Here is a 230,686-nt window from a genome sequence, read left to right on the forward strand (position 1 = left end):
ACCATTCGCTACTTTCTGATGTCCGGCCACTATCGCAGCCAGCTGAACTACAGCGAAGAAAACCTGAAACAGGCACGTACTTCGCTTGAGCGTTTATATACCGCTCTGCGTGGCACGGATTCGAGCGTTCAACCTGCGGGTGGCGAAGCATTTGAAGCGCGCTTCCGTGAAGCGATGGATGACGATTTCAATACCCCGGAAGCGTACTCTGTACTGTTTGATATGGCTCGTGAAGTGAACCGCCTGAAAACCGAAGATTTGGCGGCAGCAAATGGCCTGGCTGCGGCGTTACGCAAGCTTTCTGGTGTGCTGGGTTTGCTTGAGCAAGAACCTGAAGCTTTCCTGCAAAGCAGTGTGCAGGCTGACGATGGTGAAGTGGCTGAAATCGAAGCGTTGATCAAACAACGTAACGATGCCCGCCAATCGAAAGACTGGGCGCTGGCGGATCAGGCTCGTGACCGTCTTAATGAGATGGGGATCGTGCTGGAAGATGGCCCGCAAGGGACGACCTGGCGCCGAAAGTAACATTTATTCAGTTAGATAAAACATAAAGCGGCTTAGGCCGCTTTTTTATCAGCTATGATATTGGTGACAAGAATGAAAATAGGCCAATTCATGGGTAGCACAAATAAAAAAGACGGTGAATCACTGAATCCACCTCTTTACTTGATCAGACCGGTCACTGATATCGTTGCTTTGAGAAAAGCGCTTTCTGGCTCTGGGATAAAGCAGTCTTTCCTTGCTGAGGACATCATTAATGCCATTGGGGAAGAAGGAAAACATCTTTATCTCTTCGAGGGAGGGGAATATACGTTTTTGCGTTCCAGTGATGGTTTAGTGATTTCGTCGGCAAGAGGCGAATTAATCTACGGTATCGCCGAGTGTATTCGTCCTCGCGGTGGCTGGTCTTTAAGAATAGAAGAACCCTGCGACTGTTGGGTTGTTCCAGCGGAAAAAGCCTTTGAAATAATTACCCAAAAGCAACTTTGGGAATCTGTCGCTAATATTTTTGCGTGGTATTTGCAGATATTTACCTCACGTGAAGAGCACCTGGTTGGCGTCCCGGCTTACGTGATGATCCGCACTAAATTGCTTGAATTACAGGCACAACCCGAAGACTTTCGCCGTGATATGAATGTAGCGGATTATATTCAGCAGCGTACGCAGCTCGCGCGCAGCACGATTATGGCAATACTCGGAGAGCTACGGCGCGGAGATTACATTGAGATTAAACGCGGCAGGCTGGTGGCAGTGAACCATTTGCCGAAAGAATATTAAAAAAAGCTCTGGCTGTAAGGCCAGAGCTTTTTGGTTTTTGCAGGTGACTTATTGTCTTATGAGTTATTTGGGGTACGAATCAGGTAATCAAATGCGCTCAGTGAAGCTTTCGCACCTTCGCCAGTGGCGATAATAATTTGTTTATAGGGCACGGTAGTGCAGTCGCCAGCAGCAAAAACACCCTTCACAGTGGTTTCACATTTCGCATCAATGATGATTTCACCCATGCGGTTGCGCTCTACGCTGCCTTCCAGCCAGTTGGTGTTTGGCAACAGACCGATTTGCACGAAAATCCCCGCCAGTTCAATCTCATGTACATTTTCGGTCAGGCGATCTTTGTACTGTAAACCAGTGACTTTGCTGCCATCGCCTTTCACTTCCAGCGTTTGCGCATTCAAAATAATGTCGACGTTTTTCAGGCTGCGGACTTTATTCTGCAACACTTGGTCGGCTTTCATTTCTGGGGCGAACTCAAGCAGCGTAACGTGTTCGACGATACCCGCCAGATCAATTGCTGCTTCAACACCAGAGTTACCACCGCCGATCACCGCCACGCGTTTGCCTTTAAACAGTGGGCCGTCGCAGTGTGGGCAGTAAGTCACGCCTTTGGTGCGATACTGTTCTTCGCCTGGCACGTTCATATTGCGCCACTTCGCTCCCGTCGCAATGATAATGCTGCGAGCGCTAAGTGTTGCGCCGGAAGCCGTTTGAATCTGGTGCAAACCGCCTGCGGTTTTAGCCGGTATTAATTTGCTGGCACTTTGCGTGTCGATAACATCCACATCGTAATCATCAACGTGGGCTTTCAGTGCGCCAGCCAGTTTCTGCCCTTCGGTTTTCGGTACCGAAATGTAGTTTTCGATATCAACGGTATCTAATACCTGGCCGCCAAAACGTTCGCCCATCAGGCCGGTGCGAATGCCTTTACGTGCCGAGTAAACCGCAGCAGCAGCACCCGCTGGGCCGCTACCGACAATTAATACATCGTAAGCTTCCCGTTTGTTCAGGGCTTCGGCTGCGCGCTTTTCGGCACCAGTATCAATTTTGCTGACAATTTCCGCGAGCGTCATCCGGCCTTGACCGAACTCTTTGCCGTTCAGGAACACCGCAGGCACACCCATCACGTTGCGCTCCTGAATTTCATTCTGGAATACGCCGCCGTCAATGGCGATATGGCTGATGCGCGGGTTTAACACGCTCATCAGGTTCAGCGCCTGCACCACGTCCGGGCAGTTGTGGCAGGAGAGCGAATAAAAAGTTTCAAAATGGAAATCGCCGTCAATTTCGCGGATTTGCTCAAGCAAATCTTGTGACTCTTTCGACGGATGTCCCCCGGTTTGTAGCAAAGCTAAAACCAGAGAAGTAAATTCGTGGCCGAGTGGAGAACCTGCAAAGCGCGGGCCTTTATCGGAACCTGGATTGGTAATCAGAAACGACGGTTTGCGTACCGGTAAATCGTTATTAATCGTGAAAGTAACTTTGTCAGATAACTCAGCAATCTCTGCCAGCAGTTCCTTTATCTCGGTTGATTTTGCGCCGTCGTCCAGCGTGGCAATCAACTCAACAGGTTTGGTTAATCTCTCAAGGTAAGCTTTGAGTTGGGTTTTCATGTTGTTGTCGAGCATGGGTAAATCTCCCTGATGGCAAAGCCTAAAGTGGCAAAGTGGCGGGTGTCGCGCTACGGCTCACCCGCCCTGCGAAAAGAAAAGTGATTAGATTTTGCCGACCAGGTCTAATGATGGAGCCAGCGTAGCTTCGCCTTCTCTCCATTTAGCCGGGCAAACTTCACCTGGGTGAGAAGCCACATACTGAGCGGCTTTCACTTTACGCAGCAGGTCAGACGCGTCACGGCCAATGCCTTCAGCAGTTACTTCGATAGCCTGAATGATGCCCTGTGGGTCAACAATAAAGGTACCGCGGTCAGCAAGGCCCTGATCTTCGCGCATGTTTTCGAAGTTACGGGTCAGTGCACCAGTTGGGTCACCAATCATCGCGTATTTGATTTTTGCGATGGTTTCAGAACTGCTGTGCCACGCTTTGTGGGTGAAATGGGTATCGGTAGAAACAGAATAAATATCTACGCCCAGTTTCTGGAACTCGTCGTAATGGTCAGCCACATCGCCCAGTTCAGTTGGGCATACAAAAGTGAAGTCAGCAGGATAGAAGAAGAAAACGCTCCAGCGGCCTTCTACGTCTTGCTCGGTAACTTCAATAAATTCACCGTTTTTAAAAGCGCTGTTTTTGAATGGTTTGATTTTTGTATTAATTAAAGACATCTGTATTTTCTCCGTTTTGCGATGGGAGAAAGGTACCGAATATTCGTGCCAGGCTCTAATGGGTAGGCTGTATCGAATTGATAAGTTTTACCTAACAACTTAAGTCACAGGCAAAAAAAACCACCCGTTGCCGGGTGGTCTCAGTTTGTTGCTTGTTGCGCGTTACAATTCCACTTTAAAAAATCATAACAGCGGCGGGATTAAATCACTGTTGCGCCAGATGGGTCAATCCACTCAATCGTTATATTAACGATGGTTCTGATAGCCACCATCTATGAATCATGCCCATCATGGTTGTCCATAATGCGTACAATTCCGAAAGCAGCACACTTTCATGTCAGAGAAATTGCAGGAGTGTGATAACACGGCTAGATTTAGCCAGCACCAGCTATGAGTACCTTTTGCGCCAGTGCGCACATTCATCTCGAGGGTTAGGCGTTGTCGGAATTGCTTTCACTTGTATTGTTTGTCACAGCCATTGCCGTGTACGCCTTTAAAGCCGGACGTAATCTCTGGTGGTTTAGCGTCATCCTGCTTATTTTGGGTTTGTATATTGTCCTGAACGTGACGTTTGTCGCCAGTAACTACTTCACCGGCGAAGGTATTAATGATGCTGTGCTGTATACCCTGACGAGCAGCATGACGGGAGCCGGGATTGGCAAATATATTCTTCCCGGTGTTGGGGTATTTGTTGCACTGGTCGCGGTGTTCGGTGGTTTGACCTGGATTCTGCGTCGCCGCAAAGGGTATCCCCATCATTTGGGTTATAGCCTGTTAGCAATCGTTTTGGCGATGGCCTCGGTCGATGCATCACCCGCGTTTCGCCAGGTGACAGAACTGGTTAAATCACAAACCCGCTCAGGTGATTCTGATTTCGATGTTTATTACAAAGTCCCGCAAGGCACAATTAATAACCCAAAGCTTAATCTCGTTTATATTTATGGCGAAAGTCTGGAACGCACTTATTTAGAACCAGAGTATTTCCCTGAGTTAGCACCGGAATTAACCGGGCTGAAGAATGGAGGAATGGATTTTAGTCATACCGTTCAATTACCTGGCACCGATTATACCATCGCCGGAATGGTTGCTTCACAATGTGGTATACCGTTATTCGCCCCATTTGAGGGGAATTCATCAGCCTCGATGTCGAGTTTCTTCCCGAAAAATATCTGTTTGGGCGATATCCTGAAAGCATCGGGTTACGAAAACTACTTTATGCAGGGCGCAGACTTACGTTTTGCAGGGAAAGATATTTTTTTACAATCCCATGGCTTCGACCATATGTACGGGGCGCAAGAACTGAAGTCGATGGTTGCTGATCCGGCTTACCGCAATAACTGGGGCTTCTACGACGATACCGTGCTGGACGAAGTGTTCGAAAAATATCTCGAGCTTTCGAAAGCGAACAAACGTTTTTCACTGTTCACTTTAACGGTCGATACGCATCACCCGGACGGCTTTATTTCGAAAACCTGCAAACGCCGCAGCTACAGCTTTGAAGGCAAAGAAAACCAGTCTTTCAGTGCCGTGGCTTGTAGCCAGGAACATATTGCTGCGCTTATAGAGAAAATAAAAGCCTCACCGTATTTTAAAAATACCGTGATCGTCGTTTCCTCTGACCATCTGGCGATGAATAATACCGCCTACAAATATCTCAATCAGCACGATAGAAATAACCTGTTCTTTATTATTCGTGGTGATCAACCACAGGCAGATGTGGTGCCGGTAAAACGCAGCACTCTGGATAACGGGGCGACGGTGCTGGATGTTCTGGGTGGCGATAATTACCTTGGCCTGGGGCGCAGTAGTTTGTCGGGGCAGTCAATTGCCGCGGTGTTTCTTAACGTGAAAGAAAAGGTGATGGAGTGGAAACCGGACGTCATCGATCTGTGGAATTTCCCGAAAACTATTACTCAATATGAGATAGACCAGCAGAAAAATACTTTTAGTTATTCTGGGGCGCATTTCAAAATGCCACTGCTGCTGCGTATTCTGGATAAGAAAATCGAGCCATTACCGGAAAGCGAATATTCTGCCCCGTTGCGCTATCAACTGGCTGATTTCAGTGAAAAAGATAAGTTCATTTGGGCCGATCGCTGTTTCAAAATGGCGCGTTTGTGGGAGCCGAAACTGGCACTTTCCACCGGCCTGTGTGTTGCTCAGGGGCAAATGGGCGGACAACCGTCGGTGCGTTTAATTGAACAGCCGCAGGAACAGCATGCGGTGGAGTTCGCAAAACAAGAGATCGACAAGGCGCGTTATAAAAACACTGTTGCGCTATTAAAACTGGATGAAAATGCCATTCGTTACCCGGCCGATAGTTTTATTTTCAACGTGCCAGGTGCTCCGCTTGAGGTGAAAGCGTATTCCGGAATTTCACGTCCGGAAGAGTGGGGGCGCTGGTCAAATGCCAATCTGGCTCCAGAAGTGAAAATTGAATATGCCGAACCGTTACCGGAGAAATTTGATCTGGTGATCACCGCTAAAGCGTTTGGTCCAAATGTTGGTCAGCCGATGCCGGTAAAAATCGGTAGCCAGCAGCAGACATTAACGCTCGGTGAAGAATTGACTACCACTACGCTGCATTTTGATAACCATGAGCGCAGTAACTTGCTGGAAATTATTCCGCCACAGCCGCAGTTATCTAATGAAGGGAATATTCTTGGCCATGAACCGCGCAAGCTGGGGATTGGGATGGGGGATATTAAGGTGGTTCCGGCGATTTAGTTGGCGAATGAAGTTGTCGGATGTCGCTAGCGCTAATCCGACTTACGGTTTTGTAGGGTGGATAAGCGCTTAGCGCCATCCACCTTTTACATCAAATATTTACAGAATTCCCTGGCCCAACATTGCATCGGCCACTTTGACGAAACCAGCAATATTGGCACCGCGCACATAATGCGTTTGCTTATCTTCGCCGCCGTAATTGACGCAGGCTTCGTGAATATCCAGCATGATGTGATGCAAACGAATATCCACTTTTTCAGACTTCCAGCTCAGGCGCGCCGCATTCTGCGCCATCTCCAGGCCTGAAGTGGCCACGCCGCCCGCATTTGCCGCTTTGCCTGGTGCGAACAACACGCCAGCTTCCAGGAACAGATTGGTGGCTTCAATGGTGGTCGGCATGTTCGCGCCTTCGGCGACGGCTATTACGCCATTGGCGATCAGCGTGCGTGCCGCTTCGGTATCCAGTTCGTTCTGCGTGGCGCAAGGCAGCGCGATGTCGACTGGTACGCTCCACGGTTGCTGGCCTTCAAGGTAAACCAGACCAAACTCTTTCGCGTAATCAGCTACGCGCCCGTCGCGGCTGGATTTGATCTCAGTTAAACGCGCCAGCTTCTCGGTTGTGAAGCCCGCTTCATCCACCACGGTGCCGTTGGAATCGGAAGCCGTCACCACGCGAGCCCCTAGCGATAACGCTTTTTCGATAGCGTATTGCGCCACGTTACCGGAACCTGAAACGGCGACGCGCTTGCCTTCAAAACCCTGGCCGTGGCGTTGTAGCATGGCATCGGTGAAGTAAATCAGGCCGTAACCGGTAGCTTCCGGGCGAATCAGACTACCGCCAAACGACAAACCCTTGCCGGTGAATACGCAAGACGTATTGTTGGAGAGCTTTTTCATCATCCCGGCCATAAAGCCCACTTCACGGCCACCCACGCCAATATCGCCTGCCGGAACGTCAGTGTCTGGCCCTAAATGGCGATACAACTCCATCATCAGTGCCTGGCAAAAACGCATAATCTCGCCTTCACTTTTGCCTTTTGGGTTAAAGTCGCTGCCGCCTTTACCCCCGCCCATTGGCAATGTCGTCAGCGCGTTTTTGAAGGTCTGCTCAAAACCTAAGAATTTCAGAATCGACAAATTCACAGAGGGGTGGAAACGCATCCCGCCTTTGAATGGCCCGATTGCGGAGCTAAATTGCACGCGCCAGGCGCGGTTAACCTGCACCTGATTTTTGTCATCCACCCAGGTCACGCGGAATTGAATGACGCGCTCAGGCTCGACTAAACGCTCCAGTAACGCGGAACGGCGATATTGCGGGTTTTGTTCGAGGAATGGCCACAGGGTGGTCATCACTTCACGTACTGCCTGCGCAAATTCAGGCTGGTGCGGATCACGTTGTTGAACAGAGGTGAGGAATGATTCGAGAGAAAGCGTGTTTTCCATAGTTCTGGAAGTCCTTTTTATAAGTCATGTTGTATTTGTGTTGTGTCTTTCGAATATAACATTCACTTATTACCGAACCGCAAGCGATTTCTCTTTATTCTCAGCCAAGCCGTATTAGCGTTATTAATTGCGTTGCGTTACCTTTCCATATTGCTTTGAATTCACAACCTTTTTTGTATGGGCCAAGTGAATGATTCAAAACCAGAATTAGCTGTTGTTCATCAATTTTACTTATGGATGCAGCCGAAAAATCAAAGTAGCGCCCGACGTGACGAAACAAGGCTTTAAATAAACTTTCTTTCGCTGAAAACACCAAGGTTAAAGCGTAATTAAAGGGAAATGGCGATGCAGCGATCGGTTCTTTCTCTGCGTTTTCAATAATGCCGTTGTATATATCCAGCGCGACATTTGGCGCAATAATTTCTTCATAGTCGATGCCTACTCCCACTCGTAAAAGTGGGTCGTCAGCCATGACTGTTGCCAGCGCGATATTACCGCTGTGCGAAATGCTGCCGCTAAACCCTGGTGGCCAGCAAGGTTCGCGATGCAAACCGATTCCGGGAACATAATCCGTCACTTCATGAAAACGCAGCGCTTCAGCGGCGGCAATTCTTCCCGCGAGATGTTCGGCCTGGCGTTTTTTTACCGCACTGGATAAACGTTGATGATGCGGCAGCCATAACAGATCGTCGGGCTGAAAGGTTGTGGCGTCAAAATCGACGCGGAAAACCCGCTGACCAGGGAAGAAGTCGAAATGGGATAGTTGATATTGCATCGCGATCGCTTAAAAACGGTGGATGTCGCTCACGCTAATCCACCTTACAACGGGTTTCTCGTAGGGCGGATAAGCGCAGGCATCATCCGCCGAATAGACAAAAACTTAGAAGTGCGTATTCAGACTCACATAATAAGTACGACCGGATTCGTTATACGTTGCGGCACCCGCACCATACATATAACCGGTCGTGCCGCCAGTCGTCTGGGCATTACCCGCACGCCAGTGACGTTCGTCAAACAGGTTATCGATGCCCGCCGTCAGACTAACGTTTTTCGTCGCATCCCAGGTTCCGCTCAGGCCCAAAATGCTATAAGGGCTCACTTCGTTGGTTTCCGTTCCTGTTGCTGGCTGACCTTTATAGTTGTACTTCTTCGGCTGTTGCTTGCCGTACCAGGTAAAGGTCGATTGCAGTGAAATGTCCTGGCGAACCTGCCAGCTTAGCGTGGAATTCAAGGTATATTCCGGAATAACAGACAGGCGCTCGCCAGTCTCTTTATTCTTGCTTTCCAGCATATAAGTGATGTTATTCGTCCAGTTCACAGAATTGGAGACCGGCACGTTTAATGCACCTTCCAGGCCTTCTACCAGTGCCTCAGCAATATTATCCCACTGGTAAATATCTGTTTTGGTTTTGCCTGATGCCGTCTGGCCGATAGGGGCATAACCCGCTTCAATTTTGTTGCGGTAGTCGTTGCGGAACCAGGTCACACCGGCAAGCCAGCCATCACGTTTGAACTCAAGACCGATCTCTTTGTTAATGCTGGTTTCCGCTTTGAGATCGTCATTGCCCATCATGTAGCAACCCACGCCGGTGCCGCTGGCGTAGCAACCCTGGCCTTTGCTGTACAGAATGTAGTTCGGGTTGGTTTGATACAGGCTTGGCGCTTTATAGGCGCGGGCGATGCCCATTTTCAACGTGAAGTCATCGCCTAAACCTTGAGACAGATTCAGTGACGGACTCCAGTTGTTGCCCACAATACTGTGGTGATCAAAACGCAGACCTGGCGTCAGCATGGTGCTGTCGGTCACTTCCATGTTGTCTTCAGCAAACAACGAGAAGATCTTTGCCTCCGAGTACGGGCTACGGTCGGTGCTGCTTGAGCCAGGGATCGGCCCGCCCATAAACGTCTGGCTGTTTGACGATAAATCTTTCATCTTCTGTTGGTTCCATTCGGTACCCAACGTCAGGTTCTGATTCACCACGAAATCAATCGGGATATTCACTTCGCTGTGCAACAGCACGTCGCTCAGGTCGATATCACTGAATTTATCGCTGGAGAAAATCCCTTCGGTACCACCGGCCAGGCCTTCCTGCATACGCGAGTTGCGCGTGTGCTCATACTGCACCCAGTTACTTGTGGTCAGGCCGCTATCCCAGCCGCCGTTCCAGGTCAGTGAGTAACTCTGGCGATACAGACGGTTAGTCTCGTTACCATAGTTATCTTTAACGATTTGGTTGGTATTGGTGTTCTGCGTATCGCCGGAATACAGGTTGCCCTGGCGGCTGTAGCCCGCTTCCAGTTCCAGTGATTGCATGGGCGCAAAGTCCCAACGCACTACACCGTTGACGTCTTTGTTGGTGACACCTTCGCGGCCTGCGGGCAGCGTATCCGCGTAAATCCCGGTACGTTCAGACTGGTGGCCCTGGTTAATGTCCCAGGCATCGGCCTGAGTTTTATCCAGATTACCGTACAGACGGAAGCTGAAATCCCCGCCCAGCGGGCCGTTCAGACTGAAGTTAGTACGTTTGGTTGAGCCTTCATCATTGTGCTCAGGCGCATTGAGATAAGTGTTCCACGAACCGTGCCACTCGCCGCTGCCTTTTTTGGTGATGATATTCACCACGCCGCCTGCTGCACCGTTACCGTAACGCGCGGCCGCAGGGCCACGAATCACTTCAATGCGTTCAACCATTTCTGGTGGCACCCAGCTTGCATCACCGCGGGTATCACGCTCGCCACGCCAGCCCAAACGAACAGAGTTACGGCTGGTGACAGGTTTGCCGTCGATCAGAATCAGGGTGTTTTCCGGGCCCATACCGCGAATATCAATCTGGCGGCCGTTACCGCGCTGGCCGCTGGTGGAGTTACCGGTGAGGTTCACGCCAGGCATGGTACGGACGATCTCGGAGATATCACGCGCGGGTGGGCGCTTCTTGAGTTCTTCAGCGGTGATGGTCGAAACCCCTGGAGCCTGCAAGTTCTGCTCGGCAGCGGTAACCACCATGGTGTCTTCGTCGGCGGGGATCGGCGTGTTGTCGTTGCTTGTCGCAGCGGTTTGAGCCGTTGCTGATGCCGCTTGCTCTGCCGCGTAAGCGGGGAGTGTGGCACCGTAGATTCCCAGATTAATCAGCATCGCGAGGGAATAGTTAATTTTTATAGTCATTATGGCGGCCTGCTTTTCCGCTGAACCCGTTGTCATTCCATTCCCAGAGGGATCGGGTGCAGCATGGATTTCACATAGTGATACCAAGATCTCCCCGCCAACCCCCATGAAATGAGGAAATTGTGCGGTCAAGTCCGGCAATTTATTGTTTTTGCACCAGGAAGCTGGTAGCTCAAAGCGCGGAAATACGCTATTGCAAATGCAAATAATTATCAATAGTATTATCAATATATTTCAGCCTTATTGATCGTTATCAATAATTTCAAATGGTTATGTTCTAGTGAGAAATATTCTGACAGGAAGTGAAGGCTGGTGGCAGCAAAGGCTGGCGCATGGGATACCTACCGTTAGCGGTGAGAAAGACGGCCAATGTACGGTGACATTCCTGTGGCGTGACCCACAAGGCAGTGAGCAAACCTCAGCGATCAAACGAGTCTGGATTTACATCACTGGCGTTACTGACCATCACCAACGCGCTCGTCCACAAACCCTTGAACGCGTGGCGGGGACGGATGTCTGGCTGTGGGAAACGCAGCTCAGCAGCACCTGGCGCGGCAGTTACTGTTTTATTCCGTCATCTTGCGAAGAGGATTTCCCGGCGGCAGCCTTCGAAGGCATCGTGCCGGAACCTATGGCGCTGCGCGAAGGGTGGCGAAAATTATTGCCATGTGCGATTGCCGACCCTCTGAATCCTGAAAGCTGGCACGGCGGACGCGGGCATCCCATGTCAGCACTTCATCTGCCCGATGCGCCACCGCAGCCCGGTTGGCAAGCACTGGAAATACCCTACCGCGAGCCGCAGTGCATCACCTGGAATAGCCCACGTCTGCACAACCAGCGCAGGGTGTGGATATTCACCACCGGCGATGAATCACCGGAGCAGCGCCCGTTGGCGATTTTGCTCGACGGGCAATTCTGGGCGGAAGGGATGCCGGTATGGTCCGCGTTGCAGGCACAAACGGACAGCGGTGAGCTGCCGCCCGCTGTTTACGTGCTGATTGATGTCATCGACGATGCGACGCGTAGCGATGAGCTGCCGTGTAATGCGCAGTTCTGGTGTGCGGTACAAGAGGAGCTTTTGCCGCAGCTTCGTGCGCAAATCCGCTGGAATGAAAACCCTGAAACCACCGTGGTGGCGGGGCAAAGCTATGGTGGGCTTTCATCGCTTTATGCCGCACTCCACTGGCCGGAACAATTTGGCTGCGTGCTTAGCCAGTCCGGTTCGTACTGGTGGCCAAAGCGCGAAACCGCGGCGCACGGCGGGCAGTTAATCCAGCAACTGGAAAGCGGCTTGCGCTGCGCAAAACCGTTACGCATCTATCTTGAAGCAGGGGTCAGAGAACCGCTCATTCATCAAGTTAATCAACGAATTTATCCCTTACTACAACAGACACAGCAGCCGATTTTCTACCGTCAGGTTGACGGTGGGCATGATGCGCTTTGCTGGCGAGGCGGGTTGCTCGACGGTCTGACCTGGCTGTGGAAAGCGTCTTTTAAACAGGAGTAAGGCATGGAATTTAGTAATCCCTTCGACTCAGTGCAGAGCCGTTTTTTCATCCTTGAAAACCGCCAGCAACAGTTCAGTTTATGGCCTGAACACTGTGCATTGCCCGGTGGCTGGCAGGTGGTTTGTGAACCGGCATCAAACGATGAGTGCAACCGTTGGCTGCTTGCCAACTGGACGCAACTGCAACCTTCATCTTTTGCAAAAACTGGGGTGATCGGTGAGTAAAAATATAATGACCTTGCCGTTAGTGGCGGCGCAGCCCGGCATCTGGATGGCGGATCAGCTTTTGCCACAGGCCAATGCGTGGAGCGTGGCCCATTACGTTGAATTAAAAGGCGAACTCAATGAAGCGCTACTGTGCAAGGCTATCGTCGCCGGAATGAAAGAGGCCGATACCCTTGGCATGCGCTTTAGCGAAGTGGATGGCGAAGCGCGCCAGTGGGTTGATCCTGACGCGTCGTTCACTCTGCCGCTGTGCCGCGATCTCCGTGAAAGCACCGACCCAGAAGCGGCGGCATTGACCATGATGCGCAACGATCTCGAACAGGATTTACGTATCAGTAGCGGCAAACCGCTTTACCATCATCAGATTTTACGAGTCAGCGAAACGCGCTGGTTCTGGTATCAACGTTTCCATCATTTAGTGGTAGATGGCTTCAGCTTCACCGCCATTACCCGCCGTATTGCCAATATTTACAGTGCCTACTGTCAGAATGTGCAACCTGAACCCAGCCCGTTTACCCCGTTTAGCGAAGTGGTGGCTGAATACGAACATTACCGAGAAAGCGACGCCTGGCAACGCGATGCGGCATTTTGGGCAAGTAAAACCAAACAGCTGCCGCCTCCCGCCACGCTTTCGGCTAAACCGCTGACAGGCCAGGGGTCCACTACGCAATTGATTCGCCAGTCGCTGCATTTTGACAGCACTGAGTTCATGGAGCTGGTGAACAGCGCTCGCTCCCATAACCTGACCGCCGCCGATATGGCGTTAGGGCTGGTGGCCTTGTGGCTCGGGCGCTTAAGCGGGCGTGCTGATTATTCGGCGGGCTTTATCTTCATGCGCCGCATGGGTTCCGCAGCGCTTTGCGCAACCGGCCCGGTGTTAAACGTGCTGCCGTTTGGCGTGCGTATCGAGCCGGACTTTACCCTTGCGGCACTCGCCGCAAATCTGGCGAAAGAGTTAAAAGGCCTGCGTCGTTACCAGCGCTACGATGCCGAGCAAATCCAGCGTGATTTAGGGCAGGTTTCCAGCGGTGAGCCGTTATATGGCCCGGTATTGAACCTGAAAATGTTTGATTACCGCCTGGATTTCAACGGCATTGACGGGGTTACGCATCAACTGGCATCAGGGCCAGTGCGAGATCTGGAAATTGCGCTGTATATCAGCGAACAGGGCGACTTCTCGCTGGAAATTCTGGCGAACGCCGAGCGTTATGATGCCGGCACATTGCAGCAACATCTCGCTCGTTTGCCGCGACTTTTGCGCCAGTTTGCGGCCAATCCCGACTTACGCTGTGTGGATGCCCAACTGCTACATGAATCCGAAATAGAACTGTTGGATGGTGTCAACGCCACGCAAACGGTAGTTCCCGCGACAACCTTAAGCCAGTTGATTGGCGAACAGGTTCTGCGCACGCCAAATGCTCCGGCGCTGGCTGATGAAAACCATCAGTTTACTTATCGTGAAATGCACCAACAGGTGCGTGCTTTGGCCAGTGAACTGATTGCCCGTGGCGTGAAACCTGGCGATGTGGTGGCGGTGGCGCTACCGCGTTCGGTCTATTTATCACTGGCGTTGCAGGCGATTGTTGAAGTGGGCGCAGCGTGGTTGCCGCTGGATACTGGTTATCCCGACGAACGCCTGCATATGATGCTGGAAGATGCGGCGCCGCGTTTGCTGCTGACCGCGCAAGAGCAGCTCCCGCGATTTAGCGTCATCAATGGTTTGCAAACCTTTAGTTATCAGGCGCTGCTGGAAACCGATAATTTACCGGAGCGGCAAGCACTTTCGCGCCCCGAACACACCGCGTATGTGATTTTCACCTCTGGTTCAACAGGCCGCCCGAAAGGGGTGATGGTTGGGCAACAGGCCATCGTTAACCGCCTGTTATGGATGCAAAATCACTATCCATTAAACGCTGAAGATGTGGTTTTGCAGAAAACCCCATGCAGTTTTGATGTATCGGTGTGGGAGTTTTTCTGGCCGTATCTGGTTGGCGCACAACTGGTGATGGCACCGCCGGAGGCGCACCGCGATCCACAAGCGCTACAGCAGCTCTTTGCCCGTTATCGCGTTACTACCACGCACTTTGTTCCCTCGATGTTGAGCGCGTTTGTTGCAGCACTTGGCGATGAAGCCGCGATTGCCAGCTGCACCACATTACGCCGCGTGTTCTGTAGTGGTGAAGCGCTGCCAACCGAACTGTGCCGCCAGTGGGAACAGCTAACTCACGCGCCGCTACACAACCTTTATGGGCCAACGGAAGCCGCTGTGGACGTGAGCTGGTATCCGGCATTTGGTGACGAACTGGCGCAGGTGTCGGGTAGCAGCGTGCCGATTGGCTGGCCGGTTTGGAACACGGGCTTGCGCATTCTGGACTCGGCAATGCGCCCGGTACCGCCGGGTATTGCAGGCGATCTTTACCTCACCGGCATTCAACTTGCGCAAGGTTACTTATCCCGCCCGGATCTCACCGCCAGCCGTTTTGTTGCCGACCCTTTTGCCGCAGGTGAGCGGATGTACCGCACCGGTGACGTCGCACGCTGGCTGGATGACGGTGCGGTGGAATATCTCGGGCGCAGCGACGATCAGCTAAAAATCCGCGGCCAGCGCATTGAGCTAGGGGATATTGACCGTGCGTTGCAGGCTTTGCCCGATGTGGCACAGGCCGTGACACACGCTTGCGTGCTCAATAAAGAAGCCGTTAGCGGCGGTGATGCTCGCCAGTTGGTCGGTTATCTGGTTTCGGCTGCTGGTCAGGCATTGCCCCTCGAGCCAATGCGTGAACAACTTAGCGCGGTCCTGCCTGCGCATATGGTGCCGGTGGCGTTAATCCAGCTGGATGAATTCCCGCTGAGCGCCAACGGTAAGCTGGACAGAAAAGCATTGCCGTTGCCTGAACTGGCGTTACGCAGCAGCGGTCGTGCGCCCGAATCGGCTCTGGAAATCACCATCGCTGGATCTTTTGCCAGCCTGCTGGGTTGTGAAATTCAGTCCGTGGATGACGACTTCTTTGCCCTCGGCGGCCATTCATTACTGGCGATGCGCCTGGCGGCTGAATTACGCCGTACCCTCGCAAGGCCGGTGACCGTCGGCCAGGTAATGGTGGCGTCCACCGTCGGCCAACTTGCGGAAACTCTGGCACAAGGGCAGGGCGAAGAAGAGGCCAGCCGCGCAGGTTTTGCTGCGGTTCTGCCGTTGCGTAAAAGCCACGGGCCGACGCTGTACTGCTTCCATCCGGCGTCGGGTTTTGCCTGGCAATTTAGTGTGTTGCAGCGTTATCTCGACCCGCGCTGGTCGATTACCGGTATTCAGTCACCGCGCCCGGATGGCCCGATGCAGCAAGCGGAAAATCTGGCACAGGTTTGCGAATCGCATCTGCAAACCCTGCGCGAACTTCAGCCGCATGGCCCGTATTACCTGATGGGATATTCGTTGGGTGGCACACTCGCGCAAGGCATTGCGGCACGGCTTGAAGCGGCAGGCGAAGCAGTGGCGTTTTTAGGCCTGCTGGATACCTGGCCGCCAGAAACACAAAACTGGGCGGAGAAGGGGGCAAACGAACTCGATCCTCTGGTACTTGAAGAGATTAACCGTGAACGCGAAGCCTTTGTTGCCGCACAAGTCGGTCAAGCTTCAGACGCCTTATTCCAGGCCATAGAAGGTAACTATGGTGATGCGGTGCGGTTGTTAACCAGCGCGCAAAGCGTGCCGTTTGGTGGGAAAGCCACGTTGTTTGTGGCCGAGCGAACGCTGCCCGAAGGAATGGAGCCGCAAAAAGCCTGGGTACCGTGGATTAGCGAGCTTGAAGTCTTCCGCCTGGACTGCGCACACGTCGATATTATTTCGCCAAAAGCCTTTGAGGAAATAGGGCCGCTGTTACAGCAGGTGTTAGCGCTGAGCTAAATAAAAGCGGCGGATGGTTTGTGCTATCCGCCGTGTCGCTTATGCCGCCCGAGTTTTACGCTCAAGCATCTCTTTGAGAGTGATGATACGGCTAATTTCTACCTGGGTACGTGGGTCGTTTTGGATTTCCCAGACATCGAGATTGGTTTGTAGATTCAGCCAAAAATCTACAGAAGTATCAAATGCTTTTGCCAGTCTGAAGGCCATATCAGTGGTGAGTTTACTGTTGTTATTGAGCAATTTGCTCACCGTATTTCGATGTACCTGAAGCATTTCGGCCAGATCGTTAATACGCAAGCCAGTCGGTTCGAGGTATTCATAAAGCAGCACGTCACCAACGGTGGTCGGTTTACGCTGTGCCTGGACCATAATTCATCCTCATTGCGTGGTTACTGGGCGAATCAGTTATGTTTTCGATAGCCATGATCATCAAGGTAAATATTGTGCGCTTTGCCGTTACGCCAGATGAAGATTAGCCGGAACTGGTTGTTCACTCTTATAGAGGAGTACTTCTCCATGATGCTGGTTCTATCTGAGTGACCGGATGGGCAGTAGAGCACACCTTGCACCCTTGCACTGTGTGAGTGTGCATCTTTGCGAGACGTTACGCAAACTTTTTAATCAGCGAGTTTTTAGCCACGCCCGAGCGGCACCACCAGCGGTGTATGCGCCACCGGATCTTCAATAATCATGCAGCGTAGGCCATAAATGGCCTCGATAAGCTCCGGTGTGACAATGTCTGCCGGTGCGCCTTCGGCAACAATTTTCCCGTCTCGCAGTGCAATTAAATGAGTTGCATAACGGCAAGCCTGGTTCAAATCGTGCAGCACGGCAGCCAGCGTGTAGCCCTGCTTTTGGTTCAGATCGCGCAGCAGTTCCAGTAAATCAATTTGATGGCTGATATCCAGCCAGGTGGTCGGTTCATCCAGCAGCAGAATGGAGGTTTCCTGCGCCAGAACCATCGCAATCCATGCGCGCTGGCGCTGGCCGCCCGATAGCGTATCCACTGGCTGCTCGGCTAAATCTTCAATGTTGGTCGCCTGCATTGCCCGCGCCACCGCCTGGCGGTCTTCTTCGCGCCAGCGGGTAAACATCGGCTGATGCGGATAACGCCCACGCGCTACCAGTTCAGCCACGCTAATATCGCCCGGTGCGCTGGAGTTTTGCGCCAGCAACCCGATGCGCCGCGCCACTTCTTTAGTGGCGAAGCGATGGATTTCATTACCGTCTAACCACACCTCGCCGTGCATCGGTTTCATCAGGCGGCTTAGCGTGCGCAGCAGCGTGGATTTCCCGCAGCCGTTGGGGCCGATAATCGCGGTAAATTTCCCGTCAGGAATGGCGACGGTCAGGCCATCTGCCACCACATGATTGCCATATCCCAGCGTCAGTTTTTCGCCATGCAGGCGTGAGGGGGAGGAAATCTGACTCATTTCTTACGGGACTCCTGAATCAACAACGCAATTAAATAGATACCGCCAAGGCTGACCGTCACCACGCCGACCGGTAACTGATACGGCATGAACAGTTGCTGGGCGCAAAGGTCGGCGGCCAGCAGCAACGTTGCACCGCATAAGGCGGATTGCAGCAAACCCCAGCGCGAGCTGCCGCTCAGGCGGCGGGCAATGTGCGGGGCGACGAGGGCGATAAACGAAATCGGCCCGGCAAGTGCGGTTGCGGCGGCAGTCAGAATCACGCCGGTTAACATCAACATCAGGCGCGAGCGCTCAACGGAAACACCCAATGCGCAGGCGCTGTCATCGCCCATTTCCAGCAGCCGCATACGGCGAACCAGTAATGCGCCCGCAATTAGCGCTAGCAACATCAACGGGGCGGCAGGGGAAATTTTCGCCCACGTCAAACCGTTGAGTGAGCCTGCATTCCACAACCCGGCGGAGAGAGCGGTTTCCAGCGAGGCGTGCAGTAACAGCCAGGTGTTAAACGCCACCAGCATGGCGCGCACGCCGATTCCAATAATGATTAAGCGGAAAGTTTCGATACCGTTACGCCAGGCCAGCAACCACACCACCAGCGCGGTGATGATGCCGCCTGCCATGGCTGCACCGGCAATCGCCGTTTGATGTTGACCAAACAGCACCATCGCCACTAATACTCCGCTCCAGGCTCCGGTGTTAAAACCCATCACATCCGGGCTGCCGAGCGGGTTGCGCATTAGCGACTGGAAAATGGCCCCGCTCACGCCCAGCGCCGCGCCAATCAGCAGCGCCATGACAACGCGTGGTAAACGCCATTCGACGACCACCAGTGAGATATTACGTGGTGCTGTACCAAGCAGCGCGTCAATCACCTGGCTGACCGAGAGCGGCAACACGCCGCTGCCCAGGCTCCATAATCCGAGCGAGATACCGAGCAACAGCAAGCACCAGCAACTGATAAACAGGCGTGGGGAGGAGCGGTTCATTGCCTGGCTCCTTTGCGGCTACGGCGCACCAGGTAAATGAGCATCGGCGCGCCAATAAACGCGCTCACCACCGAAACGCGCAGCTCGCCAGGCACCAGCATGCGGCCAATAATATCGGCGAACAGCAACAGGGCAGGGGTGGCAATCAAGGTGACGGGAAGCGACCAGCGGTGGTCGGCACCCACCAGCCAACGCGCCAGATGCGGCATCATCAGGCCAATAAAGGCAATCGGCCCCACGGCGGCGGTGGCGCTGCCACACAATAACGTTATTGCCACTAAACCCAGCAATTGGGTGCGCGCCACTTTACTGCCGAGTGCGGTTGCGGTGTCGGTGCCCATGCTCAGGCTGTTAAGCGAACGGCTGATCAGCAGCGCAATCGCACAGCCCGTCAGTACCGGCAGCACGATAATTTTCAAAGTGGTGAGGGTGCGAATATCCAGCGTTCCGGCCTGCCAGAAACGTAACTGGTCATAGACCACTGGATTTAACAGCGCGATACCGTTGCTCAAGCCTTCAAGCACCGCGCCGAGCGCCACGCCTGCCAGCGTCAAGCGCACCGGGCTGAGCTGCCCACCGCCCTGGCTTCCGGTAAACGCCACCACTAAAGCGGCAGTTAATGCACCAGCAAACGCCAGCCCGAGCAGCGCTATCGGCGACGAAAGGCTCCACACGGCGGCACCCAGCACAATGGCAAAACTCGCTCCGGCATTAACACCAAGCAGACCGGGGTCAGCAAGCGGATTGCGCGTCAGGGTTTGCATCAACGCACCGGCAAGGCCAAGTGCGCCTCCGGCAAGAATACCCGCTAGCGTGCGCGGGAGGCGTGCATCAAGCACGATAGTGCAATCCGCACTTTGGCACTGGCCGCTGAGCGCATCCATAACAACTTCTGCGGGGAGTGATTTGGCACCTAACAGCAGACTGAGCGCTGCCATTAAAAGCAGTAAAAACAACAAACTCAGCAGGATGAACCAGCGTGACATACGTTGTATATCCTTCACTTCGTAGCCTTACAAAAACCATGTAAAATTAAATGATAGTTATTATCATTATCACTCTTATTTGTTTATGCTAGCATGAGCCGCCTCGCATCTGGAAAGAAAAATTCGTTTTAAGGCCATGTAATGAACCGCAATTCTTTGTTGCTCAACCTCAGTTTGCTCAAAACTCATCCTGCTTTTCGCGCCGTCTTCCTTGCCCGTTTTATCTCGATTGTCTCGCTTGGGTTACTGGGCGTTGCCGTGCCGGTACAAATCCAGACGCTGACCGGTTCCTCCTTGCAAGTCGGGCTGGCAGTGACGTTAACCGGCAGCGCGATGTTTATCGGCCTGATGATGGGCGGCGTGCTGGCCGACCGGCACGAACGCCGCCGTTTGATTTTGCTGGCGCGATCTACCTGTGGCGTTGGCTTTATTGGCCTGACGATTAACGCCGCCTTGCCGGAACCGTCGCTGGCGGCGATTTATCTGCTTGGCGTGTGGGATGGTTTCTTTGGCGCACTTGGCGTGACCGCGTTGTTAGCCGCCACACCCGCGTTAGTCGGGCGTGAAAATTTAATGCAGGCGAGTGCGATTACCATGCTGACGGTGCGCCTCGGCTCAGTGATTTCACCGATGATTGGCGGGCTGTTGTTGGCCTCCGGCGGCGTGGTGTGGAACTACGCGCTGGCGTCTGTCGGCACTTTCGTCACTTTACTGCCGCTGTTGAGTTTACCGAAGCTGGCGCCACCGCCGCAGGTGCGTGAAAACCCGCTGCTTTCGCTGCTCAATGGGTTCCGTTTTTTGGTCGGTAACCCGATTATTGGCGGCATTGCGTTAGTTGGCGCGTTGCTGACGATGGCGAGCGCGGTGCGCGTTCTTTATCCCGCACTCGCCGGACACTGGCAAATGAGTGCGGCGCAAATCGGCCTGATGTACGCTGCCGTTCCGTTGGGTGCTGCCATTGGCGCGTTGACCAGCGGGCGTATTGCTCATCACGCACGCCCAGGCCGTATTATGCTGGCGACGGGAATTGTTTCGTTTATCTCAATTGGCGTTTTCAGCCTGATGCCGGTTTGGGGGCTTGGGCTGGCGTGTCTGGCGCTATTTGGTTATCTCAGTGCGATCAGCTCTTTGCTGCAATACACCTTAATTCAGACGCTAACACCGGACGGTATGTTAGGTCGTATTAACGGTTTGTGGACGGCGCAAAACGTCACTGGCGATGCGATTGGTGCCGCCATTTTAGGCGGCCTGACGGTAGCGATGACGCCGGTCGCTGCGGCGAGTGCGAGCGGCCTGGCATTAACACTGTGCGGCATAGTATTGGCGATGGTGTTGGTGCAGCTGCGTGGTTATCAGCAGAGCGTTCCGGCGTAGGTTTTCGTAGGGTGGATAAGCGCAAGCGTCATCCACCACATTACAAAAAATCACTTGCTACCAAACAACTGACTCATCCGCTCCAGAACCTGCGTGGCACTGTAATAATCCAGACGGAATGTTTCGGTGCCCAGCGCATAAACCTGTTTTTTCTGCACGGCGCCCAGGTGCGAAAGCAATGGGTTGGTTTCCAGCGCCGTGGCATCTTTCTCATCGCTGGCGAACAGGAACAAACTCTCACCATTCAAACCCGCAGCAAGATTCTCGCCACCCAATTGCACGATGTCGTGGCGTTTTCCCATGCTCTTGCTGGCATTCACCGCCGCAGGCAAAGACGACAAAGTAAAACCTAACTGCTGGAACAATTTCCCCTGCGCGGATTCTGCCGTCCACAGGTTTGCCGAACGTGATGCCGGGGTGTAAACCAGCGCGGTGACCGGCTGTGGCGGCAGCGTCATACGCTGTTTTGCCTCGTTGAGCTGCTTATCAAAACTGGCAATGCGTGCCGCCGCCTGGGTTTCATGCCCGGTAATCTCGCCGAGTTGCGTCAGCAATTGCTGCCAGCTTTTGTCGTCGTAATTGATAACTAACGTCGGGGCGATAGTGGAAAGCTGGTCATAAAGGGCGAGGGCGGAATCGCCTCCGGTGGCACTAATCAAAATCAAATCTGGCATTTGCGCAGCCACGGCTTCGGCGCTGGCTTCGCCAATATATAAACGCTGCACGTTGCGCGCTTTTGCGATATCACCCCACTGGCGCAGGAAACCTTGCGCATCTCCCATTCGATTGCCAGGTGTGGTGGCACCGCTTGCCACCACGGGGGCATCAATTGCCAGCAGCGAGCCGGTTAGCGTGACGCTAGTGGAAACAATGCGCAGCGGTGCTTGTGTCAGCGTATGTGTGCCATGGCTGTCGGTGATCGTTCGCGGCCAGTCGGCGGCGTGGGCGAGGCTGCTTAAGCATAGAAAGATGAATGCGGAGAATCTGATTTTCACTCAATGACATCCTGTTGAAATTTGCCTGATGGCGGTGGATGGCGCTGGCGCTTACCCACCCTACAAAACCGTTTCGCGTAGATCGGATAAGCATTAGCGCCATCCGACAAGACTGAGCAACTATTGACAGTGCTGTCTTTTCTCTTTAGGTTACGACCCCGAAAAGCAAATGATAATCATTATTACTATCTTTTGTCATGTTTTTACGGAGAGTTCATGGAAACGTTACTGGCTGAGGAACGACAAGAAAAACGGCTAACACCTTGTGCAGATAGTTTTTTCTTTATGTCGCCATATCGCAGTTTTTCAACAAGCGGCTGCTTTGCTCGCCTGGATTGCCCGGCGATTGATGGCGCAAATTCCCATGGTCACCTGCAAACTTCGTTGCGTGAAGCGTTCGAAAATGCCAAAAAACATGGCATCGAGAAGCCGGTTGTCGTCGGTGCCATTCCGTTTGATCCCCGCCAACCTTCAGCGCTGTTTATCCCTGAAAGCTGGCAGCCGTTTTCACGCGCCCAACGCCAGGATGACGCCCGCCAAACGGCTGTGGCGAAACCGCTCAACATTGCCGCGCGTAAAGCGATTCCGGAACAAGACAAATTTATGGAAATGGTGGCTCATGCCGCCGCTGCAACGGCGCAGCCGGATATCGACAAAGTGGTGCTCTCGCGCCTGATTGATATCGAAACCCAAATGCCAATTGATCTCGATGGGCTGCTCAATCGCCTGATTAGCCAAAACCCCACCAGCTACAACTTCCACGTCCCGTTGCCGGATGGCAGCTCGCTAGTGGGTGCCAGCCCGGAATTGCTGTTACGTAAATCCGGCAAGAATTTCAGCTCGCTGCCGCTGGCGGGATCGGCACGGCGCGACCGGGAAAATATCCCGCGTGATAGCGAAATTGGCACGCAGTTACTGCACTCAAAGAAAGACCGCCACGAACACGGTCTGGTGACGCAAGCGATGCGCGATGTTTTGCAGCCGCACAGCCAGACTTTGACGCTCTCTGACACGCCAGAACTGATTACCACGCCGACCTTATGGCACCTCGCCACGCCGATTTACGGCCAGGTAAAAGACCCGCAGGACAATGCGTTATCCCTCGCCTGCCTGCTGCACCCGACGCCGGCGTTGAGTGGCTTCCCACACGATGTGGCGCGCAAATTGATTGCAGAACTTGAGCCATTTGACCGCGAGCTGTTCGGCGGCATCGTCGGCTGGTGTGACGCTGAAGGCAACGGTGAGTGGGTGGTGACAATCCGCTGCGCCCGTGTCGCTGCAAACCAGGTGCGCCTGTTCGCTGGGGCGGGCATCGTGCCTGCTTCGTCGCCGGAATCGGAGTGGCGCGAAACTGGCGTCAAACTTTCCACCATGCTCCACGTATTTGGACTCAACTAAATGGCGATTCAATTCACGCGCTGGCCGGACGATTTAGCGGCCCGCTACCGCGAAAAAGGTTACTGGGCGGATTTGCCGCTGACCGATATTCTCAACCGCCACGCGCACAATGACGCAATTGCGCTGGTTGATGGCGAACGCCATTTCAGCTATCGCGAATTAGAACAAGCGGCGACGCGCCTGGCTTCAGCCCTTAAACGCCGTGGCCTGAACAACGGCGAAACTGCGTTGGTGCAGCTCGGTAATGTGTCGGAACTGTACATCACGCTATTCGCGCTGCTGAAAATTGGCGTAGCACCGGTTAACGCGCTGTTCAGCCATCAACGCACCGAGATGGAAGCCTACGCGCAGCAAATTGAGCCGGTGGTGCTGATTGCCGACCGCAAACACAATTTGTTCGTTCATGATGATTTCCTTGATGCGCTGTGCCAGCAAAACCCGTCGCTACGCATGGCTGTTTTGCTCAATGAAAGCGACCGCGAACGTTCGCTAAGTGCCTTCATCAACGAAGCGGAAGACAACTTTGTCGCTTCGCCATCGGCGGCGGACGAAGTGGCATTTTTCCAGCTTTCCGGCGGCAGCACCGGCACGCCGAAACTGATCCCGCGCACCCATAACGATTACTACTACAGCATTCGCCGCAGCGTCGAAATCTGCCGTTTTGATACCCACACGCGCTTCTTGTGCGCCATTCCGGCGGCGCATAACTACGCGCTGAGTTCACCAGGTTCGCTGGGCGTTTTTTACGGCGGCGGGCGTGTGGTGCTGGCAAACGACCCGAGCGCCACGCTCTGTTTCCCGCTGATTGAACGCCATCAAATCAACGTCACCGCACTGGTGCCGCCTGCGGTCAGTCTGTGGTTACAAGCCATTGGCGAATGGGGCAGCAATAAATCGCTTGAGTCGCTAAAGCTGTTGCAGGTCGGCGGTGCGCGTTTAAGCGAAGCGCTTGCCGCCCGCATTCCCGCTGAAATTGGCTGCCAGTTACAGCAGGTTTTCGGCATGGCCGAAGGGCTGGTGAACTACACGCGCCTTGATGATTCAGATGAACATATCTTCAAAACCCAGGGTAAGCCGATGTGCCCGGACGACGAAGTGTGGGTGGCCGATGAAAATGGCAACCCATTACCGCATGGCGAAGTGGGCCGCCTGATGACGCGCGGGCCGTACACCTTCCGGGGCTATTACCGCAGCCCGGAACACAACGCCAGCGCCTTCGATGCCAACGGTTTTTACTGCTCCGGCGACCTGATTTCGATTGCTGAAGACGGCTACATCACCGTGCAGGGGCGCGAGAAAGATCAGATCAATCGCGGTGGCGAGAAGATCGCCGCCGAGGAGATCGAAAACCTGCTGCTGCGCCATGAAGAGATCGTCCATGCCGCGCTGGTTTCGATGGAAGACAGTTTATTGGGCGAGAAAAGCTGCGCGTTTATCGTCGGCAGTCGCCTGTTCCGCGCGGTAGAAATTCGCCGTTATTTGCGTGAGTTGGGCATTGCCGACTTCAAGCTACCGGATCGCATTGAAATTGTTGAAAACCTGCCGCTGACCGCGGTGGGTAAAGTGGACAAAAAACGTTTGCGCCAGTTGATTGCTGACAGGCAACTGGTTTCCTGACTGACGGAGAATTTATGGCTATTCCAAAATTGAACGCGTACAGCTTACCGACAGCTGCCGACATCCCGGAAAACAAAGTGAACTGGGCGTTTGAACCCGAGCGTGCGGCACTGCTGATTCACGATATGCAGGAATATTTCATCGATTTCTGGGGTGATGATTGCCCAATGATCCAGCAGGTTATTGCCAATATTGCCGCGCTGCGCGCTTACTGCAAACGCCACAATATTCCGGTCTATTACACCGCGCAGCCGAATGCGCAAAGTGATGAAGACCGTGCGCTGCTTAACGACATGTGGGGGCCGGGCTTAAATAAACACCCTGAGCGCCAGAAAGTGGTGGCAGAACTCGTGCCAGACGAACACGACACGGTGCTGACCAAATGGCGTTACAGCGCGTTTATCCGCTCGCCGCTGGAACAGGCGTTAAAAGAAACCGGCCGTAACCAGCTGATTATTTGCGGTGTTTACGCGCACATTGGCTGCATGACCACGGCAACTGATGCGTTTATGCGTGACATCAAACCGTTTATGGTCGCTGATGCGCTGGCTGATTTCAGCCGCGAAGAACACATCATGGCGCTGAAATACACCGCAGGCCGTTCCGGGCGCGTGGTGATGACCCGCGATTTGCTGCCCGAATGTGCGCCGCAAAACAAACAGCAACTACGTGAAATCGTCCTGCCGTTGCTGGATGAATCCGACATCCCGGAAGATGACGAAAACCTGATTGATTACGGCCTCGACTCGGTGCGCATGATGGCGCTGGCGGCACGCTGGCGCAAAATTCACGCTGACATCGATTTCGTGATGCTGGCGAAAAACCCGAGCATCGACGCCTGGTGGGTATTGCTGTCTCGGGAAGTGGCGGCATGAACATCGATTTTAGCGGCAAAACCGTCTGGGTAACGGGTGCAGGCAAGGGCATCGGTTACCACACCGCGCGGGCGTTTAGCGAAGCTGGTGCGACGGTTATCGGCTTTGATCTGGCGTTCCCATTGGAGATTTATCCGTTTGCCACCCAAGTGTTAAACGTGGCGGATGCCGACCGGGTCGCTGCCGTTACGCAGCGAATACTCAGCGACGAGCAGCAACTGGATGTGCTGGTGAATGCGGCGGGAATTTTGCGCATGGGTGCTACGGATGCGTTAGCGCTGCAAGACTGGCAGGACACGTTTGCGGTCAACGTCGGCGGCGCGTTCAATATGTTCCGCGCCGTGATGCCACGTATGCGTGAGCAGCGTAGCGGGGCGATTGTCACCGTTGCATCCGATGCCGCGCACACGCCGCGCACCGGAATGTCGGCCTATGGCGCGTCGAAAGCGGCGCTCAAAAGCCTGGCGTTAACCGTTGGCCTGGAACTGGCACCGTTTGGCGTGCGTTGCAATGTGGTGTCGCCGGGGTCGACGGACACCGATATGCAACGCACGTTGTGGAAAACGCCAGACGCCGAACAGCAGCGTATACAGGGCTTCCCGGAACAGTTCAAACTGGGCATTCCGCTGGGCAAAATCGCCCGCCCGCAGGAAATCGCCAGCACGATTTTGTTCCTCGCTTCCACTCACGCCAGCCACATCACTTTGCAGGATATTGTGATTGATGGCGGCGCAACGCTTGGAGCCTGAATGAGTATCTGGAAACGAGATCTCACGCTTGAGGCGTTAAACAAAACCAGCGTCGGCACAATGGTTGAGCATCTCGGTATCGTTTATACGTACATGGACGAGGAAAGCCTGGAAGCGCAAATGCCGGTCGATAACCGCACCCAGCAGCCGTTTGGTTTGCTGCACGGCGGCGCGTCTGTAGTGCTGGCAGAAACCCTGGGTTCAATGGCCGGATTTCTGACAACGAGTGAAGGGCAGTGCGTGGTGGGAACGGAAATCAACGCCAGCCATCATCGCGCGGTGGCATCAGGTACGGTGCGCGGCGTGTGCAAACCGCTGCATTTAGGGAAGACTTCTCAGGTGTGGGAAATTGCCATTTTTGATGGGCGCGGCAAGCGTTGTTGTACTAGCCGTTTGACGACGGCGACGCTGGGTTAACACAAACCTAACCCTGATGGAGAGGAGACAGCACTGTTTTCTCCCTCTCCTGGGGGAGAGGGCCGGGGTGATGGCGCTCCAACAAATTCCCCGCAAAGTGATCTCCTTAACAAGCTGATGTAAAGACCTGGTCAAACATCTGTATTCTGTTGTTTTCATATTGTTAAATTCATGTGCTTGATCTAGAACAAAACGGTAATACCGTCGCCTCTGGCCCTACACATGGAAAACAAAGATGAATAATCCAGGGAAACACCTTATCTGGGGCGTGCTTGCACTAATCGGTGCCTTCGCGCTCGGCTATATCGCACTCAATCGCGGCGAACAGATAAACGCATTGTGGATTGTGGTTGCTGCAATCTGCGTTTACCTCATCGCTTATCGTTATTACGGCCTGTTTATCGCTAAACGCGTCTTAACCGTTGATGCCACTCGTATGACGCCAGCCGTGCGCCATAACGATGGGCTGGACTATGTCCCGACGGACAAAAAAGTCCTGTTCGGTCACCATTTTGCCGCGATTGCCGGTGCGGGGCCGCTTGTCGGGCCGGTGCTTGCCGCGCAAATGGGCTACTTGCCGGGCATGCTCTGGCTGCTGGCCGGTGTGGTGTTGGCTGGTGCGGTACAAGATTTTATGGTGCTGTTTGTCTCAACCCGTCGTGACGGGCGTTCGCTGGGTGAACTGGTGAAAGAAGAGATGGGCAACACCGCAGGCGTCATTGCTTTGGTCGCCTGTTTCATGATTATGGTCATCATCCTTGCGGTGCTGGCGATGATCGTGGTGAAAGCGCTGACTCACAGCCCGTGGGGAACCTACACCGTAGCGTTCACCATTCCACTGGCATTGTTTATGGGCGTCTATATTCGCTATCTGCGTCCAGGCCGTATTGGTGAAGTCTCGGTGATTGGCCTGGTGATGCTGATCTTCGCTATTATTTCCGGCGGTTGGGTGGCTGAAAGCCCAACATGGGCGCCATACTTTGACTTTACCGGCGTGCAGTTGACGTGGATGCTGGTGGGTTATGGCTTTGTCGCCGCGGTACTACCGGTTTGGCTGCTGCTGGCACCGCGTGATTACCTCTCAACCTTCCTGAAAATCGGCACCATTATTGGCCTGGCAATTGGCATTTTGATTATGCGCCCAACGCTGCAAATGCCTTCTTTGACCAAGTTTATTGATGGCACCGGCCCGGTTTGGACAGGTGACCTGTTCCCGTTCCTGTTCATCACCATTGCTTGTGGAGCAGTTTCTGGCTTCCACGCCCTGATCGCTTCTGGCACCACGCCGAAAATGCTGGCTAACGAAAACCAGGCTTGCTTCATCGGTTACGGTGGCATGTTGATGGAATCGTTTGTGGCAATCATGGCGCTGGTTGCCGCCTGTGTTATCGACCCGGGCGTGTACTTCGCGATGAACAGCCCGATGGCGGTACTGGCTCCGGCAGGAACTGTAGATGTAGTCGCTTCTGCTGCCAGCGTGGTGAGCAGTTGGGGCTTCCATATCACTCCGGACACCCTGACCAACATTGCTAATGAAGTGGGTGAGCAGAGCATTATTTCCCGCGCGGGTGGCGCACCAACGCTTGCGGTGGGAATGGCGTACATTCTGCATGGCGCGCTGGGCGGCCTGATGGATGTCTCGTTCTGGTATCACTTCGCTATTCTGTTTGAAGCTCTGTTTATTCTGACCGCGGTAGATGCCGGTACCCGTGCGGCGCGCTTTATGCTGCAAGATTTACTGGGCGTAATCTCTCCGGGTCTTAAGCGTACCGACTCGCTGCCAGCAAACTTACTGGCTACGGCACTTTGCGTGCTGGCATGGGGTTACTTCCTGCACCAGGGCGTGGTCGATCCACTCGGCGGTATCAACACCTTGTGGCCGCTGTTTGGTATTGCCAACCAGATGCTGGCAGGTATGGCGTTGATGCTGTGTGCAGTCGTACTGTTTAAGATGAAGAAGCAGAAATATGCCTGGGTGGCTTTGGTCCCAACCGCATGGCTGTTGATTTGTACGTTGACGGCAGGCTGGCAAAAAGCCTTCAGCGACAACCCGAAAGTGGGCTTCCTGGCTATCGCTAACAAGTTCCAGGCAACTCTCGACAGCGGCAAAATCCCTGCGCAATACACCGAGTCGCAGCTTTCCCAGTTGGTGTTTAACAACCGTCTGGATGCCGGGCTGACTATCTTCTTTATGGTGGTTGTGGTGGTGATTGGTCTGTTCGCGATTAAAACTGCGCGCCAGGCGCTGAAATCTGACCTTCCTACCGCAAGGGAAACGCCTTACGAGAAGATGCCAGAAGATGCTGAGCAGATTGTGGCTCAGGCGAAGAGTGCGCATTAATTTAGAACAACCCTCACCCTAACCCTCTCCCTGAGGGAGAGGGAATTAGCTTTCCCCCCTCTCCTGTGGGAGAGGGCCGGGGTGAGGGCAGTCCAATAATACAGGAGCCACTATGTTTGACACTCTCGCTAAAGCCGGAAAATACCTCGGCCAGGCCGCTAAACTGATGGTTGGCGTACCTGATTACGACAACTATGTGCAACACATCCGTCTGACTCATCCGGAACAGACGCCGATGACTTACGAAGAGTTTTTCCGCGAGCGTCAGGATGCGCGATACGGCGGCAAAGGCGGCGCTCGCTGCTGTTAATCTAAGGAATTGGACATGAATCAAGCGGTATCTGTCACTCTGTTAACGGGCTTTCTTGGTTCCGGGAAAACCACACTTCTCAACAACTTTCTCGCCCATAACGGCAACGAACCCGTCGCCATTCTGGAAAACGAATTTGGTGCGGTAAATATCGATGGAGCTTTGCTCAGAGGCGGTGAAAACGTCAACGTCGTGGAGCTCAGTAACGGTTGCGTGTGTTGCAGCGTGCGCGGAGAATTCACCGCCGCACTCAGAGAAATGCTGGCAAAACGCGCGTCGGGTCAGTTGAAATTTGAGCGGTTGATTGTTGAAACCACAGGTCTTGCTGACCCAGCTCCCATCGTGCAAACCTTCTTTGTGGATGAATATCTGCGTGACGCATTGCGTCTTGATGCGGTCGTTGCGCTGGCAGATGCAGAACATATTTCACGCCAGTTGGATGAGCATGCGGTGGCTGCCGCCCAGCTCGGTTTTGCCGACCGAATTTTGCTGACTAAAGCCGATCGTGTTGATGACGAAACCAAACAACAGGCGCTGGAGCGGATCCATCGGATCAACAATAAAGCTGATATTTTTGAAATCGTAAACGGCGAATGCCCGGCGGAAATGTGGCTCGATCTCAACGCGTTCGAACTCACGGATACCATTGAATTAGCCTCGGGATTCCGCGTGATTCACGCTGACGATGACCACCCCGTGAGCTTCAAACCGTTTCGTAAAACGGCGGCAAAAAAGTCCTGGGATGATGCCATTCAGGCTCACGTTTTTGATGCCGGGTTGTTGGATGTGAAGAAAATTGGCGCGTTTATGGAAAGTTGCATCGCGCGTTTTGGTAACGACATGCTGCGTTACAAAGGCGTACTGGCGATTGATGGCCATCCGCAACGCCTTATCGTGCAAGGGGTACATAAAGTGGTGGGCTTTGACTACGGCTCAACATGGCACCCGAGCGAATCGCGCGTCTCACGCTTAGTCATCATCGGGCGTTATTTACCGATTGAGGAGATGCGTCGGGAATTTGCTGCAACTTCGATTTAGGTATGAAACCAGAGATGTGATCTCAAACACGATTTTCAGCTCTGCCGAATAAAGCTGTTGTGTGAAACGAAGCAGTGTGGTTGTATAAATTTCGACGTTAAATCGCGTAAACACTATTCAGGACCCAAATGACTACATTCACTCGCAACACTGGCCTACTACTAACCGCGCTACCAGCCGCGGTGGTCGTCGTGCGTGTGGTGGTGGTCGTCGGCAATGCGCCGTAGGGTCTGAATCAACGCATCGATTCCAAAACCCCGCCGGCGCAAACCGGGCGGGGTTTCTTGTTTTAGTCCCCCGGCCAGAAGCGCAACGGCACGAGAAGAAGGACTGGAGCATGGCAATTTCGGAAAACCCACCGCAAGCACACCGTATTACGGGCGCACAATTAATTGTGCAAATGCTTGAGCACCATGGCATTACCACCATCAGCGGTATTCCCGGTGGCACCGTCCTGCCGCTCTATAACGCGCTCAGCCAAAGCAAAAAAATCCGCCATATTCTGGCACGCCACGAACAGGGTGCGGGCTTTATGGCGCAAGGCATGGCCCGTACACAGGGCAAAGCTGCCGTGTGTATCGCCTGTAGCGGCCCTGGTGCGACAAACCTGGTCACCGCTATTGCCGATGCGCGACTCGACTCCATCCCGTTGGTTTGTATTACCGGCCAGGTGCCAAAATCAATGATTGGCACCGACGCCTTCCAGGAGGTCGACACTTACGGCATCTCCATTCCCATCACCAAACACAACTATCTGGTTCGCGATATTAGCGAACTGCCACAGGTGATTTGCGACGCCTTCCGCATTGCTGAATCTGGCCGCCCAGGCCCGGTCTGGATTGATATTCCAAAAGACGTGCAAACCGCAGAAATTGACATCAGCGAACTGCCGCCCGTTTCTGCCCATACTCCTGCACCACAATTTGAAGCACAGCAACTTGCCGATGCCGCGGCAATGATTAACCAGGCGCAGCGCCCGGTTCTGTATCTCGGCGGTGGCGTTATCAATGCGCATGCCAACGCCCGTGCACTGGCGGAAAAAGCTAACCTGCCAACCACCATGACGCTGATGGCGCTCGGTACTATTCCGGCGAAGCATCCGTTATCGCTTGGCATGCTGGGGATGCACGGCGCTCGCAGCACCAACTACATTTTGCAGGAAGCAGATTTGCTGATTGTTTTAGGCGCACGCTTTGATGACCGCGCGATTGGTAAAACGGAAGAGTTCTGCCCGAATGCAAAAATCATTCATGTTGATATCGACCGCGCCGAGCTGGGTAAAATTAAGCAGGCACACGTGGCGATTCGCGCGGATGTCGGTGAAGTGCTGGAACAATTACTGCCAAAAATTGACGCCAAGCCGCGCCAGCAGTGGCTGCAACAAGTCGCAGGTTTGCAGCAAGAATTCCCGTTCAATATGCCTGGTGCTGATAACCCGTTGACGCCATACGGCCTGATTAACGCCGCTGCGGCTTGCGTGGATGACAACGCAGTGATTACCACCGATGTCGGCCAGCACCAAATGTGGGTAGCGCAGGCGTATCCGCTGAACCGTCCACGCCAGTGGCTGACTTCCGGTGGTTTAGGAACGATGGGATTTGGCCTGCCCGCTGCGGTAGGTGCGGCATTAGCTGAGCCAAACCGCAAAGTGCTGTGCTTTACCGGCGATGGCAGCATCATGATGAATATTCAGGAAATGGCGACCGCTGCCGATCATAATCTGGACGTGAAGATCATCCTGTTGAACAACCAGGCGCTGGGACTGGTACACCAACAACAAACGTTGTTCTATCAACAAAATGTCTTTGCGGCGACCTATTCCGGACAAACTAACTTCCTGAAAATTGCCGAAGGTTTTGGCCTGGCAACCTGTGATTTGAATGCAGCAGCAGACCCGCAAGCGGCATTGCAGGAGGCGATTTCACGCCCTGGCCCTTGCCTGATTCACGTGCGCATTGATGCCAGTGAAAAAGTATTCCCGATGGTGCCGCCAGGCGCTGCCAACATTGAGATGATTGGAGAGTAAGCCATGCAACAACTAACCGTTATTCTGGAACTTACGGTGAGCAACCATCCGGGTGTGATGTCTCACATTTGCGGCCTGTTCGCTCGCCGCGCCTTTAACGTCGAAGGTATTCTCTGTCTGCCGCTACCACACGGCGACCAGAGCCGTATCTGGCTACAAGTGGCGGATGACCAGCGTCTTGAGCAGATGATTAGCCAAATCGATAAACTTGAAGATGTGGTACAAATCAGGCGCGATGCAGACGGTGCGGGCATTTTTGGTAAGCTAACCGCACTGGTTCAATAGCATTTCAGGGTGGGTAAACGGTAAGTTTATCCACCCAATTTTGCACGATTCATCATTCTGCACTGCAACTTCGCTTCGTTATTTTCACCATTCTGGAAGCTTCTCGCAAAACAATAATCCCGTCGCAATAAAGCCAACCTGATTGCATAAATCCAGGGTAGATTGCCCACGTAAACGTTAATCGTATAAAAAGTGAGCTTGGCGAATGCGTTTCTGTGGCATATGCTATGGCATAGGTCATTAAGTGCCAGGAGTTACCATGGAACGCGTCGCGAAGCTTTTTAAAAACGGCAGAAACCAGGCGGTGAGGTTACCGGTGGAATTTGAGTTTGATACCGACAGGGTGTATATCCGCAAAGACAAGGAGGGAAACGTGATTCTTTCAAAAAATCCAGCCAAACCAGAAGGATGGGGTAACGTTTTTGCTTTAGTGAAGAAAGCAAAAGTGCCTGATAACTTCCTTGATGAGCAGGAGCGTAACCAGAGTATTGCCGACAGAGATCCCTTTGCAGGGATGGACTGACCATGTACATGCTGGATACCAACACGGTGAGCTATCTTTTCCGTCAGCATCCTAAAGTGATAGAAAAGCTGGCTCAAACGCGCCCTGTAGAAGTGTGTATTTCTAGTGTAACGGAAGCTGAGCTGTTATATGGCGTGGCTAAGCGCCAGAGTAAAAATCTGGCTGCGGCGGTGCAGGGTTTTCTGGAAACAGTATCGGTCTACGCGTGGGACAGCGAAGCGGCAAAAAGCTACGGTCAGTTACGAGCGGCGATGGAAAAGAAAGGCAAAGTATTGGGTCATCTTGACCAGTTAATTGCCGCTCACGCCCTGAGCCGAAACGCGACGGTGGTCACCAGCGATCGTGCTTTTACCATGGTCGGGCGTTTACGCGTTGAGGACTGGACGCGCTAGCTCGCTCCAGTAAGACTGCTTTGCAACTGTTGTGCAATCTGGTTCATTTGTGCCATTGGGCCGTGTCCAATCACCATAAACTGGTGGTTTGTACTCGCCCAATAAACAATATTCATGCCCAGCCGTTGCTCGTTTTTCGCCGTTATCGGTTTCCCTGAATAGCCGGTAATACACAACGCCAAGGGGCCGTGGGCGGTATCAAGCCAGGTAATTTGCGCGATGGACTGTTCATCGTAAGACAGTACGCGTGCATTTTTCAGCGTGGCATTTTGCAGGGCAAGGCTTTCTGAATTCAGCGCTAAACCGAGTTGTGTCCCCGTGGTTTTCAATTGCGCTTCCAGCGCCTGGCGTGTTGGTGTTTCAGCCAGCGTCTGTGGCGTATAAAGCGCCATATATTGCGCCACTAATTCACGCCAGTTTTCTTCAGGTTGAGATAAAAGTAACAAAGCGCGGTCGCCAATCACACCCAATGCCAGAAAACTTACCGCAGCGGCGATGAGATGACGTCGGGATACGGCAGCTGTTGCGGGAGTGAGATAAGCCTGTAAGCGAGATTGCGGTGCCGCTTCCAGCAAAGGTTCGAAAGCAGATTTAAAAGGTAAACTGCTACGCTCTAACAGCAACAGCCGTTCAGCCAGATAAGCATCATGACTGAGGCGTTCTTCCAGTTGCTGGCGCTGCGTGGCGCTGAGTTCATTGTCCAGATACGCCACCAGCAGCTCATCCGTATTGGCAGTAAGTGTCATGAACTTTCTCCTTTTAATGATGGCGAATCAGGCTGAAGCGCGCGGTCCTGAGCCAGCGTCAGCCGCGCGGTGGCAAGCCTGCTCATCACCGTTCCCACCGGGACATTGAGAATTTTCGCCGCCTCGCGATACGACAACTCTTCGACATAAACCAGAAAAACGGTGTCCCGCTGGGCTTCGGGTAAACGAGCCACGCGTTTCATCACATCGTTTGTCCAGATGGGATCATCGCAGTTCCCGCTTTCCGTGAGCATATCGATATCCACAAATCCCTGTCCGCGACGAATTTGCTGCGCCCGAACCTCATTGAGCCAAATGGAGTGCAGGATGGAAAAGAGCCAGCTATCCATCCTGCTGCCCGCCTCAAATTGTGCGGCGCGTTCAATGGCGCGCACACAGGTTGCCTGCACCAAATCATCGGCAATATCCCGCTGATGAGAAAGCACCAGGCCGTAGCGCCACAGGCGTGAAAGATATTGCGCGAGATCGCGGCGTATCGCTTCGCTACTAATTTTCACCTCCGATTAGGATTCGGGATGGCCGTCGATGGCTGCGGACAAATCGCGATACTCCTCGCAGCTGGTGCCGCACAGAGTCTTGATGGCAGCGAGCTGTTCACGAGCAAGATCCGGACGGTTTTTGATCATGTACGCTTCCCCGAGATATTCGCGAACTTTTGGATATTTCGGATCGAGGGCGACAGATTTTAAATAATAGCCGATCCCTTCATCGGTACGGCCCAGTTTGCGAGTGGCATAACCTCGATAATTGAGCGCTTCGGCGGTGTTTTGGTCTTTCAACGTATTGAGCATATCCAGCGCTTCCTGGTAGCGGCCCGCTTTTGCCAGCGCGTAGGCGTAGTCGGTGCGGGATTCGTCGCCAATCATCCCCCCTTTATCGACCATACAAGTTTTGGTTTTTGAGTCATAAATTTGCCCCTTAGGGCAGGTTGGCGGAACGGGTTCGTCGTTGTTGCCGCCCATGGCCTGAACGTAGCCGGAAAACAACATCAAACTGGTGACAACTGCGGGAACAAACTGGCGGTAAAAACGCTTCATGATAATAGCCTCGTGGTGTTCGGTATGGAGTAAACACCTGGGATCACGAATTTATTCGTTTTATCTTTCTGCGCCGCAAGGATTGTTCTGAGATGCCGGGCAAGCCCGTATTCAACTTCTATACTTGATGTTCGTGTTAATAAAATAGGAGCGATTACATGACCATTCATAAGAAAGGGCAGGCTCACTGGGAAGGTGACATTAAACGCGGCAAAGGGACTGTTTCCACCGAGAGCGGCGCGTTAAAAGAACAGCCCTATGGTTTTAATACACGTTTTGAAGGGGTTGCCGGGACCAATCCGGAAGAGTTAATCGGTGCGGCACACGCAGCCTGTTTTTCGATGGCGCTTTCGCTAATGCTTGGCGAAGAGGGCTACACGGCAGAAAGCATCGACACCACAGCGGATGTCTCGCTGGATAAAACCGACGGTGGCTTTGCCATTACCAAAATTGCGCTAACCAGTAACGTCAAAGTGCCGAATGCGGATAGCGCGGCGTTCGATAAAATTATCCAGAAAGCCAAAGCTGGTTGCCCGGTATCGCAACTGATGAAAGCTGAAATCACCCTCGACTACAAACTCAATTAATGCCCAGCAAGCGCTGCTTCCGGTGAAGCCCGGCGGCAGCGCTGCGCCTTTTATCTTCATGCTGGAAGGCATGCCGCAATGCTAAACTTTCACCCCGAATACCTCTCGCTCTCTTCCTTTCCCCTGGGCTAGCCTGCTGTGGCACGAAATAATTGTGCTCAAAATAAATACATTGACTGATGTGGTTTAAAAGCTACAATTAAGGAGTTTCAAGGATGAATATGATTAAGTACTTCAAACTGCAAAACGGCAGGGTGCCTTTTAATGAGTGGTTAAAAGTATTACGGGATCCACGGGCTAAAACGAAAATTGTTCGGCGTATTGACCAGTTAGCGCTTAACAACCCTGGCGACCATAAGCCATGCCGACATGGCGTTTGGGAAATGCGCATAGATGAAGGGCCTGGTTACAGGATTTATTATGCGTATGAAGGTAAGGATACCTATTTGCTCTTGCTCGGTGGCGATAAACGCAAACAACAAGCGGATATCGAGCAGGCTGTGACATGGTGGCAAGAACATCAGGAGTTAAAAAATGCAATTTAATGAGTTCGACCAAACAGTCATCGAAATGCTTCAGGAAGATCACGCATTTGCCGTGGAATATATGAAAGAGGCATTTGCGGGTCTGGATGAAGAAAATGGAGAAGTGCTGTTTCTGCTGGCATTACGTCGCCTCGTTGAAGCTCGAGGCGGGTTTAGCAAAATAGCAGCACAGGCAAAACTGAATCGCGAAACGCTCTACAGAACCCTTTCAGAACGTGGGAACCCAACCATCAGCACAACTAAAAAGATTATCAATGCGGCGGGTATCAGTTTTGCGGAGCTGACGAGTTGAGTGAAAATGCTCGCCATATATCACCTGGCGAGCATCAGTTTACCTAAAACCCCACCGCCATATCTTGTGGCGACAGAATGTCTTTCACGCCTTCGCGCACCAGCAAATCAGGGCTGATTTCGGCGATAGATTTTGCTCCGGTCAGCGTCATTGCAACCCGCATCTCTTTTTCAATCAGGTTGAGCAGATTGGCAACGCCTGCCTGACCGTGGGTGGCTAACGCGTACAAATAAGCGCGGCCTAGCAATACGGAGTCAGCGCCGAGCGCAATCATTCGCACCACATCCAGGCCGCTGCGAATGCCGCTATCGGCAAGAATGGCGATATCGCCTTTTACCGCATCGGCAATGGTTGGCAGGGCGCGGCAAGACGACAACACACCGTCGAGTTGGCGGCCGCCGTGGTTGGAAACCACAATCCCGTCAGCCCCGAAACGCACGGCATCTTTGGCATCTTGCGGGTCGAGAATCCCTTTGATGATCATCGGGCCATCCCAGAACTCGCGGATCCACTCCAGATCGCTCCACGAAATGGATGGATCGAAGTTATTCGCCAGCCAGCCAATGTAATCTTCAAGACCTGTTGGTTTACCAAGATAGGTGGAGATATTACCGAGATCGTGCGGGCGACCCTTCAGACCCACATCCCATGCCCACTGCGGATGCGTCACCGCTTGCCAGTAGCGGCGAAGTGCTGCGTGTTGCCCACTCATGCCGGAGTGCGCATCGCGGTAACGCGCGCCAGGTGTCGGCATATCAACGGTAAACACCAGCGTTGAACAACCCGCAGCTTTGGCACGCTCCAGAGCATTACGCATAAAGCCACGGTCTTTGAGCACATAAAGCTGGAACCACATTGGGCGGTCAATCGTCGGTGCGACTTCTTCAATTGGGCAGACGGAAACTGTGGAAAGCGTAAACGGAATACCTTTGGCGGCGGCGGCTTTTGCTGCCTGAACTTCGCCACGGCGTGCGTACATTCCGCACAATCCCACCGGAGCCAGCGCGACGGGCATCGACAGCGTTTCATTAAACAGTTTGGTTTCCAGGCTCAGAGCGGACATATTTTTCAGCACGCGCTGCTTTAACGCCACTTGCGCCAGGTCGTCAACATTACGACGCAGCGTATGTTCGGCATACGCCCCACCGTCAATGTAATGGAACAGGAATGGCGGCAGAATGCGCTTCGCAGCGGCACGATAATCAGTAGCAGCAGAAATAATCATGGATTTTCGTCCCTTATTACGTCGGTATCTTCATCGGGCAGGCGGCTGATTCGCGCCTGCCGGGCTTCGTCTTCATGCAGGGTTTTGATGGTGGTATGGACAAACCCGAGGTGAGTTTTTGCCGCTAAACGCGCGCGTTCCGGGTCACCTGCCAAAATAGCCTGCAACAGTTCGTTATGTTGTTCGGTGAGTCCCGCAAAAATAGCGGGTACGGTGTACATGCGCTGGCGGCTATGCATTACGGAGGATTGCAGCAGGTCGAAAAAACCGCGCATCGTCTGAAGTAACACAATGTTGTGCGAGGCTTCGGCAATTGCCAGATGAAAGCGCACATCGGCCTGGGCCGCCAGGTCCGGGTCATCGCTCTCTTTGAATTTTAGCGTGGCGTCAAAACAGGCAATTAACTTCTCTTTGTCGGCCGGAGTGGCGCGCATCGCGGCGTACCAGGCGGTGCTGGCTTCGATGGCATGCCGCGCTTCCAGAATGTCGTAGCGATAGTTTGGGTCGTTCTCAACTAACGTTTTGAGTGGCTGTACAATACGTTGCTCGGACCAGGCCTGAACTTCGTAACGAACAAACGTGCCGCCACCGCGGCGGCTAATTAATACACCCTCGCTAATCAGTTTTTGAATAGCTTCACGAATCGATGAGCGCGATACGCCCATTTCTGCCGCTAACTGGCGTTCGGCGGGCAACCGCATGCCCGCCTCCAGTTTACGTTCGCTAATTAATGCTTTTACGCGCTCAACCAGATGGTCAGCCAGGCGCGGTTGTGTGCTCATCAAGGGATCATCCAGGTCAGAACATAGGCCTGAAGCGTGGTGATAACGCCGACCATGCAGGTAAATATCAGGCTGTGTTTAACAGTAAAGCGGAACAGGTCAGATTCCCGACCCACCAGCCCTACAGCGGCACAGGCGATGGCGATGGACTGTGGCGAAATCATCTTTCCAGTGACGCCACCGGTAGTGTTAGCCGCTACCAGCAACAGATCGGACACGCCAATTTGTTGTGCGGTCGTCGCCTGCAATGCCGCAAACAGGGCGTTGGACGAGGTATCAGAACCGGTCAGGAATACTCCCAGCCAGCCAAGGAACGGAGAGAAGAAAGTAAATGCGTGGCCGGTATGAGCCAGTGCCAGAGCAAGCGTTGCCGAAAGGCCGGAATAGTTTGAGATAAACGCGAATGCCAACACCATGCCGATGGAGTAAATCGGCAAAGCCAGTTCTTTGAGAGTTTCACCAAAGGTTTCGATAGCGGCTTTCGGCTTCATGCGCAGGTAAACAATCGAGATAAGCGCGGCGACCAGAATCGCGGTGCCGGTTGCCGAGAACCAGTCAAACTTATAGACCGCGGCATAGGCCATGCTCTGTGCTACGACAGGCGGCATCTTCTCAACCATTTTGTCGAGGAACGGTACGGAGATGTTAAATACCCAGTCAGCCATAGCACCGCCAGGTGCGAATAACGCTTTAAACGGCGGGATACTCCAAAGCGTCACGGTAGCCGTCAGGAAGATAAATGGCATCCAGGCGCGTACCACCTGGCCTAATGTGTAGTTTTGGCGCGCCAGTGTCTGGTCGGTAACGGAGGCTCCAATATCGCCAAAGCGGAAAATGCGAACGGGCTTCCAGACGCGCAAGAACGCGGTCAAACACACCAGAGAAACCAGGGAAGAAATAATGTCAGGCAGTTCCGGGCCGAGGAAGTTCGAGCTGAGATATTGCGCGATAGCAAACGAGCCACCAGCCACCATCACCGCAGGCCATGTTTCTTTAATACCGCGCCAGCCGTCCATAATCGCCATGATCCAGAACAGCACGATAATCGTCAGGAACGGTAACTGGCGGCCAACCATTTGGCCGATTTCAAAGCTGTCGAGGCCGGTGACCTGGCCCGCAACGATAATGGGAATGCCCATCGCACCAAACGCGACCGGCGCGGTGTTCACAATCAGGCACAGACCGGCGGCGTACAGCGGGTTAAAGCCGAGGCCAACCAGTAGTGCTGCGGTAATCGCCACTGGTGCACCGAATCCGGCAGCCCCTTCAAGAAATGCGCCGAAGGAGAAGCCAACGATCAGCATTTGCAGGCGTTGGTCAGGCGTGATGGAAAGTATCGACGAGCGGATAATGTCAAACTGCCCGGTTTTCACCGAGATTTTATAGACGAATACTGCGGCGATAATAATCCACGCAATCGGCCACAATCCGTAGAAGAATCCGTAGATCACTGACGATAATGCGCGGTCAACGGGCATGCGGTAGAAAAATAGCGCAACGAGCAACGCCAGGCCCACAGTGATGGTGGCGGCGGTGTAGCCTTTCATGCGTAATTTAATGAGTGCGAAGAAGAAGAAAATAATCGGAATAGCGGCGATGAGGCTTGATAGCCATATGTTCCCTGCCGGGTCGTAGACTTGTTGCCATGCTTGCATGCAGGACTCTCCAGAACGTGATGTGCTTATTATTTTTCGCGTTATTGGTAGGACCAATTTGGCGATGTAGGGCGCGTTATGGATAAAGGTTAATCTTTTGTTAACTAATGGCAATGAGTGTGTAACTGATTTTGTCATTATGGGTAAATCAGTCACGTTTTTGGCAGGATTGGTAGGACCAATATTGTGGGGTAGGGGAGGGAGCAAAGCGGATTATCGCTCTCACACGTGGCTCCCGACCACATGACCCTGACACGGAGGCAAAATGGAGGTTTACCGCTTGCGGCGATTTATTTGCCGGGAGTCCGGGTTCTTAGGGTGGCGACGGTGGCCACCCTAAGACGTTCACCGGTTCAGTCGCGACATAAACACGCTGTCGCCTGGTGAACGGAACCTTCTCCGGCTTGGCAGGAAGCGCCCTGTGACTAAGAGACGGCCATCAGGGTGAGGGTGGTTTACGAAACCTGCAATTTCAACGAATGCCTCCACCAGCGGGCAATATCAGTGGCGACAAACAGCAGCAAACTCACCCCCATAACCGGCAAGGCAAAGCTGAATAGCAGGGCAATCAACAACACGGCGCTACGCCAGATGATTGGCAAAGCCAGCCATGACTCGCTCAGTGTTTGTGCGGGATTACTTGCAGATATTACCGGGCGTCTGAGCCACCACATGCGGTAACCCAGAACGATCATGCCGCACAGGCCAAAACCAAACGCCGCCAGCAAGAGTTGGTTCGGCAACCCGAAAAGCACTCCCATATGAGCATCAATCCCCCAGCGCGTGAGTTTGGCGACCATTGGGAAATCAGCGAAATACGTCCGGTCGATGACCTTGAAGCCATTTGGGTCGATCGCCGCGCTATCGACATGAGTCGGCCATGCACGGTCAATTTCAGTCACCGTCCAGGCTTTATCTGCCGAACGCGGCGCGCGGATCTCGACCTTGTTGGATTCAATTCCCGCCGCACGTGCGGCACGAAGCACCTCGTCCCAGTTGCTATCATCGGTTTCAGGCATCACCATCCCTTTCATCATGGCGTGATGTTCTGCATGCGAATCGATGTGCGGGTGACCCGTTTGCGGGGTCAGCGCGGTATTCACTTGCGGTGTCATCCACCCCAGCGAGCTGCGCATTTTGTCGATATTCCCGCCTGCCCACTGTGACCAGGTTAGCCCTGTAGCAGAGAAAAAGAGTAGCCCGAGCAGTAACGTGGCACCCAGCGTAATATGCCAGTGGCGTGCGCTTCTTTGCGGGGTTTTCCGCACTTTCAGCTTTCTTTTTGGCCGTGAAGTCAGCCACAAAACAACGCCACCTAATGCCGCAATCCACAGCCACGAAGCCGCCAGCTCGCTGTAAATTCGCCCTATATCCCCGAGTAATAAACTGCGATGAAGCTGGTCAATCCAGGTGCGTAGCGGGAGCACGCCGCTGGTGCCATACACCGTCAAATCCCCCTGAATGGCCAGGGTTGCCGGTGAGACAAAAATCGCTCTCGACTCCGATTCCCCTAATGCAGAATCAACAAACTGCACGCGCGTAGAATCGCCAGTTTCAGGAGCCGGGCGCACTGCGTAAATCGTGGCATCTTCGCCGATAAACTTGCGTGCTGCGGCAATTTGCTGCGAAAGCGGCTGGTTTTCACCTGTGTCTTGAGTGCGCAATGCCTGGTGATAAAGCGCGTTCTCAATTTGTGGTGTCAGCACATAGAGTGTGCCCGTCAGGGCTGCGACGAAAATAAACGGGCCGACGAACAGGCCAATATAGAAATGCAGGCGACGCAACAGCGTCAGCAGCGCGCCACGACAGGCGAGCTGCGATTGATTTGCAGGCATGATAATCCTTTGTCGAATTGTGACGTTAAATGATGTTTGTATTAACGAAACAGTGCGACAGGAGGGGCGCGAGGCAGGGCTTCGGCATCGTCATGTTGAGCCAGAAGCGGGGCGATAACCGGCGGGGGAGGCGTACGCGAAATTCGCCATGCCAGCCAGATAAAAGGAATAAACAGCCAGACGATGAGCGGGATATGCAGCAGCAACTGGCAGTATCCACAGGCAATATCGTCCATCAATGAAGCGCCCGCACCCGGCATCAGATGTGATGAGGCGGGCATTTTCATCGCCCCCATGTCCATCATCATGCCAGCCATGTGACTCATCATTTTATGCTCGCCGCCTTGCACTGCACGCTGTTGCTCCAGTGATTTTGAAATCACCGGGGCGATAAAAAGCATCAGCATCGCCAGTAATGCGAGCGCTGATAGCCATTTATGGCGTGAAAGAGTGAAAAGTGACGGCAAGCGGGCAATCTACCAAAGCTGATTATTGTTGCGCGATTGTACATGGAATGGATGAATTGTTAAAAATATAGATGATGGGAAAAATAAAGATTAAGACGCCCTCTCAGTAGCCAGAGAGGGCGCGAATATCAGGCTTTCAGCGACGCCATATCAATCACAAAACGGTACTTCACATCGCTTTTCAGCATTCGCTCATAGGCTTCGTTAATATCCGCAATGTTGACCATTTCGATATCCGACACGATTCCGTGTTCGCCGCAGAAATCCAGCATCTCCTGGGTTTCTTTGATGCCGCCAATGCAGGAACCGGCAACGGAACGACGCCCCAGAATCAGCGGCAAGGTGCTCACGGGTGGCTCAATACTGCCCAACAACCCGACATACACCAGGGTTCCGTCCAGCGTCAGCGTTGGCATATAGGGGTTGATGTCGTGGGCGTAAGGCACCGTGTCGATAATCAAATCGAACTGGTTGTGGACTGACGCCATCTGCGCGTCATCGGTAGAAAGTACAATGTGGTGCGCCCCTAAGCGGCGAGCATCCGCCTCTTTGCTGGCCGAACGGGTGAACAGGGTGACTTCCGCACCCATCGCGTTAGCCAGTTTCAACGCCATGTGACCCAGGCCGCCCAGCCCAACCACCGCGACCTTACTCCCTTTACCCACATTCCAGTGGCGCAGCGGCGACCAGGTGGTGATACCGGCACACAGCAACGGTGCCGCGCCTTTCAGGTCCATCCCTTGCGGCATTTTCAGCACAAAATCTTCAGAGGCGACAATGGCTTGTGAATAGCCGCCATACGTGGGCTGGTGGTCATGGCGGTCTACACCATTGTAAGTCTGTATGTTACCTTCTTCGCAATACTGCTCCAGCCCTTCCTGACACGGATGGCAGGTGCGACAAGAATCCACCATGCAGCCGATTCCGGCGTAATCGCCCGGCTTGAATTTCGTCACGTTGCTGCCCACGGAAGCCACGCGACCGACGACTTCATGGCCTGGCACTAACGGATACTGGCTGAAACCCCAGTCGTTGCGCGCCTGGTGGAGGTCTGAGTGGCACACGCCGCAATACATCACTTCAATGACTACATCATCAGGACGCGGTGAGCGTCGGATAAATTCGAATGGAGCAAGGGGAACCTCTGCAGACTGCGCCGCATAACCGAGCACTTTCATCGTCATGGTATTTCTCCGGGTGAAATGTCGCGACCCGCCATGCGGCGGGCGGTGAGGGAGTTGACGAAATTCGCCGTTTTACTTTTTGTACTGATCGTCGCTAACGTGTTCCATCCACTCAACGGGGCTGCCATTGAGCGACTCAGCAATCGCGATGTGGGTCATGGCGTTATCAGGCGTTGCGCCGTGCCAGTGTTTGATGCCTTCCGGGATCCAGACAACATCACCCTGGTTTATTTCACGAATTCCAGCACCCCATTCCTGTAGCCAGCCATGACCGTGCGTGATGATCAGGGTTTGGCCCAGTGGATGGGTGTGCCAGGCAGTACGAGCGCCGGGTTCAAAAGTGACGGTTGCTCCGCCGGTACGCGCGGGCGGCGTGGTCTGGAAAGGGGCATCAATACGGACTCTTCCTGTGAAGTAACTTTCCGGACCAGATTGTGATGGCTGAGATCCCGCAGGGGTGATTTTCAATTTTTCTTCCATTTTCTCCTCCACTTCGGCATGTGCTGCCGAGGTTAAATGGACAACATGACTCTGAAGTATAGGAAACTCGTTCAGGCTTGCCGTGTTATCCGAAAATGAAACTCTAACACTGCGGGAATTTGTAGATTAGCCTGCTAAATAAGAATGGCACTATGAGCTGGATTCATGAATGGAGAGTGAGGCCGTTCCTCCCCCAAAGGTGGAGGAGGGTTGGGAAGAGGAAACGATCAGTGATGCGGAATGAAAGGATTAATAGTCAAATTACGCAGGTAGTACTCATTAAAGTTTGAGAAACCACTTTTCTTAATCGCGATTTGCTTGTGATGGCTCACCGTTTTAATCGAGATCCCTAACTTGTTTGCGATATTTTTAGGTTGAATACCTTCCAGCAACATCGATACCACTTCAACTTCACGGTGTGAATGCGTATTACGATAGTAAAAATCAGAATTCAGGAGTGTCTCTTTTTCATTACATTTCAGCAGGATCTTACGCAGTTCATCCAAATTAACTGTCGGTGGGATGATGATGCCCGCCGGAGATTTATTATTAGACTTCAAAATATAAAATACCTGCTTTTCAGCGATAAAATAGTTAACCGTATTAGCATCATCCTCCTGCTCTTTTAACGCTTCAAAAAAGCAGTGGAGATTATTGTTCGCAATGTGATTAACGCTGAACGTAACGTCTTGTTGGTCAAGGGTTGACAATAGATGCTTCACACCAGGTAGTAAAAAACAATTATCACTCAGAATATAAATGTTTTTCATTACGCAATTTGCTGAGTTGTTCATGCTGTAAATCCTTTTAACAAATACTTGGCACTATCACGGTAAGTTATTACTTTCCGTTCTAAATGGTAGGGGCGTTATTGAGAACGACTTTAGCATGTCTATTCATGAAGTAAATTGCCGGAAATAGTAAGCATTAATTAAGTGATAATTAATGGGTGCTGAATTTATTTATATCTCAATAACTTTGCGCATAATAATAATGCTGCAAAGTATTAAATCAGAAAAAAATTAATCAGTTGCCCAAATTTCACAATGCTTGCGTATCAACTCAGTTAACAGTCCACCTTCGCTAATAAATTGGCGGATACGACGGGTGTCACTGTCATTTCTGCGTACATAACCTTCTATCGCTTCTAAAGCAGAGGTCGCCTGAAGTTGTGCTGCATAGGGGGCGAGAGTATCAAGCAGGGGTAAAATATCTTCTGCCAGCGTGCGTTGCTCACCGCAGCGCACATCAGTCAGTTTCCCTTCAAAGCCAAAGCGGCTGGCCTGAAAACGGTTGAAGCGGTACAGCAGATAATCTTCGGAACGCGGAACGAAAGGACGTTCGCTCAGCAGCCAATGCGCCAGCGCCTGAATAAAACCGGCAATGTTGACCGCACGAGTGATAGTCAAAGGTGTATCCATCACGCGTACTTCTATGGTGCCAAAATTTGGGCTGGGGCGAATATCCCAGTGCAGGTCTTTCATCGACTGAACGATGCCGCTGGACTCGAGTCGTTGGTACATCCATTTAAACTCTTGCCAGTCGCTAACAAACGGGGCCGGGCCGTTGTCCGGAAACGCCGAGAAAATATTCAGCCGTGATGAAGCATAAGTCGTATCCCCGCCCTGAATATAGGGTGACGAGGCGGAAAGGGCGATAACATGAGGAACAAAGCGCGATAAACCATGCAATAAATAGATAGCGTCTTCTTCATTTTCGCAGCCGACATGCACGTGTTGGCCAAAAACTGTGGCCTGTTTCATTAAATAACCGAATAGCTCCAGCGTCTGGTTATAGCGTTCGCTTTGACATACTTCCTGGCGCTGCCATTTTTGAAACGGATGTGTGCCGCCGCCGCAAATAGTCAGATGATGTTGGCTGGCAGAGTGCAGGACGTGTTGGCGCAAACCAGATAACTGGGAAAATGCCTCGCCGATATCAGCGCAGACTCCGGTGGCAATTTCCAGCATGCTTTCGGTGATGTCATGTTTGACTTCGCCTTCGGTCACCACGCCTTTTAGCGAGTCAATCAGCAGCGAAGAATCCTGGCTGAGGTCGTTGGTTGGCGGATTGATTATTTGCAATTCCAGCTCAATACCAAGGGTGTATGGCTCAGAATGGACAAAATCACTTAGCGGCATACGGTCATCTCGTTTTTGGCACCCGCACTGAGTGCATTCGTGCGTTTAGTATAGTCAGCCGTTTGGTCTTCACCCTCTAAATTTATGTGGGTATATGTCGCTATTATTTTAGCTTAAGAATTATCTTTCATATCAATGCAATGAAAATATTGTAAAGAATATTCAGTGAGTTAAAACTGCAATAATGGTTGCAGATGAATTTATGACCCCGCATTATATGTGTCGTTTATGAAGGAGTTATTATGAAAGATTTGGTTTCATTTTTAAGTACTTTTGGTATTGCCCTTGATCCGACCACTTCGATATTAGTGGTTCTGGGAATTATCTTTATATTTTCATTAGCGGTGCATTTTATTCTCCATAGAATTGTTCTGCGGACGTTTGAACGACGTGCAAACTCCAGCCAGCATTTATGGCTGCAACTTATCACCGAAAACAAATTATTTCATCGGCTTGCACTCACCTTGCAAGGGATTATTGTCAATATTCAGGCGGTATTGTGGTTGCAGAAAGGCAGTGATGTTAGCCAGATACTGATTATCTGTGCGCAACTGTGGATTATGCTCTACTCGTTGCTGTCATTATTCTCCTTGCTGGATGTGATTTATAATTTCTCACAGAAATTTACTATTACCTCAGATATTCCGCTGAAGGGAATATTCCAGGGGGTGAAACTGATCGCCTCGATTATCATTGGTATCATGATTGTCTCGCGTATTATTGGGCAGTCACCCGCCATCTTAATCAGCGGCCTGGGTGCCATGGCGGCGGTACTGATGTTGGTGTTTAAAGACCCGATTCTGGGCCTGGTTGCCGGTATTCAGCTTTCAGCCAACCGCATGTTAAAGCTCGGCGACTGGCTGGAAATGCCCAAGTATGGTGCCGATGGCGCGGTAACTGATATCGGCCTGACCACCGTGAAAGTCCGTAACTGGGATAATACAATTACCACTATTCCCACCTATGCTTTGGTTTCTGATGCTTTTAAAAACTGGAGCGGTATGTCGCAATCAGGTGGCCGTCGTATTAAGCGTAGTATTAATATCGATACCACCAGTATTCATTTTCTTTCTACCGATGAAATAGAACATTTAATGAAGGCGAGACTATTAAAGCCTTATATCGATTCGCGGAGTAAGGAAATTGCAGACTATAACCGTACGCATAATAGTGATGGGGTTTCAGTACTGAATGCGCGCAGCATGACTAACGTCGGGACATTCCGGGTTTATCTGACCGAATATCTGCAAAACCACCCGCGCATTCGCAAAGACATGACATTAATGGTGCGCCAGTTAGCGCCGGGTGCAGAAGGTCTGCCAATAGAGATTTATGCTTTTACTAACACTGTCGCATGGCTGGAATATGAATCCATTCAGGCTGATATTTTTGAGCATATATTTGCTGTGGTTGATCAGTTCGGTTTGCGGATACATCAGGCACCGACCGGTAACGATATTCGTTCGATTGTCACGGTGATGAAAAACTAATCTATTTCGTAGGGTGGATAAGCGATAGCGTCATCCACCAAAAAAATGCCAGATGGCGCTACGCTTCCCGGTCAATCGAAAACCAACGTCGCCAGATAAAGCGAATCACGAAATACTCAACCGCACCTAACGCCAGAAACCACAGGCAAAAGATGATGGTGTAGAGTTGGTTCATATCCAGCAAATGGAACATCTTGATAAGTTTTTGTGCCAACTCGATAGTCAGCGCTGGAGCAGGTAGCAGCAGGCAAGACAAAAAGGCCAGCAGTAAGATGCCGCCAGCACTCATCAGGGCTTCAAGAGGGTGTTTCATGTCATGGTTACGCCGGGGGGTTAAAAACACAGGCAAAAACACATTGTCCGGGAAAATTACCGCTGTTTCAAATCGCCCTTTGTTCATTCCCGATACAACAAGTCGCGATAAATCTCCGTCAGCAACCCACCTGGCGCAAACTGTTTTTTAATCCACCGTGTCACCTGGCCGGTTGCCGCGTGCTGAGTGGCGAGCAGCATTCGCGAATCCTGGCGCGGGTTGCTTATCTGCTTGGTGACTAACAGGCCACTTTCCTGTGCTTCACGCACCATATAATCAGGCAAAAAACCCACACCTTCACCCAGAATTTGGCACTGGCATTTGGTATTAAAGTCCGGCACCAGAATCGCTTCCTGGCCGTGCAGGAGCCAGCCCACTTTTTTATTCAGCGTCAGTGCGGTGTCTTCCACCATGATATTCGGATACAGGCGCAACTGGCTTTCAGCAATCGGCTCCGGCATAAACGCCAGCGGGTGAGTCGGGGCGATGGCGAACTCCCAGCGGATCGCGCCAATTTCGGTGTAGTCGATACCGCCGCCATCCAACAGCGTATCTGGTGCGCCAATCGCGATATTAGCCTGGTTATTAATAATCGCGTCCCAGACGCCGTTGTACACCTCGGTGGTAATAGTAATCAGGCAGGTCGGGAACTGTTTTTTGAGAATTTGCAGCAGCTTTGCGGTGTGGCGTGGGGTGTAGAGTAACTGATTAATACAGATACGAACCTTGACCTCAATCCCTTGAGAAATGGTATCGACGCCGCGCTTGATGGCATGAAAGTCATTCAGCAACTCGGTGGCTTTGCGATAGAAATAGTACCCGGATTCGGTTAATTCGATGCTGCGCGTGTTACGCACAAACAGCACCACGTCCAGGTAAGTCTCGATTCTTTTAATGGTGTAACTGATGGCCGACGTGGTGACATCTAACTCTACGGCCGCCTTGCTAAAGCTTGAAAGCCGCGCTGCGGTGGTAAAGGCAAGCAGGTTCTCTTCGGTAAAAATGGAATTCATGTGCCGCTCCACTGTGTCCTTTTGGTGGATGACGCTGTGCTTATCCACCCTACAACAACCCATTTCGTAGATCGGATAAGCGAAGCGTCATCCGACACCCACCCAACTCTATTGTTGAATGTATTTGTAATCCTTATGATCCGCACCCCAGTCTTGAACCATATTTAACACTGCCGTTACAACTGATTTGAAGAGTATCACACTTCTTCAATCCCATTTTCCCCGCGTTTGGCAAGGCCTCGTGGCACGCTCGCCAGTGGGGACTAAAGCCATCAGAAACAGGTTTTATCATAGGTAAAAGATTGCGCTAACCCACATTTTTCTCACATTGTTGAGTTTAATTCAATAATGTTGTCATTAACGATGAATGATTTTTAAACGGATGTTAAAGCGACTTGAGTGTTGCTATTCTCAGTTCATCAGCAATAGCAAAGTATCGGAGTATGGATATGTCTCAGAAAGAACTGATTGCCGAATTTCTAAATGCCGCCGAACATGGCCAGCTGGAAAATATAAAACAATGTCTTAATGATGGGGTGGATATTAATGCCACAAACCGTCAGGGGCGCACCGCAATTACACTCGCCAGCTTGCATAAGAAATATGATTGCGTTGAGTATTTAATCTCAGCGGGTGCGGATGTTAATAAGCAAGACCAAACCTGTTTTAACCCCTTCCTGTTAAGTTGCCTGAATAATGACTTAACGTTGCTGCGTTTAATTTTACCGGCTAATCCAGACCTGAACTGTTTATCTCGCTTTGGTGGTGTGGGTATTACCCCGGCCAGTGAAAAAGGTCATGTTGAAATTGTCCGTGAATTAGTGACGCGCACTGAAATTAATGTCAACCACACTAACTTTGTTGGCTGGACACCGTTGCTCGAAGCCATTGTGCTGAATGACGGCGGTGCTAAACAGCAAGAGATCGTCAAGCTACTTCTTGAGCATGGCGCTAACCCGCACATGACCGATAAATACGGCAAATCCCCACTGACGCTGGCGCGTGAAAAAGGTTACCACGAGATTGCCGAACTGCTGGTGAAAGCCGGAGCATAAAACACAGGAGATGCACTATCGCAGGCTATATTCAGCGGCAGTGTTTCTTTGCTCAAACGGCAGATAGCGCGTTTCTAAACTCTGTTCTGACAAATGGATATGTTGAGCAGGTGTTCTCCAGGGCGGTGAATATTCACTTCCCAGAACAGCAACAGATGTTCACCTTGTTGAGCATCGATTGTGATAACGCGCCAAACAGCTGCCGTTTAGCACTTAAGCATTGCCAGCCTTTCTTCCAGCCCGGTGAACGGGTCAATTTTCACCGTAGTGGCATTGATATTGGCGACGATAAACGCATCGATTTATCACGCTGCACACGCTGGCAACCCGATGCACTTTATTTAAACCCACAACGAATACAGGAAATAGACTGGCAAACTGTTGCACAAATCATCCAGGCCAGTGTGAAACACAGTTCGTCGTTATTTTATTTTCGCAGCGATAATATTTTTTATCAGGAAATGAGCCGTTTACTGCAATTGCATCGGGCGAAACTTATTTTAGCGCTACAGGAAGGAAACTGTTCCGCGATTGAAAATGAAATGACCGCATTGCTGGGGTTGGGAGTTGGGTTGACGCCGTCCGGAGATGATTATCTCGCGGGGTTAAGTGCGGTGTTATTTATTGACGGGCATCCGGCGCAACATTATCGCTCGCTATTTATTTCTGTATTAGCACGAAGAAAAAATAAAACAACATTGCTCAGTGTTATTACGCTGCGCGAAGCCATTGAACAACGTTTCCGTGAAAGTATTCACGAGTTTCTTTATCACGTAATTAATGGTGAGCAAAAACCTATTCAGCAGTTTATTAATGAAATTAAAAAAATAGGGTCAAGTTCAGGATGCGACATGCTTTGCGGCATGGCGGACGCCTTCGCGATGACCCGACCTGACGGAGGAAATCATGTCAACCAGGATTGTGATTAAAAAGAATACCTATTTTGATTCTGTCTCACTGATGTCTATTTCAACCAAAGCTAACCAGCTTGACGGGGTTGAACAGGCGTTTGTAGCGATGGCCACCGAGATGAACAAAGGGGTGCTGAAAAACCTCGGCTTGTTAAATGATGAACTGGAACAGGCCAAAAATGGCGACCTGATGATCGTTATCAAAGGGGCGAGCGATGCGGCGAACGTTGCCACGCTTGAAGCCATCGAAGGGTTGTTCACCCGCAAAGACAGCGGCGGTTCTCGTCACGAAGCACGCTATGCCACGATTGCCAGCGCACATAACAACGTCCCTGAAAGTAACCTCGCGGTAATTTCCGTCAACGGTGCATTTGCCGCCCGCGAAGCGCGCCAGGCACTGGCAAACAATCTCAACGTGATGCTGTTTTCCGATAACGTTTCTTTAGATGACGAACTGGCACTGAAACAACTCGCTCATAGCAAAGGTCTGCTGATGATGGGGCCGGATTGCGGTACGGCGATTATCAATGGCGCGGCGTTGTGCTTTGGCAACGCGGTGCGCCGTGGCTCGATTGGTATTGTTGGCGCATCTGGTACCGGCAGCCAGGAATTAAGCGTGCGTATTCATGAGTTTGGCGGCGGTGTTTCCCAGCTTATTGGCACCGGCGGGCGTGACTTAAGCGAGAAAATCGGCGGCATCATGATGCTCGATGCGATAGGGATGCTGGAAGATGACACGCAAACGGAAGTGATTGTGCTGGTTTCTAAGCCGCCTGCTGAATCCGTGGCGCGTAAAGTGCTGGAGCGGGCGAAAGCGTGCCGCAAGCCAGTAGTGGTCTGCTTCCTTGGCACCAAAGACGCCCGTGAAGATGAACCCGGTTTACAGTTTGCTCGCGCCACCAAAGAGGCGGCGCTGAAAGCCGTTCTGCTGACCGGTATCAAAAAAGAGTCACTCGATTTACATCCGCTCAACTGGCCGCTGATTGAAGAAGTGCGCGCACGCCTGAAGCCCGAGCAGAAATACATTCGTGCGCTGTTCTGCGGCGGCACCTTGTGCGACGAAGCGATGTTCGCGGCACTGGAAAAATACCCGGACGTTTACAGCAATATTCAGCCCAACCCGGAATATCGCCTTAAAGACGTGAATGTCAGCGTTGCTCACACCTTCCTCGATTTCGGCGATGACGATTTCACCAACGGCAAACCGCACCCGATGATTGACCCAACCAACCGCATCAGCCGCCTGTTGCAGGAAGCGCGTGACCCGCAGGTGGGCGTGATTGCGATGGATTTCGTGCTCGGTTACGGCTCGCATGAAAACCCGGTCGGCGTGATGCTCGATGCAATCAAAGAAGCGAAAGCCATTGCCGCACGCGACGGGCGGCATCTGGAAATTCTCGGCTACGTGCTGGGCACCGATTTAGATACCCCTTCGCTTGCACAGCAGTGCCAGATGCTGACCGATGCAGGTGTTATCTGGGCAAGCAGCAGCACCAACACCGGTCTGCTGGCGCGTGAGTTTGTCTGCAAGGAGAAAGCACAATGAGTCTGTTCAACCAACCGCTGAACGTGATTAACGTCGGCATTGCGATGTTTAGCGACGATTTGAAAAAGCAGAACGTCCCCGTCACGCAACTGGACTGGACACCGCCGGGGCAGGGCAATCTCGCCGTGGTGAAAGCGCTGGATACTATTGCCGCGCCAGGGCTTACGGAAAAAGTAGCGGCGGCCAACAAGCTGGCCGTTGAACGCATTATTCAGTCGCAGCCTGTTTTGGTCGGTTATGACCAGGCGATTAACGTTGTTCCCGGCATGACGCGCAACACCATTTTGCACGCCGGGCCGCCTGTCGCCTGGGAAGATATGTGTGGCGCGATGAAAGGCGCGGTTACTGGCGCACTGGTATTTGAAGGGCTGGCGGCAAACCTCGATGAAGCCGCGACACTCGCCGCTTCCGGTGAAATCATCTTCTCGCCTTGCCACGAACACGACTGCGTGGGCTCGATGGCGGGCGTGACGTCTGCCTCAATGTTTATGCACATCGTTGAGAACAAAACTTACGGCAATCGCGCGTATACCAACCTCAGCGAGCAGATGGCGAAGATCTTGCGCATGGGGGCCAACGACCAGAGCGTAATCGACCGTCTGAACTGGATGCGCGATGTACTTGGCCCAATGCTGCGTGATGCGATGAAGCTCGCCGGTGAAATCGACCTGCGTTTGATGCTGGCGCAAGCGCTGCATATGGGCGACGAGTGCCACAACCGCAACAACGCGGGCACCACGTTGCTGATTCAGGCGCTGACGCCGTGGATTATTCAAACCAACTTCACTGTGACGCAGCAAAAAGAGGTGTTCGATTTTGTCGCCAGCAGTGACTACTTCTCCGGCCCGACGTGGATGGCGATGTGCAAGGCGGCAATGGACGCGGCACACGGCATCGAATACAGCACCGTGGTCACCACCATGGCGCGTAACGGTTTTGAGTTTGGCCTGCGCGTCAGCGGCCTGCCTGGGCACTGGTTTACCGGCCCGGCACAGCAAGTGATCGGCCCGATGTTTGCCGGTTATAAGCCTGCCGATTCTGGCCTCGATATTGGCGACAGCGCAATTACTGAAACCTACGGCATTGGTGGATTTGCTATGGCAACGGCTCCGGCCATTGTTGCACTGGTGGGTGGCACGGTGGATGAAGCCATCGATTTCTCGCGCCAGATGCGCGAGATAACGCTCGGTGAAAACCCTAATGTCACGATCCCGTTGTTGTCGTTTATGGGTATCCCGACTGCCATTGATATTACGCGGGTGGGCGACAGCGGCATTCTGCCGGTGATCAACACCGCCATTGCCCACAAAGACGCGGGTATTGGCATGATTGGCGCCGGGATTGTGCATCCGCCGTTTGAATGTTTTGAGAAGGCTCTGCTCGCCTTTAGCGAGCGTTACTCTTTCTGAGGGAAACAGCGATGAAAAGCATAAAGCTGGAGTGGAAACGTGGTGACTGGGCAGCTTACTTCGGGTTAATGACCAACAACCTGACCAACTTGCTGACCATGATGGGGTTACTGATTTTTGTCGTCGGTATTCCTACTGAAATTGTTTATGGGCGTATTGCGCCAGCCTTCGGGATGGCGGTACTAGTCGCCAGCGTGTGTTATGCGTGGTTTGGTTTGCAACTGGCGAAGGAGACAGGGCGTAAAGACGTGACCGCGCTGCCTTCCGGGCCAAGTGCGCCGTCGATTTTTACCGTGACATTTTTGGTGCTGATGCCGGTCTATCAGCAAACCGGCGATGCCGAATTTGCCATTCAGATTGGCCTGGTGTGGTGCTTTGTTGAAGCGATGATTCTGGTGGGCGGTTCGTTCCTCGGCGAAACCATCCGCAAGATGATCCCGCGTACCGTGCTGCTGTCGTGTTTGTCGGGCTTAGGTTTGTTGCTGCTGGCCATGAACCCAATGCTGCAGGCATTTGAAGCGCCAACGGTTTCCTTCATCGTACTGCTGCTTATCTTCATCAACTGGTTTGGCAAAAAACCGATTTTTGCTCGAATTCCAACGGGTTTATTACTGCTGATTGCTGGTACTGCGCTGGCGTGGGTTTCTGGCCTGCAAAGTCCGGAAGCCATCAAAGCATCGATGTCATCATTCGGCTTTAACCCACCGTCGATTCATGTTGATAGCTTCCTGCAAGGATTGCCGCACGCGTTGCCTTATCTGGCGTCGGCGGTTCCGTTGGGGCTGGCGAACTACATTTTTGACCTGGAAAACATCGAGAGCGCCCACGCGGCAGGTGATGAATATAACACCCGCAAAGTGATGCTGACCAACGGCCTGGCCTCCACGCTTGGCTGCCTGATGGGGAATCCGTTCCCGGTCACGGTATACGTCGGCCATGCTGGCTGGAAAGCGATGGGTGCGAGCATTGGCTATACGCTGGCGTCCGGTGTGACGATGTTTATCGTGCCGTTGTTTGGCCTCGGCGCGTTCATGCTCGCCATTATTCCGATGACCGCGATTGTACCGATTCTGGTGTTTATCGGCGTAGTGACCGCCAACCAGGTGGTGCGCGAAACGCCGAAAATAGAGGTGCCGGTTATCTTCATCTGCCTGTTCCCGTGGATAGCCAACTGGGCGCTGACCATGGTGAATAGCGTGATGGCGGCGGCAGGGACGTCGGCGGCGAAAATCGGCTTTGAGACCCTGGCGCATAAAGGCGTGTTTTATCAAGGCCTGGTACATTTGGGCAACGGCGCACCGCTCGCCAGTATGTTGTGGGGTTGCGTGGCTATCTTCGCCATTATCAACAAGCCGTTACGCGGCGCAATTGCGGCAGCCGTCGGCGCATTGCTGGCGTTGTTTGGTGTGATTCACGCGCCGATTGTCGGCTTCGCACAGGGCAGTTCGCTGATGTTTGTCACCGCATATTTGATGATGGGCGCAATGTTTGTGGTGAAGCATGTGCTGGACAGGCGTGAAGCGGCGTCTGAGGTTGCGACTTCCGTTTAATACTCCCCCTCACCCTAGCCTCTCCCCTGGAGAGGGAATTGTCCGGTTTTCTCCCTCTCCAGGGGGAGAGGGCCGGGGTGAGGGCGTCCGTACCCTAAAGGATAAAAATAATGAAACAACTCGTGGTAGTGGCGATTGGCGGCAACAGCATCATCAAAGACAATGCCAGCCAGTCGGTTGAACATCAGCAAATTGCCGTCAAAGAAGTCGCGCAAACCGTGCTGGAAATGCTCTCATCGGACTACGATATTGTGCTGACCCACGGCAATGGCCCGCAGGTGGGGCTGGATCTGCGCCGCGCAGAGATTGCCCATGAGAAAGAAGGCTTGCCGCTCACGCCGCTGGCTAACTGCGTGGCGGATACCCAAGGCGGCATCGGCTATCTGATTCAGCAAGCGTTGAATAACCAGCTGGGGAAACACGGCGACAAGAAAGCGGTCACCGTGATCACTCAGGTGGAAGTCGATCCCAATGATCCTAATTTCACTCATCCAACCAAACCAATTGGCGCGTTCTTTAGCGAACCGCAGTGCGAAGCGCTGAAAGTTGCGCATCCTGACTGGCAATTTGTGGAGGATTCCGGGCGCGGATACCGTCGCGTGGTGGCGTCACCTGAACCGCTGCGCATTGTCGAAGCGGATGCCATCAGTGCGCTGATTAAACAAGGGTTTGTGGTGATTGGTGCGGGCGGCGGCGGTATTCCGGTGATTCGCACCGCACAGGGCGATTACCAGAGCGTGGATGCAGTCATCGACAAAGATCTCTCTACGGCTCTACTGGCACGCGAAGTGAAGGCTGACATCTTAGTCATCACCACCGGTGTTGCGAAAGTGTGCATTCACTTCGGCAAACCGGAACAGCGTGCATTAGACGAAGTGACGGTTGAGCAGATGGCGCGTTTTAGCGAAGAAGGGCATTTCCCTCCGGGAAGTATGCTACCGAAAATTACCGCAAGCCTGGCGTTCCTGCGCAATGGCGGCAAACGGGTGATTATCACCACTCCTGAAAAATTACCCGCAGCTCTGCGTGGCGAAACCGGGACTCATATTGTTAATGCTTAATAGCGGGAGAATTCGATGAATAATGCAGAAAAAAGTCGTCGTGAATTTTTAAGCAGCAGCGGCAAAGTTGCCGCCGCCTGCGCACTCTTTGGCGCGACGGGCTCCATGGCGTATGCTGCAAAACCAGCATCCACAACCTGTGAGACGGGCAATCGCATGAGCGCCATTAAAGAATCGCACTATTACCTCGACAACGTTCTGCTGGAAGCCGGGTTCCGCCGCGACGGGCAGAATGTGGTGGGCACCGAAACTGAGCTAAAAACACTCGAAATCAAAGACGGCGTTATTGCGGCATTGCTCGCAAATAAACAACATCCGGACGCCACGCTTGCGCACTATGATGCTTCGGGAAAATTGCTGCTGCCTGCGATGCGCGACATGCACATCCACCTTGATAAGACCTTTTACGGCGGCCCGTGGCGTGTGCATAACCGCCCGGCGGGCACCACCATCCTCGATATGATTGCCCTTGAGCAAAAACTGCTACCGGAACTGCAACCGGTCACTCAGGAACGGGCAGAAAAGCTGATTGATTTGATTCAGTCGAAAGGCTCGACCATTGCGCGTAGCCATTGCAACGTCGAGCCGGTTTCCGGGTTAAAGAACCTGGAGAATCTGCAAGCGGTTCTGGAGCGTCGCAAAGCGGGCTTTAGTTGTGAAATTGTCGCATTCCCGCAACACGGTTTGCTGCATTCCAACTCCGTTCAACTGATGCGTGACGCAATGCAAGCGGGCGCGCACTACGTTGGTGGGCTTGACCCGACCAACGTCGACGGCGCGATGGAAAAATCGTTAGATACCATGTTCCAGATAGCCATCGACTACAAAAAAGGCGTTGATATTCACCTGCATGAAACCAGCCCTGCGGGCATTGCGGCGGTGAAATACATGGTGGAAACGGTGGAGAAAACCCCAGAGCTGAAAGGCAAGCTGACCATCAGCCATGCGTTTGCACTGGCGGTGATGAACGAACAAGAAGTGGATGCAATTGCCACGCGCATGGCCGCACAGCAAATCACCATCGCTTCAACGGTGCCGATTGGCACTATGCACATGCCGCTCAAAAAGTTACAAGAAAAGGGCGTGTTTGTGATGACCGGCACTGACAGTGTTATCGACCACTGGTCGCCGTATGGCCTGGGCGACATGCTGGAAAAAGCCAACCTGTATGCACAGCTCTATATGCGCGTGAGTGAAGTGAATCTTTCCCGTTCACTGGCGATTGCCACCGGCAACGTGCTGCCGCTAAACGACAGGGGCGAACGCGTGTGGCCGAAAGCGCAAGATGAAGCCAGCTTCGTGCTCGTGGACGCCTCGTGTTCCGCTGAAGCCGTCGCACGTATCTCGCCACGCACAGCCACATTCCATAAAGGCAATTTGGTGTGGGGTGAGCTTAGCGTGTAATTTTGTCGGATGACGCTGGCGCTTATCCAACCTACCCCAGAATGGGGTTTGTAGGGTGGATAAGCGCCCGTTCTGTCTGATAATTAACTCCTCCAGAACGTCCTCGAGAACAAAATCAGCACCGGGTAAATCTCAAGTCGGCCCAATAACATCGCGGCGCACATCAAATATTTAGCGCTATCGCTTAGCGTCCCAAAACCTGCCGCGGTCTCGCCAAAACCTAATCCCATGTTGTTAATACAGGCCGCAACAGTGGCGAAAGAGGTTAACAGGTCATATCCCTGTAAGTTGAGCATCCAAATAAAGAAGCAGGTGCACACCACATAAAGGAAGAAAAAGCTCCAGACCGAGCGCAATACCCGGTCGTTCACCGGTGAGTTCCCGACACGAATACTCATAATGGCGCGCGGGTGTGCCAGTTGATGGACTTCATGGCGGCTTTGCTTAAATAGCACCAGGAAACGCAGCGCTTTAATCCCACCGCAGGTAGACCCCACACAGCCGCCAAAAAAACTGGCTGACAACAGCAAAACGATGGTGTGTACCGGCCAGGACGCATAATCCGCCGTCGCCAGGCCGTTGTCGGTAATCATCGAACTGGTGAGGAAAAAGGCGTGTACGAAGGACGCAGGCAAGGAGTACATACCTGCTCGCCACACTTCCAGGGTAATAATCAGAATGACAATACTGGCGATCATCAGGAAGAATCGCAGCTCAGCACTCTTGATAAATGGGGTAATGCTGCGGCGGGATAGCGCCACAAAATAGAGCGTAAAGTTTATCGCCGAAAGTAACGAAAACCCGCCAGCAACCAGTTCAATGGCGTAGCTGTTGTAGAAACCAATACTGTCTGTTTGGGTCGAGAACCCGCCAAGTGACACGGTAGAAAGGCCGTGACAAAGCGAATCAAATAAAGGCATTCCCGCCAGCCAGAAGGCAAGGGTACAAGTACCGCCCAATAGCAAGTAAGTCAGCCACAGGCTTTTCGCGGTATCAGCAAGGCGAGGGGTGAGGCGTTCTTCTTTAAATGGCCCAGGCATTTCGGACTGATAAAGTTTCATCCCCCCAATACCGAGCAGCGGCAGCACCGCAACGGCCAGCACGATAACCCCTAAACCGCCAACGAAATTGAGCTGTGCGCGATAATAGAGAATCGATTTCGGCAAACTTGAGACATCGTGAAAAACAGAGGCTCCGGTGGTGGTAATCCCCGAAACACCTTCAAAGATGGCATCGGCAAGCGACACATTGTAGCTGTCATCAAGCCATAGCGGCATTGCACTGATAAGAGAAAAAAGCAGCCAAAACAACACGATGATGATAAATCCATCACGTGTTTCGAGCTGTATATTTGTGCGCCCGGTTAATCCCCAGCCAATGCTTCCCAGCGTAAAAGTGATGATAAACGTATAAAGAAAACCAAACAGGCTGCGATCTTTCTCAATCAATGCCAGCAACATGGGGGGAATCATGGTCAAACTGTAGAGCACCACCAAAAAAGCGCAGAGGTGGATCACAATTCTAAAACGGGTTGATATATACATCAGATAAACCCAAATACCTGTGTTATTCAGGTATATCAATCAGGTACGGATGGCAAAGTATAGGGTATTTTGGGGGAATCTGGCGACAAAGCAGATTCGGAAGTTTGAAATGAATGGCTAACGAGAGCATTCGTATGGTTGTTTATTGTGCAGAAGGACTGGGGTGGGACAGAATGAGCAACACGGTGGTTGCCCATTCTTAATTAGCTGAAGCGGTGATTACTTCTTGTTATACACGTCCGCAGTACCGTGAATTTTATTCTCGGTGTCCGCAGAGGTGACAACATAGAACTTGCCGCCCAGAGCATCCGCTTTCTTAGACAACTCGTCTTTAGCGTCGCTCGGTGACATTTCACCACTGGTGGTGATTGTCCCGACTTTCACATACTGATCTTTGTGGTCGTTATAAGCTTCTTTCGTCAGCAACTCTGCTGAAACTGCACCGAATGATACTGCACCCAAAGTTAATGCTACCAAAATACCCTTAGCTATCTTCATGAAAAACCTCATCTTTGATAATGGTAGATAGACTCTTGATAGCTCCCGTTGCAGGTTTGCCTGCAGCGTTGTCTATTTAGAGTAAAAAATGCAATCCCTACCCTAAGACTATGGTCGAGGATTTCGTATTTCGCCACCCCGAAAAGCGGATATTTTGGTGTAAAAATAGAAACCTACAATCATTTATGCTGGTCTTGTCGGGTGTTGCTAGCGCTAACGCGACCTGCGAAGAGCAGTTATAGGGAGGATGAGCGCCAGCAGCATTAGAATGCACTTTTTAAAGTTTCCAGAAGAATATGTTCATCAGCAACCTGCGGCAATGCATTAGATTTACTGTAGAGTTGGCGAGTCAGTGTTTATTGTTGGCACCATGAAAATTCCTAAATAATAAATTTATTTTAATCCAGATAATTAATGTTTAATTAAAAATAAAAAACAAATTGCATTGTTATGTGCTACTGGTGGTAATTTTAATTACCCTGCTAATGGAATGAGGTAAGTAATTCTATTGTTTGAGTTTGCCTGCTCAATGCCACTTTTTATCTATCCTTAAGGCAAATTTATTAGCTATTACATGCCATATAACGCTTATGTATGTTGGGCGGTAAATGCTATTGGGCTAATTCTTTAGTAGTATTTTTATCGGATTTGAGAGTATTACAACTGCTTACATAACACATACCATTAAACAAGTGGTTACATACAGGATTTAACGCTGCATTATTGTTTTAAGTCTCGTTGTTAATGCTACTGGGAAATGCAAATACGATTATATTGAATGGTTTTTTATCTTTGTTATTAGATATTAAACTGTTCATTCATCCTTGCTGCTCCATTCTTTGCAAGAATGCCTGATTGTTCTATCATGGAAATAGTGGAATGAATTCAATCATTATTGAGTTGATTCTTATTACTGTAATAACACTCACCTATTTTATTGCAATACCAGTTGTCGGCTGGCCTGCCTTTATTGTGTCCGGCCAGGATAACTACGTGGTCACTATTAATTGGAATAACCTCATCATGGAAAATAACGAACTATCCACCGTCGTCGAGAAAAGACTGGTTGCCAGATTTCTGGATATGTTCATCAAGCTCGGTCTTATCCTGGCACTAGGTTCCTTCTGTTTTACTATCATTTCACCTTTCATGAATATGTTGCTGTGGGCGCTAATTTTGGCGGTCACGCTGTATCCGCTGCATCAGCGTTTTGCAGCTCGAATGGGGGAAAAACAAGGCAGGGCTGCAACGGTACTGGTATTACTGGGCGTGTTGTTGATCGTGGCACCAACCGTTGCCATGGTCAGCTCTTTGGGTGATAGCGTAAGTAGCGTTGTGGATAAAGCCACCAGCGATAGCCTGGTTATCCCGGCACCTTCCGCTGACGTCGCTTCTATTCCTGTGGTCGGTGGCAAAGTTCACGCATTGTGGAGCAAAGCCTCGACGGATTTACCTGGCCTTATCAACAACTATCGCCCGCAGTTAGGGGATATCACCAAGCAGGTTGTTGGTGTGCTGGCTAGTATGGGTGGTGGGTTAATCGGTTTTGTCTTCTCCTTCATCGTGGCCGGTATCATGATGGCCTGGGGTGCGCCGGGTGCAAGGAGTGCTGAACGCATTGCTATGCGTATCACCGATGAACGCCGCGGCATGGCATTGACCAAACTGTGTACCAGTACCATTCGTGCCGTTGCGATGGGGGTTATTGGTGTGGCCTTCATTCAGGCATTGCTGGCAGGTGTCGTGATGGCGATTGCCGGTATTCCTGCAGTGGGGATCTTCTTTGTCCTGGCGCTTATTCTGGGTATCGCACAGGTTCCTGTCATCCTGGTGACGGCTCCGGCTATCGCCATTATGTGGATGACCGGCGATAACGGTACGGTGATGAATATCATCTTCTCCGTGCTGCTGGTGATTGCGGGTATGGCAGATAACGTGCTCAAACCATTATTGCTGGGACGCGGTGTAGATGCGCCGATGCCAGTGGTGCTGTTGGGTGCGTTGGGAGGCATGGCAGCCAGTGGGATCCTCGGCATGTTCGTTGGTGCGACCTTGCTGTCCATTGGTTATCGTATCTTTATGGCCTGGGTCAACCAGGGTCCAGATGGCGCGGCGGTGAGCGGAACAGATGCTCGATGATTGTCGCTTTGGGCGCTCCCTGTTAGCAGGGGGCGCCTGCCTGGTCTTGTCCGCGTGTACTGTTTTGGGGCCTGATTATAAAACCCCACAGGTTCCGGAAATGAACCAATGGCAACCTACAACTAAAGGCATGTCTTCCAGGACATCCTCGCAGAACTACGACCAGTGGTGGATCCAACTCAACGATCCGACGCTGACGGCGCTGATTAACGAAGCTTTACGCAAGAACCCTGACGTGAAAATCGCCGGGCTGCGGCTGTTAGAATCCCGCGCCCAACTAGGGATTGCCGAGAGCTTACTTGGCCCGCAGGCGACCATTGGTACTGGCGAGGTGATTACTGGCGGCCAGCGTCGTGATAACCGCTACATTTCCAGCACCACCTATGGCGCAGGTTTCAACCTGGGCTGGGAAATTGATTTTTGGGGTAAGTTCCAGCGCGGCGTTGAATCTGCCGATGCGAGCTACTTCGCAACCCTTGCGCAGTACGATGACATTCAAGTGCTGATGGCCGCACAGGTGGCACAGATTTATGTGAACATCCGTACGCTTGAAGCGCGGTTAGATATCACGCAGAGCAACGCCAAAATTCAGCGGCGTAGCCTCGAGATTACCGAAAAGCTATTCCTCAGCGGTAACAGTGCCGAGCTGGATGTGCAACAAGCGAAAACTCAATACTTGTCGACTCTTTCCAGCATTCCGCAACTTGAAACTAGCCTGCGTCAAAGCCAGAACGCCTTGAGCGTATTGCTGGCGCGCAAACCAGGCCCGCTACCAGAAATGGCGACCAATACTGGCGAGCTGCCGCAAGGCAATCTGGCGCTGGTTTCCGAACTACCTGCCGACTTGTTACGCCGTCGTCCTGATGTGCGAGTTGCCGAAAATCAACTGGCTGCGCAGTCGGCGCTAATCGGTGTGGCAGAAAGCGAACTTTATCCTTCCATTTCGCTTATCGGTAGTGTCGGGATTAACGGGCGTAATGGCGACAGCAGCACGCTGTCCTGGGCTGCGGGGCCAACGTTCAGCTGGAACCTGCTGGACCAGGGGCGGCTGGGCAACCAGGTACTGGTGCAAGATGCCCGCTTCCTGCAACTGCACGAACGCTATCGCGATACCGTATTCCAGGCCGCGCGTGAAGTTGACGATGCCGCCGTCGCCTATGCCAATGACAAAGATGAAATCGAGTTGCTGACCCAAACGGGGGAGGCGGCGAACCGTTCTCTGGATATCGCCAATACGCAATATCGTGAGGGGATGGCCGACTTCCAGCGCGTGCTGGATTCGCAAAGAGCCTTGTTCAATCAACAGGAACGTCTGGTGAACAGCCGGGGTGCTCTGATGCGTGATCTGATCACCCTCTACAAAGCACTGGGTGGCGGTTGGGAAAAAGGGCGTCAGCGTCCATTGGTTGACTCAGCCACAGACGCCCACTTACGTGAGCGTGATGACTGGGTTCCTCTGCTTGATGCCCCTCTGCCTGCAGCAACTGATTCTAAAGAAGGTAAACAGCAATGACCGAACCCTCATCCCCGGCGGGAAAAGCCAGTCGTCGCGGAGTCTTCACTCTGCTCGGCGTGATCGTTTTACTGCTTTGCTGGTATTTAGCGGCGGACAGGCTCACGCCCTATACCTCGCAGGCCAGAATTCAGGCGTTTGTGATCCCAATCTCTGCCGAGGTTTCCGGCCAGATCCAGAAAGTGTATGTGAAGGACAACCAGCGGGTGGCACCAGGCGATCCGCTGTTTGAACTTGATCCTGAGCCTTACGACATCGCGCTGGCAAAAGCGCGCTCGGACTATGAAACCGTGCTCAGTTCGGTCAAGGCTAACAATGAAACGATTGCCGCCGCCAAAGCGGGTTTGCAAGCGGCGACAGCGGCTTATCAGAATGCTGCCAAAGATGCTGAGCGCCAGGAACGACTGTACCGCGAAGACCCCGGCACGATTTCAGTGCGCCGTCTTGAAGTCGCACAAGCCACTCGTGAAACCGCGCGTAGCCAGATGGCGGCTGCGGCTGCCGATTTACGCCGTGCCACTGAAGCCGCAGGTATTGCCGGTGAAAACAACTCACAACTTCTGAGTGCTCGCTCTGCGGTGCGCAAAGCCGAGTTGGATCGCAAAAATACCGTAGTCATTGCCACCAACCCAGGCCTGGTGACAGATCTGCGCACTGACATCGGCCAGTTCCTTGGTGCAGGTGCACCAGTGATGACGCTGGTGGCGATTAACGATGTCTGGATTAGCGCCGACATGACGGAGAACAACATTGGCAATGTGAAGCCGGGTGCTGAAGTGGCGATCCTGCTCGACAGTATGCCAGGGCATATCTTCAAAGGGCAGGTACGCAGTATCGGTTATGGCGTTAGTGCGGCGCAAAGCCAGCCTGCGGGCGTGCTGCCAACTGTCGACAATAACCGCGATTGGTTGCGTCAGGCGCAGCGTTTCCCGGTGAAGATTGCCTTCTCTAAAGATGACCTGCCACCGGTTGAAGGTTTGCGGGTGGGTGGGCAAGTCGATGTGCTGGTGTACGCCAATGGCAGTGGCCTGATGAGCTTCTTAGGTAGCATCTACATACGGTTTATGAGCCTCTTCTCGTATATCTACTAAGGTGCTGCACCATGCATAACGGAGATCGCGCGGTACTGAGAATTAGCAGCGGAACCGCCGTTGCGGCGCTGGTCTGTTATGGGCTGGCGCTACCGATGCCCCATCTTGGGGTCATCATGGCGTGGATTGTGCTGTGCCAGGGCAAACCGTTACCGATCAAAAAGGGGATTGTCGTTGGCGTGGTGCTAATGGCGACCATGATTGGTGGGGTATTGATGGTGCCTTTGCTGACGCACTATCCGATGCCTGCACTGCTGTTCACTGCCTTGCTGCTTTATCTGCTGATGCTGATGGGGCTGGCGGGAAAAGGCACCCAGGCAATGTTACTGACTACCGCACTTACCGTCATTCCGATCGCCGGTCTGATTGAACAGTCGCTAGCCATTGGCATAGCCCAGATGATGGGGCTGGGCATCATCATTGGCACCGTGGTAAACCGCTTTGCGCTGGCACTCTTTCCGCCGCATCCCACTCCGGCTGCGGCTGCGAAAGTGGTGCTGCCTCCTGAGTCGCCGCACCAGTTGGCCTTTCGCGCGGTGCTGATTGTCATGCCCGTCTGGCTTCTGGCCCTGAGCAATCCTGCTTTCTATATCCCGGCAGTCATGAAAACCGTGATGCTGGCACAGCAAACCAACACGCTGTCCGCCAAACAGGTGGGGAGAGAGTTGGTGTTTTCGACTCTGATGGGGGCGGTGTTGGCGGTGGTGTTGTGGTTCGGGCTGAGTATTTGGCCATCGCTGTTGATGTTGGTGCTTTGGCTGGCGCTGGTCAGCCTGTGGGTTGCACGCCGCATGGTGCGGCTGGTGGCTAACCGGTTCACGCCATCTTTCTGGAGTAACGCCTGGATAACCTGTCTCATCCTGTTTGGCCCGGCCATTCAGGATAGCGCTTCCGGCAAAGATGTCTGGCTGGCATCGGCCATGCGTTGTTCTTTGTATGTTGCGGTTGCCCTCTACGGTTGGGCATGTGTTGTGATTCTTGAGCGCTGGCACCCGAGTGGCCGGCCTGCGGTGGAAGCCACCCCTGGAGATTAATATGTTACTGGTTTTACTGACCGGGATGCCTGTCATCCTGCTGAATATGTTGTTGCAGTCGTGGGTGTCTATCGGTTGTATTCGCTTTTATATCAAACATTTTCACCAGCGCGAGGGGATGGTGGCTGGAGTGCTGGCGCTGTTCGGCATCATTATGATTGTCCTGATCGGCAACCTGCTGCAAATCATGCTCTGGGGAATGTTGTTCCTGTGGCTGGGGGAGTTTTCCACCCTGCAAGAAGCCGTTTACCATTCGGGCGTTAACTTCGCCACGCTGGGATATGGTGACATCGTGATGAGCGCGGAATGGAAGTTGTTAGGCCCACTGGAAGCGGTAAATGGTGCGCTGATGATTGGTTTGTCTGGTGCCAGTATGTTGGCGGTTTTACAGCATCATATTCGCAAGCAATTTGGGCACTCTGCATAATTTAATTATCGACGTTTCGCTTTGAAAAACAATATCGATGAAGAGAACATCTTCATCGATATCTGCAATAAAACCCCCGCTTCCTCACCCCTTATTTATTGAAATTATAACGATTAATTGAATGTCGAGTTTCATACCTTTTTTGTTGTGTAACTCATTGATATTAATTGTTTATTTTTCTGTGTTTGATTTTTGATATTTTAAAACAGATATTGAATTTTCTTTAAATAACCACACTAGCCCTGTGGCCAGAATGTAAATTAATTCACTTTTCAGGTATACTGCGCTCGCTAAATTCATCTGGCGACTGATTGTCCATATTGTTGTTTAATTTTTTACCAGTTATCGAATGCTCTAAACGAAATAATCAAAAGGTATTTTATGAGTCAAAACGACACGGAAAACGTGGCCCGTCGTAGTCATATCAATCCCCCGGTATTTTTTATCTCTTCTGCTCTTATCGTCGCCCTTGTGGCATTTTCTTCACTGTATCCGGAACTTGCCGATCGCAAATTCAAAGCGCTGCAACAGGGCATTTTCGCAAACGCCAGTTGGTTCTACATTCTGGCGGTGGCGCTGATCCTGATGGCTGTGACGTTTTTGGGACTATCGCGTTACGGCAATATCAAACTGGGGCTGGATCACTCGCAACCTGATTTCAGCTACGTTTCGTGGTTTGCGATGTTGTTCTCTGCGGGAATGGGCATCGGCCTGATGTTCTTTGGCGTCGCGGAACCTGTGATGCACTACCTTTCTCCGCCGGTCGGTACGCCGGAAACAGTGGAAGCGGCCAAACAAGCTATGCGCTTGACCTTCTTCCACTGGGGCCTGCACGCCTGGGCGATTTACGCCATCGTGGCATTGATTCTGGCGTTCTTTAGCTATCGCCACAATTTGCCGCTGACGTTACGCTCAGCACTGTATCCGCTTATCGGCAATCGTATTTATGGGCCGATTGGCCATGCGGTCGATATTTTTGCCGTGATTGGCACCGTGTTCGGTGTGGCAACCTCGTTGGGTTATGGCGTGTTGCAGGTTAACGCGGGTCTGAATCATCTGTTCGGTCTGCCAATTAACGAAACCGTGCAGGTGGTGTTGATTGTGACGATAACCGGGCTGGCTACGCTGTCGGTGGTTTCGGGACTGGATAAAGGCATCCGTATTTTGTCCGAATTAAACCTTGGCCTGGCGGTGCTGTTGCTGGCGCTGGTGATGATTCTTGGCCCGACAGTGTTGCTGCTGAAATCGTTTGTCGAAAACACCGGCGGCTATCTTTCTGAGATAGTCAGCAAAACCTTTAATTTATATGCCTACGAGCCGAAATCCAGCAACTGGCTGGGTGGCTGGACGCTGCTGTATTGGGGCTGGTGGCTGTCCTGGTCACCGTTTGTGGGGATGTTTATCGCCCGTGTTTCGCGCGGGCGGACCATCCGTGAATTCGTGACTGGCGTGCTGTTCGTCCCGGCGGGCTTCACTCTGCTGTGGATGACCGTGTTCGGCAATAGCGCCATTCACCTGATCATGAATGAGGGCGCAACGGATCTGGCAACCACGGTGCAAAGCGACGTTTCGCTGGCGTTGTTTAACTTCCTCGAACACTTCCCGTTCTCGAATATTTTGTCGTGCATTGCGATGGCTATGGTGGTGGTGTTCTTTGTCACCTCTGCGGATTCTGGCGCGTTGGTTGTCGATTCTCTGGCTTCCGGCGGTTCGGACCAAACCCCTATCTGGCAGCGGATTTTCTGGGCGGCCATGATGGGCGCGGTGGCTATTGCTTTGTTGATTGCCGGTGGCCTGGGTGCATTGCAAACCGTGACCATCGCCAGTGCGTTGCCGTTCTCGGTCATCCTGCTGGTGTCGATTTACGGTTTATTGAAAGCGTTGCGCATCGACGCTTATAAACAAGACAGCCAGATGATGACCACCATTGCGCCAACGGCGGCACGCAACCCTATCTCGTGGCAGCGCCGTTTGCGTAATATCGCCTACTTCCCGAAACGTTCTCAGGTAAAGCGCTTCGTCGGTGAAGTCGTGCAACCGGCTATGTCGCTGGTAGAAGCTGAGCTGGCAAAACAAGGCTCGGTTGCCACCATCGATGAGTCAGACGATGACCGTATTCGTTTCGAAGTCGACTTTGGTGAGGATTTGAATTTTGTTTATGAAGTGCGCCTGCGAGCTTATATCCAGCCCGCTTTTGCGATGTCCGGATTAAGCGATGATGAGCGCGTGGAAGAGCTGAAATATTATCGCGGCGAAGTGCATTTGAAAGAGGGTGGGCAGGATTACGACGTGATGGGCTGGACGCAAGAACAGATCATTCACGATATTCTCGACCAGTACGAGAAACACCTGCATTTCCTGCATTTGGTTCGATAATTTGTACCGCCCCTCTTGTGGGGCGGCTATTTCAACAAAACTTCATACTGCGGGTTAAATTCATCGAAGATCGGTAATGCGGCGGCACCTAAAGCAGGCGTGTCGCTGCCGGACATTCCAATACGAATTCTGGCACTTTTCGGATAACGGCTACGCACGGAATTGTACAGCGGTGTCAGGCGGTTAATCAGTTTTTCAACCAGCGGTTGCGGCATCATCCCACCAATAATCACGCACTGCGCGTCGAACACACATTCCATAATATTGATGGCCTGGCAGGCAGGCTCTACGGCAGTATCCAGCCAGCTATCGAACAACGCTTCATCGACGCCTAATAGGTCTTCAGGCATCGCCGACATGGGGTCCAGCCCGCAGGCTTCGTATGCCGACTGTAACGACACATAGCGTTCGAGGCAGCCCTTGTTTCCGCAATAACAGTCGCGGCCGCCCGGTTGCACCACCATGTGGCCGATTTCGCCCGCATTGTGTGCATGCCCGGTGTAAATTCGCCCATCGGTAAAGATCCCCGCCCCCAGTCCCGTGCCAATATACAGGTACACGAATGAGGATAATTGCCTGGCGACCCCGTGAAAACGCTCACCAATAGCGGCGACCGTGGCGTCATTTTCGAGGGTGACAGGCCAGCCGGTTAGCGCACTCAAACGCGCCTCAATATCCACATTATCCCAACCGTGCAGGGTGGTTGGCCCCTGTGAGGAAATACCTTCAACACCAAAAGGGCCTGGCATCACCACGCCGATGCCTAACATTTTTCGCCAGTCGATTTTCACTTGTTGGCGCATTTCTTGCTGTATTTGATCAATCAGGGCCAGAGTGGGTTCCGGCTGGGGTTTTTGCACATGGACCAGTTTGCGAAAGCGAACCTGGCCTGCAAGATCCACCAGTACAACCAGCAGCGATTGATGATCAAGATGGATGCCGATGGAATAGGCGCTATCGGGATTGAGTGTCAGTGGCGTTGCTGGTTGACCCCGCCCGCCGGCACGACGCGGCAGATGAGCGGAGATAATCCCCACCTGTTCAAGTTCCGTGGCGATGTTAGAAACGGTTTGCGGTGTTAACGAGGTCAGACGGGCAATTTCAGCGCGGGTAAGTTCGCCATTAAGGCGAATCACTTCAATAACCACCCGCCGATTGTGGGCGCGAGCGTGTTCGAGATTGGTGCCAGAAGTTGTTATCACATCATTCTCCCCACGGAAAACCTTACCGGCAGTATGCGGAGTGTGAATACAGCAATCAATTTGATTTTATTAATACGGCGATATGAATTTGACGGTCGCATCACAGCTTTGAATGTTATTGACGTGTTAATGATATTCGTCAGTAATTATTTGTTTTTAACATGCTTCGATTTTTAATGCCCAGTAGCAAAGCATCATCCGGCAGGGACGCAGGGCTGGCTAACGCCATGCCATTTTTTTTAGTCAATTAAAGCAATCAAATTGATTTAATCAACTTAACCCTGTTTCGGAGAATGACGATGAGCCTACGATTTACCCCTGCGGCCACCCTGTGCGCCCTCTCTTTATTCACTCTGGGATACAGTGCCAGTGCGCTGGCTGAAACCACGCTCAGTGCGCTGTTTATGACCCAGGCGGCGTACAGTGAAGCCGATATCCGCGCGATGACCGCAGATTTCACTAAGCAGCATCCTGACATCAAAGTGAACCTCGAATTTGTCCCTTACGAAGCGCTACACGACAAGATTGTTGCCGCTCGCGGTGCCGGTGATAAAGGTTATGACGTGGTGCTTTTCGATGCCATCTGGCCTGCTGAATTCAACAAATTTGGGCTATTGCAGGACGTAACCACCCGTATTCCGGCAGACGTCAGCAGCAAAATATTTGATGGCGCGATTTCCACCGTGACCTACAAAGACAAACGCTGGGGCATGCCGTGGATCCTCGATACCAAATATCTGTATTACAACAAAGCGATGCTGGCAAAAGCGGGGATCACCACGCCGCCTGCCACCTGGGCTGATGTTGAGAAGCAGTCGGCGATCCTGAAAGAAAAAGGCATTGTGAAATACCCGCTGGTCTGGAGCTGGTCGCAGTCCGAAGCGCTGCTGTGCGACTACACCACGCTGGTGTCGGCGTTTAAAGGTGAGTTTTATAAAGACGGCAAGCTGAACTTCACCAATGCCGGAGCCATGAAAGCTATCGATTACATGAAACAAACGCTGGATAAAGGGCTGACCAACCCGAATTCCCGTGAATATCTGGAAGAAGATGTGCGTAAGTCCTTCTCCAACGGTGATGCCGCTTTCGCCCTGAACTGGACGTATATGTACAACATGGCGAACGACCCGAAACAGAGCAAAGTCGCGGGTGATGTTGGCGTGGTTCCGGCACCGGGTGAAACCGCAGGCGGTGCGGCTGGTGTGAATGGTTCGATGGGGCTGGGTATCGCCAAAGCCAGTGCGCATCCGGATCAGGCGTGGGAATACATCAGTTACATGACTTCGCAGCCGGTACAGGACAAATACGCCAAATTGAGCCTGCCTATCTGGAAATCGTCTTACGATGATCCGGCGGTACAGAAAGGCCAGGAGACACTGATTGCTGCCGCGAAAACCTCGCTCAACGTGATGTTGTCTCGTCCGGTCACCGCGGATTACTCGCGTTTGTCGAACATTTTGCAGCAAAACATCCAGGCAGTATTGCAGGGTAAAACCCCGGCGAAAGAGGGGATGGAAGCGGCAACCGCCGCCGCCGATCGTTTGCGTTAATTATTCACCAACACGCCCGCCATAGTCTGGCTATGGCGGGCCGGGAACACTGAATGCTCACATTACCGCAACGCGAGAAACGCCAGGCCTGGCTACTTCTGGCCCCTATGCTTCTGATGATGTTCTTGCTCACCGCCTGGCCACTGGCTCGCACGTTGTGGCTCAGCTTTACCGATGCCGGATTAATTGGCGATGGCAGCGCACCGGGCTGGGTAGGCAGTGATAACTTTCTCTATGCGCTGACTGACCCCGACTTTCGCGAAGCACTGTGGCGAACGCTCTATTTCACCGCTGTCTCCGTGATTTTCGAAGGCATTCTTGGCGTGCTGACGGCGCTGTTGCTCAACCAGCAGTTTTGGGGGCGTAGCATTCTGCGCGTGCTGGTTATTTTACCGTGGGCGCTGCCGACTATCGTCAATGCCACGATGTGGCGGCTGAACTTCAATCCGGATTACGGCAGCATCAACGCCTTGCTAACCCAGCTCGGGCTGATTGATAACTACCGTAGCTGGCTTGGCGACCCGTCATCCGCCATTAACGCGGTGATGTTTGCCGACATCTGGAAGAACTATCCGCTGGTCACGTTACTGGTACTGGCAGCATTGCAGACTATCCCGGACGACCTCTTTGAAGCAGCACGACTGGACGGCGCATCGGCCTTCCGGCGTTTTCGCAAAATTACCTTGCCGGCGATTGCCGCACCGTTGGCAGTGGCGCTGATTTTACGCACCATCGACGCCTTTAAAGTGTTCGACATTATCTACGTGATGACCCGTGGCGGGCCGCTCGACAGCACCAAAACCGTCAGCTTCTTTGTCTACCAGGAATCGTTCAGCTATTTGCGTGCCGGTAGCGGCGCGGCTTACGCGATTCTGATGACGCTGATTTGTGCGGTGCTGATTCTGATTTATATGCTGATGTTATTGCGCCAGCGCCGTTCAGGGAGCGTCGAATGAAACAGAAAATCCGCCTTATTCTGCGTTATCTGGCCGCGCTGGTGTTAGCTGTGTCGATTCTTGCGCCGTTGTTATGGATGTTCCTGATGAGCGTCAGTTCGGCTGCCGACTTGACCCGAGTTCCGCTGGAATGGCTGCCACGCCAGTGGGATTTCAGCCGCTATGCCAGCCTGCTGACGTTAGAGGAGGGCAAACCTGGCGCGCTGTTCCTGCATGCGCTGGGCAACAGTTTGCTGGTGGCTTGCGGTTCGACAGTGATTTCGCTGCTGTTGGCAATCCCGGCGGCGTACAGCTTTTCACGCTATCCGGGGCGCGACATCTGGCTGTTTGGCGGGCTGGCGATTTACATGGTGCCACCCGTGGCGTTCGTGCTGCCGCTCTATTTCATCCTCGAAAAGCTGACGCTGCTTAATACACACCTTGGGCTGATTCTGGTGTATTGCTCGATGATTATTCCGTTCCTCACCTGGATGCTGAAAAACCAGTTTGATGCGCTGCCGATTGATATTGAGCAAGCCGCGCGTCTGGACGGTTTGCGTTACTGGCAAGTGTTGCTGCAGATTACGTTACCGCTGGCAAAACCGGCACTCGGCGCCTCGGCAATGTTTGGCTGGCTGCTGGCGTGGGATGAATTCTTTTACGCGCTGCTGTTTACCAACAATATCAACGCCCAGACGCTGCCGGTCACCATTGCCGGTTTCACCGCCGGGCGTGCTACCGACGACGGGTTAATTGCCGCCGTTGGTATTCTTGCGGCTATACCGCCGCTCTTTATTGCGCTTTGGCTGCAAAAAACGCTGGTCAGCGGATTAACTGCCGGTGGCAGCAAAGGCTGATGATGGACACGGAGAATCCTCACCCATGAAAGCAAAACCTGACACCCGCGCCACGCTGTATGTGGTGGGCAATATCAATGTGGATTTGATCATGAGCACGCTGCACGAGTGGCCGAAAAAGGGCACCGAAGCGATGCTCGAAAGCAGCTCGCTGCGCCCCGGTGGTTCTGCCGGAAACTGTGCGCTGGCGTTGGCGGCACTGGAATCGCCCTATCGTTTAGTCGCCAATCAGGGCAACGATCAGTTCACCGGTTGGCTGGCGAGCCTGTTTCCGGAGAGTGCACCGCACTGGCCAACCTGTGAGTGCGAAACGTCATTGACCTTTGGCGTCACTCATCCCGACCACGAACGTACCTTTTTCAGTAACCAGGGGCATATTGTCCGTCTTTCGTTGCAGGATGTTCTGGCGCAAATCCCGGAAGCCGCCCAGCCTGGCGATTGGGTTTTGCTGTGCGGCACCTGGCTTTGTACCGCGCTGTATGCCGAGTATCCGCAACTGCTGGCCACGCTCAAACAGCGTGGTTATCAGGTCGCCGTCGATAGCGGTTGGCCGCCGCAGGGCTGGAATAATACGTTGCGTGAGCAGACCGCCACATGGCTGCCGTTCTGCGATGCGTTGCTGCTTAATGAAGTTGAAACGTTAGGGCTGGCGGATAAGCCAACGCTTGATGAAGCCGCGCGTAGCCTGTTGGCTAACATGTCAGAAAATGCCTTTTGCATTGCAAAATGTGGCCCTGATGGCGCGCGTTTATGGGCGGCGAACCTGGCGCTGACTCAGTCAGCCGAGCCGGTTGCGGTGGTGGACACCATCGGTGCCGGAGACAGTTTTAATGCTGGCTTTTTATCCGCGCTGATTTATGGCCTGCCGCCTGCCACGGCGCTGCACTGGGGTGTTCGCGTCGCGGGTTGTGCGATTAGCAGTTCCCCGCGCCGTTATCCCGACTGGCAATCGCTTTTTGGCCTTGTGGAGAAAAACTGAATGGCTCAGGTTGAACTGGTAAAAGTCGCGAAGAATTACGGCAAAGTGCAGGTGCTAAAACCGCTGAATCTGACTATTCCGGATGGCAGTTTCACCGTGCTGGTCGGCCCGTCGGGGTGTGGGAAATCCACTTTACTGCGCCTGCTGGCAGGGCTGGAGTCGTTATCTGACGGTGACATTCTGCTCGATAAGCAGCAAATCAATAATTTTGACCCGGCCGACCGCGATATTGCGATGGTGTTCCAAAGTTATGCGCTCTATCCACACCTGACCGTGGCTGAAAATATGGCCTTCCATATGCAGGTGAAGAAAGTGCCAAAGGCCGAGCAACAGGCGAAGGTGCAGCAGGCAGCGAAAGTGCTGGGCATTGATCATCTGCTCAAACGGTTGCCGAAAGATTTGTCCGGCGGCCAACGCCAGCGTGTGGCGATGGGCAGGGCGCTGGTGCGTAACCCGAAAGTGTTTCTGTTCGACGAGCCGCTGTCCAACCTTGATGCGCAGTTGCGCATGGAATTGCGTGCTGAAATTAAATCGCTGCATCAGCAGTTTCGTACCACCACGGTGTATGTGACACACGATCAGATTGAGGCAATGACGCTGGCGGATAACATCGTGGTGATGAAAGACGGTTTGATCGTTCAGCAGGGCGACCCGTTGTCGATTTACGACAAGCCGGTGAACACCTTTGTGGCGCGGTTTATTGGCTCGCCACCGATGAACCTGTTGAGCGGCGTGTTCCAGAATATCGGCGGTAAAGCGGGCGTGAGCTGCAATCAGCTGTGGTTTGGGCTGCCGGAAAAATGGGCGCGCCAGGCTATGGATTGTGCGGGCAAACCGGTGACGCTTGGCTTGCGCCCGCATGATCTGAAACCCGTCGCGCACAGTGAGCAACCCGCTGCCACGCTGCGCTTGCTGGAAGTGACCGGAGAGAGCAGTTTGCTGCACATTGACTGGAGTGGTTTCCCGCTACATGTGCAGTTCGCCGGACGCGCGCGCGCCAGTACCGAACAACCTTTGTATCTGGAAGCCAACAGCGAAGCGATTCATTTGTTCGATGCCCAGACCGGTGAGCGGCTCGCGGAAGAAACTGATTTTGTCGGATGACGCTGGCGCTTATCCGACCTACGGGCTTGGTGATGTTGTGTCGGATGACGCTGGCGCTTATTCGACCTACGGGCTTGGTGATGTTGTGTCGGATGACGCTGGCGCTTATTCGACCTACGGGCCTGGTGATGTTGTGTCGGATGACGCTGGCGCTTATTCGACCTACGGGGCTGGTGATGTTGTGTCATCCACCAAATTGTCATAGTTGTTAATATTGTGTTTCAGTTTGTTTTAAGGATCAAAAACTGCCTTATTGAAATAAATCCAGAAGGACATAACGTGTAAAGGGTGATGACCCCTATCAAAGTTAGGGGGTGGAATTGTGCTATCATCGCGCCTTTTCCTTTTGGGCTCTTTTTTATGCAGCAACCTGTTGTTCGCGTGGGGCAGTGGCTGGTTACACCTTCTGATAACCAAATCAGCCGGAAGGGACGCCAGCTTACGCTAGAACCGCGTCTTATTGATCTCCTGGTTTTCTTTGCCCGCCACCCTGATGAAGTGCTCAGCAGGGACGAGCTTATCGATAACGTCTGGACGCGTAACGTGGTCACCAGCCACGTCGTCACGCAGAGTATTTCTGAGCTTCGTAAATCGCTGAAAGATGGCGAGGACGGCAGCCTGGAATACATTGCGACGGTGCCAAAACGCGGCTATAAGCTAACGGTACCGGTAGTCTGGTGTACCGAAGAGGGTGAAGCGCCAGCGCCTGTGATTACACCCGCGGCGTCTGCGTCAGCAGTGGATCTTCCTGCCCCAAAGTCCGCAGCAGCAATAACGCAAGATCAACCGCCTCGCGTGAAACCGGTGAAGCCGAAACGTATCGCCACCATCTGGGTCTGGCTGCTGTTTTTACTGGCGTTAGGCACTTGTGTGGCGCTGGTTGCACTATCGACGATGGACTCGCAACCGCCGCGTACCAAAGCGCGTTTGCTTTTGAATCCGCGCGATATTGATATCCATCTGCTCAAAGGTAATTCATGTGTTAACCGGGCCTCACAAGATGCCTATGCGGTAGGACTGGGCAGCCTGATGACCACTTCGCTGAACACCTTCTCCACTTTTATGGTGCATGATAAAACCAACTACAACGCCAATGAGCCAAGTAGTTCAGGTAAAACGCTGACCATTGAGTTCGTTAATCAGCGGCACTATCGTGCGCAGCAGTGCTTTATGTCTGTGCAATTGGTGGATAATGCTGACGGTTCAACGATGATGGATAAGCGTTATTTCATCACCAGCGACAATCAGTTATCGATTCAGAGCGACTTGTTGAGCAGCTTATCGGAAGCATTGAAGCAGCCGTGGCCGGACCGCATGTTGACGATGCTCAAACTTTACCAACCGTCGCATGGCTCGGCGTTAATACACTTCTACCAGGCGCATCAGTTATTAATGAATGGCGATGTCGATTCATTAGATAAAGCCAGTGCGCTACTGGACGATGTGCTGGCAGATTCTCCTGACTTTTCTTACGCCTTTGCAGAAAAAATGCTGGTGGATGTATTACGTCATTCGCAACAAACGCTGGATAAAGAACAACTCAAAACGCTTTATACAGAGGTTGCCAAATTAGGCGAGATGCCCGGCGCTAAAGACCTGGCGGTTTACTATCAAATCAAAACCGTCTATCTGCTAGGTCAGGGAAAAATAGATGAAGCCTATGCGGCTATTAATAGCGGTATCGACTTGGAAATGTCGTGGATGAATTATGTGCTGCTTGGCAAAGTCTACGAAATGAAAGGAAAGAACCGTGAAGCTGCGGATGCTTATCTGACCGCTTTCAATTTACGCCCAGGTGATAATACATTTTACTGGATTCAAAATGCGGTATTCCAGACCTCAGTGACCAGTGTTGTTCCTTATTTAGATAACTTCCTCGCTTCAGAATAAGTAAACCCTCATCATGCTCATGGTTTTGAGTATGATGAGGTTAAACTTATGTTTCTCACCAGCACTCTGAATGTTACCTATATTTGGCATTTTAACACCTGCATACAACACAATTATAACACTGTAAGGTGTGTGTAAGTTGCTGTAAATAAACTATGTTTATCTTTTTTTGATATCAACATGTCATCCTTATATGTTAATTAAAAAAGGTCAAGATGTCATTTGTCTGATGTTTGCTGTTATTTCACTTTATCTTTAGGACTTATCTTTTATGAATCTTTAATCTTGTTGGCAGTAGGTCGGGTCAATACCAGTTTCAATATCATGACCTGTACCGCCCAAATAAACTTAGGAGATAAGCAACATGGGTTCTGCCAAGAAAATAGGGCTATTTGCATGTACCGGCGTTGTCGCTGGTAATATGATGGGGAGCGGTATTGCATTATTACCTGCCAACCTCGCTGGCATCGGTGGTATTGCTATTTGGGGTTGGGTTATTTCTATTATTGGTGCAATGTCTCTGGCTTATGTTTATGCCCGACTGGCAACCAAGAATCCACAGCAAGGTGGCCCAATTGCTTATGCCGGGGAAATATCTCCAGCATTCGGTTTCCAGACTGGTGTGCTTTATTATCACGCAAACTGGATTGGTAATCTGGCAATCGGTATTACCGCTGTTTCTTATCTCTCTACATTCTTCCCAATTCTGAATGACCCCATTCCGGCTGGCATCGCCTGTATTGCTATCGTCTGGATATTTACCTTCGTGAATATGCTCGGTGGTACCTGGGTGAGCCGTTTGACCACTATTGGTCTGGTGCTGGTATTAATTCCGGTGCTGATTACTGCGATTGTCGGTTGGCATTGGTTTGACGCGGCAACCTATCAGGCGAACTGGAACACTTCCAACACCACTGATAGCCACGCGGTCATCAAAAGTATCCTGCTCTGCCTGTGGGCCTTCGTGGGTGTTGAATCCGCTGCGGTCAGTACCGGTATGGTGAAAAATCCTAAGCGTACTGTTCCACTGGCAACCATGCTGGGAACAGCGATGGCAGGTGTGGTTTATATCGCAGCCACTCAGGTTATCGCCGGTATGTATCCTGCGGCTCAGATGGCGGCATCCGGTGCGCCGTTCGCTATCAGTGCTTCAACGATTATGGGCAGCTGGGCGGCTCCAATGGTTTCCGCATTCACCGCCTTTGCGTGTCTGACTTCTCTCGGTTCCTGGATGATGCTGGTGGGTCAAGCCGGTGTTCGTGCAGCAAGTGACGGTAACTTCCCGAAAATTTACGGTGAAGTGGATAACAACGGTATTCCTAAGAAAGGTCTGTTGCTGGCTGCCGTGAAAATGACTGCGCTGATGGTGCTGATCACCTTGATGAACTCCAGCGGTGGTAAAGCTTCTGACCTGTTTGGCGAACTGACTGGTATCGCGGTACTGCTGACCATGCTGCCTTACTTCTACTCCTGCGTTGACCTGATTCGTTTCGAAGGCTTCAACATTCGCAACTTCGTGAGCCTGATTTGCTCGGTACTGGGTTGTGCGTTCTGCTTCATCGCGCTGATGGGGGCAAGCTCCTTCGAACTGGCCGGCACCTTTATCGTCAGCCTGATCATCCTGATGTTCTACGGCCGCAAAATGCACCAGCGTCAACATGCTAACGACGCAACCGACAGCTCTACCGCTGACGCGCTTTAATCGCTAACCCCTTTTCCTGGAGCACCTTCCTGACCTGTCACTTCGTGATGGGAGGGGCTCCCCATACCTGGAGATTCTACTATGAACGTTATCGCAATCATGAATCACATGGGCGTCTACTTTAAAGAAGAGCCTATCCGTGAACTGCATCGCGCCCTTGAACGCCTGGACTTCCGTATTGTCTATCCGAATGACCGCGAAGACTTATTGAAGCTTATCGAAAATAACGCCCGCCTGTGCGGTGTGATTTTCGACTGGGATAAATACAATCTCGAGCTGTGCGAAGAAATCAGCAAATGCAATGAATACATGCCGTTATACGCATTTGCGAACACCTACTCTACGCTGGACGTTAGCCTGAACGATCTGCGTTTGCAGGTTCGATTCTTCGAATACGCGCTGGGTGCTGCTGAAGATATCGCGAATAAAATCAAACAGAACACCGATGAATACATCGACACTATTCTGCCGCCACTGACCAAAGCACTGTTCAAATATGTTCGTGAAGGTAAATACACTTTCTGTACTCCAGGCCATATGGGCGGCACCGCTTTCCAGAAAAGCCCGGTAGGCAGCATCTTCTATGATTTCTTTGGTTCCAATACCATGAAATCAGATATCTCAATTTCAGTTTCTGAACTGGGTTCTTTGCTGGATCACAGCGGCCCGCACAAAGAAGCAGAAGAGTATATCGCTCGTGTGTTTAACGCTGAACGCAGCTACATGGTGACTAACGGGACTTCAACGGCTAACAAAATTGTTGGCATGTATTCGGCACCTGCCGGTAGCACCGTGCTGATTGACCGTAACTGCCACAAATCGCTGACCCATCTGATGATGATGAGCGATATTACGCCGATTTATTTCCGTCCGACTCGTAATGCTTACGGTATTTTGGGTGGTATTCCGCAGAGTGAATTCCAGCGCGCCACTATCGCCAAACGTGTGAAAGAGACCCCGAACGCGAGCTGGCCGGTGCACGCGGTTATCACTAACTCCACCTATGATGGCCTGCTGTACAACACTGATTTCATCAAGAAAACCCTCGATGTTAAGTCAATCCACTTTGACTCAGCATGGGTGCCATACACCAACTTCTCACCAATTTATGCTGGCAAATGCGGTATGAGCGGTGGCCGTGTGGAAGGGAAAGTGATTTATGAAACTCAGTCCACGCACAAACTGCTGGCGGCGTTCTCTCAGGCTTCAATGATTCACGTGAAAGGTGATGTCAACGAAGAGACCTTCAACGAAACCTACATGATGCACACCACCACTTCTCCGCATTATGGTGTGGTTGCGTCGACAGAAACCGCTGCGGCGATGATGAAAGGCAACTCTGGTAAGCGTCTGATTGATGGCTCAATTGAGCGTTCTATCAAGTTCCGTAAAGAGATCAAACGCCTGAAAGGTGAGTCTGAAGGCTGGTTCTTCGACGTCTGGCAGCCAGAACATATCGATGGTGCGGAATGCTGGCCGCTGCGCTCTGACAGCGCATGGCACGGTTTCAAAAACATCGACAACGAACACATGTATCTTGACCCGATCAAAGTCACCATGTTGACGCCGGGGATGAAGAAAGATGGCACCATGGATGAGTTCGGTATTCCGGCCAGCATCGTAGCGAAATATCTCGATGAGCACGGCATCATTGTTGAGAAAACCGGCCCGTACAATCTGCTGTTCCTGTTCAGCATCGGTATCGACAAGACCAAAGCTCTGAGCCTGCTGCGTGCGCTGACCGACTTCAAACGTGAGTTCGACCTGAACCTGCGCGTGAAAAACATGCTGCCGTCTCTGTACCGTGAAGATCCTGAATTCTATGAAAACATGCGTGTTCAGGATCTGGCGCAAAATATTCACAAACTGGTCGCGCATCACAACTTGCCGGACCTGATGTTCCGTGCATTCGAAGTGCTGCCAGCCATGATGATGACTCCGTACGTGGCATTCCAGAAAGAGCTGCATGGTCAAACCGAAGAAGTGTATCTCGAAGAGATGGTGGGCCGCGTCAACGCCAACATGATCCTTCCGTATCCTCCTGGTGTTCCGCTGGTTATGCCTGGTGAGATGATCACTGAAGAGAGCCGTCCGGTACTGGAATTCTTGCAGATGCTGTGTGAAATCGGCGCTCACTATCCGGGCTTCGAAACCGACATCCATGGCGCATATCGCCAGGCGGATGGTCGTTACACCGTTAAAGTGCTGAAAGAAGAAAACAACAAGTAATTGAAGTTCCAGGGGAAGTGGCTTGCCACTTCCCTTTAGATTGCGGACAAAGGTCACTAAACAGGTGTTGTAGGGTGGATAAGCGATAGCGCCATCCACCATTTTCTCCTGTTGTTACAGATAAAAGTGTCGGATGACGCTGCGCTTATCCGACCTACGCATAAAGGTTTGCTATCAACCATTTCCCTTTTACCTGCACCAGGGAGACTTCATGAAAACACCCTCACAGCCGCGCGCGATCTATTACATCGTCGCGATTCAAATCTGGGAATACTTCAGCTTTTACGGCATGCGTGCCTTACTTATCCTCTATCTCACCCATCAGCTTGGCTTTGATGACAGCCACGCCATCAGTCTATTCAGCGCGTACGCTTCTCTGGTTTATGTCACACCCATTCTCGGCGGCTGGCTTGCCGACCGCCTGCTCGGCAATCGCACGGCCGTGATTGCCGGTGCACTGTTGATGACGCTCGGCCACGTAGTGCTGGGCTTCGAATCAGACTCAACCTGGAGCCTCTATCTCGCGCTGGCGATCATTATTTGTGGCTATGGTCTGTTCAAATCCAATATCAGCTGCCTGCTGGGCGAACTGTACGCCGCGGACGATCATCGTCGCGACGGCGGTTTTTCGCTGCTTTATGCAGCGGGAAATGTGGGCTCAATCGCCGCACCCATCGCCTGCGGGTTGACGGCACAGTGGTACGGTTGGCACATCGGTTTTGCGCTGGCGGGGATCGGCATGTTTATCGGTCTGCTGATTTTTTTAAGCGGCCATCGCCATTTCAGCAATACCCGTGGCGTCGACAAGCAGGCGCTGTGCGCGGTGAAGTTTGTGCTGCCAACCTGGGGCTGGCTGGTGGTGATGTTATGCGTGGCTCCGGTTTTTTTCACGTTGCTGCTGGAAAATAACTGGTCAGGTTATCTGCTGGCGATCGTTTGTGTCTTTGCCGCTCAGATGGTGGCGCGGATCATGATTTCATCCCCGCATCACCGTCGCGCGTTGTGGCAAATCGTCCTGCTGATGCTGACTGGCACACTGTTCTGGGTTCTGGCACAGCAGGGCGGCAGCTCTATCAGTCTGTTTATCGATAACTTTGTTAACCGCCGCTTGTTCAATATTGAAGTGCCAACGGCGCTGTTCCAGTCGGTCAATGCTGTTGCGGTGATGACCGGAGGCGTAGTCCTGGCCTGGCTGATTCGCCCAGATGGAAAAACGCGTTCCGTGTTCCGTGTGTGGCTGAAATTCGCCTTTGGCCTGCTGCTGATGGGCTGCGGATTTATGATGCTGGCCCTCAACGCCCGTCACGGCACGGTTGATGGCCAGGCCTCGATGGGGCTGATGGTGGGTGGACTGGCTCTGATGGGGTTTGCCGAACTGTTTATCGACCCGGTCGCCATGGCGCAGATCACACGTCTGAATATGCCAGGCGTAACCGGAATGTTGACCGGCATCTACATGCTGGCAACGGGTGCGGTGGCGAACTGGCTGGCGGGGTTGGTGGCGCAACAGACCACTGAATCCAGTATCAGTGAAACGGCAATTGCCGCTTACCAGCACTTCTTCTCACAAATGGGTGAGTGGACGATTGGCTGTGTGGCGGTGATTGTGCTGCTGGCTGTTGGTGCCCGATTGCTGTTTTCCCCACCGGTGCCTTGCCTGCATGAACCTCACAGTGATTGATTTTTATCCATACAAGGAGCAGGTGTAAACCTGCTCCTTGCACCGTTTGGCTGTTAGGAGGAGGATGTTCTGGTGGTGGTGTAAGCCAGCGATTAAATAACTTAAGTTTGGCTATTGCTGAGTGAAATCAGCCTGAAATGAATCTAAGAGCGCCATTATTATATCGTGCGATTTTTTGGCAATGATGCCTGAAATGAGGAACCAACATGTCTGAACAACAAGCACAATGTGCCGATGAGGCAATTGACCTTAATAATGAACTGAAAACTCGTCGTGAAAAGCTGGCTGCGCTGCGTGAGCAGGGTATTCCTTTCCCGAATGATTTTCGTCGTGACCATACTTCTGACCAATTGCATGCGCAATTCGATGGCAAGGATAACGAAGAACTGACCTCCTTGAACGTTGAAGTTTCTGTTGCTGGGCGAATGATGACTCGCCGCATCATGGGGAAAGCTTCCTTCGTGACTTTGCAGGATATGGGCGGTCGTATTCAGTTATACGTTGCACGTGATGCTTTGCCTGAAGGTGTCTATAACGAACAGTTTAAAAAATGGGACCTTGGCGACATTATTGCCGCTCGCGGTACGCTGTTCAAAACCCAAACTGGCGAGCTGTCTATCCATTGTACCGAGCTGCGTTTGCTGACCAAATCGCTGCGCCCGCTGCCGGACAAATTCCACGGTTTGCAGGATCAGGAAGCCCGCTATCGCCAGCGCTACCTGGATCTGATCGCCAACGACAAATCGCGTCACAATTTTAAAGTCCGTTCGCAGATCCTCGCCACTATGCGCGAGTTCATGGTGGCTCGCGGCTTTATGGAAGTCGAAACCCCAATGATGCAGGTGATCCCTGGCGGCGCATCCGCACGCCCGTTCATCACCCATCACAACGCTTTAGACATGGACATGTACCTGCGTATCGCGCCGGAACTGTACCTGAAACGTCTGGTGGTTGGCGGCTTCGAACGGGTATTTGAGATCAACCGTAACTTCCGTAACGAAGGGATCTCCGTGCGCCACAACCCAGAGTTCACCATGATGGAACTCTATATGGCGTATGCGGATTACAAAGATCTGATCGAACTGACCGAATCGTTGTTCCGTACTCTGGCGCTGACTGTGTTGGGTAAAACGGAAGTGCCATATGGCGAACAGACTTTCGACTTCGGCAAACCGTTTGAAAAACTGACGATGCGTGAAGCTATCAAAAAGCATCGCCCGGAAACGGATATGGCGGATTTGGATAACTTCGACTCGGCAAAAGCTATCGCCGAGTCTATTGGTATCAAGGTTGAGAAGAGCTGGGGCCTGGGCCGCATTGTTACTGAAATCTTTGACGAAGTGGCAGAAGCACACCTGATTCAGCCGACTTTCATCACTGAGTATCCGGCCGAAGTTTCTCCGCTGGCACGCCGTAACGACGTGAACCCGGAAGTGACCGACCGCTTTGAGTTCTTCATCGGCGGACGTGAAATCGGTAATGGCTTTAGCGAGCTCAACGACGCTGAAGACCAGGCTGAGCGCTTCCTCGAGCAGGTGAACGCGAAAGCAACCGGTGACGACGAAGCAATGTTCTATGACGAAGACTACGTGACCGCGCTGGAATATGGCCTGCCGCCAACCGCTGGCCTGGGCATCGGTATCGACCGGATGGTGATGCTGTTTACTAACAGCCACACCATTCGCGACGTTATCTTGTTCCCTGCGATGCGTCTGCAGAAGTAACTTGCTATAAAGATAAGGCCCCCTCGCTCAGACAGGTGAGGGGGCTTTTTTGTGGTGCATTAGTGCGTGACGACTTTGGTTGTCAGTGTCGGCATCTCCCAGGCACCGCCTGGCCGGATCATCTGACAACGCCCGGTGCTCCGGGCTGCACTGTGCACAAAATGTTTACCATCCCATACCCATTGTTCCACACTCAGGCAGTCACCCAGACCACGGCCTTTCATGAAAAATTCAACGATGCCATCATCCCAGGAGGTTGCGCTGTCGGTCACTATTTCTGCTGGGCTGGACATATCGTTGCTAATCACAAAATACATATCCCCGGAGTTGTAGGCAGCCATCCAGCATGGCGCAATCACCAGTGACTGGTTTTCATTGAGGCTGGCAATTTGCCAGGTGCCATTGATTCGCTCTTCATCGCAGTCACTATCTGCACCGGTAAACTTGATGATAGACGGTTTAATCAGCGCAGTTTCCTGCGGTGTCATGTCACGGCTTTGTTTATCGCGCACCGGGGCTTTCACTATCACCGGTTCCGGGACGGGCATTTTGACCGCCGATTCGTTGTTGTTCCCTTTCTTTATCAGCGCACCGGTGGTACCCACGCGGCCCTGAACATCATCCATTTTCAGCAGTACTGCACTGGAACCTGCACCGGAGAAAACGTATTCATGAAGATTGTTTTTAAAGCTGATTTTGCTGTCGCGACGCAAGGCCTGCTTGAATGCAGTGAACTGATTTTCACTCATTGTCCAGACATCGCCATCCGCCGTGGAAAGTTTGCCCAGCGATTGGTTATCTATTAGCAGCAGGGGTTGCCCTGGTGTTTTGCTGGCGGCTTCGCTGTCATAGTCGGCAAGCATCACCTGGTTGATAACAGCGGTCGATGGCCCCGCTTTGCGGGTTATCAAGACGGTTGATGCAGGATCGACATCGTTTGCTGAATAGCCAGCTGCACGGCAGGTCAGCGTGTTATCACACACCAAATCCCAGTCTTTATGTGTGAAACTTAACGCATCCGATGAAGAAGCTGCGCCAGCGCTCTGAGATATGGCTAATACCAGACCCGCGATACAAATACGGGCGCTGTGCTTACTAAAAACGTTGGGCGTGTATTTCCATTTAGTCATAGTGCATCCATTGAATTATTTAATGTTTCTGAATCGGATATAATTGTGCACTTTTTTTGCTAAAAGCTCTGTGATTAATGGTATGAATCTCAATCGTTTCTGTTTTTTGCTTTTGGCCTTAGCGGCTATGGGCAGCGCATTCCTGCCTCACCCTGTGGTGATGTGGTTCCTGTTTGCTAACCTGCTGACGGTGGTGATTTACGGTGCGGATAAAATGGCGGCTCGCAAAGCCTGGCGCAGAGTGCCTGAGTCCACTTTGCTGATGTTTGGTTTGGTTGGCGGATGGCCTGGCGCGATTGTCGGTCAGCAGGTTTTCCGCCATAAAACGCAAAAGCAGCCGTTTAAAACCTGGTTCATCATTAGTGTGATGGTGAATATCGTGGTGCTGGTGGCGTTATCACGCTATGTCTGGCAATGAAAAAGGCCAGTCGTCTGACCGGCCTCTTTCATTCATTGCGGGTGACGATATTACAAATCAGGCATGGGTCGCCGGTTTTTGTTGGGCATTTTCCAGCATTCTGCGTACTGGAATAATCAGGACGAACAGCACCGCCGCACAAATCAGTAACGCAATAGAACAACGTGCGAACAGATCAGGCAGCATATCCAGCTGGTCGGCTTTCACATGCCCGCCAATCAGGCCTGCCGCCAGGTTACCCAGCGCACTGGCGCAGAACCAAAGTCCCATCATCTGGCCACGCATTCTTTCTGGTGCCAGCAATGTCATGGTCGCCAGCCCAATTGGGCTCAGGCACAGCTCGCCGAGTGTCAGCATCAGGATGCTTCCGACCAGCCAAAGTGGCGACACACCCGCTCCGCCGCTGTTCAAGACATTTTGTGCCGCCAGCATCATCAAACCAAAGCCCGCAGCGGCGCATAAAATACCGATGATAAACTTGGTGATACTGCTTGGGCGGATGTTATTTCGTGCAAGGCGCGGCCACGCCCAGCTAAACACCGGTGCCAGTAAAATGATAAACAGCGCATTGATTGACTGGAACCACACGGCAGGGATCTCAAAATCGCCGATCATGCGGTCGGTATAGTCGTTCGCAAACAGGTTGAACGAAGTGGGTTTTTGCTCAAACGCAGACCAGAAGAAGGCCGCAGAAACCAGCAGAATAAAGCAAACCAGCAGCCTGGCGCGCTCTTTGCGGTTAAGCCCGGCGAACATGAACAGATAGATAAAATAGAGCGCTACCGACGCCGCAATCACGTATACCAGCACACTGGCAACCGCCACGGGGTTAATGACGATCACACCTTGTGCAATCAGTGTAACGATAACCGCCGTGCCGGCAGCCAGTACCAGCAACCAGCCACCGACACCTTTTTTCTTAGCAACAGGGCTGTTCCAGGTTGAATCCAGGCCCACTTCACTGTCGTAACGTTTCATTGCCGGAACGGCGAACACGCGGAAAATAACCAGCGCAACCAGCATTCCGATACCACCGATGCCGAAGCCCCAGTGCCAGCCGTGGGTTTTTATCAGCCAGCCGGAAATCAGTGGTGCGATAAACGAACCCATGTTGATGCCCATATAGAACAACGAGAAACCGCCGTCCCGACGCGCATCACCTTTTTTATACAGCGTCCCAACCATGACCGAGATGCATGTTTTGAACAGGCCAGAGCCAAGAACGATAAACATCAGGCCGATGAAGAACAGGTTGTCGCCGAACACAGCAGACAAGGCTATCGACAGGTGGCCGAGGGCAATGAGAATCGAGCCATACCAGACCGCTTTCTGCTGCCCGAGCCAGTTATCGGCAAGCCACCCACCAGGCAGTGCTGCCAGATACATACAGCCAGCAAAGATACCGACGATGGCTGACGCGTTTTCACGCGCAAGCCCCATACCGCCGTCGTAAACCGTCGCCGCCATAAACAGAATGAGTAAGGGACGGATCCCGTAAAACGAGAATCGCTCCCACATTTCAGTGAAAAACAGTGAGCCTAGTGGGTAAGGATGACCGAAGAAGGTTCGGCTCTCGTTGTGGTTAACCGAGGATTGCATAAATTCTCCAAAGAAGGTGCGTCGTTGTTTTTATGAGTGGCGAAATGCCCGGCGGCTAGCTGACTTGCCGCTCTTTAACACTCAGCAATTATTATTAGATAGCTGGATTTGTCTAACGCCAACCGCAGAACTTTTAGATGAAAAGTCGAGAAATGTCCACTTTTACAGATTTTATAGCGGAAGATATGAGATGTAGATTGGCATCCAGGGGGGAGTTTTGAAGTTATGCTAACGCGGCAAAAACCGCCATATGGCGCTCAGTGTGATCGAAAGCTAGTCGGCTTAGAGAGATTCTGGCGGGAGATAGTGCTTAACACTCAGGAAGAACGGACGCTCACATATTTTGAAGGTGAGCGTCCGGAAAAATTAATCTGTTTGCGAAGGGGATACTCACACTAGCTCTCGGAGTTGCTCCCGCATATATGAAGTAAAGTATTCAGGGTTTTTAATAATCACACGGTTGCCAGACTCTATCTTCTCAGCCCAACCAGCCATTTTTTTCGTGAAGTCACTATTCCATCCCTCCTGATCGCCTCGTGCGGTAACATCAGCAGCGCTTGCCGGTACCCCCAACTCCTTCAGATATTTAAACATCCCCTTAGCTGTGCTTTCGTCCATGGAATGTGGCACTGACACTGATGTGTTCATACCGCCAATGTAGTCCAATGCTTTATCAACGACTGCTGGCATATTCTTATCCTTAAAATTAACCATGTAAAAAACAAGTCTTTGTATACATTGATATCTATCAGCTAACCATATGAGATAAAAGTCACCTCTGCTCAGGATAAGCATTTTTTTTTAATATTTGTGATACAGCTGACGGGGTGGCTAGTTGATGACCAAATGACGTTTCGGTCTATGCGGATAAAGCGGGCGAGTGTCTGGTGGCTCATTTCAACCCGTTCTGTGATCTGGATTGAATTATGAACAACAACTACCGGCTGGATGGTTTACGCCATCAGCGCAAGTGGACTAGTATTGAGTTAAATTAAAGAACGCAGTTCTATAATGTAGAACAAAATACTAAACCATATGTTTTAAAAGGGGATTTTATGCAAGATACTGTGCAGTTCTCGGGAATAATTCCCCCTGTCTCCACTATTTTTACGCCGGATGGCCACCTCGACAAAGTGGGTACTGGTGAGCTGATTGACGATCTTATTCATGCTGGCGTTGATGGGCTGTTCTTTCTGGGGAGTGGGGGCGAGTTCTCTCAGCTTTCTGTAGAAGAGCGTGAGGACATAGCTCAGTTTGCGATTGCATACGTAAATAATCGCGTTCCGGTGCTCATTGGGACCGGTGGGACCAACGCCCGGGAAACCATTCGACTCAGCCAGCATGCACAAACTCACGGTGCCGATGGCATTGTGGTGATTAACCCCTATTACTGGAAAGTCTCCGAGCAAAATCTGTTTCGTTATTACGAGCAGGTGGCGGACAGTGTAACCTTGCCGGTGATCCTCTATAACTTTCCGGCACTGACAGGGCAAGACCTGACTCCTGCAATTGTTAAACAGCTGGTTGAGTCGAGAAAAAATATTGTCGGAATTAAAGACACTATTGATTCCGTTGCCCATTTACGCAGCATGATTGTGCAGGTGAAAGCGTTTCATCCGCATTTTTCTGTACTGTGCGGTTTTGATGATCACCTGTTTAATACGTTGCTGTTGGGGGGGGATGGTGGCATCTCCGCGAGCGTCAATTTTGCCCCGCAGCTATCGGTCGGGTTGTTGCGTGCCTTCCGTGACGGAGATTTACAACAAGCTGCGAGCCTGCACCAAAAACTGCTGCAAATTCCGCAAATTTATCAACTCGATACTCCGTTTATTAACGTGATTAAAGAAGCTATTGTGCTATGTGGCAGGGATATATCCACCTGGTGCCATCCTCCATGTGCGCCGCTTGACGCAGAGCGCCGGCAAAAGCTTGGGGCACTCCTGAAACAACTTGAACTGTGTTGAGTGGGAAGCATAGCAATGTCAATCGAGTCAATTTTTACACCGCAAGATGCCGCTTTTTACCAGGTTAAAACCCATGCCGCAGGGCCGCAGGGGGCATTACCGTTAACGCCAAAAATGCTGCTGGAATCCCCAAGTGGAAATCTGTTCGGCCTAACGCAAAATGCGGGTATGGGTTGGGATGCCAATAAACTAACGGGAAAAGAAGTGCTTCTGTTGGGGACCATGGGGGGAATTCGGGAGCCGGACGGCAGACCTGTGGCACTGGGTTATCACACTGGGCACTGGGAAATTGGTTTGCAGATGGCCGCCGCGGCAAGAGAGATAACGGGCCATGGCGGTATTCCTTTTGCTGCGTTTGTCAGCGACCCTTGCGATGGCCGTTCGCAAGGCACTCATGGTATGTTTGATTCACTGCCTTATCGCAACGATGCCGCGATTGTTTTTCGCCGTCTGATTCGTTCATTGCCAACTCGTCGTGCGGTGATTGGCGTGGCAACTTGTGATAAAGGCTTGCCTGCAACCATGATTGCGCTCGCTTCAATGCACCAGTTACCGACCATCCTGGTACCTGGTGGCGCTACATTGCCACCTACTTTTGGTGAGGATGCCGGTAAAATTCAGACTATCGGTGCACGCTTCGCCAACCATGAACTCTCTTTGAAAGAAGCTGCTGAGTTAGGTTGCCGGGCGTGTGCGTCTCCGGGAGGGGGATGCCAGTTTTTAGGAACGGCTGGTACGGCACAGGTGGTGGCAGAAGCACTGGGTCTTGCTTTACCTCACTCAGCGCTGGCACCTTCAGGGCAGGAAGTCTGGCTGGAAATCGCTCGTCAGTCCGCTCGTGCCGTCCTCGCGCTGGATGAAAAAGGGATCACCACCGGCGATATTCTCACGGATAAAGCGATTGAAAACGCGATGGTGGTTCATGCGGCGTTTGGCGGTTCCACTAACTTACTGCTGCACATTCCTGCTATTGCCCATGCGGCACGCTGTACATTGCCGGATGTTGAGCATTGGGCACGAATCAATCGAAAAGTCCCGCGTCTGGTGAGTGTGTTACCGAACGGGCCGGATTATCACCCGACGGTGCGGGCATATCTGGCCGGTGGTGTGCCAGAAGTGATGCTGCATCTGCGTAAACTTGGGCTGCTCCATGAAGATGTGATGACGGTCACCGGGCAGACATTAGGTGAAAACCTCGACTGGTGGGAAGCATCCGAGCGCCGTGAAAAATTCCGTCAGTGTTTACTGGATCAGGACGGTGTCGATCCTGATAGCGTCATTATGTCCCCGAGTGCTGCAAAAGCACGCGGCATGACTTCCACCATTTCTTTCCCGACAGGCAATATTGCACCTGAAGGCTCGGTCATCAAGGCGACGGCGATTGATCCCTCAGTTGTTGATGAAGATGGCGTTTATCGCCATACCGGCAGGGCGCGGGTATTTGTTGCGGAAGCTCAGGCGATTAAGGCCATTAAGAATGGCGATATTGAACAGGGCGACATTATGGTGGTAATAGGTGGTGGGCCATCGGGAACGGGAATGGAAGAAACCTACCAGTTAACCTCCGCTTTGAAGCATATTTCCTGGGGAAAAACAGTTTCACTGATAACCGATGCGCGATTCTCTGGCGTTTCAACCGGTGCGTGTCTCGGTCATGTCGCACCGGAAGCGCTGGCAGGCGGGCCAATTGGGAAATTGCGTGATAATGATATTATTGAAATTGTCGTTGATCGTCATTCACTCAGTGGATCTGTGAACTTTATTGGTAGCGAAGATATTCCTCTTACGCCTGAACAGGGGGTGGAGGTATTACTTGAGCGGGAAAGTCATCCTGATTTACATCCTCACGACTATTTACCAGATGACACCCGTTTGTGGGCGGCATTACAGTCTGTAAGCGGTGGAACCTGGAAAGGTTGTATTTATGACACCGATAAAATTATAGAAGTTATTAATGCCGGGAAAAAAGCACTCGGTATTTAATTAAAAATCTCATTATCACCGGTTTTTATTTGACCGGTGATGACGCACGTCTTAATAAAAATAATAGTGTGAACTCTGATTAATGAATTATTTGGAAGGTATTTTTATATCACGCGGGCGATATCACAAAAACCAGAAATCATAATTATGAAGTGAAAAATGATTATTGATGGTGCTTATGGATGAATCCTACAATTGGATTATTAAGCAGCTTGTTTAAAGTCACAAAAATAAAGGGTGTATTCCTGGCAAAGTGCAGGTTTTATTTTTTTTCATTTTGTAGGTCCCTGCTGTTGGTAATTTAATCCATATTATTATGAGTTGGGGGTAAAAATGCAGTTAACAATGAAAGATAAAATTGGTTATGGCCTGGGAGACACCGCCTGCGGGTTTGTCTGGCAGGCAACCATGTTTTTGCTTGCCTACTTTTACACCGATGTTTTTGGGCTTTCAGCAGGCATCATGGGCACACTTTTTCTGGTCTCCAGGGTACTGGATGCGGTGACCGATCCCATTATGGGATTGTGGGTCGACAGGACCCGAACACGCCACGGACAATTCCGTCCATTCTTGTTATGGGGGGCGATCCCTTTCGGTATTGTTTGTGTTCTGACGTTTTATACCCCTGATTTTTCCGCTCAGGGAAAAATAATATACGCATCGGTAACATATATATTACTCACGCTGGTTTATACCTTTGTTAATGTGCCTTACTGTGCAATGCCTGGTGTTATTACTGCCGATCCAAAAGAGCGCCATGCGCTGCAATCGTGGCGTTTTTTCCTGGCAGCTGCGGGTTCCCTGGCAATAAGTGGTATTGCTTTACCACTGGTGAAAATTATTGGTAAAGGCAATGAGCAGGTTGGGTATTTCGGTGCCATGTGTGTGTTGGGTATTAGCGGTGTGGCACTTCTTTTAATTTGTTTCTTCGCCACAAAAGAACGTTACACTTTTGAGGTCCAACCTAATTCTTCAATCAAAAAAGATCTCAGGCATCTGTTTGGGAATAGCCAGTGGCGAATTATGTGCGCCTTCAAAATGATGGCGACCTGTTCTAACGTGGTTCGTGGCGGTGCAACACTCTATTTCGTGAAATACGTTATGGATCACCCAGAGCTTGCAACCCAATTTTTACTCTATGGCAGTATCGCCACCATGCTGGGTTCACTGTGCTCATCCCGCCTACTGGGACGTTTTGACCGTGTCACCTCGTTTAAATGGATAATCGTGGTTTATTCAGTGATTAGCCTGCTTATTTTTGTTACCCCATCTCACAGTATTGGTCTGATATTCGCGTTGAATATTCTGTTCCTGTTTATTTTCAATACCACCACACCACTGCAATGGCTGATGGCTTCGGACGTCGTGGATTACGAGGAAAGCCGCAGTGGGCGCCGTCTTGATGGCCTGGTTTTCTCAACCTATTTGTTCAGCCTGAAAATTGGCCTGGCGATTGGTGGTGCGGTGGTGGGCTGGATCCTCGCCTTTGTTGATTACTCCGCAAGCAACGTGGTTCAACCGGATAACGTCTTAGATACCATAAAAATTCTGTTCTGTGTGGTGCCGGTCGTACTGTACGTGGGGATGTTTATCATGCTGTCGATGTACAAACTGAGCAGTGAACGCGTTGAAGAAATCAGTCAGCAGCTATTGCAAAATCGCGCGCGCAAGGAAGAAGAGATTTCGGGTACCACGGTCGCGGCGTCAAACTAAGGGGAAAAAAATGTACAACATTACCAATCCGATTTTGAAAGGTTTTAACCCTGATCCCTCTCTTTGCCGTCAGGGAGAGGATTACTACATTGCCACTTCGACCTTTGAATGGTTTCCTGGCGTGCGTATTTACCACTCCAGGGATTTGAAACACTGGTCGCTGGTGAGTTGCCCGCTGGATCGTGTATCGATGCTGGATATGAAAGGCAACCCGGATTCTGGTGGCATTTGGGCGCCTTGCCTGAGTTACGCCGATGGGCAGTTCTGGCTGCTGTATACGGATGTGAAAATTGTCGACTCACCGTGGAAAAATGGTCGTAATTACCTGGTGACTGCACCTTCTGTCGAAGGGCCATGGAGCGAGCCTGTCGCGATGGGAAATGGCGGGTTTGACCCGTCGCTGTTCCACGATACTGACGGAAGAAAATATTACGTATATCGCCCGTGGGGACCGCGGCATCACAGTAATCCGCATAATACCATCGTGTTGCAGGAGTATTTCCCTGAACAGAAAAAGCTCTCTTCAGAGCGAAAAACCCTATTTACCGGCACCCCGCTGGGCTACACCGAAGGGGCGCATATCTATCAGAAAGAGGGCTATTACTATCTGATGGTCGCTGAAGGTGGAACCAGCTACGAACATGCGGTTGTAGTGCTCCGTTCCACAACACTCGATGGCCCGTGGGAGCTCCACCCGGAAACAACGGTCATGACCAGCTGGCATTTGCCAGAAAATCCATTGCAAAAAAGCGGGCATGGATCGTTGCTGGAAACCCATACGGGTGAATGGTATATGGCCTATCTCACCAGCCGCCCTCAGAGGCTGCCGGGTATTCCGCTGCTGGCTGCGGGCGGGCGAGGTTATTGCTCGCTTGGCAGAGAAACAGGTATTACCGGCCTTGAGTGGCGCGATGGCTGGCCGTATGTGAAAGGTGGAAAACACGCAGCACAAACGGTCGCAGGCCCACAAATGCAGGAGTCCACGCCAACAGATGATGAGAATTGGTTTGAAGATTTTGATGGCGAGAGCCTTAACCCAGAGCTGCAAACCCTGCGTATTCCATTTGATGAAAACTTAGGGTCACTGACCGAGCACCGGGGTTTTCTGCGGTTGTACGGCAACGATTCCCTGAACTCAAGATTCACCCAGTCAACGGTGGCGCGGCGCTGGCAACACTTTGTTTTCCAGGCCGAAACCAGAATGCAGTTTTCACCGGCCCATTTCCAACAAAGCGCCGGGTTGACCTGTTATTACAACACTAAAAACTGGTCGTACTGTTTTATGGATTGGGAAGAGGGGAGAGGCCGCACTCTGAAAATCATTCAACTTGACCGCAATGTTCCTGCCTGGCCGTTACACGATGAGCCGATTCAGGTACCCGATAATGTGGAGAGCGTCTGGTTACGAGTGAATGTGGACCGACTGAGCTATTACTACAGCTATTCGTTCGATGGCAAAAACTGGCAGACGATCCCACTAACCTTTGAGGCGTGGAAGCTATCCGATGATTATATCGCTGGGCGGGGCTTCTTTACCGGGGCGTTTGTCGGACTGCACTGCGAAGATATCAGTGGTGATGGCTGCCACGCCGATTTTGATTATTTCAGTTACCAGCCAGCAGCAGAAAGTTAATTCGCAATACTGGGCTATTTGCGCATTTTTGCCGGGTAGCCCAGTTCAGCAGAAAGTTGCTGACCGGCTTCTTTCAGTAACTGGCAATACACATCCAGCTGGTTATCATCCACCCGGGATTTCAGTGTGGAAAGGCTGAGTGCTGCAATCACCCTGGATTCATGGTTCCACACGGGTACAGCAACACAGCGAACACCTTGCTCATTTTCTTCATTATCAATGGAATAACTAAGTTCACGGGTCTGTGCAAGCGCATCCAGTAATACTTCACGAGTGCAGATTGTGGCGGGGGTATAACGGCTGTACTCATAGTTTTGCAGCAACGTTTTCAGTTCCGCTTCCCTAAGCCAGGCGATTAAAACTTTACCAATTGCGGTTGAATGCACGGGCAGTCGGCGGCCAATACGTGAATAAGCGATAGCCGCAAGCTTCCCTTCAATCTTCTCTATATACACACCTTCGTTTCCATCCAGGACACCGAGATGTGTGGTTTGGCCGGTTTTAAGCGAAAGCTCAGTAAGCCAGCTTTTCGCCTTCTGACGAATATCCATCGAACCAACAACAAAATGGCCGCGTTCTACCAGTTTCATTCCCAGACGATATTTGCCATTTTCAGGGTTCTGATCGATATAACCATGAAGCTGGAGTGTTTTCAGAATGGAGTGGAGGGTACTTTTGCTCAAACCCATGAGCTGGCTAATTTCGGTGATTTTCAGCTCTGTTGCTTGCTCGTTAAACAAGTCAAGAATCTGTAAGGCACGCTCAACCGACTGAATTATTGGCATAATTTTATGTACCGTCCACAATAAAAATTCCTCGCGTGAACGTACTCTTTTTGCGCAATAAAATCAATTAAACCATTGTTCACGGTTTCAGGCTGGGGGGAGTTATTGGTGTAGAAGTCGGGACAGAAAGTTTTAGGGAGTATAAAGGCGAAATGCCTACAGGAGTCGATATAAATCCATAATTGATTATTTTAAATGGTTATTTTAAAGCACTACTTAACGAAACACCTCCAAATGTGCCCTCAGAGGTTTTTGTGTCGCCATTTTCAAGTCATTTTTAATGGTGCGCAGGAGTCTGTCTGTTAAACCCACGACGATGTAGTAGTTGCTATTTCTTTGGTTGATATCGCTTTTCATTCTGCGATACCCCTTGACCAATAATGATAGCTCCATCCGAGATTTTGCGGAGCGCGAGCGTGTCTTTGTTTTGATACTTTGAGATGCCATACGGCTGCTTGCAGAAGGCCTGGCCGATAGTCTGACCACACTATCAGATGGCAGATGTGTTTTTTAAAATTTTCAACACATTATATTGATTTTTTTGAATAAAAAAATCGCTGTAAAAATGAACAATAACGCTAACCTGCTTTCGGCATGTAGTACAAAAAAACAACGCAGAACTTAATTTAAACATCCGATTGCAGAGGGAAAGATGCGTAAAACATTATTAGTAATTGTAATGCTACTTTCATCCGGCTCGGCTTTTGCCGATTCCGCAAAATCATTCGATGGCTGGTATGTGGGTGGAAACCTTGGTTATGGCAGCGGAACTAATCAGGATGTTTCTGTGTCTCCGGGAGCAGGCGAGCCACATGGAACTCCACGCGATATTGATGGAACTATCGGCGGCATTCAGGCCGGGTATAACTGGCAACTGGATAACGATATTGTTTTAGGGGTTGAAACCGGATTTTCAGGAGCCAACATTAGCGGCGGCCTCAATAATCCGTCACATTCTTCATGGTATGACGAAGTAGATATTAATCAGGCATTCAATTTAAATTTCAAAGCTGGCTATGCGATTGGTAACTGGTTGCCATATGTCACCGCAGGTTTAACCGTTGCCTCAATGGAATTAGCAAAGGGATGCTCGGTTAATCCAGCCCCAGCCGTTCAGGATTGCGGCACGGCATTTAACACAGCAATTGATGATACCCGCGCGGGTTATAACGTTGGTGCGGGTGTTGAATGGAAGTTTAGCGACAACTTCTCGACGGCCCTTGAATATCGTTATACAGACTTAGGGGAAAGTGACGCGTTTACCCCAGTTGGTGCCAATGATGCTTATCCGAAATTCAAAACGGATTATTCAGAAGTCACTCTACGTGTGAATTATTATTTTTAAGAAACGACACCAAAACAATAGCCCTCTTCTGAACTGACCTCATAAAGTTGGACAGTTTGCATCAGGCGGCTAATAAGGCCTGGGTTCGGTATTCCACCGGACTCAGGGCTTTCAGTCTCAGGCTGATACGTTCATGGTTGTAATAATGGATATATTCATCAACGGCCTGTTTTAGCTCATTGATACTGTCGTACCTATTCAGATAAAAACACTCCGATTTAAGAGTGCTAAAAAAAACTTTGAGCCATCGCATTATCCAGACAGTTGCCTTTCCTCGAATCGGGCAACACTGACACCTTCACGTTTTAGCTGCCGCCAGACCTTACGCACACCGTCAACGCTGTAGTTTTCTTTGTATACGCGCTTTATCTCAGGCATTAGTACGGCATCGCGCTTATCCCGGCAACTTCGCCGCTCCGGATACTGCCGGAAAAATGCTTTCTGGACTTCTACTTGCTGACGCATTTCGGCATCCATCTCACCGAATACTCTTCAGCCTGCAGTTTTTTACCCATCTCAGCCAGGATATTCAGGTCAGTTTACCGGGCAGATATTGGATGTTAATGGCGATCAGTTAGCCCCCTGACGGCAAGATGGGGGGCAGTATTTGTTAAATGATCGTGAGTCGTTGTGACTCACGATTAATATAGCGAATTGCAGGATGTAAATCATTCCCACAATTTTACTGTTATGTTGTTGATTCAGCATCGGGAAGAGCGTGCCAGCACTGTGGCAAGAACATCTCTGTTGTACCTGTTCTTCAGTTGGTCGCTGAATTGAGTGTTTTACCCTCTTCGGTATCATAAGTTCTGAAATCGTTTCCTGCCGATCGTGAACGTCGCCGTTCTGAGGGCTTTTCCCTTAGCGGGTAAATCACACATCCGGTGAATTTGTGTAGCGGCCAATCCAGTAAACGTGAGCAGCCGCTACCGCCATAAATAATATTGATTATTAAAATTATTTATAATCAATACTATTAAATGGTAAGCCGAGGCGATACAGACTGAGGCATCATTTTAAAAAATCTTTACGGGCTGGATTGAACACATCAAGCAGAATACTATCTTGCTCCAATGCTACGGCACCATGCGTCACGAGTTTGCGGGCAAAATACCCATCCCCCGGTTTCAGAATCCGTTTCTCACCATCAATTTCTGCTTCAAAACTCCCTTTTACGACATAGCCAATTTGATCGTGAACCTCATGTGAATGCGGTGCGCCAATGGCTCCTTTATCAAAGCAAAGATGCACGACCATCAGATCATCGGTGTAACCCACGATTTTACGCTTGATGCCACCTGGCAGCTCTTCCCATTGGGTTTCTTCTTCTATAAAGAATGGATTCATTATCAAACTCCTGAATGCGTTTATTAAAGTTAGTGGCAGTCAAAATCTGATGCCGTGAGCATATAATAATACAATATGTGAGTTTGAATGTGACTGACTTCAATATACAGGCAATTTAGTCATGATGACCATGCTATGACAAGCCGAAAGATCCTGAGAAAGCAAAAGTAGCGCGTTGAAAGAATAACATTTTTACAATTTTTCATGACTCGCATCTCCTTTTCTTGTTACGCCACTACACTCTAAATTAATATTGTATTACTTTATTGGGAGGTGGAAACATACCCAGTAATTTATTCAGGACCCAATAATGATCACTCAGTCGGTGTTGTTAACAGAATCAGAAATAGATCAGCTACGTAAGGAGGTCGGCAAGCCAAGCCTGATGGGCAAAACTATCGAAGCCAACTGCAAAAAATTAGACACTTTCATGAGTCTTGCGCTTGATGTGCCGGGCCACGGCGAGGCAGGTGGTTACGAACACAATCGGCACAAAGAAAACTACACCTACATGAACCTCGCCGGGCGCTTATACCTCATCACCGGAAGAGAGCAATACGCGCAGTTTGTGAAAAATTTGCTCGCAATTTATGCCGACAAATATCTTACCTTTGGTTTTCACGTCCAAAAAAATACCAACTCAACCGGCCGTCTGTTCCATCAGATCTTAAATGAGCAATGTTGGTTGATATTTACCAGCCTCGCCTATTCCGACGTCGCGGCAACCATGACAGAAACAGAACGCCAGCGGGTGATTAAAGGTGTTTTTGAGCCGATGCTGGAAATGTTTACTATTAAATATGCCCATGATTTCGACCGCATCCACAACCATGGTATCTGGGCGGTGGCTGCCGTGGGGATTTGCGGTATTGCAATCGGTAAACGTGAATATTTGGATATGTCCGTTTATGGCCTGGAAAGGAATGGTTCAGGAGGCTTTTTGGCGCAAATTTCACAATTGTTCGCGCCATCGGGTTATTACATGGAAGGGCCTTATTACCACCGTTACTCGATTCGCCCAACCTGTCTATTCGCTGAAGTTCTTCACCGCCACATGCCGGAACTAGACATCTATAACTACAAAAATCAGGTGATTGGTAATACCATTCAGGCCTTACTTAGCACCGCTTACCCTGACGGAACCTTTCCGGCACTCAATGATGCTTCTCGCTCTATGTCCATCACTGATCAGGGTGTTCAGGTTGCACTCAGTGTCTACTCAAAACGCTATGGCCTTGACGACAATATTCTGGGCATGGCGAAAATTCAAAACAAAGTGTGGCTGCATTCCAGCGGCCTTGCACTCTCACAAGCGTTGGAACACGCCGCAAGTCAGGGCGAAATCAGCCCACCTTTCTGGCCTTCTGTAGAGTTGAATGAAGGGCCGGAGGGCAATAATGGCGCGCAAGGCTTCATTCGCATGAAGGACAAAACTGGCGATGTGTCACAACTGGTCATGAACTATGGCCAACACGGCATGGGGCATGGCCATTTTGATACCCTCGGCATTACATTCTTCAATAAAGGCCAAGAAGTTTTACGTGAATACGGCTTTTGCCGTTGGGTTAATGTGGAACCAAAATTCGGCGGCCGTTACCTGGATGAGAACAAATCATACGCCCGTCAAACGATTGCGCATAACACACTCACTATTGATGGGTTAAGTCAGAATAATTTTGATGTTGAACGTGCCGATAAGGCACACGCATTACCGCATTTCTTTGTTGCTGACGCGCCAAATATCAAAGGGATGAGTGCGTTTGCCAATAACCACTACCCGGATTTTGAAATGCAGCGCAGCGTGTTTTTATTGAATTTAGATGAGCTAGAAGCGCCGCTGTTACTTGATGTTTACCGGGTAAAAGGCGAAGGAGAGCATCAATACGATTACTCACATCAGTACGACGGTCAAATAATCCGGACTAACTTCGACTACCAGAATCACGCCGAACTTCACCCGCTTGCGCAGAGCAATGGTTATCAACACCTCTGGAACGTCGCAAGCGGTGAAGCCCAAGGAACAGTTCTGATTAGTTGGTTGCAGAACCACACCTTTTACACGTGGTTTGGGGCCAGCACAAATCACAATAATGAAGTGATCTTCACGCGAACCGGTGCCAGCGATCCGAACTTCAACCTACGCAGTGAACCCGCTTTCATTCTGCGCAACAAAGGTCAGTCGAGCCTGTTTGTTTCCGCGCTAGAAACACACGGCTATTTTAATGAAGAGTTTGAGCAATCCACGAATGCGCGTGGCCAAGTGACGTGTATCGATGTCGTAGGCTATAACGAAATTGGCAGCATTGTGGTAATTACCACGAAGAAATCGCAGGTCACGGTGATGATAAGTAACCGACCTGACGCTGACGAGCAAACCCATCATCAAGTTGAACTCAACGGTAAAACACTCAGTTGGCAGGGTTATTACGCATTTGAAGTCATTGCTTTAGACCTGGAGAAACAATAATGGATTACCAACCACTTTTAATGAGCTTTGCTGAAGCCGCGGAACTTAAAAAAAGTCTTGGCACTGATACTCTACTCGGCCAGGCGCTGGCTCGCGACATTAAACAAACGCACGGCTATATGGTGGACGTGGGTATTGAAGTACCTGGTCATGGCGAAGGTGGCGGTTATGAGCATAACCGCCATAAACAGAACTACATCCATATAGATCTCGCAGGTCGCCTGTTCCTTATCACGGGCGAGCAAAAGTATCGTGACTACATTGTCGAAATGCTCAGTGCATATGCCAATGTTTATCCCACACTTGAAAGCAATATCAGCCGCGACAGTAACCCACCGGGTAAAATATTCCATCAAACGCTGAACGAGAATATGTGGATGCTTTACGCATCCTGCGCCTATAGCTGCATTTACCACACCTTGTCTGAAGATCAGAAAACATTCATTGAAACAAATTTGTTCAAGCAAATGATTGAGCTGTTCGTCGTGACCTATGGTCATGATTTCGACATCGTACACAACCATGGTTTGTGGGCTGTTGCCGCTGTGGGGATTTGTGGCTACGCCATCAACGACCAGGCCGCCGTAGATAAAGCGCTTTACGGCTTGAAAAACGACAGCATGAGTGGTGGCTTCTTAGCTCAGTTGGCACAGTTATTCTCGCCTGATGGATACTATATGGAAGGGCCTTATTACCACCGCTTCTCGCTTCGTCCAATCTACCTTTTTGCTGAAGCTATTGAGCGACGCCAGCCAGAGATCAATATTTATAAATTCAATAATTCCGTGATAAAAACCACTTCTTATGCGGTGTTTAAAACTGCATTCCCTGATGGCACCTTACCTGCGCTCAACGATTCATCGAAAAGCATTTCAATTAATGATGAAGGGGTGATCATGGCGACATCGGTCTGCTTCCATCGCTACGAGCAGACTGACACGTTGCTGGGTATGGCAAACCACCAGCAAAACGTATGGGTTCATGCCTCCGGTAAAACCCTGTCAGATGCAGTGGATGCCGCAGAAAATATTCAACCTTTCGATTGGGGAAGTCTGTTTGTCACCGACGGTCCGAAAGGCGAAAAAGGCGGCTTGGGTATTTTACGCCACCGTGATGAAAAAAATGACGACACCATGGCACTCATTTGGTTTGGTCAACACGGTAGCGACCATCAATATCACTCGGCGCTGGATCATGGCCACTACGATGGCCTGCACCTGAGCGTATTTAATCGCGGGCATGAAGTGCTCCGCGATTACGGTTTTGGCCGCTGGGTTAATATTGAGCCAAAATTTGGTGGTCGTTATATCCCGGAAAACTCTTCGTACTGTAAACAGACTGTCGCACACAACACCGTCACCGTTGACCAAAAAACTCAAAACCATTTTGATACCGCACTTGCGGAAAAACGTTTTGGTTCCAGGGTTTTCTTCAACGCAGATAATAAAGAATTACAGGGTATGAGTGGCCGGATACAGGACTACTACGATGGTGTAGACATGCAGCGTAGTGTGCTTCTGGCTGAACTTGAAGCGTTTGAAAAAACACTGGTTATTGATATTTTTCGCATTAAATCTGAGCAGGAGCATCAGTATGATTTCCCGGTGCATTACGCTGGGCAGCTCATCCGCACTGACTTCAGCTATCACGCAGCAAGCACCTTGAAACCGATGGGTGCTGATAACGGATATCAGCATTTGTGGAACCTGGGATCCGGGAAAGTGCAAGGTAGTTCACTGGTAAGCTGGCTGCACGGCAGGAGCTATTACTCACTCATCACCAGTGCTCTAAATGAGGGAGAGGTGTTCTTCACCCGCACTGGAGCCAATGATCCTAATTTTAACCTGAAAAGCGAACCCGCTCTAATAATCCGACAGTCTGGAAAGGACCATGTTTTCGCTTCTGTTCTGGAAACCCATGGCTACTTCAACGAGTCCATCGAGGCGTCAGTGGGGGCTCGTGGCAGGATTACATCAATCCACGTGGTGGGTGATAACGATGTCGGCACGGTGATTCGCATTGAAACAACCTGCGATAGCATCTATCACTTTGCTATTTGCAATCTGGCGGATACACAACAGCAAGGAAAACACACCGTAGAGTTCGACGGTGTTAAATACACCTGGGAAGGTGCCTTTGCCCGTATTTTAAAATAAGCCAACTCCTGCGCAATAGGTAATGACGATCTAACAACAATAGATATCCTAACGCATTCAAGATAGCGGCGACGATAACCCTCCAATCACTGAGTCAAATCGGTGATTGGGGTGGCCAGGTCATGCCAACGCACCGGCAATTTGAAGGATGAAGGGGATAAACTGGAGGTCTATAAAGATGAACCTACTCTGCCCTCGTAACTAATCAGTTGTGATGCTAAAAACCGGCTTTGCGATTGCTTCAACCTTAGCAGTTTCTTCCCAGACATACGCAATCTCACACTCAAACGCAGATAAGTTTGGCCATACCTGCGGATGCGAATAACGCCGAAAAAGCAGATCAAATAAAAGAAAAAGAGTTGGTTGCAGGTTACACCAGCCCGAACTTTTTCACCTTTAATGAACAATGTGGAATGGTATTTACCACCCCTGTCACCGGGCCAAAAACCTCGAAGAACACCACATACACCCGCTCGGAATTGCGTGAAATGCTCCGCAATAGAGATACCGACATCTCTCTCCTGGGGGTAAATAATAACAACCGTGTCTTCTCATCCATTGCGCGCAGTGAACAAGAAAAAGCCGGTGGCATTGATGGGACGCAGGAAGCAACACTGACCGTAGATCTCGTGAACACTACCGGCATTAACTGGTAGGTTGGACGCGTAATGATTGGTCAAATACACGCCAATAATGATGAACCTATCAGGCTTTACTACCTTAAACTCCCGAATCATGAAAAAGGTTTCATTTATTTTGCCCACGAACGCGCAAAGGGTTTGGTGATGAGCAGTAGTACGAGATGATTGGAACATTGCAGCCGAGTTACAGCGACCATGCAACCATTTATGGGGAGCTTGCCGATGGGATAAAACTGGGTGAGAAATGTAGGTATCGTATCAATATTACAGGCGACAAACTCAACTTCAGACTGATTTTGGCAGGTCACAAAGACGTTGAAAAAACGGTTGATATATCGAAAAGTGGCTATAACGAAACGGGGCAATATATGTATTATACAGTCGGCGTTTATAACCAAAACAAAACCGGCAAGCCAGATGACTATGCATAAGCCACCTTTTATTATTTAAAATCGACACATTAAAGTAAGGAAGGTTGCCCTTTAAGTAACCTTCATGACACGGAAAAAAACCAGCCCAATATATTAATATTGAGGCTGGTTTTTTGTTTTACGGATTACTTACTCAGTTGTAACTTTGAAAAAGACACGCGGTTATAGTCACCATTCGCTTTATCAACGACAAAATCACCGGTACCCGCACAACCTGTAGACCAGAAGCCTTCACCATCCTTCACGCTACATTGTCCGTACGCACCCGCTTTATAATAAAATGAGTCACCTGAATAGCCATGAGAGTTATCCTTTTCATCAACTTTTCCGTTGGCATCAACATTGTTTGACAAATCTATTTTATAACTAACGGTTTTATGGTTTGGTGCCGTAAAATATAAATGCATAACATTGCCAATAATATTAATTCTATAGCTAAATTCTTCACCTAATTTAACACCTGAACTTTGCGGATCCTTTGTATTTTCCCAGGTGTAGCCCCATACTGGATAGGCAATATCAACACGATTTGGATCTTTTTCTGCCAAATTACGTTCATAAGTCCAGAAAACGGAACCAGTTTTATGATGTGGCCACTTCTTATAAAAAATTTTAATGGGCTCATTACCATACCCAAACCCAGTTTTAGCCTCAATCATTGCTGGGTCTTTATTCGCATGCACCTGACCAACGACCACGGAGAAAGCCGGATATTTCTCAGGATGTTTGGCATGTAAGGATACATGTTCAACCTTGACCGTCCCATCAAGTTTTCCACCAATAGCACCGAATGTTTTGGCTTCAGGATGCACTGCCAGAGAAAAGTTATTTTTCGGTGATTTGACACTGATCCCCGTATCCGTTCCGCGAACCATTTGACGAAGTTCAGAACGGGCATTTGAAGAGCCTGAAGTGGTAATCGCCTTATTCGGAACCTGGAATACTAATTGTTTATTTTCATCTAAAAAGAAATAGTCTGGGTGAGAGAAGTAGTACATCGCCACACCTTCTATCTCATCTATTTTACCATTTTTATCTTTATCTAAAGGTAAGGTTAATTTCCAGTTTGACATATCAAACTGATCGGCGGGTAAAACATCAACATGTGTTTCAGTCGACCATGCATTTGATGATAATCCCACTAACAAAGACAGACAAAATAATTTATTAAACATATAAAACCTCAATAGTTTTTATACTTACAGACTTAGCATGAGATAATTTAGTGACACTAACCGTTAGTTATTTTTCTACTGATTTAATCTCACTTGAGAAAAATTCTGATATTAGTGTTAGTGGCACCAGTGCTGAAATGCAGGGCAACATAACAGGTAATGCTGAATGATCTATATAATTAATTACGGCAGCTAAGCCGATGAGGCCTACAATTATCCAACGTAATTTTTTAACTTTCATAAAGATTTACCTATTCACCATCGCTTAACCTACAATAGGTTGAAAAATATCTATTTTCGTTACCCACGCTGACATTATCATTACCCCTAAAAAACAACAAATCAATTTGTATTATTATATCACCATTGTGATAATGATCACTTAATGCGACAGCTACACCCGTAACGGCACACACTGTGCAGATACCTCCCCATTAAAAAATTTTACATATCAATCCGTTGAAAAAACACAGCGGGAACCGCCAGGTCATCATCTGATGTATTTAACAATGTGGCTATTCTGTACAGATCACTGAGGTGAACGTGGTGTCTTACTGGAGAGTTAGAGAGGGGCATGCAAAAAATACGATGTGATCCGGCGCGCTAGCTTAATCCTATGGTTGATGTCATCGCAGACTGGTCGGTACACGACTATCATGGAGCATCGAACGGCCTGCTGAATACAGGGTTTTCTCAATACGGTTCGTGTTGTACGCTTAGGTTAAACCTTAGAAAACGAGTGGAATTAAAACGAATGTTTAGACCAAACCACCTTTAGTCGTGCATTAGATTTCTTGCTTTTTTCGAATCGAAAGCCTTCAAAGATTGTCGTGCCAAGGACCGGAAAGGAAGCGTTTTCACTATTTCTTCCAAGGGCATAATCGCGAATGCCCAAAAAATCCCCGCATCAAAATAGAATATTATCAATGCACACAATGGGATTGAGATAAGCCATTGTCCGATGAAGTTAATGATAAACACGCCTGTGGTTTTCCCTAAAGCCCGCAACACATGCCCATGTACCGTGTTGTAACCTCTAACAATAGGTAGAAAAATATATAACGGGGCAATCACCGAAAGAGCCTGGTAAGTAGAATGGTCTAAGTCTGGATACAAAGCAGGCAACACCAAACTCAGAACCCAAAAAAATGCCGCCGAAAAAAAAGAAATGATCACGGCTATATTGATACTGATATCCACATTTTTGACTAACTTTTCGACATTACCTGAACCTATGGCTTGGCTAATCGTAATCGCAGATGAATGTGCCCATGCAGTGATAAATTGAGTACCCGCTTTAATCCACGGCATAACAATGGTCATTGCTACATAAGCATTCAGCGAGAGTTGGGAGTAAAGTAACATATAAAGAGTTGCACCTACTTGTAGCATCGTAACATTTGCTGCAACTGGAAAAATTTCCCGTAAGTGATTCAAAGTGTTTGTTTTTAATGAAGCATCAAGATTCTTAACCGACAAAACCAATGTGCGGTCACGCTGAAGACAATGCATCAAATAACCGAGCCTGATGAATATAGCCAGCAAGCTGCCCGCAGCAGCGCCTTGCAAACCAAGACCTTCAATTTCACTGTAACCGTGGATGAAAAGATAAGAGGCCATCGCGTTGATGGGTAATTCGATGAGATAGCCCGCAAACGCAACTTTAGTTTTTCCTTGTGCATTGAACAATGCAATCAGCACCTGAGTGATGGCGTTTATCACAATGATGAATTTCGCCAATTCCAGATAGCGCTCCGCTTGTACATAAAGTGCTGTATTATTAGTCAATAGGGCTATTAAATCGCGGTCAAAGAGTGCAAGAAGTATCCAAAATACAATGGCGCTGGCGACATTAATCATTAGAGCGGCCCAGAAACTTTTATTCATGGGCACCATGCTTCCTGAACCAACCGCTCGACTCATTACAAGCTGAGAACCATTCGCCAATGCCATTTGTATACCAAGAATGAAAGAGACTATTGTCGTGGCAATTCCCATAGCAGCGAGGGAGACCTCCCCAAGAGGCGAAACAAAAAAGGTATCAACCATTAACATCGACTGCATCAGTAATGCGTTGATAGCTAAAGGCCATGCCAGTGAAAGATTATTTTTCATATAAGATTTCATCAACACACTTCATCCACAGGCCAGTCGCCGAAATAGTGTTCAACACGGGCTCGCCATTTAACTTGTTAAACACTCTACGTCACCTAAGTTATCATCAGATTACACAATAAGTAATACAATAACACTTTATGATCTTTTTAACATCAAACTCGAGCGGAGAACATAAATTTATTAACATTTATTCAGATTCAGCTTTCCGAGTAGCGTTGACGAGTCGCTCTCACGTTCTGTCTTGAGCGGCAAAACGAAATATGCTGACCGGATCAATATTGGTTATTAATGCCATACTTGGTAGATAAGATTCGGAGTGATATGATGAAAATTAAATAATACATATTGTTTGCGAGCAATTTATGCCAGGCGAATTTCATTCCATTTCCGACTCCAGGCGAAGCCTCCATATACAAGTGGCGCGCGAAATTGCGCGCAGTATTTTGTCCGGAAAAATACCTCAAGGTTCTCTACTTCCTGGGGAAATTGTACTGTGTGGGCAATTTGGCATTAGCCGTACCGCGCTACGTGAGGCAATCAAACTGCTAACGTCAAAAGGTTTGTTGGAGTCACGTCCAAAAGTTGGCACCCGAGTGATACAGCGTGCCTATTGGAATTTTTTAGATCCACAGTTAATTGAATGGATGGACGGGCTAACTGAAATCGATCAGTTTTGCCAACAATTCCTTGGGCTACGCCGAGCGATTGAACCAGAGGCCTGCGCCCTTGCGGCCAGAAATGCCACGGCTGAACAGCGCATCCAGTTATCTGAAGCTTTTCAGGAATTGTTAGAAGTTGCCAACGCGCAAGTCTTTGATAAAAAACGATGGTTAGATGTGGATATCAAGTTTCACAGCATCGTTTTCATCTCTACAGGTAATGACTTTTTCTTACCCTTTGGGCATGTGTTAACCACGATGTTTATTAATTTCATTGCGCACTCTTCGGAAGAGGGAAACACCTGCATTGATGAACATCGACAGATTTATGATGCCATAATGACAGGGAATGCGGAGAAAGCCCGTCAAGCCTCAGTGAATCATCTGTTGGACTCCAAACACCGTTTACCGTCAGCAACAAGCTAGCCTATCTGGGACATCAAACACGTCGAAACACGTGCTTAGCTCCTTGCAAATGATTGAGAAATAGACCTGCGGCGAGAGACAAGTGTCTCTCGTTAATTCCCTTGCGTTCACTTAAGTCTGTCACAGGTGTGAGCAAGTGTTGCCAACACTCTGCCACTGGAAGTAGGGCGGGTATATTTCCCTGATAGAATTTGAATCTTTTCAGCCAGACATTCACGCAACCTCTCATACTTAACCACTTTTCCTTGAAATTATAATAATATTGTATTACATATCATGTGGTGCATTCACGTTAGGTCATCGGAGCGCCAAACTGTCGAGACAGGTTTATCACGGTCATTCACCTCATTAGACAGCAGGGTTACTTGGCGGTCGGTTATCAAATAACATGTCAAATGCCTATTAAATAATATTTATCAAGGGGTTATAAATGAAAAAGCCGAAGATTGGGTTCATTGGCCTAGGCCTAATGGGTAGTAATATGGTTCAATGCCTGCAAGATAATGGCTTCGAGTTAAAAGTGATGGATCTCAACAAAGATGCCGTTGCGGACGTAGTTGCCCGTGGCGCAACTGAAGCCAACTCTCCGGCTGAATTAGCCGCAGCAAGCGATATCATCATGCTGTGTCTGACAACATCAACAATCGTTGAAAAAGTGGTGTATGGCGATAACGGCATCCTGGCGGGCATAAAAGAAGGTTCTGTGTTGATCGATTTCGGCACATCTATCCCTGCCTCAACCCGAAAAATTGGTGCTGATCTCGCTAAAAAAGGTTCCGGCATGATTGATGCCCCGCTGGGCAGAACGCCTGCTCACGCAAAAGATGGTTTACTTAACATCATGGTTGGGGGGGATAAAAATACCTTTGAGAAAGTGAAGCCGGTTCTTGAAGTTCAAGGTGAAAACATTTTTTATCTCGGCGATCTTGGTGCGGGTCACACAACCAAATTAATCAATAATTTCATGGGAATGACGACCGTTTGTGCGATGTCGCAGGCATTCGCTGTGGCTAAACTCGCTGGCGTCGATCGCCAGCAACTGTTTGATATCATGTCGACAGGTCCATCAAACTCACCTTTCATGAAATTCTGCAAAAATTACGCAGTAGACGGGGTTAGCGATTTAGGTTTTTCAATCGATAATGCTAATAAAGATCTCGGCTACTTCCTTGAAATGGTGAATAACTTGGGTTGTCGTTCTGAAATAGCCGAAGGCACCTCATCGAACCTAAAAGGTGCTGTAACTACGGGGATCGGCTCGGGTAATGTGCCGGAAATATTTGATTATTTCTTAACCGTCAAACAATAAGTCCAGCCTTCGATATAACGGGGCACGCACTGCACAATGAGCTGCGTGACCCGTTTCGCAAAAACGCTCCCCCTTTTCTGCATCCCCTTTCTTTTTGCCCATCGTCACTATGCACCGCTCTACTTATGAGCTAATCAAAGTCATCCTCAAGTTAACTTGTATTATTTTATTTCTAATATATTAAGATCAGAGTCACATATTGGGTATATTGTAATACAAGATGATCAATTAAGACGATATGATAATTTCCAATCAGTGATTAACCTTCAAAAGGTCTACAGATGGAACTCAATACAGTCATAGTCGGCATATATTTTTTATTTCTCATTGCAATAGGTTGGATGTTTCGAGCGTTCACCAGTACAACAAGTGATTATTTCCGAGGTGGGGGTAACATGCTGTGGTGGATGGTAGGGGCAACCGCTTTCATGACACAATTTAGTGCCTGGACCTTTACGGGGGCCGCCGGCAAGGCGTACACAGATGGTTTTGCTGTAGCAATGATCTTTATGGCAAATGCTTTCGGCTACTTTATGAATTATGTGTATTTTGCGCCGAAGTTTCGCCAGTTACGTGTCATCACCGTAATTGAAGCTGTTCGAATGCGTTTCGGACGCTTTAATGAACAAGTTTTTACTTGGTCTAGCATGCCAAACAGCATTATTTCTGCAGGTATATGGCTTAATGGTTTAGCCATCATTGCATCCGGTATTTTTGGTTTTGATATGTCAACAACAATTATTATTACCGGATTGGTCGTGCTTGTAATGTCTGTAACGGGGGGATCGTGGGCGGTTATTGCATCTGATTTTATGCAAATGGTTATTATCATGGCTGTGACCGTGACCTGTGCTGTAGTTGCAATTATCAAAGGCGGTGGTGTAACCGACATTGTTAGTAATTTTCCATTGCAAGAAGGAGCCTCCTTCGTTTCAGGAAATGACCTTAATTATTTAAGTATCTTTGGTATTTGGGCTTTCTTTATCTTTATCAAACAATTCAGCATCAATAATAACATGCTGAACTCTTACCGTTATCTTGCAGCTAAAGACTCAAAAAATGCTAAAAAAGCGGCACTGCTTGCTTGTTTATTGATGACTGTAGGACCATTCATCTGGTTTATGCCTTCATGGTTTGTTGCCAGCCAGGGTGTTGATTTAGCAGCTGCATATCCAGAAGCAGGGAAAAAAGCTGCAGACTTTGCATATTTATATTTTGTTCAGAAATATATGCCTGTCGGTATGGTTGGCTTACTGATTGCAGCTATGTTCGCAGCAACGATGTCCTCTATGGACTCAGGATTAAATAGAAACTCAGGAATCTTTGTTAAAAATTTCTATGAAGTTATTTTAAGACCAAAAGCCTCTGAAAAAGAGTTAATGTTGGTTTCAAAAATTATTTCAACTATTTTTGGCATGGTTATCATCCTCGTTGCCCTATTCATTAACTCATTAAAAGAATTAAGTTTATTCGATACAATGATGTATGTAGGGGCGTTGATTGGGTTCCCAATGACCATTCCAGCATTCTGCGGGTTCTTCATTAAGAAAACACCAGATTGGGCTGCCTGGGGTACGCTTGCTGTCGGCGGTATCGTCTCCTACTACGTTGGTTTCGTTATTAATGCTGAGATGGTGCAACAATGGTTTAATCTTGAAACATTAACTAGCCGAGAATGGTCAGACCTGAAAGTCGCAATAGGTTTAGTGGCGCACATTGTTTTCACAGCAGGTTTCTTCTTACTTTCAATACTGTTCTACAAACCGCTTGTAGAACATCGCCAGAAAGATGTTGATAAATTCTTCGAGAATTTAGCAACGCCCCTAACCTCAGAATCTTTTACACAAAGATTACTGGATAATAAACAACGCAGTATGCTGGGTATTCTCCATATTATTGCTGGTGTTGGTGTTATATTGATGTGCTTATTAAACAACCCACTGTGGGGGCGTGCAGTATTCGTATTCTGTGGTTTCATCGTTCTTTGTGTTGGCTTGCTCTTGATTAAAGCAGTGGATAAAAAAATTACTGATAAAACAGTCATGGCAGACAGTTAATTAATATAATCTGGCGGCTTATGAAATACGTCGCCAGATTATCAGCATGTTGTTTTCATAATTCATTTATATATTCGCACTCTAAACAACCAGAATTTCCACCCTATTGTATATTGACCACGTAACACGATAAGCGAGAGATGGTTTTATTGGTCAATAATCAGCTTGAGGTTTGGCTGGTGTATTTCACAATCCATTTATTTATTAAGGTAATAACATGAATAAAAAAATTGCCATTATCGGCATTGCAACCATGTTGTCTGCGTTTTCTGTTTCATCTGCTACGCTTGATTTTCGCGAAGAATATAAACATGACGAAAATGATTGGGCGGGCCGTGTAAAAATAGGCGGTGGCGCAGGCAACCATTTTTTTGGTGTTGAGATGAAGTACACTGGGAATCTAAGTAACTTAGAAGGTAGTGATAATGAATTTGAATATGGTTACAAATACACGATTAACGATAGAATAAAGGTCAGCCCAGGAGTGCTTGTTAATTTTGGGGATACTAGCGTTACCTATAAGCCTCAGGTTCGCCTTGAATATTTGTTCGATAATGGCGTGGCAATAAAAATACGTTATCGTCATGAAATAAGAAATTACTCTGCAGGAAATACCTCAACAGGCCGTGATGGAGAGAGTCATGACTCTTTAGGTCGTTCAAAGCTCACAGGGAACATTACCTATCAATGGGAATTTCTTCAGTTCGATTTTGAGGCGAACTATGCTGAAGATTTCATTAATAAAGAATGGAAGATGGGGACTAACGATGAATACGAATGGGATTACAATCTTAAAGTTGGTTTTAAAAACAGCACTAAATGGCGTCCATATATAGAATTTGGTAATGTTCAATGCACAAGTACCATTGATTGCAATTCTAGTCGGCAACTTCGTAGTAGAGTTGGTGCCACATATACTTTCTAATCTATTCTTAAGTGAAAAATTGTAGCCCTCCTTTATTTTAAAGAGAGTTCTATTAATACTTTTCTTTAAAGACTATAATATAGGGTGCCCAAGACGTCTTAGCATGGTCGCCCTTAACGTTCTTCTTAGTAGGTATTCCGGCGTTTGATATTTACATCAATAATCGTGATATGGGGGACAGTCCTGATGTGCAGAAGGCACAAAAGGTCCTGTCTTCATTTGTTGATTGCACTAACTGTAAGTCCTCCAGTTTTATTTCCACCCTTTTTGAAATTTCCATTTTTCAGCCATCAGCCGGTATTCTTCCAGTGTCAGGTTATTCAGGGATTCATGAGGTCGCTCGCTGTTGTATTCCGTCAACCAGCGCTCTGTAATTTCCCGAACTTCATTCAGCGTTCTGAACAGATAAAAATCCAGGGTTTCTGTCCGATATGTCCGGTTAGAACTTTTGATAAAGGCATTCTGTGTCGACTTACCAGGTTTGATAAAGTCCAGTATGACCCTATGCTCTTCGGCCCATTGTGCCCGTGCAAGCGACATCAGTCAGTGGATATCCACGGTTTGCCACTATCCTGTCGAGCACTCGCTTCATTCGCTGCGCCGGGATATTCAGATTGATTTCTATCACCAGTGCTTCGCGGTTAAAATCATCTACCACATTGAAGGTATGGAAGCGTCTGCCACACACCAGCGCATCGTGCATAAAATCGATGGACCAGCTCTGATTTTATGATCCACTACAGTCATGGGATTACAAAACTAATAGTCCTTGCAGTTTCGGTAAGAAGATTATCATTAACAGTCTGGTGACACATAACCGCTGGGGATTTAGTCTGAACTGGGGCTGGAGGCGGGATCAATTGACAGATTTGGAGCGGATGCTGTTTTTACTTGATGGCAAACCGATACCTGACAACCGTAGTGATATCTCTACCCGATTGATGGAGCATATTCGGGATAATCCGACTAAGGAAGTTTACGAGGATGAGTTCTTCAGCATTCGCTACTTTCAGAAGGGAACAGCACACATCACTTTAAAGCGGTACGATCTGATTGAAAGGATGAATGACATCATCGCTAAGTACTATCCGGGAATGCCGGCTAAGCCACGCTAATGTTGATGGGCGTTGAGAAATTTTACTTACACCAGCCGTTACATAAACTTTTTGGGTGCGTGGTTTTTAGTGAGGGGCTTTGCGTAACTCATTGTTTTAAATGGTACGCCCTACAGGGCTCGAACCTGTGACCTACGGCTTAGAAGGCCGTTGCTCTATCCAACTGAGCTAAGGGCGCACTGTATTCCTTTCGGAAGCATTGCGGACTCGGATTATACGGTCAGTACCTTACGAGTCAATGGCTTTTCAACTGCCTGCGCGACAATTGAGCATAAACACTTAACAATGCCTGACAGCGAGCCGCGCTTCTGACAAAATAGAAACAATCCCCTCCCTTTTCGATTACAGACGGAATCATCTGACTGATGGCAGCAAAGATTATTGACGGTAAAACGATTGCGCAGCAGGTACGGCTTGAAGTTGCTGAAAAAGTGAAAGCCCGAATTGCCGCAGGAAAACGCGCCCCTGGACTTGCAGTTGTGCTGGTTGGCGAGAACCCTGCATCGCAGATTTATGTCGGTAGTAAACGTAAAGCATGTGAAGAAGTTGGCTTTATTTCTCGCTCCTACGATTTGCCTGACACCACCTCCGAAGCAGAACTGCTGGAGCTGATTGATACGCTCAACGCAGATAAAGAAATCGATGGCATTCTGGTTCAGTTACCGCTGCCTGCGGGCATCGATAACGTGAAAGTTCTGGAACGTATTGACCCGGATAAAGACGTTGATGGTTTCCATCCCTATAATGTGGGCCGCCTGTGCCAGCGTGCGCCGCGTCTGCGTCCTTGTACACCGCGTGGTATCGTGACGCTGCTTGAGCGTTACGGTATTGATACCTACGGCCTGAACGCCGTGGTGATTGGCGCATCCAACATTGTTGGCCGCCCAATGAGCATGGAACTGCTGCTGGCAGGGTGTACCACCACCGTGACGCATCGCTTCACTAAAAACTTACGCCAACATGTCGAGAACGCCGATCTGGTGATTGTTGCGGTCGGCAAACCTGGCTTTATCCCGGGCGAGTGGATCAAGGAAGGGGCGATTGTGGTGGACGTGGGGATTAACCGTCTGGAGAGCGGTAAAGTCGTCGGTGACGTAAATTATGATGAAGCCGCAGTCAAAGCCTCGTATATTACGCCGGTTCCGGGTGGCGTTGGCCCAATGACCGTCGCCACTCTTATCCAGAATACCTTGCAGGCTTGCGAGGAATATCATGATGTCGATGGAGAGTAAAATGGCGACCTTCTCATTAGGTAAACACCCACACGTTGAATTATGCGATCTGCTGAAGCTGGAAGGCTGGTGTGAAAGCGGCGCACAGGCGAAAGCGGTGATTGCAGAAGGGCTGGTGCAAGTAGACGGCGAAGTGGAAACCCGCAAACGCTGCAAAATCGTTGCAGGCCAGACTGTTGTTTTTGAAAGTCTGAGCATCACGGTTCAAGCTTAATTGCATACCGAACACGGCCCATAACGGGCCGTTTCTTTTTGTTCACTCACAAATTTTCACATCCTATGCCAACTATCATCACTCATGCAGCGGTACCCATTTGTTTAGGATTGGGGCTGGGCAAAAAAATCATTCCTCAACGTCTTTTATTGGGCGGTATTGTTCTGGCAATGCTACCGGATGCTGATGTGCTGGCTTTCAAATTTGGTGTGGCGTATGGCAATGCGTTCGGGCATCGCGGTTTCACGCACTCTTTGCTGTTTGCTTTTGTGGTGCCGCTGCTGTGTTTGTTCGGCTATCGCTGGTTCCGGGCAGGTATCATCCGCGTCTGGCTATTTCTGACGGTGTCATTGCTTTCACATAGTCTTCTGGACTCCGTGACGACCGGAGGCAAAGGTGTTGGTTGGTTATGGCCGTGGTCAGACGAACGCTTTTTCGCACCCTGGCAGGTGATTCGCGTTGCCCCGTTTGCACTTTCTCGTTACCTCGAACCACGCGGGCAGGCGGTGATTTGGTCAGAGCTGCAATGGGTTTGGTTACCCGGTTTGTTGATGGCGTTTTTGTTATTTGTGATGCGTAAAAATTTTCGCTGATTCCCTGGAAAGGCCAATTCCCCCTTCTTTGCGAAGGGGGCAAATCATTAGCGGTGAAACTCGCCCGCAGCTTCAGGCTGGTACTGCAACTCCAGCACTTCCAGATGCGTTTGGTTACCGTTTGGTAACGTCCAGTTAATCGTTGCACCGACACGTAAACCCAGCAGTGCTGCGCCAACCGGTGCCATCACCGAAAGTTGGTTATCGCTATCTGTCAGGTTGACCGGATACACCAGCGTGCGCACATGCTCCTCTTTTGAGGCCAGATCGCGGAATTTCACGCGGCTGTTCATGGTCACGACGTCTGCCGGGATATCTTCAGGTTTACGCATTTCTGCTCTGTCCAGTTCGGTGTTCAACGCCTGAGCGACAGGCTGGTTGGCAAACTGTGGTTGCTCCAGCAATCGGTCGATACGCTCGGCATCAAGTTCATTAATGATAATGGCTGGTCTGGACATATTTCTCTCCATGTAAAAAAACAGGCACTCTTGTGTCTGATGGCGGACCCTACAAAAGAAAACCCTCACTCAATGAGTGAGGGTTTGGTCTGTGATGATGATACTGAGCTTAACACTTAGTTTAAAGCGACTTCAGTCACATTTTAATAACAGCACAGTTTACAGAATAATGCTGCCTACCAGAGCGAACAGGAAGGCGATAGTTCCGATCAGCGTTTCCATCACGGTCCAGGTTTTCAGGGTAGTTTTCTCGTCCATTTCCAGGAAACGTCCAACCAACCAGAAGCCTGAGTCGTTCACGTGAGACAGTACGGTCGCACCACCCGCAATAGCCACCACGATGAAGCACAGGTCGAACTGGCTCAGGCCTGGTGTAACGGCAACCATTGGGGAAATCAGTGCGGCGGTCGTGGTCAGAGCCACCGTTGCAGAACCTTGCGCCACACGCAGAGCGGTAGAGATAACGAACGCGGCAACAATTACTGGCATGCCTGTATCGGACAGAACACCCGCCAACGCATCACCAATGCCGCTGGCACGCAGAACACCACCGAACATACCACCCGCACCGGTCACCAAAATGATGCCACAGATTGGGCCGAGGGCACCGTCACACACTTTTTCCAGATGCTGGCGGCTATGGCGGCCACTAAACACGGCAAGTGAGAAGAAGACGGTAATCAACAGTGCGATAGGGGTTTTACCCAACATTCGCAGCAGTTGAACCACGGTGTTATCGCCACTAACCCAACCGAGTACGGTTGCGGTGTTCAGGCCGGTATCGAGGAAAATCAGTACCAGCGGCAACAACAGAATCGATAATACAGTGCTAAATGCCGGTGGCTGGTGGTTTGGATCCGCTTCAACGCTGCCGAGGAAAGAAGAAGGCAGTGGAACTTCGAATTTTTTACCAGCGTACTGACCAAACAGATACGCGCCGAGATACCAGGTCGGAATGGCGATAACCAGGCCTACAATCACCAGCAGCCCGATGTTTGCACCCAGTAATTCACTGGCAGCAACCGGGCCTGGATGAGGCGGCAGCAGGGCGTGCATGACTGCAAACGCACCGGCAGCAGGTAACGCATATTTCAGCGTAGAACCACCGAATTGTTTTGCCACGCTGAAGATAATCGGCAGCATGACGACCAGGCCCGCATCAAAGAAGATTGGGAAGCCGAACAGTAACGATGCCACACCGAGCGCCAGTGGAGCACGATGAGAGCCAAACTTACCGACCAGCGTGTCGGCAAGCACTTTTGCCCCGCCGGAGATTTCAAGCAAGCGGCCAATCATTGCGCCGAGACCAACCAGCAGTGCAACACCTGCCAGTGTGCTACCAAAACCGCCCAAAATAGTTGGGACAATTTTATCGAACGGCACACCGGTAACCAGTGCGACAACGACACTCACAAGGGTTAAAGCTAAGAAAGCATGCACTTTGAAACGCATGATAAGAATAAGTAGGAGTACAACTGCACAGGCTGCGATCCCTAGCAGGCTTCCTGCACCGAGATGTGTTGTTATTTCGGTCATTTGTTTGTTCCTCTGCGCCGAATTTATAGGTGAAAAATGCGACAAACATAATTCACCAGATTTCTGATACCGGTAACATGATACTGGTAACATTAGCTGTTCGGGAATGGGCTGCCTGATGTTTATTGGCATTTTGGGAGCAAGCTCAAACATTCCAAATAAACCCTTACTAAGTCTGATGGAACAATTGCTGACCGTAAATAAACCTGCCTGGCGAGAAAATTGAATTACGCTGTATATGCACCTTTCAATTGGGCAACTCGCACGACCATCACCTGACCAGGAGATATCATGAGCCATTACGACAAACTCAAGTTAAAGGACGGTAGTTCTCTTTATTTTAAGGATTGGGGGGAAGGACAACCGGTAGTTTTCAGCCATGGCTGGCCGTTAACCGCAGATGCGTTTGAAGATCAGATGTTTTTCCTCGGGCAAAAAGGATTCCGGGTGATCGCTCACGACCGTCGTGGGCATGGTCGCTCATCACAATCCTGGGAAGGCAATCATATGGATCAATATGCTGACGATCTGGAGGAATTGACTGCGCATTTAAATCTCAAAGATGCGATTCATGTCGGTCATTCCACTGGCGGAGGTGAAGTGGCGCGTTACATTGGCCGCCACGGTACTAGCCGCGTGGCAAAAGCCGTACTGATTAGCGCAGTGCCGCCGATCATGGTGAAAACGGATTACAACCCTGATGGCGTACCCATTGATGTGTTTGATGGAATTCGTGAAGGTGTGCGCGTCAACCGGGCAGATTTTTTCAAAGAGCTGACCATGGCGTTTTATGGCTATAACCGTCCTGGGGCGAAAATCTCGGAAGGCGTCAGGGAGAGTTTTGTTGAACAGGGGATGCAGGGGGGAATTAAGGCGCTCTACGATTGTATTAAAGCGTTTTCTGAAACCGACCTGCGAGAAGACCTGAAGAAAATGACTATTCCAACGCTAGTTATTCATGGCGATGATGACCAGATTGTCCCGTTTGAAACCTGCGGTAAAGTCACGGCGGCAACGTTGCCGGATTCGACATTCAAAGTATACCAGGGTGGATCGCACGGCATTTGTACCACCGAGAAAGACCGGGTAAATGCAGATTTACTGGAGTTCTTGAAAGGGTAACCTTCAGGCGGGTGAACCCTGCGTCACCCGCCAATTTAACAACCTCATTTCCTGGCAACCGGCAACATAATCTCTTTTAAGATTTCGTAGCGCTGTTGCGGGGAAAGCCAAATCAAACCTAACAATTTTTGCGCCCGGCCTTCGCGCTCAAACTGGTCTTTCAACTGCATTAAAAAGCGTTTCGTGGTGTTCATAATGACCTCCGTATTTGATACGCAAATCATATGGCGGAAAATACGGAACTAATAGTGAACTGATTATTTTTTGTCTTCAGTGTTTATGGCCGTTTAATCCTCTAATACCCAACGGCATCCAGACGGAACTGTTTTGCACAGTTGCCTGAATTTCTTTGTGTGGCGAATGACCCTTCATTTAACGGGCTGTTAATTTTCCCGGCATCCAGCGAGATTTGTATTTCTGTCAGATAAGCCGGATTACCGTTACAGGTCAGTTTGACCGCTTTCACCGCTTCACTTCCCCAGCTTTTTTCCAGCGCTTTATTGAACGCTTTACGGGTGACGTCTTTACCGTAATTTTCCGCAAGGAAGGTGCCAAATGCACTCTGTTTAAACTCGTTATTCAGACGAACCATGGTGCCGAAGTAGGCGTTGGGATTAAAACCAAAGCACGCGCCGTGTTTAGCGAATTCATAGCGCTCAAGGCAAGACTGGCCGCCAGCACCGGGCATCACGCCTGCGAGTTTGCTGGCGATGTCTGCGGATAACTCAGGCGCAGGTGCCTGGCATTTTTGCGAACCGCGAGCTTCCGCCATGTTTGGCACCGGGCGGGTTGAGCAGCCGTAACGCATCCAGCGTTTTTCATCCACACCGCGTGAGGCTACAGATTTCGGTAATCCAGGCCACAGCCCGTGGACCGTCAAAAATGCACGTTTGTCGTCCTGTTCCTGCTGGGTTTTACATTCAGCAGGTTCGTTGCGATTGCGCTCGTGCATGCTCTGACAAAAACCGGTTTGCCAGGAAAGGGCCAGCACGTAGCGTTCGAAATCGCCATATTGTTTGGGTTGCAGATCTTCTGCCAGGGCGGCGGAGTGAGTGGCGCAAGCGAGGGTTAACAGGGCAGTCTGGCAAAGGAATTTCATGCCTTTCTCATTCAGTTAGATGATAATTCCTTATTTAATCATAAAAAAAGCGCCTCAGAGAGACGCTTTGTCCGCAATATGAAAGCCGTTAACTCCACAGCGCCAGAATCGGCCAGCCGACACATAGCAACATGGTGATATAAATCACGCCGAAAATCGCACCCAGGCGCCAGTAGTCTTTCGACTTCACATAGCCGCAGCCGTAAATAATCACGCCAGGGCCGGTGGCGTAAGGTGTCAGGCAGCCCATGATACCAATCGACAGCACCAGCAAAATACACAAATGCTCCATTGGCACGCCGGGAATACCTTTACCCACCGCCAGAATCACCGGCAGCATAGTCGCGGTGTGCGCCGACAGGCTGGCAAACAGGTAATGCGCGAAGTAGAACACCAATACCAGCACGATAACCGTAGTATTGGCGGAGAAACCCTCCAGATGGCTACTCATGGTATTGGCGAACCAGTCGATAAAACCGGAACGCGTCAGGCCGCTTGCCATCACTACCAGAGTTGCCAGGTTAACTAAGGTGTTCCACGCACTGTTATATTTGGTGATGTCTTTCCACGGCACCACGTGCAGCGCCAGCATCAGCGATACCGCCAGCAAACCTACCGCTGTTGCATCAATTACCTCGCCGCCAAACACCCACAACCCCAGGCTTAACAGCACCAGGCCAATCAGGGTGATCTCTTTGCGGGTGAGTTTGCCCATCTCTTGTAGCGCGTCTTTCGCCCAGCCGGAGACTTCCTCGCTGTGGGTGATTTCAGGTTTATAGAGGACGTAAGACAGCCATGGCGCGACGATCAGCAGAATAATGCCCACCGGCAGGAAGCTCAAAAACCACTGCATCCAGCTAATTTGAATACCGGCAATTTTGCTGACGAACTCAAGGCCGAGCACGTTGGGAGCCGCACCGGTGATGAACATCGACGAACTGAGGCTGGTACTGATCACCATCATCCACATCAGGTAGCTACCGATGCGGCGCGAAGAAGGGTCGTTAGGGAATGACTGGAATAATGGCGGCAGGTTTTTGATTACCGGGAACACGGTGCCGCCGGTGCGGGCGGTGTTTGACGGGGTAAATGGTGCCAGCAGAATATCAATAATCACGATGGCGTAGCCGAGAGTCAGCGTGCGCTTGCCCATGAATTTCACCATGATCAGCGCGATACGGCGACCCAGGCCGGTGACTTCATAGCCCAGCGCGAAGATAAACGCGCCGAATACCAGCCAGACGGTGGTACTGGAGAACCCTGCCAGCCCCCATTTCAACGCCTGCTTGCCCGCGTCAAAAGCTGGGTCGGCTAACTCTTTGGCGTCAAACAGCAGGTAATCGCTGCCGATCACGCAAATCGTCACGGCGATAAAGCTGATCGCGGTGGCCGGGATCGGTTCGAGGATCATGCCGACGATCATCGCGACAAATACCGCGAAGTAATGCCATGCCTGCGGCGGCATGCCATCGGGCACGGGAATGAGCAGCATGATGGCCATGACGACCAGCGGTGCCAGCAACTTCCATATTTTATCTTTTGAAACAGACATAACTGATTCTCCAGTAAGGATTATTCCGATTGATGCTAAGGGTGATATTGCGAAATTTGGGCTAACAACCAGGTGATAATCAGCAGGTCGGCGCTACCGCCGGGGCTGAGGTTGCGTGCAATACAGGCGTGGTCGAACTCTTGCAGATGGCGAAGATCTGCGGGCTTACGGATACCGCCGTTAGCGAGCAAGGTGCGGGCGTATTCCTGCAACCAGCTCAGTCCAGCCATACCCCCGCGAGAGGCCACATTGGTATCTCCGTTGTGTGCCATCAGCAGCAGTAAAGTGTCGAGCAGCGCCAGTTCCGGATCGGTTGCCTGCGTAAGAAGCGCGTGGTAATGCGGCAGCGCCATATTTATCACCAACGGATAACCCGCTTCGGCTTCACCGCGCGCACCGGTTAAGCCGAGTTGCCGGAAAAGCCGTTGCCCGGCGGTTTGCTGGTGGTTGTTGTGGTGCAATTCCCGCTCGGTTATCCCATGGCAAAAAGCGGCTACGGTCTGGCAAATTGCCATCGGCGTAATGGCGCGTTGTTGCTGATGCAGGCGACCAATCGCGGCACACAGTAAGCCGAGTGAAAAAATGCTGCCTTTATGGGTGTTAACGCCTTCTGTTGCGCGAAACATTGCGGCTTCACAGGCGATGCCGATAGGGCGTAAATTTTGCAGAACCTCGCATTCAGGCAATGTTGCGGTGCTGGCACCCAGTTGAATGAAGCGCGGGAAATATGGGCGTATCGCCGCCGCACTTTGCTGAAAATCCTCCAGCGCCATATCTTTATGTGCGCCACAGTTATTGCGGTCGACCAGGCCTGGTTTGGGCGTTAAGTTCACCTCCGCGAGTAACGCGCGGAAAGCCAGTTCGCTGTAATGCGCAACAATCGTTTCCGACACTTCAGCGCGGGGCTGCGTCATCTGCATCATTGAGCAGCGTCTCCATACGAGCGAGCAGTTCAGCAAGCGGATGCGCCTGTTCACGGGCGCAAACAGCGGCGGTTTGTTCGCACAACAGGCAGCGGCGGGCGGGGAGCGAAAAGTCACGGCGCGAGAGAATTTGCCCTTGCGGTGTCAGCACGTCGAAGTCCCACAGGCGGCCAAGAGGATGGTTTTGCTCAAGCTCAATGGCGGCTTGTTTCACCGCGGCAGGCTGGGCGGCGATTGCCAGCAGAGCTTCCGGGCCAGTCGCCAGCGCCAGGCAGCTCTGTTTTTTGATTTCCCAGCCTGAGCGTTCTGCTAACTGGCGAAACGCTCTGAGACCGTGGTTAAAAATACGCCGCGTCAGTTCGCTGTCTTTGACTGAACCAGGGGCGACAACGGTGAAAGAAACCAGGGTGACGGCGTGGCGTGCAAGCCACTCCTGTTGCCTTTTTTGGCGCGCATCCCGGCTGGCAAGTAGCTCTGGCACAGTGACTTTGGCGTGCGTCGCAGATGAGAGATACATCGGCATGATTTACCCCTTCACCTGATGCACAACATCAATCACCGAGCCATCGCGGTAACGCACCACGGCGATTACGCGGTCGGTAAATTTAATCGCTTTGGGGAAGCCGGTGAGGATTTGCGCCCGCTCGCGCAACCACTCGATGGTGACGATTTTCATGCCGGCTTCTTTCAGGCGTTCTGCCAGTTCAGGGCGCGCAGGGTTGACGGCAATACCGTGATCGGTAACCAGAATATCGACGCTGGAACCCGGTGTGATGCAGGTCAGGACGTTATCGACCAGCGTAGGGATTCGGCCACGCACCAGCGGGGCGACAATAATGGAAAGGGCGGCGGCAACGGCGGTATCGCAATGCCCGCCGGAAGCGCCGCGCAACACGCCGTCGGAACCGGTCAGCACATTGACGTTAAATTGGGTATCGACTTCCAGCGCGCTCAACACCACCACATCCAGGCGGTCGACTGATGCGCCTTTCGAGCCCCAGTTGGCGTACTGATTGGCGCTGATTTCAATGTGATTAGGGTTACGAGCCAGCGATTCGGCGGCGGTGCGGTCAAAACTCTGCACATCGAGCAGTTTTTTAATCAGCCCCTTTTCATGCAGATCGACAATCGTTGCGGTGATGCCACCAAGGGCAAAGCCTGCATGAATGTTGCGGCTGCGCATTTTGTCTTCCAGAAAACGGGTCACCGCCAGTGAAGCGCCCCCGGTCCCGGTTTGCAGGGAAAAACCTTCTTTGAAGTAGCCGGAATTGACGACAACATCTGCCGCAGTACGGGCGATGAGCAATTCACGCGGGTTGGAGGTCATGCGTGTGGCATCGGCACCGATTTTGTCGGCATCGCCCACTTGCTCAACCTGCACGATCAAATCGACCTGATCCTGCATGATACTGGCGGGGTTGTGCGGGTAGGGCAGCAGCGCTTCGCTTAGCAACACCACCTGACGGGCGTTTTCGGCATCGACTTTGGCGTAGCCCAGCGAACCGCAGCAGGCTTTGCCGGTGTAGCCATTAGCATTGCCGAATTCATCGCACGATGGAACGCCAAGGAAAGCAACATCGATTTTTAGCTCGCCGCTGTTCACCAGTTGTACACGTCCGCCATGGGAGTGGATTTGCACCGGTTCTGCCAGCAGGCCACGTGAGATTTCTTCTGCCAGCGGGCCGCGCAAACCAGAGGTGTAAATACGCGTCACCACGTTATTGCGGATATGCTCGATTAATGGCGCATGGCAATCGCTCAGTGAACTTGAGGCCAGCGTCAGGTTTTTAAAGCCCATGCTGGCGATGGTCGCCATTACGCTGTTCAGCGTCAGGTCACCGCCACGAAACGCGTGGTGGAAGGAAATCGTCATACCGTCGTGCAGGCCTGAGCGGCGAATTGCCTCTTCCAGCGAATTACACAGCTTTTTGGTGCGTGGTTTTTGCGCCTGCAAATTCAGTTTCGAGACATTCTTATAAGCCGGTAAATCGCTTTCACTGCGGCGACTCCAGGCGGCAATACGTTCTTGTTTCTGCGTCATTTTTTTGCCTTATTCTTCACGAATGCCGGAAAGTGCGGCGCGAGATAACACCAGACGAGCACGTTCGATAACCGGGCTGTCGACCATTTTTCCGTTCAGCGACACCACGCCACGGCCTTCACGGGCGGAGGCTTCGGCGGCTTCCACCACTGCGTTGGCGTGATCGACTTCTTTTTGCGTCGGGGCGTAGAGGTTGTGTAACAGCTCAATCTGGCGCGGGTTGATCAGCGATTTGCCGTCGAAACCCAGTTGTTTGATATGCGCCGCTTCGTGCAAAAATCCGGCTTCGTTATTGGCATCGGAATAGACGGTGTCGAAGGCCTGAATCCCCGCCGCGCGCGCGGCTTGCAGAATGGAACAACGGGCAAATAGCAGCTCGATACCTTCGGGGGAACGTTCGGTGCGCAGGTTGCGCACATAATCTTCCGCACCCAGCGCGATACCAATCAAGCGTGTGGATGAATGGGCAATTGCCACTGCCTGAGTGATGCCTTGCGGGGATTCAATGGCGGCCAGAATTCCGGTGCTACCGGGTTCGCGGCCACATGCGGCTTCAATGCGCGCGATTTCACTTTCGGTATCAATGACGTCTTGTGCGGTGTCGGTTTTTGGCAGGCGCACAATGTCGGCACCGCCGCGCACCACGGCTTCCAGGTCGGCCACGCCATATTCGGAATCAAGTGGATTCACGCGCACGATGGTTTCCACATCCTGATACAGCGGATGTTGCAACGCGTGGAAAACCAGACGGCGGGCGGCGTCTTTTTCGCGCAGGATAACTGAGTCTTCCAGATCGAACATCAGCGCATCGGCCTGATAAATAAAGGCGTTGCTGACCATCGCCGCATTGGCACCCGGCACAAATAACATGCTGCGGCGGGTGCGGTTCTTTTGTTCCGGCGTCATAGGTTTTTCTCCCATGGCAGGGCGGTGATATCGCTTGAGCGAACCAGCAGGGTTTCCAGACGGGCGCGCAGAATGCAGTCCAGCGCGCCTTTGTCGTCAAGAATCAGTTGCGCGCCTTTAACCTGATGGCGAGCGAGGATCTCCAGCACCGTGGCGCGTATGGCTTCGCCAAACTGTTTTTCAACGTTGCTGCTGATTTGCAGGTCGATCTCTTGTGTATCGAGTGGTGCGATGCGGATCATCACATCGCCAGATTCCAGGGTGCCGGCAACGGCTGCATGAGTAATGTTCATTTTTCACCTGTTAATGTGGATTCCAGTTGCCCGCCCACGCTGTTTTGCGGGCGGGCAGCGAGCATGCGTTCTAAGTAGTCGCGAGTGACTTCGGGAACCAGAATGTCGATGGCGGCAAAGTCTTTCTTCACCAGTAGCTTGCGTACCCACGAGGCGGAAATCGCCATGCCGTGATATTGCAGACGTTCAATTTCCACCAGTTCAATCGGCGGAGCGGGGAGCGATGGAGTTTCCAGCCAGTGGCGCATGTCTTTGTTGTAGGTGGCGGTGACTTCGCAATACGGTTCGGTACCGACGAAACGGTGGGTAATACCGAGTGCTGGGGCCAGATACTGACGGAAAATTTTCAGGTCGATTTCGGTGTGGCAATGGTTGAGCACGCCCTGTTCTTTGATGAAGTAACAAGGGAATGTCGCGCGGGAAATGATGTACTCGGAGCCGCGATGGACGGTGAGTTTTTTAATTTCGGCGGTGCCGGAACGCACCAGTGCCAGGCGGTCTTCGTACGGGAAGCGCGAGGTATCCTCTTTCACCAGGAAAACATGCAGCCAGTCGCACTGTTCTGCGGCTTTCTGAATTAAATAACGATGGCCGTGAGTAAAGGGATTGGCATTCATCACGATGCAGCCAATTTTGCTGCCAGCCTGGCGCAGTGTGGTTAAATAACTGGCGTAACGTTGCAGGCGTGTGGCGCTATTTTCCATCAGTACCATCATGCCTGGCACGCTGGTGATGGTGTAAAAACCACATTGCTTAAATAACGCTTCGTTCTGTGTTTTGGTGTAGATAAACAGGTGTGGGCATTGCCGTTCGTAGGCGAGATTAATTAATTCTGTTGCCAGGGTGAGCGCCAGCCCTTCACCGCGTACAGATTCGTCGATTGCCACGCATTTAATTATATTTCCAGCAATGCCTCCGCAGGCGATGAGCTTATCGTCGCGAGTGACCGTAATAAAGACTTCTACCGTCGTATCAATGCTCAGGTCATTTTCACGCAGGAAGTGCGTGATAGCGGACATTTTTATATTTTCGGCGCGTTTAACCTGGGCGAACACGGTATTGCCAAACATGAGTGGTGACTTCCTTGTTTGAGTATATTTGTTGCAACTTATAACGTTTTATTTTCAATTGAGCTTTTCAGCATTTTTTCTGCTGTGGGGAAGATCGTAAGGGGTATTTGTTCGCCAGGTTTTGAACTGTTTCACAAAGGGTTACCTGATTTAAATAGACTTAATGGTTTTTATTTACTTAATTAATTTCTTCGCAAGTTGTGACGTGGTTTTTATTTGTTTAATTGATTTAATGTTCTGAATCTGTGACGATCGATTTTATTAATTTCGCGGTTTTAGAAACAATTTCATTACATTTGTCGAACGCCAGAAAAAGGAAAATCAATGCCGGGAACAGAAAAGATTGGCGTATTGCGACTTTTTCAAAAAATTGCTTTCCCATTAAGAATCTTTTTACTGCTGTTACTGGTATCGACTTTATTGATTGCTGCACTGGGCAAGTATTTAACAGCAAGTTTTGAAGATTATCTCCTCGAACATGTGCGCGATATGGCGATGAATCAGGCGCGGATTATCGCCTCGAACGACAGTCTTATTACGGCGGTCAAAAACAGAGACAGCGCACACCTCGCCGTGATTGTTGGCAAATTATCCACCGGTTCTGATTTTGATTATGTCGTGATTGGCGACAGCCATTCCATTCGTCTTTTTCACCCGAATCCAGAAAAAATTGGCTACCCGATGCAGTGGACCAAGCCTGGTGCGCTGGAAAAAGGTGAGAGCTACTTTATTACTGGCGAAGGTTCGATTGGCATGGCGATGCGCGCCAAGACGCCAATCTTTGACGAGCACGGCAAAGTGATTGGCGTGGTGTCGCTCGGTTATCTGGTCAGTAAAATTGATAGCTGGCGTCTGGATTTCCTGCTGCCGCTCGCCGGTGTTTTTGTGGTTATCCTGATTGTTCTGATGCTGCTCTCCTGGTTGTTTTCTTCCCATATCCGCAGGCAGATGCTGGGGATGGAGCCACGCCAGATTGCGCGCGTGGTGCGCCAACAAGAGGCGCTGTTTGGCTCGGTATTTGAAGGCTTGATCGCCGTCGATAGCGATGGGCTTATCACGGCGATTAATCGCAATGCCCGTAAAATGCTCGGGTTGCGTTCACCAGGCCGCCAGTGGCTGGGGAAACCAATATCTGATGTGGTGCATCCGGCGAGTTTTTTCACTGAAAAGATTGCCGAAGCACGCCAGGACGTGATTTGTACTTTTAACGGGCTGAGTGTGATTGCCAATCGCGGGGTGATTCATTCCGGCCATGCGGCACCCGCAGGCGCGATTGTCAGCTTCCGCAGCAAAGACGAAATCAGCACGCTGAATGCGCAGCTCACCCAAATTAAACAGTATGTGGAGAGCCTGCGAACGCTGCGTCATGAACATTTAAACTGGATGTCGACGCTCAGCGGCCTGCTGCAAATGAAGGAATATGACCGGGTGCTTGAGATGGTGAAAGGGGAGTCTCAGGCGCAGCAAGAGCTTATCGATTATCTGCGCAGTGAGATAAATGACCGCCAGGTGGCTGGCCTGTTGTTTGGTAAGTCTCAGCGGGCGCGTGAACTGGGGCTGGTATTAAATATTGTGCCTGGCAGCCAGTTATCGGCGCTTCCGGAAGGGCTGGATAGCACTGAGTTTTCGGCTATTGTCGGCAATTTACTGGATAACGCTTTTGATGCCAGCCTGAAAAATTCACGCAGCAATAACATTGTCGAACTCTATCTGAGCGATGAAGGATCGGAGGTGATAATTGAAGTGGCCGACCAGGGCTGTGGCGTGCCCGAGACGTTACGTGAAGCTATTTTTGAGCAAGGTGTCAGCACCAAAACTGATAACAAGGACGCACACGGCATTGGGTTATATCTGATAGTCAGTTATGTCAGTCGCTGTGGCGGGGTAATTACGCTGGAAGACAACCAACCCAGCGGTTCTTTATTTTCTGTTTTTATACCGAAAGTGAAAAAGAGCAATGACGCAACCTATTACGATTCTGATTGTTGAAGACGAAACAGCGCTGGCGGAAATGCATGCGGAGTTTATTCGTCAAATGCCCCATTGCGGGCAAGTGTGGCTGGCGGGGAATCTGGCGCAAACCAGAATGATGATTGAGCGATTTAAGCCTGATTTGATTTTGCTGGATAACTATTTGCCCGATGGCCGCGGAATTACGCTTCTGCAAGAACTGGCTCAGGCGCGCTTCCCTGGCGGAGTGGTCTTTACGACGGCTGCAAGTGATATGGATACCGTATCCGATGCGGTGCGCGGCGGGGTGTTTGATTATCTGGTTAAGCCTATTGCCTACGAACGCCTTGAGCAAACACTGGAGCGCTATCAGCAGCGAATGCAGATGCTGGCGAACAGTGCCAGTGCCAGCCAGCGGCAGATTGACGATATGTTCAATGCCTATGCGCGCGGGGAGCAAAAAGAGGTGTTGCCGGTGGGGATTGATGAGCTGACGCTGGAGAAAGTGCAGCTGCTGTTTACTGACCCGGAAGCTCGCCACACTGCGGAAACCGTGGCTGAAGCGTTAAAACTGAGCCGTACCACGGCGCGACGTTATCTGGAGTTTTGTGCCAGCCGCCAGCAAATTATGGCCGAAATAGTTTATGGCAAGGTAGGACGCCCACAGCGCACCTATCGGGCACTGTGAGCGAAGTGCTTTTAGCCGCCAACAACAACGGCAGCAGAAGGCACGAGGATTTCAGTGGCAATAATGACCACCACCAGACCTACCGCAATCGGTACTGAGGTACGTTTAACGACTTCAAATGGGGAAATTTTTGCCATACCTGCAACGGCCACAACCACGCCGGAAACCGGAGAAATGGTACGGCCCAGGTTGGATGCTTGCAACATTGGGATCGCCAGATACGCAGGGTTGATGCCAGAGGAGTGAGCCAGTTTAGGGATCATCTCAACAAAGGCATAGAACGGGGCGTTACCTGAACCGGTAGTCATGGCAGCTAACATGGTGAGAACGACTAACACCAGCATCAGAATGATACTTGCTGAGCCAAACGAGGTGGCAATAGATATCAGGCTCTGGATAAAGCCGATGGTGCTGAGACCCTGGGCGAAGACACCTGCCGCCACCAACAACATCACCACGTTGGCGAAGGCATCAGCCATACCGCGATAGCAAACCTCCAGCCCGGAGAAGACGTTCTGTGTGTTGAAACCACGGAAGAATTCAATGATTGCCGCAATCAGAATACAGATAACCAAAATGGTAATGATGTGTAGTTGTGGGCCCCATTTACCGTCGAAAATCAACACACCAATAATTGGCGTAAATGGCAGAATGGCATAGAAAGAAGGAGCAGTAGTCTGGATTTCGCTGACATCGAGCATTTCATGGCTGATGTTCTCTTTTTTATCCAGGTAGCGTTGCCAGAAGAAGTGGGCAATCGCCATGGCAATAATTGCGGCAATAGAAATTGGCACGGTAGTTTTAAAGGCAAAATCAACCAATGTCATTTCCGCAGCTTTCGCCGCCAGCACCACATCGCCAGAGGTTGGAGAGAGAATGATTGCAGCAGGGGAGGCACAAATTGCCGCCGCAGCGCCACGGCTAATCCCGACGTTCACCATTACCGGGAACAATGTTGCCATCAGCAATACACCCAGGCCAGTCGCAGAAGAGACCGCTAGTGACATCAGACAAGCCACGAAATACGCAGCGATCATCAGAATGTAAGGTGAGTTAATTAATTTCAATGGTTTTGATGCGAGCTTAACGACCATGTCGTTAGCACCAATATGGGTCATATATGCGGCAAAACCACACAGCATCATGATCATCATGCCGAGATCGCCACCACGGCTCATCAGCAAGATTTTGACATATTCGACAATATCGGTTGCGGTGTAACCGGTACTTTCAGCACTGGCAGGTAAAACTTTGTGGCCCATTAAGGCACTAATAATCAGTAATATTAAACCACCGACAAATAATACGCCGGTCGCGGAGTAGCCTTTGATGATGTAGCGAGCTACACCAACAATCACTATCACCCCAATAAGTAATTCAATCGTAGTTAGCATTAAAGCCCCCTGTTGCGTTTGGTCGTCGGCATCTGTTGGCCGTACCTGAACGTAACGCCATGCCAGAAAAATAAAAAATAACGGCTTTAAAGCCGTCTGCGAAAGCGGTGTCAATCTGCCTGAATCACAGGCGACGAGTTCTGATAAGCATCAAAATTTAGCGAGCTTGATTCCACTGCCATAGTGCTTTTGTTGGCCGAGCTGCAATTATGACATTTACTTATTGATATGCGTTATCTATTTGTCGAAGCAATTGTTCTATTAATAACCGATAACCAGGCCCGTGTTTTCGGATTTTACCCGCAGCTTATTTAGCTGTAGTTAACATAAAATTTGTTAAATTAGCTATTGAGTTTTGATGCGGAAATTAACGTGGCTTTAACAAATAAACGAGTGATTCTTTTTATTATTTTGCTGGTTCCAATAAGGGAAGTACCAGCTGCAATGGCAAATCAAACTAGTCTGCTGGGCAATGCCTGGAATACATTGACTGATAACGTTTCACAGACGTGGAATGAACCACAACACTATGATTTGTTTATTCCGGCGATAACCTGGCATGCGCGCTTCGCATACGACGAGGAAAAAATAGAGAAATATAACGAACGACCATGGGGCCTTGGGTTCGGACAAACGCGATGGGATGACAGCGGGAACTGGCATGGCTTGTATTTGATGATGTTTAAAGATTCCTTTAACAAATGGGAGCCAATTGGTGGTTACGGATGGGAGAAAACCTGGCGCCCGCTGACGGATGATAATTTCCACATAGGGCTAGGCTATACACTCGGTGTTACCGCTCGTGATAACTGGAACTACATTCCACTGCCGGTGATCCTGCCTTTGGCATCTGTAGGATATGGCCCGGCGACCTTCCAGATGACCTATATCCCTGGAACTTACAACAACGGTAACGTTTACTTCGCCTGGCTACGCTTCCAATTCTGAGCGGCGGTATAGGCCAGAATCAATCCAAACCCATATGTTTTCTATCTATTGTTTGAAAATACGGGCTGCTGCACACTTTTTAAAAGAGGTAGCAATTTTTCTCACTTTTTAGCTAATCTGGGCTGGACAAAATCCATCACAATTGGTGTACTGGTGTTCGACACAGCATTTGTGTCGTTTTTCATGTAAAGGTAATTTAGATGTCTAAGATTAAAGGTAACGTTAAGTGGTTTAACGAGTCAAAAGGCTTTGGCTTCATTACTCCGGAAGATGGTAGCAAAGACGTGTTCGTACACTTCTCTGCAATCCAGAGCAATGGTTTCAAAACCCTGGCTGAAGGTCAGCGCGTTGAGTTTGAAATCACTAACGGTGCCAAAGGCCCATCTGCTGCAAACGTAATGCCTATCTAAGGCATTACCAGTAGAATATAAAAACCCGCTAAGGCGGGTTTTTTTTGCTTTAAATTCAGTAAAATAGATAAACTTTCACAAAGCTCACCACAATTAGCGTGCTTATCAGCACCGCAGTCCACTCAGCAACACGTTGTTTCGTCATTATTTGCCCCACGCTATTTTTCAAACAGAGTGGCAGACGAAAATTAAGCTAACCTTAACGTGCTACTAATTAGTGGCCGTATGCCAATGAAACTAACCAAAATGCGATGGCGGTCATCGTCAATGAACCGGCGAGGTTCAGTAGCATGTTTAATCCTGCCCATGCCAGACGCCCGTCTTGTAGCAGGAATACCACTTCAGCCGAAAAGGTTGAAAATGTCGTCAGGCCACCGCAAAAACCGGTGGTGATCAACAATTTCCACACTGGGTCGAGATGAGTCATTCTGGTGAACAAGGCCAGGCCGAGGCCGATAATAAATGCGCCTACCAGGTTGGCGACCAATGTTCCAACTGGAATAGCACCATGCACCGGGTTGAATCTCATACTGAGCAACCAGCGCGCAACGCTGCCCGTCCCGCCGCCAATAAACACGGCTAATAGCATCTGTAACACGATGTTTTCCTGTTCGATCTAATGCGCAAGAGAATGAGTGTAACGTCAGTACGGGACGTTTCACACCGGGTATACTGAAAATATTCGCGACCTTTTGGGAAACCACAATGAAAGTTGCCGTAGGGCAGTTTGCAGTGAGTAAAGACTGGCAGGAGAACGTACAAACCTGTCTTGGGTTTATGGCTCAGGCCAACGGCGCGGGAGCACAATTGCTGGTGTTGCCCGAGGCGGTGCTGGCACGAGATGACAATGACCCCGATTTGTCGGTCAAATCGGCACAAACGATGAACGAAGCGTTTATTGAGCAGCTTTGTGAGCAAAGCCGTGATGACCAACTCACCACCATCCTGACGCTGCACATCAAAACCACGCCTGGGCGAGCGGCCAATACTTTGCTGGCGATTCGCGGTGGTGAGGTGATAGCCCGTTATAAGAAGCTTCATCTTTACGATGCGTTTAACGTGCAAGAATCCCGGCTGGTTGATGCGGGAGAAAGTTTGCCGCCAGTGATTGAGATCGCTGGCTTTAAAGTAGGCTTAATGACCTGTTACGATGTACGCTTTCCAGAGATGGCTTTGAGTCTGGCATTAGCGGGTGCGGAAGTGTTAGTTCTGCCAGCTGCCTGGTTGCGTGGCCCAAACAAAGAAATGCACTGGTCCACTCTTCTTGCCGCTCGAGCGCTTGATACTACTTGCTATGTTGTTGCTGCTGGTGAGTGTGGTAATAAAAACATTGGCCACAGCCAGGTTGTTGATCCGCTTGGCGTTGTGATTGCGGCTGCAAATCTGCAGCCGACGTTGATATATGCTGAACTGGAAAGGCAGCATCTTGCCAATGTGCGAGCCATGTTACCGGTGTTGAAAAACCGACGTTTTGCTTATCCACAACTGCTGTGATTATTTTTTGACCAGCTCTTGATTCAACTTGTTACAGGTTGCTATTGTATAGCACGAGAAAATGACCGTTAATTGTCTCAGTGTATGATTCGCCGTATTCACGGCATGCATGATTAAAGAAGGTTGCTATGGGTGAGATTAGTATTACTAAGTTGTTGGTGGTTGGTGCGCTGATTGTTTTGTTATTTGGCACCAAGAAGTTGCGTACACTCGGTGGCGACCTCGGCGCGGCAATCAAAGGCTTCAAGAAAGCCATGAATGAAGACGAGACCGGCGCGAAGTCTGCCAACAATACAGATGCAGCAGCGGACCGTATTACGCACAAAGACTGAGCAAGACTCAGCTTTCACGGACAGATATAAAAAAACCGGCCTTTTATGAGCCGGTTTTTTTGTCACTGCAAATCATAAGTAACGATTTGTTACATCGTTATTTGACTTCCATGCCTTTAGCCTGCAGGTCTGCATGGTAAGAAGAACGTACAAATGGGCCGCAAGCTGCATGGGTAAAGCCCATCGCCAGCGCTTCCGCTTTCATCTCTTCGAACTCATCCGGGCTAACATAACGCTGCACAGGTAAGTGATGGCGGCTTGGCTGCAAATATTGGCCAAGGGTCAACATCGTGACGCCGTGACGACGGAGATCGCGCATCACTTCCACAATCTCTTCATTCGTTTCGCCTAAACCTACCATTAATCCAGATTTAGTTGGGATATCCGGGTGCGCTTCTTTAAAACGCTCAAGCAGTTTCAGAGACCAGTTGTAGTCAGCGCCCGGGCGTACTTTACGATAAATACGCGGTACGTTTTCCAGGTTGTGGTTGAACACATCTGGTGGTGTGGCGGTGAGGATCTCTAAAGCCTTGTCCATGCGCCCACGGAAATCCGGAACCAACGTTTCAATTTTGATCGTTGGGTTTTTCTCGCGAATTGCACTGATGCAATCGGCGAAATGCTGGGCACCTCCATCGCGCAGGTCATCACGGTCTACAGACGTGATAACTACATAGCGCAACGCCATGTCAGCAATGGTTTGGGCAAGTTTAGCGGGTTCGTTGGCGTCTGGCGCGACAGGGCGGCCATGAGCAACATCGCAGAACGGGCAGCGGCGTGTACAAATTGCGCCCAGGATCATAAAGGTTGCCGTTCCGTGGTTGAAACATTCTGCCAGGTTAGGACAGGAAGCTTCTTCACACACCGAGTGCAGACCATTTTTACGCATTGCCGCTTTGATACCCTGAATTCGGGTCGAATCAGATGGAAGTTTGATCTTCATCCATTCTGGTTTTCTTAACAGCTCCTGGCGCTCGGTCACCACGTTTTTAACCGGGATCAGAGCCATTTTATCGGCGTCGCGGTACTTGACGCCGCGTTCCATTACAATGGGTTTACTCATATCGTACGTGTTCCAGTTGCTGAAAAAAAATCAGGCTAATCGAGTGTTTTATTTATCAACTATTTTTTAATAGCGCGCGCAGTATACCATCACTGGGGGGAATAAATCAGCCTGGCAGAGCAGTAAATGGGGAAAGAATTGTAAATGGTTTGTTGGATTGTGCGCTTTTTTACGTTAACAATTGGCAAGCTGACCCCGCAGCGAAAGCCGCGAGGCCGGGATGTCTACACTTTCTCAAATTCGTGAATGATCGCGTCGATGACTTCTTGCAGTATTGCATCGCGCGAGCTGAGTTTGTTGAAGTGCATGGTAGTGCCCAGAGGAATGGCCGATAATCTCTCACATTCAACCGTTTTAAGTCCGAATTGGTGAGAAAACATTTCAAATATTTTGTATGGCATAAAGCCAATGAGTTCGCTGGTGCTGAGCATTGAAACGATGGCTAAGAGGTTATAGCTGCTAAATGTGATTTGGCGGTTTGGTAAGAGCTCATTAATCAGTTGGCGAGTATCGGCCAACAACTCTTCCTGCATAATCAAAAATGTATAATTGACTCCGTGAATATCATTGGCGGAGAAAATTGATTCTGCATTAGGGTGATCGTGGCGACATACCGCAACCAGGCGGTCATCAAACAATTTGTGGCTATTGATTCCGGGGCCATGATGGTGACGATTATCGATAGCAATATCAGCCTGAAATTGTGATAACTGGCGTTCTGCCACTGGCACATTGCGAACAGATAATTTCGGATTCACTTTCTGAATGGCCGAATAGATTCGTGGCATCAATAGTGCGCCTGATGTGGGTGAGCACGCGACGGTGATAATGCGCTCTTTTTCGTAATTATTGTTGATATCTAAGGCGCACAGGATCGATTCAAATCCCTGGCTAATATATTCATGCAAATGTGCAGCATAGGCTGTAGGTGTGACACCTTGCCCCTTACGGATAAACAGTGGGTCAGGGAATGTTGACCTCAATTTTTGGATGGATTGACTGATAGCCGAAGGTGTTAAATTTAACACTTTAGCTGCATTGACGATCCCTTTATGAATGTAGACTGCTTCGAAAATTGTTAATAAATTAAGATCAATATTTCGTAATGCTTTGAAAGTTGGGTGATGATTTTTTTCATATCTGTCCATGAAATGTTTCTCTTTGGTGAACTAACTCTTAATTCCATTCAGATTATATTATTTAAATAATTATGCATTAATGACAGTGATGTATTAGGTGTGAACCATATTAAAAATTAATTATAAATGGAATTATACATTTACCAAATCAATGTCTTAAGTGATTGCTGTTATATATTAATGGTCGATATATTTACATATGAATATAAAAGGTAAGGTGGTTATTTAGTCAGGGGAAGTTATACAAAACTAATCATAAAGTAAAGCGATGCTGAATAATGTCACAGTGAAAACTGCACCGGTTTAAGATGCAGTCGCCATAATAATTAATATCATACAGTTAGATATTTAACTGGTGGATTATTGAGCAGGGCAATAAAGTTATTGATCAGCAATGGTTGAACATCTTCCAGTGATGCTACTGGGCGGAATGAACTCACTTGGGTCATTTCAAGACCAGCGTAACCACATGGATTGATTCGTAAAAAAGGACTCAGATCCATATCAATATTCAATGCTAACCCGTGGAAAGAGCATCCTTTGCGGATGCGTAGACCCAGCGAGCAAATCTTACGCCCATCAACATAGACGCCAGGCGCATCGGCGCGAGGATAGGCTTCTATTCCCAATTCTGCGAGTGTGTTAACTACCGTTTGCTCAAGGATAGTGACCAGTTCCCGCACGCCCAGTTTGCGGCGTTTCAAATTAAGCAGCACATACATCACTTGCTGCCCTGGCCCGTGATACGTCACCTGGCCACCGCGATCACTTTGGATGACAGGGATATCTCCGGGAACCAGTACATGTTCCGCTTTCCCTGCCTGGCCTTGTGTAAATACGCGCTCGTGTTCTACCAGCCAAATTTCATCGGCGGTGGTTTCATCACGGGTATTGGTAAAGTCATGCATCGCCTGTGAGATAGGCTCGTAGGGCTGTAGGCCTAGTTGGCGGATTTGAATAGTATCTTGAGACAAAACATCGTCTCCGGCAGGTTAGAAAGTTGTGGGAGTATATCACAGCGGGAAAAGCAGTACCCGGCCAGCAGGCCGGGTGGCAAATCACAATACCATACGAACGATTTCAATATTACCCAGTTCTGCGTACAGCGTTTCAACTTGCTCAATGTGGGTCGCATTAATGGTAATCGAGACAGAATGGTAATTACCTTTGCTGCTCGGTTTAACCTGCGGGGTGTAGTCACCAGGTGCGTGGCGCTGCACCACCTCAACGACCAAATCAACCAGCTCAGGTTTCGCCAGACCCATTACTTTGTAAGTAAATGAAGTCGGGAATTCGAGCAATTCTTTCAGATTGGTTTTCATGGTAGCTCCAGCGTTACGGCATTAAAAATGATAACTCCCGCCAGCAGGGGCGGGAGTTGCTTTGATTCATAGTATATGGGGATGACTTCTACACTTTCAAGTGTTCAATTATTAACCAAACCAATGGTGGAACATCAGTTTGATGTAATCAATGATTCGACTGAAGAAGTTACCTTCCGGCATTTCCTGAAGTACGACCAGCGGACGCTGTTCGATAGTCTTGCCATCCAGTTGGAAATTGATGGTTCCGACAACCTGGTTCTTTTGCAGCGGCGCGTGCAGTTCGGTGGTGTTCAGCACATAACTGGCTTTCAGGTCTTTCATACGGCCACGTGGGATTGTCAGGTAGACGTCTTTATCAACCCCTAACGATGCACGGTCGTTATCGCCGAACCAGGCAGGTTCTGAGGCAAACTCTTTGCCGGCTTTCAATGGAGAAACTGTCTCAAAGAAGCGGAAACCCCAGGTCAGCAGTTTCTTGCTTTCTGTTTCGCGGCCTTTGTAGGTGCGCCCACCGAGCACTGCCGAAATCAGGCGCATCTGGCCTTCGGTGGCAGAAGCGACCAGATTATAACCCGCAGCATCAGTATGACCGGTTTTGATGCCGTCAACTTGCAGGCTGGTATCCCACAGTAAACCGTTACGGTTAGTCTGGCGGATATTATTGAAGGTGAACTCTTTTTCTTTGTAGATAGCGTATTCGTTTGGTACGTCACGAATCAGTGCCTGGCCGATCAACGCCATATCACGCGCAGAGCTGTACTGACCTTCAGCATCGAGGCCGTGTACTGTCCCGAAATGGGTGTTTTTCAGGCCAAGAGCAGAAACATAGCTGTTCATCAGACCGACGAACGATTCCTGGCTACCCGCCACGAAATCAGCCATTGCCACGGAAGCATCGTTACCGGATTGCAGGTTGATACCGCGAATCAGTTTGGAAACGGGAACTTGCATGCCTGGTTTCAGGAACATCAATGATGAGCCTTTAAATACCGGGTTACCGGTTGCCCATGCATCTTGTCCAACGGTCACAATGGAGCTTTCGTTAAATTTACCGGCTTTCATCGCCTGACCGATGACGTAGCTGGTCATCATTTTGGTCAAACTAGCAGGATCACGGCGCGCGTCAGCATTGGATTCTGCGAGGACTTTGCCTGAGTTGTAATCGATCAGGATGTACGCTTCAGCATCAATCTGCGGCACGCCCGGGATCATGGTTTTAATGTTCAGGTCGTCAGCGTGTGCAACAGCCATCCCCGAAAGAGTGAGGGCAGTTGTTAGCGCCAGACGTTTAACAAAACGAAAAGAAGGGGCTGTATTCATGATTAGAACAACGACATCCATGATAGGAATAAAAAAAAGTGCCTTACTATAGCAAAAGCGATTTTTGCTGGCATCCGTCTTTGCGCATCATTTGTTAATGGAATTTACACTAACTGACGCACAGCGGATGCCAGACATAATCACTTACATAGCGGGTGCGTTAGTGATGAAAGATTGTTGTTGGGCTTCGCTCATCAGGCGTTGTTGCAGTGCGGCAGCTTCGCCTTTGCTGTTAAATGGCCCAAGTTGTACACGGAACATCGCCCCATTACTGGAAACCTTACCCGGTACGCCAAACTGCTGGCTAAGTTTTTGCTGCCATTGGTTAGCACGAGTCTGGTCACTGACCGCACCCACCTGAACTACGTAGTGGCCGCTGGCAGCAGGAACAGCAGCCTGCACGCTACCCTGAACGGAACCTGGGGCGGTAACCGGTGCGCTTTGTTGAACAGTAACGGGCTGAACTGGTGTGACTGATACTGCGGGCGCAGGCTGATCGCTTTCAATTACGCCAGCCGCGAGTGGGGTTGCCGCGCCGAGAAAACCACTGTTGCTCACAGGAGCACCAGTTGTATCTTCACTCTGTAATGTAGAATTACTAATGGCGCGAACGTCACCCTGAGGCGCATCAACAGGCGCAGAAGTTGCTCCCCCCATACCGGTGTTTAAATCCGGTCGAGCGGGTAGGGCATAGGTTTGTTTGGCAACGGTCGTACAGACCGTACCTGGGCCTGACATGGTGCCATCTTGCGCCACCAGAATCGGGTCGATACGGACTTTAGTATTGTTCGAGGTGTTCAGGCGGTCAGCTGCGGCGCGAGACAATGAAATCACACGGTCATTGCCGTATGGGCCACGGTCATTAATGCGCACAATAACCATTCGGCCATTTGCGAGGTTAGTGATTCGCGCATAACTCGGAACAGGCAGTGTCGGGTGTGCTGCCGTCAACGCTGAGGGATCAAAGGTTTCGCCAGATGCAGTCAAATTGCTGCCTGGTTCTGCGTCATAAATGGCAGCAAGACCGGCCTGGCTGAAGTTGGCCGGGTTTTGCACGATTTTGTATTTCTTACCGTTATTTTCGTAATCCTGGTTTACCGAAGGATTCAACGGTTCGAAACGCGGGTCTGCGCCGCTGATTTCAACCACCGGGCCATTACACACCGCGGGTTGCGGTTGCTGGTTCACTTGCTGTTGGTCGCCGTCATCAGACGAGCAGCCAGCCAGTAATGCAGCCACTACACAGATCCCAAGCCAACGCTTTACCATTACCCACCTCATCAACTTACACGCTTTTTGATAACATTTTTCTGTGGGTATGTATCGACATCACGATACCAAACCCGGCCATCAGAACAATGAGTGCCGAGCCCCCGTAACTCACCAGCGGCAAAGGTACTCCGACCACCGGTAAGATACCACTAACCATACCAATGTTAACAAACACATATACGAATAAAATCAACATTAGGCCACCAGCCATAACTCTGCCAAATGTTGTTTGCGCGCGAGCGGCGATCACAAGGCCACGCATGATGAGTAGCAGGTAGAGCGCCAGCAAGACTAAAACACCGACCAGACCTAACTCTTCGGCAAGAACCGCGAAGATAAAGTCAGTGTGGCGTTCGGGTAAAAATTCAAGCTGTGACTGTGTTCCGTGCAACCAGCCTTTGCCGCGCAGCCCACCAGAGCCAATAGCAATTTTAGACTGAATAATGTGATAACCCGCGCCGAGAGGGTCAGTTTCCGGATCAAGCAGCATCATTACGCGAGCGCGTTGATAATCGTGCATCAGGAAGAACCACAAAATTGGAATAAATGCGGCAACCAACAGCACGGCAATACCGATAAGTTTCCAGCTCATACCCGATAAGAACAGAACGAACAGGCCGGATGCGGCGATCAGAATCGAGGTCCCGAGATCGGGCTGAGCAGCAACCAACAGCGTCGGCATGAAAATTAATATCAGCGCGATACCGGTGTTTTTAAGCGTAGGTGGACAAACGTCACGGTTGATAAAGCGAGCGACCATCAAGGGGACAGCAATTTTGGCTATTTCGGATGGCTGGAAGCGCACGACACCGAGGTCTAGCCAGCGTTGAGCACCTTTGGATATTGCCCCAAACGCATCCACCGCGACCAGCAAGATGATACAGACGATGTACAAGTACGGAGCCCAGCCCTCGTAAACGCGGGGCGGGATTTGAGCCATCACGATCATCACCACCAGTCCCATCAGGATCTGGCCGATTTTACGCTCCATCATGTCCATATCCTGGCCACTGGCACTCCAGATAACCAGCGCACTAAAAATAAGCAGCGCCAGAATGGTCACCAGGAAGAGCGGATCGATATGGATTTTATCCCAGAACGACTTTTTGTTTGGATTATCAGTCATGGTTATTGATCCTCTGCACCTGCTGGCGCGGGTGCTTCATCAGGCAGTACCGTGTTGTCATCCCCGAGCATGATATGGTCGAGAATCTGGCGCATGATGGTGCCTACAGCGGGGCCTGCACCGCCGTTTTCCAGAATCATGGTGACGGAAACTTTTGGATTGTCGTAAGGCGCAAACGCCGTCATTAATTTATGGTCGCGTAAGCGTTCAGCAATTTTGTGCGCATTGTAGGTTTCGTTAGCTTTCAGGCCAAACACCTGCGCGGTCCCTGACTTTGCCGCCACTTTATACGGGGCATTGGCGAAATATTTATGAGCGGTACCGTTAGGACGGTTCGCAACGCCATACATCCCGTCTTTGGCGATTTCCCAGAAACCAGAGTGGATGTCGCCGACCGGCGGTTGTACCGGCTGCTGCCACGGCACTTGCTTGCCGTTTTCAACGGTGCTCATCAAGAAATGAGGTACGCGGACGATGCCATCGTTAATCAGAATCATCATCGCTTTACTCATCTGGATTGGCGTTGCCGTCCAGTAACCCTGGCCGATACCGACAGGAATGGTGTCACCCTGATACCACGGTTTCTTAAACCGCTTCTGTTTCCATTCACGGGTTGGCATGTTACCGGCTCGTTCTTCAGACAGATCGATACCTGTGTAATGCCCATAACCAAACTTGCGCATCCACTCACCCATGCGGTCGATGCCCATGTCATAGGCAACCTGGTAGAAATAGGTATCAGCAGATTCTTCCAGTGCTTTGGTGATATTCAGGCGGCCGTGGCCCCATTTTTTCCAGTCACGATAGCGTTTTTCAGAACCTGGCAACTGCCACCAGCCTGGGTCAAATAACGTAGTATTGCGGGTGATCACCCCTGCGCTTAATGCGGACACCGCCATATACGGTTTTACCGTAGAAGCAGGAGGGTAAACCCCTTGTGTGGCGCGATTGATCAGCGGTGTATTCGGGTCATTCAATAAACCGGAATAGTCTTTGCTTGAAATGCCATCGACAAACAGGTTCGGGTTATAACTTGGCATGGAAACCAGCGCCAGAATACCGCCAGTGCGCGGGTCGGTGACCACCACTGCGGCACGGCTTCCCGCCAGCAAGGTTTCAATGTAATTCTGTAGTTTAAGGTCGATAGTCAGATAAATATCGTGCCCGGCCTGCGGTGGTACTTCTTTGAGCTGGCGAATCACACGGCCACGGTTGTTCACTTCAACTTCTTCATAACCAGTTTGGCCATGCAGAACATCTTCGTAATAGCGTTCGATGCCCAGCTTACCGATGTCATGCGTTGAGGCGTAGTTTGCCAGTTTGCCGTCTTTATCGAGGCGCTCAACGTCTTTATCGTTGATTTTAGAAACATAGCCAATGACGTGCGTCAACGCTGAACCGTACGGGTAGAAGCGGCGTTTATAGCCTTTCACTTCCACGCCCTGGAAGCGGTACTGATTCACGGCAAAACGCGCAACCTGTACTTCGGTGAGGTTGGTTTTGACCGGAATTGATGTAAAGCGATGCGAGCGCGATCGCTCTTTCTTAAAGTTGGCAATATCATCATCGGTTAAATCCACCACTGAGCGTAAAGCCTCCAGTGTTGCCTGCACGTCATCCACTTTCTCTGGCATCATTTCAACCTGATAAATGGTGCGGTTAAGTGCCAGTGGGGTGCCGTTGCGGTCATAGATGATGCCGCGGCTAGGAGGGATTGGAACCAGTTTTATGCGGTTTTCATTAGAACGAGTTTGGTAGTCGGTGAAACGGACGATTTGCAAATTATAAAGGTTGGCGACAAGCACACCGCTTAACACCAAAATACCAAGAAACGCGACCAGCGCCCGGCGCACAAAAAGCGCAGACTCAGCTGTATAGTCACGAAAAGAATTCTGTAATTTCATCCGCAGCTTTGTTCTACCTGACGATATTTACTCACGGTGATAAGGATGGTTTGTCGTGATGCTCCACGCGCGGTACAGGCTTTCTGCCACCAGAACTCGCACTAAAGGGTGGGGCATAGTCAGATTCGACAGCGACCAGCTTTGTTCTGCGGCAGCTTTGCACGCAGGGGCGAGGCCTTCCGGTCCGCCAATCAGCAGGCTGACATCTCGACCATCCTGTTTCCAGCGTTCAAGCTGCACGGCAAGGTGCGGCGTATCCCATGGTTGCCCCGGGATATCCAGCGTGACAATTCGGTTGCCCTTGCCGGCCGCTGCTAACATCATTTCGCCTTCTTTTTCGAGAATGCGTTTGATATCGGCATTTTTGCTGCGTTTTCCCGCAGGGATTTCTACCAGTTCAAAAGGCATATCCTTTGGGAAACGACGCAGGTACTCGGTAAAGCCGGTTTGTACCCAGTCAGGCATTTTAGTGCCGACTGCGACTAGTTGCAGCTTCACGCATTAACCCCAGAGCTTTTCCAGTTCGTACAGTTGACGGCTTTCTTCTTGCATCACATGGACGATAACTTCGCCAAGATCAACAACTACCCAGTCAGTCGCGTTAATGCCTTTCACACCCAGCGCATCAAAACCGGCTTTACGGGATGATTCAACAACGTGTTCAGCGATAGACATAACGTGACGGTTAGAGGTGCCGGTACAGATAATCATGCAGTCAGTGATGCTTGATTTACCCTGAACATCCAAAGCAACGATGTCCTGGCCTTTGAGGTCGTCAATTTTATCGACGATGAAATCTTGAAATTCTTTACCCTGCAAGTGTTCCCCCTGGGAAAAGTAGAGTGTGTTCGATGTCGCCCGCATTTAACCCATTGGCTGGGACTGTCTTACTGGCAAATCAGCAATGCGGCGCTCAAAGCGGGGTATCATCCCACCGAGTGACCTGGTTTGCATCGCCATTTTTGTAAAACTATTTTGGAAAGTCATGCTTGCGGGCAGGAAATTATGGCAGCGGAGCATAACAGCCTGGACTGTAGTGTCAATGGTTGACGATAACTGTAACGCGGACAACTTACGATGCCGGACTGTAAATCGCGCGATTATTAAGGGTTCTCAGCGTGGTGAAGCCATCGCGAATTTCAACGCAGCTCCATGCACCTTGTTCAATAACGAAATGCCACATCGAGGCGGGAGGCATATTGAGGAGGGTGGAAATCAGTAAACTCAACACACCTTGATGGCTAACAATCAGAATATTCTTTTCTTTAGGCTGTGAGGAGAGCGTCGCTGCAAACTCACTGACGCGCTGAGAAAAAAGCTGGAAACCTTCGCCATTCTTCGGCACCACGTTCTGCCAGTCATTACACCAGGCCGCATAGTTTTCCGAATCCATGCGTTGCAAATCACGGTGATGCTGCATTTCCCAGTCACCAAAATTCATCTCATTAAGACGCGGCTCAGTCACTACCGGAATGTTGCGTTGCTGAACAATGAGCTGCATCGTGTGTTGGGCACGCCCCAGTTCACTGCAAAGCACTTTCTCAAACGCGACTTGATTGAGTAAATCCCCAATGGCTTGCGCCTGCTTTACGCCGTGTTCGGTGAGGGGCGTTTCAGAAATACCGCTGTACAACCCGTCTACATTGGCCTGGGATTGCCCATGGCGAACTAACCATAATTTCATCTGTTCCTCACCTAAACGTTGGCTGTGGCTACACTGGCATAAGTGTATCATTGTGCCTCATGTGACGAAGTCAGTTATTGGGGGAATTATGGCGTTCAGTAGCCAGCATGGTGGCAATATTATTGAAGCGGCAGCGGTGATGGGCGTGGATGCAGAGTTGCTGATCGATTTTAGTGCCAATATTAATCCGCTCGGCATGCCGGATTCATTAAAGCGCGCAATCGTTGCAAACCTGGCGTTGGCAGAACGCTACCCTGATGTTGAATACCGTGTGTTACACCAGGCGCTGGCAAAACATCATCAAGTCCCGCAGGAGTGGGTGTTGGCGGGGAATGGCGAAACAGAACTGATCTTTAATCTGGTTCAGCAACTTGCCCCACAAAAGGCTTTATTACTGACGCCTGGCTTTGCTGAATATCGTCGTGCATTAACCCGTATTGGCTGCGAAATAACGGATTTCCACTTGTCCGAAGCACAAGGCTGGCAACCTGATGAATCATTATTGCAAGCTTTAACCCCTGAGCTGGATTGCCTGTTTTTGTGTACTCCAAATAACCCGACAGGGCTTTTGCTCAAGAGATCTTTGTTATTAGCGGTTGCGCAGCGTTGCCGCGAAAACAATATTGCTTTCATCGTCGATGAAGCTTTTCTCGATTTTATCCCCACTGAGCCGGGCTTGATCCCTGAGCTTTCGAGTTTCCCCAATATTTATGTTTTGCGCTCCCTGACCAAATTTTTTGCTATTGCCGGACTGCGCCTGGGTTATTTGGTCAGCGCAGATACAGCCACCGTTGGGGGCATTCGCGAACACCGGGAACCCTGGACGATAAACGCGTTTGCTGCGCTGGCGGGCGAGATTATTCTTAACGATAGCGCTTATATCGAGGCGAGTTATCGTTGGCTGAACACCGAACAACCCCGACTTTTTAATACTCTGAACGCATTGCCAGGAATAACGGTTTGGCCGCCGCGCGCGAACTATATTTTCCTGCGCTGTGACATTGCGGATCTGGAGTTACAAAAGGCGTTGTTGAAAGAGAACATCTTGATTCGCCATTGTGCAAACTACCCGGGGCTTGATGCGCGTTATTATCGCGTGGCGATCAAAAGCCCGGCGGATAACGACAGATTACTGGATGCGTTGCGGCGCGTGCTTAGCAATAAAGCTGGTGCTGGTGAATAAATTCAGCCACGGCAGGGGGGAGCAGATCATCGCAAGCCAAGTGTTGCTCTAAACGCTGGCGAATGGCGGTGGCGGAGATGTCGTACAGTGGCGTTGGTGCGAGGTAAATTCTCCCCGCAGGCAGGCTGTGAAGTTCTTCAACCGAAGTGGTTTGATGCTTATCAAGCCACTGCTGTTCTTCTGGCGTATCCATCGACAGAGCATACCCGGGGCGCTGGCAAACCAGCAGATGGCATAACGTCAGCAATGTTTCCCAACGGTGCCAGCGTTGCAGGTTCAGCAACGAATCCTGGCCCACGATAAATGCCAGAGGTTGATTCGCGCCAATCTCTGCACGCAACTGTTCCAGCGTTTCAACCGTGTACGACGGGGTTTCACGTTGCAGTTCGCGGTCATCCAGACGAAATAGTGGTTTTCCCGCAATGGCGAGCTCGACCATAGCTTTACGTTGTTGGCTGTTCGCCAACGGTTGGGGGCGATGGGGAGGCACGTTGTTGGGCATGATAGTGACTTGTTGCAGTGACACCTGTTTTGCCAACGCTTCGACCGGTTTTAAATGCCCGTAATGGATAGGGTCGAATGTCCCACCATACAGGGCAGTTAAACGCGAAACGCTGTTAGCCATGAGTGAAAATTTCCACCAGAGCTTTATGACATAACAGCAGAGAAAGCCCTTCCAGCTCAGCCCACACCGATTGTCCATAATCTTGCTTTAGCGTCAGTTCTACCTGGCAAAGCAGACGCACCGCCTGATAAAGCTGGTCCGCCGATAAGCGATTAAGCGCTTCAGTGACCAGTGCGCGACGGTTTTGCCACACGCGTTGCTGGTCAAATAAAGTGCGTAGCGGAGTGCTTACCGACTGGCGTTTCAGGTTAACCAGTTGCAGTAATTCGCGTTGCAGCGTACGCAGTAAAATCACCGGCTCGCTGGCCTCCAGCCTTAACTGCTGAAGGATATGCAGCGCGCGTTTACTTTTGCCTGCCAAAATCGCATCAACCCAATGGAAAGGGGTGAAGTGTGCGGCATCATTCACCGCTTGCTCGACCCGTGGCAGCGTAAGCTTTCCATCTGGCCATATCAGCGACAAACGCTCCAGCGCCTGCGAAAGCGCCAACAGGTTGCCTTCGTAGCAATAACACAGCAATTGATTGGCCGCGTCATCAAGCTGGAGGTTCATCTGTTTCGCACGTTGAGAAACCCAGCGTGGAAGTTGAGCCTGTTCAGGCGTCTGGCAGGTCACAGTCACGCTGCGGTCGGCCAGTTTCGCCAGCCATGAAGCATTTTCCTGAGCCTTGGTTAACTTGTTGCCACGCACCAGCAGCAGAATATCGTCGTGCAGCAAGGACACCAACGTTTCGAACTGCGCGTTAATCGCCGCGTTCGGCCCATTTTCTGGTAACAACAACAGCAGAGTCTGACGGCTGGCGAACAGGCTTAGCGCCTGGCAAATTGAGAACAGATCTTGCCAGTCAGTGCTGGCATCAATCTGCACGGTATGATGTTCTTCAAAGCCCTGGGTACTCGCCGTCTGGCGAATCGCATCCTGGCTTTCCTGAAGTAACAGCGGATCGTTTCCGAGTAACAGATACGCCGCGCGCAGCCCTTCATTGAGCTGCGCGCGGAGTTGTTCAGGGTACAACCGAATCATTTGCTACCAGGAGCGGCCGAAAGCGTGGTCGACGTACGGCTTGTTGATGCCGCTGGTGTCGTGCTCGTCACCGGTTTCTCGGCAGCTTTAGTCTCAGCAACGTCCTCGACTTGTACCGTCATCAGCTTACGAATCAGCTGTTGTGCTGCTGTGGTGTACATTTCTTTGGTAAGCAATTCTTGCTCGGCATCTTTTGCCAAAGCACTCAGTGGGTTATCAAAGAATGATTTATACACTCTGGCGCTAATCGGATAAATGTCGTGGCCTGGAATCAGCACTTGTGCCGAAACCGTCATCACCATTTGATATTCCGCGGTACGCCCATCCTGGAAGATGGATGCGGTATCCTGGCCAAGCGTGCTTCCCAGTATACGCAGGGAAGGAATATCCTTGCGAACACCCGTTCCGGTATCATCCACAAGCGTGACGCCGTTAAGACGCAACTGAGAGCGGATCTCACGTGTCAGTGGGCCGTTGGGATCGCTTGAGTTCAGGATCATCGTTTTCATCTGATCCGGAACCTGCGTGCTGCCACGCAGGTGAAAACCACACCCGGCGGTGACAAGCACCGCCAACATAACTAACAAGCTGACAAAGGGATGTCGCACGGTTCCTCCTGCGCTTAGCCCACAACCAAATTGAGCAGTTTGCCCGGCACGTAAATCACTTTACGCACGGTCACACCCTCAAGATATTTCGCAACCAGATGTTCCTGACCTGCGCGTTCTTGCACTTGTTCTTGCGTCGCATCAGCTGGAACAGTGATTTTGCCGCGAACTTTACCGTTCACCTGCACCACGACCAACAGCGAATCCTCAACCATCGCTGACTCATCAGCCTGTGGCCATGGCGCGTTGTCGATATCACCTTCACCGCCCAATGACTGCCACATATCGAAGCAAACGTGCGGGGTGAACGGATACAGCATACGAACCACTGCCAACAGCGCTTCGTTCAGCAGAGCGCGGTCTTGCTCGCTATCCTGCGGTGCTTTTGCCAGTTTGTTCATCAATTCCATGATGGCAGCAATCGCGGTGTTAAAGGTCTGACGACGACCAATATCATCGGTCACTTTCGCGATGGTTTTGTGAACATCACGGCGTAATGCTTTTTGATCTTCGTTCAGCGCGGCAATATCAAGTGCAGGTGCCGCACCACGGCTGGTGTGCTCGTAGGCCAGTCTCCAGACACGCTTCAGGAAGCGGTTTGCCCCTTCAACGCCAGACTCTTGCCATTCCAGCGTCATATCAGCCGGGGACGCAAACATCATAAACAAACGAACGGTATCTGCGCCGTAGCGTTGAACCATCACTTGCGGGTCGATGCCGTTGTTTTTCGACTTCGACATTTTGCTCATGCCAGCATAGACCAGTTCATTGCCCTGTGCGTCGCAGGCTTTGATAATACGGCCTTTCTCGTCACGCTCGACAATCGCATCCGCTGGGGAAACCCAGTTACGCTCACCGTTAACGCCGGTGTAATAGAACGCGTCTGCCAGAACCATGCCCTGACACAGCAACTGTTTGGCTGGCTCGTTAGAGGTCACCATGCCTGCGTCACGCATCAGTTTGTGGAAGAAGCGGAAGTACAGCAGGTGCATGATGGCGTGTTCGATGCCACCAATATAGATATCTACCGGCAGCCAGTAGTTGGCGGCTTTGGAGTCCAGCATCCCTTTGTCGTACTGCGGGCTGGTGTAACGCGCGTAGTACCAGGACGATTCCATAAAGGTATCGAAGGTGTCGGTTTCACGCAGCGCAGGTTTGCCATCAACAGTGGTTTTAGCCCATTCAGGATCGGCTTTAATTGGACTGGTGATACCGTCCATGACGACATCTTCTGGCAGAATAACCGGCAGTTGATCTTCTGGCGTTGGCATGACCGTGCCGTCTTCCAGAGTCACCATTGGAATTGGCGCACCCCAGTAACGCTGACGGGAAACACCCCAGTCACGCAGACGATAGTTAATTTTACGTTCGCCCACGCCTTTCGCTGCCAGTTTGTCGGCAATGGCGTTGAACGCATTCTGGAAGTCCAGGCCGTCGAACTCGCCTGAATTGAACAGTGCGCCTTTTTCGGTCATCGCGGCGGCTGATAAATCAGGTTCGCTACCATCGGCATTGAGAATCACAGGTTTGATTTGCAGACCGTATTTCGTCGCAAATTCCCAGTCGCGCTGGTCGTGGCCAGGAACCGCCATCACCGCACCGGTGCCGTATTCCATCAGGACAAAGTTTGCTACCCAAACTGGAACAGCTTCGCCAGTCAGTGGGTGAATGGCGTTCACGCCGGTGGCAACGCCTTTCTTTTCCATGGTTGCCATTTCAGCTTCGGCAACTTTGGTGTTACGGCATTCATCGACGAATGCAGCCAGTTCAGGGTTGTTCACTGCCGCTTGTTGTGCGATAGGGTGGCCAGCAGCAACTGCCAGGTAAGTCACACCCATAAAGGTGTCCGGGCGGGTGGTGTAAACCGTCAGTTTCTCAGCGCTGTTTTCAACGTCGAAAGTGATCTCAACGCCTTCAGAACGGCCAATCCAGTTACGCTGCATGGTTTTGACCTGATCAGGCCAATGGTCCAGCGTATCCAGATCGTTTAACAACTCATCTGCGTAAGCGGTGATTTTGATAAACCACTGTGGGATTTCTTTGCGCTCAACTTTGGAGTCACAGCGCCAGCAGCAACCGTCGATAACCTGTTCGTTTGCCAGCACAGTCTGGTCATTCGGGCACCAGTTAACCGCGGAGGTTTTTTTGTAAACCAGGCCTTTGTTATACAGCTGAGTGAAGAACTGCTGTTCCCAACGGTAATATTCCGGGGTACAGGTCGCCAGCTCGCGGCTCCAGTCATAGCCAAAGCCCAGCGTTTTGAGCTGGTTCTTCATGTAATTGATGTTGTCGTAAGTCCATGGTGCAGGCGCGGTGTTATTCTTTACCGCCGCCCCTTCAGCTGGCAAACCGAACGCATCCCAGCCGATTGGCTGCAGCACGTTTTTGCCCAGCATGCGCTGGTAGCGCGCGATAACGTCACCGATGGTGTAGTTACGAACGTGGCCCATGTGTAGTCGGCCAGAAGGATAGGGTAGCATCGAGAGGCAGTAATACTTCTCTTTGCCTTCGTCTTCGGTTACTTCAAAAGTACGCTTCTCTTGCCAGTGAAGCTGTACGTTGGATTCTATCTCTTCCGGGCGATATTGCTCTTGCATGGCAGCCAGTGGTCCTGTGATGAAAGACAGCTACAGGTTGTAGCTTTAACTATTAATTTCAGATCGGCATAGCATAGCCGATAAGAGTGCCGCAAAACAGCCTTTAGAAAGCTGGAGTCTGCATTTCTCATTTGCACTTTTTTACCTTGCTTGTGGGCAAACTAACAAAGTGATAGCCGATTAACGTCTACTATTAGAGCAGGTTAGCCGACACTGAATGCAGGAATCTCTTCAAGGAGGTAAGCAGACGATGAACAAGGTTGCTCAATTTTACCGTGAACTGGTGGCCTCGCTCACCGAACGGTTACGTAATGGCGAGCGCGATATAGACGAACTGGTCGCCAGCGCGCGTAAACGCATGAACGAAACTGGGGAGCTAACGCGTACCGAAGTTGATGAAGTGACGCGTGCAGTGCGGCGTGATCTGGAAGAGTTTGCCCGCAGCTACAATGAAAGCCAGGACGAATTTACCGACAGCGTTTTCATGCGCGTCATTAAAGAAAGTCTCTGGCAGGAACTGGCTGACATCACTGACAAAACGCAGCTTGAGTGGCGCGAAGTCTTTCAGGATCTCAACCATCACGGTGTCTATCACAGCGGTGAAGTGGTTGGGCTTGGCAATTTGGTTTGCGAGAACTGTCACTTCCACCTTGCCGTTTACACCCCGGACGTGCTGCCCGTCTGCCCGAAATGCGGACATAACCAGTTTGGCCGCAGACCTTTCGAACCTTAAATTGTCATCAGCCCCATGGTTTCATGGGGCTAAGCTTCGGGCGATAAACTACTGTGCGGCGTTCCCTGATAATAGGCCAGCGCCACCATCAACGACTGCACCAGACACAGCGTGGCAGACTGGGAGCGGAAAGCATCAACCTGCGCTTCTTTAACCACAAAACACAAATCGCTGAACGTGGCCAGCGGGCTAATCTGGCTGTCCGTAATCACGATTTGCCGTGCGCCAGTGCTTGCCGCTTTTTCACTGACCATCAACGTTTCCTGGGCATATGGCGAGAAGCTAATCAGCACCACCACATCTTTCGCTTTCACTCGATTCACTTGCTCACGCAGCATCCCGCCGAGACCGTCGAGCAGAATCGGGCGGCACTCCAGGTGGCTCAGCGCATAACTTAGATACGCTGCCACGCTAAACGAACGGCGCAGGCCGACGATATAAATTGTTTCCGCTTCTGCCAGCAAAGTCACCGCTCGCTGTAACATTTCCGGCTCAGTGCGTGCGGCTAGTTGCTGCAAAGCTTGTGCATTGGAACGGGCAAACTCCTGCAAAATATCGAGTGGCGTTTCAGGCACCGCCTCGCTTTCCATTTCGCGGAACAATCGTGCGCGGTCGGTATAGCTGGCGGTTTCCTCCACCAGATTCATGCGAAACAGCTGTTTCATTTCGTTGAACCCGCTGAAATCAAAAGCATTGGCAAAGCGGATCAGCGTTGAGGGCGGCACTTCTGCGCGTTCGGCAATGGCGGCTACGGTATCAAACGCCACGCTGTTGGTGTTATCCAGCACGTAACGGGAAACTTGCTGCAACCGTTTACTCAGGCTGTCGTAGCGGTCGCGAATCTGCTGCTGTAACTCGCTCAGGTTGGTCGCGGTGGTCAAATTACCTTCCTCAAAGAAATGGTTGCTGAAACATATTTAACCCCAGCAACGGTGAAAATGAAACAAATATACCAAAACAGATCCGATATGAAATCATAGTAGTCTCTATCCCGTTACCCCGCCGCTGCGCTTAACACAAAAACTGATTTCTGATCACAATAATCAACATTTGTTTTATTTAACCATTAAATGGAATGTTTATTTCATATACAGTGTTCAGGAATCGACCATAAATGTGAGAGGGTACAGATGGAGACGGTAGCGAATTTCATTCACGGTGAATGCGTCATGGGCAACAGCTCACGCGTTCAGGCGATCTTCAACCCGGCCACTGGCGCACAAATCCGCCAGGTGGCAATGAGCACCGCGCAACAGACCGAACAGGCGATCGCTGCCGCCCAACAGGCATTTGCCGGTTGGGCGCGACAGGCTCCGCTGAAACGTGCGCGTGTCATGTTCCGTTTTAAAAGCCTGCTTGAACAGCATATGGACAGCCTGGCGAAGCTTATCAGCGAAGAACACGGCAAAGTTTATTCCGATGCGGTGGGCGAATTGACCCGTGGCCTTGAGGTGGTGGAGTTCGCCTGTGGTATTCCACATCTGCAAAAAGGTGAGCACTCGGCAAACGTCGGCACCGGTGTCGATAGCCACTCGCTGATGCAACCGCTCGGCGTCTGTGCGGGCATCACCCCTTTCAACTTCCCGGCGATGGTGCCGATGTGGATGTTCCCTATTGCCCTGGCGACCGGCAATACCTTCGTGCTCAAACCTTCTGAAAAAGACCCGTCGTTAGCGTTACGCCTGGCGCAATTGCTCAAAGAGGCTGGTCTGCCGGACGGCGTCTTCAATGTGGTGCAAGGTGATAAAGAAGCGGTAGATGTCCTGCTGACCGACCCGCGCGTGCAGGCGGTGAGTTTTGTTGGTTCGACGCCGATTGCTGAATATATCTACCAGACGGCTTCCGCTCACGGCAAACGTTGCCAGGCATTGGGTGGGGCGAAAAACCACTGCATCCTGATGCCTGATGCGGACATGGAAATGGCAACAAACGCGATTATGGGCGCGGCTTACGGTGCGGCGGGTGAACGCTGTATGGCACTCTCCGTGGTCGTCGCGGTGGGCGACCAAACCGCAGACGATCTCTGCGTAAGGCTTGAGCAACAAATCGCTAAGCTGCGGGTTGGGCCTGGGCTGACATCAGGGCCAGAAAACGAAATGGGTCCGCTGATTTCAGCGCCACACCGCGCCAAAGTGCTTGGCTACATTGATAGTGGCGAATCACAAGGGGCGACGTTGCGTGTCGATGGGCGCGGTCTGAAGCTTGCAGGCAACGAAGGTGGATATTTCGTTGGGCCGACGTTGTTCGATAATGTCACCCCAGAAATGACTATCTATAAAGAAGAAATCTTTGGCCCAGTGCTGTGTGTGGTGCGTGCCGCGGATTACCGCAGCGCCATCGACCTGATTAATCATCATGAGTACGGCAACGGCACGGCGATTTTCACCGGCGATGGCGGCACGGCGCGCCGCTTCTGTGAAGAGGTGCAGGTGGGTATGGTCGGCGTTAACGTGCCGATTCCGGTACCGATGGCATTCCACAGCTTTGGTGGATGGAAGCGTTCGATTTTCGGGCCGCTGAATGTTCACGGCAGTGATGGCGTTCGTTTCTACACCCGCATGAAAACCATCACGGCTCGCTGGCCTGAAACCAGCCATCAGCAAGGCGCTGCGTTTTCTATGCCGACGCTGGGCTAACAGGGGGAAGCATGACGACACAACGCATGACCATGGCGCAGGCCCTGGTCAGGTTTTTGAACCAGCAATACGTCAACATTGATGGTGAAGAAACGCCGTTTGTTGCTGGGGTGATGACCATCTTCGGGCACGGCAACGTGCTGGGGATAGGTCAGGCACTGGAAGAAAACCCAGGCCATCTGAAAGTCCATCAGGGTTGTAACGAACAAGGCATGGCGCATATTGCCACCGGCTTTGCGAAACAACATTGTCGCAGGCGAATCTATGCGGTGACTTCATCGGTCGGGCCAGGGGCTGCGAATATGGTGACCGCAGCGGCCACCGCTACCGCCAACCGTATTCCGTTGCTGTTGCTGCCGGGGGATATTTACGCCAGCCGCCAGCCCGATCCGGTATTGCAACAAATAGAACAGTTCCATGACCTGAGTCTGAGTACCAATGACTGCTTCCGTCCGGTGTCTCGCTACTGGGATCGGATCAATCGCCCTGAGCAATTGATGAGTGCGATGTTAAGCGCGATGCGAGTGCTCACTCATCCGGCGGAAACCGGTGCGGTCACCATCTGCCTGCCGCAAGATGTGCAGGGCGAAGTCTGGGATTATCCGGAAAGTTTCTTCGCGCGACGGGTTCATCTTATTGAACGTCGTCCACCGGATGAAACTCGCCTGCAAGCCGCGCTCGAACTGATTACCCGCAAACGCCGCCCGTTGGTTATCTGCGGTGGTGGTGTGCGCTATTCGGGGGCTCACGCGGCATTTAACCAGTTTATCGACAGCGTTCAGTTGCCATTTGTCGAAACGCAGGCAGGCAAAGGAGCGATTGTCAGTGAACACCCACTTAACCTCGGTGGGGTGGGCGTCACCGGTGGTCTGGCGGCTAACCAACTGGCAGCGCAGGCAGATTTAGTGATTGGCGTCGGTACACGTTTGACTGATTTCACCACCGGATCAAAATCGCTATTTTGCCATCCTGACGTCGAATTCTTGCTGCTAAATGTGGCTGAGTTTGATGCTCTGAAACTGGATGCCACGCCGCTGGTGGCGGATGCACAAGTCGGGCTGGAGCGTTTAACCGTCGGGCTACGTACGCTGGATTATCAGTCGGCATGGCGCGATGAGCCTGTTAAAGCCAAAGCCGCGTGGCATGAAGAGTGCCAGCGGTTATGGACACGGCGCTGGCAGCCGCATGACAAGCCAGAAGTCTTCGGGCATCTGGATGCGCAGCTTGCCGAATACAGCGAGGTTCTCGGAACATGTCTGACACAAACGCGCGTACTCGGTCTGGTTAACCAGCACATCGAGGAAAACGCGATAGTCGTTGGTGCAGCAGGTTCATTGCCTGGCGATTTACAGCGTCTGTGGCAGGTCAAAACAGCGGATAGCTACCACCTGGAATACGGCTACTCCTGCATGGGTTACGAGATTGCCGCCGCAGTCGGGGCGAAGCTTGCGAAACCGAAGCAGCCGGTGTACGCCATGGTTGGGGACGGCTCGTATTTGATGCTGCATTCGGAACTGCAAACCGCGGTACAGGAAGGCATCAAAATCACCATCTTGCTGTTTGATAACGCAGGATTCGGCTGTATCAACAACCTGCAAATGGGTCATGGAATGGGTAGTTTCGGCACAGAGAACCGCAGGCGTAACCCCGAAACCGGGCAACTTGACGGGCCGCTGGTTAAAGTCGATTTTGCGAAGAATGCCGAAAGTTACGGCTGCCGCGCCTGGCGAGTCAACGACGAACAAAGTTTGCTGGCCGCGCTGGAAGCTTCAGCTTTGCATCCAGGTCCGACACTACTGGACATCAAAGTGCTGCCAAAAACCATGACTCATGATTACGAAGCCTGGTGGCGTACAGGCGATGCGCAAACGGCATCTTCTGGCTCAGTGACGGATGCTGCCGCTAAAACGTTAGCGATGCTTAAACGCGCCCGTCAGTATTAATCTCAATCCTCACCCCTGAACATTCCGCTGGTATTGTAAGCGGAATGTTCATTTCATTTTTTGCCACGTTTTGCTCCTTTTCTGCTCCACTCCCTGCAATCAAGCTGAAACCCCCTCCCTTAAGTGATGCAATATTGTGCGATGTTGTGACTTTGATAACAAATCAGACCCATAAAATAGACAAAATGTTAACCCTGACTCAAAAATAGAATTTTCACTATTCATTAAAATGAAATAAATGTTTTATTTAAAGAGTCGTTAAATCAACTGTACGCATTGCCGGGGTCACCCCGGTACTTGACTCTAAAGCTATGCCAATATCGGGAGCCGCTATGTTTAACATTGCCTTACTGGGCGCAGGTCGCATCGGCCAGATCCACGCCGCCAATATTGCAGCCCACAAAGAGACCACCCTTTGGTCAGTTGTTGATCCGAACCAGGAAAACGCCAGCCGCATTGCCACGCTGTATCAGGCTCGCCAGCAGAGCGTAAGCGAAGCGATGGCCGACCCAAACGTCCACGCGGTGCTGATTGCCTCCGCCACCGACACGCACGCCGATTTAATTGAACTTGCCGCTTTCCACGGCAAAGCCATCTTCTGTGAAAAACCTGTCCACCTCGATTTGGCCCGCGTGCGTGACTGCCTGAAAGTGGTCAAAGAACGTGATGTGCCGCTATTCATCGGTTTTAACCGCCGCTTTGATCCTCAGTTTCGTCGCGTCAAAACCCAGGCCCAGCAAGGGCTGATTGGCAAACCTGAATCGCTGATGATTATTTCCCGCGACCCGTCGCCACCGCCTGCGGAATACGTGCGCGTTTCCGGTGGTATGTTCCGCGATATGACCATCCACGATTTCGACATGGCGCGTTTCATCATGGGTGAAGAGCCAGTGGCGATTTATGCCCAGGGCAGCAATCTGGTTGACCCGGCGATTGGCGAAGCGGGTGACATTGACACCGCTTTCATCGTGCTGAAGTACGCATCCGGCGCGCTTGCCACCATCGTCAATAGCCGCCGTTCGGCTTATGGCTACGATCAGCGCCTGGAATTGCACGGTTCAAACGGCTTGTTATGCGCGGGCAACATTCTGGAAAACCAGGTGCAGCATTTCGGTGCCAACGGCTGCAACAGCGCACTGCCTGAGCACTTCTTCCTGCAACGATACAAAGAGGCTTATGCCGCAGAGTGGCTGCATTTTGTCGCCATTTTACGTGGTGAAGCGAAGCCAGAGTGCAGCGGTGACGACGGTGAACGCGCGCTGTATCTGGCCGACAAGGCACTGGAATCCCTGCGTTGCCAGCGTGAAATAGCGTTGTAACTCCCGAACCCTACACACAAAGAGAGATAACAATGAAAAAAATTATTCTTGCTGCCCTCATCGCACTCGCTACCGCTCCGGCTTTCGCCGAAAACGAGCAAATTGTCTTTAGTACGCCAAACCTGGCGATGCCGTTTGAAGTGCATATGCAGCGCACTGCGGTAAAAGCCGCTAAAGAAATGGGCGTGCAGTTACAGGTGCTGGACAGCCAGGGCAGCTCACCTAAACAAGTGGCCGATCTTGAAAACGCCATTACGCGCGGCGCTCAGGGGTTTATCGTTTCACCCAACGACGTTAACGCGGTCTCCAGCGCAGTCAGTGAAATTCAGGATGCCAAACTTCCTGTCGTCACGCTCGACCGTACGGTCACCACCGAGAAAAAAGTGCCGCACTTTGGTGCCAATAACTATAAAGGCGGCCAGGCGGTGGCTGACTACGTGAAGTCGAAATTCCCCAATGGCGCGGAGATTATTCTGCTGACCGGCCAGCCAGGTTCTTCTTCCAACATTGAACGTACCAAAGGCATTCGCGACAGCCTGAAAGCCGGTGGCGATAAATACAAAATCGTCGCCGATCAGACCGGTAACTGGATGCGTTCCGAAGGGATGCGCATTGTAGAAAGCGTGCTGCCGTCACTGCCGAAAAAACCACAAGTCATTCTTTCTGCTAACGACGATATGGCGCTGGGTGCCATCGAAGCCCTTCAGGAACAAGGCGTGAAACCGGGCGAAATCATGGTCACCGGTTTTGATGCGGTACCAGAAGCGCTGGCGCGTGTGCGCGACGGTTGGCTGCAAGTCACCGCCGATCAGCGTCCGGGCTACGCGGTGACTACCGCAATGAGCCAACTGGTTGCCAACATCCGCGAGAAAAAAGAGATCACCGGTGCCGATTACGCACCAACCATGATCACCAAAGAGAATCTGGATAAAGCTGAACGTATCGGCGAAGCCGGCAAATAGTATCCGTCATCTTTCAAGCTGCAGCTGTGTTGGCTGCCTTCCCGCACCCCAGTCACATAGTTCGCTATGTTCCCTGGGGATGCGCTTAGTTGCCGCCGTGCTGCAGCTTGAAATCTAAAGGATACCTGCGGAAAGAGGAGCAGTCTGATGTCGCAATCCTTATTGAAAGTCAGCGAACTGGCGAAAAGCTTTTCCGGCGTTTGGGCGCTGAGCAATGCACAGCTCACCGTCGGGCAGGGGGAAATCCATGCGCTGCTCGGTGAAAATGGCGCGGGTAAATCCACGCTGTTGAAGGCGCTGGCGGGTGCACAGCCGCAAACTCGTGGTGAAATCTGGTTTAACGGTGAAAAGCTGGCGGTGGACGAGTCGCCGGTGGCCCGTCAGCAAAAAGGCATTATCACGATTTATCAGGAGTTTAACCTGCTGCCGAATATGACGGTGGCGGAAAATATGTTTCTTGGGCGCGAACCACGCCGTCGCAATTTAATCGTCGATGCCAAAGCGGTAAACCAGGAAGCGCAGGTGATTCTTGATTATCTGCAACTCAACGTGGCACCGACCACAGCGGTGGCGCGCCTGAGCGTCGCCCAGCAACAGATGGTGGAAATTGCCCGTGCGTTAACCCTTAACGCCAAACTGATCATTATGGACGAACCTTCGGCGGCGCTGAGTGACAGTGAAGTCGAAAGCCTGCACCGCGTGGTGCGCGAACTAAAAGGCCGCGGCGTCAGCATTATTTACGTCACCCACCGCCTGCATGAAGTTTTCCAGCTTTGCGACCGTTTTACCGTGTTCCAGGACGGGCGCTACACCGGCTCCGGCGAAGTCGCAGGCACCAGTGTTGAACAAATTATTCGTCTGATGGTGGGGCGCGATGTGGTGTTTGACCGCCGTGACTCGAGCCTGACCCATCATGAAGATAAACCCATTCGCCTGTCCGTGAAGGGGTTAAGCCGTGAGAAACCGCCGCTTGATCCGCACGGCATCGCGCTTAAAGACATCAGTTTTCACGTGCACAGTGGCGAAGTTCTGGGGATTGCCGGGCTGGTGGGTGCAGGCCGTACCGAGGTGGCGCGTTGCCTGTTCGGCGCGGACAAATTCACCCAGGGAACTTTCGAGTTAGACGGCAAACCTTACCAGCCGCAAAACCCAATGTACGCGCTGGAGTGTGGCATTGCCCTGGTACCGGAAGACCGCAAAAAAGAGGGCGCGGTGCTGGGGTTATCGATTCGCGAAAACCTCACGCTATCAAGCCTGTCCTCGCTGCTGACCTGGCGCTATTTCGTCAGCCCGCGCAAAGAAGATGCGCTGATTGAAGCCTACCAAAAGGCGCTGCAAATCAAGATGGTCAACGCCGAACAGGAAGTGCGCAAGTTGTCCGGCGGCAATCAGCAAAAAGTGATTCTGGCTCGCTGCATGGCGCTCAACCCAAAAGTGCTGATTGTCGATGAACCGACGCGCGGTATCGACGTCGGCACTAAATCTGAAGTCCACCAGGTGCTGTTTGATATGGCTAAACAAGGCGTCGCGGTGATTGTTATCTCCTCAGACTTACCTGAAATCCTTGCGGTTTCCGACCGGATCATCACCCTCAGCGAAGGGCGGGTTACCGGCGAATTACACGGTGACGACGCTAACGAAGAACGGCTGATGACCCTGATGGCTATCAACCACCACGCTTTAAACGCCGCATAACGGGGGAGCCCATGACACAGATGATTTCCAAAACTCAGGCTCCGGCGAAGGGCGCATCGCGCTTTGATCCGATTGCCTTCTTTGAACGCTTTGGTGTGCTGATATTTATGATTCTGCTGCTGGTGTTCTTCCAGTTGCAAAACAGCAACTTCCTTAGCGAACGTAATATTTTCAACATCCTGACCGAAGTGTCGATCTACGGGATCATTGCCGTCGGCATGACCTTTGTGATCCTCACGGCGGGTATCGATCTCTCGGTGGGGTCGATTCTGGCGGTGTGCGCCATGACTGCCGCTTATGTGATTAAAGGCGACAACTTTACCACCGTGGATGCAGGTGCATGGGGTGGTTTTAGCTGGTTGCTGGGGCTGGGGATTTGCCTCGCGATCGGCACGTTTATCGGTTTTCTGCATGGCCTTGGCGTCACGCGTCTGCGTCTGCCGCCGTTTATCGTCACGCTCGGTGGCATGACGATTTGGCGCGGCCTGACGCTGGTGATTAACGATGGTGCGCCTATCGCGGGCTTTGACGCTGGTTATCGCTGGTGGGGGCGCGGGGATATTCTCGGCATATCTGTGCCGATCTGGATTTTCGCCATCGTTTCTATTCTTGGCTATCTGGCGCTGCATAAAACCCGCTGGGGCCGCTTTGTCTACGCGATTGGCGGCAACCCCGAAGCGGCGCGCCTGGCTGGGGTCAACGTTAAACGGGTACTGGTCAGCGTTTATGTGGTGATTGGTTGTCTGGCGGGGCTTGCTGGGTTTGTGCTCAGTGCGCGTCTGGGCAGTGCCGAAGCGGTGGCGGGTATCTCGTTTGAGCTGCGCGTGATTGCCTCGGTGGTGATTGGCGGCACCTCGTTGATGGGCGGCTACGGGCGCATCAGCGGCACGATTATCGGTGCCATCATCATGGGCATTCTGATTAACGGGCTGGTGCTGATGAACGTCTCAGCTTACTACCAGCAAATTATTACCGGTCTGATCATCGTACTGGCGGTAGCGTTTGATACCTACGCCAAGAGCCGTCGTGGCGCGATTTAATCCAGGAACACACTATGAAAAAAGTCAGGATTGGTTTAATCGGCACCGGTTATATCGGCAAAGCCCATGCGATTGCTTACGCCCAGGCACCGACCGTATTTGATTTGCGCGGCGAGTTGGTGCGCGAAATGGTGGCAGAAGTGACGCCTGAACTGGCCGCCACACGTGCCGCCGCTTTTGGATTTAACCGCTCAACCGGCAACTGGCGCGAGCTGGTGGCGGATCCAAATATTGACGTGGTGGATATTTGCTCACCGAACCATCTGCATAAAGAGATGGCGCTGGAGGCGATTCGCCACGGCAAACACGTTTACTCGGAAAAGCCGCTGGCGCTTAACGCCCGTGATGCCCGATTGATGGTCGATGCGGCGCATTGTGCCGGAGTGAAAACTCTCGTCGGCTTCAACTACATGAAAAACCCCACCGCGCAGCTGGCAAAACAGATTATCGAGCGCGGGGAAATTGGCGAGGTTATCCACTTTTACGGCACCCATAACGAAGACTATATGTCTGACCCGCTCGCGCCGATTCACTGGCACTGCTTCAAAGAGACGGCTGGCCTTGGGGCGCTTGGCGATCTCGCGGCGCATATCGTCAATATGGCGCAGTACCTGGTGGGGGATATCCAGCAAGTTTGTGGCGACCTGAAAACCGTGGTGCCACAGCGCCCGGCACAGGCAGGCAGCAGCGAGATGGTCGCCGTGGAAAACGAAGATCAGGCACACGCCATGGTGCGTTTTGAGGGCGGGGCGCAGGGTGTGATTGAAACCTCCCGCGTGGCTTGTGGGCGCAAAATGGGACTGACCTGGACGGTGACGGGAACCAAAGGCGCGATCACTTTTACCCAGGAGCGCATGGCAGAGCTGAAGCTGTATCTGCAAAGCGATCCTGAAGGCCGCCAGGGGTTCCGCACGCTGCTCGTCGGCCCGGCGCATCCTGACTACGGCGCGTTCTGTATGGGCGCGGGTCATGGCATTGGTTTTAACGATCAGAAAACCGTCGAAGTGCGTGATTTGATCGACGGGATCGCCGCTGACGCGCCAATGTGGCCGGACTTTGAAGAGGGCTGGAAGGTGTCGCGCATCCTCGATGCTATCGCCCTGTCTCACCAGAGTGGCCGCTGGGTAAACGTATCTGAAATTGTTTGAGGACGGAGCATGAAACAAAAGCAGTTAGATCTGATTTGCATGGGGCGAGTCGCGGTTGATCTCTACAGCCAGCAGATTGGCGCACGCCTCGAGGATGCCAGCAGTTTCGCCCGCTATTTGGGCGGTTCATCGGGGAATGTCGCTTACGGAACGGCACGACAGGGGCTGAAGTCGTCGATGCTGGCTCGCGTTGGCGACGAGCATATGGGGCGTTTTCTGCGTGAGGAACTGACGCAAGTCGGTTGTGATACCAGCCATCTGATTACCGATACCGAACGGCTCACCGCGCTGGTGCTGCTCGGCATCAAAGACCGGGACACCTTTCCGCTGATTTTTTACCGCGATAACTGCGCAGATATGGCGATTACCGCCAGTGATTTTAGCGAGGAGTACATTGCTTCGGCGCGTTGTCTTGCCATCACCGGAACCCATCTTTCCCATCCCGCGACCCGCGAGGCGGTGCTGACCGCGCTGAACTATGCGCGGCGCAACGAAGTGCGCACCGCACTGGATATTGACTACCGTCCGGTGCTCTGGGGGCTGACGGCGCTGGGCGATGGGGAAACGCGTTTTATCGCCGCCCAGCAAGTCACACAGCAACTGCAATCGGTGCTGCATCTGTTTGATGTGATTGTCGGCACGGAGGAAGAGTTCCACATTGCTGGCGGCTCGACTGACACACTTACTGCCCTGAAACAGGTGCGTGAAGTGAGCGGCGCAACACTGGTGTGTAAGCGTGGTGCACAAGGCTGTTCAGTGTTTACCGGCCAGATCCCGGACTCGCTGGACGGCGGCATTAATGTCACGGGCGTGCGGGTTGAAGTGCTGAATGTGCTGGGGGCGGGCGATGCGTTTATGTCCGGCCTGATGCGTGGTTATCTCAATGATGAAGGCTGGGAGCAGGCGTGTCGTTACGCGAACGCCTGTGGCGCACTGGTGGTTTCACGCCACGGCTGTGCGCCAGCCATGCCGAGCAAAGTGGAGCTTGATGACTATTTAGCCCGCGAACAGCAAGTGCCACGCCCCGATCTTGACGCGCGTCTGAATCATCTGCATCGCGTAACCACTCGCCGCCGGCAGTGGCCGGAACTGTGCGTAATGGCCTTTGATCATCGCAGTCAGCTTGAAGATATGGCATTGAGCTGCGGGGCAGATTTAAAGCGCATTCCGGCGCTGAAGCAGCTGATTTTGCAGGCTAGCCGTGAGGCGGCAAAGCATGCCGAACTGGAAGGGAAAGCTGGTCTGTTGTGCGACGGGACTTTCGGCCAGGATGCACTGAATGCCATTACTGGCGAAGGCTGGTGGATTGGCCGCCCAATCGAGCTACCCGGTTCGCGCCCGCTGGAGATGGAACACGGCAATATTGGCTCGCAGCTGATTAGCTGGCCGCAGGAACACATTGTGAAATGTCTGGTGTTCTTCCATCCGGAAGACGCTCACGCTTTGCGCCTTGAGCAAGAGCAAAAGGTGACGGAGGTGTATCGCGCCTGTTGCCAGTCCGGCCATGAATTACTGCTGGAAGTGATTTTGCCCGCCGACATGCCGCGCAGCGATGACCTTTATTTGCGAGCGATCTCGCGCTTCTACAACCTCGGTATTTATCCGGACTGGTGGAAATTGCCGCCGCTTAGCAGCCAGGGATGGGAAGCCTTGAGCGAGCTGGTAGAAAAACGCGATCCGCATTGCCGTGGCGTCGTCATTCTTGGACTGGATGCGGCAGTGGAAGTGCTGCGCGCCGGATTTAATGCGGCGGCAGATTATCCGATTGTGAAAGGTTTTGCGGTAGGGCGCACCTTGTTTGGTGAAGCGTCGCAGGCCTGGTTAAAACGCGAGATTGATGATGCGCAACTGATTGCCCGTATCCGGGACAACTACCTGCGGTTGATAGCCTTATGGCGTGCACGCGGGCAGACACAATTCTAAGGAGAAGATCATGACGGTACATTTAGGCATTAACCCACTGACCTGGACCAATGACGACCTGCCTTCACTGGGTGCTGACACTTCGCTGGAAACTTGCCTGAGCGAAGGGAAAGAAGCCGGTTTTGCAGGCTTTGAACTGGGGAATAAATTCCCGCGTGAGGCGCGTGTTCTGGGGCCAATTCTGGATAAGCATCAGCTGAAACTGGTCTCCGGCTGGTACTCGGGCCGCCTGCTGGAACGTTCCGTTGAAGAAGAAATTGAGGCGGTGCAGCCCCATTTAACTCTGCTGCGCGAACTGGGGGCAAAGGTGCTGGTGTTTGCTGAAGTCTCTGGTTGTATTCACGGTGAGCAGCAAACGCCGGTTCACCTGCGCCCGCGTTTCCCTGCTGAACGTTGGGCAGAATATGGCGAAAAGCTGACGGCTTTTGCGCGCTACACCCAACAACAGGGCGTACAAATTGCCTACCATCACCATATGGGAACAGTGATTGAGAGCGCTCAGGATGTGGATAACCTGATGACTCACACCGGGCCAGAAGTCGGTTTGTTGCTCGATACCGGTCACCTTACTTTTGCCGGGGCTTCGCCGCTGAAAGTCGCCGAGCGCTGGATTGAGCGCATCAATCATGTGCACTGCAAAGACGTGCGCGCTGACGTGCTGGCGGATGTTAAAAACCGCAAGACCAGTTTCCTCGATGCCGTGTTGAGTGGCGTTTTCACCGTACCGGGCGACGGTTGCGTGGATTACCCGCCGATTATGGCGCTGCTGAAAAAACAAGGTTATAGCGGCTGGCTGGTGGTGGAAGCGGAGCAAGATCCGGCGATCGCCCATCCGCTGACTTACGCACGCCTGGGCTACAACAACCTCAGCAAACTGGCGCGGGATGCCGGGCTGATTTAACTGTGCTGATTTAAGGAGTACCGATGTCCAGATTACTTTCGCGCTGGCAACAGCCAGACGAGCAGGGGCGTACGCAACACATTACGCCGCATACGGCAGGCTGGGGATATGTCGGTTTTGACGTTTATCAACTGCGTGAAGGGCAGCGCCTGGAATTGCCCGCAGTGGATGACGAGCGTTGCCTGGTGTTGGTGGCAGGACGTGCCACCATCGACACGCCTTATGCACGTTTCCCGGAAATTGGTGGCCGTATGAGCCCGTTTGAGCGGAGTAAACCGTGGGCGGTGTATGTCACAAGCGGCGAAACGGTGCAAGTCGAAGCGCTGACCCAGCTTGAACTGGCGGTATGTTCGGCACCGGGTAAAGGCACGCACAAAACACGGCTTATCGCGCCGCAAGATATTGCTGCCGAGGCGCGGGGTAAAGGCCATAACCAGCGCTATGTGCATAATATTCTGCCGGAAGATAAAGCCGCCGACAGCTTGTTGGTTGTCGAGGTGTATACCAATGAAGGCTGCACCAGCTCTTATCCCAGCCATAAGCACGACACGGATAACCCGCCCAACGAAACCTATCTTGAGGAGACGTATTACCATCGCCTCAACCCGTCGCAGGGTTTCTGTATGCAGCGTGTGTATACCGATGATCGTTCACTGGACGAATGCATGGCAGTCTATGACAAAGACGTGGTGAAGGTGCCGAAGGGATATCATCCGGTGGCCACTATGGCGGGTTATGACAGCTATTATTTGAACGTGATGGCTGGGCCGGTTCGCAAGTGGATGTTTACCTGGGAGCAGGATCATGCCTGGGTAAATAGCGAGGAATATCAGGGGTAGACGCGGGTTTTAACTGAAAAGGGTGGATGCCATATAGCATCCACCCTTTTTTTAGGCTTTTAGTGCAGGATTTTCGCCAGGAAGTCTTTCGCTCGCTCAGACTGCGGATTGTTGAAGAAGTCTTCTTTATTGGAATCTTCGACAATCTTCCCTTCATCCATAAAGATCACGCGGTTCGCCACTTTACGGGCAAAGCCCATTTCGTGTGTCACCACCATCATGGTCATGCCTTCGTTTGCCAGTTCGACCATCACGTCCAGCACTTCGTTGATCATCTCGGGATCAAGCGCGGAAGTTGGTTCGTCAAACAGCATGGCAACCGGGTCCATACACAACGCGCGCGCAATCGCCACACGTTGCTGCTGGCCGCCGGAAAGCTGCGCCGGGAACTTATCGGCATGCGCCGTCAGCCCAACGCGCTCGAGCAACTTAAGCCCTTTTTTACGCGACTCTTCTTTGTTGCGCTTCAGTACTTTCACTTGTGCCAGCGTCAGGTTTTCAATAATCGACAGATGCGGGAAAAGCTCAAAGTGTTGGAACACCATGCCAACGTGCGAGCGCAATTCAGCCAGATTGGTTTTCTTGTGGTTTACCTGCGTGCCGTTTACCACGATCTCGCCTTTTTGCACCGGTTCCAGACCGTTGACGGTTTTGATCAGTGTTGATTTACCGGAACCAGACGGCCCACAAACTACCACCACTTCGCCTTTTTTAACGCTCGTTGAGCAGTCGGTTAGCACCTGAAAGTGACCGTACCATTTAGAAACATTTTTCAGGGAAATCATTACACTGTCCTTTTCTTCAAGTAGGTAACCAACAGCGAAGCACTCAAACTGATGACGAAATACACCAAACCGGCAAACAGAATCATCTCAACCTGGGTTCCGTCGCGCTCGCCAATGGTGGTCGCGGTACGGAAGAAATCAGCCAGGCTTAATACATATACCAACGACGTATCCTGGAATAAGACGATGCCCTGGGTTAACAGTAACGGCACCATCGCGCGGAAGGCTTGTGGCAGGATAATCAGTTTCATTGACTGCCAGTGTGTCATCCCGAGCGCCAGCGCGGCATGAGACTGCCCGCGTGAAATGCTCTGAATACCGGCACGAATAATTTCGGAATAGTAGGCGGCTTCAAACATCGAGAAGGCGACCATCGCCGAAATCAGGCGGATGTCCGTCTGTGGCGAAAGCCCCAACACTTTCTGTAAGAACCCCGGCACCACCAGATAGAACCACAGCAGCACCATCACCAGCGGGATAGAACGGAAAACGTTGACGTAGGCGCTGGCAAACCAGGCGATTGGCTTGATTGGCGACAGGCGCATCACTGCCAGCAAGGTTCCCCACACGATACCGATGACCACCGCAGTGACCGTGATTTTCAGGGTGATAATTAACCCCTGAATCAGGTATGGCATAGCGGGTAAAATTGAAGTCCAGTCAAAATCGTACATTATTTGCCTCCCATGTTGCCAGGCAGGCGAATTTTACGTTCAACCACATACATCACCAGCATAATCACGGCGTTAATCAGCACATAAGCGAGTGTGATGGCGGTAAATGATTCGTAGGCGTGAGCAGAGTAGTCGAGCAATTTACCGGCTTGCGCGGCCATATCGACCAGGCCAATGGTTGATGCGATGGCCGAGTTCTTCACCAGGTTCATCATCTCAGAGGTCATTGGCGGCACAATCACGCGGTAGGCATTCGGTAGCAAAACATAACGATAGGCTTGCGGCAGGGTCAGCCCCATCGCGAGTGCCGCGTTTTTCTGCCCGCGAGGTAGCGATTGAATAGCAGCACGAACTTGTTCGCAGACACGAGCGGCGGTAAACAGACCGAGGCAAATCATCGACGAGAGGAAGAATTGTATATTCGGGTCAAGCTCAGACTTAAACCACATGCCGAGGTTTTCGGGCAGTAATTCCGGCACCACTAAGTACCAGGTAAAAAACTGCACGATAAGCGGCACATTACGGAATAACTCGACATACAGTGTGCCCATACCCGAAAGCCATTTATTCGGGACGGTACGCAAAATACCGAACAGTGAGCCGACAAAGAAAGCGATTATCCATGCGCAGATGGACAAGGCGACGGTGACCTGGAAGCCATTCCAGATCCAGCCCAGATAAGTGGTGTTGCCGAACGGGGCGGGCTGTAGAAATATTCCCCAGTTCCAGTCTATAGACATAACGTACTCCATGAAAAAATTGAGGGTAGCAGTCACGCTACCCTCGAAGATTGATGAGAAGCTTGTACCCGTATTTCAGGTCATAGCCTGAGATTTTTGGGTACTTTCACGTCGGATGGGGAACGGCCATCCAACGCATAGTCTGTCCGAGCTTCAGTTCGTCAATCGAGAGGGCAAGGTCATCCCGGCCCCTGGTTCTATACCCGTCATCCTTCAAGCTGAAGGGGTGTTGGCTGCAACTCGAATGCTAACGGGTATGATTAATTAACTGCTTTATCGTTTGGTGTTTTGAACAAGGCTTTCATGTCGTCAGACAGCGCGAAGTTCATGTTGATGTTTTTCGGTGGGATTGGGTTCATGAACCACTTATCGAACCATTTAGCTGCTTCACCGGACGTTTGTGTCTGAGCAATGGTGTCATCCATCAGCTTTTTAAAATCAGCATCGTCTTTACGCAACATACAGCCGTACGCTTCGTGTGATTGCGGAGTGCCAACGATTTCCCAGTTATCCTGTTTCTTCGCTTTTGCACGCTCACCGGCTAACAGGGCATCATCCATCATAAAGGCGACAGCACGGCCACTTTCCAGGGTGCGGAACGAGTCACCGTGGTCTTTGGCGCTGATAATGCGCATGTCCATTTTTTTCTCTTCATTCAGCTTGTTAAGCAGAACTTCAGAAGTGGTACCGGAGGTCACAACCACCGCTTTGCCTTTCAGATCGGCAAAGTCTTTAATCTCGCCGCCTTTCTTAACCAGCAAACGAGTACCTACCACGAAGATAGTGTTGGAGAACGAGGCTTGTTTCTGGCGTTCCAGGTTATTGGTGGTTGAACCGCACTCAAAATCGAAAGTCCCGTTTTGCAGCAATGGAATACGGTTCTGAGAGGTAATCGGGATCAACTTAACTTGCAGGTCAGGTTTGTTGAGTTTTTTCTTTACCGCTTCAACGATGGCATTGGAATAAGCCTGTGAATAGCCGACCACTTTCTGTTGATTATCGTAGTAAGAGAAAGGAACGGAAGATTCACGGTGACCGACCACAATAACGCCATTAGCGGCAATCTTATCCAGAGTGCTTTGTTGAGCAGCAGGTTTCGCATCTTCAGCGTGCGCGATACCCGCGCCTAAACCCATAACCAGCAAAGCTGAGGCTAGTTTACGTAATTGCATGACCAACTCCTTTGTCCTAATGCCACAGGGCATTGATACCTGATGTGAATGTTATTTTGTTGTTGTGTGTTACTAAAACAGGGTGAAACTTGTTCTTTTGTTAACATTTAACATAGCTTGATGTAAAGAATTTGCTATCCAGATGTTTATTTTTGCGAAGTGCGCCGCACCGTTTAAAGGCAAAAATATCTCCTTGCACTACTTTAGTGCTCGTAATGTCATTGTTTGGTGCAGCTCAATGCTTCCTGCTACCCATAGGGTTTGGTTTCAGCATTTTGTTTGTTTCTAATGAGTAAATATTTGCAAAGGTTGTGCCAGAAATAAAAAAGGCCAGCAGTAGCTGGCCATTTTTAGGATGATGCGGGGTTAAAACTTGCGGCGAGAACGAAGAGCCAGCAGAACCGAGGCAAAGCCAAATATCAATGTCAGCCCCCACAGCGGCCAGTCACCGAAGCGCGCATACGGCGTAATACCGCGCGTTGGCGTGACCTTCGCTTCCAGCACTTCGCGCGTAAACTGCGGGATGACTGCATCGACATCGCCATCAGCATTCACCACGGCAGTGATGCCGTTGTTAGTGCTGCGCAGCAGTGGACGACCCAATTCCAGCGAGCGCATGCGTGCCATCTGGAAATGCTGCCACGGGCCAATCGACTTACCGAACCACGCATCGTTGGAAATGGTCAGCAGGAAGTCTGTGTCCGGACGGAAGTTATCACGCACTTGTTCGCCAAGGATGATTTCATAACAGATAGCAGGCGTGAGCTTGATACCGTTGGCTGCAAGTTGTGGCTGTAAATACGGGCCACGGCTAAATGATGACATCGGCAAATCAAAGAACGGGGCCAGCGGGCGCAGAATGGATTCCAGCGGCACAAACTCACCAAACGGTACCAGGTGGTTTTTGTTGTACCGATCGGCGCTGTTGTAGCTGTACTGGTTACCTTCACCCAGCGTGATAATGGTGTTGTAGGTGTCGTAGCGGTTTTGTTTATTCAAACGCGCGTCAACAATACCGGTAATCAGCGAGCTGTGTTTAGAGCGCAGCAGGTCGTCCATCATCGTCAGGAATTGCTGCTGGTTTATCTCCAGATCCGGGATTGCCGATTCAGGCCAGATAATCAGCTGGGATTTACCCATCTGCGGCTGCGTTTTATCGAGGTAAATCTTCAGCGTATTCAGCAACTGGTTTTCATCCCATTTCAGGGATTGCGGAATATCGCCCTGAACCATCGCGACATCGACGGTGCGTTCAGGCTGCGGTTGATACCACTGAATCGAACGTAACGGCCACGGTAGCAGCAACAACGCAGCGGCAATGACCGCAGGACGCCAGTTGCGTTCATGCAGTGCATAAACCAACAAGCCGCTGATAACCATCAGCAGGAAGGTGATGCTTTCGACGCCAAGAATTGGCGCAATGCCTTTTAGCGGACCATCAATCTGGCTATAACCAAATTGCAGCCACGGGAAACCGGTTAATACCCAACCGCGCAGGAATTCAGTGAGTTGCCATAGCATGGGTGCTGCAATAGCCACACGCCACCACGTCGTTTTCGGGCAGAGTTTACTGAGGAAACCGCCAAATAAGCCGGTATATAACGACAAGTAAGCGGCAAGCAAAACCACCAAAAAGATATTCACCGGGCCAGGCATACCACCAAATTGCGCGATACTGACATACACCCAGTTTATGCCTGAGCCAAATAGCCCCAGCCCCCAGAAGAAACCAATCCAGGCGCTTTGAATAGGACGGCGATTGAGAGTCAGCCCCTGAAGCCCAGCCAAAGAAAGAATGGCGGCAGGCCAGAAATCGTAAGGGGAGAAAGCCAGCGTTCCGCAGGCACCAAAAAGCAGCGCCAGCAACAGACGAACGCGCTGGCGTCGAAGGAGTAGGGCTATAGCCATCTTTAAATTAATCTTCCAGTTTCGGTTGTGGCGAGTCGTCCGGAATTCTGACATGAACCTGAATCACACGGCGGCTATCTGCCATCGCGACTTTAAACTGATAACCATCAATTTCAATGGTTTCGCCACGGGCAGGTAAGTGGCCAAAGGCCTGCATCACTAATCCACCAATGGTATCCACTTCGTCATCATTGAAATGGGTAGCGAAGGTGTCGTTGAAATCTTCGATTGAGGCCAAAGCACGGACCGTCCATGTATGGCGGCTTAGCTGGCGGAAATCGCTATCTTCTTCGTCGTCGTACTCATCTTCAATTTCCCCGACAATCAGTTCGAGAATATCTTCGATAGTCACAAGGCCGGAAACCCCGCCAAACTCATCAATCACAATCGCCATGTGGTAGCGCTGCTGACGAAACTCTTTCAGCATGCGGTCAACACGCTTACTTTCTGGCACAACAACGGCCTGACGTAACACTTTTTCCATGCTAAATGGCTCAGTATCGCTGCGCATAAACGGCAGCAGATCTTTGGCCATCAGAATCCCTTCGATATGATCTTTGTCTTCACTGATCACCGGGAAGCGGGAGTGTGCTGATTCGATGATCACATCGAGGCATTCGTCCAGCGTCTGGTTGTGTTTGAGCGTTACCATTTGCGAGCGAGGGATCATGATGTCGCGGACGCGTTGGTCGGCGATGTCCATCACTCCTTCGAGCATGTCGCGGGTATCCTGATCGATCAGATCATTTTGCTCAGAATCACGGATGAGTGTCAGCAGATCGTCACGGTTTTTAGGTTCACCGTGGAATAGCTGGTTGAGAATCAGGGAAAAGAATCCCTTCTTACTGGCAGGCGTGTCACTGTTTTGTGAGTTGTCGTCGCTCATGGCGTTTGGTTTGAGGCCTCTCGATAATGAATTGATAACAGGCAGTTTAATCGTGCACTGCCTGCGGTTCTGCGCTCAGAAGGGTTAACCCTACAGAGACTATTCTTTCTCGGCAATGTACGGATCAGCATACCCAAGAGCAAGCATTATCTCTGTTTCCAGGGATTCCATCTCTTCGGCTTCCTCATCTTCAATATGATCATAGCCAAGCAGATGCAAACTACCGTGGATGACCATATGTGCCCAATGTGCATCCAGCGGTTTTTGCTGCTCTTTTGCTTCTTGTTCCACCACCTGACGGCAAATAATCAGGTCGCCCAGTAACGGAAGTTCAATGCCTGGCGGGGCTTCAAACGGGAACGAAAGCACGTTGGTGGATTTATCTTTCCCACGGTAAGTGAGGTTCAGATCGTGGCTCTCTGCATCATCCACCAGGCGAATCGTAACTTCTGATTCTTCCTGAAACTGTGGAATGACCGCATCAAGCCAGGTCTGAAATTGTTCTTCCGTTGGCAGGCCGCTTGCGTCTTCACACGCGACCTGTAAATCCAGTATTACCTGACTCATTTACTCTCCTGAGCGGCAGCATTGATTGCCATCGCTTCTCGCTTGCGCTCTGCTGCGAGTTCATCTTTACGAACCTGTTCGGCGTTTTCCCACGCTTCATAGGCATTCACAATGCGTGCCACCACCGGGTGGCGTACTACGTCTTCGCTGTTAAGGAAGTTAAAACTGATTTCATCGACTTCGGCCAGCACCTCAATGGCGTGGCGCAGGCCGGATTTCAGATTTTTTGGCAAATCGATTTGGGTGACATCACCAGTAATTACTGCTTTGGAGTTGAAGCCAATGCGCGTCAGGAACATCTTCATCTGTTCGATGGTGGTGTTCTGGCTTTCATCAAGAATGATGAAAGCATCGTTTAATGTACGCCCCCGCATGTAGGCCAATGGTGCGACTTCAATAACATTGCGCTCCATTAGCTTTTCAACGCGCTCAAAACCGAGCATCTCAAACAGGGCGTCGTAAAGCGGACGCAAGTAAGGGTCGACTTTTTGGCTTAAATCGCCAGGCAGGAAGCCCAGTTTTTCACCGGCTTCGACGGCTGGGCGCGTCAGCAGAATACGACGGATATCTTGACGTTCCAGCGCATCCACTGCCGCAGCAACTGCGAGGTACGTTTTACCGGTACCAGCAGGGCCGACGCCAAAGGTGATGTCATGGTCGAGAATATTGGCGATGTATTGCGCCTGATTTGGCGTGCGTGGCTTGATAACGCCACGTTTGGTCTTGATATTGACCGCTTTGCCGTACTCAGGAACACTTTCGGCAGACTGTTCCAGGACGCGAATTTCTTTGATGGCGAGATGGATTTGTTCAGGGGTTATATCCTGAGTCTCGCCGCGCATCGGTGCGGTATCAACGTACAGATTGCGCAGAATATCTGCCGCGGCGTTTACTAAAATCGGGCGACCCGTGAGCTTGAAGTGATAGTCGCGACGGTTGATTTCGATCCCCAGCCGACGTTCAAGCTGCTTGATGTTGTCATCAAATGGGCCACACAGGCTTAGCAGACGCGCATTGTCTGCGGGTTCTAGCGTAATTTCACGTGTTTCGATATTCAAACTTATCCTCGGGGTCACTCTGGGCCAGTTGAAGGAGTTGCTGCATTAACGCAGGCCATAAAAAGATTATTTACGGCGAGTGAAGATGGTGCAAGCCTGGTTTTTGATATTTGGGTGGCTGATTCAGAATGCAAGTGCAAATACTGAAAATGCCCGTCGGTTCACGGCGTTAGTGAACCGACGGGCAAAGCAGGGAGGAATTAAGGCTGATAAATTCCAACGCCGATTTCATTTTCTTTACGAGTGCGGGCAATAACTGACTCCGGAGACTCGGCAATACGCAGGCCCATCTGGTCTTCGGTGCGCACGACTTTTCCGCGCAGTGAGTTGTTAGTCGCCACTTCAGTAATTTCGACATCGACAAATTTACCGACCATGTCCGGGGTGCCCGCAAAGTTGACGCCACGGTTGTGTTCGGAACGACCGGTCAGCTCCATAATGTTTCTGCGTGACGTGCCTTCAACCAGAATGCGTTGTGTGGTGCCAACCATTTTCCGGCTCAACTCCATTGCTTGCTGGTTGATGCGGTCTTGCAGAATATACAGACGCTGTTTTTTCTCTTCTTCTGGCACGTCGTCAACCATATCGGCGGCGGGGGTGCCAGGGCGTGAGGAGAAGATGAAGCTGTAGCTGACGTCAAAATTCACGTCGGCAATCACTTTCATGGTTTGCTCGAAGTCCTGCTGGGTTTCACCAGGGAAGCCAACGATAAAGTCAGAGCTAATCTGGATATCTGGACGGGCTGCGCGCAGCTTGCGAATCGTCGATTTGTATTCAAGAGCGGTATGGGTACGACCCATCAGGTTCAACACACGGTCTGAACCACTTTGAATCGGCAGATGCAGGAAACTCACCAGCTCAGGCGTATCACGATAAACCTCGATGATATCGTCGGTGAATTCAATCGGGTGGCTGGTGGTAAAACGAATACGGTCAATACCGTCAATTGCCGCCACCAGGCGCAGCAGTTCTGCGAATGAACAGATACCACCATCGAAAGTCGGCCCGCGGTAAGCATTCACGTTTTGGCCAAGCAGATTCACTTCACGCACGCCTTGCGCTGCGAGCTGTGCGATTTCAAACAGCACATCATCACACGGGCGGTTCACTTCCTCACCGCGGGTATAAGGCACCACGCAGTAAGTACAATACTTGTTACAGCCTTCCATAATAGAAACGAAAGCGGTCGGGCCATCGGCTTTTGGCTCTGGCAGACGGTCAAACTTTTCGATTTCCGGGAAACTGACGTCAACGATTGGGCTACGGTTACCACTAACTTTGTTGATCATTTCCGGTAAGCGATGCAGGGTTTGCGGTCCGAAAACGATATCAACATAGTGCGCGCGACTGCGGATCAGCTTGCCTTCCTGGGAAGCAACGCAGCCGCCAACGCCGATAATGATATCGGGATTTTTGCGCTTTAAGAGTTTCCAACGGCCAAGCAGATGGAATACTTTTTCCTGGGCCTTTTCACGGATAGAGCAGGTATTGAGCAGCAATACGTCCGCTTCTTTTGGGTTATCCGTGAGGATATAGCCATGCGTGCTGTTCAGCAGATCGGCCATCTTCGATGAATCGTATTCGTTCATCTGACAGCCCCAGGTTTTGATATGGAGTTTTTTTGTCATCGACTTGCCATTGCTCAGTTAAAGCCAGGAATTCAGGCCGCGTATTGTAATGCTTTGGCCTTGATGTGACCAGCCTACGAAACCGGCGTAAAAATCCGGTAGAATCAGGATAGACAATTTAAGGACAAAATCATCATGTTGAACCAGCCAATAGATGTTGCGGTAGTCGGCGGGGGGATGGTCGGCGCGGCTGCCGCTCTTGGTCTCGCGCAAAATGGTTTTCAAGTGGCAGTGATTGAGCATCAGGCGCCTGCTGCCTTTGACGCCACAAGCCAACCCGATGTGCGTATTTCGGCCATCAGCAGCGCGTCAGTGGGTTTACTGAAATCGCTAGGTGTCTGGCAGGCGATTCGGGCAATGCGTACACATGCGTATCGCCAGCTTGAAACCTGGGAGTGGGAAAGCGCACACGTGAGCTTTAATGCCCAGGAGCTTGGACTGCCAGAACTGGGTTATATGGTTGAAAACCAGGTTTTGCAGCTGGCTTTATGGCAGGCGCTGGAAGTCCATCCGAACGTTACGTTGCTCTGCCCGGCCCAAATTGACCGTATGCACGGGCAAGCAGGGAAGTGGACGCTGCACTTTGCGGATGAGCAGACCTTAACGGTGCCGATGGTGATTGGTGCTGATGGTGCGAATTCACAGGTGCGCCGCTGGGCGGGCATTGGTATTCATGCCTGGCAATATCGCCAGTCTTGCATGTTAATTACCGTGAAGTGCGAGTCTCAGCCTGGCGACAGTACCTGGCAGCATTTCACACCAGCAGGGCCGCATGCGTTTTTACCGTTGTTCGATAATTGGGCATCTCTGGTGTGGTACGACTCACCGGCTCGAATTCGCCAGTTGCAAAATATGTCGATGCCGCAGCTGCAAAAAGCCATTCAAGCGAATTTTCCTGAACGCTTAGGCAAAGTCACTCCCGTCGCCAGTGGCGCATTCCCGCTGACGCGTCGCCATGCGTTGCAATACACGCAACAAGGTTTGGCGTTGATTGGTGACGCTGCGCATACCATTCACCCGTTAGCCGGGCAGGGGGTAAATCTCGGTTATCGTGATGTGGAAGCGCTGCTTGATGTGATGATCAATGCGCGTAGTTATGGGGAGAATTGGGCGGATGCGCGAGTGTTAAAACGCTACCAGACGCGCAGGCAAGCGGATAATTTCCTGATGCAAAGCGGCATGGATCTGTTCTACGCCGGTTTCAGTAACAACTTAGGGCCGCTGCGAGTCATTAGAAATCTGGGGCTGATGGCAGCAGAACGCGGCGGTGTACTGAAACGCCAGGCGTTGAAGTATGCGTTAGGGTTATGAGTCGATAGTTTTTCGTAGGTCGGATTAGCGTTAGCGACATCCGACTTCAATTCAGACGAGATTATTCAAACGCAGAAAAGCAAAAAGCTCGCCGAAGCGAGCTTTTCATTTTTGGCTGGGGTACGAGGATTCGAACCTCGGAATGCTGGTATCAGAAACCAGAGCCTTACCGCTTGGCGATACCCCAAAAATATGGTGGCTACTACGGGAATCGAACCTGTGACCCCATCATTATGAGTGATGTGCTCTAACCAGCTGAGCTAAGTAGCCTAATTTTAAAACTATTTCTTCGACTGGCTGGGGTACCTGGATTCGAACCAGGGAATGCCGGTATCAAAAACCGGTGCCTTACCGCTTGGCGATACCCCAACTTAGGGCGCACAAAACTAACGTGCTATGTCGAAAACTGCTATATCAAAAAAATTGGCTGGGGTACCTGGATTCGAACCAGGGAATGCCGGTATCAAAAACCGGTGCCTTACCGCTTGGCGATACCCCATCCGTGCAACGCGTTAAAATGGTGCGGGAGGCGAGACTTGAACTCGCACACCTTGCGGCGCCAGAACCTAAATCTGGTGCGTCTACCAATTTCGCCACTCCCGCGCTAAAAAAAGAATAATGGTGGCTACTACGGGAATCGAACCTGTGACCCCATCATTATGAGTGATGTGCTCTAACCAGCTGAGCTAAGTAGCCTTCTTTTTTTCTGCGTAACCTTATCGGCGTTGCGGGGCGCATTATGCGTAGTTGGACTTCTAGCGTCAACAAATTTTTTCCCGAAAAGTCGCGGAAATTGTCTGTTTGACTAGCTTACGAACAGCTTGATGCAATATTCGTCAATTATCGGTTATTTCGTGGTTTTATTTGATGAAAAACCCCGAATAAGGGCTGGGGATATTGCAGAAACAAAAACGGGCCCGTAGGCCCGTGTGTCTAATTTTGCTCGCTTATTTGTAAGCGGACTGGTGAACGCCTACTGCACGGCCTGATGGATCATTCATTGTTTTGAAGGCTTCATCCCATTCAATGGCCTTAGCGGACGAACAGGCAACGGATGGGCCGCCTGGAACACATTGCGCAGCACTTGGCAGTGGGAACAATTCTTCGAAGATTTCACGGTACAAATAAGCTTCTTTAGAGCCTGGTGTGTTGTACGGGAAGCGATAGCTTGCGGTTTCCAGTTGTTGGTCGGTGACCTGACCCGCAGCAACTTCTTTCAGCGTGTCAATCCAGCTGTAACCTACACCATCAGAGAACTGCTCTTTCTGACGCCATGCCACACTTGCTGGCAGATAGGATTCAAAACATTCACGAAGGATATGTTTTTCCATCTTGCCGTTGCCGCACATTTTGTCTTTCGGGTTGATACGCATCGCGACATCGAGGAATTTTTTGTCCAGGAACGGTACGCGAGCTTCAACACCCCAGGCCGACATCGCTTTGTTAGCACGCGCACAGTCAAACATATGCAGTGCTTGCAGCTTGCGAACGGTTTCTTCGTGCAGCTCTTTATCGTTTGGCGCTTTATGGAAGTACAAGTAGCCGCCAAACACTTCATCAGAACCTTCACCAGACAGCACCATCTTGATGCCCATGGCTTTGATTTTGCGTGACATCAAATACATTGGGGTAGAGGCGCGAATAGTGGTCACATCGTAAGTTTCAATGTGATAGATAACATCGCGAATCGCATCCAGGCCTTCTTGCACCGTGAAATGAATTTCGTGGTGCACGGTGCCTAAGTGGTTTGCCACTTCTTGCGCCGCAATCAGGTCAGGAGAACCGACCAGGCCGACCGCAAAGGAGTGCAACTGAGGCCACCAGGCTTCTGAACGCTCTTCATCTTCTACACGACGCGCAGCAAATTTCTTGGTAATTGCAGAGATAACGGATGAATCCAGACCACCAGACAGCAGCACGCCGTACGGCACGTCAGACATCAGGTGGCTTTTTACGGAATCTTCCAGCGCCTGGCGCAATTCGTTTTTGTCGGTGACGTTATCTTTTACTGCATCGTATTCGAACCAGTCACGCTGGTAGTAACTACGGATTTCACCGTCTTTACTCCACAGGTAACTACCCGCCGGGAATTCTTTAATGGTGCGGCAAACTGGAACCAGCGCTTTCATTTCGGAAGCGACATACATGTTGCCGTGTTCGTCATAACCCATATACAAAGGGATGATGCCGATATGGTCGCGGCCAATCAGGTAAGCGTCTTGTGTTTCATCATACAGAATGAAGGCAAACATTCCCTGCAGGTCATCGAGGAACTCTGGGCCTTTTTCCTGATACAGCGCCAGGATGACTTCGCAGTCAGAACCTGTCTGGAATTCGTAACGGTCACCGTATTCTGCGCGCAGCGCCTGGTGGTTGTAGATTTCACCGTTAACTGCCAGTGCGTGAGTTTTTTCTTTGTTATACAGCGGCTGTGCGCCAGCGTTGACGTCAACAATAGAGAGGCGTTCATGGGAAAGAATGGCTTTATCATTTGCGTAAACACCAGACCAGTCCGGGCCGCGGTGGCGCATCAGACGAGACAACTCAAGCGCTTTTTTACGCAATTCGACCGCATCGGTCTTGATATCCAGAACACCAAAAATTGAACACATAGAACTCTCTCCGTAATGCTTCTGTGAGCCATTAAATTGTTTATACCCGTCATACTTCAAGTTGCAGGGGGTTGGCTGCACTATTCGGCTCATCCATGAGCCTCACCCCTTTGGGGCTGCCGCAAGCGGCGTTCAAATCTGCTCCGGGCAGATTTGTCACAAACCCCAGTCACTTACTCAAGTAAGCTCCTGGGGATTTGCTCCCTTGCCGCCTACCTGAAACTCGAATTATTTTGGGTATAGTTGCGTTGCATGACTATGAAAATGCGCAATCATTGACGGGAATGCAAGCCCTTTAGTCTTTCAGGGGTAAATAGTTCAATTGCGATTGTTGATTATTGAAAAATGATGAGGGAATAGACGGAATAATTAGCGGATCGGCAATTTAATGAAAGGATCGTTAAATGATGGTTGCAGATTGATAGGGTGGATTAGCGAATGCATTATCCACCACTTAAACGTTTAGATAATATCGACTTCAGCGACCGACGGGTAAATCCACGAAGGGCGGAACGGCATAGCATCAATATCGTTTAACGTCGAAACACCCGACAGCACCAGAATGGTTTCTAAACCTGCCTGGAAGCCTGCAAGAATATCGGTACGCAAGTTATCGCCAACAATCACCGTATGTTCGGAATGCGCCTGCATCTTGTTGAGTGCGGCACGGATAATCCACGGGCTAGGCTTACCGACACAGAACGGTTTACGACCCGAAATTTTCTCGATCCCTGCGCAAAGCGCACCACAGGCTGGATAGTAACCACGGCCATGTGTATCAGGGTTAGTCGCAATAAAGCGAGCGCCGTTAGCCACAAAATAGGCGGCCTTGTGCATCATTTCCCAGTTATAGGAACGTGTTTCCCCGACGATAACAAAGTCTGGGTTGATGTCAGTGATTGTGAAACCGGCTTTATACAGCTCGTGAATCAATGCACCTTCACCGACAACATAGGCTTTCTTCCCTTCCTGACGGCGCAGGAAATCGGCAGTAGCCATTGCGGAGGTATAGAAGACGCTGTCCGGCACATCAATACCGGCGGATGCAAAACGGTTCGCCAGATCCTGGCCTGTCTGCGAAGGGTAGTTAGTCAGCAGAACTAACGGCATGCCCTTTTCCATGATGCGCGCTAAGAATTCATTAGCACCTGGTACGGCGATGTTGTCGTGCATCAGCACGCCGTCAATATCACAAATTACATTCTGAATGGTCATTGATTACCTTGGCTCACATTTCAGGAAGGCGTAACTATATCGTAAAAAGGCTTACGGCTGAGTTAACTTTCCAGCAAACGTTGCAGCAGAACGCCATTCAACATCGAGCGTTTTACCAAAGCAAACGCGCCAATAGCGGAACGGTCATCGAGTTTTGAACGCACGACAGGCAGGTTTTTGCGGAACGCTTTCAGTACCTGAGTGTTGATACAGCTTTCAATCGCGGGCAGAAGCACTTTTTCGGCTTCAATGATTTCCCCGGCAATCACGACTTTTTGCGGGTTAAACAAGTTAATGGCAATGGCGATGGCTTTACCAAGATGGCGGCCAACATGTTCAATGACTTCGCAGGCTAGCGCATCGCCTTTATTGGCGGCTTTGCAGATGGTAGTAATATCGCAATCTTCGAGTGTCAGGCGGCTGTTGTAACCTTGTTCAAGTAAGTGACGCACACGATGTTCAATAGCGGCATTAGCCGCAATCGTTTCCAGACAACCAAAGTTTCCGCAGTGGCAACGCTCGCCTAAAGGATCCACCTGAATGTGACCAATCTCTCCGACATTACCGTTACGGCCAATAAAAATTCGCCCGTTGGATAAAATCCCCGCCCCCGTGCCGCGGTGAACGCGCACCAAAATGGAGTCATCACAGTCGTGAGTTGCACCAAAGTAGTGCTCAGCAAGTGCCAGGCTACGGATGTCATGCCCCACATAGCAGGTCACTTTGAACTGTTTTTCAAGGCTATCGACCAGCGACCAGTTGTTCACCTGGATATGTGGCATGTAACGAATCACGCCGCTTTCAGGGTCAACCAGACCAGGCAAGATCACTGAGATAGCGATCAGCTCACGCATCTTGCGTAAATTTTGCTCGATGAACTGCGATATAGCATTGAGTAATGCGTGCTCAAGCGTTTCCTGAGTACGTTCAGGAAGGGAGTAATGTTCTTCGGCAAGCGGTTTAGCGCTGAGATCAAACAGCGTGATGGTGGCGTCATGGCGGCCAAGACGCACGCCAATGGCGTGGAAATTGCGGGTTTCAGTAATAATTGAGATAGCGCGGCGGCCTCCGGTGGAAGCCTGTTGATCAACTTCTTTGATCAAGCCGCGCTCAATGAGCTGACGAGTAATTTTCGTGACGCTGGCCGGTGCAAGCTGGCTTTGCTCGGCAATCTGAATGCGGGAGATTGGCCCGTGTTGGTCGATCAGGCGGTATACCGCCGCGCTATTCAGCTGTTTTACCAGATCGACATTACCAATTTGAGCCTGTCCGCCAGTCGTCATGCCTTAATTACTCAGTTACGACCTCGTTACCATTAACGAATGTCTTGGTGATTTTAAAATCGCGGGTAAATGCCGTCAGGTTGGCGACTTTCCCAGCTTCGATAGTCCCTATTTGCTGCTCAACACCCATCGCTCGGGCAGGGTAGAGAGTGGCCATACGCAAGACTTCGTCCAAAGCGATACCTGCATGCTCAACCAGGTTACGTACCCCTTCAATCATCGTCAGGGCAGAACCGCTCAGCGTACCGTTCTCATCTACACATAAACCATCACGGTAGTATATTGTTTTTCCTGCGAAAATGAACTCGTCGATATTCGCACCCGCCGGAGCAGTTGCATCGGTGACCAGGCAAAGCTTATCGCCCTTAACCTTTTTCGCCGTACGAATATTGGCATAGTCCACATGCAAGCCATCGGCAATGATACCGCAGTAAACATCGGGTTCATCAAAAATTGCGCCTGCAAGACCCGGTTCACGGCCAGTGATATATGGCATCGCATTGAAAAGGTGGGTTGCGAAGGTAATTCCTGCACGGAAACCAATTTTGGCTTCTTTTACGGTTGCATTGGAGTGCCCGGCAGAAACGACAATGCCAGAAGCGACCAATTTGCTAATGACTTCTGGTGCCACCATTTCTGGCGCTAAAGTGACTTTGGTGATCACATCTGCGTTTTGGCACAGGAAATCGACCAGTTCGGAGTCAGGTTTACGCACGAAACTTGGGTTGTGCGTACCCTTTTTCACCATATTCAGCCATGGGCCTTCAAGATGCAGACCGAGTGCCTGGTGCTGATATTTCGCCAGGTATTCGCGCATCACTTTCACGCCTTGCTTCATCAGCTCATCGCTGCTGGTAATCAGTGTTGGTAAATAGCTGGTGCAGCCAGAACGCTCATTGGCTTTCTGCATGATTTCCAGCGTTTCAACGGTCACCGCGTCGGCTGAATCGTTGAACTGCACACCACCACAACCATTCAACTGCACATCAATAAAACCGGGGGCGATGATTGCACCGCCCACATCGCGAGTCTCAATACCCGCTGGGAGATCTGAGCGCGGGCAAACGCGTTCAATCAGGCCGTTCGCGATAATTACCGCGTGATCATCAAGAATTTCATGGCCGGTATAAATCCGACCGTGAGTTAATGCAAACATAGGTACCCCCGGTAATGACTATTACTTAAAGATCTTTGATATTTTCTGCTTCAAGTTCATTGAAGTACTTCAGCGTCTTCACTTTCAGTTCCATGGTGGACGGCTCATCACAAACTACCACTGCTTTAGGATGCAGTTGCAGACAGCTAATAGTCCACATGTGATTCACGTTGCCTTCCACAGCCGCTTGCAGCGCTTGCGCTTTCAAATGACCAAGAACCAAAATCATCACTTCTTCTGCATCAAGCAGCGTGCCCACGCCAACAGTCAGCGCATATTTTGGCACTTGAGAGACATCGCCACCAAAGAAACGGGAGTTTGCAACACGGGTGTCATGAGTCAGCGTTTTGATACGAGTACGGGATGCCAAAGAAGATGCCGGTTCGTTGAACGCGATATGACCATCGTTGCCTACGCCACCCATAAACAGGTGAATTTTGCCGTAAGAACGAATTTTTTCTTCATAGCGACGGCACTCGGCGTCAACATCTTCGGCGTTACCATTCAGCAGGTTGATGTTTTCCGCTGGGATATCAACGTGATCAAAGAAATTGCGGTGCATGAACGTATGATAGCTTTCCGGGTGCTCTTTTGGCAGACCAACGTATTCATCCATGTTAAAGGTGACGACGTTTTTAAAGCTAACCTGGCCCGCTTTGTGCATCTCTACCAGCGCTTTGTACGCTTCAAGAGGCGTGCCGCCGGTTGGCAGACCCAGCAAGAAAGGACGATCTGCTGTCGGATTAAACGCATTGATACGCTTAACGATATGGCGTGCTGCCCATTTGCCTACTTGAGCCGGGGTAGCCAGGGGAATCAGTCTCATCATTCACCTCATAAGTTAATAGAAATACGGATGTCGCCAGATTGATTATCCGAACCCTCTAAGGGTAAACCAGTTTCTTCCTGGTCATAACGGCATCAATCCGTCTTGATTTTTCGGATGATAAAATAAGTTTTAGTCGATAGCTAGCCAAAGGGGAGTGCAATAACAATATTTGGTGATTTTAATCACAAAAAAAGGGTGTTTAATTTGCGGTACGAATTAATTTTTCACACACTCAGAAGGTTGGTGAATCTTCGCCATGCTTTCAAGGTTTGTTAAACAATAATAAAACTGCTTTGAACGAGCCTTAACGGGGTCTCATAGGGGGAATTAACGTGAGTATTCTTGGTTACATGCAAAAGGTTGGCCGCGCACTTATGGTGCCGGTTGCCACATTACCAGCCGCAGCCATATTAATGGGTGTTGGCTACTGGATTGACCCAACGAGCTGGGGCGGTGATAACGCATTAGCCGCGTTGTTCATCAAATCTGGTGCTGCAATTATTGATAACATGGGTGTGCTGTTTGCCATTGGTGTGGCTTACGGTATGTCCAAAGATAAAGATGGTGCTGCTGCACTAACCGGCTTTGTCGGTTTCCTGGTTCTGACCACACTTTGTTCGCCAGCGGCTGTTTCCATGATCAAGCATATTCCGCTGGATCAGGTTCCGTTTGCGTTCTCTAAAATTCAGAACCAATTTGTTGGTATCATGGTGGGGATTATCTCCGCAGAGTTGTACAACCGCTTCAGCAGTGTCGAACTGCCAAGAGCGTTGTCCTTCTTCAGTGGCCGCCGCCTGGTTCCAATCCTCACCTCCTTCGTGATGATTGCTGTTGCCTTTATCATGATGTTCATCTGGCCAATCGTGTTTAGCGGCCTGGTAAACTTTGGTGAGCACATTCAGAAGTTGGGTTCTGTTGGCGCAGGTGTTTATGCGTTCTTCAACCGTCTGCTGATTCCAGTGGGTCTGCACCACGCGCTGAACTCCGTATTCTGGTTCGACGTTGCGGGTATCAACGATATTCCTAAGTTCCTTGGCGGTGCTAAATCTATCGCTGAAGGTACCGGTATTGTGGGTATCACAGGTCGTTACCAGGCTGGTTTCTTCCCAATCATGATGTTCGGTCTTCCAGGTGCTGCGCTGGCAATTTACCAGTGTGCGCGTCCTGAAAACAAAGCCAAAGTCATGGGTATCATGATGGCGGGTGCGTTTGCTGCCTTCTTTACTGGTATCACCGAACCGTTGGAATTCTCCTTCATGTTCGTGGCCCCAGTTCTGTATCTGATTCACGCAGTGCTGACGGGTATCTCCGTATTTATCGCAGCAAGCATGCATTGGATTGCTGGTTTCGGCTTCAGTGCGGGTCTGGTGGATATGGTGCTTTCTTCCCGTAACCCACTGGCGACACACTGGTACATGCTGATCCCGCAAGGCCTGGTGTTCTTCGCTATCTACTACGTTGTGTTCCGTTTCACTATCACCAAATTCAATCTGTTGACCCCAGGGCGTGAACTGGCTGTTGCAGGTGATGAAACTGATGGTCAGGACGTGAATGTTAGCGCCAATAGCAATCAAGATGTTTCTGAGCTGGCTCGTCAGTACATCGCTGCTGTGGGTGGCTCAGCTAACCTGACAGGCATCGACGCGTGTATCACTCGTCTGCGCCTGAACGTAAAAGACTCTTCATTGGTTAACGAATCTTTGGCTAAACGCCTGGGTGCAACCGGTGTTATCCGTCTGAACAAAACCAGCGTGCAAATCATCGTCGGCTTCGTCGCTGAGAAAATTGCTAACGCAATGAAAACGGTAGGTGATGTTGCAGCGGCTCCAGTTAGCGCTACAGCTGCACCGGTTGCCGCAGCTACTGCAAAACCACAGGCTGTACCAAACGCTGTCACCATCGCCGCTCTGGTTTCTCCAGTAACGGGTGATGTGGTTGCTCTGGAACAAGTTCCAGATGAAGCCTTCGCCAGCAAAGCAGTAGGTGATGGTGTTGCTGTTAAGCCAACCGAGAAAATGGTTGTCGCGCCAGCTGCCGGTACTATCGTTAAGATCTTTAATACCAACCACGCGTTCTGTCTGGAAACCGAAAAAGGTGCAGAAATCGTTGTCCATATGGGCATTGATACTGTCGCACTGAACGGCCAGGGCTTTACTCGTCTGGTAGAAGAGGGTGCTGAAGTGGTTGCAGGCCAGCCGATTCTGGAAATGGACCTTGATTTCCTGAACGCAAATGCTCGCTCCATGATTAGCCCGGTTGTTTGCAGCAACATTGATGACTACAGCGGTCTGGTTATTCAGGCGCAAGGTTCAGTGGTTGCGGGGCAAACGCCTCTGTACGAAATTAAAGGCAAATAATCGCTCCTGAGTCATAGATTGTGCCTTTAGCGGCTGGAGAGTATTTTCTCCAGCCGCTTTTTTATTGCTCCAGCTTGACCCTTCCCGATCCCCTTATTTATTCAACAAAAGGTTGTTTCCGACGCTTGCTTATAAGATCATGTGCCGATAACTGAAGTTTTTGCACAGAGGAACCCGCGATGAGTGAGGCAGAAGCCCGCCCAACTAACTTTATTCGCCAGATTATTGATGAAGATTTGGCTAATGGTAAGCACACCAGCATTTGCACCCGTTTTCCGCCAGAGCCAAATGGCTATCTGCATATCGGCCATGCAAAATCCATCTGCCTGAACTTTGGTATCGCACAAGATTATCAAGGGCAGTGCAACCTGCGTTTCGATGACACTAACCCAGCAAAAGAAGACATCGAATTCGTAGATTCAATTAAGCACGATGTTGAATGGCTTGGTTTTCACTGGTCAGGCAATGTGCGCTACTCCTCCGATTATTTCGATCAGTTGTTCAACTATGCTGTAGAGCTTGTCAATAAAGGTCTGGCGTATGTTGACGAACTGACTCCAGAGCAGATCCGTGAATATCGCGGCTCATTGACCGCACCTGGGAAAAATAGCCCATACCGCGATCGTAGCGTCGAGGAAAACCTCGCGCTGTTCGAGAAAATGCGTAACGGTGAATTTGCTGAAGGCACTGCGTGCCTGCGTGCGAAAATCGACATGGCATCACCATTTATCGTGATGCGCGATCCGGTTATTTATCGCATCAAATTTGCTGAACACCATCAGACTGGTACCAAGTGGTGCATCTATCCGATGTACGACTTCACGCACTGCATTTCCGATGCGCTGGAAGGTATTACTCACTCTTTATGTACGCTGGAGTTCCAGGACAACCGTCGTCTGTACGATTGGGTGCTGGATAACATCACTATTCCTGTGCACCCGCGTCAGTACGAGTTCTCTCGCCTGAATCTCGAATACTCCATCATGTCTAAGCGTAAGCTGAACCTGCTGGTGACTGAGAAAGTAGTGGAAGGGTGGGATGACCCACGTATGCCAACCATTTCTGGCCTGCGTCGTCGTGGTTACACTGCCGGTTCTATTCGTGAGTTCTGTAAGCGTATTGGCGTGACCAAACAAGACAACACCGTTGAAATGGCTGCTTTGGAATCATGTATTCGTGATGACCTGAACGAAAACGCCCCGCGCGCGATGGCAGTGCTCGATCCGGTGAAAGTGATTATTGAAAACTTCCCGCAGGGCGAAGTGGAAATGGTCACCATGCCAAACCATCCGAACAAGCCAGAAATGGGTAGCCGCCAGGTGCCGTTCAGCCGTGAGATTTACATTGATCGTGCTGACTTCCGCGAAGAAGCGAATAAGCAGTACAAGCGTCTGGTGTTGGGCAAAGAAGTCCGCCTGCGTAATGCTTATGTGATTAAAGCCGATCGTGTTGAGAAAGATGAAGCCGGGAATATCACCGTGCTGCATTGTTCCTACGATCCGGACACATTAAGCAAAGACCCGGCTGATGGCCGTAAAGTAAAAGGCGTTATTCATTGGGTAAGTGCTGAACACGCCTTGCCAGTTGAAATTCGCCTTTACGACCGTCTGTTCAGCGTGGCTAACCCAGGTGCGGCGGAAGATTTCCTGGCAACGATCAACCCAGAGTCTCTGGTGATTAAGCAAGGTTTCGTCGAACCAAGCCTGCAAAATGCTGAGAAAGGCAAAGCGTATCAGTTCGAGCGTGAAGGTTATTTCTGCCTTGATAGCCGTCTGGCAACTGCGGAAAAACTGGTGTTTAACCGCACCGTTGGTTTGCGTGATACCTGGGCCAAAATAGGCGAGTAATTAGTTATACACGCAGTCAATATGTAACAAAGACGCCGCAAATCGCGGCGTTTTTTTTTGCTTAATAATCACAGGATTAAATATTTACTTACATTCGCGATGCGAATTAATGTTATTTATATTTCCCTGGGAATTCTCTGGCTGGTCAATCTCGGAACATAATAAATCCTTTCTTTTATCATGTGAGCGCTCTCATATGGTGGTTTATATCAATATTTGTTGATTTATAAACATAAAATTCCACAGTTGATTTTTGTTACAAATACTCATGAATTATGTGCTCTCTGTCATAATATCGGAATGAACTCTTACAAAGTCGTTGATAATTCGCGTCGCGAAAAATAGTCTTATGGGGAGCAGTAAATGCGGGAAAATATTTATAACCGCTTTAGCCGTTAGGCATTTTTACTTTTTTCGCTATCTGACGTCTTTTAACGTCCGGCGATTATTTATACGTCAAAGAGGAATTTTATATGCGTACGTTTAGTGGCAAACGTAGTGCGCTGGCCCTTGCTATTGCAGGCGTCACGGCTCTTTCTGGACTGGTTGTTATCCCTCAGGCAAGTGCAGCAGGTTTTTTTGATGATTCAACACTGACCGGTGGTGTTTATTACTGGCAGCGTGAACGTGACCGTAAAGATGTTACGACAGATAAATATGAAACTAACCTTTCTCACGCTACCTGGAACGCCAATCTGGACTTCCAGTCCGGTTATGCTGCTGACATGTTTGGTCTGGATATCGCCGCCTTTACTGCTATCGAAATGGCAGAAAATGGCGACAGCGGCCACCCGAACGAAATCGCATTTTCCTCTTCAAACAAAGCTTACGATGAAGATTATTCCGGCGATAAGAGCGGTATAAGCCTTTATAAAGCCGCAGCTAAATTCAAATACGGCCCGGTTTGGGCCCGTGCGGGTTACATCCAGCCAACAGGGCAATCTTTATTAGCACCACACTGGAGTTTCATGCCTGGTACTTACCAGGGCGCTGAAGCCGGGGCAAACTTTGATTATGCCGATGCCGGTGCTCTGAGCTTCTCCTACATGTGGACCAATGAGTATAAAGCTCCGTGGCACCTGGAGATGGACAAGTTCTATCAGAACGATAAGAACACCAAAGTTGAGTATCTGCACTCGCTGGGCGCGAAGTATGACTTCAAAAATGATCTGATTCTTGAAGCGGCATTCGGTCAGGCAGAAGGGTATATCGACCAATACTTCACTAAAGCAAGCTACAAATTTGATGTAGCTGGCAGCCCATTGTCTACCAGCTACCAGTTCTACGGTTCGCGTGACAAAGTCTCTGATGGCAGCGTTAACGATCTGTATGACGGCACCGCATGGTTGCAGGCTCTGACATTCGGCTACAAAGTGGGCCAGGTTGACCTGCGGCTCGAAGGTACCATGGTCAAGGCTGATGGCCAGCAGGGCTACTTCCTGCAACGTATGACCCCAACTTACGCATCGTCAAACGGTCGTCTGGATATCTGGTGGGATAACCGTTCTGACTTCAACGCCAATGGTGAAAAAGCCATCTTCGCGGGTGCCATGTATGACCTGAGCAATTGGGATCTGGCTGGTTGGGCTGTAGGTGCTTCGTATGTTTACGCATGGGATGCAAAACCAAGCTCTAAACCAACCACTGACGGTTACTACGATGCTGACAATCGCCTGAAAGAATCGGCGTACAGCCTTGACGCGTTGTACACCATTCAGGATGGGCGCGCGAAAGGCACTCTGTTCAAACTGCACTTCACTCAATACGACAACCACTCCGACATCCCAAGCTGGGGCGGTGGTTACGGCAACATCTTCCAGGATGAGCGTGACGTGAAATTCATCGTCATCGCACCGTTCACCATCTTCTGATTCGATTCCGGGCGTGAAAGCGCCCGGTTTTATAAAGGATATCGAGCATGAAAAAAATCATTTTGGTTACGGTCATGGCTTTAGGTTTGAGCGCCTGCGCACAACCCTCTAAAACGGCACCTGAAGATACAAAACTGAAACAAGCCTATAGCGCCTGTATCAATACCGCAGAAGGGAATCCTGATAAAATTCAGGCCTGTCAGAGCGTGTTAAACGTGCTGGGTCAGGAAAAGGAACACCAGGAATTTGCGAAGAAAGAAACGGTGCGCACCCTGGATTATCAAAACTGTATTCAGGCCACTCGTACTGGTAACGACCAGGCGGTAAAAGCCAAGTGCGATAAAATCTGGCAAGAGATTCGTGCGAACAACAAGTAATCTGTGAATTCAGGCAATAAAAAAACCGGTGAGCTTCCTCACCGGTTTTTTTATACCTGACATCTGGTTCAGAATGTCAGATATGCGGATTACTTTTCGCTGATTTCGTGTGCATTCTCGTCGGTACGGCAATCACCTTCAGCGCAGTGACCGTAAAGGTACAGGCTGTGGTTGGTCAGACGGATGCCATGGCGTGATGCGATTTCACGCTGACGAGATTCAATTGAATCATCACTGAACTCAATAACTTTGCCGCAGTCCAGGCAAATCAGGTGGTCGTGGTGATGTTGTTGAGTTAACTCGAATACGGATTTGCCGCCTTCGAAGTTGTGACGAGTGACAATGCCTGCATCATCAAACTGGTTTAGTACACGATAAACTGTGGCGAGACCAATTTCTTCGCCCATATCAATCAGACGTTTGTATAAGTCTTCCGCACTGACATGATGGTTCACCGGACCCTGTAGCACTTCAAGGATTTTTAATCGCGGAAGCGTGACTTTCAGGCCGGCCTTCTTCAATGCGGTATTATTGTCAGTCATGCGGAAATTGTCCTGTTGCTTAACGGATCGCTCGGACTCAGGGTGAGCGTTAAGATGAATGCGTCTCATTATAGAACTGCAGATTCTAAATGGAAACCGCAAGTATTATTCATAATCAAGCTAAAAAATGGCGGCTGAGTCGCGATTTAATTGCCTTGTTAGCTATTTAGCCAGGGGGTCATTGTACAGGGACAAACCGAAAAGTTAAAAATTTGTAGCGATTATTTTAATCGGAATAATCTATCAATGTGACGCAACCCGTTTAAAAGCTGCGTCACATCCAGAATCAGGCGTTGATGATATCTGCCAGGTTCAGCTCGTCAGAAACTTGTTTGACCCATTTCTGAACGCGTTCAGCGGTCAGTTCTGGTTGACGATCTTCATCGATAGCCAGACCGACAAAGTGATCGTCGTCAGCCAGACCTTTAGAGGCTTCAAAATGGTAGCCCGCCGTTGGCCAGTGACCGACGATAGCAGCACCGCGTGGCTCAATGATGTCACGGATAGTGCCCAATGCGTCACAGAAGTATTCTGCATAGTCTTCCTGGTCACCACAGCCGAACAGGGCGACCAGTTTGCCGTTGAAATCAACTTCTTCCAGAGTCGGGAAGAAGTCATCCCAGTCGCATTGCGCTTCACCGTAATACCACGTTGGAATGCCGAGAAGCAGAATATCGAAGCCTTCCAGGTCTTCTTTGCTGCTCTTAGCAATGTCATGCACCTCAGCAACGTCTTTACCGAGCTGTTTTTGAATCATCTTCGCGATATTTTCGGTGTTACCAGTGTCGCTGCCGAAAAAAATGCCTACGATTGCCATGAGTAAAATAACCTCTTGATACTTAATGGTATGGTGGCTGCTAATTGGCCACAGATAGGGCAATCATAGCAGAACACATTGCGGTGCGGAAACTGCTATCAGCCTGTTGTGCACAGACTGCAACATCGTATTCCGGGCATATAGCCTTTCAACTAACTGAGATGCTGCTTCAGTTGCGCGAGTAGAATCTCTTCAATCAACTCACTACGACTGATATTGCGCGCTTCAGCCAGATGATTTAGTGCATCTACTGCATCGTTATTGAGCTTCAGTTCCACTCGCTTCAGGCCGCGTACTTTATCGCGCTTGAGCTGGTTGCGTTTGTTGATACGCAGTTGCTCATCACGCGTCAGCGGATTAGTTTTTGGCCGCCCGGGGCGACGCTCGTCCGCGAACAGATCTAATGTAGTACGGTCCGTTTGTTCTTTTGCCATGATTAGACTACTGACAGGGAATTCAGGTGGCACGGAGCGGGGTGCTCTGGCGCATTTTAGCGCGCAATCATACATCAGCATGGCTTGCGCGCCAACGCGTTAGCTGCATCTAACAGCCAGTCGGTTTGTTTTTAATCAGTTTGCGGCACTTGCGTCGATAAAACGGTGGATTGCGCGCAAAACAGCATCAGGTTTTTCGGCGTGAACCCAGTGTCCGGCACCGGCAACCACATGAGCGCGCGCCTGAGGGAATTGCGCAAGCAGCGTTTCGCGGTGTGATTCGTCAACATAAGGGGATGCACCACCACGGATAAACAGTGCCGGTTCATTCCAGGTTGGGATAGCTTGCCAGCCGACAATATTCTCGTACTGTTCCCACAATACCGGAACATTAAACTTCCACTCGCCGTCAGCAAATGACTTCAGCAAGAATTGAATCACACCTTCTTCGTTCAGATGCTCACGCATCACCATAGCGGCTTGTTGACGTGTTTTCGCTCCACTACTACTGACTGCATTAATAGCCGCGAAAATTTCATCGTGACGGCGTACCTGATAATCCACCGGTGCAATGTCAATCAGCACCAGTTTATCAATGCGCTCAGGTGCAATAGCTGTCAGAGCCATCGCAACTTTACCGCCCATGGAATGGCCGATAATGATTGCTTTTTCAAAGCCATATTCTTCGAGCGTTTCAACCACATCCTGCGCCATCGCGGCATAGTTCATTTCAGAGCTACGGGGCGATAAACCATGGTTGCGCAGATCGATTTGCAGCAACGTATGATTTTGCCCGAGGTCGCGGGCCAACACGCCCAGGTTATCAAGGCTACCAAAAAGGCCGTGGATTAGGACGATGGGGGAATTACTAGTCGATTGTTGCGCAGTTTGCAGGCGAGCATTCAATTTCATGGCAAAGTTCTTTTTTTTTACTTCGTGAGGTTAGGGTATCATAACGGCATCCTGCCGCAGTGCCGCAAATTTCCAGTTTAGTCTGACTTTGTGGTGTGACATAAGTTTGGCGCTACCCGAGGTTGGGATTTGTGCGAATATGTACATATAATCCCAACAACTTGAATTCAGAAAAGATACCGCACCGGATTAAGATGAAAACAATTGAAGTTGATGACGAGCTCTATCGCTATATTGCCAGCCACACGCAGCACATTGGTGAAAGCGCGTCCGATATTTTACGGCGCATGTTGAAATTTACCGCCGGTCAATCTCCTGCTACACCAGTAACTACCGGCCAGACGGCAGCAGCTGCTGCTCCGGAAGCCAAACCCGTAAACAAAGCTCGCGATCGCGTACGTGCGGTTCGTGAATTACTGTTGTCAGATGAATATGCCGAGCAAAAGAAAGCCGTCAATCGTTTCATGATGGTGCTTTCTACTCTGTATACCCTCGACGCACATGCTTTTGGTGAAGCGACCGAGTCGCTGCATGGCCGGACGCGCGTCTATTTTGCAGGTAATGAGCAAACGCTGCTGCAAAATGGCAACCAGACCAAACCAAAGCATGTTCCGGGCACGCCATACTGGGTTATCACTAACACCAATACGGGTCGTAAATGCAGCATGATTGAACACATCATGCAATCAATGCAGTTCCCTGCGGAATTGATTGAAAAGGTTTGCGGCACAATCTAACACCTCGCGTCAGAAGGAAAGGCCAATGGCTAACCACCCTCGTGCAGGACAACCGGCACAACAGAGCGATTTGATTAACGTAGCCCAACTGACGGCCCAGTATTACGTGCTGAAGCCTGAAGTGGGGAATAGCGAACACGCGGTGAAATTCGGTACCTCCGGCCATCGTGGTAGTGCGGCACGTCATAGTTTCAACGAACCTCACATTCTGGCGATTGCTCAGGCGATTGCTGAAGATCGTGCAAAAAATGGCATTACCGGGCCGTGCTACGTGGGTAAAGATACCCACGCGCTATCTGAACCTGCGTTTATTTCCGTGCTGGAAGTGCTGGCTGCAAACGGTGTGGATGTCATTGTGCAGCAGGCAAACGGCTACACGCCAACGCCTGCCATTTCACATGCCATTCTGACGCATAACAAAAACGCTGGTGCGCAGGCTGACGGCATCGTCATTACGCCTTCGCACAACCCACCGGAAGACGGTGGTATCAAATACAATCCGCCTAATGGTGGCCCGGCTGATACCAACGTCACCAAGGTGGTTGAAGATCGTGCCAACGCGCTTTTGGCGGCGGATCTGAAAGATGTAAAACGCATCTCTCTGGAGAGAGCCTGGGCAAGCGGTCACGTACAAGAACAAGATCTGGTGCAGCCGTTTATCGAAGGGCTGGTGGATATCGTTGATATGGCCGCCATCCAGAAATCGGGTCTGAAACTGGGCGTTGATCCGCTCGGTGGGTCCGGTATCGAATACTGGCAGCGCATCGCCAAACACTACAACCTGGATCTGACGATTGTTAACGATCACGTCGATCAAACCTTCCGCTTTATGCACCTCGATAAAGACGGCGCTATCCGTATGGATTGCTCGTCCGAGTGTGCGATGGAAGGTTTGCTGGCGTTGCGTGACAAATTCGATCTGGCCTTCGCCAATGACCCGGATTACGACCGCCACGGTATCGTCACGCCAGCAGGGCTGATGAACCCAAACCATTATCTGGCGGTTGCGATTAACTACCTGTTCCAGCATCGCCCGCAGTGGGGTAAAGATGTGGCCGTCGGTAAAACTCTGGTGTCATCCGCGATGATTGACCGCGTGGTTAACGACCTGGGCCGTAAACTGGTTGAAGTGCCAGTGGGTTTCAAATGGTTTGTTGATGGCCTGTTCGACGGCAGCTTTGGTTTTGGTGGCGAAGAAAGTGCCGGGGCATCGTTCCTGCGCTTTGATGGCACACCGTGGTCTACCGACAAAGACGGCATCATCATGTGTCTGCTGGCGGCAGAAATAACCGCCGTCACCGGTAAGAACCCGCAACAGCATTATGACGAACTGGCTGCCCGTTTCGGCGCGCCAAGCTACAACCGTCTGCAAGCCTCCGCGACAACTGCGCAGAAAGCGGCATTATCCAAACTTTCTCCGGAAATGGTCAGCGCCAGCACCCTGGCAGGTGACCCGATCACCGCACGTTTAACGGCGGCCCCTGGCAACGGCGCTTCTATCGGCGGCCTGAAAGTGATGACCGACAACGGCTGGTTTGCGGCACGCCCTTCGGGTACTGAAGATGCGTACAAAATTTACTGTGAAAGTTTCTTAGGTGCAGAACACCGTCTGCAAATTGAGAAAGAAGCGGTAGAGATTGTCAGCGAAGTGCTGAAAAACGCGAAGTAAGATGTTGAATTGGAAAAGGCGCCGCAAGGCGCCTTTTTTGTCTGCCGGAACTACAGCATAAACCGATAACCAATCCCAGTTTCGGTCAGCAAATGCGCCGGACGCGCGGGATCGCTTTCCAGCTTCTGGCGCAAATGTCCCATATAAATCCGCAAATAATGGCTATGCTCCACGGCATTCGGCCCCCAAACCTGATTGAGCAACTGGCGCTGAGTCAGCACCTTACCGTGGTTATTGAGCAGCGTGGCGAGCAAACGAAACTCAATCGGTGTGAGATGGATTTCAGCGCCATCCCGCGTAATACGGCGGGTAGCAAGGTCCACACTAATGCCTGAAAACTGATAAACCGGATCGGGCTGTGCCACACTGGCATGGCGGCGCAATACTACTCGCAAACGTGCTTGCAGCTCGCCAATACCAAACGGTTTGCTGAGATAATCATCCGCGCCCGCGTCTAGCGCATCTATCTTCACTTGTTCATCGCTGCGAGCAGATAGCACCACAATCGGCGTTTGGCTCCACTGGCGGAAATCGCGGATAAAATCCAGACCGTCACCATCGGGTAAACCGAGATCAAGAATCACTAAATCAGGCTTGCGCGTGGCGGCTTCCAGCAAACCACGCTGCAATGTTTCGGCTTCATGAACGCGTAGCGATTCTGCTTCCAGCGCGGTGCGCAGAAAACGGCGGATCTCTTTTTCGTCTTCAATAATCAGAACTGATATCACAAAGCCTCGTTCATCTCAGCCAGTTCAGGCGGTGGGGGAAGCGGTAAAATAACATGAAAACTCGCCCCTCCCTCCGGGCGATTTTCGGCATAAATTTTTCCATCGTGCACTTCAACAATCGCCTGGCAAATCGCTAGCCCTAAACCGACACCGGGGATGGCGGACTCTTTGTTACCACGGGAAAACTTATCAAAGATTAGCTGTTCTTTGCCAGCAGGGATACCTGGACCGCTGTCCCAGACCTCAAGATCCAGTTGGGAAGCCTCGGTCTGAGCGCGAATACCTATATTGGCGTGGTACCCGGCGTACTTCACCGCGTTCTCCAGCAGATTTATCAGCACGCGTTCAAACAGCGGGCCATCAACATGGATAAGCATTAACGGGTCAGGTAACGAAAGCACAATATGCCGACCGCCCAAACTCAGTTCCAGCATCTTCAACGCGCTACCGACCACTTCCTCAAGCGTTAACCACTCTTTGCGCAGATTAAATCCGCCAGACTGAATGCGCGCCATATCCAATAAATTGTTCACCAGACGCGTGGTATTCAGCACATGCTGGCGAATGTCGTTGGCTTGCGGGGCGTGTTTCGAGCCTTCAGAGGCCAAATCCAGCGTCAGTATTTCTGCCTGGCCGAATAGCACCGTCAACGGAGTACGCAAATCGTGAGACAACGCAGCCAGCAACGAATTACGCACTTGCTCGCGTTCGCTGGAAATCCTGGCTTGCTCTTCACTGGCGGTCAGCAATAAGCGATCCAGTGCCGTGGCCGCCAGTAACGTGAACGTTTCCAGCAGGCGTTGTTGTTCCGGGATCATCAACTGACGCAAATTACTCGGCTCGACAATCAATAACCCGAGGGTTCTTTCCGACGTTTTCAGCGGCAAAATTTGATACGGCACACCAGGTAATGTATCGGTGCCAGCGCCGGCAGGCTGGCCTTTATCAAAACTCCAGCGAGCGATGGCTTCATCCCAGTTGTGCGGTTCACCCTTTGCATTGGCTCGTTCCAGCACACCATTTTCATTTGGGAGTAATAACTGGGCGCGGGCATGAAAACTGTTATTGATAAACAGTTCGCTGGTGGCGGCAATATCCTGTGGCGTGCGCTCGGCGGCGAGGGCCTTCGACATCTCATACAGGTAGCGTGTGCGTTGTTCGCGATAACGGGCAATCCGCGCCTGATAGCGCACCCCAGCGGTGAGATTGCCGATAACCAGACCAACGGTGAGCATCACCGCGAAGGTTAACAAGTATTGAATATCGGAAACTGCCAGCGTGCCGTGCGGCGCAATAAAGAATAAATCGAAACTCAGTACACTTATCACTGTCGCCAGCACTGAAGGCCAGCGCCCGTAAAACAGCGCCACAACGACCACGCCTAGCAGATACAGCATCACCAGGTTGGCGGCATCAAAACCCATCAACCATTGATTGGCGATAAAGGTAGTGATGGCGCAAAGCCCAACTGCCACGCCACAGCCTCGCAACTGCATACGCCATTTTTCGCTAAAGTTGCGCATATCTTGCGTGGTAGGGGAGGCGACAAAAGGTTTGTTATCCAGCGCGACAATCACTAAATCGAGGTCGGGTGCGCGTCGAGCGAGTTTATCGGCGAAAGATTCACGGCTCCACCAACGGCGGGTCTTGCGTCGGCCAATAATTATTTTCCCGAGATTATGCTCCCGGGCGTAACGCAAAATAGCTTTGTCTTCGGCGGGATCGGCAAGCGTGGTGGTGGTTTCCGCACCCAGTTCTTGCGCTAAGCGTAATGAAGCCAAAATAGCGCGTCGTTGATGTTCAGGTAAACGGTGAAGCTGTGGCGTCTCGACATAAACCGCATGCCAAATGCTGCCTAATTTCGCCGCCAGTCTTGCCGCGGTGCGCACCAGTTTTTCATTACCGGAGCTGTGCCCGATACACAGCAAAATCGCATCGCGCGTGTGCCAGACTTTTTCTTCGCCTTGATTATCCCGCCAGGCGCGCATTTGGTCGTCAACGCGATCGGCGGTGCGGCGTAATGCCAGTTCGCGCAGGGCAATCAAATTCCCCTTACGGAAAAAGTGTTCGATGGCGCGTTCAGCCTGGCCGGAGATGTATACCTTGCCTTCATGCAGACGCTGGCGTAAATCGTCAGGCGGTAAATCGACCAGCACGATTTCATCGGCGGCATCAAAGATAGGGTCAGGCACCGTTTCACGGACCTGAATGCCGGTTACGCCGCCGACGATGTCGTTCAGGCTTTCGAGATGCTGCACGTTGACGGTAGTAAAAACGTCGATCCCGGCGTCCAGTAACTCTTCTACGTCTTGCCAGCGTTTAGGGTGGCGCGAGCCGGGCGCGTTGCTGTGCGCCAGTTCATCCATCAGGATCAGCGCAGGATTACGGGCGAGGGCGGCGTCAAGGTCAAACTCCTGAACCCATCGCCCACGGTGGTGTATCCGCTTTGCTGGTAGTAGATCGAGCCTGTCGAGCAAGGCGGCAGTCTCTTTACGACCGTGGGTTTCCACCACGCCAATCAGAATATCCAGTCCTTGCCCCCGCAGCCGCTGTGCTTCCTGAAGCATGGCGTAGGTTTTCCCCACGCCCGCACAAGCACCGAAGAATATTTTCAGCTTACCGCGAGGTTTGCGATTGACCTGCTCCAGTAACTTATCTGGATTAGGGCGCAGCGGTTCCTGCGTCATAACAGCTCCTTATTTTTTGGTGGATGACGCTGCGCTTATCCACCCTACAACGGCCGTAATTCGTAGGTCGGATAAGCGCCAGCGTCATCCGACAGTTTTATCTTATGGAGTTTGAAGGGCATCCAGTGCCACGTTAACCAACAACACATTCACCACCGGTTTACCGATAAAACCGACCAATGGCTGCGTGGTGTTCTCGGCAATCAAACGCTCAACTTGTTCAACCGGCAAATTGCGCGCTTTGGCGATACGCGGGATCTGCCAGGCCGCCGCCTGCGGCGAAATCTGCCCGTCCAGACCACTCGCTGAAGCCGTCACCAATTCAACCGGAACCGCTGGGTTTGCCTGCGGATTTGCCGCACGTAACGCTGCCACACGCTCGGTAACTTGCTTATCTAGCTCAGGATTACTGCCTGCCAGATTACTGCCGCCAGAGGCCATTGGATTATATGGCGTTTCTGCCGTAGCAGAAGGGCGGCCTTGTAAATACTTCGCCTGGGTAAAGTTTTGCCCAATCAGGCTTGAGCCTCGCACCACTTGAGTATCAATAATCAACGACCCGTTGGCTTGCGTCGGGAACCACCATTGAGCGAGCAGCGTGGTCAGTAACGGGTAAAGTCCACCGGTAACCAGGGTCAATAAAATCAGTAATAGTATAGCGGGACGTAAGGTAGTCATTTGTTTTTCCTCTTAAACCAGGCCACAAACGGTCAGCAGCACATCGATAATCTTGATGCCAATAAACGGCACAATTAAACCGCCCAGACCGTAAATCCACAGATTGCGACGCAACATGGCTGCGGCACTCAGCGGTTTGTAGCTCACCCCGCGCAAGGCCAGTGGAATCAGGAAGATGATGATCAATGCGTTAAAAATCACCGCGCTCAAAATCGCCGAAGCCGGGGAGTGCAGGTGCATCACGTTCAGCGCGTTGAGCTGCGGATAAGTGGCGGCAAACGCCGCAGGAATAATCGCGAAGTATTTCGCCACGTCGTTGGCAATACTGAAGGTGGTCAGCGAACCACGGGTCATCAGCATCTGTTTACCGATATGTACCACTTCAATCAATTTGGTGGGGTTGGAGTCTAAATCCACCATGTTGCCCGCTTCTTTTGCTGCCTGGGTACCCGAGTTCATGGCAACCGCGACATCCGCTTGCGCCAGCGCTGGCGCATCGTTGGTGCCATCACCGGTCATTGCTACTAAACGGCCTTCAGCCTGATACTGGCGAATCAACGCCAGTTTGGCTTCCGGTGTCGCTTCGGAAAGAAAATCATCAACCCCTGCTTCGGCGGCAATCGCGGCGGCGGTCAGACGGTTATCACCGGTAATCATCACGGTTTTGATGCCCATCTGGCGTAACTGCGCAAAACGCTCTTTAATGCCGCCTTTGACGATGTCTTTCAGCGCAATCACACCGAGCACGTTCGCACCTTCCGCCACCACCAGCGGTGTGCCGCCGGTGCGGGCAACGCCTTCCACCAGCGTATCCACCTGCGGCGGGAAGTGGCCGCCGTTGGCTTCAACGTGGCGACGAATGGCGTCCACCGAACCTTTGCGAATCATGCGATCCTGAATGTTGATCCCACTCATGCGGGTTTGTGCGGTAAACGGCACAAAGGTGGCATGCAGGTTTTGCACATCGCGTTCGCGCAGGTTAAAGCGCTGTTTTGCCAGCACCACAATACTGCGGCCTTCAGGTGTTTCGTCAGCCAGTGACGAAAGCTGCGCGGCATCCGCCAGCGTTTTTTCATCTATGCCTGGTGCAGGCAGGAAATCAGAAGCCTGGCGGTTACCCAGCGTGATGGTGCCGGTTTTATCCAGCAGCAGCACGTCAACATCGCCCGCTGCTTCAACAGCACGCCCGCTGGTGGCAATCACATTCGCACCTAACATGCGGCTCATTCCGGCAACACCAATCGCCGACAACAGCCCGCCGATGGTGGTTGGTATCAAACACACCAGCAGAGCAATCAGCACGGTAACGCTAACCGCGACACCACCATATTGCGAGAACGGCCACAACGTGGCAGTTGCCAGTAAAAAGACGATTGTCAGCGCCACCAGTAAAATCGTCAGTGCAATTTCGTTTGGCGTTTTACGGCGTTGCGCGCTTTCGACCATCGCAATCATGCGGTCGAGGAAGGTTTCGCCAGGGTTCACGCTGCACTGAATCACCAGCCAGTCGGAAAGAATGCGCGTGCCACCGGTGACCGAAGCGAAGTCGCCGCCAGACTCACGAATAACCGGCGCGGATTCACCGGTAATCGCGCTTTCATCCACCGATGCACCACCTTCTAACACCTCGCCATCGCAAGGAATAATATCGCCCGCTTCAACCAGCACGATGTCGCCTTTGCGTAAGTCGGCGGCAGGGACGTTGTCCATCGGTGCGTCATGTTGCGGCGCACGCAATTTACGCGCCCAACTGGTTTTCTTCACCCCTTTCAGGCTGTTGGCTTGCGCTTTACTGCGGCCTTCTGCCAGCGCTTCGGCAAAGTTGGCAAACAGCACGGTAAACCACAACCAGACACTGATGGCGGCAGTAAACGACGCTTCGCCCTGAACTTTCCCGGCGAACATGGCAATCGCCAGAACGGTGGTCATCACGCTGCCGACCCAAACGATAAACATCACCGGGTTACGCCACTGCACCTGTGGCGTGAGTTTTTTAAAGGAATCAATTAACGCCTGACGAATCAGCGATGGTTCAAATAGCGCCTGTTGCTTGCGACTCATGGATGCCTCTTAATCACAAATTCACAAAGGAAAGGTGTTCCGCAACCGGGCCTAATGCGAGGGCGGGAATAAAGGTTAATGCGCCGACTAACAACACAGTGCCAATCAGCAACCCGATAAACAGCGGGCCGTGAGTCGGTAGGGTGCCGATACCTGCGGATTGCGATTTTTTGGTGACCAGCGAACCGGCAATCGCCATCACCGGCACAATCACCGCGAAGCGACCGAACCACATGCACACCGCCAGAAGAACGTTCCAGAATGGGGTGTTAGCACTTAAACCGGCAAACGCGCTGCCGTTGTTATTGGCAGCAGACGAAACCGCGTACAGCACTTCGCTAAAACCGTGAATGCCTGGGTTGAACATGCCGGCGCGGCCTGCGTCGGTCATCATCGCCAGCGCGGTACCGAGCAGCACCAGAGTCGGCGTTACCAGAATCGCCATCGCGGTCATTTTCATCTCTGCGACGTCGATCTTTTTACCGAGATATTCCGGCGTGCGGCCAATCATCAAACCGGCGATAAACACCGTCAGCAACACGAACAACAACATGCCGTACAGCCCAGAGCCGACGCCGCCGAACACCACTTCACCAATCTGCATCAGCCACATTGGGATCATGCCGCCTAACGCCGTGAAGGAGTCGTGCATGGCGTTGACCGCCCCGCAAGATGCGGCAGTGGTAATCACCGAAAACAGGCTACTGGCCAGAATGCCAAAGCGGCTCTCTTTGCCTTCCATATTGAAATTACTGTCAGCGCCGAGCTGCATGAAATGCGGGTTACCGTTGGTTTCGGCCCACATAACCACCACAACGCAGATAACAAAAATTACCGCCATTGCCCATAAAATGGCGCGTCCCTGACGACGGTCACCTACCGCTTCACCAAACGCAAAACAGAGTGCCGCCGGGATCAAGAAGATCGCCAGCATCTGTACAAAGTTGGTCAGCGCCGTGGGGTTCTCGAACGGGTGTGAGGAATTAGCATTAAAGAAACCACCGCCATTGGTGCCAAGCATCTTGATCGCTTCTTGCGAGGCCACCGGGCCCATAGGCAAGACATGCTGCACACCTTCAAGTGAGGTAAATGGCTGATACGCGGCAACGTTCTGCAAGGTTCCCTGGCCAACAAAGAACAGCGCAATCAACAGTGAAATCGGCAGCAAGATATACAGCGTGATGCGGGTTAAATCGGCCCACGCGTTACCTAATGTGCTGGCGCTCTGGCGTGAAAAAGCGCGGATCAGCGCAAACACCACGGCAATCCCCGTTGCGGCTGACAAAAAGTTTTGCACCGTCAGGCCGACCATCTGGCTGAAATAGCTCAGCGTGGTTTCACCGCTGTAAGACTGCCAGTTGGTATTGGAGACAAAACTCACAGCTGTATTCAGCGCCAGATGCCAGGAAAGGCCCGGTAACTGCTGCGGATTGAGCGGCAGGTTGCCTTGTGTCATCAGAATGACAAAAAGCGCCAGCAAACCTAACGCGTTAAACGCCAGAATTGCGCCCAGGTAATGCTTCCAGCTCATTTCGCGGGTGGCATCACTGCCGAGAAGTTTCCAGAACAGAGAATCCACTTTCCCGACAACGGGCAACGGTTCGCCTTCAATTAAGCGAGCCAAAACACTACCTAACGGTTTGGCTAACGCGAAAAGCACCAGCAGGAAACTGGCAATTAATAAAAATCCGGACGCGGCCATCAGAATGCCTCCGCATTAATCAGCGCATAAATCAGATATCCCAACAGCAAAAACACCAGCACCACACCTGCGATTACGCCTGCACTCACAATCCACCTCCAGTCCTATAAGGAATTGGAGTGATTTTGAAAGTTTGGATGCAAAGATGTCGTAAAAGTCTGCGGGTGGGGTGTAAAAAAAGTATAAAAATGACAAAAGCCATTAATTAACTAATGGTTAGTATTTATTTAACTATTTTGTAACTTAATTACGCCGATGAATGTAAATTAATGGCAAAAAGTGTCATTGAGTGGTCGGATGAGTAGTAAACTTTCAAACAATGCGATACTATTTTCGCCAGATAACAAGTTCCAATTTCCCGGCGTTAGATGCCGGTCACAAAAAAGGGAGAAGCCTATGACTCTATATAAAGACTATCCAATGCATCAGGTCATCCTGCGTCGCACATTTGTTGTTGTAGCAGGCGTCCTGGCTCTGCCGGTCATGTTGTTCTGGAAAGATCGTTCCCGTTTCTACAGCTACCTGCATCGCGTCTGGTCTAAAACCAGTGAAAAACCGGTTTGGATGGCGCAGGCTGAAGCGGCTGCCGCTGATTTTTACTGAGATAAAACTGCTTGTAGTTAAAAAAAGCACCGCACGATTAAATCGGCGGTGCTTTTTTTTGGGCTGGATGGTTTTTATATTTATTGAACAGTGTTTGTCATTTTTTTTATAGAGTCGTGAGGTTTTTGTATTATTTATATAATAAATGAAATATATAAAATCATATCTAAAATTTTTGCCAGATAAGATTTATCTGTTTATTATTTCATATACCATTTTTCGTTAGGATAATTATTTCGATAAGTATATTTTGATGTCTCAAAAAAATATGCTTAAAAATGGATAGGGGACATTGCCCAATGCAGATGCGGTGCGTGCGGAAGAAATGGTGAACTATTTTCCACTGAATGCGCGAGCCTCCAGCAGTGAAACCCGTTCCGATCATGCCACGCCATTTACCATCAGCTACGAATTATCCCCCGCGCCGAGGAATGAGCAGCACACGCTCCTTGTGAATGACCTGCGCGAACAAGATCGCATTGCCATTGTGACCTATTCTGGCTCTTCAGAAGTGCTTTTAGCGTCCACTTCCGGAGCCGATAAAAAAACCATTCTTAATGCGCTTGATAGCCTGGATGCGGGTGGTTCAACCAACGGTGGCGCGGGCTTGAAAATGGCTTATCAACAGGCCGAAAAGGGTTTATCAAAGGAGGCGTTAACCGTATTTTATTAGCCACCGATGGGGATTTTAATGTCGGAATTGACGATCCTAAAGACATTGAAGCCATGGTAAAAAAAGAGCGTGAATCTGGCGTGACGCTTTCCACTCTTGGTGTAGGCGACGATAATTTTAATGATGCGATGATGGTGAAAATTGCGGATGTGGGTAATGGAAATTACAGTTACCTCGATTCATTATCCGAAGCGCAGAAAGTATTGAATAATGAAATGCGTCAGACATTCGTTACCGTAGCAAAAGATGTTAAAGCGCAGATCGAATTTAATCCGAATAATGTTATTGAGTATCGCCAAATAGGCTATGAAAAACGTCAACTGCGTGATGAAGATTTTAATAACGATGCGGTAGATGCTGGTGATATAGGTGCCGGTAAACATGTCACGGTATTATTTGAACTCACGCTGGCAGGCCAAAAACAATCTGTTGATAGCCTGCGTTATGCTAAAAAAACAGCCACGACTGAGGGGAGTAAAACCAACGAATTACTCTGGGTTAAGCTGCGTTATAAACAGCCGCAAGGAGAGACTAGCCAACAGATCAATTTGCCGGTGAAACGCAGTGGTAACACGTCCTTTAACACAGCCTCAGAGGATATGCGTTTTCTTGCGGCAGTAGCGGCCTACGGGCAAAAATTAGGCGGCTCAGATGCATTATCTACAACTTCCTGGCAGCAAATAGCGGAGTGGGGTGAGCAGGCTAAAGGTGTAGATCCACAGGGGTATCGGGCTGAATTTATTCGGCTGGTGGGTTTAGCACAGGGCTTAGATTGCTGACAAAGATCACTAAACAGGTGTTGTAGGGGGGATAAGCGATAGCGCCATCCACCATTTTCGCCTGTTGTTGCAGATAAAAGTGTCGGATGACGCTGCTGTATGACCTGGGAAGAGGTTTGTCATCAGTCTGAAGCCTTGCAGATGCTCCATCCTGAATCGCCACTTGATGGCGGTTTTTTTATGCGTGAAGATAGGCTCAATAAACTACGTGAGGGCAGCAGCATGTTGATTTGGCAAGATTTGCATCATTCAGAACTGAGCGTCACCGATCTTTATACGCTTTTAGCGCTGCGCAACGAGGTATTTGTTGTCGAGCAAAACTGCCCTTATCAGGACATTGATGGCGACGATTTGCTGGGCGAAAACCGCCATATTCTCGGCTGGCAGGACGGTAAGCTGGTGGCTTATGCGCGCATTCTGAAAAGCGACAGCGAATTTGAACCGGTGGTGATTGGTCGTGTGATTATCGACAAAAGCGTGCGTGGCGAAAAACTGGGCTATCAATTGATGGAGCAAGCGATGGCCTCTTGCCAGCAATTCTGGCCGGAAACTACTGTGTATTTAGGCGCGCAGGCGCATCTGCAAGCGTTCTATGCTCACTTTGGTTTTTCCCCAGTTACGGATGTGTATGACGAAGATGGTATCCCACACCTTGGGATGGCGAATCGCTAAAAGCATTCATCTTGTCTATAGTTAGCGGACGAGTTTTTTTTATAAACGGAGAACAGTGATGCAACCGTATGAATCTCGTCTTGATGATGATTTATCTCTGCTGAGCGAAACGTTAGAAGAAGTGCTGCGTTCCTCAGGTGACCCCGCTGACCAAAAGTACATTGAACTGAAAGAACGCGCTGAAAAGGCGCTAAGTGACGTCAAAGCGCGCGTCAGTAATGCGTCAGATAATTATTATTATCGTGCCAAAAAAGCTGTTTATCGTGCCGATGATTATGTTCATGACAAACCGTGGCAAGGCATTGGTGTCGGCGCGGCAGCTGGTTTAGTGTTGGGGCTATTGCTAGCCAGACGCTAGGGCTATTCCGGCACATAGATACGTTGTGTGCCGGTTAAAAAAAATCTTACCTATTGGGTGGGATTTTTTTTTGCCGCCATGACCACGTATAATCAAGGGTTTTCAGGGAAGGTGAGGTAAACGTGAATTCAGTTGTCGTCGCGCTGCAACAGTTACAACTTGCATTGAACGCAGAATTTGCGGATGCGCCAGGACTACAGCAAATATCGTTTGCCGTAACCTTGAGTGATGCCTCAGATGCTCTCGCATGGTTGACTACTCAACGGCTTTATCCTCAATTCTACTGGCAACAGCGTAATGGCGATGACGAAATTGCCGCACTTGGCCTGGTACACCAGTTCAACACATTAGAAGCGGCGAGAGAGTTTCTTGATGATTATGCCGGTCAGCCCGCTATTCGTATCGCTGGCGTCAATGCGTTCGACCCCGCGACCAGTTTTTTATTTCTCCCAAGACTCGAATGGCGACGCACGGGTGGCGATGCGCAGCTTCATCTCCATCTGTATAGCGAAACATCCTTAAAGGAAGACGCGCGCGCCGCGCAGGCTTTCCTTGAACAACTCCTGCCAGCCAAACAATTACCGCTACAGCACCTGAATTGTGTGGGTGAGCAACATATTCCGCCACAGAGTGAATGGCTGAAACTTATCGATCTCGCGACAAGCGCTATTGAACAGCATGAACTCGACAAAGTGGTGCTGGCTAGAGCCACCGATCTGCAATTTACTACGGCGGTTTCTGCGGCGGGTTTTATGGCGGCAAGCCGTCGGGTGAACCTGAATTGCTATCATTTTCTTATGGTGTTTGACGCCAGCAATGCGTTCCTCGGCTCAAGCCCGGAGCGCTTATGGCGGCGCATCGACACGGCATTACGCACTGAAGCATTAGCCGGAACGGTGGCGAACCACCCTGATGATCACCGGGCCTGGTCGTTGGGGCAGTGGTTGCTAAAAGATGATAAAAACCAACGTGAGAATATGTTGGTCGTTGAAGACATCTGCCAGCGTTTGCATAAAACGGTGGGAACGATCGACGTACTGCCGCCGCAAATTGTGCGCCTGCGAAAAGTGCAGCATTTACGTCGCTGCATTTGGACTGTTCTGGCGCAACCGGACGACGCCGCCTGCCTGACGATGCTGCAACCGACTGCCGCTGTTGCAGGCTTACCGCGAGATGTGGCGCGAGATTTCATCGACAAAAATGAACCATTCGAGCGCGAATGGTACGCGGGGTCAGCGGGGTATTTGTCACAACGTCAGTCTGAGTTCTGCGTTGCCTTGCGCTCGGCAAAAGTCACTAATCATATTGTCCGTCTGTATGCCGGAGCTGGCATTGTTGCGGGTTCTGACGCGGCAGAAGAATGGCAAGAAATAGAAAATAAAGCCGCCGGGTTGCGAACATTGCTGACGAAAACGATGTTCTAAATACTATTACCGACCCATATCAAAATAACTATTCCATCTATAATTATAATGAGTCAGCAAAATTGACTCAGGACTTAATCATGTCGATAAGCTCGTTTAACCGCCGTTGGGCTACGGTAATTCTTGAAGCGCTAACTCGTCACGGAGTCCGCCATGTGTGCGTGGCACCGGGTTCGCGTTCTACTCCGCTGACCCTTGGCGCGGCTGAAAATAGGGCTTTTATTTGTCATACGCACTTTGACGAACGTGGTTTAGGCCATCTGGCACTTGGCCTGGCAAAAGCCAGCCAGGCTCCTGTCGCTATCATCGTCACCTCCGGAACGGCTGTCGCCAACCTCTATCCGGCGATTATTGAAGCCGGTTTGACGGGTGAAAAACTGGTGGTTTTGACCGCCGATCGCCCACCTGAACTTATTGATTGCGGTGCTAATCAGGCGATTCGCCAGCCCGGAATTTTTAGCTCCCATCCGACTCAAGCGATTAATTTGCCACGGCCCACGCAGGATATTCCCGCGCGCTGGCTGGTTTCGACCATTGATAACGCGATGGGGCAATTGGTGGGCGGAGCAGTTCATATCAATTGTCCGTTTGCCGAGCCACTATACGGTGAGCTTGATGAAACCGGTATCAACTGGCAACAGGCGCTTGGCGACTGGTGGCAAAGTGATAAACCCTGGCTGCGCATGGCCGCGGCTCAGGAAGTGATGAAACAGCGCGACTGGTTCTTCTGGCGGCAAAAACGTGGCGTGGTTGTGGCCGGGCGTTTGAATGCCGATGAAGGCAAACAGGTGGCCTTATGGGCGAAAACATTAGGCTGGCCGCTGATTAGCGATGTTCTTTCACAAACCGGGCAGCCGTTGCCTTGTGCGGATTTATGGCTGAGCAACAGCCAGGCCGTCACCGAGCTTGCCGAAGCGCAAATTATTATCCAGTTTGGCAGCAGCTTGACCGGTAAACGTGTCCTGCAATGGCAGGCTACCTGCGAGCCGGAAGAGTATTGGCTGGTAGATAACTTACCCAACCGGCTTGATCCGGCGAATCATCGCGGCCGCCGAATATCTTGCGATATCGCGCAATGGCTGGAGCTTCATCCGGCTGAAAAACGCCTCGCATGGGACGAGAAATTAACCACCCTGGCAAAACTCGCGCAGCAGACGGTGAAAAAGGGCACAGCTGAATTTGGCGAGGCGCAAATCGCCGCGCGTTTGCCTGAACTATTGCCGGAAGCCGGGCAGCTATTTGTTGGCAACAGCCTGGTGGTGCGGCTGGTGGACGCCTTTGCCCAACTTCCTGCCGGTTATCCGGTCTACAGCAACCGTGGCGCAAGTGGTATCGATGGCCTGCTCTCGACTGCCGCCGGTGTGCAACGTGCCACAGCCCGCTCAACGCTGGCGATCGTCGGCGATCTCTCTGCGCTCTATGATCTCAATTCGCTGGCGCTACTACGCCAGGTTTCTGCGCCGTTTGTTTTGCTGATCGTGAATAATAATGGCGGGCAAATATTCTCGTTATTGCCAACACCTGCGGCCGAACGTGAACGCTTCTACTGCATGCCGCAGAACGTTAATTTTGCCCACGCGGCGGCGATGTTTAACCTTAGCTATCACAACCCGACAAGCTGGGACGAATTGCAGGATGCGGTTAACCGCGCCTGGCACAGCCCGCAAACTACCATCATTGAAGCGACCGTGCCCGAAACGGATGGCGCGCAAACCTTGCAGAATCTACTGGCGCAGGTTAGCCAGGCATGACCCTGCATGCGGTTTATCGCGAAGGGCGTGATGCGACCTTGCCGTGTCTTGTCTGGCTGCATGGTTTCTTAGGTTGCCAGCGTGAATGGGAAGCGGTGAGCGAGAACTTTATCGACTGGCCGCAACTGCGAATTGATTTGCCCGGTCACGGGAAATCGGCCGATATCACGGTGAACGACTTTCATCAGGTTGACCAACTGTTGCGAAAAACGCTTCTTAGTTACAACATCCTAAAATACTGGCTTATTGGCTATTCCCTTGGCGGACGTGTGGCGATGGTCCATGCTTGCCAGGGGGATAATCCCGGCTTATGTGGGCTGGTTGTCGAAGGGGGCCATCCGGGCCTTGAGGATGAAAATGCCCGCCTGGAAAGGCAAACCAACGACCATCTTTGGGGGCAACGTTTGTGCAACGAACCGCTCAAAGAGGTACTTAACGACTGGTATCAACAAGCGGTTTTTCAGTCGCTTAACGACCCACAGCGCGCAGCACTTGTCATGCTGCGTAGCCAGAATAACGGTGCAAGTCTTGCGGCAATGCTTGAGGCAACATCGCTCGGCAAGCAACCCGATTTACGCGCGGCGCTCAAACAACTGCCGCAGCCTTTTTACTACCTGTGTGGTGAGCGGGATGAAAAATTCCGCGCCGTGGCAAACAGCTTAGGCCTGGCACCGCATCTTATTACTGCCGCAGGCCACAACGCGCATCGGGAAAACCCCGCCGCTTTTAGCGCCTGTCTGCTCAACTTATTACGAAAACCTGGCGAGGAAACACCATGATTTATCCAGATGAACAAATGCTCTATGCCCCGATTGAATGGCAGGATTGCTCGGAAGGTTACAGCGATATTCGTTACCACAAATCGGCTGACGGCATCGCCAAAATCACCATCAACCGCCCTGAAGTGCGCAACGCATTCCGCCCGTTGACCGTCAAAGAGATGATTAACGCGCTGGCCGATGCACGTTATGACGACAACATCGGTACCATCATCCTGACTGGCGAAGGTGAAAAAGCCTTCTGCGCAGGCGGCGACCAAAAAGTCCGTGGTGATTACGGCGGCTATCAGGATGCCAGTGGTACTCATCATCTGAACGTGCTGGATTTCCAGCGCCAGATCCGTACTTGTCCAAAACCAGTTGTCGCGATGGTCGCGGGTTATTCCATCGGTGGCGGCCACGTGCTGCACATGATGTGTGACCTGACTATTGCCGCTGAAAACGCGGTATTCGGCCAGACAGGCCCGAAAGTTGGCTCGTTCGACGGCGGTTGGGGTGCTTCTTATATGGCGCGTATCGTCGGTCAGAAAAAAGCCCGTGAAATCTGGTTCCTGTGCCGCCAGTACGATGCCAAAGAAGCACTGGATATGGGGCTGGTGAACACCGTGGTACCGAATGCCGAACTGGAAAAAGAGACCGTGCGCTGGTGCCGTGAAATGCTGCAAAACAGCCCAATGGCGCTGCGTTGTCTGAAAGCCGCGCTGAACGCTGACTGCGATGGCCAGGCAGGTCTGCAAGAGCTGGCGGGTAACGCCACCATGCTGTTCTACATGACTGAAGAAGGTCAGGAAGGCCGCAACGCGTTTAACCAAAAACGCCAGCCGGACTTCAGCAAATTTAAACGGAACCCGTAATGCGTCGCGTCGAACTGTGGCGCTTTCAGGTGCTGATGGATGCGGGAGTGGTGCTGCGCGAGCGGCGCCTGAAAACACGCGACGGGCTGCTGGTGCGCCTGACGGAAGGCGACAAACAAGGCTTTGGCGAAATTTCGCCATTGCCGGGTTTTAGCGCTGAAACCGTCGACGAAGCGCAAAGCGTGGCGCTGGCCTGGCTGCAAGCGTGGCCAGCGGGCGGTGAGACTGAATTGCCCGAAATGCCCTCTGTGGCCTTTGGCCTGAGCTGCGCGCTGGCAGAAATCAGTGGTGAATTGCCACAAGCGGCAGATTACCGCGCAGCACCGCTGTGTACCGGCGACCCGGATGAACTGTTTGAGATGTTAGCCGCCATCCCTGGCGAAAAAATCGCCAAGGTGAAAGTGGGCTTGTACGAAGCCGTGCGCGACGGCATGGTGGTTAATCTGCTACTGGAAGCGATGCCTGACTTGCGTCTGCGCCTTGATGCCAACCGTGGATGGACGCCGCTTAAAGCGCAGCAGTTCGCCAAATACGTCAACCCGGACTTCCGCCCGCGTATTGCGTTTATTGAAGAACCGTGCAAAACCCGCGAGCAATCCCGTGAGTTTGCCCGTGAAACGGGGATCGCCATCGCGTGGGATGAAAGTCTGCGCGAGCCTGACTTTGCGTTTGCCGCCGAACCTGGCTTAACGGCGCTGGTTATCAAGCCCACGCTCACCGGCAGCCTGGCAAAAGTTCGCCAGCAGGTCGAACAGGCTCATGCCCTGGGATTGACTGCGGTGATCAGTTCGTCGATTGAATCAAGCCTCGGGCTGACTCAACTGGCGCGCATTGCCGCGTGGTTAACACCACAAACACTACCGGGTTTAGATACCTTGTCATTAATGCAGGCACAATTGGTGCGTGAATGGCCAAACAGCCCGTTACCGTGCTGGTCTCTGGAATCTCTTGAGCGAGTGCGATGAGTTTTAAAGAATGATTTTCGAAGATTTTCCCTGGCAACATTGGGCACAAAAACGCGGCAGCGAAGCCGCGTTAACTCTGGGCAATGAAACTCTCAACTGGTGCGAGCTAGGCCAGCGTGTTGATGCGCTGGCTGGCGGCTTTCATCAGCAAGGTGTGCAAGAGGGACAGGGCGTTGCATTGCGTTCCAAAAACAGCCCGGAAATGCTGTTAGCGTTTCTGGCGTTACTGCAATGTGGCGCGTGCGTTCTGCCGCTCAATCCGCAGTTGCCCAACGCGTTGCTCGAACAGTTACTGCCTGACCTGACGATCAGCCATGCGGTGACTTTTGACGCTGCGCAATTCGTGGTCGACATAAACCCGTTAACGATGAACGAAGGCGAATGCTACCAGGCTGACTGGCAGCCGTCGCGCTTCGCATCGATGACGCTGACCTCGGGTTCAACCGGTTTGCCCAAAGCCGCCGTTCATACCGCAGACGCGCATCTTGCCAGTGCTGCCGGTGTGCTGGCGGTGATGGACTATACAGCGCGGGATAGCTGGTTGCTGTCGCTACCGTTGTTCCATGTTTCAGGGCAGGGGATTTTCTGGCGCTGGTTACTGGCCGGTGGCTGCCTGGTAGTGCGTGACTTACATCCGTTGAGCGAGGCATTGCAGGGTTGTACTCATGCCTCGCTAGTGCCAACACAACTCTGGCGTTTGCTGGAACAATCGCCACCGCAGGCGCTGCGTGAGGTGTTGCTGGGTGGTGCCGCCATTCCCGTGGAACTGACGCAAGCTGCTTTAGCCAAAGGTATCAACTGCTGGTGTGGTTATGGTTTGACGGAGCTGGCCTCGACGGTATGTGCGAAACGCGCTGACGGGTTGCCCGACGTGGGCGAAGCGCTACCTGGGCGCGAAGTGAAAATAGTCGATGAAGAAGTGTGGATCCGCGCCAGCAGCCTGGCTTCAGGTTACTGGAAAGCGGGCGCAGTGCTGCCGCTGGTGAATGCCGATGGCTGGTTTGCTACTCGCGATCGCGGCAGGTTAAATGAGCATCGCCTGACTCTTATTGGCCGCCTCGACAATCTGTTTTTCAGCGGTGGGGAAGGGATACAGCCGGAAGAAGTGGAAAGCATTATTGCGCAGCACCCGGCGGTGAAGCAGGCATTTGTAGTGCCTATTGATGACGTGGAATTTGGTCAGCGCCCGGTTGCCGTGGTGGACGCCGCAGACGAATTTGATTTGTCGCTGCTGACGGAATGGTTACAGGGAAAAGTGGCGCGTTTTCAGCAGCCAGTGCGTTGGTTGCGTTTGCCTGATGAACTTAAGCAGGGCGGGATTAAGATTTCGCGGGTGCAATTAAAATTATGGGTAAAGCGAGTGGCTAAAATTTAATTTCAGCCACTCGCTTTCATGTCGGGGGCGCTACGCTTGCCCGACCTACGAACTCGGTTTCCTATTACAGCACTATTTCAAAGCTTTCAACGCGGCGGCAATGCCCGCGCCATATTCCGGATGCACCTCGCTAAACAGGGCAATCTGGCGCTCCTGAATAAACTCGGGAACATCTTTCATATCACCGGCGATACGTTTAAACATGCGCTGATGTTCTTCTGCGCTCAGCAGGTTATACAAGGCGCGTGGCTGGCTGAAATAGTCGTTATCTTCACGATGATTCCAGTGGTCTGCTGCCCCTTCAATACTTAACGGTGGTTCGCTGAAATCAGGCTGCTCCTGGAACACATTGAAGCTATTTGGCTCATAAGTTGCGCCATTGCTGCTGTTGCCATCAATACGCATCGCGCCATCGCGATGATAATTGTGGAACGGGCATTTCGGTGCGTTAACCGGGATTTGGTGATGGTTAACCCCTAAACGGTAGCGGTGGGCATCGCCGTAAGAGAACAGGCGGCCTTGCAGCATGCGGTCTGGAGAGAAACCAATGCCAGGCACCACGTTTGCCGGAGACATTGCCACTTGCTCGACATCAGCAAAGTAGTTATCCGGGTTACGGTTCAATTCCAGCTCACCCACTTCCATCAGCGGATAATCGCCGTGCGGCCAGATTTTGGTCAGATCAAACGGGTTATATGGCGTTTGTGACGCGTCTGCTTCCGGCATAATTTGCACATAGAATTTCCAGCGTGGGAAATCACCGCCTTCAATCGCCTCAAATAAATCACGCTGTGCGCTTTCGCGGTCATTAGCAATGATGGCTGCGGCTTCATCGTCCATCAGATTGGCAATTTGTTGCTGGGTTTTCAGGTGGAATTTCACCCAGAAACGCTGATTGTCGCTGTTGATGAAACTGAACGCATGGCTACCAAATCCGTGAATATGACGATAAGAACGTGGCAGGCCGCGATCGCTAAAATCGATGGTTAACTGGTGCAGCGTTTCAGGCATTTGTGAGAAAAAATCCCACTTATAAGTGGGGTTGCGCAGGTTAGTACGCGGGTCGCGTTTCACTACGTGGTTTAAATCAGGGAATTTCAGCGGGTCGCGTAAATAGAAGATTGGGGTGTTATTACCGACTAAATCCCAGTTACCTTCTTCGGTGTAAAACTTGATTGAGAAGCCGCGAATATCACGCTCGGCATCAGCGGCGCCGCGCTCGCCTGCTACAGTCGAAAAACGCAGGAACAGATCGGTTTTTTTGCCAATGTCTGAGAAAATTTTCGCGCGGGTGAACTGCGTAATATCGTGGGTTACGGTAAAAGTACCAAATGCGCCAGACCCTTTGGCGTGCATGCGACGCTCGGGGATAACTTCGCGATCGAAATGGGCTAGTTTCTCCAGAAACCAAACATCCTGTAAAAGCATTGGGCCACGGGGGCCAGCGGTTGCAACGTTGTTATTGTGGGCTACGGGAGCCCCGGATGCAGTCGTTAATCCTTTTTTGCTCATTGTTGTCTCCATATATCAATGTAAGGGTGAATCATCATAGTAAGAGTAACCACTATAGTATTATGGGAATTATGCACCACTGGCAATTTGGCATTTTCTATCGTTGCTATTCATTAATCCTGTCAGGCAATCCCCGCTGTTTTAATTTCTTACAAACGAATAGCGAAAAGAATTTCTAACACGTTGATTACATCAATCGTGGCTGTAGAATCGGTTTTTTTTTAAGGACATCCTTTTTCAGGGACCTCCTTTTTTTGTTATTAAGGATCGAAACATGAACAAATTATTACTGGCTGGCGCTGCCAGCCTGGCGCTCATTTCTGCATCCGCAAGTGCTATCAGCATCGGCGGTGAAGCAGGCGAAAAATACACTAACGTGGTCGTGGGTTTCGGTACTGATTCCCCAGGTCTGGCGTTCACCGGTAACTACGCACATAACGATGATGACGGTGATACTGCGGGTCTGGGCTTAGGCCTGAATGTGCCATTAGGTCCATTTATGGGTACCGTGGGTGGCCGTGCGGTTTACCTCAATCCTAACGATGGCGATGAAGGTTACGCGCTGGCCGTTGGCGGTGGTTTGAGCTGGAAGATTTTCGATAGCTTCGCGGTATTCGGTGATTACTATTATTCCCCAGACTCCCTTTCCAGCGGTGTTGAAAACTACCAGGAAGCCAGTGCAGGCGCACGTTGGACAATCATGCGCCCAATTACCATTGAAGCAGGCTATCGCTACATCGGTATGGAAAACAAAAATGGCGAGCGTGATAACTCGATCGCTGATGGGCCATATGTTGGCGTGAGCGCTGCTTTCTAAAATCCCTGTCATTTTGTAGATCGGATTAAATGGTGGATGACGCTTGAGCTTATCCACCCTACAACTGCTTTTGCTTTCGTAGGTCGGATTAGCGCAGCGACATCCGACATTCATTTGACCTGCCTGTTTTATTTCTGCCAATTAATTTTCTGTCTGCTTGAGTTATAGTGAATCGTTTTTTTCCCGCGGAGCACAACAATGATAAAAGTGGAAATGCTGTCTACCGGCGACGAAGTGCTGCATGGTCAAATTATTGATACCAACGCAGCCTGGCTTGCCGATTATCTTTTTAACCAGGGTTTGCCAATGTCGCGCCGCAATACGGTGGGCGACAGTCTTGACGATTTGATTGCGGTGCTCAAAGAGCGCAGCGAACAGGCTGATGTGTTGATCGTCAATGGTGGGCTTGGGCCAACCAGCGACGATCTGAGTGCGCTGGCCGCCGCCACCGCCGCAGGCGTGGAACTGGTGATGCACCAGCCATGGCTCGAACAAATGGAGCGTTTCTTTGCTGAGCGCGGGCGCGAAATGGCGCCCAGCAATCGCAAGCAAGCTTTAATCCCCGCCACCAGTGAAATGGTCGATAACCCCGTAGGTACCGCTTGTGGATTTGCCCTAAAGCTTAACCGCTGCCTGATGTTTTTCACCCCTGGCGTCCCTTCTGAATTTAAAGTGATGGTTGCTGAGCAAATCCTGCCGCGCTTGCGCGCACGCTTTGAGTTGCCGGAACCGCCAGTTTGCCTGCGCCTTACCACCTTTGGGCGCTCTGAAAGCGAATTAGCCCAAAGCCTTGAACCGATTCCCCTGCCGGAAGGTGCGGTAATGGGCTATCGCTCATCCATGCCGATTATTGAGCTGAAATTGACCGGCCCTGCCAGCCTGCGCCCGGAGATGGAAGCCGTCTGGCCGCAAGTGCAGCATGTTGCCGGTGAAAGCACGATTTTTGAAGGGACAGAAGGGCTGCCTGCGCAACTGGCAAAACGCCTGCGCGAGCAGTCCCTCAATATTGCGCTGAGCGAACAATTCACCGCGGGTTTATTGTGTTTGCAACTTTCCAGTGCACAAGCGCCGCTGGGTAACAATGAAGTCCTTTCATCGCGCCCTGAAACGCTGGTACAAGTGGCCGAGCGCGCAAAAATATTCGCTCACACCGCCGGAAGTACCGTGGCGCTGGTGGTCGGCAGCCTTGAAGACGAGCAGCTTAACTTTGCGCTACATACCCCTGGCGGCACCTACGGCTTGCAGGTGAAATTCAGCGTGACTCGCCACGACCTGCGCACCCGCCAGGAAGTGTGCGCGATGATGGCATTAAACATGCTGCGCCGCTGGCTCAATGGCTGGGATGTCGCAGCGGAGCATGGTTGGGTGAATGTCGTTGATGTCATAGAGCTTTAAAGCTAAGCGAGCGCCCGGGCTAACAGTGTAATCGGGTGCTCGCATTTCTTACTGGTGGACATCTCAATCTGCCATTTGCACGTTTCACAATCGGTCACCACCAAATCGACGCCACTTTCTTCAATTTGCTGAAATAATGGCGCACCGATACTTTGCGACGTTTGATAGTTTTCCTTTTTAAATCCATAAGTTCCGGCAATACCACAGCACTGGGATTCGAGCATCACCAGCTCTACGCCAGGCAAACTACGCAGCAAATCGAGGGTGTACAACGACCAGCCCATTTTCTCCATATGGCACGGTGTGTGGTAAGCAATGCGTAGCGGTAACGCTTTCAGGTTTAACTCACGTCCTTTTTCCAGTTGTTTCCAGATAAACCTTGTTGCCAGCTCGATATGGTCACGCATCGGGCGCGTGTCGACATCCAGCACCTGCGGGTATTCGTCACGCAAGGTAAACGTGCAAGTGGAAGAGGTGGCGATAACCGGAAGCCCTTGTTCAAGCACCGCTTTGCTTAAAGACGCGGCGTTAATGGCTGCCTGCTTTTTGGCCTTATCGATAAAACCATTGGCAATTAGTGGCACGCCACAGCATTTTTCGCGATCCAGTAATTGCACGCCAAATCCCATCGCGTTCATCACGCGCAGCAGATCTTTTCCAAGCTGGGAGTGGTTGTAATTCACGTAACAACCATGGAAAAAAACCACTTGCTCAGCAAAGGCTTTTTGCGCTGCCGCTTGTTTGTGATACCAGCGCCGAAACGTACCGGAAGAATATTTCGGTAATTCGCGATGGCCGTCGATGCCCAGCGTTTTATCCAGCAGAGTACGCACCGGCTTGAGTGACGTGGCGGTGTTAACCAGCGGCGCAAAGGGGGTGGACAGCGTGCCCAGCAAGTCGGTATGGCTGAGAATGGCATCTCGTAAATTGAAGGTGGATTTACCGTAGCGGGCTTTGGCGCGCTGAATAATATCGCCAATTTTTACATCAGACGGGCAGGCCACTTCGCAGCGTTTGCAGTTGGTACAATATTTCAGTGCGTCATCATAAAGCGCGGCATCTTTGAGGCGCAGGCGTTCGCCATCCGGGCCAGATTGTTTTGGGCCAGGATAATCAGGATTTACCCGGCTAACCGGACAAACGGTGGTGCAAACGGTGCATTTAATGCAGTTTTCAAAACTGGTTTCATCGAGCAGGCTCATACGTTGCCTCCCTGAGCATCAAGGATTTTCTGGGCAACATATAATGCGCCCGTCATCGACACGCCAGCCCCGCAACCTTGTTGAATTGGGTCGTATCCGGCGAGTATTGAACCGATGGCATACAGGTTTTCGACACGCTGGCCGCGAAGTGTTGGCTGGAAATTTTCATCAACGGCAACACCGGCCTGTAACCAGGGTTGAGGGCTGAAAAAGTCTTCGTGACACCACTGTTCGCGCCTATCCGGAGCGCGAATATCCAGCCCGAAGATCGGCTCGCGAATCCCGCTAAATTTAGCTTCAAGACCGTTGCTGAAAAAACTGCCGCTGGCAAGAATCACATTATTGGCCCGCAGCGGGACTTCCGCATGATTACGCGTGAAAACCGCGCTGACGTTCTGCTGCTCAAATTCAGCGTTCAGCACCGCATCGCCCGGCATCATTATCCCGCCAAGTTGCTGGAAGCGGCGGCGTAGTTGTTGGTGCATCCTCATACCGAGCACCGAAGGCGGCAGCGTGGGTAACAGGCGAAGTGCGCAGGGCAACTGGCGACTGATGGTCTGCCAGGCCTGCGAGTCTTCGCTGCCAAGGCAGGCGGGTAAAAATAGCGCATCGGTGTTGATGGCCAGCGTTTTAAGCTCGGTAATCAGTAAACGTTGTTGCTCTGGCATATCCAGCACGCGGGCAATGTTGGCGGCGCGAAATTCACTGGGGTTATTACGCAATGTGTCCAGCGCAGAAAGGGTCAGCTCGGCGGTTCGTACCTCGATATTATTCTGGGCGAGAGAAGCCGCGAGCAGTTCGGGTTGAAAATCGAGAAAACCGGCAATGCCCACCACGGTGATTCGTTGCCACGCCAGTGGCGCGGTGGGGATTTCTTCGGGGCTGAGCCACGTAGCGCGTTGCATTCCCAGCGGCGTAACACGCTGATGGTTGTGCTGATAACTGCCTTGCAGCGGGATATGGCAGCGCGCGAGTAGCGCCTCACTTTCTGCTGCGAAACGGCGAACGTTTTCCGCGCCCATTAAGCTGTACGGGTGTTCTGGCGCTTGTTGTTTCAGAGCATCCAACGCGTTTAACGGCGAATTCACCGGGCTGCCATCGGGCAGTTCGGCCAGCAAATCCAGCGAGCCAGATGAAAAATGCAATGCACTTTGCCCACGGCTGATGATGGCACAACGCAGCCCCGCTTCTGCGAGGCGAATACCGCAGACCAGCCCGGCTAAGCCACCGCCAATAATCAGGCTATCGAATCTCATTGTGGTATTCCTTTTTTCGATCCATTTTTCAAGCCGCACAACCCCTGGTAAACCCAGGCGGTGAATTCACTTTCCCGCAGCGCATCATCCCAGGCTATTGGGCGGATACCTTTCCAGCGTTCGTTAAGAAAAAGAGAAAGTTGATCAAGCGATTGCGCAGGCGTTGAACTGCCAAAGCGTTGTAGTAATCCGGCGGCACGGCAGGCGCACAATTCGCCCTGGCAAGTGCCCATTCCCACGCGGGTGCGACGGCGTAAATCGCCAAGATTGTTGACGGACAGATGGTTCACCGCATAGTGAACTTCACCTGCGGTCACCGCTTCACATTCGCAAACCAGGCTGTTGCTCAGGCGGTCACCTGCCAAAAGTTTCCCGGCGCGGTCACCGTGACGCCAAACGGCAGAACGCCGAATAGTCGGCGGTAATGAAATGACTTTTCTGAGCGTCTCTTCTGATGAGCTTTCGGAACCTGGAAGTGGTGTTGTTGCTGTGGTGCAAGGCTGAATATTGCCGATTTTTTCACACACCGCGTTGGTGGCCCATTCCGCCATCAGGCGATAAGTCATCAGCTTGCCGCCAGTAATGGTGATGAACCCTTCCATGCCGTCACGCTTTGCGTGATCAAGCAGCACAATTCCGCGGCTGGCATTTCGTCCGGTTGGGTCGTCGTCGCTGGCAACCAGCGGGCGAACGCCAGCGTAGGCACGCAAAATACGGGTTGCGGCAAGTTTGGGTGACAGCTTTGAACCTTCACGAATCAGGATGTCGACCTCTTGCGGGGTGACCTGCATATTGTCGATTTGCTCATATTCGACAGGCGTTGAGGTGGTGCCAATCAGCGAAATGGTATCGCCTGGGACCAAAATATCGGCGTCGGCAGGTTTACGGCAGCGGTTGATTACCATGTTATTGATGCGATGGCCGAGGATCAGCAACGAACCTTTGGCAGGCAGCATTCGCACACGTAAATCGGCATATTCAGCAATGTGTTGCCCCCAGATCCCCGCGGCGTTTACCACTACGCTGGCGTAAAAATCGTGATGTTCGCGGGTTTGATGATTGTAAGCCCGCACTCCACAAACCCGATCGCCGTTGCGGATAAGGCCGGTGACTTCCTGGCCGGTGAGAATTTCGGCACCGTGTTCTCTGGCATCCAGCATATTGGCGGCGGTCAGACGGAATGGGTCAACTGTGCCATCTGGCACCCTTACTGCGCCAATTAGTTCAGGGTTTACCGCGGGTTCTATGCGTAATGCTTCTTGAGGACTGAGTTGCTGTGCATTGATTCCGGCATCCTGGCAGGCGGCAATAAACACGCTCTGCAAGGTTAAATCATCTTCAGGAAGGGTGATAAACAGGCCGTCCGTGCGTTCGATACAGTGGCGAGCAATGCGTTTCAGGATGCGGTTTTCTTCAATACATTCCCTGGCCGATTCGCTGTCCGTCATGGCGTACCGTGCGCCGCTGTGCAGCAAGCCATGATTACGACCTGTCGCGCCGGTTGCAATGTCGTGCCTTTCCAGCAGCAGGGTTTGTAACCCACGCCGTGCGCAGTCGCGGGCAATACCCGCGCCCGTAGCGCCTCCGCCAATAATAATCACATCCTGTTCTTTGCATCCCATCGCCATGTTCCGCTCCTGAAAAATTATCTGGGGACTATTCAGCCACAGATCGAGATGCGAATGTTTGATATCGAGCAAATTCGAAAATAAAACGAAAGCAAAGTGTGACGTGATGCACCTTTTCGATAGTTTGTAATAAAAATGTAATATGTTGTGGGGTGTTTCACACTAACCTGGTGGGATAATCCTTAACATGCGCTCGCAAAAGAACATTGCTTGATAAAAAACCTGCCACGGAGGCATTTATGCTGAGCATTTTCAAACCTAGCCCACACCAGCCACGGCTGAAAAGTGAGCATGTCGATCCGACTTATCGTCGTCTGCGCTGGCAGATATTCATGGGCATTTTCTTCGGTTACGCCGCTTACTACCTGGTACGTAAAAACTTTACTCTGGCGATGCCGTATCTGGTGGAGCAGGGCTTCTCGCGCGGTGACCTCGGATTTGCGCTTTCCGGTATTTCTATTGCTTACGGCTTCTCGAAATTTATTATGGGGGCGGTTTCTGACCGCTCGAATCCGCGTGTTTTCTTACCTGCCGGTTTGATTCTGGCCGCCGCCGTAATGTTATTTATGGGCTTTGTGCCGTGGGCGACATCCAGTATTGCGGTGATGTTTGTCCTGCTGTTTTTATGCGGTTGGTTCCAGGGAATGGGCTGGCCGCCGTGCGGGCGTACCATGGTGCACTGGTGGTCTAAAAAAGAGCGTGGGGGAATTGTTTCCATCTGGAACTGCGCGCATAACGTCGGCGGTGGCTTGCCGCCGCTGCTGTTCTTACTCGGGATGGCGTGGTTTAACGACTGGCATGCGGCACTTTATATGCCAGCCTTTGCGGCGATTTTTGTGGCGTTAATTGCTTTTGCGTTAATGCGCGATACGCCGCAATCATGCGGTTTGCCGCCAATCGAAGAATACAAAAATGATTACCCGGACGACTACAACGAAAAAACGGAAGAGGAGCTAACGGCAAAACAGATCTTCATGCAGTACGTTTTCCCCAACCGTCTGCTGTGGTACATCGCCATTGCTAACGTTTTCGTTTATTTGCTGCGTTACGGCATTCTCGACTGGTCGCCAACCTATCTGAAAGAAGTGAAACATTTCGCGCTGGATAAATCCTCCTGGGCCTATTTCCTTTATGAATACGCCGGAATACCTGGCACGCTGCTGTGTGGCTGGATGTCGGACAAGGTGTTCAGAGGCAACCGCGGTGCTACCGGCGTGTTCTTTATGATTCTGGTGACGATTGCGACCATTGTTTACTGGCTGAACCCGCCGGGAAATCCGGGTGTGGATATGGCGTGTATGATTGTGATTGGCTTCCTGATCTACGGACCGGTAATGCTGATTGGCCTGCACGCGCTGGAACTGGCACCGAAAAAGGCCGCGGGAACGGCAGCAGGCTTTACTGGCTTGTTTGGCTATCTCGGTGGTTCGGTGGCCGCGAGTGCCATCGTTGGCTATACCGTAGATTTCTTCGGCTGGGACGGCGGCTTTATGGTGATGATCGGCGGCAGCATTATGGCCGTGATTCTGTTGTTGGTGGTGATGGTGGGTGAGAACAAACAACACCATAAAAAACTGACAGGGAAAGCATAATGAAAATCCTGACCAAATCTATCCTGGTGGGGGCGGTAATGTTTGCTTCCGCCAGCTCCTTTGCCCAGACAACGGACAAAGTGGTGATAGCCCATCGCGGTGCGAGCGGCTATCTGCCGGAGCACACTTTACCTGCCAAAGCCCTGGCCTATGCTCAAGGGGCTGACTACCTTGAGCAGGATCTGGTGATGACCAAAGACGACAGATTAGTGGTGCTGCACGACCACTATCTTGATCGGGTCACCGACGTTGCGCAGCGCTTCCCAAATCGGGCGCGTAAAGACGGTCGCTACTACGCCATCGATTTTACCCTCGACGAAATCAAGTCGCTGAAATTTACCGAAGGTTTTGATGTGGTAGACGGCAAGCAGGTGCAAACCTTCCCTGGTCGTTTCCCGATGGGGAAATCTGATTTCCGCGTGCATACCTTTGAAGAGGAGATCGAGTTTATCCAGGGCTTGAATCACTCCGCAGGGAAAAATATTGGTATTTACCCAGAGATAAAAGCCCCCTGGTTCCATCATCAGGAAGGAAAAGATATCGCGGCGAAAACGCTTGAGGTGTTGAAGCGTTACGGCTACACCAGCAAGCAGGATAAGGTCTACCTGCAATGCTTTGATGCCGCTGAACTCAAGCGTATTAAAAACTCGCTTGAGCCGAAACTGGGTATGAATCTTAAGCTGGTTCAGTTGATTGCTTATACGGACTGGAACGAAACGCAAGAGAAGCAGGCTGACGGCAAGTGGGTCAACTACAGCTATGACTGGATGTTCAAACCAGGAGCCATGAAGCAGATAGCCGAGTATGCGGACGGTATCGGGCCTGACTATCACATGCTGGTGGCGGAAGGCTCCAGCAAAGGTAATGTTAAGCTAACCGATATGGTCACCCAGGCGCATGTGAACCACCTGACAGTGCACCCTTATACGGTACGAGCGGACGCGTTACCTGACTATGTCAGTAACGTCGATCAGTTGTTTGACGTGCTGTATAACAAGGCGGGTGTGGACGGGGTGTTTACCGACTTCCCGGACAAGGGTGTGAAATTCTTGCAGCAGCAGAAGCAGTAAACAAAAGAAAAGGGCCGTTAAACGGCCCTTGAGACTGATGACAAACTTCTTCCCAGGTCGGATAAGCGCAGCGTCATCCGACACAACGGGCGTAAATGGTGGATGACGCTAACGCTTATCCACCCTACAAAACACATTTATCACCCTTTGTCAGCAATTTGAAGGGCCGTTAAACGGCCCTTTTTTACATCTCGATTTCGATATCGCCCTGCGCTTTGCAGCAGCAGGGGAGAATTTCACCGGGCTGGATAAACGCCAGCGGCTCGCTCAGCCATTTCACTTCACCGGTCACAAGTTTAATCCTGCAGGAACCGCAATAACCTTCCCGGCACTGATATTCCACGGCGACCTGGTGAGATTCCAGTGTCGCCAGCAGGGAAGGGTATTCCTCTTCAGAATTGAGCTGCGTTCCGGTGTTCAGTAGCGTAATACGTGCCATAACTTACAGCTGGAAATTGCTCAGATCGTCAGCATCGACATTAGAATCAATCTGGCCGACCAGATAAGAGCTGACTTCGACTTCTTGCGGCGCAACCTGCACGTTGTCAGACACCAGCCATGCGTTGATCCATGGGATTGGGTTAGAACGTGTTTTAAATGGCAGATCCAGACCCACAGCCTGCATACGGATGTTGGTAATGTAATCAACATACTGGCACAGAATGTCTTTGTTCAGACCGATCATCGAGCCATCGCGGAACAGGTAGCTTGCCCACTCTTTTTCTTGCTCGGCGGCCAGCACGAACAGGTCGTAACATTCCTGGCGGCATTCCAGAGCGATTTCTGCCATTTCAGGATCGTCTTCGCCGGAACGCATCAGGTTCAGCATGTGCTGAGTCCCGGTCAGGTGCAGGGCTTCGTCGCGGGCAATCAGTTTGATGATTTTCGCGTTACCTTCCATCAATTCGCGCTCGGCGAAGGCAAATGAGCAGGCGAAGCTGACGTAGAAGCGAATCGCTTCCAGCGCGTTGACGCTCATCAGGCACAAATAGAGCTGGCGTTTCAGGGCGCGCAGATTCACGGTCACGGTTTTACCGTTGACATTGTGCGTGCCTTCACCCAGCAGATGCCAGTAGCTGGTCATCTCAATCAGACGGTCGTAGTAACCGGAGATATCTTTCGCACGCTTTAAGATTTCCTGGTTGGTGACGATATCGTCAAACACAATCGCCGGATCGTTCACGATGTTACGGATGATATGAGTGTAAGAACGCGAGTGAATGGTTTCGGAGAACGCCCACGTTTCAACCCAGGTTTCCAGCTCAGGGATGGAAATCAGCGGCAGCAGCGCCACGTTCGGGCTACGCCCCTGAATGGAGTCCAACAGAGTCTGATATTTCAGGTTGCTGATGAAAATGTGTTTTTCGTGATCCGGCAGCGCCTGGTAGTCAATACGATCGCGTGAAACGTCAACTTCTTCCGGACGCCAGAAGAAGGAAAGTTGCTTTTCGATCAGCTTTTCAAAGATGTCATATTTTTGCTGATCGTAGCGTGCCACGTTCACTGGCTGACCAAAGAACATTGGCTCAGCGAGTTGATCGTTTTTCGTCTGTGAAAAAGTGGTGTAAGCCATTAAATGTGAGTCCTGTGGACTGAATTTCCCCTCACCCTAACCCTCTCCCTGAGGGAGAGGGACAGAAAGGTGATAAAGGGAAATCCGAATTAGATTTTACATGCGCCGCTTTCGCAGCCATCGTCCTGGATTGAAGGCGCCAGGTCGTCTTGCGCATCTTCCGCACCGTCGCGGGTGTTCTGATAGTAAAGCGTTTTGACACCGAATTTATAGGCGGTGAGCAAATCTTTGAGCAACTGCTGCATCGGCACTTTACCTGATGGGAAGCGCGTTGGGTCGTAGTTGGTGTTGGCAGAGATCGACTGGTCGATAAACTTCTGCATTAAACCAACCAATTGCAGATAACCGTCGTTATTCGGCAGTTCCCACAGCAGCTCATAGTTGTCTTTCAGCAATTCATAATCCGGCACAACCTGGCGCAGGATACCGTCTTTTGACGCTTTAATGCTGATATGGCCGCGCGGTGGCTCGATACCGTTGGTGGCGTTAGAAATCTGCGACGAGGTTTCAGACGGCATCAACGCAGAAAGCGTGGAGTTACGCAGGCCGTGCGTTTTAATCGACTCACGCAGGGTTTCCCAGTCCAGATGCAGCGGCTCGTTGCTGATCACATCCAGATCTTTCTTGTAGGTGTCGATCGGCAGAATGCCTTTTGCGTATGTAGTTTCGTTGAACCACAGGCAAGGGCCTTGCTCTTTCGCCAGCTCGTTCGAAGCTTTCAGCAGATAGTACTGAATCGCTTCGAAGGTTTTATGCGTCAGGTTGTTGGCACTGCCATCAGAGTAACGCACACCATTTTTCGCCAGGTAGTAAGCGAAGTTAATCACGCCGACACCCAGAGTACGACGACCCATTGCGCCACGTTTCGCGGCAACGATTGGGTAATCCTGGTAATCCAGCAGCGCATCCAGAGCACGTACCGCCAGAATCGCCAGCTCTTCCAGCTCATCCAGGCTTTCGATAGCGCCAAGGTTGAATGCAGACAACGTACACAGTGCGATTTCACCGTCTTCGTCGTTGATGTCATTCATCGGTTTGGTCGGCAGTGCGATTTCCAGGCACAGGTTAGACTGGCGAACCGGTGCGATAGCCGGATCAAATGGGCTATGGGTGTTGCAGTGGTCAACGTTCTGAATATAGATACGGCCAGTAGAAGCACGTTCCTGCATCATCAGCGAGAACAGCTCAACGGCTTTCACACGTTGCTTGCGAACGCTGTCGTCTTTTTCGTATTTGGTGTACAGCTGCTCAAACTTTTCCTGATCGGCAAAGAAGGCATCGTACAGGCCTGGAACGTCAGACGGGCTGAACAGGGTGATGTCTTCACCTTTCAACAAACGGGTGTACATCAGTTTGTTGATTTGCACACCGTAATCCATATGGCGCACACGGTTACCTTCAACACCACGGTTGTTTTTCAGTACCAACAGGCTTTCTACTTCCAGATGCCACATTGGATAGAACAACGTTGCCGCACCGCCACGCACTCCGCCTTGAGAGCAGGATTTCACTGCGGTCTGGAAGTGTTTGTAGAACGGAATACAACCAGTATGGAATGCTTCACCGCCGCGAATTGGGCTGCCCAGCGCACGGATACGACCGGCGTTGATGCCGATACCAGCACGTTGGGAAACATACTTCACAATTGCGCTGGAAGTGGCGTTGATGGAGTCCAGGCTGTCGCCACACTCGATCAGTACGCAAGAGCTGAACTGGCGAGTTGGGGTACGCACGCCAGACATAATTGGCGTAGGCAGAGAAATTTTGAAAGTAGAAACCGCATCGTAAAAACGCTTCACGTAGCTCAGACGAGTTTCACGCGGATAGCCTGAGAACAGGCACGCGGCAACCAGAATATAGAGGAACTGGGCGCTTTCGTAGATTTCACCGGTAACACGGTTTTGCACCAGGTACTTGCCTTCGAGCTGTTTAACAGCGGCGTAGGAGAAGCTCATATCACGGTCATGGTCGAGATAATCGTCCATCTGCTTGAACTCTTCTTCCGTGTAGTCTTCCAGCAGATGTCTATCGTATTTGCCCATCTCAACCATTTTGACGACATGGTTGTACAGCTTAGGTGGCTCGAACTCACCGTAGGCTTTTTTGCGCAGATGGAAAACGGCCAGGCGTGCAGCCAGATACTGATAATCCGGTGCTTCACGGGAGATTAAATCTGCCGCGGCTTTGATGATGGTTTCATGAATGTCAGAAGTTTTGATGCCGTCATAAAACTGAATGTGCGAGCGCAGTTCAACCTGTGATACGGATACGTTATTTAAGCCTTCGGCGGCCCAATCCAGAACTCGGTGGATTTTATCCAGATCGATGCGCTCAGTGCGACCGTCACGTTTTGTAACCAGCAGACTCTGATTCATGTGCGTTTGTACCTGTCCGTGAAATGAAAAATGCCCCATTTATCCACAGTTGGCCTCTTGTGGCTAACCTTGTGGATAAATACTACATGTAGGGGGTGGTGGATTACTTGATCACTATATGGTGAGTATTCTAGTAACTAATCGCTTGAGAACAAGTATTGATTTCGAGGAGGAATTGAGGTTGTGACAGGGCAGATTTCGCTAAGTCCACGTCACGTAAGGCTTGTGACAATTGTCAATGGGATGCAAAAAAAATGATATTTTTGATCGGACGCTGATTTCTTAAACGTCATCCATAATCACCTGGTTTGATATCGCACAATTTTCATAGATTTTACTTATTAAAAACCGAACGTTTTGCGTATCAGTGGTGCGCATTGATAGTTTTTTTATCAATAATCACATCACTAAATGTGTGCGAATGTTAATGGTTTCGATCGTAACGTTATGGTGTCAGCTATCGCTTAAATGATGAACAGTGTTTTGATGATGTGAAAAATCTGAGCCTCAGATGTAGATATATTCATGTTGTCAATAGTTTTGAAGGGACCGGGCATTAAGCATGTCTAAATGATAATTTAAATTATTATAAATAACTGAGGGGGTTTTTATTTAGAAGGGATAAGTACGAAATAATTCTAATTACATTTGGCCAGATTGTTTCTTGCAATGATGCAGTATGATTTCTCAATAGTCATATTGCTTATACTCTCAACAGGAAGTGAGGGCATCATTTTACTTTCTGGTGGTTTCATGAAATTCAGACTTAATAAATTCTTTGTCGTACTTTCTCTTATATTTAGTTCTGGCGCATTTGCTGGCGAAGTATCCTGTGGAACCGAGGTTATAACGGAGTCTTGTGATGCAGGGCGACAAGTTGTTGATGGAAATAGTGACGCATTCACTGTGGCCGATGATGCGATACTCTCTTTTAAAAACTTAACGGATCCTGCTAGTGGTGGTGCAATTTTTCTTTCAGGTGGTGCATCGTTAACCATTCAAGCTGAAACCAGCACCGGCATGACTATTTTTGATGGTAATTACGTCACCGGGAATAACAATGGTGGGGCAATATTCGCAAAAGAAAACTCTACTATTAATATAAGTAATTCACAGTTCACTAATAACACTGCGGGAAATTACGGTGGTGCTATTTATATTAATGGTAAAAATGATCCTCTGCAGTTCGATTTGGTTTTAGATGACACTCTATTCTTCAATAACATTGCCAGTAATGGACGCGGTGGCGCTATTTATGCTCTAAATTCCAATGTGTTAATTTCTGATAGCCTCTTTGAGGGCAATCAAGCTCTGACTTCCTCAAGCAGTGATGGTGACGGCGGTGCGCTGGATATTACCAGTAGTGTGCAAAGCGATACCTTTGCGGGGGCGACAACACTCCATGATGTTGAGTTTACTGATAACACCGCAGACGGATATGGCGGAGCAATCTATACCTCCAGCGAAAGTGCTCCGTATCTTTTGAACATTGATATTGATGCGAACTACACAGCAAACAATGGCGTGATGCTCTATGAAGGCAATCAGGCTATGGGTTACGGAGATTCAGCGTCTTCCGCCGCAGGGGGCTTCATGTATATCGGCCACAGTCTGGTAACGTTTGACGTCGCCGCAGAT

Annotated in this window: 198 protein-coding genes, 7 tRNA genes and 7 pseudogenes (2 of these 212 cut by a window edge); 106 read left to right on the forward strand and 106 right to left on the reverse strand. The window is 51.0% G+C overall.

What is annotated here, in order from left to right; all coding sequences use genetic code 11:
- A protein-coding gene (gene cysS / locus EC843_RS13135; protein ID WP_121814172.1) for a cysteine--tRNA ligase crosses the window boundary here: on the forward strand, positions 1 to 525 show its 3' portion. 864 nt of this gene lie to the left of the window's left edge; 525 of the gene's 1,389 nt are visible here — the last part of the coding sequence; the start codon falls outside the window, past its left edge; it ends in the stop codon at positions 523 to 525.
- A 72-nt stretch (positions 526 to 597) separates the two neighbouring features.
- Positions 598 to 1,278, forward strand: coding sequence for a helix-turn-helix domain-containing protein (locus EC843_RS13140; protein WP_064548942.1), 681 nt, complete (start codon positions 598 to 600; stop codon positions 1,276 to 1,278).
- A gap of 56 nt (positions 1,279 to 1,334) precedes the next feature.
- Here EC843_RS13140 and ahpF read toward each other — a convergent pair whose 3' ends face one another.
- A complete protein-coding gene (gene ahpF / locus EC843_RS13145; protein ID WP_064548940.1) occupies positions 1,335 to 2,903 on the reverse strand; it encodes an alkyl hydroperoxide reductase subunit F in 1,569 nt (522 codons plus the stop codon).
- Positions 2,904 to 2,990: 87 nt separating this feature from the next.
- Positions 2,991 to 3,554 carry an alkyl hydroperoxide reductase subunit C gene (ahpC, locus tag EC843_RS13150; RefSeq protein WP_064548938.1) on the reverse strand — a complete coding sequence of 188 codons (564 nt, stop codon included), beginning with the start codon at positions 3,552 to 3,554 and terminating at the stop codon, positions 2,991 to 2,993.
- Positions 3,555 to 3,992: 438 nt separating this feature from the next.
- On the opposite strand from ahpC, the gene opgB reads away from it, so the two are divergent.
- Positions 3,993 to 6,281 (forward strand): phosphatidylglycerol--membrane-oligosaccharide glycerophosphotransferase, encoded by a 2,289-nt coding sequence (gene opgB, locus EC843_RS13155; protein WP_133522367.1) that lies wholly within the window; start codon positions 3,993 to 3,995, stop codon positions 6,279 to 6,281.
- Positions 6,282 to 6,380: 99 nt separating this feature from the next.
- Here opgB and gdhA read toward each other — a convergent pair whose 3' ends face one another.
- The 3 genes from gdhA to EC843_RS13170 all read right to left on the reverse strand — a co-directional run bounded on the left by gdhA (position 6,381) and on the right by EC843_RS13170 (position 10,887).
- The gene (gdhA, locus tag EC843_RS13160) at positions 6,381 to 7,724 is read right to left on the reverse strand and encodes an NADP-specific glutamate dehydrogenase (protein ID WP_064548934.1); all 1,344 of its coding nucleotides are present in this window, start codon (positions 7,722 to 7,724) and stop codon (positions 6,381 to 6,383) included.
- 100 nt (positions 7,725 to 7,824) lie between these two features.
- Complete coding sequence (entD, locus tag EC843_RS13165; RefSeq protein ID WP_133522368.1) at positions 7,825 to 8,499, reverse strand: enterobactin synthase subunit EntD; 675 nt, start codon at positions 8,497 to 8,499, stop codon at positions 7,825 to 7,827.
- A 105-nt stretch (positions 8,500 to 8,604) separates the two neighbouring features.
- Positions 8,605 to 10,887, reverse strand: coding sequence for a TonB-dependent siderophore receptor (locus EC843_RS13170; protein WP_064549030.1), 2,283 nt, complete (start codon positions 10,885 to 10,887; stop codon positions 8,605 to 8,607).
- Between the two features lie 280 nt (positions 10,888 to 11,167).
- On the opposite strand from EC843_RS13170, the gene fes reads away from it, so the two are divergent.
- The 3 genes from fes to EC843_RS13185 are packed head-to-tail and all read left to right on the forward strand — an operon-like array spanning position 11,168 to position 16,520.
- Positions 11,168 to 12,394: an enterochelin esterase gene (fes, locus tag EC843_RS13175; protein ID WP_133522369.1), complete on the forward strand. Its 1,227-nt coding sequence runs from the start codon at positions 11,168 to 11,170 to the stop codon at positions 12,392 to 12,394.
- A gap of 3 nt (positions 12,395 to 12,397) precedes the next feature.
- Positions 12,398 to 12,619: an MbtH family NRPS accessory protein gene (locus EC843_RS13180; protein WP_121814167.1), complete on the forward strand. Its 222-nt coding sequence runs from the start codon at positions 12,398 to 12,400 to the stop codon at positions 12,617 to 12,619.
- Positions 12,620 to 12,626: 7 nt separating this feature from the next.
- Complete coding sequence (locus EC843_RS13185; protein ID WP_133522558.1) at positions 12,627 to 16,520, forward strand: enterobactin synthase subunit F; 3,894 nt, start codon at positions 12,627 to 12,629, stop codon at positions 16,518 to 16,520.
- 39 nt (positions 16,521 to 16,559) lie between these two features.
- Here EC843_RS13185 and EC843_RS13190 read toward each other — a convergent pair whose 3' ends face one another.
- The 5 genes and pseudogenes from EC843_RS13190 to fepD form a co-directional block, all read right to left on the reverse strand.
- A complete protein-coding gene (locus tag EC843_RS13190; protein WP_064548926.1) occupies positions 16,560 to 16,889 on the reverse strand; it encodes a HigA family addiction module antitoxin in 330 nt (109 codons plus the stop codon).
- A gap of 32 nt (positions 16,890 to 16,921) precedes the next feature.
- Positions 16,922 to 17,038, reverse strand: a pseudogene (locus EC843_RS13195) (type II toxin-antitoxin system RelE/ParE family toxin); the annotation flags it as partial.
- A gap of 114 nt (positions 17,039 to 17,152) precedes the next feature.
- The gene (fepC, locus tag EC843_RS13200) at positions 17,153 to 17,953 is read right to left on the reverse strand and encodes an iron-enterobactin ABC transporter ATP-binding protein (RefSeq protein WP_121814165.1); all 801 of its coding nucleotides are present in this window, start codon (positions 17,951 to 17,953) and stop codon (positions 17,153 to 17,155) included.
- Positions 17,950 to 18,942 (reverse strand): iron-enterobactin ABC transporter permease, encoded by a 993-nt coding sequence (fepG, locus tag EC843_RS13205; protein WP_064548922.1) that lies wholly within the window; start codon positions 18,940 to 18,942, stop codon positions 17,950 to 17,952. The genes fepC and fepG overlap by 4 nt, the downstream gene beginning before the upstream one ends.
- Positions 18,939 to 19,928, reverse strand: coding sequence for a Fe(3+)-siderophore ABC transporter permease (gene fepD, locus EC843_RS13210; RefSeq protein ID WP_133522371.1), 990 nt, complete (start codon positions 19,926 to 19,928; stop codon positions 18,939 to 18,941). Before fepD ends, fepG begins: the two co-directional genes overlap by 4 nt.
- 141 nt (positions 19,929 to 20,069) lie before the next feature.
- Between fepD and entS the strand changes: the two genes are divergently transcribed.
- Positions 20,070 to 21,302 carry an enterobactin transporter EntS gene (gene entS, locus EC843_RS13215; RefSeq protein WP_064548918.1) on the forward strand — a complete coding sequence of 411 codons (1,233 nt, stop codon included), beginning with the start codon at positions 20,070 to 20,072 and terminating at the stop codon, positions 21,300 to 21,302.
- A 50-nt stretch (positions 21,303 to 21,352) separates the two neighbouring features.
- On the opposite strand, the gene fepB is transcribed toward entS, so the two are convergent.
- Complete coding sequence (gene fepB, locus EC843_RS13220) at positions 21,353 to 22,297, reverse strand: Fe2+-enterobactin ABC transporter substrate-binding protein (protein WP_133522372.1); 945 nt, start codon at positions 22,295 to 22,297, stop codon at positions 21,353 to 21,355.
- Positions 22,298 to 22,513: 216 nt separating this feature from the next.
- Here fepB and entC point away from each other — a divergent pair, with 216 nt between their 5' ends.
- From entC to EC843_RS13290, 13 genes are all read left to right on the forward strand, one after another.
- A complete protein-coding gene (entC, locus tag EC843_RS13225) occupies positions 22,514 to 23,695 on the forward strand; it encodes an isochorismate synthase EntC (protein WP_121814161.1) in 1,182 nt (393 codons plus the stop codon).
- Positions 23,696 to 25,312 carry a (2,3-dihydroxybenzoyl)adenylate synthase gene (locus EC843_RS13230; protein WP_064548912.1) on the forward strand — a complete coding sequence of 539 codons (1,617 nt, stop codon included), beginning with the start codon at positions 23,696 to 23,698 and terminating at the stop codon, positions 25,310 to 25,312.
- Positions 25,313 to 25,326: 14 nt separating this feature from the next.
- Positions 25,327 to 26,187, forward strand: coding sequence for an isochorismatase (locus EC843_RS13235; RefSeq protein WP_133522373.1), 861 nt, complete (start codon positions 25,327 to 25,329; stop codon positions 26,185 to 26,187).
- Positions 26,184 to 26,936 (forward strand): 2,3-dihydro-2,3-dihydroxybenzoate dehydrogenase, encoded by a 753-nt coding sequence (gene dhbA, locus EC843_RS13240; RefSeq protein WP_133522374.1) that lies wholly within the window; start codon positions 26,184 to 26,186, stop codon positions 26,934 to 26,936. The genes EC843_RS13235 and dhbA overlap by 4 nt, the downstream gene beginning before the upstream one ends.
- Complete coding sequence (entH, locus tag EC843_RS13245) at positions 26,937 to 27,353, forward strand: proofreading thioesterase EntH (RefSeq protein ID WP_133522375.1); 417 nt, start codon at positions 26,937 to 26,939, stop codon at positions 27,351 to 27,353.
- A gap of 235 nt (positions 27,354 to 27,588) precedes the next feature.
- Entirely contained in the window at positions 27,589 to 29,694 is a 2,106-nt protein-coding gene (gene cstA, locus EC843_RS13250) for a pyruvate/proton symporter CstA (protein WP_064548905.1), read from the forward strand.
- 112 nt (positions 29,695 to 29,806) lie between these two features.
- Positions 29,807 to 30,004, forward strand: a complete 198-nt coding sequence (locus tag EC843_RS13260; protein WP_034456870.1) for a YbdD/YjiX family protein — start codon at positions 29,807 to 29,809, stop codon at positions 30,002 to 30,004.
- A gap of 15 nt (positions 30,005 to 30,019) precedes the next feature.
- Positions 30,020 to 31,042: a GTP-binding protein gene (locus tag EC843_RS13265; RefSeq protein ID WP_133522377.1), complete on the forward strand. Its 1,023-nt coding sequence runs from the start codon at positions 30,020 to 30,022 to the stop codon at positions 31,040 to 31,042.
- 128 nt (positions 31,043 to 31,170) lie between these two features.
- Positions 31,171 to 31,269 (forward strand): ilvB operon leader peptide IvbL, encoded by a 99-nt coding sequence (ivbL, locus tag EC843_RS13270; protein ID WP_074388597.1) that lies wholly within the window; start codon positions 31,171 to 31,173, stop codon positions 31,267 to 31,269.
- Between the two features lie 110 nt (positions 31,270 to 31,379).
- Positions 31,380 to 33,068: an acetolactate synthase large subunit gene (gene ilvB / locus EC843_RS13275; RefSeq protein WP_133522378.1), complete on the forward strand. Its 1,689-nt coding sequence runs from the start codon at positions 31,380 to 31,382 to the stop codon at positions 33,066 to 33,068.
- Positions 33,069 to 33,071: 3 nt separating this feature from the next.
- Positions 33,072 to 33,353 (forward strand): acetolactate synthase small subunit, encoded by a 282-nt coding sequence (gene ilvN, locus EC843_RS13280; protein WP_133522379.1) that lies wholly within the window; start codon positions 33,072 to 33,074, stop codon positions 33,351 to 33,353.
- Between the two features lie 259 nt (positions 33,354 to 33,612).
- Entirely contained in the window at positions 33,613 to 33,876 is a 264-nt protein-coding gene (locus EC843_RS13285) for an AbrB/MazE/SpoVT family DNA-binding domain-containing protein (RefSeq protein WP_064548897.1), read from the forward strand.
- Positions 33,877 to 33,878: 2 nt separating this feature from the next.
- The gene (locus tag EC843_RS13290; protein ID WP_064548895.1) at positions 33,879 to 34,268 is read left to right on the forward strand and encodes a type II toxin-antitoxin system VapC family toxin; all 390 of its coding nucleotides are present in this window, start codon (positions 33,879 to 33,881) and stop codon (positions 34,266 to 34,268) included.
- On the opposite strand, the gene EC843_RS13295 is transcribed toward EC843_RS13290, so the two are convergent.
- The 3 genes from EC843_RS13295 to EC843_RS13305 form a co-directional block, all read right to left on the reverse strand.
- Positions 34,265 to 35,014: a hypothetical protein gene (locus EC843_RS13295; protein WP_064548893.1), complete on the reverse strand. Its 750-nt coding sequence runs from the start codon at positions 35,012 to 35,014 to the stop codon at positions 34,265 to 34,267. The genes EC843_RS13290 and EC843_RS13295 overlap by 4 nt on opposite strands.
- On the reverse strand, positions 35,011 to 35,460 hold the full coding sequence (locus EC843_RS13300; protein WP_064549026.1) for an RNA polymerase sigma factor: 450 nt from the start codon (positions 35,458 to 35,460) through the stop codon (positions 35,011 to 35,013). The genes EC843_RS13295 and EC843_RS13300 overlap by 4 nt, the downstream gene beginning before the upstream one ends.
- A gap of 78 nt (positions 35,461 to 35,538) precedes the next feature.
- Entirely contained in the window at positions 35,539 to 36,072 is a 534-nt protein-coding gene (locus EC843_RS13305; RefSeq protein ID WP_133522380.1) for a tetratricopeptide repeat protein, read from the reverse strand.
- Positions 36,073 to 36,230: 158 nt separating this feature from the next.
- Here EC843_RS13305 and EC843_RS13310 point away from each other — a divergent pair, with 158 nt between their 5' ends.
- From EC843_RS13310 to EC843_RS13320, 3 genes are all read left to right on the forward strand, one after another.
- Positions 36,231 to 36,659, forward strand: coding sequence for an OsmC family protein (locus EC843_RS13310; protein WP_064548890.1), 429 nt, complete (start codon positions 36,231 to 36,233; stop codon positions 36,657 to 36,659).
- 215 nt (positions 36,660 to 36,874) lie between these two features.
- On the forward strand, positions 36,875 to 37,204 hold the full coding sequence (locus tag EC843_RS13315) for a type II toxin-antitoxin system RelE/ParE family toxin (RefSeq protein WP_064548888.1): 330 nt from the start codon (positions 36,875 to 36,877) through the stop codon (positions 37,202 to 37,204).
- Entirely contained in the window at positions 37,194 to 37,496 is a 303-nt protein-coding gene (locus EC843_RS13320; protein ID WP_064548886.1) for a hypothetical protein, read from the forward strand. Before EC843_RS13315 ends, EC843_RS13320 begins: the two co-directional genes overlap by 11 nt.
- Positions 37,497 to 37,539: 43 nt before the next feature.
- Here the strand turns inward: EC843_RS13320 and lldD are convergent, their stop codons facing one another.
- From lldD to EC843_RS13365, 9 genes and pseudogenes are all read right to left on the reverse strand, one after another.
- Complete coding sequence (gene lldD, locus EC843_RS13325) at positions 37,540 to 38,721, reverse strand: FMN-dependent L-lactate dehydrogenase LldD (protein ID WP_133522381.1); 1,182 nt, start codon at positions 38,719 to 38,721, stop codon at positions 37,540 to 37,542.
- A complete protein-coding gene (lldR, locus tag EC843_RS13330; protein ID WP_133522382.1) occupies positions 38,718 to 39,503 on the reverse strand; it encodes a transcriptional regulator LldR in 786 nt (261 codons plus the stop codon). Before lldR ends, lldD begins: the two co-directional genes overlap by 4 nt.
- Complete coding sequence (gene lldP, locus EC843_RS13335) at positions 39,503 to 41,158, reverse strand: L-lactate permease (protein WP_064548880.1); 1,656 nt, start codon at positions 41,156 to 41,158, stop codon at positions 39,503 to 39,505. Before lldP ends, lldR begins: the two co-directional genes overlap by 1 nt.
- Positions 41,159 to 41,646: 488 nt before the next feature.
- A pseudogene (locus tag EC843_RS13340) lies at positions 41,647 to 42,993 on the reverse strand (PepSY-associated TM helix domain-containing protein); the annotation flags it as partial.
- Between the two features lie 41 nt (positions 42,994 to 43,034).
- Positions 43,035 to 43,460 carry a DUF2946 domain-containing protein gene (locus EC843_RS13345; RefSeq protein ID WP_133522383.1) on the reverse strand — a complete coding sequence of 142 codons (426 nt, stop codon included), beginning with the start codon at positions 43,458 to 43,460 and terminating at the stop codon, positions 43,035 to 43,037.
- Positions 43,461 to 43,588: 128 nt separating this feature from the next.
- On the reverse strand, positions 43,589 to 44,644 hold the full coding sequence (locus EC843_RS13350) for an NAD(P)-dependent alcohol dehydrogenase (protein ID WP_064548874.1): 1,056 nt from the start codon (positions 44,642 to 44,644) through the stop codon (positions 43,589 to 43,591).
- 72 nt (positions 44,645 to 44,716) lie between these two features.
- Positions 44,717 to 45,124, reverse strand: coding sequence for a cupin domain-containing protein (locus EC843_RS13355; RefSeq protein WP_064548872.1), 408 nt, complete (start codon positions 45,122 to 45,124; stop codon positions 44,717 to 44,719).
- A 227-nt stretch (positions 45,125 to 45,351) separates the two neighbouring features.
- Positions 45,352 to 45,918, reverse strand: coding sequence for a LuxR C-terminal-related transcriptional regulator (locus tag EC843_RS13360; RefSeq protein ID WP_133522384.1), 567 nt, complete (start codon positions 45,916 to 45,918; stop codon positions 45,352 to 45,354).
- A 228-nt stretch (positions 45,919 to 46,146) separates the two neighbouring features.
- Positions 46,147 to 47,265, reverse strand: a complete 1,119-nt coding sequence (locus tag EC843_RS13365) for a YbdK family carboxylate-amine ligase (RefSeq protein ID WP_064548869.1) — start codon at positions 47,263 to 47,265, stop codon at positions 46,147 to 46,149.
- Between the two features lie 242 nt (positions 47,266 to 47,507).
- Here EC843_RS13365 and EC843_RS13370 point away from each other — a divergent pair, with 242 nt between their 5' ends.
- Positions 47,508 to 48,755: a mechanosensitive ion channel family protein gene (locus EC843_RS13370; protein WP_133522385.1), complete on the forward strand. Its 1,248-nt coding sequence runs from the start codon at positions 47,508 to 47,510 to the stop codon at positions 48,753 to 48,755.
- Between the two features lie 58 nt (positions 48,756 to 48,813).
- Here EC843_RS13370 and EC843_RS13375 read toward each other — a convergent pair whose 3' ends face one another.
- A complete protein-coding gene (locus EC843_RS13375) occupies positions 48,814 to 49,068 on the reverse strand; it encodes a DUF1158 domain-containing protein (RefSeq protein WP_064549024.1) in 255 nt (84 codons plus the stop codon).
- 83 nt (positions 49,069 to 49,151) lie between these two features.
- The gene (locus tag EC843_RS13380; protein WP_064548865.1) at positions 49,152 to 50,081 is read right to left on the reverse strand and encodes a LysR substrate-binding domain-containing protein; all 930 of its coding nucleotides are present in this window, start codon (positions 50,079 to 50,081) and stop codon (positions 49,152 to 49,154) included.
- A gap of 449 nt (positions 50,082 to 50,530) precedes the next feature.
- Here EC843_RS13380 and EC843_RS13385 point away from each other — a divergent pair, with 449 nt between their 5' ends.
- The 7 genes from EC843_RS13385 to EC843_RS13415 all read left to right on the forward strand — a co-directional run bounded on the left by EC843_RS13385 (position 50,531) and on the right by EC843_RS13415 (position 59,017).
- Positions 50,531 to 51,136, forward strand: a complete 606-nt coding sequence (locus EC843_RS13385) for an ankyrin repeat domain-containing protein (protein WP_121814147.1) — start codon at positions 50,531 to 50,533, stop codon at positions 51,134 to 51,136.
- Positions 51,137 to 51,261: 125 nt separating this feature from the next.
- Positions 51,262 to 52,065: a DUF2877 domain-containing protein gene (locus tag EC843_RS13390; protein ID WP_083963453.1), complete on the forward strand. Its 804-nt coding sequence runs from the start codon at positions 51,262 to 51,264 to the stop codon at positions 52,063 to 52,065.
- A complete protein-coding gene (gene fdrA / locus EC843_RS13395) occupies positions 52,043 to 53,593 on the forward strand; it encodes an acyl-CoA synthetase FdrA (protein WP_133522386.1) in 1,551 nt (516 codons plus the stop codon). Before EC843_RS13390 ends, fdrA begins: the two co-directional genes overlap by 23 nt.
- Positions 53,590 to 55,002 (forward strand): DUF1116 domain-containing protein, encoded by a 1,413-nt coding sequence (locus EC843_RS13400; RefSeq protein WP_133522387.1) that lies wholly within the window; start codon positions 53,590 to 53,592, stop codon positions 55,000 to 55,002. The genes fdrA and EC843_RS13400 overlap by 4 nt, the downstream gene beginning before the upstream one ends.
- A gap of 11 nt (positions 55,003 to 55,013) precedes the next feature.
- Complete coding sequence (locus tag EC843_RS13405; RefSeq protein ID WP_064548857.1) at positions 55,014 to 56,552, forward strand: hypothetical protein; 1,539 nt, start codon at positions 55,014 to 55,016, stop codon at positions 56,550 to 56,552.
- Between the two features lie 110 nt (positions 56,553 to 56,662).
- Positions 56,663 to 57,613: a carbamate kinase family protein gene (locus tag EC843_RS13410; RefSeq protein ID WP_064548855.1), complete on the forward strand. Its 951-nt coding sequence runs from the start codon at positions 56,663 to 56,665 to the stop codon at positions 57,611 to 57,613.
- 15 nt (positions 57,614 to 57,628) lie between these two features.
- Positions 57,629 to 59,017, forward strand: a complete 1,389-nt coding sequence (locus tag EC843_RS13415) for an amidohydrolase family protein (RefSeq protein ID WP_121814146.1) — start codon at positions 57,629 to 57,631, stop codon at positions 59,015 to 59,017.
- An 83-nt stretch (positions 59,018 to 59,100) separates the two neighbouring features.
- Here EC843_RS13415 and EC843_RS13420 read toward each other — a convergent pair whose 3' ends face one another.
- Together EC843_RS13420 and yahO are read right to left on the reverse strand one after the other, a co-directional pair.
- Entirely contained in the window at positions 59,101 to 60,561 is a 1,461-nt protein-coding gene (locus tag EC843_RS13420) for a TrkH family potassium uptake protein (protein ID WP_064548851.1), read from the reverse strand.
- 219 nt (positions 60,562 to 60,780) lie between these two features.
- A complete protein-coding gene (gene yahO, locus EC843_RS13425; RefSeq protein ID WP_064549020.1) occupies positions 60,781 to 61,059 on the reverse strand; it encodes a DUF1471 family periplasmic protein YahO in 279 nt (92 codons plus the stop codon).
- A 1,023-nt stretch (positions 61,060 to 62,082) separates the two neighbouring features.
- On the opposite strand from yahO, the gene EC843_RS13430 reads away from it, so the two are divergent.
- The 6 genes from EC843_RS13430 to betT all read left to right on the forward strand — a co-directional run bounded on the left by EC843_RS13430 (position 62,083) and on the right by betT (position 69,639).
- On the forward strand, positions 62,083 to 63,198 hold the full coding sequence (locus EC843_RS13430; protein WP_064549019.1) for an AI-2E family transporter: 1,116 nt from the start codon (positions 62,083 to 62,085) through the stop codon (positions 63,196 to 63,198).
- Complete coding sequence (locus tag EC843_RS13435; RefSeq protein WP_064548849.1) at positions 63,188 to 64,711, forward strand: TolC family protein; 1,524 nt, start codon at positions 63,188 to 63,190, stop codon at positions 64,709 to 64,711. The genes EC843_RS13430 and EC843_RS13435 overlap by 11 nt, the downstream gene beginning before the upstream one ends.
- Positions 64,708 to 65,802, forward strand: coding sequence for an HlyD family secretion protein (locus EC843_RS13440; RefSeq protein ID WP_064548847.1), 1,095 nt, complete (start codon positions 64,708 to 64,710; stop codon positions 65,800 to 65,802). Before EC843_RS13435 ends, EC843_RS13440 begins: the two co-directional genes overlap by 4 nt.
- An 11-nt stretch (positions 65,803 to 65,813) precedes the next feature.
- Positions 65,814 to 66,836, forward strand: coding sequence for a DUF2955 domain-containing protein (locus tag EC843_RS13445; RefSeq protein WP_133522388.1), 1,023 nt, complete (start codon positions 65,814 to 65,816; stop codon positions 66,834 to 66,836).
- Position 66,837: 1 nt separating this feature from the next.
- Complete coding sequence (locus EC843_RS13450; RefSeq protein ID WP_064548843.1) at positions 66,838 to 67,263, forward strand: ion channel; 426 nt, start codon at positions 66,838 to 66,840, stop codon at positions 67,261 to 67,263.
- A 381-nt stretch (positions 67,264 to 67,644) separates the two neighbouring features.
- A complete protein-coding gene (betT, locus tag EC843_RS13455) occupies positions 67,645 to 69,639 on the forward strand; it encodes a choline BCCT transporter BetT (RefSeq protein ID WP_064548841.1) in 1,995 nt (664 codons plus the stop codon).
- 26 nt (positions 69,640 to 69,665) lie between these two features.
- Here betT and EC843_RS13460 read toward each other — a convergent pair whose 3' ends face one another.
- On the reverse strand, positions 69,666 to 70,838 hold the full coding sequence (locus tag EC843_RS13460) for an ROK family transcriptional regulator (protein ID WP_202914398.1): 1,173 nt from the start codon (positions 70,836 to 70,838) through the stop codon (positions 69,666 to 69,668).
- A gap of 302 nt (positions 70,839 to 71,140) precedes the next feature.
- Between EC843_RS13460 and EC843_RS13465 the strand changes: the two genes are divergently transcribed.
- The 10 genes from EC843_RS13465 (at position 71,141) to lysS (ending at position 85,492) form a co-directional block, all read left to right on the forward strand.
- On the forward strand, positions 71,141 to 72,391 hold the full coding sequence (locus tag EC843_RS13465) for an extracellular solute-binding protein (RefSeq protein WP_064548838.1): 1,251 nt from the start codon (positions 71,141 to 71,143) through the stop codon (positions 72,389 to 72,391).
- Positions 72,392 to 72,444: 53 nt separating this feature from the next.
- Positions 72,445 to 73,347: a sugar ABC transporter permease gene (locus EC843_RS13470; RefSeq protein ID WP_064548836.1), complete on the forward strand. Its 903-nt coding sequence runs from the start codon at positions 72,445 to 72,447 to the stop codon at positions 73,345 to 73,347.
- Positions 73,344 to 74,183 (forward strand): carbohydrate ABC transporter permease, encoded by an 840-nt coding sequence (locus EC843_RS13475; RefSeq protein ID WP_133522389.1) that lies wholly within the window; start codon positions 73,344 to 73,346, stop codon positions 74,181 to 74,183. Before EC843_RS13470 ends, EC843_RS13475 begins: the two co-directional genes overlap by 4 nt.
- Before the next feature lie 25 nt (positions 74,184 to 74,208).
- Positions 74,209 to 75,162: a carbohydrate kinase family protein gene (locus EC843_RS13480; protein WP_133522390.1), complete on the forward strand. Its 954-nt coding sequence runs from the start codon at positions 74,209 to 74,211 to the stop codon at positions 75,160 to 75,162.
- On the forward strand, positions 75,163 to 76,266 hold the full coding sequence (ugpC, locus tag EC843_RS13485) for a sn-glycerol-3-phosphate ABC transporter ATP-binding protein UgpC (RefSeq protein ID WP_064548830.1): 1,104 nt from the start codon (positions 75,163 to 75,165) through the stop codon (positions 76,264 to 76,266).
- 360 nt (positions 76,267 to 76,626) lie between these two features.
- The gene (gene cadC, locus EC843_RS13490) at positions 76,627 to 78,156 is read left to right on the forward strand and encodes a lysine decarboxylation/transport transcriptional activator CadC (protein ID WP_133522391.1); all 1,530 of its coding nucleotides are present in this window, start codon (positions 76,627 to 76,629) and stop codon (positions 78,154 to 78,156) included.
- 364 nt (positions 78,157 to 78,520) lie between these two features.
- Positions 78,521 to 79,858, forward strand: coding sequence for a cadaverine/lysine antiporter (cadB, locus tag EC843_RS13495; RefSeq protein WP_064548828.1), 1,338 nt, complete (start codon positions 78,521 to 78,523; stop codon positions 79,856 to 79,858).
- Positions 79,859 to 79,939: 81 nt separating this feature from the next.
- Positions 79,940 to 82,087 carry a lysine decarboxylase CadA gene (gene cadA, locus EC843_RS13500; RefSeq protein ID WP_064548826.1) on the forward strand — a complete coding sequence of 716 codons (2,148 nt, stop codon included), beginning with the start codon at positions 79,940 to 79,942 and terminating at the stop codon, positions 82,085 to 82,087.
- A gap of 211 nt (positions 82,088 to 82,298) precedes the next feature.
- Complete coding sequence (gene dtpD / locus EC843_RS13505) at positions 82,299 to 83,768, forward strand: dipeptide permease DtpD (RefSeq protein WP_133522392.1); 1,470 nt, start codon at positions 82,299 to 82,301, stop codon at positions 83,766 to 83,768.
- A gap of 206 nt (positions 83,769 to 83,974) precedes the next feature.
- Positions 83,975 to 85,492 (forward strand): lysine--tRNA ligase, encoded by a 1,518-nt coding sequence (gene lysS, locus EC843_RS13510; RefSeq protein WP_133522393.1) that lies wholly within the window; start codon positions 83,975 to 83,977, stop codon positions 85,490 to 85,492.
- A gap of 59 nt (positions 85,493 to 85,551) precedes the next feature.
- Here the strand turns inward: lysS and EC843_RS13515 are convergent, their stop codons facing one another.
- On the reverse strand, positions 85,552 to 86,622 hold the full coding sequence (locus EC843_RS13515) for a DUF1176 domain-containing protein (RefSeq protein WP_133522394.1): 1,071 nt from the start codon (positions 86,620 to 86,622) through the stop codon (positions 85,552 to 85,554).
- 82 nt (positions 86,623 to 86,704) lie between these two features.
- Here EC843_RS13515 and EC843_RS13520 point away from each other — a divergent pair, with 82 nt between their 5' ends.
- Positions 86,705 to 87,040 carry a DUF1294 domain-containing protein gene (locus tag EC843_RS13520; protein WP_133522395.1) on the forward strand — a complete coding sequence of 112 codons (336 nt, stop codon included), beginning with the start codon at positions 86,705 to 86,707 and terminating at the stop codon, positions 87,038 to 87,040.
- Positions 87,041 to 87,097: 57 nt separating this feature from the next.
- On the opposite strand, the gene EC843_RS13525 is transcribed toward EC843_RS13520, so the two are convergent.
- Positions 87,098 to 88,639, reverse strand: coding sequence for a peptide MFS transporter (locus tag EC843_RS13525; RefSeq protein WP_064548820.1), 1,542 nt, complete (start codon positions 88,637 to 88,639; stop codon positions 87,098 to 87,100).
- 390 nt (positions 88,640 to 89,029) lie between these two features.
- On the reverse strand, positions 89,030 to 89,329 hold the full coding sequence (locus tag EC843_RS13530) for a DUF1889 family protein (protein WP_064548818.1): 300 nt from the start codon (positions 89,327 to 89,329) through the stop codon (positions 89,030 to 89,032).
- Between the two features lie 365 nt (positions 89,330 to 89,694).
- Here EC843_RS13530 and EC843_RS13535 point away from each other — a divergent pair, with 365 nt between their 5' ends.
- The 4 genes from EC843_RS13535 to EC843_RS13550 all read left to right on the forward strand — a co-directional run bounded on the left by EC843_RS13535 (position 89,695) and on the right by EC843_RS13550 (position 95,932).
- On the forward strand, positions 89,695 to 90,603 hold the full coding sequence (locus tag EC843_RS13535) for a dihydrodipicolinate synthase family protein (RefSeq protein ID WP_133522396.1): 909 nt from the start codon (positions 89,695 to 89,697) through the stop codon (positions 90,601 to 90,603).
- Positions 90,604 to 90,618: 15 nt separating this feature from the next.
- Entirely contained in the window at positions 90,619 to 92,586 is a 1,968-nt protein-coding gene (locus EC843_RS13540; protein ID WP_064548814.1) for a YjhG/YagF family D-xylonate dehydratase, read from the forward strand.
- Positions 92,587 to 92,919: 333 nt separating this feature from the next.
- Positions 92,920 to 94,299: a glycoside-pentoside-hexuronide (GPH):cation symporter gene (locus EC843_RS13545; RefSeq protein ID WP_064548813.1), complete on the forward strand. Its 1,380-nt coding sequence runs from the start codon at positions 92,920 to 92,922 to the stop codon at positions 94,297 to 94,299.
- Positions 94,300 to 94,309: 10 nt separating this feature from the next.
- The gene (locus tag EC843_RS13550; RefSeq protein WP_133522397.1) at positions 94,310 to 95,932 is read left to right on the forward strand and encodes a glycoside hydrolase family 43 protein; all 1,623 of its coding nucleotides are present in this window, start codon (positions 94,310 to 94,312) and stop codon (positions 95,930 to 95,932) included.
- A gap of 14 nt (positions 95,933 to 95,946) precedes the next feature.
- Here EC843_RS13550 and EC843_RS13555 read toward each other — a convergent pair whose 3' ends face one another.
- On the reverse strand, positions 95,947 to 96,717 hold the full coding sequence (locus tag EC843_RS13555; RefSeq protein ID WP_064548808.1) for an IclR family transcriptional regulator: 771 nt from the start codon (positions 96,715 to 96,717) through the stop codon (positions 95,947 to 95,949).
- A 652-nt stretch (positions 96,718 to 97,369) separates the two neighbouring features.
- On the opposite strand from EC843_RS13555, the gene EC843_RS13560 reads away from it, so the two are divergent.
- Positions 97,370 to 98,062: an outer membrane beta-barrel protein gene (locus EC843_RS13560; protein WP_064548806.1), complete on the forward strand. Its 693-nt coding sequence runs from the start codon at positions 97,370 to 97,372 to the stop codon at positions 98,060 to 98,062.
- 61 nt (positions 98,063 to 98,123) lie between these two features.
- Here the strand turns inward: EC843_RS13560 and EC843_RS13565 are convergent.
- The 3 genes and pseudogenes from EC843_RS13565 to EC843_RS13575 form a co-directional block, all read right to left on the reverse strand.
- A pseudogene (locus EC843_RS13565) lies at positions 98,124 to 98,340 on the reverse strand (IS3 family transposase); the annotation flags it as partial.
- A gap of 1 nt (position 98,341) precedes the next feature.
- A pseudogene (locus EC843_RS13570) lies at positions 98,342 to 98,482 on the reverse strand (IS3 family transposase); the annotation flags it as partial.
- Positions 98,483 to 99,073: 591 nt separating this feature from the next.
- Positions 99,074 to 99,409 carry a cupin domain-containing protein gene (locus EC843_RS13575; protein WP_064548800.1) on the reverse strand — a complete coding sequence of 112 codons (336 nt, stop codon included), beginning with the start codon at positions 99,407 to 99,409 and terminating at the stop codon, positions 99,074 to 99,076.
- Positions 99,410 to 99,719: 310 nt separating this feature from the next.
- On the opposite strand from EC843_RS13575, the gene EC843_RS13580 reads away from it, so the two are divergent.
- From EC843_RS13580 to EC843_RS24965, 4 genes are all read left to right on the forward strand, one after another.
- Entirely contained in the window at positions 99,720 to 101,876 is a 2,157-nt protein-coding gene (locus EC843_RS13580) for a heparinase II/III family protein (protein ID WP_133522398.1), read from the forward strand.
- Positions 101,876 to 104,032, forward strand: a complete 2,157-nt coding sequence (locus tag EC843_RS13585) for a heparinase II/III family protein (RefSeq protein WP_064548796.1) — start codon at positions 101,876 to 101,878, stop codon at positions 104,030 to 104,032. The genes EC843_RS13580 and EC843_RS13585 overlap by 1 nt, the downstream gene beginning before the upstream one ends.
- 299 nt (positions 104,033 to 104,331) lie before the next feature.
- Complete coding sequence (locus EC843_RS24825; RefSeq protein WP_064548794.1) at positions 104,332 to 104,688, forward strand: polysaccharide lyase family 7 protein; 357 nt, start codon at positions 104,332 to 104,334, stop codon at positions 104,686 to 104,688.
- 146 nt (positions 104,689 to 104,834) lie between these two features.
- Positions 104,835 to 105,104, forward strand: a complete 270-nt coding sequence (locus tag EC843_RS24965) for a polysaccharide lyase family 7 protein (RefSeq protein ID WP_064548792.1) — start codon at positions 104,835 to 104,837, stop codon at positions 105,102 to 105,104.
- Between the two features lie 125 nt (positions 105,105 to 105,229).
- On the opposite strand, the gene EC843_RS13605 is transcribed toward EC843_RS24965, so the two are convergent.
- From EC843_RS13605 to EC843_RS13610, 3 genes are all read right to left on the reverse strand, one after another.
- The gene (locus EC843_RS13605; protein ID WP_133522400.1) at positions 105,230 to 106,279 is read right to left on the reverse strand and encodes a polysaccharide lyase family 7 protein; all 1,050 of its coding nucleotides are present in this window, start codon (positions 106,277 to 106,279) and stop codon (positions 105,230 to 105,232) included.
- Between the two features lie 67 nt (positions 106,280 to 106,346).
- Positions 106,347 to 106,520, reverse strand: coding sequence for a hypothetical protein (locus tag EC843_RS24550; RefSeq protein WP_157092971.1), 174 nt, complete (start codon positions 106,518 to 106,520; stop codon positions 106,347 to 106,349).
- A 533-nt stretch (positions 106,521 to 107,053) separates the two neighbouring features.
- Positions 107,054 to 108,394 carry an MATE family efflux transporter gene (locus EC843_RS13610; RefSeq protein ID WP_208111322.1) on the reverse strand — a complete coding sequence of 447 codons (1,341 nt, stop codon included), beginning with the start codon at positions 108,392 to 108,394 and terminating at the stop codon, positions 107,054 to 107,056.
- A gap of 365 nt (positions 108,395 to 108,759) precedes the next feature.
- Here EC843_RS13610 and EC843_RS13615 point away from each other — a divergent pair, with 365 nt between their 5' ends.
- The 4 genes from EC843_RS13615 (at position 108,760) to EC843_RS13630 (ending at position 113,773) form a co-directional block, all read left to right on the forward strand.
- Positions 108,760 to 109,482: a FadR/GntR family transcriptional regulator gene (locus EC843_RS13615; protein ID WP_064548789.1), complete on the forward strand. Its 723-nt coding sequence runs from the start codon at positions 108,760 to 108,762 to the stop codon at positions 109,480 to 109,482.
- Positions 109,483 to 109,912: 430 nt separating this feature from the next.
- Positions 109,913 to 110,791, forward strand: coding sequence for an NAD(P)-dependent oxidoreductase (locus tag EC843_RS13620; RefSeq protein ID WP_133522402.1), 879 nt, complete (start codon positions 109,913 to 109,915; stop codon positions 110,789 to 110,791).
- A gap of 281 nt (positions 110,792 to 111,072) precedes the next feature.
- Positions 111,073 to 112,848 carry a transporter gene (locus tag EC843_RS13625; protein ID WP_064548776.1) on the forward strand — a complete coding sequence of 592 codons (1,776 nt, stop codon included), beginning with the start codon at positions 111,073 to 111,075 and terminating at the stop codon, positions 112,846 to 112,848.
- A gap of 217 nt (positions 112,849 to 113,065) precedes the next feature.
- A complete protein-coding gene (locus EC843_RS13630) occupies positions 113,066 to 113,773 on the forward strand; it encodes an oligogalacturonate-specific porin KdgM family protein (protein ID WP_064548774.1) in 708 nt (235 codons plus the stop codon).
- A 252-nt stretch (positions 113,774 to 114,025) separates the two neighbouring features.
- On the opposite strand, the pseudogene EC843_RS13635 reads toward EC843_RS13630, so the two are convergent.
- A pseudogene (locus EC843_RS13635) lies at positions 114,026 to 114,500 on the reverse strand (integrase core domain-containing protein); the annotation flags it as partial.
- Positions 114,501 to 114,516: 16 nt separating this feature from the next.
- On the opposite strand from EC843_RS13635, the pseudogene EC843_RS13640 reads away from it, so the two are divergent.
- Positions 114,517 to 114,888: pseudogene (locus EC843_RS13640) on the forward strand (DUF4942 domain-containing protein); the annotation flags it as partial.
- Positions 114,889 to 114,989: 101 nt separating this feature from the next.
- Here EC843_RS13640 and EC843_RS13645 read toward each other — a convergent pair.
- Positions 114,990 to 115,066: transfer RNA gene (locus EC843_RS13645), tRNA-Arg, on the reverse strand.
- A 187-nt stretch (positions 115,067 to 115,253) separates the two neighbouring features.
- Here EC843_RS13645 and folD point away from each other — a divergent pair.
- From folD to EC843_RS13660, 3 genes are all read left to right on the forward strand, one after another.
- Entirely contained in the window at positions 115,254 to 116,120 is an 867-nt protein-coding gene (gene folD / locus EC843_RS13650; protein ID WP_064548772.1) for a bifunctional methylenetetrahydrofolate dehydrogenase/methenyltetrahydrofolate cyclohydrolase FolD, read from the forward strand.
- Position 116,121: 1 nt separating this feature from the next.
- Complete coding sequence (gene ybcJ / locus EC843_RS13655; RefSeq protein ID WP_064548770.1) at positions 116,122 to 116,334, forward strand: ribosome-associated protein YbcJ; 213 nt, start codon at positions 116,122 to 116,124, stop codon at positions 116,332 to 116,334.
- A gap of 65 nt (positions 116,335 to 116,399) precedes the next feature.
- Entirely contained in the window at positions 116,400 to 116,927 is a 528-nt protein-coding gene (locus EC843_RS13660) for a metal-dependent hydrolase (protein WP_064548767.1), read from the forward strand.
- Positions 116,928 to 116,974: 47 nt separating this feature from the next.
- Here the strand turns inward: EC843_RS13660 and rnk are convergent, their stop codons facing one another.
- Positions 116,975 to 117,385 carry a nucleoside diphosphate kinase regulator gene (gene rnk / locus EC843_RS13665; protein ID WP_064548765.1) on the reverse strand — a complete coding sequence of 137 codons (411 nt, stop codon included), beginning with the start codon at positions 117,383 to 117,385 and terminating at the stop codon, positions 116,975 to 116,977.
- 159 nt (positions 117,386 to 117,544) lie between these two features.
- A complete protein-coding gene (locus EC843_RS13670) occupies positions 117,545 to 118,921 on the reverse strand; it encodes a GntP family permease (protein ID WP_064548762.1) in 1,377 nt (458 codons plus the stop codon).
- A gap of 291 nt (positions 118,922 to 119,212) precedes the next feature.
- On the opposite strand from EC843_RS13670, the gene EC843_RS13675 reads away from it, so the two are divergent.
- Positions 119,213 to 120,043: an alpha/beta hydrolase gene (locus EC843_RS13675; RefSeq protein WP_064548760.1), complete on the forward strand. Its 831-nt coding sequence runs from the start codon at positions 119,213 to 119,215 to the stop codon at positions 120,041 to 120,043.
- A gap of 44 nt (positions 120,044 to 120,087) precedes the next feature.
- On the opposite strand, the gene EC843_RS24555 is transcribed toward EC843_RS13675, so the two are convergent.
- The 9 genes from EC843_RS24555 to citC form a co-directional block, all read right to left on the reverse strand.
- Positions 120,088 to 120,237: a hypothetical protein gene (locus EC843_RS24555; protein ID WP_157092968.1), complete on the reverse strand. Its 150-nt coding sequence runs from the start codon at positions 120,235 to 120,237 to the stop codon at positions 120,088 to 120,090.
- A gap of 101 nt (positions 120,238 to 120,338) precedes the next feature.
- Entirely contained in the window at positions 120,339 to 121,142 is an 804-nt protein-coding gene (gene rna, locus EC843_RS13680) for a ribonuclease I (RefSeq protein WP_064548759.1), read from the reverse strand.
- 88 nt (positions 121,143 to 121,230) lie between these two features.
- On the reverse strand, positions 121,231 to 122,694 hold the full coding sequence (locus EC843_RS13685) for an anion permease (RefSeq protein ID WP_064548756.1): 1,464 nt from the start codon (positions 122,692 to 122,694) through the stop codon (positions 121,231 to 121,233).
- 35 nt (positions 122,695 to 122,729) lie between these two features.
- Positions 122,730 to 123,614 carry a triphosphoribosyl-dephospho-CoA synthase CitG gene (gene citG / locus EC843_RS13690; protein WP_243739146.1) on the reverse strand — a complete coding sequence of 295 codons (885 nt, stop codon included), beginning with the start codon at positions 123,612 to 123,614 and terminating at the stop codon, positions 122,730 to 122,732.
- The gene (gene citX, locus EC843_RS13695; RefSeq protein ID WP_121814128.1) at positions 123,589 to 124,140 is read right to left on the reverse strand and encodes a citrate lyase holo-[acyl-carrier protein] synthase; all 552 of its coding nucleotides are present in this window, start codon (positions 124,138 to 124,140) and stop codon (positions 123,589 to 123,591) included. The genes citG and citX overlap by 26 nt, the downstream gene beginning before the upstream one ends.
- A gap of 3 nt (positions 124,141 to 124,143) precedes the next feature.
- The gene (gene citF / locus EC843_RS13700) at positions 124,144 to 125,658 is read right to left on the reverse strand and encodes a citrate lyase subunit alpha (RefSeq protein WP_133522404.1); all 1,515 of its coding nucleotides are present in this window, start codon (positions 125,656 to 125,658) and stop codon (positions 124,144 to 124,146) included.
- Positions 125,659 to 125,667: 9 nt separating this feature from the next.
- Complete coding sequence (locus tag EC843_RS13705) at positions 125,668 to 126,564, reverse strand: aldolase/citrate lyase family protein (RefSeq protein ID WP_064548749.1); 897 nt, start codon at positions 126,562 to 126,564, stop codon at positions 125,668 to 125,670.
- Complete coding sequence (gene citD, locus EC843_RS13710; protein ID WP_064548747.1) at positions 126,561 to 126,857, reverse strand: citrate lyase acyl carrier protein; 297 nt, start codon at positions 126,855 to 126,857, stop codon at positions 126,561 to 126,563. Before citD ends, EC843_RS13705 begins: the two co-directional genes overlap by 4 nt.
- Positions 126,854 to 127,927 (reverse strand): [citrate (pro-3S)-lyase] ligase, encoded by a 1,074-nt coding sequence (gene citC / locus EC843_RS13715; RefSeq protein WP_121814125.1) that lies wholly within the window; start codon positions 127,925 to 127,927, stop codon positions 126,854 to 126,856. The genes citD and citC overlap by 4 nt, the downstream gene beginning before the upstream one ends.
- A gap of 324 nt (positions 127,928 to 128,251) precedes the next feature.
- Between citC and dpiB the strand changes: the two genes are divergently transcribed.
- Entirely contained in the window at positions 128,252 to 129,916 is a 1,665-nt protein-coding gene (dpiB, locus tag EC843_RS13720; RefSeq protein WP_064548742.1) for a sensor histidine kinase DpiB, read from the forward strand.
- Positions 129,885 to 130,565: a two-component response regulator DpiA gene (gene dpiA, locus EC843_RS13725; RefSeq protein ID WP_064548740.1), complete on the forward strand. Its 681-nt coding sequence runs from the start codon at positions 129,885 to 129,887 to the stop codon at positions 130,563 to 130,565. Before dpiB ends, dpiA begins: the two co-directional genes overlap by 32 nt.
- 11 nt (positions 130,566 to 130,576) lie before the next feature.
- On the opposite strand, the gene dcuC is transcribed toward dpiA, so the two are convergent.
- Entirely contained in the window at positions 130,577 to 131,959 is a 1,383-nt protein-coding gene (gene dcuC / locus EC843_RS13730) for an anaerobic C4-dicarboxylate transporter DcuC (RefSeq protein ID WP_064548739.1), read from the reverse strand.
- A 393-nt stretch (positions 131,960 to 132,352) separates the two neighbouring features.
- Between dcuC and pagP the strand changes: the two genes are divergently transcribed.
- Together pagP and cspE are read left to right on the forward strand one after the other, a co-directional pair.
- Entirely contained in the window at positions 132,353 to 132,907 is a 555-nt protein-coding gene (pagP, locus tag EC843_RS13735; protein ID WP_064548785.1) for a lipid IV(A) palmitoyltransferase PagP, read from the forward strand.
- Positions 132,908 to 133,107: 200 nt separating this feature from the next.
- The gene (cspE, locus tag EC843_RS13740; protein WP_004100146.1) at positions 133,108 to 133,317 is read left to right on the forward strand and encodes a transcription antiterminator/RNA stability regulator CspE; all 210 of its coding nucleotides are present in this window, start codon (positions 133,108 to 133,110) and stop codon (positions 133,315 to 133,317) included.
- Positions 133,318 to 133,531: 214 nt separating this feature from the next.
- Here cspE and crcB read toward each other — a convergent pair whose 3' ends face one another.
- Positions 133,532 to 133,915 (reverse strand): fluoride efflux transporter CrcB, encoded by a 384-nt coding sequence (gene crcB, locus EC843_RS13745; protein WP_064548736.1) that lies wholly within the window; start codon positions 133,913 to 133,915, stop codon positions 133,532 to 133,534.
- Between the two features lie 107 nt (positions 133,916 to 134,022).
- On the opposite strand from crcB, the gene EC843_RS13750 reads away from it, so the two are divergent.
- Together EC843_RS13750 and tatE are read left to right on the forward strand one after the other, a co-directional pair.
- Positions 134,023 to 134,811, forward strand: coding sequence for a deaminated glutathione amidase (locus EC843_RS13750; protein WP_064548734.1), 789 nt, complete (start codon positions 134,023 to 134,025; stop codon positions 134,809 to 134,811).
- Between the two features lie 128 nt (positions 134,812 to 134,939).
- Positions 134,940 to 135,143, forward strand: a complete 204-nt coding sequence (gene tatE, locus EC843_RS13755; protein ID WP_064548732.1) for a twin-arginine translocase subunit TatE — start codon at positions 134,940 to 134,942, stop codon at positions 135,141 to 135,143.
- A 97-nt stretch (positions 135,144 to 135,240) separates the two neighbouring features.
- Here the strand turns inward: tatE and lipA are convergent, their stop codons facing one another.
- The 11 genes from lipA to EC843_RS13810 form a co-directional block, all read right to left on the reverse strand.
- Positions 135,241 to 136,206 carry a lipoyl synthase gene (gene lipA / locus EC843_RS13760; RefSeq protein WP_064548730.1) on the reverse strand — a complete coding sequence of 322 codons (966 nt, stop codon included), beginning with the start codon at positions 136,204 to 136,206 and terminating at the stop codon, positions 135,241 to 135,243.
- 224 nt (positions 136,207 to 136,430) lie between these two features.
- Positions 136,431 to 137,354, reverse strand: coding sequence for a YbeF family transcriptional regulator (locus EC843_RS13765; RefSeq protein WP_133522405.1), 924 nt, complete (start codon positions 137,352 to 137,354; stop codon positions 136,431 to 136,433).
- A gap of 323 nt (positions 137,355 to 137,677) precedes the next feature.
- Positions 137,678 to 138,319, reverse strand: coding sequence for a lipoyl(octanoyl) transferase LipB (lipB, locus tag EC843_RS13770; protein ID WP_133522406.1), 642 nt, complete (start codon positions 138,317 to 138,319; stop codon positions 137,678 to 137,680).
- An 84-nt stretch (positions 138,320 to 138,403) separates the two neighbouring features.
- On the reverse strand, positions 138,404 to 138,667 hold the full coding sequence (ybeD, locus tag EC843_RS13775; protein ID WP_064548724.1) for a DUF493 family protein YbeD: 264 nt from the start codon (positions 138,665 to 138,667) through the stop codon (positions 138,404 to 138,406).
- 111 nt (positions 138,668 to 138,778) lie between these two features.
- A complete protein-coding gene (gene dacA, locus EC843_RS13780; protein WP_064548783.1) occupies positions 138,779 to 139,990 on the reverse strand; it encodes a D-alanyl-D-alanine carboxypeptidase DacA in 1,212 nt (403 codons plus the stop codon).
- Between the two features lie 144 nt (positions 139,991 to 140,134).
- Positions 140,135 to 141,259, reverse strand: coding sequence for an endolytic peptidoglycan transglycosylase RlpA (gene rlpA / locus EC843_RS13785; RefSeq protein WP_133522407.1), 1,125 nt, complete (start codon positions 141,257 to 141,259; stop codon positions 140,135 to 140,137).
- Positions 141,260 to 141,275: 16 nt separating this feature from the next.
- Positions 141,276 to 142,388 (reverse strand): peptidoglycan glycosyltransferase MrdB, encoded by a 1,113-nt coding sequence (mrdB, locus tag EC843_RS13790; RefSeq protein WP_064548720.1) that lies wholly within the window; start codon positions 142,386 to 142,388, stop codon positions 141,276 to 141,278.
- Between the two features lie 2 nt (positions 142,389 to 142,390).
- Entirely contained in the window at positions 142,391 to 144,292 is a 1,902-nt protein-coding gene (mrdA, locus tag EC843_RS13795) for a peptidoglycan DD-transpeptidase MrdA (RefSeq protein WP_064548718.1), read from the reverse strand.
- 27 nt (positions 144,293 to 144,319) lie between these two features.
- Entirely contained in the window at positions 144,320 to 144,790 is a 471-nt protein-coding gene (gene rlmH, locus EC843_RS13800) for a 23S rRNA (pseudouridine(1915)-N(3))-methyltransferase RlmH (protein ID WP_034456714.1), read from the reverse strand.
- Positions 144,791 to 144,793: 3 nt separating this feature from the next.
- The gene (gene rsfS / locus EC843_RS13805) at positions 144,794 to 145,111 is read right to left on the reverse strand and encodes a ribosome silencing factor (protein WP_034493995.1); all 318 of its coding nucleotides are present in this window, start codon (positions 145,109 to 145,111) and stop codon (positions 144,794 to 144,796) included.
- A 253-nt stretch (positions 145,112 to 145,364) separates the two neighbouring features.
- Positions 145,365 to 145,976: an adenosylcobalamin/alpha-ribazole phosphatase gene (locus tag EC843_RS13810; protein WP_121815669.1), complete on the reverse strand. Its 612-nt coding sequence runs from the start codon at positions 145,974 to 145,976 to the stop codon at positions 145,365 to 145,367.
- 88 nt (positions 145,977 to 146,064) lie between these two features.
- Between EC843_RS13810 and cobD the strand changes: the two genes are divergently transcribed.
- Complete coding sequence (cobD, locus tag EC843_RS13815; protein ID WP_208111323.1) at positions 146,065 to 147,159, forward strand: threonine-phosphate decarboxylase CobD; 1,095 nt, start codon at positions 146,065 to 146,067, stop codon at positions 147,157 to 147,159.
- Here cobD and nadD read toward each other — a convergent pair.
- Genes nadD through leuS form a run of 4 tightly spaced genes read right to left on the reverse strand, consistent with a single transcriptional unit; the run spans position 147,131 to position 152,013 of the window.
- The gene (nadD, locus tag EC843_RS13820; RefSeq protein WP_121814118.1) at positions 147,131 to 147,784 is read right to left on the reverse strand and encodes a nicotinate-nucleotide adenylyltransferase; all 654 of its coding nucleotides are present in this window, start codon (positions 147,782 to 147,784) and stop codon (positions 147,131 to 147,133) included. The genes cobD and nadD overlap by 29 nt on opposite strands.
- Positions 147,777 to 148,808 carry a DNA polymerase III subunit delta gene (gene holA / locus EC843_RS13825; RefSeq protein ID WP_064548710.1) on the reverse strand — a complete coding sequence of 344 codons (1,032 nt, stop codon included), beginning with the start codon at positions 148,806 to 148,808 and terminating at the stop codon, positions 147,777 to 147,779. The genes nadD and holA overlap by 8 nt, the downstream gene beginning before the upstream one ends.
- Positions 148,805 to 149,416 carry an LPS assembly lipoprotein LptE gene (lptE, locus tag EC843_RS13830; protein WP_064548709.1) on the reverse strand — a complete coding sequence of 204 codons (612 nt, stop codon included), beginning with the start codon at positions 149,414 to 149,416 and terminating at the stop codon, positions 148,805 to 148,807. The genes holA and lptE overlap by 4 nt, the downstream gene beginning before the upstream one ends.
- A 14-nt stretch (positions 149,417 to 149,430) precedes the next feature.
- Entirely contained in the window at positions 149,431 to 152,013 is a 2,583-nt protein-coding gene (gene leuS / locus EC843_RS13835) for a leucine--tRNA ligase (protein ID WP_133522408.1), read from the reverse strand.
- 250 nt (positions 152,014 to 152,263) lie between these two features.
- On the opposite strand from leuS, the gene EC843_RS13840 reads away from it, so the two are divergent.
- Positions 152,264 to 152,746 carry a zinc ribbon-containing protein gene (locus tag EC843_RS13840; RefSeq protein ID WP_064548705.1) on the forward strand — a complete coding sequence of 161 codons (483 nt, stop codon included), beginning with the start codon at positions 152,264 to 152,266 and terminating at the stop codon, positions 152,744 to 152,746.
- A 29-nt stretch (positions 152,747 to 152,775) separates the two neighbouring features.
- On the opposite strand, the gene EC843_RS13845 is transcribed toward EC843_RS13840, so the two are convergent.
- The gene (locus EC843_RS13845; RefSeq protein WP_064548702.1) at positions 152,776 to 153,627 is read right to left on the reverse strand and encodes a MurR/RpiR family transcriptional regulator; all 852 of its coding nucleotides are present in this window, start codon (positions 153,625 to 153,627) and stop codon (positions 152,776 to 152,778) included.
- Between the two features lie 249 nt (positions 153,628 to 153,876).
- Here EC843_RS13845 and EC843_RS13850 point away from each other — a divergent pair, with 249 nt between their 5' ends.
- The 10 genes from EC843_RS13850 to iolB all read left to right on the forward strand — a co-directional run bounded on the left by EC843_RS13850 (position 153,877) and on the right by iolB (position 167,152).
- Complete coding sequence (locus EC843_RS13850; protein WP_133522409.1) at positions 153,877 to 155,382, forward strand: CoA-acylating methylmalonate-semialdehyde dehydrogenase; 1,506 nt, start codon at positions 153,877 to 153,879, stop codon at positions 155,380 to 155,382.
- 11 nt (positions 155,383 to 155,393) lie between these two features.
- Positions 155,394 to 157,325, forward strand: a complete 1,932-nt coding sequence (iolD, locus tag EC843_RS13855) for a 3D-(3,5/4)-trihydroxycyclohexane-1,2-dione acylhydrolase (decyclizing) (RefSeq protein WP_133522410.1) — start codon at positions 155,394 to 155,396, stop codon at positions 157,323 to 157,325.
- A gap of 332 nt (positions 157,326 to 157,657) precedes the next feature.
- Positions 157,658 to 158,644, forward strand: coding sequence for an inositol 2-dehydrogenase (iolG, locus tag EC843_RS13860; protein WP_064548697.1), 987 nt, complete (start codon positions 157,658 to 157,660; stop codon positions 158,642 to 158,644).
- A 32-nt stretch (positions 158,645 to 158,676) separates the two neighbouring features.
- A complete protein-coding gene (locus tag EC843_RS13865) occupies positions 158,677 to 159,606 on the forward strand; it encodes a substrate-binding domain-containing protein (protein ID WP_064548695.1) in 930 nt (309 codons plus the stop codon).
- A gap of 147 nt (positions 159,607 to 159,753) precedes the next feature.
- Positions 159,754 to 161,301 carry a sugar ABC transporter ATP-binding protein gene (locus EC843_RS13870; protein WP_133522411.1) on the forward strand — a complete coding sequence of 516 codons (1,548 nt, stop codon included), beginning with the start codon at positions 159,754 to 159,756 and terminating at the stop codon, positions 161,299 to 161,301.
- Between the two features lie 11 nt (positions 161,302 to 161,312).
- The gene (locus tag EC843_RS13875) at positions 161,313 to 162,341 is read left to right on the forward strand and encodes an ABC transporter permease (RefSeq protein WP_133522412.1); all 1,029 of its coding nucleotides are present in this window, start codon (positions 161,313 to 161,315) and stop codon (positions 162,339 to 162,341) included.
- A gap of 14 nt (positions 162,342 to 162,355) precedes the next feature.
- Entirely contained in the window at positions 162,356 to 163,489 is a 1,134-nt protein-coding gene (locus EC843_RS13880) for a Gfo/Idh/MocA family oxidoreductase (protein WP_064548689.1), read from the forward strand.
- Positions 163,490 to 163,498: 9 nt separating this feature from the next.
- Positions 163,499 to 165,412, forward strand: a complete 1,914-nt coding sequence (gene iolC / locus EC843_RS13885) for a 5-dehydro-2-deoxygluconokinase (RefSeq protein ID WP_133522413.1) — start codon at positions 163,499 to 163,501, stop codon at positions 165,410 to 165,412.
- Between the two features lie 10 nt (positions 165,413 to 165,422).
- The gene (iolE, locus tag EC843_RS13890; RefSeq protein ID WP_064548686.1) at positions 165,423 to 166,313 is read left to right on the forward strand and encodes a myo-inosose-2 dehydratase; all 891 of its coding nucleotides are present in this window, start codon (positions 165,423 to 165,425) and stop codon (positions 166,311 to 166,313) included.
- A gap of 23 nt (positions 166,314 to 166,336) precedes the next feature.
- Positions 166,337 to 167,152, forward strand: coding sequence for a 5-deoxy-glucuronate isomerase (gene iolB, locus EC843_RS13895; RefSeq protein WP_133522414.1), 816 nt, complete (start codon positions 166,337 to 166,339; stop codon positions 167,150 to 167,152).
- Between the two features lie 59 nt (positions 167,153 to 167,211).
- On the opposite strand, the gene EC843_RS13900 is transcribed toward iolB, so the two are convergent.
- The 9 genes from EC843_RS13900 to miaB all read right to left on the reverse strand — a co-directional run bounded on the left by EC843_RS13900 (position 167,212) and on the right by miaB (position 176,570).
- On the reverse strand, positions 167,212 to 167,937 hold the full coding sequence (locus EC843_RS13900) for an amino acid ABC transporter ATP-binding protein (protein WP_064548682.1): 726 nt from the start codon (positions 167,935 to 167,937) through the stop codon (positions 167,212 to 167,214).
- Complete coding sequence (gene gltK / locus EC843_RS13905) at positions 167,937 to 168,611, reverse strand: glutamate/aspartate ABC transporter permease GltK (RefSeq protein WP_064548680.1); 675 nt, start codon at positions 168,609 to 168,611, stop codon at positions 167,937 to 167,939. The genes EC843_RS13900 and gltK overlap by 1 nt, the downstream gene beginning before the upstream one ends.
- Positions 168,611 to 169,351: an amino acid ABC transporter permease gene (locus EC843_RS13910; RefSeq protein ID WP_064548679.1), complete on the reverse strand. Its 741-nt coding sequence runs from the start codon at positions 169,349 to 169,351 to the stop codon at positions 168,611 to 168,613. Before EC843_RS13910 ends, gltK begins: the two co-directional genes overlap by 1 nt.
- Before the next feature lie 260 nt (positions 169,352 to 169,611).
- Positions 169,612 to 170,523 carry an amino acid ABC transporter substrate-binding protein gene (locus EC843_RS13915; protein ID WP_064548677.1) on the reverse strand — a complete coding sequence of 304 codons (912 nt, stop codon included), beginning with the start codon at positions 170,521 to 170,523 and terminating at the stop codon, positions 169,612 to 169,614.
- A gap of 366 nt (positions 170,524 to 170,889) precedes the next feature.
- The gene (gene lnt, locus EC843_RS13920) at positions 170,890 to 172,431 is read right to left on the reverse strand and encodes an apolipoprotein N-acyltransferase (RefSeq protein ID WP_064548675.1); all 1,542 of its coding nucleotides are present in this window, start codon (positions 172,429 to 172,431) and stop codon (positions 170,890 to 170,892) included.
- 7 nt (positions 172,432 to 172,438) lie between these two features.
- Positions 172,439 to 173,317, reverse strand: coding sequence for a CNNM family magnesium/cobalt transport protein CorC (gene corC / locus EC843_RS13925; RefSeq protein ID WP_064548673.1), 879 nt, complete (start codon positions 173,315 to 173,317; stop codon positions 172,439 to 172,441).
- A gap of 99 nt (positions 173,318 to 173,416) precedes the next feature.
- On the reverse strand, positions 173,417 to 173,884 hold the full coding sequence (ybeY, locus tag EC843_RS13930) for an rRNA maturation RNase YbeY (protein WP_064548671.1): 468 nt from the start codon (positions 173,882 to 173,884) through the stop codon (positions 173,417 to 173,419).
- Positions 173,881 to 174,942, reverse strand: a complete 1,062-nt coding sequence (locus tag EC843_RS13935) for a PhoH family protein (protein ID WP_162303007.1) — start codon at positions 174,940 to 174,942, stop codon at positions 173,881 to 173,883. The genes ybeY and EC843_RS13935 overlap by 4 nt, the downstream gene beginning before the upstream one ends.
- Positions 174,943 to 175,142: 200 nt before the next feature.
- On the reverse strand, positions 175,143 to 176,570 hold the full coding sequence (miaB, locus tag EC843_RS13940) for a tRNA (N6-isopentenyl adenosine(37)-C2)-methylthiotransferase MiaB (protein WP_064548667.1): 1,428 nt from the start codon (positions 176,568 to 176,570) through the stop codon (positions 175,143 to 175,145).
- 135 nt (positions 176,571 to 176,705) lie between these two features.
- Between miaB and ubiF the strand changes: the two genes are divergently transcribed.
- Complete coding sequence (ubiF, locus tag EC843_RS13945) at positions 176,706 to 177,881, forward strand: 3-demethoxyubiquinol 3-hydroxylase (RefSeq protein WP_133522415.1); 1,176 nt, start codon at positions 176,706 to 176,708, stop codon at positions 177,879 to 177,881.
- 112 nt (positions 177,882 to 177,993) lie between these two features.
- Here the strand turns inward: ubiF and EC843_RS13950 are convergent.
- The 11 genes from EC843_RS13950 to nagB all read right to left on the reverse strand — a co-directional run bounded on the left by EC843_RS13950 (position 177,994) and on the right by nagB (position 184,973).
- Positions 177,994 to 178,068, reverse strand: a tRNA-Gln gene (locus tag EC843_RS13950).
- Positions 178,069 to 178,074: 6 nt separating this feature from the next.
- Positions 178,075 to 178,151: transfer RNA gene (locus EC843_RS13955), tRNA-Met, on the reverse strand.
- 24 nt (positions 178,152 to 178,175) lie between these two features.
- Positions 178,176 to 178,250 (reverse strand) — tRNA-Gln (locus tag EC843_RS13960).
- Positions 178,251 to 178,305: 55 nt separating this feature from the next.
- Positions 178,306 to 178,380: transfer RNA gene (locus EC843_RS13965), tRNA-Gln, on the reverse strand.
- A gap of 19 nt (positions 178,381 to 178,399) precedes the next feature.
- Positions 178,400 to 178,484, reverse strand: a tRNA-Leu gene (locus EC843_RS13970).
- Between the two features lie 16 nt (positions 178,485 to 178,500).
- Positions 178,501 to 178,577: transfer RNA gene (locus EC843_RS13975), tRNA-Met, on the reverse strand.
- A gap of 251 nt (positions 178,578 to 178,828) precedes the next feature.
- Positions 178,829 to 180,493, reverse strand: a complete 1,665-nt coding sequence (gene asnB, locus EC843_RS13980; RefSeq protein WP_064548661.1) for an asparagine synthase B — start codon at positions 180,491 to 180,493, stop codon at positions 178,829 to 178,831.
- Positions 180,494 to 180,955: 462 nt separating this feature from the next.
- A complete protein-coding gene (locus EC843_RS13985; RefSeq protein ID WP_064548660.1) occupies positions 180,956 to 181,708 on the reverse strand; it encodes an HAD-IIA family hydrolase in 753 nt (250 codons plus the stop codon).
- A 62-nt stretch (positions 181,709 to 181,770) separates the two neighbouring features.
- Entirely contained in the window at positions 181,771 to 182,991 is a 1,221-nt protein-coding gene (locus EC843_RS13990) for an N-acetylglucosamine repressor (RefSeq protein ID WP_064548658.1), read from the reverse strand.
- A 7-nt stretch (positions 182,992 to 182,998) separates the two neighbouring features.
- Complete coding sequence (gene nagA, locus EC843_RS13995) at positions 182,999 to 184,147, reverse strand: N-acetylglucosamine-6-phosphate deacetylase (RefSeq protein ID WP_064548657.1); 1,149 nt, start codon at positions 184,145 to 184,147, stop codon at positions 182,999 to 183,001.
- 25 nt (positions 184,148 to 184,172) lie between these two features.
- A complete protein-coding gene (gene nagB, locus EC843_RS14000) occupies positions 184,173 to 184,973 on the reverse strand; it encodes a glucosamine-6-phosphate deaminase (RefSeq protein WP_064548655.1) in 801 nt (266 codons plus the stop codon).
- A gap of 335 nt (positions 184,974 to 185,308) precedes the next feature.
- Here nagB and nagE point away from each other — a divergent pair, with 335 nt between their 5' ends.
- From nagE to chiQ, 4 genes are all read left to right on the forward strand, one after another.
- Positions 185,309 to 187,333 carry an N-acetylglucosamine-specific PTS transporter subunit IIBC gene (nagE, locus tag EC843_RS14005; RefSeq protein WP_074388595.1) on the forward strand — a complete coding sequence of 675 codons (2,025 nt, stop codon included), beginning with the start codon at positions 185,309 to 185,311 and terminating at the stop codon, positions 187,331 to 187,333.
- 179 nt (positions 187,334 to 187,512) lie between these two features.
- Positions 187,513 to 189,180 (forward strand): glutamine--tRNA ligase, encoded by a 1,668-nt coding sequence (gene glnS, locus EC843_RS14010; protein ID WP_064548654.1) that lies wholly within the window; start codon positions 187,513 to 187,515, stop codon positions 189,178 to 189,180.
- Between the two features lie 473 nt (positions 189,181 to 189,653).
- Positions 189,654 to 191,051 (forward strand): chitoporin, encoded by a 1,398-nt coding sequence (gene chiP / locus EC843_RS14015; protein ID WP_064548651.1) that lies wholly within the window; start codon positions 189,654 to 189,656, stop codon positions 191,049 to 191,051.
- 47 nt (positions 191,052 to 191,098) lie between these two features.
- Complete coding sequence (chiQ, locus tag EC843_RS14020; protein WP_064548649.1) at positions 191,099 to 191,428, forward strand: ChiQ/YbfN family lipoprotein; 330 nt, start codon at positions 191,099 to 191,101, stop codon at positions 191,426 to 191,428.
- 89 nt (positions 191,429 to 191,517) lie between these two features.
- Here chiQ and fur read toward each other — a convergent pair whose 3' ends face one another.
- The 4 genes from fur to ybfF form a co-directional block, all read right to left on the reverse strand.
- Positions 191,518 to 191,970 (reverse strand): ferric iron uptake transcriptional regulator, encoded by a 453-nt coding sequence (gene fur, locus EC843_RS14025; RefSeq protein WP_064548647.1) that lies wholly within the window; start codon positions 191,968 to 191,970, stop codon positions 191,518 to 191,520.
- Positions 191,971 to 192,256: 286 nt separating this feature from the next.
- Complete coding sequence (gene fldA / locus EC843_RS14030; protein WP_064517084.1) at positions 192,257 to 192,787, reverse strand: flavodoxin FldA; 531 nt, start codon at positions 192,785 to 192,787, stop codon at positions 192,257 to 192,259.
- A gap of 152 nt (positions 192,788 to 192,939) precedes the next feature.
- Entirely contained in the window at positions 192,940 to 193,221 is a 282-nt protein-coding gene (gene ybfE, locus EC843_RS14035) for a LexA regulated protein (protein ID WP_121814107.1), read from the reverse strand.
- Positions 193,222 to 193,356: 135 nt separating this feature from the next.
- Positions 193,357 to 194,133 (reverse strand): esterase, encoded by a 777-nt coding sequence (gene ybfF / locus EC843_RS14040; protein WP_064548643.1) that lies wholly within the window; start codon positions 194,131 to 194,133, stop codon positions 193,357 to 193,359.
- A gap of 194 nt (positions 194,134 to 194,327) precedes the next feature.
- Between ybfF and seqA the strand changes: the two genes are divergently transcribed.
- Both seqA and pgm read left to right on the forward strand, forming a co-directional pair.
- On the forward strand, positions 194,328 to 194,870 hold the full coding sequence (seqA, locus tag EC843_RS14045; RefSeq protein WP_064548641.1) for a replication initiation negative regulator SeqA: 543 nt from the start codon (positions 194,328 to 194,330) through the stop codon (positions 194,868 to 194,870).
- Between the two features lie 25 nt (positions 194,871 to 194,895).
- A complete protein-coding gene (gene pgm / locus EC843_RS14050; protein WP_133522416.1) occupies positions 194,896 to 196,539 on the forward strand; it encodes a phosphoglucomutase (alpha-D-glucose-1,6-bisphosphate-dependent) in 1,644 nt (547 codons plus the stop codon).
- 50 nt (positions 196,540 to 196,589) lie between these two features.
- Here the strand turns inward: pgm and kdpE are convergent, their stop codons facing one another.
- From kdpE to kdpF, 6 genes are all read right to left on the reverse strand, one after another.
- Positions 196,590 to 197,267: a two-component system response regulator KdpE gene (kdpE, locus tag EC843_RS14055; protein ID WP_064548638.1), complete on the reverse strand. Its 678-nt coding sequence runs from the start codon at positions 197,265 to 197,267 to the stop codon at positions 196,590 to 196,592.
- Positions 197,264 to 199,954: a two-component system sensor histidine kinase KdpD gene (gene kdpD, locus EC843_RS14060; protein WP_133522417.1), complete on the reverse strand. Its 2,691-nt coding sequence runs from the start codon at positions 199,952 to 199,954 to the stop codon at positions 197,264 to 197,266. Before kdpD ends, kdpE begins: the two co-directional genes overlap by 4 nt.
- A 102-nt stretch (positions 199,955 to 200,056) precedes the next feature.
- Entirely contained in the window at positions 200,057 to 200,632 is a 576-nt protein-coding gene (gene kdpC / locus EC843_RS14065) for a potassium-transporting ATPase subunit KdpC (RefSeq protein ID WP_133522418.1), read from the reverse strand.
- A 12-nt stretch (positions 200,633 to 200,644) separates the two neighbouring features.
- Positions 200,645 to 202,693: a potassium-transporting ATPase subunit KdpB gene (kdpB, locus tag EC843_RS14070; RefSeq protein WP_064548632.1), complete on the reverse strand. Its 2,049-nt coding sequence runs from the start codon at positions 202,691 to 202,693 to the stop codon at positions 200,645 to 200,647.
- A gap of 13 nt (positions 202,694 to 202,706) precedes the next feature.
- Positions 202,707 to 204,395 carry a potassium-transporting ATPase subunit KdpA gene (kdpA, locus tag EC843_RS14075; RefSeq protein WP_064548630.1) on the reverse strand — a complete coding sequence of 563 codons (1,689 nt, stop codon included), beginning with the start codon at positions 204,393 to 204,395 and terminating at the stop codon, positions 202,707 to 202,709.
- A complete protein-coding gene (kdpF, locus tag EC843_RS14080; RefSeq protein ID WP_064548628.1) occupies positions 204,395 to 204,484 on the reverse strand; it encodes a K(+)-transporting ATPase subunit F in 90 nt (29 codons plus the stop codon). The genes kdpA and kdpF overlap by 1 nt, the downstream gene beginning before the upstream one ends.
- 307 nt (positions 204,485 to 204,791) lie before the next feature.
- Between kdpF and EC843_RS14085 the strand changes: the two genes are divergently transcribed.
- The 10 genes and pseudogenes from EC843_RS14085 to menE all read left to right on the forward strand — a co-directional run bounded on the left by EC843_RS14085 (position 204,792) and on the right by menE (position 214,628).
- Entirely contained in the window at positions 204,792 to 204,998 is a 207-nt protein-coding gene (locus tag EC843_RS14085) for a YbfA family protein (RefSeq protein WP_064548626.1), read from the forward strand.
- Positions 204,999 to 205,284: 286 nt separating this feature from the next.
- Positions 205,285 to 206,450 (forward strand): annotated as a pseudogene (locus EC843_RS14090) (von Willebrand factor type A domain-containing protein); the annotation flags it as partial.
- 222 nt (positions 206,451 to 206,672) lie between these two features.
- Positions 206,673 to 207,122 (forward strand): GNAT family N-acetyltransferase, encoded by a 450-nt coding sequence (locus tag EC843_RS14095; RefSeq protein ID WP_064548781.1) that lies wholly within the window; start codon positions 206,673 to 206,675, stop codon positions 207,120 to 207,122.
- 58 nt (positions 207,123 to 207,180) lie between these two features.
- Positions 207,181 to 207,480 carry a stress response protein ElaB gene (gene elaB, locus EC843_RS14100; RefSeq protein ID WP_064548622.1) on the forward strand — a complete coding sequence of 100 codons (300 nt, stop codon included), beginning with the start codon at positions 207,181 to 207,183 and terminating at the stop codon, positions 207,478 to 207,480.
- Positions 207,481 to 207,602: 122 nt separating this feature from the next.
- The gene (gene menF, locus EC843_RS14105; RefSeq protein WP_121814101.1) at positions 207,603 to 208,904 is read left to right on the forward strand and encodes an isochorismate synthase MenF; all 1,302 of its coding nucleotides are present in this window, start codon (positions 207,603 to 207,605) and stop codon (positions 208,902 to 208,904) included.
- 80 nt (positions 208,905 to 208,984) lie between these two features.
- Positions 208,985 to 210,655, forward strand: coding sequence for a 2-succinyl-5-enolpyruvyl-6-hydroxy-3-cyclohexene-1-carboxylic-acid synthase (menD, locus tag EC843_RS14110; protein WP_121814100.1), 1,671 nt, complete (start codon positions 208,985 to 208,987; stop codon positions 210,653 to 210,655).
- Positions 210,652 to 211,434, forward strand: a complete 783-nt coding sequence (gene menH, locus EC843_RS14115) for a 2-succinyl-6-hydroxy-2,4-cyclohexadiene-1-carboxylate synthase (protein WP_133522419.1) — start codon at positions 210,652 to 210,654, stop codon at positions 211,432 to 211,434. Before menD ends, menH begins: the two co-directional genes overlap by 4 nt.
- The gene (gene menB, locus EC843_RS14120; RefSeq protein ID WP_064548614.1) at positions 211,431 to 212,288 is read left to right on the forward strand and encodes a 1,4-dihydroxy-2-naphthoyl-CoA synthase; all 858 of its coding nucleotides are present in this window, start codon (positions 211,431 to 211,433) and stop codon (positions 212,286 to 212,288) included. The genes menH and menB overlap by 4 nt, the downstream gene beginning before the upstream one ends.
- Positions 212,288 to 213,253 carry an o-succinylbenzoate synthase gene (gene menC, locus EC843_RS14125; protein WP_133522420.1) on the forward strand — a complete coding sequence of 322 codons (966 nt, stop codon included), beginning with the start codon at positions 212,288 to 212,290 and terminating at the stop codon, positions 213,251 to 213,253. Before menB ends, menC begins: the two co-directional genes overlap by 1 nt.
- A 10-nt stretch (positions 213,254 to 213,263) precedes the next feature.
- Positions 213,264 to 214,628: an o-succinylbenzoate--CoA ligase gene (menE, locus tag EC843_RS14130; RefSeq protein ID WP_133522421.1), complete on the forward strand. Its 1,365-nt coding sequence runs from the start codon at positions 213,264 to 213,266 to the stop codon at positions 214,626 to 214,628.
- Positions 214,629 to 214,700: 72 nt separating this feature from the next.
- Here the strand turns inward: menE and EC843_RS14135 are convergent, their stop codons facing one another.
- Entirely contained in the window at positions 214,701 to 216,140 is a 1,440-nt protein-coding gene (locus tag EC843_RS14135; RefSeq protein ID WP_064548608.1) for a catalase, read from the reverse strand.
- Between the two features lie 274 nt (positions 216,141 to 216,414).
- Here EC843_RS14135 and EC843_RS14140 point away from each other — a divergent pair, with 274 nt between their 5' ends.
- Both EC843_RS14140 and EC843_RS14145 read left to right on the forward strand, forming a co-directional pair.
- Positions 216,415 to 216,957 carry a YfaZ family outer membrane protein gene (locus tag EC843_RS14140; RefSeq protein WP_064548606.1) on the forward strand — a complete coding sequence of 181 codons (543 nt, stop codon included), beginning with the start codon at positions 216,415 to 216,417 and terminating at the stop codon, positions 216,955 to 216,957.
- 198 nt (positions 216,958 to 217,155) lie between these two features.
- Entirely contained in the window at positions 217,156 to 218,352 is a 1,197-nt protein-coding gene (locus EC843_RS14145; RefSeq protein ID WP_121814096.1) for a nicotinamide mononucleotide deamidase-related protein YfaY, read from the forward strand.
- 2 nt (positions 218,353 to 218,354) lie between these two features.
- Here the strand turns inward: EC843_RS14145 and glpC are convergent, their stop codons facing one another.
- From glpC to glpA, 3 genes are read right to left on the reverse strand one after another with little or no spacing between them, the layout of a single operon-like run.
- The gene (gene glpC, locus EC843_RS14150; protein ID WP_121814095.1) at positions 218,355 to 219,554 is read right to left on the reverse strand and encodes an anaerobic glycerol-3-phosphate dehydrogenase subunit GlpC; all 1,200 of its coding nucleotides are present in this window, start codon (positions 219,552 to 219,554) and stop codon (positions 218,355 to 218,357) included.
- On the reverse strand, positions 219,551 to 220,810 hold the full coding sequence (gene glpB, locus EC843_RS14155; protein ID WP_133522422.1) for a glycerol-3-phosphate dehydrogenase subunit GlpB: 1,260 nt from the start codon (positions 220,808 to 220,810) through the stop codon (positions 219,551 to 219,553). Before glpB ends, glpC begins: the two co-directional genes overlap by 4 nt.
- A complete protein-coding gene (gene glpA / locus EC843_RS14160) occupies positions 220,807 to 222,438 on the reverse strand; it encodes an anaerobic glycerol-3-phosphate dehydrogenase subunit A (RefSeq protein ID WP_133522423.1) in 1,632 nt (543 codons plus the stop codon). The genes glpB and glpA overlap by 4 nt, the downstream gene beginning before the upstream one ends.
- A 239-nt stretch (positions 222,439 to 222,677) precedes the next feature.
- On the opposite strand from glpA, the gene glpT reads away from it, so the two are divergent.
- Together glpT and glpQ are read left to right on the forward strand one after the other, a co-directional pair.
- The gene (gene glpT, locus EC843_RS14165; protein ID WP_064548596.1) at positions 222,678 to 224,030 is read left to right on the forward strand and encodes a glycerol-3-phosphate transporter; all 1,353 of its coding nucleotides are present in this window, start codon (positions 222,678 to 222,680) and stop codon (positions 224,028 to 224,030) included.
- Positions 224,030 to 225,100: a glycerophosphodiester phosphodiesterase gene (gene glpQ / locus EC843_RS14170; protein ID WP_133522424.1), complete on the forward strand. Its 1,071-nt coding sequence runs from the start codon at positions 224,030 to 224,032 to the stop codon at positions 225,098 to 225,100. The genes glpT and glpQ overlap by 1 nt, the downstream gene beginning before the upstream one ends.
- Positions 225,101 to 225,284: 184 nt before the next feature.
- Here glpQ and yfaE read toward each other — a convergent pair whose 3' ends face one another.
- The 3 genes from yfaE to nrdA all read right to left on the reverse strand — a co-directional run bounded on the left by yfaE (position 225,285) and on the right by nrdA (position 229,048).
- Positions 225,285 to 225,539, reverse strand: coding sequence for a class I ribonucleotide reductase maintenance protein YfaE (gene yfaE / locus EC843_RS14175; RefSeq protein ID WP_133522425.1), 255 nt, complete (start codon positions 225,537 to 225,539; stop codon positions 225,285 to 225,287).
- Positions 225,540 to 225,542: 3 nt separating this feature from the next.
- The gene (gene nrdB, locus EC843_RS14180; protein WP_064548591.1) at positions 225,543 to 226,673 is read right to left on the reverse strand and encodes a class Ia ribonucleoside-diphosphate reductase subunit beta; all 1,131 of its coding nucleotides are present in this window, start codon (positions 226,671 to 226,673) and stop codon (positions 225,543 to 225,545) included.
- A gap of 89 nt (positions 226,674 to 226,762) precedes the next feature.
- Positions 226,763 to 229,048 carry a class 1a ribonucleoside-diphosphate reductase subunit alpha gene (gene nrdA / locus EC843_RS14185; protein WP_133522426.1) on the reverse strand — a complete coding sequence of 762 codons (2,286 nt, stop codon included), beginning with the start codon at positions 229,046 to 229,048 and terminating at the stop codon, positions 226,763 to 226,765.
- A gap of 753 nt (positions 229,049 to 229,801) precedes the next feature.
- On the opposite strand from nrdA, the gene EC843_RS14190 reads away from it, so the two are divergent.
- On the forward strand, positions 229,802 to 230,686 hold the 5' end (the start) of the coding sequence (locus tag EC843_RS14190) for an autotransporter outer membrane beta-barrel domain-containing protein (RefSeq protein ID WP_133522427.1). The gene runs 2,973 nt beyond the window's last position; the window shows 885 of its 3,858 coding nt (coding positions 1-885); it begins with the start codon at positions 229,802 to 229,804; the stop codon falls past the right edge of the window.

The organism is Buttiauxella sp. JUb87 (genome assembly GCF_004361975.1).
In the GTDB taxonomy this organism is placed as follows: domain Bacteria; phylum Pseudomonadota; class Gammaproteobacteria; order Enterobacterales; family Enterobacteriaceae; genus Buttiauxella; species Buttiauxella ferragutiae.

Excerpts from the sequence above, each read along its gene's own strand:
- EC843_RS24965 (WP_064548792.1), top strand. The coding sequence starts at position 104,835 with ATGATTGGAACATTGCAGCCGAGTTACAGCGACCATGCAACCATTTAT.
- ybcJ (WP_064548770.1), top strand. The coding sequence starts at position 116,122 with ATGGCGACCTTCTCATTAGGTAAACACCCACACGTTGAATTATGCGAT.
- mrdA (WP_064548718.1), bottom strand. The coding sequence starts at position 144,292 with ATGAAATTACAGAATTCTTTTCGTGACTATACAGCTGAGTCTGCGCTT.
- EC843_RS13545 (WP_064548813.1), top strand. The coding sequence starts at position 92,920 with ATGCAGTTAACAATGAAAGATAAAATTGGTTATGGCCTGGGAGACACC.
- EC843_RS13675 (WP_064548760.1), top strand. The coding sequence starts at position 119,213 with ATGAGCCATTACGACAAACTCAAGTTAAAGGACGGTAGTTCTCTTTAT.
- EC843_RS13910 (WP_064548679.1), bottom strand. The coding sequence starts at position 169,351 with ATGTCTATAGACTGGAACTGGGGAATATTTCTACAGCCCGCCCCGTTC.
- ilvN (WP_133522379.1), top strand. The coding sequence starts at position 33,072 with ATGCAACAACTAACCGTTATTCTGGAACTTACGGTGAGCAACCATCCG.
- lldD (WP_133522381.1), bottom strand. The coding sequence starts at position 38,721 with ATGATTATTTCTGCTGCTACTGATTATCGTGCCGCTGCGAAGCGCATT.
- glpA (WP_133522423.1), bottom strand. The coding sequence starts at position 222,438 with ATGGCGATGGGATGCAAAGAACAGGATGTGATTATTATTGGCGGAGGC.
- elaB (WP_064548622.1), top strand. The coding sequence starts at position 207,181 with ATGCAACCGTATGAATCTCGTCTTGATGATGATTTATCTCTGCTGAGC.
- EC843_RS13810 (WP_121815669.1), bottom strand. The coding sequence starts at position 145,976 with ATGAAATTATGGTTAGTTCGCCATGGGCAATCCCAGGCCAATGTAGAC.
- EC843_RS13865 (WP_064548695.1), top strand. The coding sequence starts at position 158,677 with ATGAAAAAAATTATTCTTGCTGCCCTCATCGCACTCGCTACCGCTCCG.
- ugpC (WP_064548830.1), top strand. The coding sequence starts at position 75,163 with ATGGCTCAGGTTGAACTGGTAAAAGTCGCGAAGAATTACGGCAAAGTG.
- rlpA (WP_133522407.1), bottom strand. The coding sequence starts at position 141,259 with ATGGTAAAGCGTTGGCTTGGGATCTGTGTAGTGGCTGCATTACTGGCT.
- EC843_RS13170 (WP_064549030.1), bottom strand. The coding sequence starts at position 10,887 with ATGACTATAAAAATTAACTATTCCCTCGCGATGCTGATTAATCTGGGA.
- miaB (WP_064548667.1), bottom strand. The coding sequence starts at position 176,570 with ATGACAAAAAAACTCCATATCAAAACCTGGGGCTGTCAGATGAACGAA.
- EC843_RS13285 (WP_064548897.1), top strand. The coding sequence starts at position 33,613 with ATGGAACGCGTCGCGAAGCTTTTTAAAAACGGCAGAAACCAGGCGGTG.
- EC843_RS13990 (WP_064548658.1), bottom strand. The coding sequence starts at position 182,991 with ATGACGACTGGCGGACAGGCTCAAATTGGTAATGTCGATCTGGTAAAA.
- menH (WP_133522419.1), top strand. The coding sequence starts at position 210,652 with ATGACCCTGCATGCGGTTTATCGCGAAGGGCGTGATGCGACCTTGCCG.
- EC843_RS13385 (WP_121814147.1), top strand. The coding sequence starts at position 50,531 with ATGTCTCAGAAAGAACTGATTGCCGAATTTCTAAATGCCGCCGAACAT.
- lldP (WP_064548880.1), bottom strand. The coding sequence starts at position 41,158 with ATGCAAGCATGGCAACAAGTCTACGACCCGGCAGGGAACATATGGCTA.
- EC843_RS13540 (WP_064548814.1), top strand. The coding sequence starts at position 90,619 with ATGTCAATCGAGTCAATTTTTACACCGCAAGATGCCGCTTTTTACCAG.
- EC843_RS13555 (WP_064548808.1), bottom strand. The coding sequence starts at position 96,717 with ATGCCAATAATTCAGTCGGTTGAGCGTGCCTTACAGATTCTTGACTTG.
- nagB (WP_064548655.1), bottom strand. The coding sequence starts at position 184,973 with ATGAGACTGATTCCCCTGGCTACCCCGGCTCAAGTAGGCAAATGGGCA.
- ybeD (WP_064548724.1), bottom strand. The coding sequence starts at position 138,667 with ATGAAAACCAATCTGAAAGAATTGCTCGAATTCCCGACTTCATTTACT.
- EC843_RS13765 (WP_133522405.1), bottom strand. The coding sequence starts at position 137,354 with ATGGACAGATATGAAAAAAATCATCACCCAACTTTCAAAGCATTACGA.
- entD (WP_133522368.1), bottom strand. The coding sequence starts at position 8,499 with ATGCAATATCAACTATCCCATTTCGACTTCTTCCCTGGTCAGCGGGTT.
- menD (WP_121814100.1), top strand. The coding sequence starts at position 208,985 with ATGTCGATAAGCTCGTTTAACCGCCGTTGGGCTACGGTAATTCTTGAA.
- dpiA (WP_064548740.1), top strand. The coding sequence starts at position 129,885 with ATGACGCAACCTATTACGATTCTGATTGTTGAAGACGAAACAGCGCTG.
- EC843_RS13235 (WP_133522373.1), top strand. The coding sequence starts at position 25,327 with ATGGCTATTCCAAAATTGAACGCGTACAGCTTACCGACAGCTGCCGAC.
- dacA (WP_064548783.1), bottom strand. The coding sequence starts at position 139,990 with ATGAATACAGCCCCTTCTTTTCGTTTTGTTAAACGTCTGGCGCTAACA.
- fldA (WP_064517084.1), bottom strand. The coding sequence starts at position 192,787 with ATGGCAATCGTAGGCATTTTTTTCGGCAGCGACACTGGTAACACCGAA.
- fepD (WP_133522371.1), bottom strand. The coding sequence starts at position 19,928 with ATGTCACGCTGGTTCATCCTGCTGAGTTTGTTGTTTTTACTGCTTTTA.
- dhbA (WP_133522374.1), top strand. The coding sequence starts at position 26,184 with ATGAACATCGATTTTAGCGGCAAAACCGTCTGGGTAACGGGTGCAGGC.
- EC843_RS14135 (WP_064548608.1), bottom strand. The coding sequence starts at position 216,140 with ATGAGCAAAAAAGGATTAACGACTGCATCCGGGGCTCCCGTAGCCCAC.
- glpC (WP_121814095.1), bottom strand. The coding sequence starts at position 219,554 with ATGAGCCTGCTCGATGAAACCAGTTTTGAAAACTGCATTAAATGCACC.
- EC843_RS13260 (WP_034456870.1), top strand. The coding sequence starts at position 29,807 with ATGTTTGACACTCTCGCTAAAGCCGGAAAATACCTCGGCCAGGCCGCT.
- EC843_RS13615 (WP_064548789.1), top strand. The coding sequence starts at position 108,760 with ATGCCAGGCGAATTTCATTCCATTTCCGACTCCAGGCGAAGCCTCCAT.
- EC843_RS13915 (WP_064548677.1), bottom strand. The coding sequence starts at position 170,523 with ATGCAATTACGTAAACTAGCCTCAGCTTTGCTGGTTATGGGTTTAGGC.
- chiP (WP_064548651.1), top strand. The coding sequence starts at position 189,654 with ATGCGTACGTTTAGTGGCAAACGTAGTGCGCTGGCCCTTGCTATTGCA.
- EC843_RS13605 (WP_133522400.1), bottom strand. The coding sequence starts at position 106,279 with ATGTTTAATAAATTATTTTGTCTGTCTTTGTTAGTGGGATTATCATCA.
- EC843_RS13365 (WP_064548869.1), bottom strand. The coding sequence starts at position 47,265 with ATGCCGCTAAGTGATTTTGTCCATTCTGAGCCATACACCCTTGGTATT.
- EC843_RS13445 (WP_133522388.1), top strand. The coding sequence starts at position 65,814 with ATGCATAACGGAGATCGCGCGGTACTGAGAATTAGCAGCGGAACCGCC.
- EC843_RS13310 (WP_064548890.1), top strand. The coding sequence starts at position 36,231 with ATGACCATTCATAAGAAAGGGCAGGCTCACTGGGAAGGTGACATTAAA.
- nadD (WP_121814118.1), bottom strand. The coding sequence starts at position 147,784 with ATGGCTAACAGCGTTTCGCGTTTAACTGCCCTGTATGGTGGGACATTC.
- EC843_RS13670 (WP_064548762.1), bottom strand. The coding sequence starts at position 118,921 with ATGACCGAAATAACAACACATCTCGGTGCAGGAAGCCTGCTAGGGATC.
- ivbL (WP_074388597.1), top strand. The coding sequence starts at position 31,171 with ATGACTACATTCACTCGCAACACTGGCCTACTACTAACCGCGCTACCA.
- EC843_RS13520 (WP_133522395.1), top strand. The coding sequence starts at position 86,705 with ATGAATCTCAATCGTTTCTGTTTTTTGCTTTTGGCCTTAGCGGCTATG.
- EC843_RS13450 (WP_064548843.1), top strand. The coding sequence starts at position 66,838 with ATGTTACTGGTTTTACTGACCGGGATGCCTGTCATCCTGCTGAATATG.
- glpB (WP_133522422.1), bottom strand. The coding sequence starts at position 220,810 with ATGAGATTCGATAGCCTGATTATTGGCGGTGGCTTAGCCGGGCTGGTC.
- dcuC (WP_064548739.1), bottom strand. The coding sequence starts at position 131,959 with ATGCTAACTACGATTGAATTACTTATTGGGGTGATAGTGATTGTTGGT.
- EC843_RS13870 (WP_133522411.1), top strand. The coding sequence starts at position 159,754 with ATGTCGCAATCCTTATTGAAAGTCAGCGAACTGGCGAAAAGCTTTTCC.
- EC843_RS13410 (WP_064548855.1), top strand. The coding sequence starts at position 56,663 with ATGAAACAACTCGTGGTAGTGGCGATTGGCGGCAACAGCATCATCAAA.
- iolB (WP_133522414.1), top strand. The coding sequence starts at position 166,337 with ATGTCCAGATTACTTTCGCGCTGGCAACAGCCAGACGAGCAGGGGCGT.
- EC843_RS13415 (WP_121814146.1), top strand. The coding sequence starts at position 57,629 with ATGAATAATGCAGAAAAAAGTCGTCGTGAATTTTTAAGCAGCAGCGGC.
- EC843_RS13360 (WP_133522384.1), bottom strand. The coding sequence starts at position 45,918 with ATGAACAACTCAGCAAATTGCGTAATGAAAAACATTTATATTCTGAGT.
- betT (WP_064548841.1), top strand. The coding sequence starts at position 67,645 with ATGAGTCAAAACGACACGGAAAACGTGGCCCGTCGTAGTCATATCAAT.
- gdhA (WP_064548934.1), bottom strand. The coding sequence starts at position 7,724 with ATGGAAAACACGCTTTCTCTCGAATCATTCCTCACCTCTGTTCAACAA.
- lipA (WP_064548730.1), bottom strand. The coding sequence starts at position 136,206 with ATGAGTAAACCCATTGTAATGGAACGCGGCGTCAAGTACCGCGACGCC.
- EC843_RS13880 (WP_064548689.1), top strand. The coding sequence starts at position 162,356 with ATGAAAAAAGTCAGGATTGGTTTAATCGGCACCGGTTATATCGGCAAA.
- menE (WP_133522421.1), top strand. The coding sequence starts at position 213,264 with ATGATTTTCGAAGATTTTCCCTGGCAACATTGGGCACAAAAACGCGGC.
- cspE (WP_004100146.1), top strand. The coding sequence starts at position 133,108 with ATGTCTAAGATTAAAGGTAACGTTAAGTGGTTTAACGAGTCAAAAGGC.
- EC843_RS13750 (WP_064548734.1), top strand. The coding sequence starts at position 134,023 with ATGAAAGTTGCCGTAGGGCAGTTTGCAGTGAGTAAAGACTGGCAGGAG.
- EC843_RS13480 (WP_133522390.1), top strand. The coding sequence starts at position 74,209 with ATGAAAGCAAAACCTGACACCCGCGCCACGCTGTATGTGGTGGGCAAT.
- EC843_RS13610 (WP_208111322.1), bottom strand. The coding sequence starts at position 108,394 with ATGAAAAATAATCTTTCACTGGCATGGCCTTTAGCTATCAACGCATTA.
- dtpD (WP_133522392.1), top strand. The coding sequence starts at position 82,299 with ATGAAAACACCCTCACAGCCGCGCGCGATCTATTACATCGTCGCGATT.
- lnt (WP_064548675.1), bottom strand. The coding sequence starts at position 172,431 with ATGGCTATAGCCCTACTCCTTCGACGCCAGCGCGTTCGTCTGTTGCTG.
- cadB (WP_064548828.1), top strand. The coding sequence starts at position 78,521 with ATGGGTTCTGCCAAGAAAATAGGGCTATTTGCATGTACCGGCGTTGTC.
- cobD (WP_208111323.1), top strand. The coding sequence starts at position 146,065 with ATGGCGTTCAGTAGCCAGCATGGTGGCAATATTATTGAAGCGGCAGCG.
- EC843_RS13290 (WP_064548895.1), top strand. The coding sequence starts at position 33,879 with ATGTACATGCTGGATACCAACACGGTGAGCTATCTTTTCCGTCAGCAT.
- glpQ (WP_133522424.1), top strand. The coding sequence starts at position 224,030 with ATGAAAATCCTGACCAAATCTATCCTGGTGGGGGCGGTAATGTTTGCT.
- EC843_RS13350 (WP_064548874.1), bottom strand. The coding sequence starts at position 44,644 with ATGACGATGAAAGTGCTCGGTTATGCGGCGCAGTCTGCAGAGGTTCCC.
- EC843_RS14095 (WP_064548781.1), top strand. The coding sequence starts at position 206,673 with ATGTTGATTTGGCAAGATTTGCATCATTCAGAACTGAGCGTCACCGAT.
- nrdA (WP_133522426.1), bottom strand. The coding sequence starts at position 229,048 with ATGAATCAGAGTCTGCTGGTTACAAAACGTGACGGTCGCACTGAGCGC.
- chiQ (WP_064548649.1), top strand. The coding sequence starts at position 191,099 with ATGAAAAAAATCATTTTGGTTACGGTCATGGCTTTAGGTTTGAGCGCC.
- EC843_RS13380 (WP_064548865.1), bottom strand. The coding sequence starts at position 50,081 with ATGAATTCCATTTTTACCGAAGAGAACCTGCTTGCCTTTACCACCGCA.
- menC (WP_133522420.1), top strand. The coding sequence starts at position 212,288 with ATGCGTCGCGTCGAACTGTGGCGCTTTCAGGTGCTGATGGATGCGGGA.
- EC843_RS13660 (WP_064548767.1), top strand. The coding sequence starts at position 116,400 with ATGCCAACTATCATCACTCATGCAGCGGTACCCATTTGTTTAGGATTG.
- fepG (WP_064548922.1), bottom strand. The coding sequence starts at position 18,942 with ATGAACCGCTCCTCCCCACGCCTGTTTATCAGTTGCTGGTGCTTGCTG.
- EC843_RS13535 (WP_133522396.1), top strand. The coding sequence starts at position 89,695 with ATGCAAGATACTGTGCAGTTCTCGGGAATAATTCCCCCTGTCTCCACT.
- EC843_RS13420 (WP_064548851.1), bottom strand. The coding sequence starts at position 60,561 with ATGTATATATCAACCCGTTTTAGAATTGTGATCCACCTCTGCGCTTTT.
- EC843_RS13470 (WP_064548836.1), top strand. The coding sequence starts at position 72,445 with ATGCTCACATTACCGCAACGCGAGAAACGCCAGGCCTGGCTACTTCTG.
- leuS (WP_133522408.1), bottom strand. The coding sequence starts at position 152,013 with ATGCAAGAGCAATATCGCCCGGAAGAGATAGAATCCAACGTACAGCTT.
- EC843_RS13685 (WP_064548756.1), bottom strand. The coding sequence starts at position 122,694 with ATGTCTGTTTCAAAAGATAAAATATGGAAGTTGCTGGCACCGCTGGTC.
- ybeY (WP_064548671.1), bottom strand. The coding sequence starts at position 173,884 with ATGAGTCAGGTAATACTGGATTTACAGGTCGCGTGTGAAGACGCAAGC.
- kdpA (WP_064548630.1), bottom strand. The coding sequence starts at position 204,395 with ATGGCCGCGTCCGGATTTTTATTAATTGCCAGTTTCCTGCTGGTGCTT.
- mrdB (WP_064548720.1), bottom strand. The coding sequence starts at position 142,388 with ATGACTGATAATCCAAACAAAAAGTCGTTCTGGGATAAAATCCATATC.
- ybfE (WP_121814107.1), bottom strand. The coding sequence starts at position 193,221 with ATGGCAAAAGAACAAACGGACCGTACTACATTAGATCTGTTCGCGGAC.
- EC843_RS13850 (WP_133522409.1), top strand. The coding sequence starts at position 153,877 with ATGGAGACGGTAGCGAATTTCATTCACGGTGAATGCGTCATGGGCAAC.
- kdpD (WP_133522417.1), bottom strand. The coding sequence starts at position 199,954 with ATGACGCAGGAACCGCTGCGCCCTAATCCAGATAAGTTACTGGAGCAG.
- rna (WP_064548759.1), bottom strand. The coding sequence starts at position 121,142 with ATGAAATTCCTTTGCCAGACTGCCCTGTTAACCCTCGCTTGCGCCACT.
- EC843_RS13320 (WP_064548886.1), top strand. The coding sequence starts at position 37,194 with ATGCAATTTAATGAGTTCGACCAAACAGTCATCGAAATGCTTCAGGAA.
- EC843_RS14140 (WP_064548606.1), top strand. The coding sequence starts at position 216,415 with ATGAACAAATTATTACTGGCTGGCGCTGCCAGCCTGGCGCTCATTTCT.
- kdpC (WP_133522418.1), bottom strand. The coding sequence starts at position 200,632 with ATGACTACCTTACGTCCCGCTATACTATTACTGATTTTATTGACCCTG.
- ahpC (WP_064548938.1), bottom strand. The coding sequence starts at position 3,554 with ATGTCTTTAATTAATACAAAAATCAAACCATTCAAAAACAGCGCTTTT.
- EC843_RS13140 (WP_064548942.1), top strand. The coding sequence starts at position 598 with ATGAAAATAGGCCAATTCATGGGTAGCACAAATAAAAAAGACGGTGAA.
- fdrA (WP_133522386.1), top strand. The coding sequence starts at position 52,043 with ATGTCAACCAGGATTGTGATTAAAAAGAATACCTATTTTGATTCTGTC.
- tatE (WP_064548732.1), top strand. The coding sequence starts at position 134,940 with ATGGGTGAGATTAGTATTACTAAGTTGTTGGTGGTTGGTGCGCTGATT.
- lysS (WP_133522393.1), top strand. The coding sequence starts at position 83,975 with ATGTCTGAACAACAAGCACAATGTGCCGATGAGGCAATTGACCTTAAT.
- EC843_RS13440 (WP_064548847.1), top strand. The coding sequence starts at position 64,708 with ATGACCGAACCCTCATCCCCGGCGGGAAAAGCCAGTCGTCGCGGAGTC.
- nrdB (WP_064548591.1), bottom strand. The coding sequence starts at position 226,673 with ATGGCTTACACCACTTTTTCACAGACGAAAAACGATCAACTCGCTGAG.
- glpT (WP_064548596.1), top strand. The coding sequence starts at position 222,678 with ATGCTGAGCATTTTCAAACCTAGCCCACACCAGCCACGGCTGAAAAGT.
- seqA (WP_064548641.1), top strand. The coding sequence starts at position 194,328 with ATGAAAACAATTGAAGTTGATGACGAGCTCTATCGCTATATTGCCAGC.
- glnS (WP_064548654.1), top strand. The coding sequence starts at position 187,513 with ATGAGTGAGGCAGAAGCCCGCCCAACTAACTTTATTCGCCAGATTATT.
- ybfF (WP_064548643.1), bottom strand. The coding sequence starts at position 194,133 with ATGAAATTGAATGCTCGCCTGCAAACTGCGCAACAATCGACTAGTAAT.
- EC843_RS13515 (WP_133522394.1), bottom strand. The coding sequence starts at position 86,622 with ATGACTAAATGGAAATACACGCCCAACGTTTTTAGTAAGCACAGCGCC.
- kdpB (WP_064548632.1), bottom strand. The coding sequence starts at position 202,693 with ATGAGTCGCAAGCAACAGGCGCTATTTGAACCATCGCTGATTCGTCAG.
- EC843_RS13625 (WP_064548776.1), top strand. The coding sequence starts at position 111,073 with ATGGAACTCAATACAGTCATAGTCGGCATATATTTTTTATTTCTCATT.
- ilvB (WP_133522378.1), top strand. The coding sequence starts at position 31,380 with ATGGCAATTTCGGAAAACCCACCGCAAGCACACCGTATTACGGGCGCA.
- entH (WP_133522375.1), top strand. The coding sequence starts at position 26,937 with ATGAGTATCTGGAAACGAGATCTCACGCTTGAGGCGTTAAACAAAACC.
- EC843_RS13230 (WP_064548912.1), top strand. The coding sequence starts at position 23,696 with ATGGCGATTCAATTCACGCGCTGGCCGGACGATTTAGCGGCCCGCTAC.
- EC843_RS13435 (WP_064548849.1), top strand. The coding sequence starts at position 63,188 with ATGCTCGATGATTGTCGCTTTGGGCGCTCCCTGTTAGCAGGGGGCGCC.
- yfaE (WP_133522425.1), bottom strand. The coding sequence starts at position 225,539 with ATGGCACGTATTACGCTACTGAACACCGGAACGCAGCTCAATTCTGAA.
- EC843_RS13620 (WP_133522402.1), top strand. The coding sequence starts at position 109,913 with ATGAAAAAGCCGAAGATTGGGTTCATTGGCCTAGGCCTAATGGGTAGT.
- EC843_RS14145 (WP_121814096.1), top strand. The coding sequence starts at position 217,156 with ATGATAAAAGTGGAAATGCTGTCTACCGGCGACGAAGTGCTGCATGGT.
- corC (WP_064548673.1), bottom strand. The coding sequence starts at position 173,317 with ATGAGCGACGACAACTCACAAAACAGTGACACGCCTGCCAGTAAGAAG.
- EC843_RS13475 (WP_133522389.1), top strand. The coding sequence starts at position 73,344 with ATGAAACAGAAAATCCGCCTTATTCTGCGTTATCTGGCCGCGCTGGTG.
- citC (WP_121814125.1), bottom strand. The coding sequence starts at position 127,927 with ATGTTTGGCAATACCGTGTTCGCCCAGGTTAAACGCGCCGAAAATATA.
- cadA (WP_064548826.1), top strand. The coding sequence starts at position 79,940 with ATGAACGTTATCGCAATCATGAATCACATGGGCGTCTACTTTAAAGAA.
- folD (WP_064548772.1), top strand. The coding sequence starts at position 115,254 with ATGGCAGCAAAGATTATTGACGGTAAAACGATTGCGCAGCAGGTACGG.
- cstA (WP_064548905.1), top strand. The coding sequence starts at position 27,589 with ATGAATAATCCAGGGAAACACCTTATCTGGGGCGTGCTTGCACTAATC.
- EC843_RS13305 (WP_133522380.1), bottom strand. The coding sequence starts at position 36,072 with ATGAAGCGTTTTTACCGCCAGTTTGTTCCCGCAGTTGTCACCAGTTTG.
- citG (WP_243739146.1), bottom strand. The coding sequence starts at position 123,614 with ATGCAGATGACGCAGCCCCGCGCTGAAGTGTCGGAAACGATTGTTGCG.
- iolG (WP_064548697.1), top strand. The coding sequence starts at position 157,658 with ATGTTTAACATTGCCTTACTGGGCGCAGGTCGCATCGGCCAGATCCAC.
- menB (WP_064548614.1), top strand. The coding sequence starts at position 211,431 with ATGATTTATCCAGATGAACAAATGCTCTATGCCCCGATTGAATGGCAG.
- citD (WP_064548747.1), bottom strand. The coding sequence starts at position 126,857 with ATGAACATTACTCATGCAGCCGTTGCCGGCACCCTGGAATCTGGCGAT.
- EC843_RS13900 (WP_064548682.1), bottom strand. The coding sequence starts at position 167,937 with ATGATTTCCCTGAAAAATGTTTCTAAATGGTACGGTCACTTTCAGGTG.
- EC843_RS13575 (WP_064548800.1), bottom strand. The coding sequence starts at position 99,409 with ATGAATCCATTCTTTATAGAAGAAGAAACCCAATGGGAAGAGCTGCCA.
- nagA (WP_064548657.1), bottom strand. The coding sequence starts at position 184,147 with ATGTTTGCATTAACTCACGGTCGGATTTATACCGGCCATGAAATTCTT.
- EC843_RS13375 (WP_064549024.1), bottom strand. The coding sequence starts at position 49,068 with ATGAAACACCCTCTTGAAGCCCTGATGAGTGCTGGCGGCATCTTACTG.
- EC843_RS13180 (WP_121814167.1), top strand. The coding sequence starts at position 12,398 with ATGGAATTTAGTAATCCCTTCGACTCAGTGCAGAGCCGTTTTTTCATC.
- EC843_RS13585 (WP_064548796.1), top strand. The coding sequence starts at position 101,876 with ATGGATTACCAACCACTTTTAATGAGCTTTGCTGAAGCCGCGGAACTT.
- entC (WP_121814161.1), top strand. The coding sequence starts at position 22,514 with ATGGAAACGTTACTGGCTGAGGAACGACAAGAAAAACGGCTAACACCT.
- EC843_RS13630 (WP_064548774.1), top strand. The coding sequence starts at position 113,066 with ATGAATAAAAAAATTGCCATTATCGGCATTGCAACCATGTTGTCTGCG.
- EC843_RS24550 (WP_157092971.1), bottom strand. The coding sequence starts at position 106,520 with ATGAAAGTTAAAAAATTACGTTGGATAATTGTAGGCCTCATCGGCTTA.
- asnB (WP_064548661.1), bottom strand. The coding sequence starts at position 180,493 with ATGTGTTCAATTTTTGGTGTTCTGGATATCAAGACCGATGCGGTCGAA.
- iolE (WP_064548686.1), top strand. The coding sequence starts at position 165,423 with ATGACGGTACATTTAGGCATTAACCCACTGACCTGGACCAATGACGAC.
- EC843_RS13525 (WP_064548820.1), bottom strand. The coding sequence starts at position 88,639 with ATGCAATCCTCGGTTAACCACAACGAGAGCCGAACCTTCTTCGGTCAT.
- ubiF (WP_133522415.1), top strand. The coding sequence starts at position 176,706 with ATGTTGAACCAGCCAATAGATGTTGCGGTAGTCGGCGGGGGGATGGTC.
- EC843_RS13295 (WP_064548893.1), bottom strand. The coding sequence starts at position 35,014 with ATGACACTTACTGCCAATACGGATGAGCTGCTGGTGGCGTATCTGGAC.
- pgm (WP_133522416.1), top strand. The coding sequence starts at position 194,896 with ATGGCTAACCACCCTCGTGCAGGACAACCGGCACAACAGAGCGATTTG.
- EC843_RS13530 (WP_064548818.1), bottom strand. The coding sequence starts at position 89,329 with ATGCCAGCAGTCGTTGATAAAGCATTGGACTACATTGGCGGTATGAAC.
- EC843_RS13985 (WP_064548660.1), bottom strand. The coding sequence starts at position 181,708 with ATGACCATTCAGAATGTAATTTGTGATATTGACGGCGTGCTGATGCAC.
- EC843_RS13430 (WP_064549019.1), top strand. The coding sequence starts at position 62,083 with ATGGAAAATAACGAACTATCCACCGTCGTCGAGAAAAGACTGGTTGCC.
- EC843_RS13315 (WP_064548888.1), top strand. The coding sequence starts at position 36,875 with ATGAATATGATTAAGTACTTCAAACTGCAAAACGGCAGGGTGCCTTTT.
- EC843_RS13560 (WP_064548806.1), top strand. The coding sequence starts at position 97,370 with ATGCGTAAAACATTATTAGTAATTGTAATGCTACTTTCATCCGGCTCG.
- yahO (WP_064549020.1), bottom strand. The coding sequence starts at position 61,059 with ATGAAGATAGCTAAGGGTATTTTGGTAGCATTAACTTTGGGTGCAGTA.
- citX (WP_121814128.1), bottom strand. The coding sequence starts at position 124,140 with ATGCCGATGTATCTCTCATCTGCGACGCACGCCAAAGTCACTGTGCCA.
- EC843_RS13400 (WP_133522387.1), top strand. The coding sequence starts at position 53,590 with ATGAGTCTGTTCAACCAACCGCTGAACGTGATTAACGTCGGCATTGCG.
- EC843_RS13580 (WP_133522398.1), top strand. The coding sequence starts at position 99,720 with ATGATCACTCAGTCGGTGTTGTTAACAGAATCAGAAATAGATCAGCTA.
- EC843_RS13265 (WP_133522377.1), top strand. The coding sequence starts at position 30,020 with ATGAATCAAGCGGTATCTGTCACTCTGTTAACGGGCTTTCTTGGTTCC.
- gltK (WP_064548680.1), bottom strand. The coding sequence starts at position 168,611 with ATGTACGATTTTGACTGGACTTCAATTTTACCCGCTATGCCATACCTG.
- EC843_RS13370 (WP_133522385.1), top strand. The coding sequence starts at position 47,508 with ATGAAAGATTTGGTTTCATTTTTAAGTACTTTTGGTATTGCCCTTGAT.
- EC843_RS13705 (WP_064548749.1), bottom strand. The coding sequence starts at position 126,564 with ATGACGCCGGAACAAAAGAACCGCACCCGCCGCAGCATGTTATTTGTG.
- EC843_RS13875 (WP_133522412.1), top strand. The coding sequence starts at position 161,313 with ATGACACAGATGATTTCCAAAACTCAGGCTCCGGCGAAGGGCGCATCG.
- EC843_RS13465 (WP_064548838.1), top strand. The coding sequence starts at position 71,141 with ATGAGCCTACGATTTACCCCTGCGGCCACCCTGTGCGCCCTCTCTTTA.
- entS (WP_064548918.1), top strand. The coding sequence starts at position 20,070 with ATGAACCGCAATTCTTTGTTGCTCAACCTCAGTTTGCTCAAAACTCAT.
- iolD (WP_133522410.1), top strand. The coding sequence starts at position 155,394 with ATGACGACACAACGCATGACCATGGCGCAGGCCCTGGTCAGGTTTTTG.
- fepC (WP_121814165.1), bottom strand. The coding sequence starts at position 17,953 with ATGAGTCAGATTTCCTCCCCCTCACGCCTGCATGGCGAAAAACTGACG.
- iolC (WP_133522413.1), top strand. The coding sequence starts at position 163,499 with ATGAAACAAAAGCAGTTAGATCTGATTTGCATGGGGCGAGTCGCGGTT.
- EC843_RS13190 (WP_064548926.1), bottom strand. The coding sequence starts at position 16,889 with ATGGTCCAGGCACAGCGTAAACCGACCACCGTTGGTGACGTGCTGCTT.
- dpiB (WP_064548742.1), top strand. The coding sequence starts at position 128,252 with ATGCCGGGAACAGAAAAGATTGGCGTATTGCGACTTTTTCAAAAAATT.
- EC843_RS13840 (WP_064548705.1), top strand. The coding sequence starts at position 152,264 with ATGAACAAGGTTGCTCAATTTTACCGTGAACTGGTGGCCTCGCTCACC.
- citF (WP_133522404.1), bottom strand. The coding sequence starts at position 125,658 with ATGACGCAGAAACAAGAACGTATTGCCGCCTGGAGTCGCCGCAGTGAA.
- EC843_RS24555 (WP_157092968.1), bottom strand. The coding sequence starts at position 120,237 with ATGAACACCACGAAACGCTTTTTAATGCAGTTGAAAGACCAGTTTGAG.
- lldR (WP_133522382.1), bottom strand. The coding sequence starts at position 39,503 with ATGAGCACACAACCGCGCCTGGCTGACCATCTGGTTGAGCGCGTAAAA.
- ahpF (WP_064548940.1), bottom strand. The coding sequence starts at position 2,903 with ATGCTCGACAACAACATGAAAACCCAACTCAAAGCTTACCTTGAGAGA.
- EC843_RS13185 (WP_133522558.1), top strand. The coding sequence starts at position 12,627 with ATGACCTTGCCGTTAGTGGCGGCGCAGCCCGGCATCTGGATGGCGGAT.
- EC843_RS13405 (WP_064548857.1), top strand. The coding sequence starts at position 55,014 with ATGAAAAGCATAAAGCTGGAGTGGAAACGTGGTGACTGGGCAGCTTAC.
- EC843_RS14085 (WP_064548626.1), top strand. The coding sequence starts at position 204,792 with ATGACTCTATATAAAGACTATCCAATGCATCAGGTCATCCTGCGTCGC.
- holA (WP_064548710.1), bottom strand. The coding sequence starts at position 148,808 with ATGATTCGGTTGTACCCTGAACAACTCCGCGCGCAGCTCAATGAAGGG.
- EC843_RS13550 (WP_133522397.1), top strand. The coding sequence starts at position 94,310 with ATGTACAACATTACCAATCCGATTTTGAAAGGTTTTAACCCTGATCCC.
- EC843_RS13355 (WP_064548872.1), bottom strand. The coding sequence starts at position 45,124 with ATGGAAGAAAAATTGAAAATCACCCCTGCGGGATCTCAGCCATCACAA.
- fur (WP_064548647.1), bottom strand. The coding sequence starts at position 191,970 with ATGACTGACAATAATACCGCATTGAAGAAGGCCGGCCTGAAAGTCACG.
- rnk (WP_064548765.1), bottom strand. The coding sequence starts at position 117,385 with ATGTCCAGACCAGCCATTATCATTAATGAACTTGATGCCGAGCGTATC.
- cadC (WP_133522391.1), top strand. The coding sequence starts at position 76,627 with ATGCAGCAACCTGTTGTTCGCGTGGGGCAGTGGCTGGTTACACCTTCT.